Consider the following 230,686-nt stretch of genomic DNA (forward strand, 5'->3'; position numbering starts at 1 on the left):
ACGAAGACGCGGAGCGCTCCGCACCTCCGCGTCCTGAAACGAGTCCCGTCAGCCCTCTCCGCGACGACACGCAGCCGGCCAGGCTGGCGGACCTTCCACGGCTTGAAAGGCACCCCGCCAGCTTCCACTCGACGGTGGTGACACGCGGGCTCCGCCGGCAGGTGCGCCGTGCTTGAGCTCCGAGGCGTCAGCAAGGTGTACGGGCAGGGTGGACAGGAGGTGCCAGCCCTGCGGAACGTGTCGCTGCGGGTTGAGTTCGGAGAGGTGTTCGGGCAGAGCGGCGCCGGCAAGTCCACGCTCATCCGCTGCCTCAACCTCCTGGAGCGTCCCACGTCCGGCGAGGTGCGCGTGGACGGGCGGGACATGCTGGCGCTCGACCCCGAAGCACTCCGCGTGGCGCGTCAAGGCATCGGGATGATCTTCCAGCACTTCAACCTCTTCTCCTCGCGGACGGTGGCCGGCAACGTCGCCTTCCCGCTGGAGGTGGCGGGCTGCTCCCGCGCGCACATCCGCGAGCGCGTGGAGGAGCTGCTCTCTCTGGTGGGACTGTCCGACAAGGCGGAGGCGTACCCCTCGCAGCTCTCGGGCGGGCAGAAGCAGCGGGTGGGCATTGCCCGGGCGCTGGCGCCGCGCCCGCGCGTCCTGCTGTCCGACGAGGCCACGTCCTCGCTGGACCCGGAGACGACGCGCTCGGTGCTCGCGCTGCTGCGGGACATCAACCGTCAGCTCGGGCTGACCATCCTGCTCATCACCCACCAGATGGAGGTGGTGAAGTCCATCTGCGACTCGGTGGCCGTGCTGGAGCGCGGCCGGGGGGTGGAGCAGGGCAAGGTCGTGGACCTCATCGCCCGCCCCGGCACCCGGTTGCGCGAGCTGTGCTACCCGCCCTCGGTGACTCGGGACAGCGCCACGGCGCCGGGAGGACACAGGGTGGAGCTGTCCCTGGTGGGCGAGCACTCCACGCGGCCCATCCTCACCACGCTGGCGCGGCGCTTCGGCGTGGACGCGTGGTTGCTGGAGGGCTCGATGGAGCGCGTGGGGGAGACCCGGGTGGGCCGGCTCCTCTTCGAGCTCACGGGTCCACCGGAGGCGGTGAACGGAGCGCTGGGCTTCCTCCACGAGCAGGGCCTGACGCCGGGGGTGCCGCGTGTCTAGCGAGCTGCTGCGCTCCCTGTGGGTGGCCACCGGCGAGACGCTCTACATGACGTCGGCGGCCGCGGTGCTGGTGCTGCTGGCGGGCCTGCCGCTGGGCGTGCTGCTGGTCATCACGGACCGGGGTGGACTGTGGGAGCGACCGGCACTGAGCCGCGTGCTGGGAACTCTCGTCAACGTGGGCCGCTCCGTTCCCTTCATCATCCTCATGGTGGCCATCGTTCCGCTCACCCGAGTGCTGGTCGGCACCACCATCGGCACCACGGCGGCCATCGTCCCGCTGGTGGTGGCGGCCATTCCGTTCATGGGGCGCGTGGTGGAGCAGGGCCTGCGCGAGGTGGACTCCGGACTGGTGGAGGCCGCCGTCGCCATGGGCGCCACCCGCCGCCGCGTCGTCTTCGGAGTGCTCGTCCCGGAGGCCCTGCCTTCGCTCGTACGGGGCACTGCGCTGATGGTCATCAGTCTGCTCGGCTACAGCGCCATGGCTGGCGCCGTGGGCGGCGGTGGGCTGGGCGACCTGGCCGTGAAGTACGGCTACATGCGCTTCCGCACCGACGTCATGCTGGGCTGCCTGGTGGTGCTGCTGGTGCTGGTGCAGCTCGTCCAATGGCTCGGTGACGGGCTGGCCTCTCGCTTCGAGCGCACCTCGTCCTGAACCTTCCTTCCGTGCCGTGGCCATGGGTGCCGCGTGCGAATCCTCCTGGAGTCCTCAATCGTGAAACGTTCCCTTGTCTTCCTTCTGCTGTCCGCCGCCGTGCTGCTGGCCGGCTGCAAAGCCCCCACTTCCGAGGCGCCTCCAGCTGATGGCGTCCGCACCCTGAAGGTGGGCGTCAACCCGGTGCCGCACGGAGAAATCCTTCGCGCCGCGGTGCCCGTGGCCCTGCGCGACGGAGTACGCATCGAGGTGGTGGAGTTCACCGACTACGTGCAGCCGAACATCGCGCTGTCGGATGGCCAGCTCGACGCCAACTACTTCCAGCACGTGCCCTACCTGGAGCGCTTCAGCGCGGACCGGAAGCTGTCGCTGAGCAGCGTGGGTCCGGTCCACCTGGAGCCGCTGGCGCTCTACTCCACGAAGTACCGCCAGCTCGCGGAGCTGCCCGAGGGCGCGCAGGTCACGATTCCCTCCGACCCCAGCAACGCGGCCCGCGCGCTGCGGCTGCTGGAAGCGCAAGGGCTGGTCCGACTGCGAGAGGGCGCGGGCGCCGCCGCCACCGTGCAGGACGTGGTGGGCAACCCGCGCCGGCTGGAGCTGCGTGAAATCGACGCGGAGCAGCAGCCGCGCACGCTGGAGGACGTCGCCGCCGCCGTCATCAACGGCAACTACTTCCTGGAGGCGCGGAAGCACCTCGAGCTGAAGGCGAACGTCCTCGCCAGCGAGTCCCCGAAGGAGAACCCGTACGCCAACGTGCTCGCCGTGAAGAAGGGCGATGAGGCGCGGCCCGAGGTCCAGGCGCTGGTGCGGGCGCTCCACTCCGAGGAGGTGCGGAGGTTCATCGAGTCCCGGTACGGAGGCGCGGTGATATCGGCGTTTTGAACGAAGCAGGCGCCTCTCGACATGCATCCGCGCGGCTACTCCGACGCTTCCCCTTCGCCCCCCTCGCTTTCCCCCGGGTCGATGACGTCCTGCTCTCCGTAGAACGTGGACGTATCGACCGTGAGGCTGCTGGTTGTGAGAGAGCCATCCGCGTGCTGCTCCACCGTGAAGTCAAAGGGGAAACTCTCCGCGAGGCTGTCGTCGCCGACCATGAGATCGACTCCCACCTGACCACCGCCGGAGATGAGGCGGCGGGATTCAACAATCCCTCCTGGCTGGTCCCAGGTCACATCGACGGAAGTGATCTGGACATTGCCCATTTCCAGGAGCTCACCCGGCGTTTCCCCGGAATAGAGTCGGTCGCTCAGCAACTCTTGGAGCTCGACGTCGCTCGGAGGCGGGGGGAACGATGACGTGCGTCCCTGCACTTCCTGCAGACCCCGCAGGAGGATTGCGCTCAGCCGGGCCCGCAGCTCGCGTGCCTGCACCTTCTGCCCCAGCGACTCGAGGATGTCGGCGAGGCTCCCCATTGCCCCACGCGTTAGCAGATGTTCCTCGCCAAGGAACTCCTTGAAACGAGACACCACCCTCTCTTCGAGAGCATGAGCAGGGGCGGGTTCTCCCATGGCGACCAGCGTGGCTGCCAGCTGGGATTCGGCGATGAGCGTATCAAGGTGGTCGAAACCGAAGGACTGGTGAAGCGTCGCGATTGCATCTTCCAGGAGGGCCCGCGCGGACCGGTGGTCGCCTGCGTGCTGAAGCACTTCCGCGAGCTGGGTCATCACCACCGCCGTCTGCGGGTGTCGGCCTTCATGGATGTGCCGCGACATGTCCAGGGCGAGTTCAAGCTGGATTCTCGCGCTCTTCAAATCATCCATTTCGAAAAACACCGCGCCCAGGTCCATCAGGGCCACGACCAAGGCAGGGTCCGACGTCGATCTGATGCTCTCGCGAAGCGCGCTGAGCCGCTGTTCACAATGGTACCTAGATTGGGAGTAATTGCCTTCGGCTCGCTCGACTGCGGCCATGCAGCCCAGCGCGTCGAGTGTCACGCGCGCATCGGCGCCGAGGGCCTCGGCAGCGTGCTCGTGAGCTTCCCCCGCGAAGAACCACGCTAACGAAAGGTCGCCCTTGGTCAACAGGAACTGACCCACACAGACGCCCAATTCCACGAATCGGGCTTTGTCGAGCTCGGGCAATGCAACATCACCCAACCTCTTGAAGACCTCTTGCGCATGCGGCAGACAGGCCCGCAGCACCGGCCAACGGGTCAACTCCCTCTGTGAGTCGGGGTTCATGAGGGTCAGCAGGCCCTGGCAGATTCGCATGAGTTCAGGTGTCGCGTCGGGGAACCTGTCGCGAAGGAACCCGGCCAGAAGCGGATGATTTAATCGAAGAGTTTGGATGCCCTCCTCCATTGCCATGGAGATGAGCCCCCTCTGCGCCAGGACTGGCGTTATCGCAATCAGGTTGGCATCGGTAGCCTCGAACACCGAAACGGGAATTGGCGTCGGCGCGAATTGAGCGAGGACCCTCGCAAGCCACTTCGCCTGTTCTGACAACTCCTCGTAAATCGCCGTGAATTCTTCGACGACACTGCGGAATCCGGAGGGTGTACCTGGAGATAGGACACTCGCCTGCTCGTCAAGGAACTCCACGGCTCGCTTCTTGAGCCTAGCTAGCAACGACTCCGGCTCTACGTTTCCTGCCCGCAGGCTCGCATTGAGCACCGTGAGCGCCAGGGGTAGGTTCCCTACCTGGTCAGCAATTTCCTTCCAAGTCTCTTGGGGCTGGCGGTCGCTCTCGATTCCGTACGTCAGGAGCGCGACGGCCGCATTCGAATCGAGTACGTCCAACTGGAGCTTTGTAGAGACGCCGTACCCCGCGCCTGCATCTCTGAGCGTTGCAAGCACCACGATGAAATCGGTGCTGGGACAGTACCAGGAGAGCGGCCTGGAGCGCCTTTCAGGATGCTGTGTTGGAATGTCATCCACGACATAGAGGATCCGCGCTCGCTGGCCTTCTTCCCGCAGCGCACCGGCAAGCTCGCGACGAACATTTCGCCCTTCGCGCAGGAAAGATTCCAGCTCAGGTGCCTTTGGTCGAAGCACCCTGAGGATACCGTGCAACCGGGCCTCGAGTTGGTCGTCGCTGACACTTGCATCGACCCAGAAGACACCTCCGGGGTAGCTGCTCGGTCCGAACCGCTGGAGGTATTCGAGCGCGAAGCGGGTCTTCCCAACTCCAGCGCCCCCCTCCACCAATACAGTCCTCGATGGGCCGTGAAACGTGAGCATGTCATCGAGCTGCCAGAGCGTGCTGGCACGGCCGACGAACGTCTCTCCTAGCAATGGAGAAATCGTGACGGGATGATGTCGGACGCGCCCCAGATCCTCGCGAGGAGGAAGGTTCCATGCTTCCCACAAGATGTCCTGAATGTCGGCATCCGAGACTCCCATGGTTCGGAGCCGCTCACGAATCCGAGGAGGCTTTGAAGCAAGCCGCATCCTGATGAGCGCGGCGATACCATTCACGTCGTCCGCTCGGGGCCACTGAATGTTTCTCAGCTCGATGGGTAGATGCTGGAAAGCCCTCTTGAGGTCTCGGTCGGCGGAGACAACGATAATGTGCTCCAATGCGGCTTCGCGCACTTCGCGTGTGCTCTTACTGGGCAAGCGGGTGTAGGGCAGGAGTGCGATACGCAGCTCCCGTCGGGAGAATTCGTTGGTCCAATAGGCCTCCCCGGCAACCACGATGACCACGCTTGCATCGAGGAGTGATTCGCCAACGGCGCTACTCCACGTATCTCCAACAAGTGGAGGAGCGGCAAACGCCACTTCGGGGATAAGCGGCGACAGGATGGTTCTCAACGATTGGTGATCCAGCCTCGCAGGCGAGAGGAATACTCGGGCACGCGTCGCGAACGAAGGAGCCGCGCTCGTCTCCTGCTCCAGCACCGTCGTCAGTTCCCAGCGCTGCCCGTTCACAGCCCGGAACTGGAGCCGCTCCACGGCTCCCGGGAGAGGAACATGTGCCCCCGGCTCGGCCGCAACCAGCGTCCGGTGTTGCTGGCCGGCCTCTTCCCACGCCAGCTCCAGGAGCGGAGGGTGGGTATCGGGCAGCTCGAGTCGATGCCCTTCCTGCGCTTCGGGAGGGAGGAAGGAGATTCTCTCCGGCTCTCGCAGGAGCCGCACCGGCACGCCTGAGAGCTCATCCAACACCCGCCATGACCGAGCCGGCAGCCGCGCCGGAAGCGCGCCGTTGACACGGAGCCAGGTGCCATCGACCCGGGAAATGGTGGCCAACGAGAGCAGTGCCCCAGTCTCGGAGCGCTGGGCTCGCTCCGGCAGTCGGGGCAGCGCCCGCAGCGCCCACCGCGCGATTCCCACGGCGCGACTGGGGCTCGACAGCATGGCCGTGAGCGCCGAGCCCAGCTCACGGTTCAGCGCCTCCTCGGAATGCCCGGCCAGCGCAGCCCATGTCACCTTCTCCTCCAGGGCCGCTGCGGGAGGGATAAATGGGTGGAAGCTCCGGGTCAGCCTCCAGGCGGCATCCAGCCGCGCGGGATTCCTCGCAAGCCGCTCCCTGAGCAGTTCGGCAACCTCCCTTCGGAACACGAACCCACCCGCGCCCGAGGACTCTACCAGTTGCCCGAACCACAGGTCCGCCTCCACCCCGACGCCCAGCTTCGGAGCGAAGACGAGCCGCGCCTTCCGCAGCAGCGCAGGCTCCACGCGTACGGCGAGCGACAGCACCTCCGCGAGCAGACCGAGTCCGGGAGACAGCCTCTCCGCCTGAGCGAGCAGGGTCTCGGCGCGCTGGCGTGGCTCGTTCATGGCTCTACCTCATGGCCTGGACCCACCGCGCGCCGCACTAGGCCAGCCGTCGTCCCCCGGTCCCAGGGAACGAGGACCATGGCTCTGGCCAGCGAACGTGGCCATCGCCGCCGCTCGTAGGGAACGAAAGCGACGACCGGACACCCGGCGCGACGGGCCTTCTCAGCAAATGCCAGCCACTCGGCCGGAAGCGCCCGCTCGAACGAAAGCCGGGGGCCTCCCAGGGCCAGGTTTGACAGCAGCACGATGACCGTTCCCCGGGCGGGTGGCCGCCAGCGGGGCCATCCCTTCTTCAGGCGCGCACCGCTCCCAGCGCCTCGCGAGGGGCAGCCAAGGAACATCTTCAGGTCCACCTGGGGCGACAGGCGATGAATTGCCTCCACCAACGCGGCGCGGTCCATGGCGAACGGCAGCATCCCCTCTCCCACGTCCACCAGCAGTTGGATGCCACGACGAAGAGTGGGGACCGGAAGCCGCGGCAGGCACTTCAAGGGCCGGGCCTGCGCGAGCGTCTCCACGGCCTTCGGGACATCCAGCGCACCCTCATGGGCACGTGTGGAAAGTGCGGAGGTCAGGATGGCCGTGCGGGCGAGCGGCGCCAGCAGGAACTCGAGTAGAGGGATCTTGCGGTCCGTCGATTCAGGAGGAAGCTCGGGCTCGGACTCCCACGGCCACGGGAAACCTTCATCCTCGTCACGTGGGAGAGCGCGGAGCTCGAACGGGCGAGACTCGGGGGTTGGACTGGAAGGAGCTAGGCTCGGGTTCCCGGGCACTTCCGAGGCGGAGGGCCGCAGTGAAGGCTCGGGAGGAAGCTTCAAGGGAGGAACCATTCGCGGCGATGGAACTCGCACGTCCACGTCGATGACGTGCAGTGCCTTCCTCAACAACTCGCATGCCTCGGAGTCCGGCTTCAGCCGGACGACGCACTCGAGCCGCTCCGCGAAGGAGATTTCACCCCGGCGCATCTAGGCCTCCCCCAACTCCGGAGGGTCGACCTTGAGGAGGACAGCGCGTGACAGCTTCTGCCAGTCCTCCGACTTCAGATCATCCTGTGTCTCGATATCCAGCTTGAGGTCCTTGCACGCCTGGATGGCGTCTAGGAACTCCGCAGTGCTGGGCTCGCGGATGCCCCGCTCCCTGGCGGCCTCGCGCTCCTGGACGAGCCACTCCGCGAGCCGCTGGTAGAGCCTGCTCCCCTCAGCCCCATGGTGCCTCATGGCGATGTCGACGAGCTGCGCCTGGGTATGCGCCTCCAGCTTCATGCGCACGCACCTGCGGATGAAGGCCGGGGGAAGGTCCCTTTCACCATTCGTGGTGACAACCAGCAGCAAGGGACGTTGTGCGCGAACGAGAACGCCCGTCTCATCCACCGTGAACTGGCCGGAGCCCAGCGGCACCAGCAGGTCGTTCGGCACGTCGGGCTCTGCCTTGTCTATCTCGTCCAGTAAGACCACTGCGGCGTTCTTCGGCTTCTTTCCAGTGGACCGCCCCGGGTTGGGGAGCGGCTTCTCCTGGCTCCCCTCCATTCCCCGCTTGCTCGCGCCAACAGGGTCGAACGCCCACCAGAGCACGCCGGGAGTCACGTAAGCAGGCTTCGGTGGGAGCGTCTTCTCCCGCACCTGGGCATCGTGCAGGCGCCGGAGGGAGTCGAATTCCCAGAGAAGGTCCCTGGCAGTCGTCCGAGATGTGATGACCTGCTCCAGGTACCACCAACCCAGCTTCCGGGCGATGCTGGGGGCCAGGGACGACTTGCCGGAGCCCGGGGGACCCTCGATCAACAGGGGCCGTCCGGTGGCCAGTGCCGCGTTCACCAGGAGGATGATGTCCCCCGTGTAAGCGTAGATGCTCCCATCGCGGCGGTCTCTGGCCCCCGAGTTGGCCTTCGGCATCCGCGCCGATCCGGCGTCGGCGTCAGGATTGAAGAAGACCTTGTCGAACTTCATCTGATGCTCCTTCGCTGTGCCTGACGTGTGGGACTAGCCGTCCTGGGTACCGAGCAACCCAACGATATTGTTGTACCGATCACTGGCCTCTACCTCCTCCTCCGGTGCGAGTTCCGGGAGCGGCTCCACGAGGTCTGGAAGCTGCTCGATGGGAAGTGCTCGCTCCCCGGTGTGGAGCAAAAATGTCACGCTGGGGAACTCCAACGAGAGCTGCGCCAACTCCTCGGGACTGGGAACCGGCGGCAGCAGGGTGGCGTAGAGACTGAGCTTCTGCCGCTTGAGATAACCCAGAGCGTCCTTCGGAGTCTTGAGGCGGGGGCGCCTGGCCATCAGGTACTTCGCGATTTCATCGGCCACATGCGCAACGCGGTTCTCGCTGCTCGTCTCGGAAATGGGGCACATCTCAAAGGCCGAATCCGGCCAGAGGGCCCGACGCACGTACATCCGCGCGGTGAAGTCGGCGAAGTAGAGCCCATTCAGTGCCGCCATCTGGCGAGGTGCCCGCCGGAGGCTCCCGGCGGCCTCGTGTCTCACCCACAGTGGGGCAAGGAGCTCCACCAAGGACTCAAGCCCGTTGACACGGATGTTGATCAGCTCGCGGATGCTCTGTTCCGCACCGGCCAAGCCGCTGCTGAGCACGCGGCGGGCGATTTCGGTGGCAATCTCGGCAATGCCCTTCTGCCGGGTCCAGATGCTGATACCCAGCCCGAGCCTGGCGACCAATTGCTTCAGCCGCATGTCCCCGAAGGCGTCCAGTTCCATAGCGATGTTGTCGGCGAGGGAGTCCACGACCGTCCTGTGGCCTACCCGTCCGCTTGCCGGACCGAGCAGTTGGACGATCTTCTCGAGGAGCTGTTCGGTCGTGGTGAGCTTGACGCTCTGGATGTCGGCGATCGCTGATGGCGCGAAGCGCCTTCGGGTGAGGTGTTCCGGCGTTACTGCGTCGAAAAGAACGGGAATGAGCTTGAAGCCCTCATCCAGGTGACACCGGATACTGAGGATGCCCGTCTCGTAGAGCACATAGTGGTGCGTCAGGGTGGACTCAGAGAAAAGGATGACGGCCGCATGGCTCTCCGCCAGCGCCACGCGAATCCCCTGCTCCCACTTGTCCCCGGGCGAGATATCCCACCTGTCGATGAACGGCTCGTAGCCAGCGGCCTTCAGTGCGTTTCCCAGGGCGTGGCAGAGCGCGACCGCCGCAGCATCCTTCGAGCTGTAACTGATGAAGACCTGGGTGGCCATTGCGCGTTCGCTCAGTGAGACGGGACTGTAGGACCACGCTCACCCAGGAACAACGAACAGGGCGACCGCGGTGTGCCATTTCGTGCCGAGTCCCTGGCGTACAACCCGGCAAGAGGTATGTTGGAAGCACCTCTGGATTCAAGCGGATGGCGAGACCTCACTCCGTGCGCTTGAAATCGTCCGAGCGAACCCCGTAGCGCTTGAGCAGCCGGTGCAGGCTCTCGCGCTCCATGCCCGCGCGCTCGGCGGCGTGGGTGACATTGCCGCCGAACTCCTGCATCAATGCGGACAGGTAGTCCCGCGACACCGCGTCCCGCGCGCCGTCCACCGCTTCGCGGTAGGGCAGCTTCGCCAGCGCCTCGGCCGGAATCCTCCCGGCCTGGGCACCGCCCGCCTCCGCCGCTCGGACCACGCCCAGCTCCGGCGGCAGGTCGTCCACGCCGATTAGGGGCCCCTGCGCCACCGCCGCCGCCCGGGCCACCGCGTTCTCCAACTGCCGCACGTTGCCGGGCCACGCGTACGCGGTGAGGGCCCGCAGGGCCTCCGGCGCGAAGCCCTCCAGCTCCGACCGGCCCGAGCGAGCCAGGAAGTGCATGGCCAGCAGGGGAATGTCCTCGCGCCGCTCGCGCAGCGCGGGCAGCCGCACCGTCACCACGTTGAGCCGGTAGTAGAGGTCCTCGCGGAAGCGCCCCGCCGCAACCTCCGCGGAGAGGTCCCTGTGCGTGGCCGTCACCACCCGCGCGTCCACCTTCACGGGCGCGGTGGTGCCCACGCGCCGCACCTCCTTCTCCTGCAAGGCGCGGTTGAGCTTCACCTGCACCGGGAGCGGCAGGTCTCCAATCTCGTCCAGGAAGAGCGTCCCACCGTGCGCCTCCTCGAAGAGTCCCGCCTTCGCCATGGTGGCGCCGGTGAAGGCGCCCTTCGCATGGCCGAACAGCTCGCTCTCCACCAGTTCGGCCGGCAGCGCGCCGCAGTTCACCGCCACGAAGGGCTTCGCCTTGCGCGGGCTCTCCGCATGGACGGCGCGTGCCGCCAATTCCTTGCCGGTGCCCGTCTCGCCCGTGAGCAGCACGGTGAGGTCCCTCGCCGCCACCTGGGACAGCATCGCGTGAAGGCTCCGCATGGCGGCGCTCGCGCCCAGCAGGCCGTGCAGGTCCGGCGCCGTCGCGAGCCGCGCCTTCAGCCCCGCCGCCTCCTTCCCCCGCCGCCGCTGCTCCAGCGCCCGCGCGACGATGAGGGCCACCTCGTCCGGGTCGAACGGCTTGGAGAGGTAGTCGTAGGCGCCCTCCTTGATGGCCTCCACCGCCTTGGGAATGCTCGCGTACGCCGTGACGAGCACCACCTGCGTGTCCGGCGCGCGCTGCTTCACGCCACGCAGCACCGCGAAGCCATCCGCGCCCGGCATCTGGATGTCCGTCACCACCACGTCGAACTCACGCCCCGCCAGCAACTCCAGGGCCTGCGTCCCGTCCGCCGCCTCGGCCACGGAGTACGCGTCTCCGAGGATGCGAGCGAACAGCTTGCGCATGTTCTCCTTGTCGTCCACCACCAGGACGCACGGCTTCTCCAGCGCACTCATGCCATGGCCTCCTGTACGGGCGACGCGGGCGGCAGCCGCAGCGTGAAGCGCGCACCTCCCAGCGGGCCCGTGTCCGCTTCAATCCGCCCGCCGTGCGCCTCGGCGATGGCCTGGCTCACCGCGAGCCCCAGCCCCGTTCCCGACGGCTTCGTGGAGAAGAAGGGCTCGAAGAGGCGCGGCCGGTCCTCCGGCTTCACCCCGGGTCCCGAGTCCGACACCGCCACGCTCGCCCCGCCGTCCGGAGTCGCGTCGATGCGCAGCGCCACCGTGCCGCCCTGCCCCGCCGCCTCCGCCGCGTTCTTCACCAGGTTGAGCAGCACCTGCCTCAGGCGCGGCGGCCACGCCCAGGCGGAGGCGGCTCCCTCCACGCGCACCTCCACGTCGCCCAGCTTCGAGGACTCGCTGAGCCGGGCCACCACCTCCTCGCAGACCTCGCGCAGGGGCACGCGCTCCACGGGGCCGCGGCCCGGACGAGAGAGGTCGAGCAGTCCCTCGACGATGTCCTGGCAGCGCACCGCCTCCTCCTCCACCACCTTGAGGTCCTCCGCGAGCGCCCCTTCCGCCTTGCGCTGGAGCAGCCGCACATACCCGAGGATGACGCCCAGCGGGTTGTTGATTTCGTGCGCCACGCCCGCCGCCAGCCGGCCGATGCCCGCGAGCTTCTCGTGCTGGACGAGCTGGGCCTGGTGCGTGCGGAGCGCCTCCGTCATCCGGTTGAACTGGGCGGCGAGCTGCCCGAGCTCGCCCGGGTCGTCCTCCGGGATGCGGGTGTGCAGGTCGCCGCGAGCCAGTCGCGCCGCGCCCTCGGAGAGCCGCGCCACAGGGCGTGCCACCGAGTTGCCGATATAGAAGCCCACGCCCACTGCGAACAGCGTGGCCCCGCCGAGGAACAGCATGGCCCACCGGAAGCTCGCGTGCTCCACCGCGCCCACGTGCGCCTCGAAGGAGCCGATGGAGGTGTCGAAGCGCTGCGCCAGTGCATCCGCGCGGGCCTGGATTTGCGACACGAGGTCCAGCGCGCGCCCGTGCGCCGCGGTGACGGCGGCCTGGTCCTTCGCGAGCACGGCGGGCAGGAGCGTGTCGCGATAGAGCTGGTCCAGCGCGTCGCCGTTCTGCTGGATGTCCGCGACCCACGTTTGCTCCTGTGCGTCGCGCGCCTGCTCACGGAGCTTGCGGGTGAGCGCCTCCACGCGGGCCCGCGCTTCGTCGTGGAAGCGCACATGGCTGGCATTGCCGAGGATGATGGTGTGCGCCAGGTGCGCGTATTGGTCCCTCACGGCGGTGGCCAGCTCCAGCGCGTCGCGGACCCGGCCACCCGCCTCGCGGAGGGCATGCGAGCCGTCGTGGATGTCCGTCAGCCGGGCGAGCGCGAAGCCGGACGCGGCCGTGAACAGCGCCACCAGCGCGCCGAAGGCCAGGAGCAGCTTGCGAGTGGTGGAGCCGGAGGTGGAGAGCATCGCGCTCTCTATATAGGGGAGTCAGGGGCCGGGCTGCTCACTGTGTGTCGGAGTAGGTGCCCTCCGGGGTGGGTCCGAGACGGAGATGCCCCCGATAGGCTCGTCCGGCTGCTTCCTCTGTCCGGGGGAACGCCGATGCGCTGGCCGTCCACGTGGGTCTGTACGCTGTCACTTGCAGTGCTGGGGTGTCCCGAAATGCACAGGCCAGGAGGCCTTATCGATCAGGCTGCACACAAGGACGTGCTGGAGAGCATCCCCGAGCGTTGCACAGCGAAGGACCGCAGGGATTACTGCGAGGGGGGCAGGGAAAACAGCGCGATATGCCGTGAGATGTGTGGCGAGGTCGAATGAGCTGGCGCACGACACTTGGGGCCTTCGTTGGGTTGCTGCTCCCCCTTCCCCTGGTGCTGCTCCTTGGCAGCACATTGCGCATGGGCATGCCGGAGCAGCAGTGGGTGGATGGACGGAGGATCAGCCCCGTACTCGCCGCCGAGGAACGAGCGCGCCTGCAGACGTATCACCGAGACTGTGCACTGAGTTCCGAGTGCGAGTCCCCCCTTGGCTGCCTGCTGGATACCCGGGCCGGAGCCCAATACTGCAGCGACAGTCAGTGCCTGACGGATGTGCAATGCCAGGATGAGCAGATCTGCAGGACCCTGACGACCTCCGGGGGAGGACCGCTTGTCCGCATCTGCGTCCCGGTGGGCCTCCGCAAAGAAGGTGAGCAGTGCGTCGAGATTGGGAGAGAGCTGGACGACGCATGTGGTCCCGGGCTCGTGTGCGGCGGAGAAGACGGATTTTGCGGTCGCCCGTGCAGGAAGGAGGACGCAACCAGTTGCCCAGAGGGCTTCTTCTGCGCGGACACGGAGCTCGAACCCCTGTGCCTTCCCACCTGCGAAAAGGCAGGGTGCCCCGAAGGCCAGCACTGCATCCAGTACGGAGACGGTGCCTCCGCCTGCGCGAAGGTCTACGGCACCAACTGCCGGCAGACCCCGTGCGCTGGCAACCAGGAATGCCTGCTGAACCACGAAACGAGTCACACCGCCACGGTGTGGATGCGGTGCAGGCAGTCGTGCCGCGAAGACCCAGCCTCCTGCCCCCCCGGACTCATCTGCAACGGCTGGAGCTGCCACCCACCGTGTGAGCCCGAAGGCCCCAACACCTGCGCGGACGGCTACAGCTGCCAGAAGGACCGCCCCACCCGCCCCTGGGTCTGCCTCCCGGATTGGTGACGAGCCCCGCTCCATCCCCCTTGCGCCCCAGGCCCCTCCCGAGCATGACAGGGGCACCTCCTCGGCCCCGTCCGGGCCCATGGAGCGGAGGAACAGTCCCATGCCCTTGCGGTTCAAGAACCTCGACGGAAGCGGGCCGCAGCCCCTCGACCGGGTCTTCAAGTGGGCCGTGGCCGACAAGCTCGCCGGCCGCCGCCGCAAGTCCCCGGACCGCGCGCCCGTCCCCCGCGTGGAGCCCGACCTCACCGTCCTCGCCACGCCCCCGGCTCCCGGCGAGGGCGCCCGCCTCACCTGGCTCGGCCACGCGAGCTGGCTCGTGCAGCTCGACGGCGTCTCCCTCCTCATCGACCCCGTGCTCCGCGACGCCATCAACGTCGTCATCCACCGCAACGTCCCGCCGGGCGTCCCCGTGGAGAAGCTTCCCTCCATCACCGCCAGCCTCGTCTCCCACAACCACTACGACCACCTGGACCTGCCCACGCTCAAGCAGGTGGGCGCGCCCATCGTCACCGGGCTGGGCCACACGCCCATCTTCCGCGGCTCGCACCTGCCCGTCACCGAGCTCGACTGGTGGCAGTCCACGAAGGTGGGCCCCGTCACCGTGCACTACGTCCCCTCGCAGCACTGGAGCCGCCGCGGCCTCAACGACACCAACGAGATGCTCTGGGGCGGCTTCGTCATCGAGGGCTCCAGCGCGCGCGTCTTCCACTCCGGAGACACCGCCTACTTCGAGGGCTTCAAGGAGATTGGCCGGCGCTTCCCCGGCATCGACGCGGCGCTGCTGCCCATCGGCGCGTATGACCCGTCCTGGTTCATGAGCCGCCAGCACATGAACCCCGAGGAGGCCGTGCAGGCCTTCGAGGACCTCGGCGCCACGCGCTTCCTCGCCATGCACTGGGGCACCTTCAAGCTCACGGACGAGCCGCTCGACGAGCCGCCCCAGCGCCTCGACACGGAGTGGACCCGCCGGGGCTGGCCGCGCGAGCGTGTCCACGTCCTGCCTGTGGGTGGCACCCTCACCGTGCGCCACGGTTGAAACCCACCGGGGCCTGTGCTGAGGGAAGGGCATGCTCCTGCCCACCCTCCTCGCCCTGGCGCTCACCCAGGCGCCACCCCCTCTCACCACCGTCGCCGAACAGAGCGGCTGGAAGCGCACCGGCCGCTACGCGGAGGTGGAGTCCCTCTGCCGCGCCTTCCCCAAGGCCTTCCCGGGCAAGGTCCGCTGCGACACGCTCGGCACCACGCCGGAGGGCCGGCCGCTGCTCGCGCTCGTCGCCAGCGCGGATGGAACGCTCACTCCCGCCGCCGCCGTGAAGAAGGGCCGCCCCGTCGTCTTCTTCCAGGGTGGCATCCACGCGGGCGAGATTGACGGCAAGGATGCCGGCTTCTGGCTGCTGCGCGAGCTGCTCTCCGGCAGCGCCCTGCCCGGTGTGCTCAAGGGCGTCACCGCCGTCTTCGTGCCCGTCTTCAACGTGGACGGCCACGAGCGCTTCGGCCCCAACAACCGCCCCAACCAGGTGGGCCCGGAGGAGATGGGCTGGCGCGTCACCGGGCAGAACCTCAACCTCAACCGCGACTACGTGAAGGCGGACGCCCCGGAGATGGTGGCCCTGCTGAAGTACCTCCACGCGTGGGACCCGCTCGTCTACGCGGACCTGCACGTCACCGACGGCGCGCAGTTCGAGCCCGACGTGTCCGTGGGCGTGGAGCCGCAGAAGTCCGGCCCGGAGCCCCTGCGTGCGCTCGGAGTGAAGCTGCGCCAGGAGCTGTTCACCGAGCTGGAGTCCCAGGGCCACCTGCCGGTGGAGTTCTATCCGTCGTTCCGTGAGGACGACGACCCGACGTCCGGCTTCGCCTATGGCGTGGCGCAGCCCCGCTTCAGCCACGTCTACTGGTCCATCCACCGCCGCTTCGGCGTGCTGGTGGAGACGCACTCGTGGAAGCCCTACGCGCAGCGCGTGAAGGCCACGCGCAACGTGGTGGCCGGCCTGCTGCGGCTCGTGGCGAGAGACGGCGCGGCCCTGCGCGCGGCGGTGAAGGCGCAGGACACCGAGGCCGCGTCTGGCAAGGTGCGCGAGGTGGTGCTCGGCTGGGAGAACACCGATAAGAGTCGGCCCCTCGCCTTCCGCGGCTACGCCTACGAGCGCGCCCCGTCCGCGCTCTCCGGCCAGACGTGGATTCGGTATGACCCGTCCAAGCCGCAGGTGTGGAACGTGCCGTACTTCGACGAAATCCGTCCCGCGCTGACGGCGCAGCTGCCCTCGGGCGGCTACCTGGTACCGCCGGCCCACGCGGCGTGGGTGGCGGAGAAGCTCACCGCCCACGGACTGCGCTTCCAGCGCCTCACCCGTGCCGTGCCCTCCGCCGAGGCGGAGCAGTTCCGCGCCACCGACGTGAAGTGGGGCGCCCAGTCCGTCGAGGGCCACCAGCCGCTCGCCGTGAAGGGCGCCTGGGAGAAGGGCACGCACGCGCTGCCCGCGGGCACGCTTTACGTGCCGGTGGCCCAGCCGGGCGTGGAATTGGTCGCGCACATCCTGGAGCCCACGGCCCCGGACTCGCTGGTGGCGTGGGGCCTCTTCAACACCCACTTCGAGCAGAAGGAATACATCGAGGACTACGTGCTGGAGCCCTTCGCCCGCGAGCTGCTGGCGAAGGACGCCACGGTGAAGGCCGAGTGGGAGGCGAAGCTGAAGGACGCCGCCTTCGCCAAGGACCCACGCGCCCGCCTGCGCTTCTTCTACGAGCGCCACCCCGCGCGCGACGTGCGCCTGCGCGTCTATCCCATCCTGCGCACGCAGAGCGCCCCGGCCGGCCTCGCCTCCGCGAAGTAGCGAAGCAAGCACGCCCCGGGACCGAAGCGGCCCCGGGGCGTCAGGTACTTCTCACGAAGGAAGGCCCGGGGCCTTCCACCGCGCACCGGCCCGTCTCACGTGAGGAGCGAGGGCCGGAGCACGGCGCGGCGTCAGCCGATGGTGCCCTCGCACTGACACGTGCTCGGGTTGCACACCTCGCGCAGCCCGCAGCCACCGCAGTCCGCCTTGCACACGCAGGCGCAGGCATTGGCGTCCGGCTGGTACCGGGCGCCGCAGTTCAGCGCCGCCGTGTCGCAGGCGCAGCCGCACACGTTCGGGTCGAAGGCGTAGCCCTCCGCGCAGGTGGCCGTCTGGACGCACGTGCAGGCGCAGGCGGCCTGGTTGCACGACTCATACGTCCCGCACGTCCCGCCGCAGTCCGCCGTGCAGGTGAAGGCGCACACCGCCGGGTCCGTGTTGCACACCTGACCCGGCGCGCCACCCCCGCCGCAGTCGGCCGGGCACTCGCACCGGTCCGTCGTCCGGTTGCACGTGAGCTTGCCGCGGCACGAGTCCGCCTCGCTGGCGTCGTAGTACGGGTCCGCCCTGCACGGCGGCGGCACGCCGTTGGGGTTGGTGGTGCGGTCGCTCCAGTACCGGTAGGAGACCGCCGCCTCCGTGCTGCCCGACGTCTTCGGCCGGCAGGCGCCGTAGAAGGACACCGCCCGGCTGATGCCGTCCACGTCGAAGCCGTGAGTCCGACTGCGCGGCAAATCACCCGCGGTCGGACAGGTGACGGCATCCAACACCTCCGCCACCGCCACCCTCAGCGAGGCGCCGATGGGCGGCTTCAGCGTCTTGTAGCCCACCGAGGCGATGACGCTGTCGACAATGGCGTTGATGGTGGTGGTGATGGAGGCCGCCTCACGGATGCTCCCGTACACGCCGCCCGTGGCCTGGATGATGTCCAGGTGCCGCGGGTTGGCGTTCTCCTCGTAGTTGTTGGAGTTCTCCGGGTCCACCCAGCAGCGCGGTCCGTCCGGCGGGCAGATGATGCCGTGGACCTGGATGGGCTGGTCCACCGGGTTGTTGCTCTCCCCCACCACGGAGCCCGTATCCAGGAAGTACTGCGTGAAGGTGGCAATGGGGTTGGACGACTGGTCCCGCGTGTCCGTCAGGATGACGACCACCACCTTGGCCCCCGGGCGGATTCGGGTGTCCTCGGTGCCCCCCGCCGCCTTCAGGTCATTGATGGCCTTGCGCGCCGCGTCCAGCGAGCGCTCCGAGCCGTTGCCGTCGATGTCCACCCAGCACTGGTTCTTGCTCGTGCACGTGGTGGCCTGGCCGCCCGCGGGGATGGTGACGTTGGTGCACTGCCCGTTGCCGCCGCAGGTGCTGTCCTCCGTCAGCCACGCCCGGAACTGGTTGACGTTCCGCGTGAAGCCGCGCAGCAGGCCCGTGTTGGGCTCTCCCGACACGGTGTAGCTCGTCGTCACCATGGCCAGGCGCCAGTCGAGCGTCGCGTTGCCCAGCTTCTGCGCCACCGCCGTGGCCGCGTCCGCCAGCGACTGCTGCGAGGTGGCCATGGAGCCGCTGTCGTCCACCACGAAGAGGAAGTCCACCACCGCCTGCTGCGCGGTGAACTTCTCGCACTGCACCGCGTCCGCGTCACCGAACTGCGCCAGCGCCGTGCCACCCGCCGTGTCCGACAGGGTGAAGAGGCTGCCGCCCTCCGTGTACCGGGCCGTCGGCGTAATCGCCAGCACCACCACCACGCTCTGGTTGGAGCGGTGCACGTACTGCGCCTGCATCTTGAACGGACCGGTGATGCCGGCCGTCCCCGCCAGCGCTCCGGTGCTGCCCGGCACCAGCGAGCGCGCCAGGGTGTTGGTGAAGGCCTTCAGGTCCGTGGTGCCCGCCTGCGAGTAGCGCGCGGCCAGGGCCGGGAAGCCGTCCCACGTGGTGAAGGTCTGCGTGTAGTCGCGCGTGGCGCTGTTGAAGGACGCCGTGCGGATGCCGGCCTCGTCCGCGGTGGGGTCCGCGGCGGCGCCCACCTGGCCCCGCTTGTACGCAATCAGTGTCACCTGCTTCGTGTCGTCCCAGCCGATGAGGCCCACCGAGCTGCCATTCACGGTGAGGTTCACCAGGTTGGCATCCTTGAAGGTGCTGGGCAGGGCCAGCCGCAGGTCTCCGCCGGAGTCCTCCTTGAAGGTGACGGTGCGCAGGTTGGTCGTCCGGCACGCCTGACCGGCCGGCGTGGTGGGCGCGCCGTCATTGGGGTTGCGCGGGTCCAGCTCGCCCGGGTCCACCTGCCCGTTCTGGTTGGCGTCCTCCGCGCCGTCCTGGATGCCGTCGCCGTCCGTGTCGGCATTCACCGGCGAGGTGTTGGTCGTGGTGTGCGTGTCACCGGAGTAGCCGCAGTTGGTCCGGGGCGCCGCCGCCGTCGCCACGCTGCGCTCCAGGCCGTCCGAGAGGCCGTCGCCGTCCGTGTCCGGGTTGGTGGGGTTCGTCTCGTTCGCGTCCACGCGGCCGTTGTTGTTGGGGTCCTCGCCCAGGAAGCCGCCGCGGCCGGGGCCGTCCTGCAGGCCGTCGCAGTCGGTGTCCGTCAGGCGCGGGTCCGTCTCGTTCGCGTCCACGCGGCCGTTGCGGTTCTCGTCCTCCACGCCGTCGGGCGTGCCGTCACTGTCCGTGTCGGCGCTGTCCTTGTTGGTGCCGGTGGCCGTCTCCACCGCGTCGGGGATGCCGTCGAAGTCCGTGTCCAGCACGGAGGCGGCGCAGTCGGCCACCTTCGGGTCCGTCTCACCCGAGTCCTTCACGCCGTCGCGGTCCTTGTCCTCGTCGCCGTCGCGGCACGAGTCGCCGTCGGTGTCTGGATTGAGCGGGTTCGTCCCCAGCTGCTTCTCCAGGCCGTCCGGCAGCCCGTCGTCATCCGAGTCGCGCTTGCGCGGGTCCGTCTCGCCCGGGCTCAACGTGCCGCTGAGGTTGGTGTCCTCCTCGCCATCCTTCAGGCCGTCACCGTCCGAGTCGAGCGCGTTCGGGTCCGTCTCGCCCGGCTCCCGGGCGCCATTGCGGTTGGTGTCCTCCAGGCCGTCCGCGAGGCCGTCGCCGTCCGTGTCCGCCTTCACCGGCGAGGTGCGCGAGTCCGGGTCCGCGTCCGCGCGGAAGGTGCACGCCGTGTTGAGGGTGGTGGTGCGGCCCACCTCCACGCCGTCACGGAGGCCGTCGCCGTCGGTGTCGCGCAGGCCGGGGTCCGTCTTCTGCCCGTTGGGGTAGATGTTGGCGAACTCCTCCGCGTCCGTCAGGCCGTCGCAGTCCGAGTCCTTCTCCGGGTTCTCCTCATCGGCGACATCCGTGGGCACCCGGCCCGGGTCCGGGTCCGGGTCCGGCTCGATGCCAGCGTCCTCCTCGAGGGGTGGGGGCAGCCCGCTGTCCACCGGCTCCGTGCCGGCATCCACCGCGGGCTTCGGGTCGGGGTCGCCACTGTCCCCGCCGCAGCCGGTCAGCAGTGAAGCCGACAGCAGCAGGCTGGTGATGAATCGTGTGATGGGGGTTCGCATCATTCAGCTCCTGAGACTTCGACTCCAGATGGGGGGGATGAGTCGAAGCGGACATCCAGGATAAAGAGCCTGGGACGCGTTGCCGAGTCCCTATTCCCTCCGGTACGACTCAGAGTCGCAGTCCGGATGCTTGCCGTGCAGCCACATGGGCGGATTGTGGCAGGGCTGTGGGCAAACAGTGTTCGTGAGGGTTGGGGGGCTCGGCTATCGTCGCGCCCGTGCCTGTCTTCGGTCTCGCGGCATTGTGGAATGGCTCGGCCTCGCCAGAGCGCGTGGCGGCATGGGTGGAGGGACTCGGCACGGTGCTGTCCTCCGCCCAGTCGCTCCAGCTCGTGGTGGCGCTGCGTCCGGAGGAGGCGGGCCTCGAGCTGAAGGTGGAGGCCCCTGGCTACCCGCGCGCGGCCGTGGAGCGGCTGGCCGAGGAGGCGAAGCGCAGCGGCGGCACTTTCGTGGAGCTGTGGCGCATGCCCAAGGCCGAGCGCGATGCCTTTCGCGCCACCACCTTCGGCGGCGGCACCGCCTACCGCGGTGACGAGCGCGCCACCGTCGCGAGGGCCCTGCAGCAGCACGTGGAGACGCTGACCGCGAGCGACGCGCCCTCCGCACCGCCCGCCAACCCGATGGAGGCGTCCAGGTCCGGGGCGGGCTCCCCACCCTCGGGCTCCTTCGCGGCCGTCGGGCGTGTCGCCGCGAGCGTGCCCCCTCAAGAGGGAGCCGCATCCCCCGCCGGGCCCGCGCAGCAAGCCCCCGCTCCGCCGCCCGCCGCCAGGCCGCACACGCACCGGGTGCCCACGACGCCGCCGGGCAGTCCTCAGCGGCGCGGGCGGCGCTTCGCGGTGAAGCTGGAGCTGGAGTTCCGCACCGAGCTGGACTTCGTGCGCGAGCACGCGCTCAACATCTCCAACGGAGGCCTCTTCGTGCGCACCGCGCACCGGCCGCAGCCCGACAGCGTCGTCACCGTGGACGTGAAGCTGCCCAACGGCGACCGGCTGCAGGGCGACGCGGTGGTGGTGCACCTGGTGGACGACCCGTACACGGGAGGCGTGGGGCTCGCGTTCCTCAGCGACGACGTCACCTTTTCCCAGACGCTGGACCGCTACCTGGCGAGCCTGGTCGGCGGCGCGGGCTGACGATGGACGGCGTGTCGGAGACGTGGCCGCGAGACTGTGGCCGCTTCGAGCTGTTGTCCCGGCTGGGGCGCGGGGGCATGGCGGAGGTGTTCCTCGCGCGGATGCAGGAGGGTCCCCGGGCCGGCGAGCGCGTGGCCCTCAAGCGGGTGCGCCCCGAGCGCGCGCATGACGCCGAGGCCCACGAGCAGCTCCTCCACGAGGCGGAGCTGGCACGGTGCCTGAACCATCCGCACATCGTCGGCTTCGTGGAGTACGGCGAGCTGCGCGACGGCGGCTACCTCGCCATGGAGCTGGTCGAGGGCCCGGACCTGGGCCGCGTGCTGGCGCAATGCCGGCGGCGCCGGATTGAGCTGCCCGTGGACATCGCCGTGTTCATCGTCCGGCAGGTGCTGGAGGCGCTCGCGCACGCGCACCACGCCACCAGCACCACGGGGCGACCGCTGGGCGTGGTGCACTGTGACGTGTCGCCGCACAACGTGCTGCTGTCGCGCACGGGAGAGGTGAAGCTGGCGGACTTCGGCGTGGCCCGCTCGCGCGCGGGAATGGCGCTGGATGCGCGGCGCCTGGGCAAGCAGCAGTACCGCTCGCCGGAGCTGATTGCCGGTGACGTGTCCGTGGCGGTGGACCTCTGGGCGGCGGCGGTGCTGCTGTACGAGCTGCTCTCGCTGGAGTCGCCCTTCCCCTCCGGCCCGGGTGACGAGGTGGAGTCCTCCATCCGAGGAGGCCGGGTGACGCCCATCCGCATGCTGGTGCCGGAAGTCTCGGACGCGCTGGCCCTGGTGCTGGACCGCGCGCTGGCGCCCCACCCCGCGCAGCGCTTCAAGTCCGCGGAGCAGTTCGCCCGGGCGCTCCTACCGCTCAGTGACGACCGCGTGGCCACGCCGCTCGCGGTGGCCGCCGTGGTGCGCGGGTTGATGGGCGCGGAGTTCTGACTCGACTTTCGCCGATGGCTGAGAGAGGACCTGCGCCACATGTCCGGTCAATCGACACAACCTCGACCTTCCGCCCTTGATGGACGGACGGAAGACGGCCTGGGCCGAGTGCTGGAATCGCATCCTGGAGTCCTTGCGCCAGGTCGGACTCTGCTCTCTGCCCTGCTCGGCGACCTTCCGCGCGAGTGGCTCCCATGACAGACCTCGTCCGCCGCGAGTCCGAGTTTTTGCTCTACACGGCCCCTGACGGCACCGTGAAGGTCGGTGTGCTCTTTCGGGACGAGACCGCATGGCTCACCCAGAAGGCGCTGGCGGAGCTCTTCGGGGTGGGCGTGCCCGCCATCAACAAGCATCTGAAGAACATCTTCGAGTCCGGAGAACTCGAGCCGGCAGCAACTGTTTCCAAAATGGAAATGGTTCGAGTCGAGGGCGCTCGCGAGGTCACTCGCACGGTCGAGGTCTACAATCTCGACGCAATCATCGCTGTCGGCTACCGCGTGAACAGCTACCAGGCGACCCAGTTCCGCATCTGGGCCACCAAGACGTTACGCGAGTTCATGCTCAAGGGCTTCGTCCTCGACGATGACCGCTTGAAACAGGGCAAAGCGCTCTTCGGCAAGGACTACTTCGACGAACTGCTTGAGCGGATCCGGGAGATCCGCGCGAGCGAGCGACGATTCTACCAGAAGATTACCGACATCTACGCGCTCGCGGTCAACTACGACGCGCACGCGCCGCTGACGCGAGAGTTCTTCGCGACCGTGCAGAACAAGCTGCACTGGGCCATCACCGGGCAGACCGCCGCGGAGCTCATCTACACCTCGGCCGATGCGACCAGGCTCTTCATGGGCCTCACGACCTGGAAGGACGCCCCGCACGGCAAGATCCTCAAGTCCGACGTAACCGTCGCGAAGAACTACCTGAGCGAGGCGCACGTCAAGGAACTGAACCGCATCGTCTCCGCGTACCTCGACCTCGCGGAGAACCGCGCTGCGCGCGGCATCCTGATGAAGATGGCCGACTGGACGTCGTTCCTGAACAGCTTCCTTGAGCTGTCGAGCTACCCGATCCTCGCCGACAAGGGGAAGGTCAGCGCCCTCGAAGCGAAGCTCAAGGCCGAAGGCGAGTACGAGGTCTACCGCAGGCAGCAAGACGCGGAGTTCGTCTCGGACTTCGATCGCGTCGTCGAGGAGGCGAAGCGTCTCAAGGACAGCCCTGCGCCGAAGGCGATATCACCCGGGAGCTCGAAAGCGCGCAGCGTGACGAAGCCCGATAAGGTCCCGAGCAAGAGGAGGCGAAAGCCATGACTGCCTCCGGCCCGAGCCGCCTCATCGCCGCCCTCGCGAGCGACCAGAGCCACTCCGCAGCGTAGTCGATCCCGGCGCCGAGAGCCCGCGCAAGCGCGCGACACATGCGCTTCAGCGGATGCGCGAGCAGCGGATGCTCGCGCGCGTCGACAGTACAGGAGCTGTTCGGGCCGACGAGTACGCACTGACGCGGGCCCCAACGGCTCAAGCCACCCGCTGTCCCACTGCGGGAGGCACCATGCCCGGGTCTCCCTCCACCACCAGCCGGCTGCGGCCGCCGCCCTGCTTCACGACGCGCACCTGCACGCCGATGCGCTCGGCCAGCCCGCTGACGTGGGAGATGATGCCCACCTGCCGGCCCGTGGCCTGGAGCGCATCCAGCGTGGCCAGGGCCACCTCCAACGTCTCCGGGTCCAGGGTGCCGAAGCCCTCGTCGATGAACAGCGTCTCCACCTGCGTCGTCTCGGACGACAGGGACGCGAGCCCCAGCGCGAGCGCCAGCGACACCAGGAAGCTCTCTCCACCGGAGAGGCTGGCCACGCTGCGCACCTCGTCGCCCATGTCTCCGTCCACCACCTGAAGGTCCAGGTCGTGGCCGGGCACGCGCATCAGCCGGTAGCGCCGCGCCAACTCCCGCAGGTGCGCGTTGGCATGCAGCAGCAGCGCGTCCAGCGTGAGGCTCTGAGCGAACACCTTGAAGCGCTTCCCGTCATGCGAGCCGATGAGCTCGCCCAGCGCCTTCCACACCTCCGCCGCGCGCTGGCGCTCCTCCAGGGCTGCGGCCTCGGCACCGTGCCGCGCGCGGGCCACGTCGTCCGCCTCCAGGCGCGCACGCAATGTGGCCTCGGCGCGGCGGCGGGCCTCCACGTCGGCGCGCAGCCGCTCGCACTCGGGTCCCGCCTCGGACTCGGACAGCGAAGGCGGACCGGACTCCTCATGCCGCGTGCGCCGCTCACGCCGCTCCGTCAGCACCGCGCGGGCCAGGGTAAGCGCCTCACGCACCGCCGTCAGGGCGCGCGTCTCCGCCTCGCACCATGCGGCGTCGTATGCCAGCAGGGCCCGCACCGCCTCCAGCGTGGTGCCACGCGCGGAGAGCAGTGCATCCAGCGCGGCCCGTGCCGACTCCCGGGCCTCGACAGCCTCGGTCCGCACCCGCACGGCGTCCTCGGCGCGGGCCGTGGCCACGCGCTCCGCCTGTCTCGCGGTGTCCGCGGCCTCGCGGGCCCGCTCGAAGGACTCCATGGCCACATCCAGCCGGGCGCGCAATTCCGAGCGAACCGCCTCCGTCGAACGCCCGTGCAGCAGCCCCGTGCGGGCCCGAGCCACCTCGCTCCGCTCCTCCTCTTTGAGCGTGGCGAGCTTCGCGTCCTCCTCGGCGCGCTGGACGCTGACGTTGACCAGCACCTGCGCACTGGCACGGTGCTCCTTCTCGCCAGCTTCGCGCTTCTCGGCCTTCTGCCGCGCCTCGTCCTTCTTCTTCCACATGTCTACGCGCTTCGCGCAGTTGCTCCGGAAGAGGGCCGGGTCCGCCTCCAGCTTCGCCTCCCAGCCTTCGTCCAGGGCGAAGACGGGCGCCACGTCCGCGAGCACCTGCCGGCGGGTGGCCTCGGCGGCCTCCACGCGAGCCAGCACCTCGTTGAGCACGCCCTCCGCCCGGGTAAGTGCCTCCTCGGCACGCCGGAGCGCGTCCGCCGCCGCCTCGCGCCGCGAGCGCTGGGTGTCCAGCGCGGCCCGGGCCTCACGTGCCGCGCGCGCCAGTCCTTCAGCCGCGGCCTCTTCCGCCTTCAGCGCCGCCAGCCGAGCCTGCACCTCTACGCGCGCCGCCTCCAGCCACGCACCGGCCTCCGCCGACTCCCCGACCTCGGGAGGCAGTCCCGCGCCGGCCGCCTCGGACGCGGAGCCCCGCCACATCTCGCGAGCCCCACTCCAAGCCGCACGGTGCTCCGCGCACCGGACCGCGGCACTGTCCCGACGAGCCCCGGCCTGTCCCGCGCGAACACTCGCGGCTGCCCCCTTCGAGCTCGCCTCCATCTCAGCCCGAGACGCCTCGGCCCGCTCCGCCTCCAGCGTCTCCACGCGCGCGGTGGACTCCGCCACCAGCCCTTCGAGCGCCGACACCTCCCGGGCGTACGGATGCTCCGTGGCCCCACACAGCGGGCACGCCTCACCGTCCCGCAGCTGGGCCCGGTGCGACACATAGCCCTGCGTCGCCTGCGCCATCGACAGCGCCCGCCGGGCCTCCTTCAGCGCCGCCTCGCGCTCCGTGCGCCGCGCCTCCGTCTCGCGCGCCTCACTCGCGGCGGCCTCCGCCTCGGCCTTCGCCGTCGCGGCCTCCCCCTCGGCGGCGCGCACCTCCGCCACATCCAGGGACAGCCCGTCCCGCGCCGCCTTCAGCGCCCCCAGCACCTCCTGCCGAGCCAGCAATGCCTCGCGCAGCGCGCGCCGCCCTGCCCCCGACTCGCCACCCTCCGCGGCCTCGGCATGCGTGGCCGCCGCCTGCGCCATCTCCTCTGCTTCGGTGGCGGCCGCCTTCTCCTCGCGCCGCAGCGTCGCGTCACCGCGCAGCCGGTCCACGTCACCGCGCAGCCGTCCGGCCTCCTCGCGAGCCCTCCGCCCGTCCCCCTGCGCCGTCTCGTAGCGCTCCAGCTCGCGCTGCCAGCGGTTCCACTCCGCCGTCAGCGCCACCCAGTGCGCCTTCTCCGTCAGCCACTTGCGAGCGCCCTCGCCCTCCGCGCGCGCCGCCGCCTCCCGGACGAGCACTGACTCCAGCTCCGCCTTCGCCGTCCCCGCCGCCCCTTGAGAAGCCTCCGCGCGCTTCCGAGCCTCCTCCGTCTCCCGCGCCACCACGGCCAGCCGGGCATCCAGCGCCGCCGCCTCTTCCAGCGCCGGCCTCGCCGCACCTTCCGCGTCCTGCGCCGCCGCCCGTGCCCGCTCGGCGTCCTCCAGCACCACCCGCTTCGACGCCGACTCCGCCAGCGCCTTCTCCGCCTCCGAGGCCCGGGCCACCTGCGCGGCCTCCGCCTCCGCCCACCGGCGCTCCGCGACTTCCGCCGCCGCCACGGGCGCGCGGAAGGACTCCGCCGCGCGCACCTGCTCCAGCCGCGCCGCCCGGGGTGCCGCCGCCTCCAGCGCCTGCGCGGCCTCCGCCGCCTTCGTCTCCGCCGCCACCTCCGCGCCCAGCAGCCCCGCCCGCTCCGAGTGCCAGGCCGCCGCGCCCTCCGCCGCCTCCAGCCGAGCCTCCGCCGCCACCTTCGCCCCGGCCTCCTCACCAAGCCGCGCCTGCACCTCCGCGCGGTCCGCGTCGGCCATGAGGGCAATCGCCGCCAGCCCCTGCGCCCGCTTCGTCAGCTCGTCCTGCTCCGCCTTGTTCTTCTCGTGCGCGGCGACGGACAGCCGGCTGTACACCTCCGTGCCCGTCATCCGCTCCAGCAATTCCGCGCGCTCGTTGGCATCCGCCTTCAGGAAGGCCGCGAACTCGTTCTGCGCCAGCAGCGCCGAGCGGCGGAACTGGTCGAACGACAGCCCCAGCTTCTCTTGAATCGCCGCCAGTACTTCGCTCTTGGTGCGGCCGAACTGCTGCGAGCTGGCCACGTCCGTCAGCACCATCTCCTGCGGCCGGAAGCGCCCCTCCGCGCGGCTGCGCGCCCGCCACACGGACCAGCGTGCCCGGTAGCGCCGCCCGTCCTTGCCCAGGAAGTCCACCTCGGCGAAGCCCTCGCCCGCTCCGCGCCGCAGCATGCCGCGCACGTCGTAGGCGGACAGCCGCGCCTCCTCCTCTTCATCCGCCCGGCCCACCGGCGCCCCACCGCGTCCGCCCAGCCGGGGCGTGCGGTCGAACAGCGCGAGGCACATGGCGTCCAGCAGCGTGCTCTTGCCCGCGCCGGTGGCCCCGGTAATCGCGAACAGGCCCAGCCTGTCCAGCGGAGGCAGGTCCAGGTCCAGGGCGAAGTCGCCCGCGAAGCTGGTCAGGTTGGCGCCTCGGATGGCGAGGATCTTCATGACGCCTCCTCCTGCACCTCGGTCAGCAGCGTATGGAAGGCCTCCAGCAGCACCGGGGACGGTGGCTCCTGGAAGTCCCTCGCATAGCGCGCCCGGAAGACGTCCTCGGGTGTGCGCTCCTTCAGGGACAGGCCCGGCTGCACCTCGGCCAGCGCGCCCCCGCTACCCGAGTACGCCGGCGTCAGCTTCACCAGCCGCACCGCCTTGCCCTCCAGCACCTTCTCCACCTTCTGCCGCAGCGACGGCTCCGGCCGGGGCAGCGCCACGCAGACCTCCAGGTAGGGGCGCGTCCACTCCGGCGAGCCCTCCTCGTGCGCGGGCAGCGCCTCCAGCAGCGCCACCACCTCCTCCAGCGGCACCGCCTCCCGCGCGGGCACGCGCACCATGTCCGTGGTGCGAGGCACCGTCAGCGGGCGCACGACCTCCAGCACGTCACCCTTCAGCTCCACCAGCAGCACCTGGTGCCGGTAGCCCGCCTCCGACAAGGACAGCGGCAGCGGCGAGCCGCTGTAGCGCACGCCCTCGCGCCCACCCACGCGCTGCGCCTTGTGCAGGTGCCCCAGCGCCGCGTACGCCACGTCCTCGGGGAACAGGTCCACCGGCAGCGCGTGCTGGTTGCCGCCCAGAATCTTCCGCTCGCTCATCGCGGACAACTCCGAGCCCGTCATGTAGCAGTGGCCCATGGCCACCAGGGCCTGCCCCGGCTGGCGCCTGCGCCGCGCCGCGGACAGCACCTCGCCGTACACCGCGCGCACGCCCTCCACCAGCCGGTCTCCGGCCTCCACCGGCACGGGCGGCAGGTCCGCGGGCCTCAGGTACGGCACCGCCGCCACCCACGCGCCCACTCGCCCCTTCGCGTCGTGCAGCGGCACCAGCAACCGCTCCAGCTCCAGTTCACCCCGGGTCCGCGGCAGCCCGCCCACCACGCGCACGCCGAGCGCGGCGAACAGCGGGTCTGGCGCGTCCAGCCGGGCCGCCGAGTCGTGGTTGCCGCCAATGACGACCACGTCCAGCCGGGGCAGCTTCCGCCGGGCGCGCGCGACGAAGTGGTACCAGGCCGCCTGCGCGTCCGCGCTGGGGTTGGCGGTGTCGAAGATGTCGCCGGCCACCAGCAGCGCATCCACCGCCTGCGCCTCCAGGGTCTCCAGCAGCCAGTCCAGGAAGGCGGCGTGCTCCGCCTCCCGCGAGACGTCGTACAGCGTGTGTCCCAGGTGCCAGTCCGACGTGTGCAGCAGGCGCATCCGGCGTTCACCCTCCCTCACCCCGCGGCGCTCGGGCCGCGGGCAGCCTCCCCTGGGGAAGCCACGCGCTCCAAGCGGCGAGCGCTTGCTCCCTTACTCGCTCCCTCTGACATGTGCGCAAGTTCTTGGAACTACAAGGAGTTACAAACGGGACTCCCCGGCAGGTACGCCCCTGTCACCCCACGCGCGGGGGCGGCTGGCCACCGCCGCGCGGAGCAGGAGATGCTTCCTGGGCATGGCCCATGGCCCCTCGAGCTACCTCCTGCCCATCGTGGTGTCCCTGCTCTTCGTCGGGGGATTCCTCCTACTGGTGTTGAGCCAGACCCGCCAGCAGCGCGCGGTGTGGAGCGCCTTCGCGGCGCGGCGTGAGTGGGACTTCACCGCGTCCGGCCGCACCTCGAACGTCATGGAGATTCAGGGCCTGCACCAGGGACACCAGGTGTCCCTGCTCACGGAGCGGCGCGGCAGCGGGAGGAGCAGCTACGCCGTGACGGTGCTGCGGGTGGACCTGCGCGACGCGGTCCCCCGGCAGCTCTCCCTCTCCTCCGAGGACAGGCCGTTCCACGTCATCGAGGGCAAGGAGGGACAGGCACGTGACGCCGCGCTCCAGCAGGGGCTCCTCCAGGAGCCTCGCGTGCGGCGGCACCTGCTGGAGCTGGGCCAGACGTACCTGCGCTACTCCATCGAGGTGCGGCTGCTCGAAGCCGAACACCGGGGCATTCCCAAGACGGTCGAGGCGCTGGAGGCCGTCGTGGCTCCAGCCCTCGAGCTGGTGGATGCGCTGGATGCGGCGGCCCATGGCTCCGGAGAGCGACGGGCCTGAAGCGCGACGCGCGGCGCCGAAGGCCTGGGCCCCCGGCGCCCGCGCGCTGACTCACTCCTCGCGCGCCCGCCTCCGCCGGAGCGCCAGCGCGCCCAGCGCCAGCCATGCGAGCGGCGCCACCGGAGCCGCACCACAGCCGCAGCCCCCCTCAATATCGTCGGGCGGGAGCCCGCCCGTACCGGCGTCCGGCCCGCCCGTACCGGCGTCCGGCCCGCCCGTACCGGCGTCCGGCCCGCCCGTACCGGCGTCCGGCCCGCCCGTACCGGCGTCCGGCTGTGACAGCCCGCAGCTCCCGTCACCGACGCACACCTTCACCTCGGCCTCGCCCTGCCGGCCCGCGCTGTCCACCACGACGAAGCGCACCAGGTGTCCGCCCGGCGCCAGCCCCGTGGTGTCCCAGCGGTTGTGCTCGCCGCCGAAGTGGAAGTGGTTGTCCGAGCGCGTGTCCGTGAACTGCAGCTCGCCGTCCACGTAGAACTCGGCGCGCGTGCAGCCCACGTCGTCCACGCAGTCGCCAAAGAACTCCGCCGAGCTGCCGGACACGCGCTCGCCATCCTCGGGGCGCGTGAGGATGGCGCGCGGTGCCTCATCCACCTTCATGGTGACGGTGAAGGACTGCTCCGCGTCCGGCGACACGCCATTGCTCACCCGCACCGTCAGCTGCACCGAGCCCGCCGCCGGGGGCGTCCAGGAGACGAGGCCGGTGGCCGCGTCGATGGTCATCCCTTCTGGCACCGTGCCCACCAGCGAGTACGTCGGGTCCGGCCGCGCCACCGCCTGCACGTCGTAGCGGTAGGGGACGCCCACCACGGCGGTGGTGACGGGCGTGGAGGAGATGACAGGAGCCAGCGGCTCGTCATCCAGCTCGAGCGCCTGCACCGAGCGCGCGTCCAGGCCCGGCGCGGCCACGGTGATGGTGGCGACACCGCCCTGGTTGTCGGCGTCCGAGTCGGCCCGCAGCGTGACAGTCCTCGGCGTGTTCCAGTTGGAGGTAGTGAACGCAAGCGTCGCCCCGTCCTGCACGGTGATGTCGTTGTCGCCCTGCGTGCGCGCCACGTTGACGGTGACATTTCCGCCAGGCCGCTTGGACAGCGACACGTCGAAGGTCGCGGTGCCGTTCTCCGGGACGGCCACCTGCGTGGAGGACAGCACGAGCCGGGGAGCATTGTCGTCGATGGTGGTGACCACCACCGCCTCATCCGCCAGTCCCGCCGACGTCACCGTGAAGGTGGCGGTGTCCGCGACCGCGTCCGCGTCCTCCACCGCCTCGAGTGTCACCACCCGGGGCACGCTCCAGTCCGTGGTGGAGAACGTGAGCGTGGCGTCGCCGATGACACCCAGGTCCTCGGAGCCGCCCAGGGCCCGCGTCACCTGCACCGTGACGGGTGCGGTGGGCGCCTGGGCCAGCCGCACGGTGAAAGTCACACGCCCGCTCTCCACCACGCGCAGGTTGAGTCCGGACACCACCAGCTTCTGCCCGGGCGCCGTCGGGGTGATGCGGCGCACCGTGCTGTTGGTGTACCCCAGCGTGTACAGCGCGCCGTCCGGCCCCACGGCCATGTCCACGTGCGAGCTGAAGCCGGTGCCCCACTCGGCCACCGTCGCCACCGAGTTGTCCGCCGCCAGCGTGGCGCGCGTCACCTGCCCGGAGTTGAAGTCGCCGAAGAAGTAGTTGCCGCGGAACTCGGGCGGGAAGAGCGTGGCGTCGTAGAAGGTGCCGCCGGTGATGGAGCCGCCCAGGGCTTGCGTCGTCGCGGTGCCCCCGCCGCTGCTCGCATCGGGCAGCCCCGGCTGGGCCACGGTGAAGGTGGTGGCGTCGGGGCCGAGGTGAAGGCTGGTGACGTAGAACTCGCCATTGAAGCTCGCGTTCCCTACCCCTTCGAGGGTGAGCCGCTCACCCTTGCGGAAGCCATGCCGCTCGGTGGTGGTGAAGGTGGTGACGCCGCCGCTGCGCACCGCCCCGCCCGCGGTGAGGTTGCGAGTGTCGACGCTGTTGGTGCGGTACTTGATGACGGGCGAGATGTAGTTGTTGCCCGCGGGCTGGTTGTTCTCGTAGTCGTTGTAGCCAGCGTGGTCGCGAATGCCCACGGCGAAGACCTGCTCGTAGCCGGTGCCCACGCCGTTGATCCACAGCTTCCCGGTGGTCGGCTGGAACGTGAGGGTGAACGGGTTGCGGAAGCCGCGCGCCCAGATGTACTCGTTGTTGGGGCCCACGCCGTCGTTGAACGGGTTGTCGTTGGCGGGCGTGCCGTCCAGGTTGGCGCGGCCCACCTTGGACGCGAGCGACGTCAGGTCCGCGTCCACGCCGGTGCCATTGCCCAGGTCACCAATGGCCCAGTAGAGCTTCCCGTCGGGCCCGAAGCCGATACCTCCACCGTCATGGTTGTTGCCCGTGGTGGGCAGCCGGGTGACGACCTCGGTGCGCGCGGTGCCCGTCCCGTTGGCGTCGGTGTAGCGGACGATGCGCTGCTCGGAGGCGGAGACGGTGACGAAGAGGTAGACGTAGCGGTTGACCACGTAGTTCGGGTCGAACGCGATGCCGATGACGCCACACTCGCTGTTGGTGTGGACCGCCGGCTCCGTCGCGAACAGGCGCGTCACCAGCGTGTTGTTCCCCGGCTGCGTCTCCAGGGCGCCGTCCTTCATCGTCACCACCCGCACCGGGCCGTTCTTCAGGGTGATGAACAGGCGGCCCGAACCATCCGGCGCCCAGGCCATGCCCGTGGCGGGAGTCAGGGCGCTGGAGGTGTAGCTCGTCTCCGAGAAGCCTGCGGGAACCGTGGCCCACGCTGGCGAGCACAACAGCAGTAGTATCAAGGATGTCAGGAGGGGGGTACGCATGACCCGGGAGGCTAGCGCACGACGGGTGCCGCTTCAGTCCGTCATCTGCACGCGGGCCTGGGATGCTGCACCCACGTCGGCTTTTTCCAACGCGGTTGCCTACCAATCGCTCCGGAGGACCCGGTACACCACCGCGTCACTCACGCGGCACGCGAAGACCTTCTCGAACGCACCTTCGCGTGCGAGCAGCAGCGCCTCGGCGCGGCTGCCCCCGCGCACGCTCACCCAGCGGGGCCGGAGGGCGCGAAGCCTGCGCAGGTACTCGGGGCCATTGTCCTCGTAGTCGACGTACTCCACGCGGTTGCGCAAATCCCGCGTCCAGTACTCGCCCAGGAAGCTGGTGGCGCTGTCGTAGGCCACCACGTCGCCGGGGCGCAGCTCCGACTCCCGCAGCCGGGCCGCGTCGGCGGGCCACAGCCAGTTCATCTTCGCGCGCAGCCGGTCGTCGTCGCTCACCCGCGGAACGGCCGGAGTCCCCACGGTGGGCAGCACCTGGTAGCCCACGCTCGCCTTCGCGTACGAGGCCACCGCCAGGAACGCGGCCAGCGCCGACAGCGGCGCCTGCGCGTAGGGCGTGCGCAGCTGGCGGTGCAGCGCCGCGAACGCCACCAGCGCCGCGGCGGGGAGCCCCAGCGTGAAGCGGCCCCACCACGCCGCGGGCACCACCACCGACAGGCCGGCGAGCAGCGGCAACCACAGCAAGAAGCGGCGCTCCCGGCTGAAGGCGGCGCTCAGGCTCACCCAGAGGAGCGCGGGCAGCAGCAGATACGGAAAGAGCCAGCCGAAGGCGCGCTCACGGACATCCGGCCAGTAGAGCCCCTCGTGCGTGGTCCAGTTGTCCACCATCTTCAGGAAGGCGCCGGGCGCGCCGAAGAAGGCCGGAGGGCCGGCAATCTGCTCCGCGGCAATGGGCCCGGTCAGCTCCTCCCCGAGCACGCGCATGCGCGCGGGCCACAGCGGGTTGCCCGTGCGCGCCACGTTCTCCACGTAGGTGGGAGCACCCAGCCACACCAGCAACACGACGCCGAGCGCCGCCCACCCCAGCCCCCGCCAGCGCGCGCCGGGCTCACTCCAGAGCGCGAGCAGCAGGCGCACCAGCACCACCGGCGAGAGCAGCAGCAGGTGCAGCAGCCCCGTCACCTTCGTACCCGCGTACAGCCCCAGCGCCAGCAGCGTGAGGACGCGGGCCCGAGGACTCCAGCCACGCTCGGTGAGGAAGTAGAACGCGGTGATGAACAGGGAACCGCCCGCCACGTCGGCGTGCGTGGTGTGGAGCTGCAGGGCCACCGCCGGCAGGGCCACCCACATGGCCCCCAGCGACGCCGCCAGTGCCAGGCTGGCACCGGCCCTGCGGCACAGCGCGGCCACCGCGAAGGCGCCGAGCAGCGCGAAGGGAAGCTGCGCGATGTCGTCGAGCCGGGTGTCCCGGGGGAGGAGCACGTTCCAGACGGACAGCAGCTCGGTGGCCTCGGGGTAGCCGTTGATGTACCAGATGGACGTGTCCACCCAGGTGACGGCGCCCGTCTGCACCGCGTAGTTCGTCTTCGGCGTGTGGTACCAGACGACGTCCCACGCCCAGCTCGGGAAGCTCCAGGCGATGATGCCGGACACGAGCAGCGCCCACGTCGCGGGCAGCAGCGCCCACGCGGCCAGCTCCCGCCGCTGGTGGATGTCCCGCAACAGCCGCCAGGGCGCGCCCACGTCCGCCAGCAAGACAGCACGCAGCGTCCCCACCCCGGCGCGGCGGACCGCGAAGGCGAGCAGCGCCCCATGGAGCACCAGTCCGGCCAGGAAGAGCTGGGGCCGGGTGAGCTGCCCGAGCAGCCCCAACCCCTGGACACAGGTGAGGATGCTCGCCGCGCCGAAGAGGAGCGTGGCCATCCAGCGCTCCAGGGTGGAGCCCCCGCGGAGGCACGCGGCGGAGAGCGCCCACGCCGCGGCGGCAGCCAGCAGCGTCCCGAATGCCCAGAGCCCCCATCCCATGCGTGTCGTGTCCTCTCCTGCCCTGCTTCATACCGGGTCTCCTCGCGGGACTCACCAGGTGATGAAGCCCTCCAGGTAGAGCGCCGCCTGCCCGGAGATGCGCACGCGCGAGCCCCGCTCCTCGCAGCGCAGCTCCCCGCCGCGCGCGGACACCTGCCGGGCGGTGAGCGACGTCTTCCCCAGCCGCTTCGCCCAGTACGGCACCAGCGAGCAGTGCGCCGAGCCCGTCACGGGGTCCTCCGGCACGCCCGCGCGCGGTGCGAAGAAGCGCGACACGAAGTCCACATCCTTCCCCGGCGCCGTCGGCACCACCGCGAAGGTGTTCAGCGCCGCCAGCCGCGCCATGTCCGGCCGCAGCGCGAGCACCTCCTCCTCCGAGTCGAACACGGCCATCAGGTCGCGCGAGGAGAACGTCTCGCGAGGCGCCGCCCCCAGCGCCTCCACCAGCCCGATGGGCGCAAGGCACGGCGTGGGCGGGCGCGAAGGGAAGTCCAGCGTCAGCCACCCGTCCGCCTCCTGCGTCACCACCAGCGGCCCGGAGCGCGAGGCGAACTCCACCCGCTCCAGCCCCACCTCCCAGCGCTGGAAGAGCACCCACGCGGCGGCGAGCGTGGCATGGCCGCACAGGTCCACCTCCTGCGTCGGGGTGAACCAGCGCAGCCGGAAGCCGTCGGCCTCGCGGACGAAGAAGGCCGTCTCGGAGAGGTTGTTCTCCAGGGCGATGGCCTGCAGGTCCGCGTCCGGCAGCCACGCCTCCAGCGGGCACACCGCCGCGGGGTTGCCGCCGAAGACGCGGGAGGTGAAGGCATCCACCTGGAAGAGGGGCAGGCGCATGGGGCGTCCTTTCGTTGCCTTCACCGGCTCAGCCGGTGGCGGCCAGGGTCTGCTCGTACAGCGAGCGCACGCGCGAGGCCAGCTCCGCCGCGTCCGGTCCGAAAGTCTCCGGCGGCAGCGGAGGCAGCACCCTCACGCGGATGGAGGCGCGCGGGCTCATCCACGGGCCATCGCCCTCCAGCAGCTCCGGCGTGCCCTCCACCACCACGGGCACCACCGGCACGTGCTCCTCCAGCGCGAGCTGGAAGGCGCCCCGCTTGAAGGGCAGCAGCTGGCCTCCGGTGGAGTAGGTGCCCTCCGGGAAGATGAGCACCGGCATGCCCCGGCGCAGCCACTTGCGGCATGGCTCCAGCAACTGGTGCATGGCGGTGGAGGAGCCCCGGACGATGGGCACGTACGCCAGCAGCGTCATCATCCACCCCACCAGCGGCAGGGAGAACAGCGACGCCTTGGCCACGAACTTGTACGGGTGGAACAGGCCCATGACGGCGAGGATGTCCACGGCGGACTGGTGGTTGACCACCAGCACACAGGCTCCGCGCGGCAGGTGCTCCCGGCCTTCGATTCGCGTGCGCCAGCCGGGGGACGCGTGCAGCCACAGCCAGTGACACCAGCGGCACACCAGCCCGTGCAGCAGCCGGCGGTCTCGGTCGAACGGGAGGGTGACGAGGAGCAGCAACGCCCCCAGCGTGAAGAGCACGGGGGCGGTGAGCAGGAAGACGAGCCAGAACCAGAGCGTGACGGCGTACTTCATGGCGAGAGCGGGCGGGAAGACATACCACCTTCCCACCCCCGGCGCGCGGACAGAAGCCGCACGCCGGGAGTCCTTCCAGGGGAGCTCGGCCGGAGGGCTACTGGAGATAGCCCGAGTGGCAGGTGCTCAGCGGGTAGGGGGCCGGCACCGCGTTCTTCAGCCAGCACCGGGGCAGCGCGCCCTGCTGGCCGGGCGCCACGTACGTGTAGGCCACGCAGGCGGAGTTGTTCGCGCAGGCGTCCTCGCAGAGCAGCGGGTCCGTGGCGGGCAGGTCGAAGTTGGCGAGGTCGGAACCGGGTCGGTCGATGCCCGGCTCGCTGACGAAGCCCCGCTGCGGCTCGATGGTGAGGTTGTCCACCAGGTACGAGCCCGTCCCGGCCGAGACGCCGAACTGCACGTTGTTGTCGTCCGTCGTCACCTTGAAGTTCGGCGTGCAGGTGCGCTGCCACGTGGACGTCGGGGTGAAGGTATGCCGCACGCGCTCGGCGCCGGTGCTCAGCACGCGCATCACCCCGCCCATGCCCGCCGACTCCTGCCGGTAGTCGAAGCAGAGCCGGTAGCGCTTGCCCCCGAGCAGGACGAGCTGCCGGTTGCGGATGGGCCAGCCGGCGGGCGACGCCGGGTCATACTGCACGCGCACGGCCCAGTCGGTGCGGGTGGTGGAACTCACGCCTCGCGGCACCACGCGCCCACGGGCGCCGTTGACGTCATTCTTCCAGTGGAAGCGCGTGTCCGCCGAGTCCAGGTCCATCACCGTGCCAGCGCGCACCACGTTGACGGCCCCCAGGCGCGCGTCGAACGGCACGTCCGAGTCGAAGAACAGCTGGATGCCCGTGGCCGTCGAGGGCACGGTGACCTCCACCGCGTGCATCTTCCAGCCGCTGCCCACCGGGCTCACGGGCCACCGGCCCTGGGACGTCACCGTGCCCGTCGCCGCGTCCGTCCACCGGAGGCCGAACCAGAGCGGGTCCGACCAGCTCGACGACGTCAGGTCCATCATCATCGACAGGCGCCAGGTGCCCGGCGTCAGGTTCAGCCGCTGGTGCGAGAGCACCGTCGCATGGCCCGGCAGCCCCTTGACGATGCGCACCGTGCGCGCGCCGGTATCGAAGGTGACCGCGGCCGAGCCCTTCGTCCACAGGGCGTTGCGCCGCTCGCTCTCGAACTCGAGCGTGTACCACCCGCGCGCGTTCTCCCCGCGCAGCTTCTCCAGGTCCTCCTGCAGGTCGATGAGCTTGTTCCCATCCTTGTCGAGCCGGCCGCCGTAGTTCGCGGGAGTCAGCCCCAGCGCGGAGATGTGGGTGGCATGGATGCGAGGCTGGAGGGTGTCGCGGGGGTCCACGGTGCCGTCGAGGAGGTACTGCGCCATGGAGAGCGCATGGCGGCCCCGGCCGTCCCCCGTGCTGATGGTGGACAGCGGCCCCACCACGAGGCGGTGCGTCGTCGCGCTGAGCTGCCCGGAGCCGCTCGCGCCGTAGTTGCCCCACAGGTCCGTGCTGATGGCGATGGGCCGCTCGTGGCTGGTCGAGAAATCCGGCTGGCCCGTGGTCGGGTTCGTCCCGACGGAGGCGGGGTCCGTGGTGAACGTCCCATAGCCCGTCGTCGACGTCACCACGCCCCGCGAGTAGAAGCGGACGTCGTACTGGGACGGGGTGGGCGTGTCGAGCGGGTTGCCCCAGATGCTGTAGACCGCATCTCCCACGGCGGGCGGCTGGCTCTCGATGTCGATATAGCCGTACTTGTCACCCGGGCTCTGCCCCTGCGCGTTCGGCGGTCAGTAGTAGAGGTTCAGGTCCGAGCTGTGCCAGGTGCTCAGCATGGCCTGGCAGGTAAAGTCCTCGAAGCGCTTGGCCGCGTTGTCATCCGCCGCGTAGGTGAGGAAGCTCAGCGTGAGGGTGTTGCCCCAGCCACAGTGGCCGGCGGTGAGCATCAGGTTCGGTCCAATCATCGTGGACGAGCAGACGATGCTGCCGCCCCCGGGGTGGTACCAGACGGGGCTGGCGTAGCTCGACTTCGCGATGTCCGGGTCGCCGTACCAGCGCCACACGGCCTCCGCGACGCCTCCGGGCTGCTCCGCGACGATGTGCCGCTCGGCCGTCCCCACCGGCCCCGTAACGGACTCCGGCGTCAGGCCACCCTCACACCCGAGGCCCAGCACGCCCAACCACAACAACCCCGCACGGCAGCCGCCTGCCAGTCCAAGCTGTCTCTTCATTGCTTCCTCTTTGACCGGCCCCTGCCTGGAACGCTCGCACGGCGAGCGAGCGCCCGTCCACCTTCCACCTCAATTCCTACCTGTCTGTCATTGGGCGCTCCCATCGAACGAGCCACGGCGTCACCATGGCAGGCGGGCGGAGGGCCGCTGTCCGCTCGTCCTTGCTCTGGGAGCACGGGGTGCCCTACAACCGCGCGCGACTCCATGCTCCCGCTCAAGCCCGCGCTCCAGGCCGCCCGTGTCGCCCACAGCCTCTTCCCGTTCAGCCAGCTGCGGACGGCCCGGCTGCTGCTGGGCCTCAACGGACAGCAGCCGCTGGAGGTCGAGCGCCGGATGTTCGGCTACGAGCTGGGGCTGAAGGCCCACCGCAGCACCACGCACATGCTGTTGTACCTGCAGGGCGAGAAGTTCCTGTCGGACCTGACGCTCATCGCCCCGCATGTGCGGCCGGGCATGGTGGCCTTCGACGTGGGCGCCAACATCGGCTACCTGTCGCTGTACCTGCGCAGCCGCATCGGCCCGGACGGCCAGCTCCACAGCTTCGAGCCCGAGCCGGAGAACTTCGCGGAGCTGGACGCCAACCTGCGCCGCAACAACCTGGACAACTGCCACGCCGTGCAGGCCGCGGTGGGCTCGCAGGAGGGCACGCTGACGTTCGCCACGGGCCTCAACGGCTACGTTCCCGAGGACGGCGCGCCCGGCATCTCCGTCCCCGTCGTCACGCTGGACGGCTTCATCGCGAAGCACGGCGTGCCGCGCGTGGACTTCGTGAAGATTGACGTCGAGGGCTTCGAGCTGGACGTCCTCACGGGGATGAAGGCCGTGCTGTCCCGGCGCGACAAGCCCATCCTCTACGTCGAGGTGCACGGCCGCGGGGAGTACCCCCGGGGCGACCCGCGCCGCGTCTGCGAGCTGCTGGAGGAGCACTACCGGAACATCCGCGCCTACGTGTCGCCGGACGACTTCAAGGCACGCCAGGGCCACGTGCGCCGCATGCTCGGCCGCCTCTCTCCCTTCGACAGCATCGAGCGCCAGTGCCGCGTGGACCTGTCCGAGGTGAAGCAGCACGACACCCTGCGCTACCAGCTCCTCTGCCTGCCCTGAGCCGCGGGCAGGCTGCCCGCGCCTTGGCTTCCGGCCCGCCGCCCGGGTGAAGCTGCGCACTTCCGTGGGCCTGGAGAGGGACGATGCGCGCTGACGCCCGGATGCTTCTGGTTGCCGCCGTGCTGACGGCGGGCTGCGCGTCCCTCACCCCATCGCCCGGTGAGCGAGGAAACCTGAGCCACACGCCGCGCGTGGGCGCTGGTGCCGCGCAGCTGGACTCGCCGCGCTCCCGGGCAGGCCCCGAGGTGCCGGGACGACGGCACCGTCCGCGAGAGAATGCGCCGGGGGCGGGCCCCAACACCGTGACGGGAGCCGCCAGGCGCGTTCAGCAAGACGTCAGGCTGACCCGTCAAGCGGTCCTCGATGCCGTAGAGGAAGTGGAGAGCTCCACGGAGGAGCTCGCCCGTTCACTCCGTGGGCTCGAGGCTCGCACGAGGGGTATCGGCGGGCCAACGGCGTCTTCACCCGCTACATCGACTACGGCTCCAGCCAGCTGCCCTGGCTTCACGACGCACATGGTGGCGCCACCACGATTGCGGATGCGGCCGCGGAGGCCGTGGATGCGGACATGGAGCTGGGCATTCTCCAGCTGACGGGGCCCCGCCTCCAGGCGGCCATGTTCGGCACCATGCTGCTCGCTGCCTGGCTCGACTTCCTCAACCTCTCTGACGTCGTGCTCCGGCAGTGCCCTTTCTACAGCGTGGAGCGGCTGTTCATGGACATGCACCGCGTGCAGCGGCGGATGGAGCCCGCCCTGGCCGCGCTCGCGTCACAGGCCCCCGGGCCGGTCGAAGCAACGGCGAGCGCGATGCCTGAACAGATGGAGCAGCTCACCCGCGAGTTCCACTCCATCCGCGAGGGAGCACGCGTGGCAACGGAGCGCGGAGGGCAGCTCGTGGCGGCGGCGCAGTTCATCGAGATGCTAACCCTGGTCTCGACGCTGAAGCTGTCGTTGCCACGGCTGCCGCCTGCCGCTCCCGCCACGGTCGGCATGGGCCTTGTGATGGGCTCGGGTGGCATCATGACGGGCTCGCGGATTGTCGTCTCCGCCGAGTGGGTGGAGATGATTCGCCGACTCGTGAAGGCAGGTGTCATCTCCGTCCCGGTCGCCAGCGCCGCCGTCCGTATCCACGCGGGCCAGGTGATGATGGCGCAGTCGAACGGGGACCTGCCCCGGGGCGTGCGTGACGCGCTGGGCGACGGTCCAGAGGTTCGCGGCATGCACGAGACCGGCAGGGCAGGTGCCGGCATGTCCGAGGCACCGAAACACCACGTCCTCCCGCAAGAGCACCGTGCGTGGTTCGAAAAGCGCGGCTTCACGGGCGCCATGGACATCGACCAGTTCTGCGTCAAGCTGGAGACGGCGAAGCATCAGGCGATTCACGGCGGTGGCAACTGGCGCCTGGGACGCACCTGGCCCGGCGAATGGAGTCAGTTGATCATGCAGGCGCTGCGCGAGGCCGAGACTGACGCGGGCCGGATGTTGACGCGGGGCGAGATCCTGAAGCTCGTCGGGAAGCGGATGAAGGACTACCATCTTCCAATGAGCTTCACCCCATGGAGGGGGAAATGAGCGAGGGCCGTTCCTGGGAGGGGCACTGGAGGGTCCGCATCTATGAGCGGGTCCGTGAGCGAGGTTTCACTTCGCTCACCGCTTTCGCCGAGGCACGACCAGCCGTCCCGCTGCATTTGCTGGCCGAGGAGCTTGGCAAGGACGACGTCGCAGGCGTGCAGGTGTTGGGCGGGTTGCACGCCGAGGCTGAGCAGCGCAAGCAGGTCACCCGCTTCGTACGCGATGTGCTGGTACGGCTGCTGTCCGAGAGTCTCCCTGACGGTTGGCCGGCCGTCCTGGACGACGAAAACCGCTTCAGTGTTGCCGAAGCGTTCGGCTCGTGGTTCGCCTACACCCCTGATACCCACAAGGAACGCGTCCGACAGGCCAAGGCAGCACTCCGTGCCGCGCCACCTCCGGCGGGCTGGCGACCGCTCGGCCCTGACGACGAATTGCTCCGCACGTTCCTGCCCGACGAGGAAGCCTGACCGGCAACGGAGCTCCCGCCAGGCCGACAGGCGCGGCGGCTCGCCGATTGCGGTGACGCAGTCCTGTGGCTTGCTTCACACCCAAAGAGGGCGACGCGGTTGAACGCGATGTCCCGAAGCGAGTGGGGATGCGACGTCACCTGCAAGGCCGAGGCGGCTGCGCACTGCTCAGCGCGGTGATGACACAGCGAAGCCACCGCACCCTACGGCGTCGGACCCGCCGAGCGTCGCACCTGCCGTCACCGCCCGGTGCGTGCCTGGGCACGCCGTCCCGCCCGCCTGTACTGGCAGGCAGGCTGCGCGCGCCGGCCAGTCCTAGGTTCATGGATGTGCGGGGCGCTCCTACCGCGCCCCGCCGAGGAGAGCACCATGACCCTGGACCCCCAGCGTGCGCACGCCCAGGCCGGCGGAGGCCTTCCGCCCGGGCTGACGCCCGACCGAGTGGAGCAGCTACGGGCCCGCCTGCGTGGCGGACTCGTCCGGCCCGAGGACGCCGACTACGAGGAGAGCTGCCGCCTCTACAACGCCATGATTCACAAGCGCCCGGCGCTCATCGCCCGGTGCGCCGACGTGGCGGATGTCCTCGCCGCGGTCGGCTTTGCCCACGAGCAGAAGCTCACCCTGGCCATCCGTGGCGGCGGGCACAACGGCGGCGGGCTCGGCCTCTGCGACCAGGGCCTCGTCGTCGACCTGTCGCGCATGCGAGGCGTCCGGGTGGACCCCAACGCGCGCACGGTGCGCGTCTCCGGAGGCAGCGTCTGGGGAGACGTGGACCACGCCACCAACGCCTTCGGCCTCGCCGTCCCCTCGGGCATCATCTCCACCACGGGCGTGGGCGGGCTCACCCTCGGTGGCGGCCTGGGCCACCTCACGCGCCGCTACGGCCTCACCATCGACAGCCTGCTCGCCGTGGACCTGGTGCTCGCGGATGGGCGCTTCGTCACCGCGAGCGCCGACCAGCACCCGGACCTGTTCTGGGCGGTGCGCGGCGGCGGCGGCAACTTCGGCGTCGTCACCTCCTTCCTCTTCCGGGCCCACCCGGTGGGCACCATCATCGGCGGCCCCACCCTCTGGCCCCTGGAGCGCGCCACCGAGGTGATGCAGTGGTACCGCGAGTTCATCGCCTCCGCGCCGGAGGAGCTCAACGGCTTCTTCGCCTTCATGACGGTGCCACCCGCGCCGCCCTTCCCCGAGCACCTGCACCTGAAGAAGATGTGCGCGGTGGTGTGGTGCTACACCGGGGACCCGGCGCACGCGGACGAGCTGTTCGCGCCGGTGCGGGCGCTCGCCCCGGCACTGCACGGCGTGCACGACATGCCCTTCCCCATGCTGCAGAGCGCCTTCGATGGGCTCTACCCGCCGGGCCTTCAGTGGTACTGGCGCGCGGACTTCGTGAAGGAGCTGCCAGACGCGGCCATCGCCCGGCACGTGGAGTTCGCCGAGCGGCTGCCGACGATGCACTCCACCATGCACCTCTACCCCATCAATGGGGCGGCGCACCGGGTGGGCCCCGGTGAAACCGCCTTCAGCTTCCGGGATGCACAATGGGCCGAGGTCATCGTCGGCGTGGACCCTTCGCCGGGCAGGGCGCAGGACATCTCCACCTGGACGAAGGACTACTGGGACGCGCTGCATCCCTACTCCGCGGGCGGCGCCTACGTGAACTTCATGATGGACGAGGGCCAGGAGCGGGTGCAGGCAACCTACCGGGACAACTACGCCCGGCTGGTGGAGGTGAAGAACCGCTATGACCCGGACAACCTCTTCCATGTGAATCAGAACATCATCCCCACGGCCGGGGGCGCGGTGCTGCCGCACTGACCGGCCTGGCCGCGCGCGGAGGCGCGGCTCCATTGGCGAGCGCCCGCACCGTCCGCCCGTTAGCAGTGGGCGAAACCCGCGTGGGGACGCCCGCGCGACGGACTCCCCGATTCATTCCCCGGTCGGAGCAGACGTCACGCCCACGTCACTGCGCACACTCGCACTTGCCCGGTGCACACGAAGGCGGCGTAAGGTGCCCGCCCGAGTGAACCCCGGAGGAGGCAGCGGCATGGACGCGCAGGGCCTGCACATCGAGACCCACCCCCGTGAAGGAGACCCGGTGCTGCGCGCCGGGCGTCCGGACCCGTGCACCGTGGTCATCTTCGGCGCCACGGGAGACCTGGCCGAGCGCAAGTTGTTCCCCGCGCTGTTCGAGCTGGCCCGCGCCAACCTCCTCCCCGAGCACTTCGCCGTCGTCGCCTACAGCCGCTCCAAGCTGGAGGGGGACGCCTTCCGCGAGCACGTCAAGGAGGGCCTCCAGAAGTTCGCCCGCACGCAGCCGCTGGACGAGGCCACCTGGAAGAAGTTCGCCCCGCGCCTGGAGGTCGTCTCCGGCGCCTACGACGACCCGGCCTCCTTCGCCCGGCTGAAGGAGAAGCTGGACCAGGTCTCCCAGCGCCACGGCACCGAGGGCAACCAGCTCTATTACCTGGCCACGCCGGCCTCCACCTTCCCGCAAATCCTCCACGGCCTCGCGAGCACCGGCCTGCTGACGCGCGAGGAGCACCCCCACCAGAAGCCCTGGCAGCGGCTGGTCATCGAGAAGCCCTTTGGCCACGACCTGGAGAGCGCGCGCGAGCTGAACCGCGAGCTGTCGGCGGTGCTGGACGAGCGGCAGGTGTTCCGCATCGACCACTACCTGGGCAAGGAGACGGTGCAGAACATCCTCGTCTTCCGCTTCGCCAACGCCATCTTCGAGCCGCTGTGGAACCGCAACCACATCGACCACGTGGAAATCACCGCGGCGGAGAAGATTGGCGTCGAGGGCCGCGGCGGCTTCTACGACGAGACGGGCGTCATCCGGGACATGGTGCAGAACCACCTGCTCCAGGTGCTCGCGCTGTGCGCCATGGAGCCGCCGGTGTCCTTCGGCGCGGAGGACATCCGCGACGAGAAGAACAAGGTGTTCCGCGCGCTGCGCCCGCTGGAGGGCCGCGACGTGTCCCACGCGGTGGTGGCGGGCCAGTACCACGGCTACCGCGAGGAGAAGGGCGTGAAGCCCGACTCGCGCACGCCCACGTACGTGGCCATGAAGATGAACGTGGACTCGTGGCGCTGGCAGGGCGTGCCCTTCTACCTGCGCGCGGGGAAGAACCTGAAGGCGCGGCTGACGGAGGTGTCCATCCACTTCAAGTCGGTGCCGGTGGGCCTGTTCGCGGGCGAGGGCGCCACCTGCCAGCGGCTGCAACCCAACGTGCTCACCCTGCGAATCCAACCGAAGGAAGGCATCGCCCTCTCCTTCGAGTCCAAGGTGCCCGGCGAGGACGTCAGCATCGCGGGCGTCACTATGGACTTCAACTACGCGGAGAGCTTCGACAAGCCGGTGCCCGAGGCGTACGAGCGGCTGCTGCTGGACTGCATGCGCGGCAACGCCACCCTCTTCGCGCGGCAGGACAGCGTGGAGCAGGCCTGGGGCTACGTGACGCCCATCCTCCAGGCGCTGGAGTCGGGCGTGGGCGGCGAGGTGCACCCCTACGCGCCGGGCACCTCCGGCCCTGACGCCGCCGCCGCGCTGCTGGCCCGCGACGGCCGCAGGTGGACACGGCTATGAGCTTCGCACCTCCACGAATCGTCCCCTCGGAGTCCCTCGCCCAGGAGGCCGCCGCCTGGATGGCGCGCTCGCTCCAGGACGCGCTCGCCTCGCGGCCCCGCGCCAGCCTCGCGCTGTCGGGGGGCGGCACGCCGGTCCCCGCGTACCGGGCACTCGCGGAGCTGAAGCTCCCGTGGGAGCGCGTGGACATCTTCTTCGTGGACGAGCGCTTCGTGCCGCCGGACCACGCGGACAGCAACTACCGGCTGGTGGAGGACTCGCTCCTGCGGCCGCTGCGGCTGCCCTCCTCGCAGGTGTTTCGCATGCAGGGCGAGCGCGAGGACCGCGACGCCGCCGCGCGCGAGTACGAGGCGACGCTGCCGCCGGTGCTGGACGTGGTGCTGCTGGGCATGGGCCCGGACGGGCACACCGCGAGCCTCTTCCCTGGCCACCCGGCCCTGGAGGAGCGCGAGCGGCGGGTGCTGGCGGTGGTGGGCCCCAAGCCGCCGCCGTGGCGGATGACGCTGACGCTGCCGGTGCTGCTGTCGGCGCGCGCGGTGCTGAACCTGGTGGCGGGCGAGGCCAAGCGGGACGCGGTGCGCCGCGCGCTGGCGGGGGACGTGTCCCTGCCGGCGGCGCGGGTGACGAACACACAGTGGATGCTGGACCCCACCGCCGCCGGGCGGTGAGTGGGCCTGACGGGACTTCGGGAGGAACCATGAGTGACGCAGCGGGCGCGCAGTTCGGCGTGGCGGGCATGGGAGTCATGGGGGCGGCTCTCGCCCTCAACATCGCGGACCACGGCTTCCGGGTGACGGCGTGGGACCGGCACGTGGAGCGCATCGACGAGATGCACAAGAAGCACGGGCACCCCGAGGTGAAGGGCACCGCGTCGCTGGAGGAGTTCGTCCAGCGGCTGGAGCGCCCCCGCCGGGTGCTGCTGATGGTGACGGCGGGCGCGGCGGTGGACCAGATGATGGAGCGGCTCTTCCCGCTGCTGTCGCCGGGCGACGTCATCATGGACGCGGGCAACTCCTGGTTCCTCGACACGCGCCGCCGCGAGGAGCTGTGCAAGACGAAGGGCCTGCACTTCCTGGGCGTGGGCGTGTCGGGCGGTGAGGAGGGCGCGCGCCACGGCCCGTCCATCATGCCGGGCGGCCCGCCGGAGGCGTACGCGCTGGTGCGCCCCGTGCTGGAGGCCATCGCCGCGCGCGCGGAGTCGGGCCTGTGCGTCACCCACGTGGGGCCGGATGGCGCCGGCCACTTCGTGAAGATGGTGCACAACGGCATCGAGTACGCGGACATGCAGCTGCTGGCGGAGACGTATGACGTGCTGCGCCGGGGCCTGGGGCTGGGCGCGGACGCGCTGGCGGACCTGTTCTCCAAGTGGAACGAGGGCATCGCCGAGTCCTTCCTGCTGGAGACCACCATCCAGGTGCTGCGCAAGAAGGACGCGGAGACGGGCAAGCCGCTCGTCGACCTGGTGCTGGACAAGGCCGGCCAGAAGGGCACGGGCAAGTGGACGGTGCAGGTGGCGCTGGATTTGGGCGTCCCGGTGCCCTCCATCGCCTCGGCGCTGGACGCGCGCACCCTGTCCTCCATGAAGGACGAGCGGGTGGCGGCGAGCAGGAAGCTCAAGGGCCCGTCCGAGGCGCTCACCGCGGAGGAGAAGGCGCAGCTCGCGGCGTGGGCGCATGACGCGCTCTACGCGGCGCGGGTGGTGACGTACGCGCAGGGCATGCGGCTCATCCAGGCGGCGTCCAACGAGTACAAGTGGAACATCTCCCTGGCGGAGATGGCGCGCATCTGGCGGGGCGGCTGCATCATCCGCGCGAAGCTGCTGACGCCGCTGCGCGAGTCCTTCGAGCACCAGCCGGACCTGCCGAACCTGGTGGTGTCGGACGCCTTCGCGCCGGTGCTGGAGAAGCTGGCGCCCGCGTGGCGCAAGCTGGTGGGCGTGGCCACGAAGGAGGGCATCCCCGTACCGGTGTTCAGCGCCTCGCTGGCGTACCTGGACAGCTACCGCAGCCCGGAGCTGCCGCAGAACCTCACCCAGGCCCAGCGCGACGCCTTCGGCGCCCACACGTACCAGCGCCGCGACAGGCCCGACGCCGGCTTCGTCCACACGGAGTGGAACAAGTAGACGCGCAGTGGAGACGGTGCGCTGGACGCGGCGGTCGGAAGCACCGCGTCGGCGCAGCCCCCGAGCGCGCCGTCTTCACCCTCCGTCGCAGCTGAAGGTCTCAGGGGTGCGCGTTTGACATACCCGCGCATCGTGGCGCGTTGTCTGTCTTTTCTTCCGCTGACCGGAAGCATCGTGCATCGTTACGGGGTTCCCCCACCGAGCCCCCCACCATGACCACGGACGCTGGAGCGAAGTTGCTGCACGCGGTACGCGAGTTGACCCCGAAGCTGGCCTCCCGGAGCGCGGAAATAGAGAAGGCGGGGCAGCTCCCTCCGGACCTCGTGGCCGCGCTGAAGGAAGCGGGCTGCTACCGGATGTTCGTGCCACGCAGTCACGGTGGCCTGGAGCTGGACCTGGTGACGGGCATGGAGGTGCTGGCCGAGCTGGCCCGTGCCGATGCCTCCGCCGGCTGGACGATGATGATTGCGTCGGAGAGCCCCCAGCTCTTCGCCCTCCTCCCCCGGGAGGAGTTCGACGCCATCTACGCCAACGGCCCCGATGTCACCTGCGGCGGCGCCTTCAACGCCCAGGGCCAGGCGGTGCACATGGACGGGGGCTACCGCGTCACCGGCCACTGGAGCTTCGCCAGCGGCTGCCGCCAGAGTGACTGGCTGTTCGGCAACTGCATCGTGCTCGGCCCCGACGGCAAGCCCCGCCCCGGCCCCGCCGAGGGCATGCCTGAGACGCGGGCCATGATGCTGCCCGGCCGCGAGGTGCGCATCGAGGAGCACTGGGACGTGCTCGGCCTGCGCGGCACCGGCAGCCACGACATCGTCATCGACGCCTTCATCCCTCCGCATCGCACCTTCGACATCTTCGCCGGCCAACCCTCGGTGCCCGGCCCGGGCTTCGTGATGCCGGTGCTGCACTACGCGCTGCACATCGGCGCGGTGGCGGCCGGCATCGCCCAGGGCGCGGTGGACGACCTGCTCGTCCTCGCGCGCTCCGGCAAGCGGCGGCTGTACGCGCGCACCTCGCTCGTCGACTCGCCCGTGTTCCGCAACCGGCTCGGCCGCGCGGAGACGGGTGCACGCGCCGCGCACGATGCGCTGCGCCGCATGGGCGAGGTGTTCTGGGAGGCCTGCCTCCAGTCTCCCCAGGCGGCCTATGCCCACGCCGCACAGGTGTCCTCCACGCTGACGTGGGTGGCGGAGACGTCCGCGGAGGTGGTGACGGCCTGCTACCACGCCGGCGGCGGCACCTCCGTGCGCGACAGCTCGCCCCTCCAGCGGCGCTTCCGCGACATCCACACCCTCACGCAGCACGCCGCCGTGGCGGAGGGCTGGTTCACCCAGGAGGGCAGCGCCCTGCTGGGCTTCCCCGTCCTCTTCGAGGCGTGACGCTCACGCGGGCTTCGGTGGCGAGGCCCGCAGCTCCGCGCGGCGAATCTTGCCGCTCACCGTCTTGGGCAGCTCGGTGACGAACTCGACGTCGCGCGGGTACTTGTAGGGCGCCGTCGTCCGCTTCACGTGCTCCTGGAGCTCCTTCGCGAGCTCCCGGGACGCGGTGTGGCCCGGCGCCAGCACCACGTACGCCTTGATGCGCTGGCCAATCTTGTCGTCCGGCACGCCGATGACGGCCGACTCCGCCACCGCCGCGTGCTCCAGCAGCGCGGACTCCACCTCGAAGGGGCCCACCCGGTAGCCGGACGTCTTGATGACGTCGTCCGCGCGGCCCACGAACCAGAAGTAGCCCTCCGCGTCCCGCACCGCGCGGTCCCCCGTCACGTACCAGTCCCCGCGCCGGCACGCCGCGTTGGCCCCGTCGTCGTTGAGGTAGCCCTGGAACAGGCCCACCGGCCGCTCCGGCGCCACGCGCACGGCGATGTCGCCCTCCTGCCCGTCCGCCACCTCCCGGCCCGCGTCGTCGATGACCCCCACCGTGAAGCCCGGGGACGGCTTGCCCATGGAGCCCGCGCGCGGCTCCACCGTGGGGAACATGCCCACCACCATCACCGTCTCCGTCTGCCCGTAGCCCTCGCGGATGTGCAGGCCCGTGGCCTCCTTCCACGAGTCGATGACCTCGGGGTTCAGCGGCTCGCCCGCGCTCACCGTGTGCCGCAGTGAGGACAAGTCGAAGCCCTTCAAGTCTTGAAGCACCAGCGCCCGCCACGCGGTGGGCGGCGCGCAGAAGGTGGTGACCTGCTGGGACTGGAGCACCTCGAGCAGCTTCGCCGGCTCGAAGCGGCCCCGGAAGTCGTAGACGACGTTGCACGCGCCCTGGCTCCACGGCCCGAAGAGCTTGCCCCACGCGCACTTCGCCCAGCCGGTGTCGCTCAGCGTCAGGTGCCTGTCCTCGGGCGTGAGGTCCAGCCAGTACCGCCCCGTAATCTCATGCCCCAGCCCGTAGCTGGCCTGCGTGTGCAGCACCATCTTCGGCATGCCGGTGGTGCCGGACGTGAAGTAGATGAGCAGCGGGTCATCCGCGCGCGTGCGCTCGAAGGCCGCGTCATGCGCCCCCGTGCCCGCCGCGCCCGGCGTGTAGCGCACCCACGGCGAAGGGGCGCCCTCCCCCACCGCCACCCAGGTCTCCACACGGCCCGTGCCGGCCAGGCCCTCGAAGTGCGCCAGGCAGCTCACGTCGGCGATGACGGCGTTGGCGTCCGCGGCCACCAGCCGGTAGCGGATGTCCTTCACGGTGAGCATCGGCGTGCCCGGCATGAAGACGATGCCGGCGCGGATGCAGCCCAGCACCAGGAACCACCACTCCGGCACGCGCGGCATGACGATGAAGGCCCTGTCGCCCTTGTGCAGCCCCAGGCCGGTGAGGAAGCGCGCCGCGTGCACCGAGTGCCGCCGCAGCTCCTCCCAGGTGAAGCGCTGCTCCCGTCCCGCCTCGTCGGACCACAGCAGCGCCAGCGCGTCCGGCCGCTCGCGCGCGTGCCGGTCCACCACGTCCGCCGCGAAGTTGAAGTGCTCGGGCCGCTCCCACCGGAAGTCCCTCCGGGTGGCCTCGTAGTCACGCATGTTGCGCGGTGCGGAAGGGGGCATCGTTCTCTCCGGGGAAGTGCCACTCCCGACCGAGCCTGCCACGCCCCACCCGCCCCGGGCTTCCTCCTCGCGCGGCCTTCCGCCCGGTGGAAGACAGGCGCGGCCCCTGAAACGCGAAGAGGCCGACCCTCGTCAGGCCGGCCTCCTCGGAGGGCCCGTCACGGGGCCCGGCGTGTCACCCCGCGCTAGTTGATTTCAGCGCAGTGGAAGAGCTTGTCGTACGCCTCGCAGGTGCGCAGCGTCGCCAGCAGGAGCTGCTCGGCGCTGCTCGCGCGGCCCGCCAGCTCCTCGCTCCGGGCGCGCTCGCGCTCGGCCAGCAGGTTCAGCCACGGGTCTCTCGAGCCATGGGCGAAGCGCTGGAGCGCCTTCAGCGCCTCGGCGTCCTTCGACGCCTCGCCGGTGTGCACCAGCGCGCCGAAGTACAAATCCCACTCCTTCGAGCGGCGCAGCGCCTCCACCAGCCCCGGCGTGGGCTTCCCCTCCACCAGCTTCGCGTACTCGCTGGCCAGCGGGCCGCGAGCGTTGAAGTCCCGCGCCTCCATGTCCCGGACGTAGTCCTGCAGCACCGCGCCACCGCCCACGCGGTCCAGCTCCTTCGCCAGCGGCGCCAGCGCCTTCACCGCGGCGGGCGTGGTGGCCGTGCGCACGGCCTCGTAGAGGGCCGCGCGAGCCACCGCCGGCTGCTGCGCCAGCTGCTTCACGTCCGCCGTGCCGTTGGCCAGCTGCCCCCACGCCTCCTTCACCTGCTTCTGCCAGCGCGCGCCCTCGGACTCCCTCAGCTCGCGCAGCTCGTTCGCCCGGGCCTCCGCCTCTTCCTTCCACCCCTCGTCCTGCCCCGGCAGCGCCGCCACTTCGCGGAAGGACTCCTCCGCCTGCTTCAGCAGCCCGCGGCCGCGCAGCGCCAGCCCGCGGTTCCACAGCGCCTGCGGGTGCTTCGGCTCCTGGCGCAGCGCTCCGCCCAGCAGCTCCAGCGCCTCTTCCCAGCGCTGGCGGCTCAGCGCCACCACCGCGCGGTCATTGTCCTTGTCCGCGGACGGGGCCGCCCGGGCCAGGAAGGCCTCCGCCTGCTGCCAGTCCCCGCGCAGCGCATACGCCGCGGCGATGCCGCGGAAGTCCTGGCGCTCCTCCAGCTCCGCCAGCGGGCGCAGCGGCAGCGCCTCCGTGGAGAGCGTCGTGCCCCGCATCGGGATGTAGGGCCGGAACCGGTCCGCCTTCGGGTGGCTCAGCCGCGAGTCCATCATTCGCGAGTCCGCGCTCGCCAGCCACACCTCGGCCGGCATCTCCGGCTGCGCCTGGAGGCGATACACCCCCACCGCCGCCAGTCCCGCCGCCAGCGCCACCGGCACCGCCGCCCGGTAGGCCCGGTGCAGCCAGGGCCGCAGCGGCGTCACCTTGGCGGGGCTGTCCGCCTCATCACTCCCTTCGCTCCCGGCACCCGCCAGGGCGCGCGAGGCCAGCAGCTCCAGCTGGAGCAAGTCCCTCAGCCCCACCTCGCACTCGGCACAGCGCGTGAGGTGGTGGCGGAAGGCGTCCGCCTCGGTGGCGGACAGCTCCCCGTCCACGAAGAGATGCAGCTTGGTGCATGGCGTGTTCATGAGCTCGTTGCCCCCTGCTCCCGGGCTACCGCCACCTGGGGCAGCAGCAGTTCCTTCAGGTCCCTGCGCGCCAGGGTGAGCCAGCTGCCCACCGTGCCTACGGGAACGTTGAAATGCTCGGCGATGGCCGTGTAGCGCTTGCCCTCCGCGTGCAGCCGGTAGGCGTCACGCAGGTGCGGCTTCAGCCGCTCGATGGCCTTCTGGAACTCGTCGTTGTTCACCAGCTCCCAGTTCTCCTGGGAGCCCTCCGGTGACAACACCGCGTCCTGAACCAGCGCCAGGTGGGGCAGCCCCCGGGTCTCCGTCCGCTGTCGGCGGCAGTAGTCCAGGAAGCGATTCGTCATGGTGGTGCAGAGCCAGGCCGCCGCCGCCGAGTCCGTCCTGTCCTTCAGATGGTCGAACTCTGGCATCGCCCGCTCGAAGGTCTCCTGGACCAGGTCTTCCGGCTCCAGGCTCGAGCGCGCGCACAACCGGCGTGCCAGGCCCAGAAGGCCAGGACGATGCTGGCGGATGAACGCTTCGAAGCGCCTCCGCTCCCGGTTGAAGAGGTTTGCCATGACGCCCCACGCTTGCGCAGCTGGTGGTTTCCCACCAAAGACGCGCGGCGGCGCATTCCTTGAGAAGAAAAAAGCCGCCGTCAGACAGTAAAATGCCCGGGAGGGTGGAAAAACCCTGTCCGGGCAAGGGGATCAGCCAGCCTGTGTCGCGTCCGCCAGAGGCGGCGTGGCCGGCGGCGGCAGCGGGCTGCGTCGGCGGGGGCTGACCACGTTGGTGGCACAGTCCACGTAATTGCTCTTCACGTTCGGGGCGCCATCGACGGGGTCGAGGGCATGGGCATTCGCGGAAGGGGTGGCACCGGGCGTCATGGCGCTCGCTCCTCATGCTGCGTACAGGCAGCACACAAAGTTGGTAGTGAATGGAAACCTGAGACGTCGGAATCTCTACCATGCCGGCCGCGATTGCGTGAGAGGCCGGCGGTCGAGATGACCCCAGGAATCCAGGGAGTTCTGAATGAGCATGGAGAAATCCCGCCTCGCAACGGAGTGGCAGGTGTGGCTGGCGGAAAATCTGGCCCTGGGCGTGGGTGAGGAGGAGGCGCGCCAGACGCTGGTGGCGGCCGGAGTGGGCGAGGACCTGGCCCGGGAGGAGGTGGACCGGGTGAAGGCGCACCCCTACTTCCAGGCCTGCCAGCGGCTGGGGCGGCAATACGGACGCATGGAGTCCGTCATGGAAGTGTATGGCCAGCTCCACCGGCAGTCCGGCCAGCACCTGGCGCTGGAGAAGCGCGAGGGGCTGTCCGCCGAGGAGTTCTTCAGCCGCTACTACTACGGGCACCGCCCGGTGGTGCTGAAGGGGCTGATGGGGGACTGGCCCGCGCTGGGCCGCTGGTCCCTGTCGTACCTGGCCGAGCGCGCGGGGGACGCGGAGGTCGAAATCATGACCGGCCGCAACGCCAACCCGGACCACTCGCCCCAGGCGGAGAAGCACCGCACGCCCATGCGCTTCCGCGACTACCTGAAGATGGTCGCCGCCGGAGGTGAGACGAACGACTACTACATGGTGCCGCGCAACGAGAACTGGCAGCGCGACGGCCTCGCCCCGCTCCGTGACGACGTGCGCGCGCCCGCCGGCATCATCCACGCCGACTTGCGCCCGGACATGATGACGCTGCTGCTGGGCCCCGCCGGCACCGTCACCCCGCTGCACCACGACAACATGAACGTGCTGCTGGCGCAGGTGATGGGGCGCAAGCACGTGCGCCTGGCGCCCTCCTTCCAGCGGCACCTCATGTACCCGCGCTACGGCACCTTCAGCCACGTGGACGCGGCGAGCCCGGACCCGGAGCGCTTCCCCCTCTACGCCGAGGCGGCCGTGGTGGAGGCGGTGCTGGAGCCCGGGGAGCTCGTCTTCATCCCCGTGGGCTGGTGGCACTGGGTGCACGCGCTGGACGTGAGCGCGTCCGTCACGTTCCACCACTTCCAGGTGCCCGGGGGGAACACGTACCTCCCCGAGCCCGGCTGAGTCAGTCCCCCGTCTCGATGAGCAGGATGTGCCGCGTCCAGCTCGCCCGGGCGTCGCGCGTCAGCCACTTCTGGCGCTCGTCGCGCAGGGCCACCGCGGGCTTCGCGCCCCCGCGGATGCGCTGGCGGACGCCGTCGAAGAAGCGGCCGGCCGCGTCGGGGATGTCCACGGTGGAGGCCAGCACCGCCCGCGCGCCCGCGTCGATGAAGGCCGCCGGCAGGCTGAAGGGCTCGTAGGCGGCGGACGACGTCATCCGGCCCGCGCTGCACGCCGCCAGGAACACGAGGGGCGCGCCGGACAGCTTCTGCTCGCGCACCGCGTCCGCGGTGAGGGCGTAGCGGCCGTCGCCCTCCGGAGAGAGCACCACCAGCGACGAGTCGGAGATGGTGGGGTCCACCAGCCCGTGGGCGTGAATCTCGATTTCCGTGGCGGCCTTCATGCTGGCCAGCACGCGCGAGGGCGTGGCCTCCGAGCCCGTCAGCACCTGCATGGGCGTGGTCCCCGTGTCCGGCGGCGGCGTCCAGGCCGGCAGCCGGGGGAGCTGGAGGAGCTGCGGCGCCTCCACGCTGGAGACGACCAGCCGCTGCTGCGGCGCCGCCGTCGCCTGCGCCCGGGCGCCCCGGCCCAGGCGGAAGCTCCAGGCAATCTCCGAGGGGAACAGGTCCGTGCGCCCCAGCACCGGAGGCCAGGCGAACACGTCCACCTGCGCGCAGCCCTTGAGCACCTGCCGCAGGGTGTCCGGAATCAGGCGCGCCGAGCTCATCCGCGCGAAGCTCTCCTGGCGGTCCGCGTCGTAGTGCCCGCGCACCTCGCCCCCTGGCCCCTGTACGACGATGACGGTGCGCTCCCCGTGCACCGACAGCCCCATGGAGCAGCTCTTGGGAGCGGGCGTGTCGAGCTGCTCCACCATCAGCGCCAGCGCCTTCTGGAAGTCCCCCGCGCGGCCCGCCTCGGTGATGAGCGTGGAGTTGCTCAGCGCCCAGGCCTCGCGCGCCTGCATGTCGCTCCGGGGCAGCCGCTTCGTCTCGGCGATGGTGCTCTTCAGCAGCTCCTCGCCCTTCGCGCGGTCCTGCTCCAGCAGGTACCGGCCTTCGATGTAGCGCGCGTAGGAGATGTCCCCGGGCATGACGTAGATGCTCTTGCTCAGCCCGGCCAGCGAGCGCTTCAGCAGCTCCGCGTCCTGGGGGCCGGGGCGCGTGCGCGCCAGCTCCGCGAGCGTCGCCGCGAACATCAGGTCCAGCTTCGCGCCCTGGCACGAGGCCGCCGCGTCCAGCTCCCGGCGCGAGGCCTCCAGCTTGGAGTCCAGATAGTAGATGTGGGCCAGGTTGACGCGGGACCAGTAGCAGTCGTCGTTGCGCCCGCCGCGCGCGGACCACTCCTCCACATAGGCCCGGGCGCTGGCGAAGTCGTTGCGCGAGCGCGCGGCGTGCACCAGCGTCTCCAGCGCGGTGAACTCCAGGCTCCACTCCCGCAGCTGGCGCGCCCACGTCCACGCGGTGCGGGCGTGCTGCTCCGCCTCGGTGAGCCGCTGCAGGTCGATGTAGAGCATCGTCAGGCGCAGCTCCAGGTCCACGCAGCGCGCGGAGAAGGCGCCCTCGCGGCAGCGCTGGAGCGCGGAGAAGATGCGCTGCTCGGCCTTCCACCACGTGCCGTCCGCCACCTCCTTGCGGGCCAGCTCGCGCTCGATGATGAGGTGCAGCCACGGGTCCTGCTGGCGCCCCACCTCCGCCTTCGCCTCCTCCAGGTTGGGGCCGTGCGTGGCCTTGGCCAGCAGCAGCGTGCCCAGGAAGAGGTCGCCCTCGCCCGCCGTGCGGGACTGCTGCTGCACCCGGTCCAGCTCGGACAGCTTGCCGCGCACCAGCTCGGAGTAGCCCTTCGCCAGGGGCGCCCGGCGGGCGAAGTCCCGCGCCGCCACGCGCCGCACGTAGTCATTCAGCGCGTTGCCGCCCTGGAGCCGGTCCAACTCCTGCGCCAGCGGGAGCAGCGCCAGCGCGCGCTCCTTGGACGGGGCCGAGCGCACCACGTCATAGAAGTTCTGCCGGACGACGCCGGGGTGCTGCCGGGCCTCCTCCAGCGGCAGCGGGGCCTGGGGGTTGTCCACCAGCGCCAGGGTGGCCTCGCGCGCGCCCTTCCAGCGGCGGGCCCGCTCCAGCGTCTCGTCGCGCAGGGTGAGCGCATGGGCATGCGCCTCGCGTCCCCACCCCTGCTCGTTCAGCGAGGCCACCAGCTCGTAGGTCTCCGCCGCCTTCATCGCGAGCCCCATCTCCTGGAGCACCAGCGCGCGGTTCCACAGCGCCTGCGGGTGCTTCGGGTGGGAGGCCAGCACCGCGTCCAGCAGCCTCAGGGCCTGCTCATGGGCACCCCGCGCCAGGTGCACCGCGGCCAGGTCGCTGTCGCGGTTGGAGGAGGGAGGCATGCGCTCCAGGAAGGAGGCCGCCTGATTCCACTCGCCCTGCAGGGCATAGGCGGCGGCGATGCCGCCCCAGTCTCCCGCTTCCTCCAGCCGGGCCAGGTCGCGCAGCGGAATGGGCTCGGGAGGAATGGGGCAGCCGCCGGACGACGTGCGCGGCCGGTGCTTGTCCGCCTCGGGGTGGGTGAGTCGGGCTTCGATTCGCGCCGCCGCCCGCCGCTCCGCCCAGAACTGGGCCGTCACGCCGCCGCCATCCCCCTTGGCCGGGGAGCGAGCGAGCATGAACGTCAATACGAGCACGGGCGTCGCCAGCGCCAGGACCAGGACTTTGTCGTACGCCGGCTTCAACATACTGCCCCCTCGGGCGCCACCCCCAAGCAGTCGCCCACCTATTGGGTTCTACACCAACATCTACTCGCCGCCGACTGTGCTTCCGAACATCCCCCCAGGCTTCAGGGAGTCCGGACACTCCGGACTCCAGAAAGCCCCGCACACCGGGGTGCACGTGTCCGACCGCGGCATTTTACGAGGGCGATTTTCCGGCCCCCCGCGAGTCATCTTCCCCTGCTGACGGGCCATGCTGCGCCGCGTGGTCCGCCCGCAAACCAGCCGACCTTGCTTAGAGACGATGCACGTCGGAATCCTTGAGTCTCCCCCGCGCGCATCCCTCTGGAATCATTGCATCCACAAGCATGTAGCGGCGGCGGCGGCGAGGGAATGCCAGGCAGCCTGCCCTCCAGGGCGAGAGCCGGAGGCGAGCCCGGCAGGGGGTTGGCAGCCAGGCTTTGACGGGAAGCGTCGAGCCCGCCCGGTTGTCCCAATGCGCCAACCCGGAACGAAAGGACCTCGCTTGCCGTATCTCCTTCGCCTCGTCGCCCTGGTGTCCCTCCTCCCCATGCTCGCGTCCGCTGACGTGGCGTGGAAGGGCGACTTCGAGACGGGAAACATTTCGCAGTGGACGCGCTCCCAGGCCGTCGCCAACAGCCGGCTCCAGATTGTGTCGGACGTCGTGCGTGAAGGTCGCTATGCGCTGAAGGCCACCGTGCGCCAGGGGGATGACCCCATCGGCGCGAGTGGCAACCGCAACGAGCTGCTCTACATCAGCCAGGAGAAGACGGGCTCCACGTGGTTCTACAAGTGGAGCACGATGTTCCCGAAGAGCTACCCCACCTCCGACACGTGGCAGGTCTTCGCCCAGTGGCACCAGGAGGGCTGCTGCGGCTCCCCGCCGCTCGAGTTCTTCGTGCGCGGCGAGGAGATGAACCTGCGCGTGGGCGGCGCGGACGGAGAGATTCTGTGGCAGTCGCCGCTCGACCGCGGCGCGTGGCACGACTTCATCCTGGAGGTGAAGTGGTCGTCCAACAAGAAGGTCGGCTACGTGCAGCTCTGGCACAACGGCAAGGTCGCCGTGCCCAAGACCTTCGGCGCCACGCAGTACGGCAGCGAGTTCAACTACCTCAAGCTCGGCCTGTACCGTGACGACGCCATCCGTCCCGAGGCGTTCGTGTACCACGACGGCTTCACCATGGCCTCGAAGCTGGAGGACGTGCTGCCGCCCGCGCCCGCGCCCGCGCCCACGCCCGTTCCTCCGGTGGTGACGCTGCCCGAGCCCCTTCCCACGCCGGAGCTCCCTTCCACGCCCGAGACGCCGGTGGTGGAGGAGCCCGAGTCCCCCGTGGCGGAGCCTCCGGTGGTGAGCACGCGGCCCGAGCTGGGCGTCATGCCCGGCGATGACCTGCCCGGCACCAGCTCACCCGGAGATGCCCCGGGAAGCGCGCCCCAGGGCTGCGGTGCCTCGGCCACCGGCACCAGCGGCGCGCCCTTCATCGCCGCGGGGCTGCTCGCCCTGGGCGCCATGCTCGGCCGGCGGCGGAAGCAGGCCCACGCCCAGGCGGTCGCCCGCTCCCAGCGGCGCTAGGAAACAGGCCGTCGCTGACGCTCTGCAATAAAAGGCGGGTCCGCTCCGGAAGGGGCGGGCCCGCTTTATTTTTCCCGTGGTTTCGAGGGCTTGGCGGCGGCGAAAAGAAAATCATCCGCCGTGTCGATCTCCCGGACATTGGTTCGTCGCGTGGTTGGAGGCAGTCTTCAACCCTTCCCAACCCACAGGAGTCAGCGCCATGGCGACCCAGATCTTCGTCAACCTTCCCGTTGAGTCTCTCGGCCGGTCCGTCGAGTTCTTCAAGCAGCTCGGCTACACGTTCAACGCCCAGTTCACCGACCAGAACGCCACCTGCATGGTCATCAGCGAGAGCATCTACGTGATGCTGCTGGTGAAGGACTACTTCAAGACCTTCATCAACAAGGAGGTGGCGGACACCTCCAAGGTCACCGGGGCCATCATCGCCCTCAGCGCGGAGAGCCGGGCCGCCGTCGACACGCTCGTGGACACGGCCCTGAAGGCCGGGGGCAAGGCGACGAAGCCGCCCACGGACCACGGCTTCATGTACCAGCGGAGCTTCCAGGACCTCGACGGCCACCAGTGGGAAATCCTCTGGATGGACCCGAAGAACGTCCAGTAGCCCGCCTGAAGCCACGGGCCCGTCCCCAGAAGAGGACGGGCCCGCTGAGAACTTCGGACTGGAGCGTTGCGCGCGCGTCAGTGCGCGCCTTCCACCTTCACGCCGGCCGCGGGTTTCTTCAGCATGAAGACCAGCACCAGTGACAGGGCGAAGACGGCGGTCAGCACCGTGAAGTTGGCGTTGAACGCGCGCACCAGCGCCTGACCGTTGATGCGCTGACTGAGGATGCTGTAGGCGGCGGACAGCGGGTCCGCCACACGCGCGCCCACGGCGCCCTTGAGCGCGGCCAGCTGCTCCTGCGTCACCTGGCTGTACGGGTCCACGTGCGACGTGAGCGCGGTGACGTTCACCTTCGTCGACCGGCTGAGCGCGCTGCTCATCCACGCGGTGCCGATGGAGCCTCCCAGCTCGCGCGTCAGGTTGTAGAGGCCCGCCGCGTTGCCACGCTGGTCCGGCCGCAGGTTGCTCAGCGCCATCACCGACAGCGGCACGAAAATCATCCCTAGCGAGCAGGCGCGGATGAAGACGGGGAGGATGAGCGCCGCCTCGTCCGCCGTGCTGGACAGGTGGCCGTTCACCCAGAGCGACAGGCACATGCCGATGATGCCCGTCCCCACCAGCATCCGTCCGTCCAGCTTCCCGCCGAACCGTCCGATGAGCGGCATCAGCAGGAGCTGGATGGCGCTGCCCTTGAGGAAGATGAGGCCGATGTCGAGCGCCGAGTAGCGCATCACCGTGCCGCAGTAGAGGCTGAAGAGGAACGAGCCCGCGAACAGCGCCGTGCCGACGATGAGGTTGATGCCCGTGGCCGCCGCGTAGGAGCGGTTGGCGAACACCCGCAGGTCCACCACGGGCTGGGGTGTCTCCAGCTCGTGGACGACGAAGGTGATGAGCGCCACGCCCGCCACCACCGCGAGCAGGGTGATTTCCAGGCTGTCGAACCAGTCCTTGCGGTTGCCCTCCTCCAGCACGAACTGGAGCGCCGCCATGCCCACCGCCAGCAGGGCGATGCCATACCGGTCCACCCTGTCCTTCGTGGGCGCGAAGGCCGGCTGGTCGATGTGGCGCCACGCCATGTACGCGGCGAACAGGCCCACCGGCAGGTTGATGAGGAATATCCAGTGCCAGCTCGCCGCGTCGATGAGCAGGCCGCCCACCGTGGGGCCCAGCAGTGGCCCCGTCACCGCGCCCAGGCCGAAGAGGGCGCCCGCCATGCCGTGCTCCTCGCGCGGGTAGCGGGCGAAGAGGATGGCCTGCGAGGTGGGGATGATGGCGCCACCGCCGATGCCCTGGAGGATGCGGAAGACCACCAGCGACGGCAGGTTCCACGCCAGGCCGCACAGCACGCTGGCCGCGGTGAACATCAGGATGGAGGCGGTGAAGTAGCGCCGGTAGCCGAAGCGCCGCTGCAGCCACCCCGTCATCGGGATGACCACCACGTTCGCCATCATGTAGCCGGTGGACACCCACGCAATCTGGTCCAGCGGCGTGCCGAAGCTGGCGCGGATGTCGCTGAGCGCCACGTTGACGATGGAGATGTCCAGCACGGACATCAGCGCCGCGGCCATGGCGGCGATGGTGATGCCGGACTTGGAGCCCCTGAGGGTGTCGCTCTGCACGGCTAGCGGCTCCGGGTATCCACGGTGACTTCGGCGCTCATGCCGGGACGGAGCAGCGCGCCCTTCGCCTCACCGTCGAAGCGGATGAGGACGGGGATGCGCTGCACCACCTTGACGAAGTTGCCCGACGCGTTGTCCGGAGGCAGCAGCGCGAAGCGCGCGCCGCTGGCGCCGGCGAGGCTGTCCACATGGCCCTTGAACTCGCGGCCCCCGAAGGCGTCCACCGACACGTCCACCAACTGACCGGGCTTCATCTCCCCGACCTGGTCCTCCTTGAAGTTGGCCACCACCCAGAGGTCGTCCTGCGGCACCAGCGCCATCAGCGGACGCTCGGGGCCCACCACCTGCCCCACCTCCACCGTGCGGCGGCTCACCACGCCGGCCACCGGCGCGCGCACCTGCGTATAGGACACGGCCAGCTCCGCCAGCTTCAGCGCCGCCTGGGTCTGCTTCAGCTTCGCGTCGGCCAGCCTCACCGCCGCCTGCGCCGCCTGCACCTGCACCGCCACCGTCTCCGCCGCCGCCAGCTTGCCCTGCGCCGCCTCCAGGCCGCCGGACGAGCCCTGCACCCCGGCCTCGGTGGACGTCAGCCGCGCGCGCGCCACGTCCAGCGCGGCCTTCGCCTGGTCATACCCGGCCTGCCGCGCGTCCAGGTCCGCCTGGGTGACGGCCCCCTCCACCTTCAACGTCTTCACCCGGGACAGGTCCGACTCCGCCAGCTTGAAGCGGGCCTCGGCGGACTGCACGTCACCGCGCGCCTGCTCCAGCGCCGCCCGCGACGAGCTGATGCCGCTGGACGCCTGCACCACGCCGCCGCGCGCCTGACGCAGGTTGGCGCCGGCATTCGCCTCGGTGAGCGCGAGCTGCGCCTGGGCGCTGGCCGCCTGTGCCTCCGCGCTGAGCACGTCCGCGCGCGCCACCTCCAGCTTCGCGTTCAGGTCCGCGGGGTCCAGCTCCACCAGCACGTCGCCGGCCTTCACCACCTGGTTGTCCGCCACCAGCACCTTCGCCACCTGCCCGGAGATGCGCGGCGACACGTTGGCGATGCGGCCCTCCACCTGGGCGTCGTCGGTGGACTCGTGGCCATGCGCCAGTGCCCAGCGCGCGCCGCCGCCCACCAGCGCCACGGCCAGCAGCGCCGGCAGCACGCGCTTCGCCTTGGAGCGGGGCGCGGCCGGCTTCGTCACGGAGGAGGCAGGGGCGCTGGCGCCCGGGTCATCCGCGTCGGTACGGGGAAGGTCTTTGTCGAGTTTCGCGATCTGGATGCTCATGGAGGACTCAAAGGTTCGACGGCTGATGATTTGGTGGCTAACCATCCGGCCCGACAAAGACATTCCACCGGGGCCGGGAGGAGGAAGTCAGGGGTGTGGGAGGGGCATCAGGGGTCGCGGAGCGCGGGGATGCCGGAGGCGACCTTGTTCAGCAGCTCGCGCAGGGTGGTGCGCTCGGCTTCACTCAGCGGGGCCATGAGCCCGGCGATGCGGCGGTAGTGGTCCGGCAGCATGCCGTCGAGCAGCTCGCGGGCCTTGGGGGTGAGGTGCACGGTGTACATCCGGCGGTCCTCGGGGTGGTCCTGGCGGGAGATGAAGTCGTCCTTCTCCAGCGTGTCGAGCAGCCCCGTCATGGTCGCCCGGCTGACCGACGAGCTCTCCGCCAACTCCGCCGGTGTGAGTCCCCGGCCCTTCTCCACCTCCTCGGTGGTCAAGAGGCGGATGAGGACGATGAAGCGCCCCATGGACAGCCCGTGGCGCGAGAGGTGCGCGTCATACGCGCCCGTCAGCCCATGCCCCAGGTGCAGCAGGCGGATGCACGTGTCGATGGCGCTCGGGTCCAGCTGCGGGAAGCGTGCGGCCAGCAGCTGAAGGCGCTCGTAGCGCGGCTCCGAAGGGAACGGAGAACAACCTATGGGTTTCGTAGCCACTCCCTAACAATAAGGCCCCTAACCATATTCGCAAGCGAAGTATCGCGGGCGCCCCGGGGCAGGGGCTCGGAGCTCCAACCAGGGTGGGAAGCGCAGGCCCGCTCTGTCGCCGGCAGGGGCGCCCTGGAGCCGTCACACACCGCTGATGGAACCGGGAGCCGCCGTTAGGGAAGCCCGTGTGTTGGACGTGAAGGACCCCACGGTGCAGGCGGCGCTGCGGCGCGCATGTGAGGAGGCCGGGCTGCCGGACTCGCTGCGGGGCTGCGTCTATCCGCTGCTGCGGGACGCGGAAGGCGAATGGCCCGCGTGCTGCGGTGGGGGCTGTCTTCCGTGTGCGTCCACGCTGGTGGACGTGGCGGTGCGCACGCTGGAGCTGCTGGGCACGCCCCGGCGCGCGCCGCTGGAGGGGTGAGCCCGGACCTGGGAGCGCGTGTGCCGCCGGACGGACTACGCTTCGGGCCATGAATCCCATCGTCCATGCCGAGCTCGCGTGGCTTGCCGCCCAGGGGCTGCGCGAGCGCAGGGACCGCATCCTCGTCGTCTGCGCCGGGCTGGCCCCGGACCTGGACGGGCTCACCCTGCTCGCGGGCGAGGATTGGTACGGGCGCTATCACCACGTCCTCTTCCACGGCTACGTGGGTGCGCTCATCACCACGGCGGTCTGCGCGGCGCTGGCGCGGCAACGTGCGTGGGTGGCGGGCCTGTCGCTGTTCGCGTTCCACCTCCACATCCTCTGCGACCTCGCGGGCAGCGGCCCCGGGTGGCCCATCCACTACTGGTGGCCCACCAGCATGCGGGAGTGGTTCTGGAACGGGCAGTGGAACCTCGCCTCGTGGCAGAACAGCATCATCGGCCTGGCCGTCACGCTGGCGTGCCTCGCCTGTGCCCTGCGCTTCCGGCGCACCTTCGTGGAGGTGTTCTCCGCCCGCTGGGACGTGGAGGTCACCCGCACGCTGCGGCGCCGGTTCCTCGGAGAGACGGACGCGCCGGGCTCCACGCCTCCCGCGAGCTGAGCGCGCGCGGCCTTCACGGGCGCGGCGTCATCCGAGCGCCGCGCTGCCAGGACTCGCGTCGCGCGGAGCCCCCCGCTCACTCGGGTTGCTTGCACTCGCGGCGCAGCTTCTCCACGCGGTCTTTCTGCATGGCGCGCACCGTCGCCGGCGCCAGCGAGCGGAAGCGCTCGCACCGCGCGGTGGCGTCCTGCTCCTGCTCCAGTTGACGGCCGGCCACCTCCGCCGCCTTCGCTGGCTGGCCCTTGCGCTGGTAGAGCCGCTCCAGCAGCACGTACGAGCCCTCGGGCCTCGGGTTCTCCTCCACCTGCCGCTTCGCCGCGTCAATCGCCTCGTCCACCCGGCCCGCGCGCTCCAGGTCTGTCGCGCGCTCCAGCTCCTCCGTCTTCGTGCAGTACGGCAGCAGCGAGCGCACCCGCTGCGCCATCTCGCTCTTGCCCTGGTACAGCTTCGCGTCCGCCGAGCGCCAGATTTCGCAGCGCGTCTCGCGGCGCTCTCCCTGCACGAGCTTCGACACCCGGTCCGTCACCTCCGCCGCCGCCTCGGGCCGGCCCGCTCCCTCCAGCTGCTTCGCGAAGCCCAGGTGGTCCATCGCATCCTGCGATTCCCGGTAAGGGCTCACGTCCATGTGCCGCTGGTAGCTGCGCACCGCCTGGTCCACCTTCCCCAGCGACAGCTCCGTCCGCGCCAGGTCCTTGTTCGCCTGCGGGTGCTTCGGGTTCAGCTCCACCGTGCGCTGGAGCAACGGCAGCCGCTCCGTCTCGTTCTTCTGCCGCAGGCTCAGCTCCCAGTACGGCCGCGCGTCCTTCGCGCCGCGGTCCACCAGTCGCTGGTAGATGCCGAGCGCGCGCTGCTTCAGCTCCCCCCGCGAGCGGGCCTGGGGCGACTCGCGGAAGGACGTGTTCCAGTACGCCTGCGCCAGCGCGAGCTGCACGTCCGTGTTGTCCGGGTCCGTGCGCGCCGCTTCCTGGAGCAGGCGCACGGCCTTCTCGCAGCCCGCGCGGTCGAAGCCGTCCGACGGGCAGCTCTCCTGCGCGAGTCGGATGCCCTCCTTCCCGTTGGCCGACAGCGCGGCGGGCGCGGCCACCGACGGCGTGAGCGCGGCCGATGGCGGCTGCGGAGGCTCCTGGGGCGCGACCTGGGCCCAGGCCAGCACGGGGACGATGAGCAGCGAAAGCCATGCGTCTCGAATCGACAGTGAAGTCATCTCATGCACCTCTCTCACCGCTGCACATGGACGTGGTCGGCGGCCGGGTCGTTGCAATCGAGGAACGTCACCGGCCCGTTCTCGCTGAAGCTGTTGTCCTCGCCGGCCACGCGGATGCCGGCCAGCTCCACCAGGCACATGAGCTGGCGCGCGTCCTTGCCGGGGATGACCAGGGAACGCGGGTCCAGGTCCAACGCCAGCCCGCGCGTGTGCCGGCTGTTGATGGTGCCGGAGCCGATGAACTTGTTGCGCTGCGGGTTGCGGTACGCGCTGGTGATGATGCTCTCCAGGCTCACCTGCGTCTTGCGGTTGTTGGCGGGGGTGTCGGCGATGCGATTGGGTCCGGCGCGGATGGCCCCCGCGCAGCCGTTACCCACCCGCACGCCGGCGCACACGTCGTCGCCCTTCGGCTCGGTGTCTCCCAGCGGCCCCAGCATCAGCACCGACCCGCCGGGTGACACCACCAACGAGGAAGGGCTCGCAACCCGTGTCCCCACCGGCACCACCTGCACGTCGTCGTTGAGGAGGCGGTTCAACTCCTTCTCCATGTCCAGGAGCAGCCGGTCCAGCTCGCCCGGCTTCTCCTCGACGATGACGGAGTAGTTGCCCCGGTTGAGCGTGGTGCGCCCCGGCACGCGCACGTTGGCCAGGGCCGGTTTGAACGTCGTGCCGTAGTCCAGGTACTCCTGCCGGACGATGTCCGCTTCCTCCTGGCGGATGAAGCTGGTGGCCGGCAGCTTCGCCTCCAGCGTGCGGCCCGCCACGTCCAGCGTGGCCGTCACCTCGTACTCCAGCGGTGGGTTGGGGTCGCGGGCGCCGGTGATGGGCAGCGCGGACGTGCCGCGAAAGGCCAGCTCCGCCCCCGTCGCCTCGGCGGGCGTGGCGGGCCCCGTGTGCGTGCCCACCGGCTTCACCGTCCAGCGGATGCGCTCCGTCAGCCCGGCTTCTCCGCCCCGTACGGCCGCGTGCGCCACCGTCTCCTCGGTGGTGACGAAGGACGTCCTCGGCGGCGCCGTGCCCACGAGGCGCGTGAAGACCTCGGTGATTTCCAGCGTCACCTCCTGGCCGTCCACGTCCTGCGTGTCCCCGGCCAGCGGAGGCGGCGCGCCACTGCCACCCGTGCCCGGGTCGGCCTCCTCCTTCTCACTTCCGCAATCGCAGCTGGTGGCGAGCACGACGCAGACCAGGCTCGCGACCAGCCACCCACGTGGATTCCTTTTCACGGGCGCTTCACCCCCCGCCGCGCCACCCGGGTGGACTCCCGCCGGGCGCGGCCGTGCAGCGACGCGCGCATCTTGCGCGCGCCGTCACGCGCCGCCGTGGTCTTGCGCCCAGGCGATGTCCGTGGGCGGACGCGCTCGGGAGGAACGACGCACTCGCCGACGCTGCCCCTGCCCCCGGGGGCAGCGCGCCCCACCGCCCCACCCTGCCCCACGGTCCGCGCTCGAGGTGGACGGGCTGACAGTCGCGCGTCGGGAAGGTCCGCGGGGAATGCGCCTCGGCGGACCCGGCAGCGGGAGGGACGGTGCCCTCCCGCTCACGGCGGGCTCAGTGATTCACACGGACCTGGATGCCGGGCACGTGGCTGCAGGGCGCGGGCGGGGTGACGACCGCCACCATCGGTCGGCCATGCGCGTCGAGCGTCATCGCCACCGCGTTGGTGTCGTGCACCGCCAGCCCTTCGAGGGAGGACTCCAGCGTCGTCCCGTTCCACCTGTCCACGCGCAGCTCGGCCGGGCCTGAAGCCGGGCGATGAATCCAGGCGACGTAGGCGTGGCCTCCGGACGCGAGCACCAGGGACACCAGGTCGAGCCTGTCTTCATGCACGAGCGTGCCCGGCGCCTCCCGCGTGGCCAGGGTCTCCCAGCGGGTTCCGTCCCAGCGCTGCAGGTAGAGCCGCTCCGCGCTCCGCCAGGCGACGTAGGGCGTCCCGGCTGCATCCACCTTCAGGTCCGCCGCCAGTGCCCGTGAGGCGCTCCCAGCGTCGTCCTCCAGGCTGCCTCCCACCTTGACGAACGCCGCCCCATCCCACCGGCTCACGTACGACTTCACCACGGGCCCCTGCTCGTAGTGCGCGGACCACGGACGGTCCTCCGCGTCCAGCACGAGGGAGAGGTTCCGCGGGCGGTAGTAGGGGGGCGCGGCCAGGCCCGGCAGCGGCAGCCAGGCCCCCGCCTCCAGGGTGTAGACGATGACGTGCGCGCCGTGCCCCCATGAATTGACTTCCCAGGCGAGCAGGGGAATCCCCGTGGACGTGACGGCGAGGCGGGTTCCATCCGTGATGGCGCTCTTCCAGCTCCTGCCAAGCGGCGGTGACACCTCCGGCCAGCCCTGCCCATCCCACCGTCGCACGGTGGACTCGGGGAAGTCGGTGTCGTTCACCCGAGGCCGGTGCCCCACGGTGTAGAGGCGCCCCGCGCCGTCCACGGCGAGCAGGCCCCCGCTGTCGGGATGGTACTGGCTGATGCGCTCCCAGTTGCCGCCCGACCACCGCGTGAACACCCAGCCAGACTCGGTGGGCTGGCCCGCCGGCACGTCGTCGACCTCCACGAAGGAGAGGAGCGGGCGCTTCTCGACGTCGAGGACGAGGCTGGGCAGCGCGCCCGAGGCGCCATGCTCCGGCATCACGGGCGTCTTCAGCAGCCGCCACGTGCGGGCCTCCCAGACCCAGCGCTTCTCCGGCAAGGTGACGGGATTGCCCGCCACGTCCGTCAGCGCCGGGGTGAGCTCCACGGCGAGCACCGAGGGCAGGTCCAGCGCCTGGGACAGGAGGACCGTCACCGTCTTTCCATCGTCGGACAGCAGGAGCTCCTTCTGAATCTCCGTCCCGTCCTCCAGCAGCTTCACGCTCGCGTCCACCACGCTGCTGGCGGCCAGCGGCTCCGACACGGTGAATGAGATGACGCCATCCCACTCCGCGTCACTCCCGGTCGCCGGCACCTGGGACACGACGGTGGGCGCCGTGCGGTCCACCTCCTTGTTGTCATCGTTGTCATCGCAGCCGAGGGGCGCGACGAGCAGGACCGAGGAGAGGGCAGCGAGCCAGAGCCGGGAGGCGCGTGAGGCGCCTCGGGTCGAATGCATGCTCATGAGTGGATGTTCCAGAAGGCGTGCCCATCGCCGGCCGCGGGGCGCGCAGGGTGCGGACTGAAGCTCCGGCGGTACGGGGGCGCGGAGCGACAGGGGTTTTCGCACGACATCCTGGGGCGCGGGAAGCAGGTCCTCCTGACAGAGTCAGCACGGCAACGACTTCTTCGCGCCCGGTCCTCCCCGTCCTCCTGGAAGCCCGCCCGGCCGCCCTCCACCCTGCCCCACGTCGGCGGGGCATCCTGCCCCTCCCGGGGCGATGTGCCCCAGGGCATACGGGTGCGCCACCGCCCGTCAGCGCTCGCGCCAGGGGCAGCCAGGGTCCGTCAGGGCTGGCACGGCGGATGCTCTGGTGCCGGCCGGGGGTTCAGCGGCGGTAACACGCCGCTTCCTCGCAGCACTCGCGGTACGTTGTGCGTACCCACCTCCGGTCCGTGAGCTCCGCCCCCTCGCTCACGGACCGGAGCTGCCTTCCGCGGAATCCATCGTGAGACTCGCTCGCAAGTTCACCCTGGCCCTCGTGCTGCTCGCCGTGGCCGTCATCGCTGGCCTGCAGTACATCCAGGTCCGCCGCGAGCTGCAGCGCTCCGCGCTGGACATGCAGCACGACCACCGGCTGCTCGGCCACACGCTCGCTGGCGCCATCGGCAAGGCGTGGCAGCTCGCCGGGGAGCGGGAGGCCCTCACCCTCCTGAACCAGTCCAATCGCTTCCAGGAGCAGGTGCACCTGCGCTGGGTGTGGCTCGACGGCGGCCCCGGCACTCCGTCCCTGGCCGGCTTCCCGCCGCGGCTGCTCGCCACACTGCGCTCGGGGCAGGACGGCTCCATGGTGGACCCCAGCCCGGAGCCGGGCCTGCTGCACTCGTACACGCCGGTCATCATCAACGGCCAGCGCCTGGGGGCCATCGAAATCACCGAGTCCCTGGAAGACCAGCAGCAGCACGTGCGCACCGTCGTCATGGGCACCTTCGTCGCCACCGCGGCGATTACGCTCGCGTTCCTCGCCGCCGCCATGGCCCTGGGCCGCCGCTTCGTGGGTGAGCCGGTGGACCGGCTGGTGAAGCTCGCGCACCGCATCGGCGAGGGAGACCTCACCGCGCGCGTGCAGCTCCCCCAGAAGCGCGGTGACGAGCTGACGACGCTGGCCAGCGCCATGAACCGCATGGGCGAGCAACTGGAGGAGACGCGCTCGCGCCTCGCCTCCGAGACTGTCGCCCGGCTGTCCGCGGTGGAGCACCTGAGACACGCGGACCGGCTCACCACCGTGGGCAAGCTCGCCTCGGGCGTCGCCCACGAGCTGGGCACCCCGCTCAACGTCGTCATGGGGCGCGCGAAGATGATTTCCAGCGGAGAGGCAGAGGGTGAGGAGGTGGGCGAGTGCGCTCACATCATCTTCCAGCAGACGCAGCACATGACGGGCATCATCCGGCAGCTGCTGGACTTCGCCCGGCGCCGCCCGCCCCACCGCGCCCCGGAGGACGTGCACGAGCTGGTCGAGCGCTCGCTCTCCCTGCTGCGCCCCCTCGCCGCCAAGCGCAGCGTCTCGCTGGAGGCGGACGTGCCTTCGAGCCTGACGCTGGAGGTGGACGGTGGGCAGGTGCAGCAGGTGCTCACCAACCTGGTGATGAACGGCGTGCAGGCCATGAAGCGGCCGGGCACCGTGCGCGTGCGCGCGGCCGAGACTCGCGCCACGCCGCCCGCCGCGGAGGGTGGCGCCGAGGGCGACTACGTGCGCCTGGACGTGGAGGACGAGGGCGACGGCATTCCCGCCGACGTGCTGGCCCACGTCTTCGAGCCCTTCTTCACCACCAAGGACGTGGGCGAGGGCACCGGCCTGGGCCTGTCCGTGTCCTATGGTCTGGTGAGGGACCATGGAGGCTGGATTGCCGTGCGAAGCGAGGCCGGACGCGGTAGCTGCTTCTCCATCTACCTGCCACGAGGAGAGCACTGATGCCGGGCCGCGTCCTGGTCGTCGAGGACGAGCGCGAGATGCGCGCCATGTTGGAGAAGGGGCTGACCCGCCGGGGCTTCACGCCGGTGGCGCTCCCGTCCGCGGATGAAGCGTTGGCCCGGCTGGCGGCCGAGGACTTCGACGTGGTGCTCACGGACCTGCGCATGCCCGGCATGGACGGGCTGGCGCTGTGCGAGCGCATCGCCCTCAACCGCCCGGACATCCCCGTGGTGGTGGTGACGGCCTTCGGCAGCCTGGAGACGGCGGTGGCCGCCATCCGCGCGGGCGCGTACGACTTCGTCACCAAGCCCATCGACGTGGACGCGCTGGTGCTGGTGCTGGAGCGTGCGGTGCAGCACCGCGCCCTGCGCGAGGAGGTGCGCCGGCTGCGCCAGGAGCTGGGCCGGCGCGACGACGGCGGCGCCGTGGTGGGCGAGAGCCTGGCCATGAAGCAGGCGTATGCGCTCATCGACCGCGTGGCGGACCTGGACTCCACGGTGCTGATTACCGGCGAGAGCGGCACGGGCAAGGAGGTGGCCGCCCGGGCGGTGCACACGCGAGGCCGGCGCAAGGGCGGGCCCTTCGTGGCCATCAACTGCGCGGCCATGCCGGAGGCGCTGCTGGAGAGCGAGCTGTTCGGCCACGCCAAGGGCGCCTTCACCGACGCCAAGGCGGCGCGCACCGGCCTCTTCGTCCAGGCCCACGGCGGCACCCTCTTCCTGGACGAGGTGGGCGAGCTGCCCCTCACGCTCCAGCCCAAGCTGCTGCGCGCGCTGCAGGAGCGCACGGTGCGCCCGGTGGGCGGGGACACGGAAATCCCCTTCGACGCGCGCATCGTCGCGGCCACCAACCGGGACTTGGAGCTGGCGGTGGAGGAGGGGCGCTTCCGCGAGGACCTCTACTACCGGCTCAACGTCATCGGCGTGGAGCTGCCGCCGCTGCGGGCGCGGGGCAACGACGTGCTGGCGCTGTCCCAGCGCTTCATCGAGCAGTTCGCCGCGCGCACCGGCAAGCGCGTGGTGGGCCTGTCCCCTGCGGCGGCGCAGCGGCTGCTGACGTACGGGTGGCCGGGCAACGTGCGCGAGCTGCAGAACTGCCTGGAGCGCGCGGTGGCGCTCACCTCCTTCGAGGAGCTCACCGTCGATGACCTGCCCGAGCGCGTGCGCAACTACAGCCAGCCCAAGGCGGTGCCGGAGAACACGGACCCGTCGGAGCTGGTGACGCTGGAGGAGGTGGAGCGGCGCTACATCCACCGCGTGATGGAGGCGGTGGGCGGCAGCCGCACGCTGGCCGCGCGCGTGCTGGGCGTGGACCGCAAGACGCTGTACCGCAAGCTGGAGCGCGACGACGAGGCGAAGAAGCCCTGACGCTTTGTGCTGCTGGGTCCGCGCCGGGCGGACGTCAGGAGCACCTCGCCAGAAGCGGCGCTCAGCCCTCTCCGGGCGCGGACTCCAGGCGCACCTCGAAGAGCTTCGGCCACAGCTTGCCCGTCATGAAGACGCGGCCCGTGCCCGGCTCCACGGCGATGCCGTTGAGCACCGCCTGGTCGTCCGAAAGCTGCGACTCCACCGCGCGCGTCAGCGCGGACGCGTCGATGACGGCCAGCACGTTGCCGGTGGCGGGGTCTATCTCCACCACTTCCGAGGTGTGCCAGACGTTGGCGTAGATGACGCCGTTGGCGCACTCCAGCTCGTTGAGCTGCTCCAGGGGCCGCCCCTCCAGCGTCACCTCCACCGTGCCCAGCGTGCGGAAGTCCTCCGGCGCGTGGAACGTCAGCGTGGAGGTGCCGTCGCTGCGCACCAGCTGCCCGTTCTGGAAGCAGAGCCCCCAGCCCTCGCCCGTGTAGCGTGTGGTGCGCTCCTGGCGCGGAGGCATGCCGCTCCACGTGTAGAGCAGCCCCTCCGTCCAGGTGAGCTGGTAGAGGCGCTCACCGTCGCTGGCCAGGCCCTCGGTGAAGCTGTTCCCGAGCGCCTCCATCCACACCGGCTGCGCGGAGTCGAAGGAGAGCTGCCGCAGCGTGCCCCGGTGGCCGGTGCTCTCGAAGAGGTGGCCCTGGTGGAAGACCAGGCCCTGCGTGAAGGCGTCCGTCGCGTGCGGGTACTCGGCGACGATGCGCGCCACCCGCCGCGTGGGCTCGGGTCCCTCCGGCACTTCCGGGACGGGCCGGAGCGCGGGGGCGCAGCTGGCGCCCAGGAGGGCGTACAGCGAGAGCATCCAGGACGACCTGCGATTGGAGGAGAACCTGTTCATGGCGCGGTCCGCGAAGGATACCGCCAACAGGCCCTGCCAGAAACCCATGACCTGCCTCCCATTCGTGCCCTACAGGAGCTGTGCTACCGATTGCACCCGCGCCGTGGAGCAGCTCATGGCCCCCCTCTTTTCCCGCGCACTGGACGCGTCCAAGGAACTTCATGCCCCATCTCATGTCATCCCTCCTCGTGCCCTTCCAGGGTGCCATCGCCCGCTGCGTCCCCCGCCGCCAGGCCCTCGTCGGCATGATGTCCTTGCTGGTGGGTTGTGGCTCGCAAGCCGTCGTGGAGCCGCCCCCGCAAGAGCCCGCCCCGTCCAGCGAGCAGGAAATCGTCAACGGTACCGACACGACGATGACCGCCAACCCCTGGCAGGTGCAGGTCTGGAACCCCATGCTCGCGAGTGCCGCGTTCGTCTGTGGCGGCACCATCCTCAACGAGCACTGGGTCCTCACCGCGCAACATTGCGTGCGCGACTCGCAACAGAACCTCATCACGCCGAGATACGTGGTGGCAGGCAACACCAGCACCATCAGCGTGGACGCACCTACGCAGGTCGTCGCGGTGGACCGGGTCTTCCCCTATCCCGGCTACGTGGGCACCTCACAGGGCAAGGACGTGGCCCTGCTGCGCCTGGCCACGCCGCTCGACCTGAGTGGTCCCTACGTCAAGGCCATCCCCCTCGCCACGGTGGTGGATGAATCCTCGCGCGTCACCGCCCCGGGTGTCGTCGCGCGCGCCACCGGCTGGGGCAGGCGCTACGTCGACGGCCCCCAGGCCACCACGTTGCAGACCACGGACCTGATCCTCCAGAGCCACAGCGTGGCCCAGGCGGCCTATCCGGAATACGTCATCACCCCGGACCAGCTCGCCGCATCCGCGCTCGGCACAGGCACCTGCGATGGAGACAGCGGCGGTCCGCTCACCGTCCCCTACGGCGACACGCGCGTGCTGGCGGGCATCGTCAGCTGGGGGAGGGGCTGTGGCGACTCGCGCTACCCGAGCATGTTCGCGCGCGTGTCGCAGTTCGAGCCCTGGATCAAGTCGATGACCTGCACGCTCGCCAACGGCGTGGCGCAGCCCGACATCTCCGTGGGCCAGGGGCAGTGGACCTGCAGCTACACCCTGGAGGTGCCCGCGGGCGCCAGCGGCCTGGCATTCGAGCTGAGCGGGGGCACGGGTGACGGCGAGCTGTACGTGAAGTTCGGCTCCGAGCCGACCGCCGGCTCGTTCGACTGCAAGTCGGTCGCGGCTGGCAACCAGGAGAAGTGCCCCATCCTCAACCCGCGGGTTGGCACCTGGTACGCGAAGGTCTACGGCTACGCGGGCTCCTCGGGCATGCGCCTCAAGGGAGGGTATGCCATCCCCCTCGATTTCGGCGGCATGTGGGGCTACGTGGACGGCGGCGTGCTCGTGCCCCACCCGACGACCCACACGGACACCTGCCCCGCCGGCTACAAGCCGACACGGTTGCTGGGCTCTGACGAGTGCCCCGGCTGCGATTGGGACGTGTTCGTCTGCACCCGGCCTCGGCAGAACGGGCGCGAGCCGCTCTACGACTTCGGCGGCATGTGGGGCTACGTCAATGGCGTCGTGATGCCCAACCCCTATACGTTCGCGGCCTCATGCCCGGAGGGGTACACGGACCAGCGGGTCCTGGGGACCCTGAACGTCGATTACGAGGTGCACGCCTGCTACAAGCCCCACGTGCCCGGGACGACGCCGGACTTTCCCTTCGGCGGCATGATGGGCCAGGTGGACAGCGGCACGGTCGCGCCCAATCCCGCGACGGGCGCCGCCACGTGCCCGCCCGGCTTCGTGGTCAGGCCGGTGTCGGGGTACCCGAACGTCGATTGGTCCCTGCACTTCTGCTACCAGCCGCCAGACCGCTGGGACTTCGGCGGCATGTCGGGCTACGTGGACGGTGGCTGGCCCTCGTACAACCCGGCGACTGGCTCGGACACGTGCCCGACCGGGTACACGAAGACGCAGCTGCTGGGGACGACCGGCGTCGATTTGAAGGTGTACCTCTGCTCCCGGCCTCACCTGGCGAGCACCGAGACGTACTTCGATTTCGGCGGCATGTATGGCTACGCCAGGGGCGTCCCGGTGCCCAACCCCTATACGAACGCGGCCTCATGCCCGTACGGGTACACGGCCCGGCGGGTCCTGGGGACCCCCGGTCGCGATGCCGACCTGTACTATTGCTACCAGCGCCACATGTCCAAGTCGCCGCCGACGTACCCCTTCGGCGGCATGTGGGGCCAGGTCGACGGCGGCAGGTATGTGCCCAACCCCGCGACGGGCGGCCTCTCGTGCCCGTCCGGCTTCACGGACAAGCAGGTGCTGGGGACCGGCGGCCTCGACTACGAATTGCACTTCTGCTCGACCATGCCGTAGGCGCGGACGGCCCCGGCTCGAATCCAGGTGTCGCCTCCGCCGCGGCGAGCCCCTGGATTTTCGAGCCGGGCGCCGCTGTCCGGGCGTCTGGCTATGGACTGTCTTCTGGAGCCGCGGGGCCCGAGGTGGAAGGGCGCTGCCGCGTCATGACGGGTTGGTAGCACTCACTCCTGTATTCGATGCCGCCCGCCTCATCACAGTCCTTGATGTCAATGGACAGCTTCACCCAACAACCACCATTGACGGCGACCTGCAACTTGCCGGGACAGCGGCCGTTGCCGTCCGGGCGCCGCTGTCCTGGGAAGGGCTTCGGGGGCACGTCGACCGCGATGGCTGCCCATACGGAGCGGGTTTCCTCGGGAGCCACCGATGCCGTCAGTACCGAGTCCCCGACGGCCACGGTGCCGGCATCCTTTGACTCCTCCTGCGTCGCGAGGTGAGAGGTTTCGGTCGCGTCGAAGCGACTCACGCTCGGCAGCTCTCCAACGCTCAGCGCCAGCGCGCCTCCGAGGCCAGCAGCCGCGAGCCAGGGCCACCTCCGCGGGCGCGGTGGAGGCCGCACCGTGACGCGCTGGGGGAGGGGGAAGAGGCCCGCCGGCCGCGGCTCGTCTCCGGTGAAGAGCGGCACGTCCGCCTCACGTCCCGCGTTGCGCGCCGCCTGCTCCAGGGCTTCGGCCACCTCCCGCGCGCTGCCTCGCGCCTCGGGGTGGGGCGAGAGCATCCGGGCCACCAGCGCGCTCAGCTCCGGAGTGCAGCGGGGGTTGATGATTCGCGCCGTCCAGTGCGCCAGCGCCTTGGGGCGCCACAGCCAGGCATCGCCATCCTTCGGGTGGGCCGACGGCGGGTACTTCGCGATGATGAGGCGATAGGCCGTGACGCCCAGGGCAAAGACGTCATCGGCGGGCTCCGGGGCATAGGCGACGGGAGGCCTTCGGGTGCGGAGGAGAAAGCGCCACGCCTCGGGCGGGCGGTAGGCCGAGGTGCCGGGAGGAAAGGTCTGCCAGGTGAGTGTAGAGGCCCCCACGTAGTGTCCGGAGCCGAAGTCCAGGAGGAACGGCTCACCGTCCGCGCCACGGACGCGGACGTTGTCCCCCTTCACATCCCGATGGAGCCCGCCGGCCGCATGGGTGGCTTCCAGGGCTCGGGCCAGCCGGGCCAGCAGTTGGAGCACCTGCCGTGACGACGGGCGCCGGGCCTGGGCCCACTCGTAGAGCGGCGTGCCCTCCACCCAGTCCATGACGAGCCACGCGAAGGAGAGGCCCTCCCGAGGCTGCCAGTTGCCACTGTCCAGCATGCGGGGGACGGCGGGGTGGCGGATGCGCGAGAGCAGCTCGGCCTCGCGCGCGAAGCGTGCATCCGCGGGGTACAGGGCCAGCTTGAGGGCCACGGGGTCCGCACCTTGCTGCTCAGCGGACACGGCGCGGTAGACGACGCCATAGGAACCCCGGCCGCGCTGCTCCAGCAGCAGCCACGGGCCGATTCTCGCCCCAGGGAGCAGGCTTGCCGGATTGACGACGTCAGGCTCCATGAAGCACCCCGTGAGGCGGTCCGCACCGCGCACGCGGAGACTACTCGCGAGGTAGTTGGGCTCCAACGCCATCCGGCAGACGGGCGGTGGGGCCTGCCTGTGTCCCTGCCGCTGCTCGGGCATGCCAACCCGTGGGCGCTGCTCCTCGCGAAGGACGCGGTGGACGGCGTCGCGGCTCGAAGGGACTCATCAGCGCAGCGGCGGGACGAGGGACTCCACCGCGTCGCAGAGTTCCTCCATGGCGAACGGCTTGTTGAGCACGCGCGCGGCGCCCAGCCGCGCCGCCTCCTCGTGGAGCTGCGCATCGCCGAAGGCGGTGATGAGGATGAAGGGCGTGTTCCATCCATCGCGCCGCAGCCGGGCAAGCACCTCCAGGCCGGAGAAGCCAGGCATGCGCACGTCGGTGACGATGAGGTCCGGCACCTGTGTCTCGGACGCGCGCAGGCCGTCGACGATGGCGCGCACCAATTGGGGCCCGTCGGGCGCCTCCACCACGTCATAGCCCCGGCGCTTGAGTGCTCGCCGCAGCAGCGTGCGCATCTCCTCCTGGTCCTCCGCCACCAGCACGCGCGGCGCGCTCCGGCGGGTGACGCCATCCCGGGCCGAGTGCGGCCACTGCCGCGCATCCGCCTGTGCTCCCGCGCTCTCATCCGGCCCCATCATTGTCGGCTCCCGTGTCTTGGTGTGGTGGGCTCGCCCGTCACCCGCGTTCCTCCCACATGGGGAGCCGGGGCGCGGACAGGCGCGCCGGCAGAGAGCATCCTCCGTGCCACGCACGCCCCAGGCGCACGAGGTGCTTCCCTGCCTGCCGGGCATGTCATGCGCGCGGCGCCACGCGCCCCCTCCTTATAGTGAGCGACGGCGCCTGGCGGACTTCCGCCTCGAGGCTCCGACTCCCGCGTCCCGCCTGGGGCGCCCTGCCCCGCGGAGAAATGCCCCGGCTGGGGCACTTTGCCCCGCCCCAATTGGGGCAACCCGACACGGAAAGCCCCTGTCCCCAGGGGAGACGCCCCGTGAAGGGCGTTGGCCCACGGCCTGCAATGTCACCCGGCATCGGTTCGGGCACGGGGCCTCGCACGATGGGCCCCAGGCACTGATTGACCACCGTGGGAGTCGGGGGACGCCCACGGAAGGACATCACGCCACACCCCTCCAAGGTGGGACGCGCCGTGCGTCGCCCCGCGCCTGAACCGACCCTTTCACCCCTATCCCGCCGGAGCACCTCCGGCAGCTCCAAGGAGAACGACCATGACCTGCTCGCTCCCTTCCCGCCGCTTCCTCAGCGCCCTCGCCCTCCTTCCCGCCGCCACGCTTGGCGCCTGCGGAGGACAGGCCCTGAGCTCCCAGTCCGCCACCCCGCCTCCCGCGCTCTCCGCACCGGCGCCTGTCGAGAAGGCCGCCGCACCCGTGGCGCCCACCGTGCCCGTGCAGCAGGCGCTCTACAGCCCCGCGGCGTCCGGCGCACCGGGCACGCTCACCTCGCTGGCGCCACTGGTGGACTCGGTGAAGGGCGCGGTGGTCAACGTGGAGGTGACGGCGCGGCCCCGGCGTGTGTCCGGCATGCGAGGCCTGCCGCCGGGCATCGCGGAGCGCTTCGGCATGCCGCCCGGCATGGGGGGCTTCGAGGGACAGTCGCCCGCGCGCCAGGGCGCGGGCTCCGGCTTCATCGTCGACCCGGCCGGCACCGTGCTCACCAACAACCACGTGGTGCAGGACGCGGACGTGGTGCGCGTGAAGCTGGACGACGGCCGCGCCTTCGACGCGGAGGTGCTGGGAAGAGACCCGCTCACCGACGTGGCCCTGCTCAAGATGAAGGGCGCGCCGGGCAACCTGCCCTCCGTGCCGCTGGGTGACTCGGACGCGCTGCGCGTGGGTGACGCGGTGATGGCCATCGGCAACCCGTTCGGCCTCGCGTCCAGCGTGAGCGCCGGCATCCTCTCCGCGCGGGCCCGCGACATCCACGCGGGGCCCTATGACGAGTTCCTCCAGACGGACGCCGCCATCAACCCCGGCAACTCCGGCGGCCCGCTCTTCAACATGAAGGGCGAGGTGGTGGGCATGAACACGGCCATCATCGGCGGCGCCACCGGCATCGGCTTCGCGGTGCCCAGCAACCTCATCCGCAACCTCCTGTCGCAGCTCCAGGAGACGGGCGTGGTGCGGCGCGGCTGGCTGGGTCTGTCGGTGCAGGACCTGACGCCGGAAATCGCGCGCGCCCTGGGCGTGCAGGCGGCGAAGGGCGCGGTGGTGGCGGGCCTCAGCCCCAACGGGCCAGCGGCCCGTGGGGGCCTGCGCGAGGAGGACATCATCACCTCCGTGGAGGGCAAGGCGGTGGACTCGGCCGGCACCCTCACCCGCACCGTGGCGCTGCTCAAGCCGGACAGCAAGGTGAAGGTGGAGGTGCTGCGCGGCGGCAAGCCGCAGGCGCTGGACGTGACGCTGGGCACGCGTCCCGCCATGGAGGGCGAGGAGGAGGTGGCCCCGCGCAACGCTCCCGCCACCTCGTCGCGGCGCATCGGCGTGCAGCTGTCGGCCACGCAGGACGGCGTGCAGGTGATGGGCGTGGAGCCCGGCAGCCCCGCCGAGCGCGCGGGCCTGGTGCCCGGCATGGTGCTCGTCCAGATGGGCAACCAGAAAATCTCCAGCCCCGAGGACGTGTCGCGCGCCCTCAACGCCGCGAAGCCCGGTGACGCGCTGCTGCTGCGCGTGCGCGCTCCCAACTCGGACACCACCCTGCTGCGCGCGGTGGAAGTGCCCGAGCGCTGAACCCTCCCAGATAATCTCCCAGGCCCGAATCCATGGAGGCCTGGGAGACGAGGCGCCTGGGCACATATGGGTGTCTCGGCTCCTCGAGGCTCTCGAGGGAGACCAGGGCTCCGACAGGTACGTTCCGAGCAGCCACTCCATGCCGCCCGCTGAAGAACACCAGCGGGCGGCATTCGTGTGCCTACAACCTGCCCGCCTGGAGAAAGAACAATCCATGCCGATTGGGAGGTGGTGTTACCGAGCTGCCGGTGGAGCGGACCGGTCAGGATTTCCGGCCACGCTCGACGGTCCGCCAGCAACTGAAGGGACGAGGCGAGAGCAACTGATTTTTCCGCGCCCCTTCAGTGTCTCTCTCCGAAAGGGTTGTAGAAGTCCACCACGTCCCCCGTCGTCACATCACGGTACTCCCAATCGGTGCCCTTCTGTCTGGCTCGGGCGACTCGAATCCATGCGGAGTACTCACGGCACTTGAAGGAAACTCCGCCGAACGCCGGTCCGAACCAAAATTCCACCCGAGTGCCTCCCTCGCCCTCCGGGAAGGCCTTCACGGCTTGAAACACCGTGGCCCCTACGACATCCCGCGTTCGATACTCCTCCACGAACGCCTGAGCGGCGCGGTTGAGACCGCGCTCTCGTGCAAACTCCTCGACCCCGGAGAACTGGATATAGATGAAGCTGCGGCAGTCCTCCGCCGGCTTCTCCCAATAGTCCGAGACGATGACAAACGTGCTGGACTCGGGATGGAGCTTGTATTGGATGAGCAGGCACTCCATGAGGTGACCCAGTTGCTCATCATCTATCTCAATGCTCTTGCCACTCATTCTAGGGGCCCTCGTAGATGATGTGTGTCATTTCCCGGAACTGCTCGTGATTCCGGTCCAGGAGCCTCCCATCAATGCCCAGGTCGTTTCCAGCCGCATCCTTCCATCTGAAGTACCCGTTGCGCTGCCGACCCCGAGGACGTGTCGCGCGCCCTCAACGCCGCGAAGCCCGGTGAGGCGCTGCTGCTGCGCGTGCGCGCTCCCAACTCGGACACCACCCTGCTGCGCGCGGTCGAAGTGCCCGAGCGATGAGGTCTCGCGACACCCGCTCAGGCCTCATGTGAATCGTTGATCTGGGGGACAGGTGCGAACGAAAATCCCGGGCTCACCCGTGAGTTGGAGTCCCCATGTCCCCCCGCCTCGCCCCGCTGCTCGCGCTCCTCGTGCTGTCCGCCGGCCTGTCCTCCTGCACCGAGGAGGACGTCTGTTCCAGCATCTCCACCTGCGGGGGCTGCGCGAGCGAATACATCTCCAGCGCCTGCAAGTGGTGCCCCTCCGACAACACCTGCTCCGCCTACGGGGACGAGAGCTCGTGCTCCTACTCGGAGCTGGCGGATGACGCCTCCGAGTGCAGCGCTCCGTCGGGAGGCGCCTGCAGCGGCGCGTACTCCGGACCGACGGCGGACCCGCAGTCCGCCCCCTTCTGCCAGGCCGCCTGGAACTACGGCTGCCAGGGCCGCACGCAGGAGCGCAACGACAACTGCCGGGTGTACGCGCAGCTCCGCTCGGACAACCCGGGCCTCCCTGCCTGCCCCTACTGCCCCTGAGTCGTCGCCCGCGACTCGCGTTCAAGGACGTCCGCTCAAACCTTGGACAAGCAGAAAGGGCTCCAAGCCCGGGACCCGCAGCGGTGGCGGACGACCCAGCGGGTCATGGCGCGTCCGTCCGCCCGATTCTGAAACGGGGGGACACCTGACGTAGAGTGCCGCCCGTGCCCCGCTGCCAGACATGCGGGCGGCGCTGGGAAGGCTCCCACGCGCCGTGTCCGCCGAGCCCGCCCCCTCCCGGGGGAGGCCCCGAGTCGTCCGCCGAGCCCTCCACCCTGCCCGCCGTTCCGGGCTACCAGGTGGAGCGGGTGGTGGCGCACGGGGGCTTTGGCGTGCTGCTGGGCGCGTGGCGCGCGTCGGATGGCAAGCGGGTGGCCATCAAAGTGGCGCGCAGCGGCAACGTGCTGGGCCGCGCGCAGCTCGCCCGCGAGTCGGAGGCCCTCCGTGTCCTGGGCCCGCCCACCGTGCCCGCCCTCTACGAAGCCGGCACGCTGGCGAGCGGCGCGCGCTTCCTCGCGATGGAGTACGTGCCGCTGCCCACGCTGGCGGACCGCCTCGCGCGCGCCGCGGGGCCGCTGCCCGCCGTCGAGCTGGCCACGCGCGCCCTGGCGGCGGTGGACACGGTGGCCGAGGTCCACGCGCGCGGGCTCGCCCACTGTGACTTGAAGCCGGAGCACCTCTTCCTGGACGAGGTGGCCGGCCGCATGCGCGTCTTCGACTTCGGCCTCGTCCGCGGCACCTCCACGGAGAGCGTGGTGCTGCCCGTGGGCGCCACGCCCAGCGACTCCTCCAGCTTCGCCGGCACCGCGGAGTACATGGCGCCCGAGCAGTGCGCAGGCAACCTGGACGTGGACGCGCGCACCGACGTGTACGCGCTGGGCGTGCTCCTCTACGAGCTGCTCACCGGCCGGCCGCCCTTCTTCGGCGCCACGCCGGACGTGCTCCAGGCCCACCTGTCGCTGCGGCCTCCGCCTCCCTCGGACTTCGCGCAGGTGTCGCCCGCGGTGGAAGAGGTGGTGCTGCGCTGCCTCGCCAAGGAGCGCGCCCGCCGCCCGGAGGACGCCGCCGCGCTGGCCACCCTGCTGCGCGCGGCCTTCGAGCACGCCCAGCGTCCCTCGGAGACGTCCGCGCAGCGCCCGGTGTCCCCCGGCGAGCCGCGCCCCGCCCAGGTGCGCCGCTCCGTCGCCGTCCTCTTCCTCACCTCGCGCGCCAACCCCGTGTCGCTGCAGAAGGCCCTGGGCTCCTACGGCGGCCACATGGCCTTCACCGACGGGCCGCGCATCGCCGCCGTGTTCGACCCGGACGTGGGGGAGAACCCCGTGCGCCGCGCCATGCGCGCCGCGGAGGGACTGGCCGAGCGCGGACTCGCCCCCGGCGCGCTGGTGGACGTGTCCGCCGTCACCGTGCAGCGCCGCCCCACCGGCTCGCCGCGCTACCTGGGCGCCATCTTCTCGCGCGACGACCACTACCCCACCGGGCCGGACGCGCACGGGCTCCTGCTGTCCCCCGCCGCCGCGGAGGCCGTGCCGGAGGTGCCCTGCATGGAGGTGCCGGGCCTGCGCGGCCTCCTGCGTCCCGCGCCTCCGGGCGCCGCGCCCCGTCCGGACATCACCGTCCTCCAGCTCGGCAGCGAGGTGCTGGTGGGCCGCGAGGCGGAGCTGGCCTCGCTGATGGAGAGCGCACGCTCGGCGGTGGGCGAGGCGGCCCCCACCCTCGTCACGGTGCTGAGCGAGCGCGGCCACGGCAAGAGCCACCTCGCCGCCACGCTGGGCCGCCGACTCCAGGCGCTGCTGCCGCACACGCGGGTGTACGCCACGCGCTCGCGCGAGCCGGTGCAGGGCGACCCGGACGGCACCCTGCGCACGCTGCTGCGCTGCGCCCTCAACGCCTTCGAGCACGACGACACGGACACGGAGGAGCAGGGCCGCGCCGCCATCCACCACCGGCTGGGCCCCACGCTGGGCTCGGAGCTGTGGCCGGGCGTGGCCGCCACGCTGGGCTGGTACGCGCCTGGCGGGCCGGAGCTGCAGAGCTGGGCCGCGGCCCCCGGCGCGCTGCGCTCGCTGGCCATGCGCGCCGCCGGGGAGCTGCTGGCCGCCAACGCCCGCGAGCGCCCGCTGTGCCTCATCATCGACGACGCGCACTTCGCCGAGGAGACGGCGCTGGACGCGCTGGAGTACGCCTGCCTCGCCGAGGCCAGCGTCCCGCTGTGGGTGTGCGTGCTGGCGCGCCCGGGCTTCGAGCGCAGCCGCCCCACGTGGGGCACCCGCGCGGCCCGGCAGGCCCGACTGTCACTGCCCCCGCTGCCCGCCAGCCAGGCCCAGCAGCTGTGCCGCATGCTGCTCAAGCCGGTGGAGAACGTCCCCGCGCAGGCGGTGGAGCGGATTGTCGAGCGCGCCCAGCACGTGCCCCTCTACGTGGTGGAGCTGGTGCGCGGCCTCAAGCGCCAGGGGCTGGTGCGCCAGCGCGCGCCGGGCGGAAGCTGGTACCTCGTCACCGACGGCCTGGAGAAGGTGCCGGACCTGCGCCTCGTGGAGTGGCTGGCGGACCGCGAGCTGGGCGCGCTGCCCCCGTCGCTGGCGGCGCACGCGCGGCTGTGCGCGCTGCTGGGCACGGACTTCACCGCCGCCACCGCCGAGGGCGTGGTGCGGGAGCTGGAGCGCGACGGCGCCGCCGGAGGCTTCCCCCTGGATGCGGGCCACGCCACCCGGCGGCTGCTGGACTCGGGCCTGCTGGTGGCGCACCGCCAGGAGGGGCTGAGCTTCCGCAACGAGTTGCTCCGTGAGGCCGTGGCCGCCACCCTGCCCGCCGCCGAGCGCCTGCGCATCCACCACGCCGCGTACCGCTACTACCTGGGCGCCGCGGGCTCCAGCGAGCGCCAGCGCCTGGCCCGGCTCGCGCTGCACGCCGCCGCCGCCGGCCTGCGCGACGAGGCCGCCGCGCTCTCCATCGACCTGGCCGAGTCCGCGCGAGGCCGCCATGCCTTCCTCGACGCGGAGGCCATGTACACCCGCGCGCTGGAGCTGCTGGAGACGTCGGACGAGCTGCGCTGCCTCACCGCGCTGCGCGGCCGGGGCCTGATGCGCATCCGCATCGGCCGGTATGACGACTCGCTGGCGGACTTCGCCGCCGCGCGCGAGCGGGCCCGCCGCCTGGAGGACACGCGCACCGAGGTGGAGCTGCTGCTGGACGAGGCCATGGCGCTGGACTGGGTGAACGACTACGCGCTCAGCGAGGCCCGCGCGCTGGACGCCCAGGGCCTGGCGTCCCGCGTGGAGTCACCGTACGTGCAGGCCCGGCTGCTGCTCGCGCTGGGCCGCGCCCAGTTCCGCAAGGGCGAGTGGCAGGAGGCGCGCATGCCCCTGGAGGCCGCCGCCGAGCGCGCCCGCCGCCTGGGCGACGCGGGCTACGAGACGCAGGTGGTGGCGCAGCTGCTGCTCGCCGTCATCCTCCCCAACCTGGGCGACATCAACGAGACGGACCGCGTGCTCGCGGAGGTCATCGAGGCCTGCACCGAGCGTGGAGACCGCTTCCACCTGGGCAGCGCCATCAACAACCGCCGCAACCTCTGGGTGGCACGCAAGGACCTGGCCAACGCACTGAGGGACCAGGAGCGCTTCATGCACCTGGGCCGCGAGCTGGGCATGGTGGGCTGGGAGTACTTCGCCGAGCACAACCTGGGCGAGCTGCACTACCAGGCGGGAGACGTGGAGGCGGCCACCCCGCACATCGCCCGCGCCATTGCGCTGGAGCGCCGGCACCCGGAGGTGGCACCCCGCCCGTGGGCGCTGCTGCTGCAGGCGCGCGCCATGGCCTGGACGGGCCGGCACCAGCGCGGGCGGGAGCTGCTGGCGCAGGTGCGGCAGGTGCTGGCGGACGGGCGGCACGGCGTGGACCTGAGCCCCTCGGAGGAAGTGCTCTTCGCCATGGTGGAGCTGGCCACGCGCGACGCCTCGGCCGAGGCCTGGCACGCGCTGAGGGAGCGCTCCTCCCAGGTGTCCGTGGAGCAGGAGCCCCTGGAGGTGCTGGAGATGATGGGGCTGGCGGCGCTGCGCCGGGGCGACCCCGAGGAGGCCGCCCGCGTGCTTCACGAGGCGCTGGAGCGCGCCCTCCATGTGCCCAACCTCATGGAGGGCCGCATCCGCCGCTCGCTGGAGCGCGTAAGAGACGTCACCCCTGCTGCATGAGCCCCAGCGCCATCAGCGCGGCGATGAGGACTCCTGTCAGTGACTCGCCGGCGATGGCGCCCGCGCCCAGGGTGGAGACATTCGCGTCCACCGCCTGGGGCCAGCGGCGGCGCGCCAGCGCCACGCCCACGGCGCCCAGGCAGATGCTCACCGAGAAGAAGGCCGGGAGGATGAAGCCGATGCCCATGGCCACCGGCAGCGGCAGCCACTTCGCGGCCGGGCCCCGCGCCGCCAGCGTCAGCAGCGCGCCCACCCCGGCGGCCACGCTCGCGGCCAGCGCCGCGTGGGGCGGCAGTCCCTCGAAGCCGCGGACGGCCAGCTCCGCCACCGCGCGGAACTGGTGCGCGAAGGGCGCGGGCAGCGCCTCCGAGCCCACGCCATACGCCTTCGACAGCAGCAGGTAGGCCGGCACGCCCACCACCGCGCCCGCCAGCACGCCAATCAGCTGCGCGGTGAGCTGCCGGCGCGGCGTGGCGCCCAGCAGGTGCCCCGCCTTGAGCGACCACATGCTGACGCCCGTCTGCGCCGCCGCGCCGGACACCACCGCGCCCGCCGCCACGTTGGGGCCCATGGCCCCGGGCAGCAGCGCACCGAAGATGACCTGCGTAATCTGCCCCGTCTGGGACACGGGAGACACGTCCGCCTGCCCCGCGCCCCGCGCGCACACCGCGCACAGCGGCAGCACCAGCACCAGCGCCAGCAGCATGTACGGCACGCTCAGCCCGAAGAGGGTGGCGCCCAGCACCACCGCCAGCACGCACGCCGCCAGCCCCGCGCCCATGGCCCAGCGAGGCAGGCCCTCACCCTGGCGCAGCGCCCCCAAATCCCTCGCGGCCCGCGTGAAGTCGCGCGCCTGCGCCAGCAGCGACGCCAGGGCCGAGCCCACCAGCAGCCCCACGCCCGGCCAGGTGAGCCACGCGCCAACGTCGCCCACGCCCTCCAGCGACGCCCCGAGCACGCCCCACCCCACCACCGCGCCGGCCAGCATGCTCAGCCCCAGGCGCAGGCCCGTCATCATTCCAATCGCCAGCAGCATGGGGCTCCAGCCGATGCCCCACGTCAGGCTGGCGACCGGCACACCGCCCAGGGAGCCCGGCAGCGCCGTCATCCCCGGCAGCCACTTGAAGCCGTCCCTCAGCGCGGTGATGGCCACGGACACGCCCGCGGCCCCCGCCACCAACCACCCGCGCCCGGTGCGCTGCTGCTCGGGCTGCGCGTGCATGGCGGTAATCAGCTCCGCGGTGGCGATGCCGGTGGGAAATGGCAGGGCCTCCTCCGCCACCAGTCGCTTCCGCAAGAGGTAGGCGGCCAGCACGCCCAGCGCGCCGAGCGCCACGCTCCAGGCGGCCACGCCCCAGCCGGGCACGGAGATGCCCAGCAGCGTCAGCGCGGGCAGCGCACCCAGCAGGCCCGCGGCCGCGGGCATCGCCCCCACCGAGGACGCGGCCGTCTGGGTGATGTTGTTCTCCAGCGGCGTGTACGGCGAGCCCCTGCGGCGCGACACCGTCGCCAGCGTGCTGAAGCCCAGCACCGCCGAGGTGAGGGCACCGCTCTCCCACCAGCCCGTCTTCAGCCCCATGTACACATTGGTGACGGCCAGCAGCCCGCCGATGAGCAGGCCCACCGCCAGCGCGCGCGCCGTCAGCTCGCGGGGGGCCTCGGGGGCCAGGGCCACCGGAGCCAGCCGCGGCTGGCCTTCGGGAAGCGCGCGCTCGGGAGTCGGGAGGCCGGAGGCCGGGGGGCTCGCGGGAGGGCTCATCGCCCCGCCTCGGCGGAGCGGCCCACCAGCTCACGCAGCTGGGTGAGGTCCAGCGGCTTGGAAATCTTGAGGTTGGGGACGTCGCGCAGGAAGGACACCGTGCGCGGCGTGAAGGCACCACCCGTCATGAACACCATGCGTCCAGCCTGCTCCGGGGCGCAGCGGCCCAGCTCGTTGTACAGGTCCATGCCCGTCATCCCGGGCATCATCACATCACACAGGATGAGGTCGAAGCGCACGCCCTCGCTCACCCGCCGCAGCGCGGCCTGGGCGCTGTTCGCCGTCTCCACCTCGTGGTCCGCCGCCAGCGAGCGCTGCAGGGCCAGCGTCACGTTCGGCTCGTCGTCCACCACCAGCACGCGCGCCCGCGCGTTGGACTGCGCGACGGTTGCCAGGCGCGGCAGCACCTCCAGCTCGCGCGTGGCGGCGCGCAGCACCACGCGGAACGTGCTGCCCCGGTTGGGCTCGCTCTCCGCCTGGATGGAGCCTCCCATCGACTCGATGATGCCGTGGCAGATGGACAGCCCCAGCCCCGTGCCCACCCCCACCGGCTTGGTGGTGAAGAACGGGTCGAAGATGCGGTCCAGCACCTCCGGCGTCATCCCCATGCCGGTGTCGCGCACCTCCACGACGACGCGGCCCCGCTCGCCCGCGCGGATGACCACGCGGATTTCGTGCTCGCTGGCCTGCGGGCCGTCCTCGGGAATCGCCTGCGCCGCGTTGAGCAGCAGGTTGAGGAACACCTGGCACAGCCGGGACTCGCTCGCCTCCACCGGGGCCACCGGCTCGAACTCCGTCACCAGCCGCGCGCGGTGGCGGATGACGTTGTCCGCCATCTTGCACGCCAGCTCCACCGCCCGGCGTACGTCCACCGGCATCAGCCGCGTCTCCTGCTCGCCGCGCGCGAAGACCTTCAAGTCCCGCACGATGGTGGCGATGCGCTCGGCGCCCTCCGTCGTCTCGCGCACCAGCTGCTGGAGCGACGCCACGGGGGCCGCGGGCGCCTGGCTCTCCAGCCGCTCCAGCCCCTCGCGGATGAGGTGCAGGTTGACGAGCATGTAGGCCAGCGGGTTGTTGATTTCGTGCGCCACGCCCGCGCCCAGCGTGCCCACCGACGCCAGCCGGTCCGCCACCACCAGGTGCGCCTGCAGCTGCTTGCGCTCCGTGGTGTCGCGCTGAACCATGATGTTGGCGATGGCGCGCCCCTCGCTGTCGCGCAGCGGCACCACCACGGACTCGCACCAGCACATGGTGCCGTCCTTGCGGCGGAACTCCAGCTCCCCGGACCAGCGCCCCTGCTTCTCCAGCGCGGTGAGCACCTGGGCCGTCGTCCTGTCGGGCTCCTCCGGGCGCAGCACGCTGAACAGCGTCTGTCCCAGCGCCTCCGCCTTGTTGCGGCCGAACATGCGCTCGGCGCTGGTGTTCCAGTCGATGATGCCGCCGCCCAGGTCGGTAATCACCACGCCGTCGTAGATGCTCTCGAAGATGAGCGACTGACGCTGCAGCTCCTGCTCGGCCTGCTTGCGCGCGGTGATGTCCATCACCGTGCCCGTCACCCGCGCCGGCGTGCCGGACGCGTCGCACAGCACGTCGCCCTTGCACGAAATCCAGCGCCAGCCGCTGCCCTGCGGCTCGATGCGGTACTCCACGTCCACCTGCGTCTTCTTCTCCAGCGCGGCGCGCAGCACCTCGCGCACGCGGGGCAGGTCCGCCGGGTGCACCACCTCGTCCAGGTCCATGGCCCGGCCGGACAGCTTGCCCACCGCCAGCCCCAGCAGCCGGTCCACCTGCTCGCTCCACGTCACCAGGCCGCTCAGCGCATTCCAGTCCCAGATGCCCACGCGCGCGGCGGACAGCGCCTGGCGCAGCTGCTCCTCGCGCTGCTCCAGCACCTCGCGCTTGGAGAAGCGGAACACGGTGACGGTGCCAATCTGCAGCCTGTCACCCTCCTGCAGCTCCGCGGTGGTGACGGGCACGCCGTTGAGCAGCGTGCCGTTGGTGGACTCGAGGTCCGTCACATGACAGCCGCCGTCGTCGGTGCGGATGATGCGTGCGTGCTTTCGCGACACGCCGTGGTCGTCGATGCGCACCGTGGCCTCGGAGCCCCGGCCGATGACGTGCTCCCCTGGCTCCAGGCGGTAGGCCTTGCCGATGGCCGCCGGTGTCGTGGTGCTGATGAGGATGAGACAGGCACCGGTTGAAGACGGCGGAGCCAACGCGAGGCCCGCGCACGTCGTGAGGTCGTCCAGCGTCGTCATGTCGATGCCCCCCGGCGCCCACATGCGGACCCGCCCGACCCACCCAGCCCCTGTCACCGCGTGTAGCGCCACGTCCCGGAATCCAGCAGCCCCGGCACTGGCCGTCCAATCCCCCGGGGTGTGGTGGGAACCCCGAGCATATGCCAGCCGACACCCGGCGTGCCCCGCGGGCTCCCAGCTGACGAATGGTGAACGCACGGCTGGAGATGGCGCGACGCGGCGAGCCCCCGAGGCCCGGGCCGTGCAGCGATGACCTGGGCAAGGGTGGTAGAGTCGTCCACCCATGGCGGCGGACTCCGAGAGCACCTTCCGCATCCAGGCCCGGTCGGACCTCGGTGCCTTCGCGCGAGAGCGTGACACTGCGAAGGCCGAGCGGGGACCTGGCACGCTGGCCGGTGAGTACGTCCTCAAGGCCCTGCTGGCCTCGGGAGGCCATGGCAGTGTGTACGAGGCCGAACACCGGATTCTCGGCCGTCGGGCCGCGGTGAAGGTGCTGCACCCGCACCTGGCGGACCAGGGGGAGATGCTCAAGCGCTTCGTGCGCGAGGCGCGGGTGGTGAACCAAATCCACCACCCCAACATCGTCGACGTCTACGACTTCGGGCTGATGCCGGACGGTAGCCCCTACTACGTCATGGAGCTGCTGACCGGGCGCACGCTGAGCCAGGTCGTCCAGGAGCGAGGCAGGCTGTCCGCGTCCCGCGCGCTGGCGTACCTGGAGCCGGTGTGCGCGGCGCTGGACGCGGCCCACAAGGCGGGCGTCGTCCACCGTGACTTGAAGGCCAGCAACGTCCTCGTCATGGAGGAGGGAGAGCGGCCTCGGGTGAAGCTGCTCGACTTCGGCATCGCCAAGCTGCTGCACGCGGAGCCCGCGCAGGAGGGGCTCACCATCGCCGGCCAGCGGCTGGGCACCGCGCACGCCATGGCGCCCGAGCAGTTCCGCGGCGGCCCCATCGGCCCGCACACGGACATCTACGCGCTGGGCGTGCTGCTGCACCAATTGCTCACCGGCCGCTATCCCTTCCAGTGCGAGGACCGGATGGAATTGGAGCGGCTGCACCTGGAGGCCCCCGCGCCCCGGCCCAGCGCCATTGCGCCCGTGTCCCCGGCCGTGGACGCGGTGGTGCTGCGCTGCCTGGAGAAGGACGGCAGCCGGCGCTACGGCAGCGTGGGCGTCTGCCTCGCCGCCCTCAGCGAGGCCGCCGAGGAGCCCGTGCAGCCCGCCCGCCGCACCCGGCTCGCGCTCGCCGTCCACTGCGAGGTGGTGCTGGCCTCGGCGGCCCAGGACGACGACGCCGTCTACGCCGTGCTGGCGGACGTGCTGGACGGGCTGGAGCAGGGGCTGCGTGGCGGCGGCTTCCTCCTCGCGCTCCAGTCCGGCACCACGCTGCTCGCCATCCGCCCGCTGGAGAATGGCGCGCCCAGCCCGGAGCGCACCGCGTACCTGCGCGAGGCGGAGAACTCCCTGCGCATCCTCCAGGGCGGCGCCCAGAAGCTGGCCGACCCGGTGAATGCCCACGTCCACCTGTGCATGCACCTGGGCCAGGCCGAGACGCGCGGCGACTCGGGCGAGTCCGAGGTGGTGGGCGGCCCCGTCACCGACGTCGGCGCCTGGAGGCTGCGCGCCGCGGATGGCTTTGCCCTCACCCCCGCCGCTTCCCTGGCGCTGGAATTTCCAGAACCTGAGTAACACCCTGGAATACGTGTGAGACGTTGAACCCTGGGCAACAGGGTGGCTCCGCGTCTGACACCACACACACCGGGTGTCTGCGTTTGGACCCAGGCGGCAATATTTCGCTCTGGTCGCATTTCATCGCACCGACCTGCCCCTTCACACTTCCCTCACCTGTCAGGGACAGCGGTTTTCTTTCCCCACGCTGGAACTGATGGGCGCCACGGCGTCCGGCCCCACCGGACGCCTCAAGCGGGGGGAAGTCATGCGCATCACGCCAGCCGAGCAGTCTGGAAGTGTCCGCGGTGTCTGCACTCAATGGAGCCGGAGCAGGTGGCTCGCCTGGGGATTCCTGGGACTGACGCTGGGGCTGGGGGGCGGGGCATGCGGACCGGCGGGGGGGCCGGGAACGGAGGAGGCGGAGCTGGGCGTGGTGTGGGGGGAGGAGGAGACAGACAATGGCCTGTCTACGAATGGCCTGTCCACCAATGGCCTGTCCACCAATGGCTTGTCCACGAATGGCCTGTCCACCAATGGCTTGTCCACGAATGGCTTCTCCACGTGGTTCAACCAGAACATCACCAACGCGGCGGCGGTGATGAAGTACGTGGTGAAGTGCGCGGTGCCGGCGGGGCAGACGCGCACCTTCACCAACCCGGTGACGGGGGTGACGTACACCTGGGCGGGCAGCCTGGGACTGGCGCCGGCCTGGTCCTCGGGCTCGACGGCGACGGAGCTGGAGCAGGAGGTGGTGTCCGCCTGCCTGGCGGCGCACACCAACAAGTACGGCATCAACATCCCCATCTCCGTGCTGGGCCGCACCGCGCAGGGCAATGTCATCCCCTACACGACCTCGGAGCTGTCGAAGTTCAACGAGAAGGAGGCCTGCTTCTTCGGCAACCTCTTCAACGGCGCCGGCATCTACGCGGCCAATGACCAGGGCTACCTGAACTCTAGCGAGAGCACCTCGCGCGCCTGCGGCCTGTCCTCCAGCGCGACGTCCTCCGAGTGCCCGCCCATCGTCCACATGGGCATGTGCTCGGACCTGTGCGAGCTCGCCGGCACCAGCTCCGACCCGAAGCCGTACTACCTGCGGTGCACGTACAACGGGAAGCACTACCGGCCCATCGTCACGCGCATCCGCTCGCAGGAAATCTACCAGTGTGGCGACGGCGTGTGTCAGTTCACCGAGCGCTGCGGCACCGGCACCGCCTACAACAGCTGCAGGGCTGACTGCGGGACCTGCCCGTAGCACCTGGGGACGGGCGCGGCACGCCTCATGAGGCCGCGCGGGCCCGGTTGCTGGACCTGGGGAGCGCGCCCCAGGAGCCCGTCGGGGCGCCCTCCCGACGGTGTCGCACACGCGGCGGAGATTGCCGCCCCGGTGCCCTCCCGCGCCACCCGGCGGGCCCGGCGCCCGCCGTGCTGGCGTGCCGCGAGTGCGAACCCAGGAGGTTCTGCTAGAGTGAGGCAATTCCCAAGGTTGTCTGCCGAAGACCTCCGGCGCCGGGGGCCGAATGAACGGTCAACACTTCCTGAATGCACCCGAGGGCACCGACATCGCCGGCTTCGCGGTGGATGGGCTCGTGGGCACGGGCGGGTATGGCGTGGTGTACCGGGCCACGCGGGGTGGCGCGGTGGTGGCCCTCAAGCTCCAGCCGCTGGAGTCCCTGGGGAAGTGGGCGGAGCGGGAGGTCTCCATCCTGCTCCGGCTCACGCATCGCAACGTGGTGGGCTTTCGCGGGTGCGGCCTGTACCCCGAGCAGTCGCCACGCTGGTTCTACCTGGCCATGGAGTACGTGCATGGCCGCACGCTGTCGCGGTGGGTGGACGAGGAGAACCCGAGCGCACGGCGGGCGGCGGAGCTGCTGCGCGGGCTGGCACGCGGACTGGAGGCGACGCACGCGGCGCAGGTGCTGCACCGGGACATCAAGGAGTCCAACGTGGTGGTGCGGGAGGAGGACGGCGAGCCCGTGCTGGTGGACTTCGGGGTGGGTGCCTACGCCGGTGCGCCGAGGCTCACCTCCGGGGTGCTGCCACCTGGGACGCCGAGGTATCGCAGCCCCGAGGCGCTGGCCTTCCGGCGGGCCGCCCGTCCGGGAGAGCGGTACACGGCCACGGCCGCGGATGACCTGTACGCGCTGGGAGTCACCTTCTACTGGGTGCTGACGGCGCGCCACCCGTTCGCCGGGGCGGAGGCCCCGTCGGAGGTGGATGCGGTCATCTCCGTCGAGCCTGTCGCGCCGTGCGTGCTCAACCCGCGTGTGCCGGTGGAGCTGAGCGCGCTGTGCCTGCGACTCCTGTCGAAGCAGCCGGAGGCTCGGGGCAACGCGAGGGGGCTGCGCGAGGAGGTGGAGGCGGTGCTGGCCGGGGCGGATGCGCGGTGGGAGGAGCCGCTGTGCGAGGCGCATCCCGAGGTGCCTTCGCCCGATGGCCACCCCGAGGCGCTGGACGCGTGGGTGCCGGAGCACACGCCGTCGGACGAGGGCCAGGACTCGCTGGAGGCCTGGGTGCGGGAGGGCGCGGGCCACGGCGGGCCACCTCGCAGGGGGCGGCGCGCGAAGCGGGTGATGGAGGCACGGGCTCCAGCAGTGCCGGCGCTGGAGGTCCGGGCGCGTCCGGCCACGGAGCCCGCGCCCGCCGCGAGCGCCATGTTCCGGGCCACGGCGGTGCTGGGCATGGCGCTGGGCTTGGTGGTGGCGGTGCTGCTGGCGCTCGGGTGGCGGCCGCCCGCGAGCTTCACGGCGCTGGGCGGCTCCAGGGTGGGGGCGCTTCCCGGCCGGGAAGTGGCCCCGGTGGACCTGCCGCCGGAGAGTGGACGGGCCGCGGCGCCAAGGCTCGCAGAGCGTCCACCCGCGGCCGTCGCTTCATCCGCGACGCCACCGCAGGAGGAAGACGTGCCCGTGAATGTGAAGAAGTCGCCCGACGCGCCAGCGACGCCGCCGCATGCGACCCCGAAGCCGCGAGCCCTCAAGTCGATGGCCAACGCCGTACGCACGGCTGCTGTGTGCACGGGGCTGGCCTGCGCCAGCAGTCCGCAGCTGCGGCCCCCGCCTCCCGCTCCGGAGGAGTGTCCTCCGGGGGCGGTGGAGGCGATGAAGAAGCTGGAGATTCGAATGGGGGCAACCGGGGATATCTACTTCCTCGAAATGGCCAAGCCCAACGCGGTCGTCACGGTGCGCGAGCAACGAGTGCGTGTCTATGTGGGCCCATCCCTGGGCAAACTCAACAACGGCATCCTGGAAGGACGCCTCATGCTTGGAGACCGCGTCTATGGCCGCTTCACCGAGGGATACTCGAAGGGTGGCAAGGAGCGCTTCCCGGTGTGCCTGGAACTGGTGAGAGTCGATGAGCGGGAACGGCGATTCAAGCCGGGCATTGAACCCGAGCCCAACAGCCTGGGCCCGGACACCGCTCGCATCTGGTCCGCGCAAACCGTGCAAATGGTGACGAGCTTCGACTAGGTCCCCTGCCGACCGTCGCCCGAGGTCTCACTTCGTGACCAGTCCGTTCTCCGCCGCCATCCGGGTGCTTGCATTGCTCTCTGCGTCCCTCGCCTTCGCGCAACCCGCCACGGAAGTTTCAGCAGGAGGCGTACGGCACGTGGAACTGCTCGCTCGACGGAGCGGGGACATGCCCGAGGTGCGCGTCAGCCCGGGCGTGGCCACCGTGCTGCTCTTCGACCTGCCACCTGGTCGCATTGAAGTGGAGGGACGCGAGCACTTCCGAGCCGTGGGCGTGGATGGTGCCGTCCTGACACTGGTGCCCGCGGAGTCCTTGCACGACGTAGAGCAGGTCCGACTGACAGCCCACTTCGCGGATGGTGCGGCGCCCTCCAGCGCCATCTTCCTCCTGAGGGTTGTCCCTCCGGCCCTGGTCGAGCGCCAGGTCGAAGTCCACCGGAGACCCCGCACCCTGGAGTCCTTTCAGCAGGAGTTGGCGCGAATGCACGCGGAGCGCCAACAGTGCGTTCAGGAACTGGAACGCCTGCGTGCGGAACCCGAGCGAGTGGACGGACTCTCCGGCCTGCTGGTGGCGGGGCACCTGAATTCAGATGGAGTTCCCGTCCGGGAAGTCGGGCGTGAGCTCATCCAGCTACCGAGGAATCCGATTGCCGCGAAGAGTGCATGGACCTACCGCGCCGCCAACCGTGTGGCGGTAGAGCTGAGGCTCTCCAATCCGAAGCTCCAATCATGGCAGGCAGAGGGCGCGTCACTGGAAGACAAGGCGGGTGTGCCGCTGAGGGTGGTGCGGGTGTGGCAGGAAGCCCCCCTCCTCTTGAATGAAACGAAGCGGATCGTCGTGGAAGCCGAGGTCCACCCCAAGCAGACCCTGGGCACCTTCACGCTGTCGCTCTGGGAAGCAGGCGGTAGGCGCGCCATCACCCTGGGCAACGTCACGTTTCCCTGAAAGGTGTGGGGTGTCCCCCGGACTTGAGAGCATGAATGCAGAGCATCTGTACATCCTTCTGGTTACCCCCGGCGCCCCATTCCACGTCGGTCGTGCGGGAACTCCTGCGACGAATCTTCGAGGAGTACCGCTGGTTCCAACCTTTGCGCTACGGGCGGGTCTTCACCGATGAACGGCTGAACCCACGTCACCTCGACTACGACGCGCTCGTGAACTTCTATTCCATGCGCCGGGGCATCACGGTGCTCGCCCGGACAGACCGTGACTTCATCATGCTGTCCCCGACCTTGCCGGATGCCCCTCCGTTCGTGGGCACGCTCACGTGGTACACCTCCGTGGCCGAAGCCGGGAGTGCTGAGTGGCGACAAGCCCACCTGCACCAGGTAGCCGAGGTCATGCGACTGATGGACTCACCGCTGGCTCAAGCAGCAACGGCCGATGATCTGGACGGCAAGACGCTGCGGCTCGTCCCCAGTCCCGATGGCTTCGGTTCCGTCCGGACCTTCACCGTCCGAGACCCCAGCGAAGGCCTCGCCGGGCTCTACTGGCGCAACTTCTTCGGCCCGCCCTTCGTCCGCATGTTCGGAGCGCGCCTGCTGTCCCTCCCCCCTGGCACCCACCAGGAGCTCGGCGACGGGCGCGTCCTCGTCCAGCCCTATGAGCTCCCCACCCAAGCGCTGACGCCGGAGGGCGACGCCGCCGAGCACCGCCTCATCACCGTGCTCGGGCCGGAGTGCTTCTACGACCACGAACAGCACCGCAAGCCCACACGCCTCCCGGAGCTGTTACCCATTGCACCGTGAGCCCACCGCCCCCCCACCGGAGCCCCGGGAACATCCACTCGCCAACGCCGCCACACGTGAGCAGGAAGCCCACCCACGAGCACCCTGGCAGGGTAGCGTGGGGCGCTCCGGCTCCTCCCCTCGGTTCCCTTGCCCCCTACCCTGAGGCCGGTGTTGACTGCGCGGGTCTGCCGCGAGTCCGGGTCTCGTCCAGGGCAGACACCGGACGCCGGAGCTGGACGTGATGACGCTACGAGCGAGGCTCTTGCTGATGGCGGCGGTTGCGCAGCGACGCGGCACGCTCCGGCGCGCCTTCGATGCGCTGCACGGCGCTCCCTCGCTCCCCCGCTCCAGGGGCGCCCATGGGGACGCCACCTCCATGGAGGAGACCGTGCGGGAGCGGACGGCGGAGCTGGAGGCCGCCAACGCCAAGCTGTCCCGCAGCCTGGAGCAGCTCCGCGCCACCCAGGCCCAGCTGCTCTTCGCGGACCGGCTGATTGCGCTGGGGCGCATCGCCGCGGGCGTGGGTCACGAAATCAACAACCCCCTCGCCTTCATCCTCAGCAACCTCGAGTACATCCACCAGGAGCTGCAGCAGAAGGCGCAGCTGTCCGAGCAGGAGCGCCAGGAAGTGCTGGAGGCCCTCGCGGAGACGCGCGACGGCGCCGAGCGCATCCGCCTCATCGTCCGGGATTTGCAGTCGCTCTCGCGCGCCGAGGACGTGGGCACCGGCCCCTCGGACCTGACGTCGGTGCTGCGCACGGCCGCGAAGATGGCCATGCACGAGCTGCGACACCGGGCCACCCTGGTGGTGGAGTGCGAGGGCATACCGCCGGTGCAGGGCAACGGCTCGCGGCTGGGACAGGTGTTCCTCAACCTGCTGCTCAACGCCGCCCAGTCCATCCCCACTGGCAACGTGGAGGAGAACCAGGTGCGCGTGGTGGCCCGCGCCGCCCTCCCCGGCCGCGTGGTGGTGGAGGTGAGCGACACCGGCTGCGGCATCTCTCCCGAGCACCGCGAGCGCATCTTCGACCCGTTCTTCACCACCAAGCCCCTGGGCGTGGGCACCGGCCTGGGACTCGCCGTCTGCCACGGCATCGTCACGTCCCTGGGCGGCACGCTCACCGTGGACAGCGAGCCGGGCCGCGGGAGCACCTTCCGCGTCACGTTGCCCGTGGCGGGCGCTTTCGTCGCGCAGCCTCCGAGGCCGCAGGCGGACGCGGCGGCCTGAGCATTCCCCGTAGCGCCAGCTGCGCGTCCAGCGACGGGGGCACGCTCGCGTCGTACCGCGTCATCCCCACCATGGGCGGCGCGTACACGTGCAGCGACACGGCGCCATGGCGGGACGCGTTATGGATGCGGTGGATGGTCTCCGACTCCTCCAGGAGGAAGTCCCCCTCCTCCGCTCCCGTCCCGAGGGCGGGCAGCAGCTGGTCTCCGCCCCACGCATAGCGCGTCTCGTGGAGCCGGCCGCGCACCACCCAGGACACACCGGAGGAACCACCGTGGTCATGGACTCGCGACACCTGCCCCGGCAGCCAGCAGACGAGCAGCAGCTCACACGCCGCGGTCCGCTGCACGACGCGCCGCGAGTAGCCGCACGGGTCGAAGCGCACGAGCGACTCCAGCAGCCGCCAGTCCGGCCGACTGGAGCGGAGCCGCTCCACGAGCCAGTCCAGGCTGGGGACCTCCTCTGCACGCTCTGGGAGCGACCAGCCAAGCAGCTCCGAGGAGCTGGGACAGCCCTCGCATCCTTCCTCGCTCGAATGCTCGCGCATGGTTCCTCCCGGGCTGTGGGTCGGAGTGTGGACATCGCCTCCGACTCTGGCCAGGGTGAGCTGTCCGTTCGCAATCTGTGACGCCTGGACAGTGGGCAACCGCGGAAGATGCCTCTGGGAGGCATGCGACATACGATTGCGGCGTGCGAGCACAGAGTGGTTGTGACGTGGCCATCGTCGGAGGAGGAGCCAGCGGGACGTTGCTGGCGGTCAACCTCCTGAAAAACGCGCGTGCGCCCTTCCGGGTGGTGCTCGTCGAGCGGAGCGGGCCCCCGGGCCGTGGGTTGGCGTACTCGACGACGAGCGCGCGTCACCTGCTGAACGTCCCCGCGGCGCGCATGGGGGCCTTCCCCGATGACCCGGAGCACTTCCTGCGCTGGCTGCGCCGCACGCGGCCCGACACGGCCCCCGGCGACTTCGTTCCCCGCCAGCAGTACGGCCTCTACCTGGAGTCACTGCTGCGAGAGCTGGCGGCGGGCGCGCCCCCGGGCGTCCAGCTGGACACACTCCGCGCCGAGGTCCTGTCGGTGGAGGAGGAAGCGGGCCACGTGCGGCTGTCGCTGTCGCACGGTGGAAATCTGGAGTCGCGGCTCGCGGTGCTGGCGCTGGGCAACGCGCTGCCGGCGGACCTGCGGGTGCCGGACGGAGGGCTGTACGCCAGCGAGCGCTACCACCGCTCCCCCTGGGCGGCGCGGGCCCTGCAAGGCGTGGGGCCCCGGGACACGGTGCTGCTCATCGGCACGGGCCTCACCATGGTGGACACGGTGCTGTCGCTGGAGGAGGGCGGGCACCAGGGCGTCATCCACGCGGTGTCGCGACACGGGCTGCTGCCACACGTGCACCGGCTCGGCTCGCTGAACTGTCCGACGACGTACGCGTCCCCGGGCATCCGGGACGTCCTGCGCGCGCTGCGCCAGGAAGTCCTGCGCGAGTGTGAAGCGCCCGTGGGCGTCGACGGCGGCCTGCATCCCATCCCCATCCGCATCCGCGCCGTGCTGCGCATCATGCGCGACGAGGTGAAGCGCGCGACGGACGCGGGCGCGGACTGGCGCACGGTGGTGGACGCCCTGCGGCCGGCGACGGTGCCCCTGTGGCACCGGCTGACGGTGGGAGAGCGGCGCCGCTTCCTCCGGCACCTGCGCTCGCACTGGGAGGTGCACCGGCACCGGATGGCGCCGAGCATCGGCGACACGGTGGCGCGGCTGCGGCAGGAAGGCCGGCTCTTCCTCCACGCGGCGCGGGTGCGCGGCTTCCAACTGGAGGACGCGGGGGTGGAGGTGCGCCTGCGTCCCCGGGGGCACGCGGAGGGCGAGGTGCTGCACGTCCAGCACGTGGTGAACTGCACCGGCCCCGAGGGCGCCATCACCCGGGGCCATCCGCTGCTCAAGCACATGGTGGAAGCGGGGCGGGTGTGCCCGGACATGCTGGGCATGGGCCTGGCGACGGACGCGCATGGCGCGCTGCTGGACCTGGGAGGCCACGCCTCCGCGCGCCTCTACACGCTGGGCCCGCCGCGCCGGGGCGAGCTGTGGGAGACCACGGCCGTCCCGGAGATTCGCGGCCAGGCGCGGACGCTGGCGGAGCACCTGCTGCAGCGCCTGGGCCCCACGACGGTGCCCCTCGCGCCGGTGGAGCTGGAGCACGCCGGAGTCCCGCTGGAGCATTGAGCAGGGTGGGCAGGGGTGAAGCAACCCCACGGGTTTCTTCCGGCCCTGCTGGTGTGGAGGGTCCCCGGACGGACGGTGAAGTCCGCGGGAAGTCCCGAGGCACGGCGTTTCGTGACAACCTCGGGCATCCCCGTTGGAGTCCCCCGCATGTCTTCCTCCCGTCCCCTCCTCGCGATTGTCGGCGGCGTGTTCGCCATCGTCCTCGCGAGCCTCGGGGGGCTTGGGTACCTCACGCTGCGCACGGGGCCCCTGGCGGAGCGACTGGTGCGCGAGGTGGACGGGCTGACGCGGGCGCGGCATCCCCGGCCCTCGCATGTGACGCCCGCGGTGCCCGGCACCTTCGCCGAGCACCTGGAGCCGCTGCTGGGCGACGTGACGCGGCTGTACCGAGAGCAGCGCGAGCGGCTCCAGGCCCCGGATGGCCGCTGGCCGTGCCGCGCCGTGGTGGAGGGACGGGAGCCGCTGTCGAAGCTGCCGCCGAGGTGCGGCGAGACGCTGGAGCAGGGCCGGGCGCTGGTGGCGCGGGTGCTGGCGGCGACGCACGCGGAGGAAGGCGGGCTGCCGGAGGGGCTGCGCGAGCTGGCGTCTCCGAACCACCCCCATGCGATGGACGGAAGGCTGGCGATGCTGCACGTGGTGCGGCTGGCGGCGCTGGAGACGCGCGTGCGGCTCGAAGGGGGACGGGCGGCGGAGGCGGTGGACACGTGCGTGGACGCGCTGGCGCTGAGCCGGGAGCTGGCGCTGGGGGGCGGGCTGATAGGACACATGCTCTCTGCGACGGGCTACGGCGACCTGTACCGGCCCTGCGCGGCGGCGCTGGACGCGGCGCCGGTGGAGCGCAAGCGGAGCGCGGTGACGCAGCTGTCGCGGCTGGCGGAGGGCTTCGTGCCCTTCTCACGGACGATGAAGGAGGAGTCCGCCTCGGTGCAGCTCTCCTTCTTCGGTGGGCTGTTCCCGGCGGAGCTGCTGGGCGCGCTGCCGACCGGGGCGCGGGACAAGCTGCTCGAGGGGCCGGTCGGTGCCATGGGGCCGGACAATCCTCTCGACGCGCGGCTGTCCTGGCGGAGGACGGTCAAGGCGTTCGACGCGCTGGTGACGGTGGCGGACCTGGAGCCCGAGGCGCGGCGGCGGGGGTTCCAGGCATTGGCCGCGGAGGAAGCGGGGGCGCTGTACCGCGTCGATGGCCCGGAGGTGACTGGCTATGAGCGGTACGCGGACCGGGCCGAGCTGCTCCGGCTCCAGCATGACGCGCTGATGGCGCTGGTGGAGGCGGACCTGAAGCGCATGGAGACGGGCCGCTGGCCGGAGCAGCTGACGAGCCGGGCGCGCCAGTCCTTCGTGCTGGAGTCCACCGAGCCCGGCGAAGCGCGGCTCAAGCCCTGTGCGCCCGCGCTGAACGAGCACGAGCTGCGCGTGACGACCGACACGCCGTCGGGCTCCTGGGGGCGACCGACGCCGTGAGGCGGCGGCATGTCAGCCCCGCTACGCGGCCGACACCGCCACCGAGCCCAGCCCCTCCACCGTGAGCTGGACCCGGTCTCCCGGCCGCAGCATGTGCGCGGCCGTCGCGGCGCCCGCCAGGACGATGCTCCCCGCCGGCAGCACCTGCCCGCGCAGCGCCAGCAGCTCGCACAGCTGGATGACGGACAGCACCGGGTCTCCGGAGATGGCATCCGAGCGCGCCGCCTGCACCACCTCGCTGTTGACGGACATCTTCATCTCCAGCCGCGTCAGGTCCATGGCGCGCGGCGGGTGCTCCTCCGTCCCCAGCACGAACAGCGACGACGACGAGTTGTCCGCCACCACGTCCGGCAGGGAGAAGTACTTGAAGTCGCGGTAGCGCGAGTCGAGGATTTCCATCGCCGCGAAGACGGACGCGCACGCGTCCAGCACCTCGTCCCGCGTCACCTTCCCGCCCAGTTCGCGCGAGGTGCGGAACGCAATCTCCGGTTCAATCTTCGGGTGGATGCCCCGGGCCAGCTCAATCACCCCGTCCGCCCGCACCTGCATCCGGTCCGTGAGGACGCCGTACACGGGCGAGTCCAGGTTCATCTGCCGGCGCTTGGCCTCCGAGGTGAGCCCCATCTTCAGGCCCACCACGCGCTCGCCCTGGGCCAGGCGCAGCCGGAGGCCCTCCTCCTGGATGGCGTAGGCGTCCGCCAGCGCCAGGTGCGGCACCTCGCGGGTGAGCGGCGCCACCTCGCGGCGCTCCAGTCGCGCGGAGTCCAGCGCGCGCGCCAGCTCCGTGTGGTCCACAGTCACGGTCATCCCCTGCCCTCTCCTGGTCCTGGGTGGTGGGCGGCGAGCTTCCGGCACCCGCGCACAGGGGCGCAAGCACGCCGTGCTCCACTGTCAGCGATTGAAGGCCACCAGGGTCATGAAGCCGAGCAGCGCGAGCGTCGCGAGGGCGATGAGCCCGTACACCCCCGAGCCCACGAGCCGGAGGTTCGGGTTCAGCCCCGCCCGCCCCAGGCCCCGGTAGACGACGGCGATGCCCGCCAGGAAGGTGGCCGCCGTCAGCCCGAGCGTCACCATCATCCCGATGCCCGCGCGGGCCCCCATCGCCTTCCCCGCGATGAGCAGCCCCACCATCAGCCACACGGCGGAGATGATGAGGCTGCCGCCGAACGTCCCCACGGCGACGAGCAGCCCCCGGACGACGGTGCTCATGACGGCCTTCCCCATCGCGGGGTCCGTGGCTCCAGCCGGGCTGCGTCCAGGGTCTTCGCCATGGGGTGGGAGGCTACCCGACTCGCCCGGAGGACTCACGGTGTCACGCGTGAATACTGGCCAGCCGTGCCCGTCCTACTGCATAACGCAGCACCCCCGGCCGGGGTGGGCTCAACTGTCCAAGGGACTTCATCATGCGACACACCTTCATCTTCGCGACGGTGCTTCTCACGGCTTCGGTGGCGAGCGCCCGGGATGACGACCGCGGCGGCCGTGACGGCCGTGACGGCTACCACGAGCACGACGGCTTCTTCCTGCGCCTTCAATTGGGCGGCGGCTACACGCGGGCCGGCGTGTTGGGCGAGGACCTGGCCCTCAAGGGCGGCGGTGGCAGCATCAATGTCGAATTCGGCGGCGCGCCCGTGCGCAACCTCATCCTCTTCGGGAAGCTCTTCGGCGCGTCCTCACCGAACCCGGACATCGAGGTGGGTGACCTGACGATTGAAGGCCAGGACGAGGACGTGAGCCAGAACTACGGCGGACTCGGCGTGGGCATCGCGTACTACCTCATGCCCGCCAACGTCTACCTCTCGGGCGCGCTCACGGCCAGCCGGCTCACCATCGACGAGGACGGCGAAACCTTCGCCGAGACAGACCTGGGGCCCGGCTTCCACCTGGGCATCGGCAAGGAGTGGTGGGTGAGCAAGAACTGGGGCCTGGGCCTTGGCGCCGAGCTCGCGCTCGGACGCGTCGCGGAGAAGGACGAATCCGCGAAGTGGAACGTCGTCAGCGGCAACCTCTTCCTCACCGCGACGTTCAACTGAAGCGAGGCGGGCAGGCCCGTCCCTTCAGGCTTGCTGGTTGAGGCTCGCGGCGAGGGCGCGCACGGCGGCGCGAGGGCTGAAGCGCACCATCACCGCGCCCAGCCAGTTGAGCACGCCGTGCACCGCGAGCACGCGGCCCCGCATCATCATCGCGAAGGCGTCCGCGGCCACATCCGACGCCTTCGCCACCCCGGGCCGCTGGAACAGGCGCGTCTTCGCGTTGCCGGCCCGCAGGGCGAACTCGGTGTGCGTCGCGCCGGGGCAGTAGCACGTCACCGTCACCCCGCTGCCTTGCAGCTCGTGCGCCAGCGCCTCCGACAGGGACACCACGAAGGCCTTGGTGGCGAAGTACGTGGCCATGTACGGCCCGGGCTGGAAGGCGGCGGTGGAGGCGACGTTGAGGATGCGCCCGCCGCCGCGCTCGCGCATGGGCCGCGCGAACAGGTGCGACAGCTTCAGCAGGGCGGTGCAGTTGACCTCCACCATCTCCGCCTCGCGCGCCACGTCCTGGTCCAGGAACGGGCCGTTGGAGCCGAAGCCCGCGTTGTTCACGAGGAAGTCCACCACCAGCCCCTTCGCGCGCACCGCCTCGAAGAGCGCCTCGGGCGCCTCCGGCCGGCCCAGGTCCGCGGGCAGCACGTGGGCCTTCACCCCGTGCTCCTTCTCCAGGGCCTGCGCGAGCGCCTCCAGCCGCTCGGCGCCGCGCGCCACCAGGATGACGTCATGCCCGTCCCGGGCGAAGCACCGGGCGAACTGCTCTCCCAGCCCTGCCGAGGCTCCGGTGATGAGGGCGACTTTGCGCGACATGGTGTTTCCTCCTGAGCCTCCTTCTTATACCGGAAGCGTCTTGACGGACGCTCCTCCCGGTCACCGTTGACGAACGGACGGCCCCTGGCGCTTTTGACATTGCTTTCACACGGGCGGTCGCGAAAGCCTCTCGGCCCATGTCCCCTGAAAAGACTGACGCGGAACTCGAAAGTCCCCAGCTCGCGCGCGACGGCTTCGACGTCGCCAGCTTTCGCGACCTGCTCTCCCAGCTGAAGCGCGGAGAGCTCATGGCGGCCGCGGCGCCCACCAGCGCGCTGCAGCCGCTCCATGAAGGCGACGTCCAGCCCCTGCCCCGCCCGGGCACGCCCGCCTACGAGAAGTACCGGGCGCGCGGCGAGGAGGCCTTCCGCAAGGGCCAGGTGGCGGCCCTCATCGTCGCGGGGGGCGCGGGCACGCGCTTCGGCGGCGCGGTGAAGGCGCTGGTGCCCGTCTATGGCGAGCGCACCTTCCTGGACATCAAGCTGGAGGAGGGACGCCGGCTGGAGGAGCGCTTCGGCCGCCCGGTGCCCATGGCGGTGATGACCTCGTACCTCACGTACGACGGCATCGCCGAGCACCTGGAGAAGACGAAGCAGACGAAGCACGTGCACCTCTTCCGCCAGCGCATGCTGCCGCGCCTCACCGCGTCCCACGAGCTGTGGCGCGACGCGGAGGGCCAGCTGTCCTTCGCGCCGTCCGGCCATGGCGACGTCTTCCGCGCGCTGCGGGACAGCGGCGTGGGCGAGGCGCTGCGCAAGCAGGGCGTGCGGCAGGTCTACTTCTCCAACGTGGACAACCTCGCCGCCACGCTGGACCCGGTGGTCATCGGCATGCACCTGGAGCTGGGCAAGCAGATGACGGTGGAGGTGACGCCGCGCGCCAACCCCAGCGGCGCGCTGGACGCGGGCGCCGCGCCCGTGCGCCTCAACGGCATGCTCCAGCTCGTGGAGAAGGTGGACCCGACGAAGCACGCCACCATCTCCACCAACAACATCACCTTCGACCTGGAGCCCCTGCTCGACAAGGTCATCCCCATCCCCTACCGCGTCGTCACCAAGAAGGTGGACGGCCAGTCGGTGGTGCAGCTGGAGCAGGTGACGGCGGAGGCCAGCAGCCTCACCCGCCCGGACGGCCAGCCGCTGCTCCCGGTGACCTTCATCGAGGTGGAGCGCGTGGACCCGGCCACCAGCCGCTTCGAGCCGGTGAAGGCCCCCGAGGACTTCCCCCACGTGAAGGACCGCCTCAGGGCGCGGATGGGGAGCTGAAGGACTTCAGCGGGGGAGCACCACTTCGAAGCGGCTGCCCTGCCCGGGCGTGCTGTCCACGCGGACCGCTCCCCCGTGGGACTCGACAATCTGCCGGGTGATGTAGAGCCCCAGCCCGAGTCCCCCGTAGTGCCGCTCGCTGACGGCGCGGCCGAAGCGCTCGAAGATGTAGGAGAGGTGCTCGGGCGCGATGCCGATGCCCGAGTCCTCCACGGCGATTCGTACGTGGGCCTCGTCTCCGGAGAGGTAGACGTGCACCGGCTTGCCCGCGCCGTACTTCAGCGCGTTGGTGAGCAGGTTGGTGAGCACCTGGTCCACCCGCAGCCGGTCCCAGCTGCCGCGCATGTCGTCCCGCGCGTGGAGCGTCACCGGGCTGCCGGCCTGGTTGGCCGTGAGGGAGAAGCGGGACACCACGTCGCGCGCCAGCTCGGCCAGGTCCATGGGCTCGCGGTCCAGGGACAGCCGCCCGCTGGAGATGCGCGACACGTCGAGCAGCCCGCTGACCAGCGCCGACAGCTTCGTCACCTGGCGCTGCACCACGTCCAGCTGTGAGGCCACCGTGGGCGTGGGGATGGAGGGCGTGCCCCGCTGCGTCTCGCGCCGCAGCGCCTGGAGGCGCAATTGCAGCGGCGTCAGCGGCGTCTTCAGCTCGTGGCTGGCGATGGAGAGGAACTCGTCGCGCAGGAGCACGGACTTGCGGGCCTCGCGGTAGAGGACGGCGTTGTCCAGCAGGAGCGCGGCGCGGCACGCGAGGTCCTGCGCGGTGGTCAGGTCCGCCTGCGTGTAGCGCCGCGAGGGACGCACCGCGAGGAAGGTGAGCGCGCCCAGCGAGCGCCCGCGAGCCACCAGCGGGACGGACATGATGCAGTGGAAGCCCACCGCCTTCATGACCTCGAAGTGCTTGTCGTTCACCGCCACCTTGCGCAGCCACGCGTCCGACACGTCGTGCACCAGCACGGACTCGGCGCGGCGCACCACGCGCGTGGTGGGGTGGTTGGAGCCCTCCTTCCCCGGAGGGAAGTCGCGCACCTCGCTGGCGAGCGCCTCGTCCGCGGGCTCCGCGTGTGCCACGGACATGCGGTGCACGACGCCCGAGTCGTCCATGACGTCCACGAAGCACCAGTCCGCCAGGGTGGGCACGGTGAGCCAGGCGAGCGAGTCGAGCGTGGCCTTCGGGTCCAGCGACGAGGAGGCCAGCACGCGGCTCGCCTCGGACAGGAAGGCCGCACGCTGCTCGGCGGCCTCCGCCTGGGTGCGCGCCGCCTGCTCCTCACGCAGCAGCCGCTCCAGCTCGCCCTCGGGTGCGCGCGTCGCGGTGAGGTTGCTGTTGATGCCCACCCACTCGCGCGGGGTGCCATCCTCGCTCAGGATGGGGACGGCGCGCGCGCGCGTGGGGAAGTACGTGCCGTCGTCCCGCCGCAACCGGTAATCGCATTCATAGATGCCGCGAGTGAGGAACGTGCGGCGCACCACATCCGCCACGCGGGTCTGGTCCTCGGGATGGATGGCGGACATCCAGCCCCAGCCGGAGTACTGCTCCCACTGCTGCCCGGTGAAGTCGCCCCAGGCGGTGCACAGTCGGGTGATGGCGCCCTGGCCATCCGTCACCCACACCACCTGCTTCGACGCGGCGACGAGCGCCTGGAAGCGCGCCTCGGACTCGTCGACCTTGCGGCGCAGCGCCGCGTTCTCCTCGCGCAGCCGCACCGCCTCCAGCGCCATGCCCGCCACGGCGGCCAGTCCGGAGAGAGCGGCCTTGTCCTCCGGCGTGAAGTCGCCCGACTCCGCGTCGAAGAGCTGGAGGAGCCCCGCGCCGCAGGGGAGCGGCACGGAGAGCAGGCCCCGGGCCTTCGTCGCCCGCGCCTCCCAGCAGGAGAGGGGCTCCCTGCCGGCAAGCTCCGGCCGGAACCGCGTCTTGTCCGGGCGCGCGGACGGCGCGGGAGCCCTGGGCACCGAGTAACCGCCCCACACCTGATAGGTCTTCGACAGCGAGGTGGCGGACGCGCCGTGGGGCTGGCAGGCGGTGGGCGCCAGCGTGACGGTGGCCTGCTGCGCGCGGCCCAGGCGCCGGGCCAGGTCGGCCAGGAGGAAGAGCGCTTCCTCGAGAGTTGGCGCGGAGAAGAGCGAGCGTGGGCCTTCCTCCTCGATGAATGAGTCCTGCATCAATGGAGCGACAGGTTCCAGGGGCATGGGCAAATCACCTTCAGGGACAACCCCCATCCGCGCTCCACATATCGACCCTTCTCGCACCCACCCCAGGCAGCCTGTCCACCAGCCAACCAAGCTGCGTGGAGGCGGTGCTACCAGCGGACAGTGATGCCGAAGTCGGCGCCTCAGCCGGCGAGGACCCCCAGGTCCAGCTCGCGAAGGCTCGCGGGGTCGCCGACCACGTCAAGCTGTACGACCTTCCCGTGCAGGAGCGTGAAGCGCAGGGCCCGGAGGAGCCGTCCATGCGGGGCGACGATGAGTCCCACCGCGCCATCCACGAGCGCCGGCCGCGCGGCCAGGGCCCCGCGCGACACCTTGAGCGCGAGCGTGGCCGCGGCGCGCGCACCGCGTATCTCCGCCGGTGCCCCCGGAGGCAGGGAGGCGCGGTCGGCGCGGAGCACGACGTCCGGGTCCAGCACCGCGAGCAGCGCGTCCAGGTCACCCGCGCGCAGGGCCGCGAGGAAGGCGCTGACGGCCTCCCGCTGGCGGGGGAGCTCGGCCTCGGGAACGGCCGCCGCGCCCTGCACCCGGCGGCGCGCGCGGCTCGCGAGCTGCCGGGTCGCGGCCAGCTCGCGCCCCACGATGGGGGCAATCTCCTCGAAGGGCATGGAGAACAGGTCGTGCAGCACGAAGGCGACGCGCTCGGCGGGGGCCAGGGTGTCGAGGACCACGAGCAGCGCGAGGCCCACGGAGTCCGCCAGCAGGGCCTCCTCCTCGGGAGAGGCTCCGCCCTCGCGGTTGATGAGAGGCTCGGACAGGTGCACGCCCTGGGCCTCCTCGCGCCGCGCCGCGCGCACGCGCAGCATGTCCATGCATACCCGCGCGACCACGGTGGTGAGCCAGCCCCCGAGGTTCTCCACGCCGCTCGTATCGGCGCGGCTGAGCCGGAACCAGGACTCCTGGACGGCGTCCTCCGCCTCGCCCAGCGAGCCGAGCATCCGGTAGGCCACGCCGCGCAGGTGGACCCGGTGCGCCTCGAACCGCTCCGCCAACCCGTCCTGTTCGCGCATCGGTCACATCTCCTTTTCGAGATTCGTCATCCCATTGAAGACCGATTTCCGGTCGAGGTGACCTGGTCACCTGATGCCTCGAAGGACAGCTCCATGCAAGCACGGATGAAGAACCCCGCGGTGCTCGTTCCCGAAGCCATGCAGGCCCTGATGGCCCTGGCGAAGTGCGTGAAGAAGGACACCCTTCCCGCGAAGACGCTCGGCCTCATCCACCTGCGCGTGAGTCAGATCAACGGCTGCGCCTTCTGCATCGACATGCATGTGCGCGAGCTCCAGAAGGCCGGAGAGACGAACGAGCGCGCCTTCGCGGTGGCCGCCTGGCGGGATTCCCCCCTCTTCAACGATGCCGAGCGCGCCGCGCTGGCGCTCTCCGAGGCCGTCACCCGGCTCAATGACAGGGCGGACCCGGTCTCTGACGAAGTCTGGAACGAGGCCGCCCGGCACTACGATGAGCCGGCGCTGGCGCAGCTGGTGATGTCCATCGCCACCATCAACTTCTGGAACCGCCTCAACGTCACCACGCGGCAGGTGGCGGGCTCGGGCTGGTGAGAGGAGCGCCCGGGGCCAGGTTCATCCACCAGGAGGCGACGCGAGCGGGAGCTCCACCGTGAACGTCGCCCCCTGGCCCGGCTGGCTGTCCACGAGGATGCGGCCGCCGAGCCCGCGCACCACCTCGCGCGAAATCCACAGCCCCAGCCCGAAGCCTCCGTAGTTCTCCGACACCGCGCGCTCGAACTTCTCGAAGATGCGGGGCTGGTCCTCGGGGGCAATGCCCATGCCTTCGTCGCGCACCACCAGCCGGGCATTCTCCCCGTGCCGTTTGACGGAGACGTGGATGGGCTTGCCGGGCCCGTACTTCATGGCGTTGCCCAACAGGTTGTCGAGCACCTGCTCCAGGCGCAGCCCGTCCCAGCTCCCCACCACCGGCTCCGGTGCCTCCAGCGTGTATTCACACTTCACCCGTGCCAGTTCGTCCTTCCACCGCTCCACCGCGTCCACCGTGAGCGCCGCCAGGTCCACCGGCGCCAGGCGCACCGGCAGCTTTCCGTCGGCCATGCGCGACACGTCGAACAGGTCCTCCACCAGCTTCGCCAGCCGTTGCAGCCGCGCGTTGGCCGTCTCCAGCTTTGTCACCCACGACTCCAGGCCCGCGGCCCTCGCCGGGCTTCGCAGCGCGCCGAGCAGCCCCTGCATGTACAGCCGCATCGGCGTGAAGGGCGTGCGCAACTCATGCGAGGCCACGGCGAGGAACTCGTCCCGCTTGCGCAGCGCGGTCTGGGCCTCCTGGTACAGCCGCTCCCGCTCCTCGGAGAGCGCGTTCACCTCGGCGAAGCCCCGCGCGTTCTCCAGCGCCGCGCCCGCCAGCGTGGCGATGTACTCTGCGATGCGCACCTCTTCCGGTCCGAAGGCGCCCGCCAGCTTGTGGTTGGTGACACGGAAGACGGCCGCCACCTCGCCTCGCACCAGGATGGGGGCGCACAGCACCGAGCGCTCCACGCGGCCCGCGCTCTCCAGTTCCTCCGTCGAGGGCACGTAGGGGCGCCTCAGCTCCAGGGCCCGACGCATGAAGCGGCCCAGACGCTCATCCGGTTCATCGGAGGCAGGCGGACCTTCGGGTGGCGTCGCGACGAGCACGCAGTCCTCGCCGCGCAGCAGCCCCACCACCGCCTCCCGTACGGCCGACAGGACCGTGTCCCGGGTGAGCGCCGCAGCGATGGCGCGCCCCGAGGCCAGGATGCGTGGGAACCGGTCCACCAGCGACAGGCTTGCTGGAGATTCCTCGACGGTGGCGGGCTCCAGCGCCGCGCGCATCGGCCGCAGCGCCTCCTCTCCGGCGGCGGCATCCCGGGCGGCCTCCGGCCACCCCAAGGCCGCTCCCACGTCGGCGCGGGCGAGCAGTGTGCGGGCCCGCTCGTAGCGCATGCCCAGGCTCTCGCCTATGGCGAGGCTCCAGCGGAAGTACCGGCGCGCCCGGGCGTTCCGTCCTTCCATCGCGGCAATCAGCCCCAGTTCGCGGAAGATGCTCGCGAGATTGCTCCGGAAGGGCATCGGGCGACGGCGAACTTCCCTGGCAACAGCTTTGGCCTTGCGCAACAGCCCGGCGCGGACGGAGAAGGCCCAGGGTGGCACCTGGGCGGCCTGCTCCCGAAGGGCCCTCACGAGCACTGACTGGATCCAGGACAAGAGTAGAGGAGGGATGCGAAGCCTGTATGGCTTCGCGTGCTGGAGGGCCTGCTCCAGTCCAGCCGCGGCCTGCCCGGCCTCTCCCACGCGCAGGAGTCGGAGTCCCTCTGCGTAAAGAAGCTCCGCCTTGCGGAGTTCGGAATCATGAGTGGTGCTCGGCTCGGGACGTGCCAACCCGGCGGCGATGGCCTCACCCGGGAGCAGTCCTTCCGATGCAGACGCCCAGAGCGCCAGCCCGAAGCTGCGCATGAGGTCATCACCACGCTCCACGCCCAGGCGATAGTCCTCCTGGCCATGCGCGACAGTCCTTGTCAGGTCACCCATCATGTAGAGCGCGGCTCCCAGGTTGTCTTGCGAGTTACCAGCACCCGCAGGCCACTCGTCACGTGCACCGGCCTGACTCCTGAGTTGCACCGCTCTCCGACCCACCTCGGCGCTCTCCGCGAACTGTGCGCAGTAGAGCAGTGAGAGCTGGTAGGCGTAGAGAGTGTCCCCATGTTGGTAGCCATCACCCAATGCCTCTCGCAAGACGAGTGCCCGTTGGAACCACGTCTTCCCGCGAGCGAGGGCGAAGGCCGCAAGGAAGCGAGGCATACCGGGAACGGCCTGAGTGAACTGCGCAAACCCGGAGCCCTGGTTCGCGTAGGCCGTCGCCAGTTCCGGGCTGGGGGCGTATCGCTCGGCGGTGTTCAGCCCGCGCAGGTGGGCCCACCCACTGGCCATCAGTGACCGCTCCTGGCTCCAATAGATCTGCGCCAGCCTCGTGAGAAGGTTTGCCGCGAGCAGCACCTCCCCATCCAGGGGAGGTCGGCGTCGGGCCCTTCTCCTCAGCAAAGGGGCTTGCAACATGTGGATGAAGAGTTCCCAGAGCAGGAACACCGCGCGGGTCAGCGAGCTGACCGGCACCCGCTGGCCAATGAGCCGGAGCGCGCGTTCCATCCTGTCAGCGGCGGACTGCTCGTCGAACTGTCTGAACGAGGCTTTTCCCCGCTGTCCCTCGAGGCGGGCCCGGTCCACGCGGGTCGTTGCGAAGGACTCCGCCCGCGCGTAGGCCCGCTCGGCTTCCTCCTGTTTCCCCCTGATGCGCAGGACGTCGCCCAGGCCCTCCAGGATGCCCATCCGCGTCGCGGCGGCGGCGTCCACCGCCCCGCGGTCGGCCAGCCGGTAGTAGCGCTCGGCGACGTCCAGGGTGTGCTTGCGCCGGGCCTCTTCAGCCGACTTCAAGGCATGGGGCCATGCACGCTCCGGCGCTCCCGCCGCCTCGAAGTGCCAGGCCAGCTCGAAGCTCCGCTCCGGAGCCCGGCGCTCCAGTTCCAGCGCGGTCGCGAGGTGCAGCTCCTGCTGCGCCTCCGCTGGGAGATGCTCCAGCAGCGCCTCCCGGATGCGGTCGTGCGCGAAGGTGTACCGGCCCGTGGCCGGCGCCACCCACACGAGGTGCCGCTTCCGGGCGGCCTCCAGCGCGAGGACGGCCTGCTCCGGGCTCCGCCGTGCCAGCATGGCCGCCAGCTCCACCTCGAACTCACTCCCCAGGATGGACCCCGCCGCCAGCAGGGTCAGCGAATCCTCCGACAGGAGCGCCAGCCGACTGAGCAGCAGGCACACGGCCCGCCGAGAGGAGCGCACCTCCGCGAGCCGCTCCGGCACCACGCGCCATCCGTAGGACACGGACTCCAGTGCACCGCTCTCGACGAGCCCTCGCACGATGGCTGCGGCCATGAAGGGGTTGCCCTCGGAGAGCCGGACCACGACCTCCAGCGCCTCATCCGGGAGACGCCCCGCCATGGACTCCACCAGGTCCCGCACGTCCGGCGCGGAGAACGGCGCCAGGGAGACCTGGAGCATGGGAGACATCCGACGGAGCGGGTGCTTCTCGAGGACCGCTTCGGTCCGAAAGGCCGCCACCACGGTGACGAAGCGCGGAGCTTCCGGTGCGTCGTCAGTGGACCCTCCCAGCGCGGCGAGCAACTTGAGGGTCAGCTCATCGGACCACTGGCAGTCATCCAGCAGCACGAGGGCCGGAGTCTCCGCGTCCCCCAGCACTTCGACCACTGCCTTGAGCGCGTGGACCGTGCGGGCTTCTCCCAGACTCTCGGGCCCGACGGCCTGGCATGCGGTGGCTGACAGCCTCAGCAACTCCTCGAGCCGAGGGTACTCGGCACAGACCGCGGCAAGGTGCGCTCCCGCGCCCGCTCGCAGGGACTCACCCAGCTTCGGGCTTCTCTCCACGGCGGCTGCGAGGTCATGCAGGATGCCCAGCAGTGCCTGCAACGGCCGAGGAGCAGCGCTGTCTCTGGACTGTCCACGGAAGACCCGTGCTCCGCGCGCGAGCCCCCGCTGCGCCAGTTCGTCGAGGAGCATCGTCTTGCCGCCACCCGACGCGCCCTCCACGAGGACGAGTCCTCCCTGTCCCCGGGCCGCCGCGGTCAGGGCCCGCTCCAGCACCTCGCTTTCCGTGGCCCGTCCGATGAAGGCAGGCTCGATGAGCCGGGGGTGGTGCTCGCACCTGCCCACCACCACGGCGGGCTCGGTGAGACCTTGTCCCAGCCCCGAGGAGATTTCCTCCAGGTCGCGGAGCGCTGCCTCTGCCGACTGGTAGCGCTCACCCGGCTCCTCACGCAGCAGGTGCTGCACCACCTGCTCCAGTGCGCGAGGCACGGAGAGTCCCCGGGCGCGCAGCTCCGGAACGGTGCTGAGGTGCTGCCGTAGCAGCTCGCCCAGAGTCTCCCCCGGAAAGGGGAGCGTCCCGGCGAGACTCTCGAAGAGCATCAGCCCCACGGCATAGAGGTCCGAGGCCGGGCCGGGTTCGGCCGTCACGAGCCCCAGTTGCTCGGGAGCGAGGTAGCGGATGGCGGTGAGGGGAAGTGCCAGCAGGGAGGGCTCCCGCAGGTCCTCCAGCGCGAGCCCGAAGTCGATCAGCGTCGCATCCTGGAACGTCCCTTGCGGCGCGATGACGACATTGGAGGGCTTGAGGTGACGATGAGCCACGTGCAGGGCATGGCCCTCGCGCAGCGCTCGCAGGAGTCCCCGCCCGAGCAGGAGGGTCTCCTGGAGCGAGAGCGGGCCCTTCGACAGCCGCTCCGCCAGCATTCCGGAGGGTGCGGCGCGGCTCACACGGAACAGCACCTCCCCGTCCAGACCGCTGTGCAGGGGAGGCGAGAGCCACGGACTGTGCAGCTCGCGCAAGACGTCGTCGTCTCGCAGCATGCGCTCGAAGGCCCCCACCTTGAGCGCGTGAAGCGGCGCCGTCTTCACCACCACCTGTGCGTCGGTGACGAGGTCCGTTCCACGCCAGGTCTGGAGCGCTCCCTCTTGGTGAAGACACTGGTCCTTCAGGAATCGCCCCTCCAGCAACAGGGAAGAGGTGTCCTCCCTGGCAGGGGTCCGTTCGCCGCTCGTCCGCATGTGCAAGGCCTCCAACGGCCCTTGAAGGCAGACAGCACCCGGCGGAGATGTGACGCGTCCGGGGCCACGGGCCGGGGCCCACTGCAAGGTCAGCGTCCTCAGGGGCCAGTCCCTCCGTCGCCGTCGAGGCGCGGACACTTCACGTTCCCGAGGCGCGGTGCCGGGTCGTGCGGACACGCCGCCTGAGCGCTCGTCAACAGGGACAGGCGCCTGGGGACATGCCGGGCGGGCATTCCTTCGGTCATCCTGGGCGCCGTCGTGTCACGGGAGAGGGGGCGTTCATGTCACAGCCACGCGAAGAGGCTCCTTCTCCTCGGGAAGCTTCACCTCAGGGCCCACCCCCGTCCGTCTGGAGGGAGGCACGCACGGCCCTCTCGCTCGTCTTCGGCTCGTCGCTCGGCTTCTTCATCCTCACCGCCCTGGGCTTCGTGGCGGGCGACCTCGTCCTGCTGGGTCCCAACCTCCAGCACCTGGCCTTCCTGGGCTCACGGCAGCCGGGGGTCTGGCACATCTTCCTCTCGATTCAGCCAGCGCTCTGGGTCGCGTCCATCGTCATCCTCTGGGGCGAATTCAGGAACCGCTCGGTCTGGCCGGGCACGCGGCGGGAGCGGATGGCGGTCCTGTTCTGCACCTTCGTCGCCCTCGTCATCGTCATCCTGCCCATCGTCGCCCAGGTCCTCAGCTGGCGGGAGAACCCTGCCCTGAAAGCGCTGCGCACCTCTTCGATGTCCGAGTTCAATACGAGGGTGCACATACTGCTCATCTTCGGGATGGCGGTCACGGCACTGCAGGTCCTGAGCGTGTTCTGCGTGCACGTCCAGCTTCTCCGCCTGTCGCCGGCATCCCCGTCCCATGGGAAGGAGCCCGAGGCAGGAGACCTCGATGACGCCGTGCCGCGGTACCTGCGACTCCGAGCTCAACTGAGACTGTTCCTGGGCATCGCCGCGCTCAACTTCGGTATGTCGATGCTGAGCGTCAGTATCTCGCGCAACCTGCTCGACGCAGCCTTTCCCGCGCTGTTCCCGGCAGCGCCTGTCGTGGGCTACGGCGTCTACTGCATCGGACTTTTCGCCAGCGTCTATGTCCCGCTTCGGAAGACCCTGATGGACGCGGGCGAGGCCCTCGCGGAGCGGCTCGTCCGGCAATCCCTCGAAGTCCATGCCCCCTGGAAGGCACGGTCCGAGGAGATACAGGCCGCGCGCACCTACCTTGGCACGCAGCAGTCCGCATTCCAGGAGTTCCAGCAGGGCCTCACCGTGCTGGTTCCCCTGCTCGGTGGTCTCTCCTCGCTGTTCTTCAGCCCGGGTGGGTAGCCGCGCCCTACGCGCCGGGCGCGCCCGCCGCCGTCGGCGCACGGTGTGCCACGGGAGCGCACGCCCGGGCGCTCGCGGAGCAGCCACTGGAATTACTGCCTCCAATCAGCCAGAAGACTTCCTGAAGCGACGCGTCATCTCCTCGGTACGCGAGTGGACGGCGCGCGTGCACGGCGCTGGTGACAGCCACCCCGGTTGCATACATTGCGCGCCGTCCCACCCGGGCCTGGCGTCCAGGGAAGCGGGAGTCCGAGGCCGGGCCGCGCGGGTTGGCACACACAGAGGGCTCGGCCATGGAGAAGGTGCTCAACTACATCGGTGGAGAGCTGCTGCCCGCCAGCAGCGGCGCGTGGCTGGACAAGCCCGAGCCGGCCACCGGCGAGACGTACGCGAAGGTGCCCGACTCGGACGAGCCGGACGTGCAGCGCGCCGTGGAGGCCGCCTCGCGCGCCTTCCCCGCCTGGTCCGCCACCCCGGCCTCCGAGCGCTCCCGCATGCTGCGCCGCATCGCGGACGCCATCCGCTCCCGCCTGGACGCCTTCGCCCGCGCGGAGTCCATCGACACGGGCAAGCCCCTGTCCGTCGCCTCCACCGTGGACATCCCCCGCAGCATCCTCAACTTCGAGTTCTTCGCGGACGCGGTGACGCAGTTCTCCAGCGAGGCGCACCAGACGGACAACGTCGCCCTCAACTACACCCTGCGCTCGCCGCTGGGCGTGGTGGGCTGCATCTCCCCGTGGAACCTGCCGCTCTACCTGCTCACGTGGAAGATTGCCCCGGCACTCGCGATTGGGAATTGCGTCGTCGCCAAGCCGTCCGAAGTCACGCCGATGACGGCCTATCTGCTGTCCCAGGTGTGCCGCGAGGCGGGCCTGCCGCCCGGCGTGCTCAACCTCGTGCACGGCCTGGGCCCCAAGGTGGGCGCGGCGATGAGCCGCCACCCGGACATCAGCGCCATCTCCTTCACCGGCAGCACCCGCACCGGCGCGGAGATTGCCCGCGTGGCCGCCCCCGCCTTCAAGAAGCTGTCGCTGGAGATGGGCGGGAAGAACCCCAACGTCATCTTCGCGGACTGCGACTTCGACGACGCGCTGGCCACCACGCTGCGCTCGTCCTTCGCCAACCAGGGACAGATTTGCCTCTGCGGCCCGCGCATCTTCGTGCAGCGCCCCATCTACGAGCGCTTCAAGGAGGCGCTCGTCACCCGCACCCGCGCCCTCAAGGTGGGTGACCCGCTGGAGGCCGGCACGGACCAGGGCGCCCTCGTGTCGCAGCAGCACTTCGACAAGGTGCTGGGCTACGTCGATATCGCGAAGCAGGAGGGCGGACGCGTCCTCACCGGAGGCCAGCGCGCCAGCGTGCCGGGCCGGTGCCGCAACGGCTGGTTCGTGGAGCCCACCCTCATCGAGGGCCTGGACGCCGGGTGCCGCACCAACCAGGAGGAGATTTTCGGCCCCGTCGCCACGCTCATTCCCTTCGACCAGGAGGAGGAGGTGCTCGCCTGGGCCAACTCCACGAAGTACGGCCTGGCCGCCAGCGTGTGGACGAAAGATTTGCAGCGCGCGCACCGCTTCGCCTCGCGGCTGCACAGCGGCATCGTCTGGGTGAACACCTGGATGCTGAGAGACCTCCGCACGCCGTTCGGCGGGGTGAAGGACTCGGGCGTGGGGCGCGAGGGCGGCTGGGACGCGCTGCGCTTCTTCACCGAGCCGAAGAACGTCTGCATCAAGCTTTGAGCCCGTAGCCCGTGCAGGAGCGCACCGTGAGCAGCAGCGAGCGAGTCGATTCCCAGAAGGCCCCGGAGCCGGTGGGCCTGTACCCCCACGCACGACGCGTGGGCAACCTCCTGTTCCTGTCCGGCGTGGGCCCGCGCGAGCGCGGCACCAAGCGGATTCCCGGCGTGACGCTGGATGCCGAGGGCAACATCACCTCGTACGACATCGAGGCGCAGTGCCACTCCGTGTTCCGCAACGTCCGCTACATCCTGGAGGACGCGGGCTCGTCCTGGGACAAGCTGGTGGACGTGACGGTGTACCTGACGAACATGAAGAACGACTTCCCCACCTACAACCGGCTGTGGGCGGAGTACTTCAAGGACCACCCGCCGTGCAGGACGACGCTCGAAATCAACCGGCTGCCCACTCCGATTGCCATCGAGCTCAAGTGCATCGCCACCATCGGAGATGAATGAATGGGCCGCCTGACTCCCATCAACTTCAAGAAGTGGATTGACGAGCACCGCCACCTGCTCAAGCCGCCCGTCGGCAATCAACAAATCTGGGCCGACCGCGAGTTCATGGTGACGGTGGTCGGCGGCCCCAACGCGCGCACCGACTTCCACATCAACGAGGGCGAGGAGTTCTTCTACCAGCTCGAGGGCAACATCACCCTGCGCGTCATCGACGAGGGCGAGGTGCAGGACATTCCCATCCTGGAAGGGGAAATCTTCCTGCTGCCGCCCAACGTGCCGCACTCGCCGCAGCGCCCCGCGGGCACGGTGGGGCTGGTGCTGGAGCGCCGCCGTCAGCCGAAGGAGATGGACGGCTTCATGTGGCTGTGCCCGAAGTGCGGCGAGAAGCTCTATGAGGAGTTCGTGCACGTCACGAATCTGGTGACGCAGCTGCCGCCCATCTTCGAGCACTTCTACGGCAACCCCGACCACTGCACCTGCAAGAAGTGCGGGACGAAGGTCACGAAAGGCGGCCCGTCCCGTTGAAGGTCGACATCCACACGCACCTGCTGCCGGCGCAGCTCCCTCGCTTCGCCGAGCGGTACGGCTATGGCGGCTTCATCACCCTGGACCACCACGCGCCCTGCCGCGCGCGCATGCTCCGCGACGACGGGAAGTTCTTCCGCGAAGTCGAGAGCAACTGCTGGGACCCGGTGAAGCGCATTGAAGAGTGCGACGCGCAGGGCGTCCACGTGCAGGTGCTGTCCACCGTGCCGGTGATGTTCAGCTACTGGACGAAGCCCGAGCACGGCTTGGACTTGTCGCGCTTCCTCAACGACCACCTCGCCTCCGTCGTCCGCGAGCACCCCAAGCGCTTCGTGGGGCTGGGCACGGTGCCGCTCCAGTCGCCGGAGCTGGCGGTGCGGGAGCTGGAGCGGTGCGTGAAGGAGCTGGGGCTGGCGGGCGTGCAGATTGGCAGCCACGTCAACGACTGGAACCTGTCGGACCCGGCGCTGTTCCCCTTCTTCCAGGCCGCGAGCGAGCTGGGCGCCGCCATCTTCGTCCACCCGTGGGACATGATGGGCGAGGCGAAGATGCAGAAGTACTGGCTTCCGTGGCTGGTGGGCATGCCGGCGGAGGTGTCGCTCGCCATCTGCTCGCTCATCTTCGGCGGCGTCATGGAGCGGCTGCCGAAGCTGCGCTTCGCCTTCGCGCACGGCGGCGGCTCGTTCCCCCACACGCTGGGCCGGATTCAGCACGGCTTCGAGGCGCGGCCGGACCTCGTGGCGGTGGACAACAAGGTCGCGCCCCGGGACTACGTGGGCCGCTTCTGGGTGGACTCGCTGGTCCACGACGTGGAGGCGCTGCGCTTCATCGTCCGGCTGTTCGGCCAGGACAAGGTGGCGCTCGGCAGTGACTACCCCTTTCCCCTGGGCGAGGACCGCCCGGGCACGCTCATCGAGTCCCTGAGGGAGCTGGAGCCGGCCGCGCGCGAGCGGCTGCTCTGGCGCAATGCCCTGGAGTGGCTCGGACGCTCACGCGAGGACTTCGCACCATGACGACGCCGCACCCCTTCGAGGACTCCGAGGCCTTCGCGCGCAAGCTGGACGCCGAGGACCCGCTGCGCGCCTTCCGCGACGAGTTCCTCTTCCCCAAGGCCGCGGACGGCAAGCCCGTCGTCTACCTCGCGGGCAACTCGCTGGGGCTCCAGCCTCGCAACGCCGCGCGCTACATCCAGGAAGAGCTGGAGGACTGGGCCCGTCTGGGCGTGGAGGGGCACCACGAGGGACGCCACCCCTGGCTGCACTACCACGAGCTCGTCACCCAGCAGACCGCGCGGCTGGTGGGCGCGAAGCCGCTGGAAGTGGTGGTGATGAACACCCTGACGGTGAACCTGCATCTAATGATGGTGTCCTTCTACCGGCCCACGAAGGAGCGCTTCAAAATCCTCGTCGAGGGCGGCGCCTTCCCCTCGGACCAGTACGCGGTGGCGTCGCAGGTGCGCTTCCACGGCTACGACGCGCGCGAGGCGGTGCTGGAGCTGAAGCCGCGCTCGGGCGAGGAGACGCTGCGCACCGAGGACATCCTCGCGACGATTGAAAAGCACGGGCACGAGGTGTCGCTGGTGCTGCTGGGCAGCGTGAACTACCTCACCGGGCAGGCGTTCGACATCCCGGCGATTACGAAGGCGGCGCACGCGAAGGGCTGCTTCGTGGGCTTCGACCTGGCGCACGGCGCGGGCAACCTCAAGGTGTCCCTGCACGACGACGGGCCGGACTTCGCCGTGTGGTGCTCGTACAAGTACCTCAACGGCGGCCCGGGCAACCTGGGCGGCGTCTTCGTCCACGAGCGGCACGCGCGGGAGAAGGACCTGCCCCGCTTCGAGGGCTGGTGGGGCCACGACAAGACGACGCGCTTCCAGATGGGGCCCACCTTCGACCCGCTGCCGGGCGCGGAGGGGTGGCAGCTGTCCAACCCGCCCATCTTCCAGCTCGCGGCGCTGCGGGCGTCGCTGGAGCTGTTCGACAAGGCCGGCATGGAGGCGCTGCGCGCCAAGAGCGAGCGGCTCACCGGCTACCTGGAGTTCCTGCTCGACAAGCTGCCCCCGGGCTTCGTGCGCGTCACCACGCCGCGAGACTCGAAGCAGCGCGGGGCGCAGCTCTCGCTGCGGCTCAAGGGCGAGCCCCAGGGCATGCTGAAGCGGCTGGCGGACGCGGGCATCGTCTGCGACTTCCGCAAGCCGGACATCATCCGCGCGGCGCCCGCGCCGCTGTACTGCAACTACACCGACGTGTACCGCTTCGTGAGGACGCTCGAAGGCCATGCCCGGGACTGACCGGAAGGAAGCCGTCACCGTGGTGGGCGCGGGCCTCGTGGGCTCGCTGCTCGCCACGTACCTGGCCCGCAGGGGCTACACCGTGGAGGTGCTGGAGCGCCGCCCCGACATGCGCCGGGAGGTCATCGACGCGGGCCGCTCCATCAACCTCGCCATCTCCGCGCGCGGCCTGCATGCGCTGCGGCAGGTGGGCCTGGAGGCGGAGGCGCTGAGGCACGCCATCCCCATGCGCGGAAGGATGATTCATTCCGCGAAGGGCGAGCTGACCTACCAGCCCTATGGCAAGGACGACTCGCAGCACATCAACTCGATATCGCGCGCGTGGCTGAACAAGTTCCTGATGACGGAGGCGGAAGCCACCGGCCGCGTCCGCATCCGCTTCAAGCAGCGAGTGGACCACGCGGACTTCGAGACGGGCGCGCTCACGGTGCACGACGACACCGCGGGCGAGACGCGCCACGAGGAGGGCCGCGTGCTGTTCGGCACGGACGGCTCGGGCTCGGCGGTGCGGCAGGAGATGGACCGGCTGCCGGGCTACGTCGCGTCGCGGGAGCAGCTCGGCCACGGGTACAAGGAGCTGACGATTCCGGCGGGCCCGGGCGGCGCGTTCCAGATGGAGAAGCACGCGCTGCACATCTGGCCACGCGGCACGTACATGCTGATTGCCCTGCCCAACGAGGACGGCAGCTTCACGTGCACCCTGTTCCTCCCGTGGACGGGCCCGGTCAGCTTCGAGTCCCTGGACACCCCGGCGCGCCTGGAGGCGTTCTTCGAGGAGAAGTTCCCGGACGCGCGAGCGCTCATCCCCGACCTGGTGGACGCGTTCTTCTCCCGGCCCACGGGCAGCATGGTGACGGTGAAGTGCGCGCCCTGGCGCGTGGGTGGCCGGGCGCTGGTGCTGGGCGACGCGGCGCACGCCATCGTCCCCTTCTTCGGCCAGGGGATGAACTGCGGCTTCGAGGACTGCGTGGTGCTGGACGGGCTGCTGGGCCGGCACGGCCAGTGGGAGGATGTGTTCGCGGACTTCGAGCAGCTGCGCAAGACGAACGCGGACGCCATCGCCGACATGGCGGTGGAGAACTTCATCGAGATGCGCGACAGCACCGGCAGCCCGCGCTTCCTGCTGGAGAAGGCCGTGGAGAAGACGCTGCTCAACGCCTTCCCCGGCGAGTTCGTCAGCCGCTACTCGCTGGTGAGCTTCAGCCGCGTGCCGTACCGGCTGGCCTACGAGGTGGGCGCGATTGCCAGCGGCATCGTCTCGGAGCTGTCCGAGGGGCTGGCGAAGGCGGAGGACGTGAATCTGGAGCGCGCGGGGCAGCTCATCCGCGGACGGTTGGTGCCTTTCATGAAGGAGCACGCGGATGGATTTCGGACTGAAGGGTAGGCGCGCGCTGGTGATGGGTGCGTCCGCCGGCCTGGGCTACGCGATTGCCCAGGCGCTGGTGAAGGAAGGCGCCACGGTGGCCATCTGCTCGCGCGGCGGGGACAAGCTGGACAAGGCCGCGAAGGAGCTGGGCGCGGCGCTGGCGGTGCCGTGTGACTTGACGCAGCCCGGGGCGGCGCGGCGGTTGGTGGAGGAGACTGTCGCGAAGCTGGGCGGCGTGGACGTGCTGGTGGTGAACACGGGCGGGCCTCCGGCGGGCGGCTTCGAGTCGCTGACGGCGGAGCAGTGGCAGCTCGGCTTCCAGAGCCTGTGGATGGCGGCGGTGGACGGCATCCAGGCGGCGCTGCCCGGCATGAAGGAGCGCGGGTGGGGCCGCATCGTCCTGGTGACGTCGCTGGCCGCGCGCGAGGCGATGCCCAACCTCACCATCTCCAACGGCCTGCGCGCGGGCCTGCTGGGGCTGGTGAAGACGGTGAGCAACGAGGTGGCGCAGCACGGCGTCACGGTGAACGCGGTGCTGCCGGGCTTCCACGCCACGGAGCGGATGACGCAATTGGGCCTGACGGACGAGAAGGTGGCGCCGCAGATTCCCGCGCGGCGGCTGGGACGGCCGGAGGAGCTGGCGGCGCTGGCGGCGTTCCTGTCGTCCGAGCAGGCCTCGTACATCTCCGGCCAGTCCATTGTCGTGGACGGCGGCGCGCAGCGCGGGTTCTAGGCTCCGCGGGTCGCGCTCAGATGTCGATGATGCCCCGCTTGAGCGCGACCACCACCGCCTGCGTCCTGTCACTGGCGCCGAGCTTGTTCATGACGTTCTTCACGTGGGATTTGACCGTCTCTTCGGAGATGCCCAGCCGGGTGGCGATCTCCTTGTTGGCGCCGCCGGCGGCGACCTGGCTCAGGACGTCGCGCTCCCGCTGCGTCAGCTCGTCGTCCGCCCGGTGCTCGGCGAGCTCCGAGGCGATGGCCACGTCGATGCGGCGGTGCCCGGCGTGCACGCCGCGAATCGTCTCCACCAGCTCCTTGCGCAGCATGCTCTTGAGCAGGTAGCCGGACGCGCCGGCCTTGATGGCGCGCAGCGCCTGCGCATCGCCCCGGTAGGTCGTCAGGACGATGATTCTCGCGCTGGGGAACTCCGCGCGGATGGCCGCAATCGCGTCGATGCCGCCCATGGTGGGCATCCGCACGTCCATCAGCGTGATGTCGGGCCGGTGCTCACGGAAGGCCTGGACGGCCTGCTCGCCGTTCTCCGCCTCGGCGACCAGCGCCATGTCCGCCTGGCCGGCAACCATGGCCGCCAGCCCCTCTCGCAGCAGCGGATGGTCATCGGCGACCAGGATGCGAATGGGTGAGTCCGCGGAGCTCATCGCGACCCTCGGTGGATTGACGTGGGATGGTGGAAGGTATCGAGGATACTTCCGATATAGGAGCCCTCCTGGGTCGGATGAAGGACGTAACGAGCCATCGCTGGACCCGGCCGCTCCAGTGGAGCGCGCTGACACTGTGCGTGTTCCTGCTGTGCGGCTCGGTCGCCACCGCCCAACCGGATGGCCGCGACCGCGGCATCGGCCAGTTCTACCACTCCCGGTGGACCATCAAGGAGGGCGCCCCCGGTCAGATTTCCGCCCTGGCCCAGACGCGGGACGGCTTCCTCTGGCTGGCCACGGCGTCGACGCTGTACAGCTTCGACGGCGTCCGCTTCGAGCGGTTCGAGCCCTCCAACGGCGCGCCGCTCACCACCATCCAGACGCTGCACGCCGCGCCCGACGGCGGGCTGTGGATTGGCTTCCAGCACGGGGGCGCGGCCCGGCTGAAGGACGGGCAGGTCACCCACTTCGGTGAGGCGGAGGGGCTGGCCCGGAGTCAGGTGGTGTCATTCGCCGTCGACACCCACGGGGGAACCTGGGCCCTCACCATGGCGGACGGACTGTTCCGCCTGCGGGACGGACGCTGGCATCGCGTGGGTGATGACAGGAAGCAACCCGGCGCGCGGGGCGGCACCCTGCTCGTCGACCGCGACGGCACGCTGTGGGTCGCGGCGAATGAGACGCTCGTGTTCCTTCCGAAGGGCGGCCAGGCGTTTCGCGAGACGGGCGCGCGAGTGCGGTGGGTGGGGAAGCTCGCGCAGGCGCCCGATGGCACGATATGGGCCGCCGAGCTGGATGGCAGCGTGCGTCCCGTCGTGCTCCCGACAGGAGAGCTCCACCCTTCGACCGAGCGGCTCGAGGTGGTGTCGAGCGGGATGGCGTTCGACCGTGAGGGCAGCCTGTGGGTCAGCACGCTCGGAGATGGCCTGCGCCGGGTGTCCCACCCCGAGCGGCCGGGCCTGGTCGCGGAGCCCTTCACCGAGAAGGAAGGCCTCAGCGCGGACTACGCCTGGCCGCTCATCCTGGACCGCGAGGGCAACATCTGGGTCGGCACCAGCGGAGGGCTCGACCGGTTCCGCCATAGCGCGCTGGTGTTGGCGGAGTTCCCGCGGGGCGCCCATGACTTCGCGCTGGCCGCGGGCGAGGACGGCGCCATCTGGGCGGGGACCACCAACCGGCCCTTGATGCGGCTGCACGGCAAGCAGGTCGAGTTCGCCAGCCTCGGGCCCCCCGTCCACTGCGCGCACCGGGACTCGAAGGGCACCGTGTGGCTGGGGGCCGCGGATGGCCTCTGGCGCATCGAGCACGGCCGGCCGGTGCATGTCGCCGCGTTTCCCCCCGGGCTCGACGGGCCCACCGTCCAGGCCATGTCAGCGGATGCGGAGGGTGGGCTGTGGGTCAGCATCAGCGGAGCCGGGCTGTTCCGCCTGAAGGACGGCGTGTGGAACTCCATGAGCGAGCGGCTCGGCACCACTGCGAAGGACCGCGTCTATAGCGCGGCCACCGACGCCCAGGGCCGCGTCTGGCTGGGCTACCGCGGCAACATGATTGTCAGGGTCGACTCCGGTGAGGTGCGCCGCTTCGGGACGGCGGATGGACTCGACGTCGGACTGGTGACCGCGCTGCGGGGCGGACGCAGGGTGTGGGCGGGCGGGCAGTTCGGCCTGGCGCACTTCGACGGGCAGCGCTTCCAGCCGCTCCTCGTGGCCGGGGGCGAGCCGCTGCGCGGGGTCGCCGGCATCCTGGAGCTGCCGGACGGCGGCCTGTGGGTCCACGCGGTGCCGGGCATCTTCCACCTCCGCGCGAAGGAGGTGGCGCGCGCCGTCGCGGAGCCGGGATATCGCGCCAGCAGCGAGCGCTTCGACTTCCTCGATGGCCTGCCGGCCCGCCCCACCCTGCTGCGCCCGCTGCCCACCGCCGTGCAGGGCACCGACGGCAGGCTGTGGTTCGCGACCAGCAATGGCGTGGTGTGGTTGGACCCGACGCGCATGTTCCGCAATCCGCTGCCGCCACCGGTGGCGATTCGCGCGGTGCGCGTGGATGGACAGCGGCTCGGGACCGGGCCGTCGCGCACCCTGCCGGAGCGGGCGATGAGCCTGGAGATTGATTACACGGCGCTGAGCCTCTCCATCCCCGAGCGCGTGCGCTTCCGCTACCGGCTGGAGGGCGTGGACGCGACGTGGCAGGACGTCGGCACGCGGCGCGAGGCGTACTACACGAACCTGGACCCCGGGCGGTATCGCTTCCAGGTCATCGCCGCCAACAACGACGGCGTGTGGAACGAGACGGGCGCGACGCTGGAGCTCGTCCTGCCGCCGGCCTTCTTCCAGACACGGTGGTTCCGCGCGCTGGGCTTCGCCGCGGTGCTGGCGGCGCTGTGGCTGCTGTACCTGATGCGGCTGCGCCAGGTGCGGGCCCACACGCGGGGGCTGCTGGAGGAGCGCCACCAGGAGCGGGAGCGCATCGCCCGCGAGCTGCACGACACGCTGCTGCAGGGCATCCACGGGTTGATTCTCCGCTTCCAGGCGGAGGCCGAGAAGATTCCGGAGGGCGAGCCCGCGCGCGCCTCGATGGAGAAGGCGCTGGACCGGGCCGACGACCTCCTGGTCGAGGGGAGAGACCGGGTGAAGGGCCTGCGCACGCCCATGGAAGAGCTCGGCGAGCTGTCCCGCGCCTTCGAAAGGGTGGGCGAGGAGCTGGTGCAGGACCACCGCCCCACCGGCTTCCACGTGGTCGTGGAGGGGAAACCCACGACGCTGGCCCCGCTCGTGTGCGACGAGGTCTTCCGCATCGGTCGCGAGGCGCTGGTGAACGCGTTCCAGCATGCCGACGCGCGGCGAATCGAGGTGGAGATCTCCTATGGCCACGACGTGCTGCGCCTGCGCGTCCGCGACGACGGGCGGGGCATCGACGCGGAGGTCCTCACTGCCGGCGGACGGCCGGGACACTGGGGCCTGGCGGGCATGCGGGAGCGAGCGCGCAAGATTGGAGCGCAGCTCGACATCTGGCGCCGGGGCGACTCGGGGACGGAGGTGGACCTGCGCGTGCCCGCCGCGACTGCGTATCGCGGCGGCCCGAAACGCACCTGGAGGAGCAGGTTGCGGCGCAGGCTCGGCGGAGGCCGCTGAGGACGGCGGGTGGAACAGGCCCACCGCCGTCACGACGCGAGGCAGGCCTCCTCATAGCCCCAGCGCTCCTGGGCCTCTCCTTCCTCCAGGACAGGTCTCACGGTCGCCATGGGCACGGTGGGGGGGACGTCCACGGAGATGAGGCCCGGGATGTGGCTTCGCTCGATGGAGCACCCCAGCTTTTCGAGGAGGGCTTTGACGGAAGGGACGTCTTGCTCGTCATGGATGATGAGGCGCAGCGTGCTGTGCCCCGAGGGCCTGACGACTTCCTGGAAACGGAGCTCCTGCTCCACCATGGAAGCCGAGACGATGTCGCCCCAGGCAATGCCCCTGGCGAAGAAGGGAACATTGTCTATCTGAAACACGCCATCTCCGAGAGGGCGCGCCCACAGGCCCTCGTAGTCCGCGGGAGGGTAGTCGTGCTCGTCCTTGTCCAGCTTGACGACCACCTTGACCCGGTCATCGGCGAGAGGCGCGCTCATGGCACGTCCTCACTGGACGGAAGCGTGTCTCCCTTCTTGAGGTTGCAGTCCCGGCAGAGCACCTGGCCGTTATCAACCTCACCCGCACCGCCCTTGGACTTGGGAACCTTGTGGTCGACCTGGGTTTCGTTCAAGGGCGGTGTCACGCCCTTCTCGTGCTTCCTGGCCGGAACCGTCTCCACATCGCAGTTCTCGCAGCGGGTCTTGCCCTCGTTCACCTGCGCATTCTTCTGCTTCACGACTTCCTTCTGCTGTCGTGTGAAGGCTTTTCCCGCTCGGACCTTGCCCGCAATCGCTTCCTGCCCGACATGAGTCCCTGGCTCGGAGGATTTGACGGACTCCAAGGTGAAGGAGGTTACGGGAGCATCCATCACTGATGGGTTGGGGGCCGCGAGCGCCAGCAGGACCAGCCAGAGAACAGTCATGAGAACACTCTCTCAGGATTGAGGCCTGAGCCCCAATCGTCGCTTCGCGCTACCGACACGCACTTCATGGGCGGGCCATCGCCAGCTCACAGGAGCGAACGCACCGCCTCCACGACCTGGGGCCACTCACGAGAGCGGGGGTCGATGAGCTCGAAGTGCCCGGCGCCAGGGAGCGGGACGCAGCGCACGGAATCTCCCAGCTCGCGGCCCCGGGCACAGAAGGCCTCGCTCATGGCCACGGGCACGGTGTCGTCCCCGGTGCCGTGCACGAGCACCTGCGGCAGCCCCAGCGGCTGGAGCGCCGCGGGCGAGGCCGTGCGGTAGCGCTCGGGCACGCACACGGGTGAGCCCCCGAGGAACGTGTCCACGATGCCGTCCCCCAGCCACCATTCGAAGCCACACACCAGGTCCACGACGCCCGCCAGCGAGACGACGCCACGGAGGCGCAGCGGGTCCTCGCGGTGGAGTGGGCCACCGGCTGGCAACCGGTGACGCGCACCCAGCCACAGGGCCAGGTGCCCGCCCGCCGAGTGCCCCAGCGCCACCACGCGCGCGAGGTCCAGCGCGTGCGAGCGCTCCAGCGTGCGCAGGAAGTCCACCCCGAGCGCCACGTCCTCCAGCGTGCCGGGCCAGCCCCCTCCGTCGTGGCCCACGCGGCGGTACTCCAGGCTCCAGGTGGCGACGCCCCGCTGCGTCAGGTCGGCGCAGAGGTGGCCCACGTGCTCCAGGTCGTACTTCGCGCGCCAGAAGCCTCCATGGACGACGACCACCACCGGATGCGGCCCCGGACCGGACGGCAGCCGCAAGTCCCCGAACTGGTGGGACAGCGAGCCGTAGGGGACTCGCGCGTCCGGGGGAGGCGCGGGCGTCTCAAGGACCCACATCGAGCTCATGCCGGCATCTTCGGAACCACCCCCTGGCATCGCAAGCCCGCGTGTCTACTCCCCCGCCAGGCACACGGGCCGTGAACCGCGCGCAGTGTCCACGGCCCACCACTCCGCCCTACCTTGGGGCCTGTCGGAGTGTTCTCAAACGGGCTCTAAGCTTTGTGGACCCACGTTTCTAGGCTTCAGGACTTGAAATCTAGGCTTGATTTCCGGCCAGTAAATGTAAATACCTGCGCCCACGGATTTGACCCGCCGCGTTTACGGCGTGGAACCCGGCCTGGGAGGCACGGACATGGAGACGAAGGGTCTGCGGACGTTCCTGGAGATTCCCTACGACGAGCTGGAGGAGAACAACCTCCGAGTGAAGGAGCAGCGCGTCAAGCACGAGTCGGCGGACAAGATTCGCGAGGAGCGCCTCAAGTACCTCACCGACGAGCGCCGGCTGAAGGCCGTCACCGTGTGCTTCACCGACCTCGAGGGTCGGATGCACATGCTGGACTACGACAAGAAGTTCCTGCTCAAGAGCGCCGACAACCTCACCTTCGATGGCTCCTCCATCCGCGGCTTCTCGCAGCAGGCCGAGAGCGACCTGCGGCTGAACATCGACTGGGGCTCCTTCTACTGGCTGCCCTCGGACATCTTCGGCCCGGGCAAGGTGCTGGTGTTCAGCGAGGTGCTGGAGCGCGACGGCACGCCGTACCACGCCGACATGCGCGGCCAGCTCAAGCGCATCACCGAGAGCCTGTACCAGAAGGACGGCCTGGTCTTCCACGCGGCGCCCGAGGTGGAGGGCTTCCTCTTCAAGGGCCGTGACGCCGAGCGCCACTTCCACGAGACGGGCAAGTTCGACTTCATCTCCACCGGCGGCTACTACCACTCGCTACCCGGCGACCCGCTGCGCATGTTCATCGACAAGGCGGCCGAGGCGCAGCGCGCCATGGGCTTCCAGAACGAGAAGGACCACCCCGAGGTGGCCCCCAGCCAGTTCGAGATGAACTTCTCGTACAGCGAGGCGCTCATCTCCGCCGACCAGATCCAGCTCTACAAGCTGCTGTGCCGCCAGGTGGCCGCGCAGATGGACACCACCGCCAGCTTCCTCCCGAAGCCGGTGACGGGCGTCAACGGCAACGGCATGCACATGAACATGTCGCTGTCGAAGGGGAACAAGAACCTCTTCTACGACAAGGGCGGCCAGGACAACCTGAGCGCCATGGGCTGGGAGTTCATCGACCGGCTCCTCAACAACGCCAACGACATCTGCCTGGTGCTCAACTCCAGCGTCAACGCGTACCGTCGGCTGGACCCGCACTTCGAGGCGCCGAACCAGATCAAGGCCAGCGCCAACAACCGCGGCGCCATGGTGCGCATCCCCTACGGCAACGAGCGCAGCGCGCGCGTCGAGTGCCGCTCGGTGGCGCCGGACGCCAACCCGTACATGGTGCTCTACACGCTGCTGCGCACCGGCCTGGAGGGCCCGCAGCCGCAGGAGGACGCGGAGACCAAGCGCAGCCGCACCCGCTTCCTGCCGGACAACATCTTCGACGCCATCCGCCTCTTCAAGGGCAGCCAGTTCGTCGCCGGCATCCTCGGTGAGAACGTGCAGGGCAAGTTCGCCGAGCTGAAGACGGCCTCCGCCGAGCGGTGCCCGAAGCAGCTGGGCGCCCGCGTGAAGTCGTCGGAAATCCAGTTCCACCACGAAATCACCAACCAGTACCTCTGGAGCCAGTTCTAGGTTCCGGTGGCGGGTGAGGTCCCGGCGGTGACTCGGGGCCTCGCGAGCCGCAGCAGCACCAGGCCCGCCACCACCGTGAGCGCGGTGGTGGCGGCCTCGCGCGAGGTGGCGCCGAAGGCCACCAGCGTCAGGCCCAGCGCCAGCGTGGGCACCGCCAGCACCGCGTGCAGCGGCCGCAGGCCCCGCTCGCGCCGCCAGGAGAGCGTGGCCAGCGCGGCGGCGGTGACGCCGTACTGCATGAGCACCGCGATGCTGGAGAGGGCGAAGAGCTCGGACAGGTCGCCCAGGTTGACGAACAGCAGCACCAGTCCCCAGGTGACGGCCAGCGCCCGGACGGGCACGCCCGCCGGGGACATGGCCTCCATCCCGAAGAGCGTGCGCTCCCCGGACGCCAGCGCCGACAGGTAGCGCGGCGTCGTCACCATCATCCCCAGGCAGATGCCGAGCGCGGAGATGCTGGTGCCCGCCCCCACCCACCACGCCAGGCCGGGCCCGCCCCACACACCCGCCGACTCGGCCAGCGGCGCTGGTGACGACGCCAGCGCCGGCAGCGCCACGACGCACGCCCACACCAGGCCCACGTAGAGGAGCACCGCGGCCAGCAGCGAGCCCACCGTGGCCAGGGGCACGCTGCGCGAGGACGAGCGCACCTGCCCGGCAATCACCGGGACGATTTCGAAGCCCTGGTACGCGAACATCACCGTGAGCCCCGCGCGCAGCCACGCGGTGTCCATGGCGCTCGCCACCGCCACCAGGGGACGCGGGCCCGGCAGCGCGAGGAAGGCGATGAGCAGCGCGGCCAGCGGCAGCAGCTTGAGCACCGTGAGCGACGTCCACGCCCGCGCCGAGACGCGGATGCCCGAGGCGACGACACCGGCGAGCACCGTCACCAGGAGGGACGCCAGGGCCCGCTGCCCCAGGGGCCCCGCCAGTCCCAGCGAGGGCGCCAGGGCGTGGGTCAGCCCGGCCACCACCGCGGAGGTGCTCAGGAAGGCGCTGACATAGGCCACCCAGCCCACGAGGAAGGAGGCCCGCTCGCCAAAGGCCGCGCGCGCGAAGACCACCGGCCCGCCGTCCGAGTCGAAGCGGCGTCCCAGCACCGCGAAGGCGAAGGCCACCGGCACCAGGGCGAGCCCGGTGAGCGCGAAGGCGAGGATGGCGCTCGCGCCGGGCGCCTGGGCGGCGACCTGCGCCGGGGCGAAGAAGATGCCGACGCCGACGATGCCGTTGACGCCGAGCGCCAGGAGCTGGAGCGGACCGACGGGACGCGCCTGGGACTCGGCGACAGGGCTGGCGGGAGCAGTCACGGCCAGGACTTCACTACAAGCCCGCCCCGCGCACCAACCCGCCGGGGAGCCGGGCCGATATGTGCCCGACGCCAGGAGCGTTGTTCGGGAGAAGCCGGGCGGCGGCGGGGTGGCAGACCGCATGCTCATACCCCCTGGAGGTTGCGATGCGTCTGTACGCGGTGTGCTTGGGACTGGTGTGCACGACGACCGGCTGCGCAACACTCACCCGGGGCTTCGGCGCCGTGCCCGACCCGGAGACCGGCAAGTACGAGACGCCGAAGCAGGAGACCGTGTACCGGGTCCCCGCCGAGGAGGCGATGATGATGGTCCGTCGCATCCTCGAGGAGCAGCGCTACGACGTGATGGAGAAGGAGGGCGGCCTGGAGCTGTTCACCTCCGCCCATGAGCCCGGGATGAACCAGGTCGGCCTGCGCACCATGGAGCGCTACTACATCAAGGGTGAGCGCGTGGGGCCCCGCCAGACGATGGTCCGCGTCTTCCGGCTCCGCTACAACGAGATGGAGCAGGAGGTGGAGTTCGGCATGAGGGACTTCGGCAGGCATGCGATGGAGAAGCATGTCGCGGAGAACACCCACCCGTTCGATACCAACAAGGCCGTCAAGAGCGCCCCGGACCTGCACGGCGAGCGGCTGATGGACCTGAACGGACCGTGCAAGGACGCGCCGGGCCTGGAGGGCTTCCAGTTGGCGCGTGGGAACCGGGACCTCGGCATCGAGCGCACGCTGCTGGAGCGGCTGGAGATGGTGCCCTCGCTGGAGCTGGTGGGTGGCAACACCTCCGTCCCCGCGCGCTCCGTCCTCCTGGAAGGCTGGGCGGAGCCCACCGAGACGGCCCAGTCACCTGAAGCCGAGTGCGGCGCCCCCGTGGACGGCCTGGCGCCGATGCTGACCCAGGGACAGACGCTGTTGCTCGCCGACCCGCTGGGCACTCGTGAGCTGCCCTCCGCCGCCCTGCGCATGCTCTGCGAGGCTTCCTCCAAGGGTCTGCCGGTGACACTGGCCCTGTCGCTGCCCTCCACCGAGCAGCCCCTGCTCGACACGTACCTCGCCAGTGCGGGCTCGTCCCAGGATGCACAGGAGCTGCTGAGCGGCAGCTCGTTCTGGCGCCGGGTGCACCAGGACGGCCGCAGCAGCCGCGCCATGCTGTGGCTGGTGGAGCAGGCCCGCCGGCTGCGCGCCTCGGGCAAGGCCGTGTCGCTGGTCGCCTTCGACGCGGAGAAGGCCGCCGGCAACGAGCGCGAGGCGCTGATGGCGAAGAGCCTGCTGGAGGCCCGCGAGCAGAACGCTGACGCCTTCATGCTGGTGCTGGCCGGTGGCACGCACGTGCGCACCGCGAGCGTGGACTGGGACGCGGACTTCGAGCCCATGGGCGTGCGGCTGGCGAAGTCGTTGCGCTCCGTGAAGGCGCTGGACGTGGGCTTCGCGCGCGGCACCCAGTTCTCCTGCCGCTACAACGTCTGGGAGGATGTCGAGTGCAACACCTTCGCCATCAGCCCCACGGCGCAGGCGCGGCAGGCGTCGACCGTCGCCCCCGGCGTGCAGCTCTTCCCTGAGCCGCTGAAGGAGGGCTTCCACGGGCGGCTCTACGTCGGTGAGCTGAACGCCTCGCCCCCAGCGCTGCAGGCGGGCACCGCGGTCAGCGCGGCCTCCCGCTCCGCTCGGTAGCTGACCGGACGGGCTGCCCACCCGGCCCGCCCCGCCCTCCTTTCGACAGTCGCGATATGTCAGGGGGGCCTCCGACGTTGCCCGCCAGGGAGCGTGGTGGGCCGGTGTGGCAGAATCACCGAGCGCCAAGGAGGATGCGAATGCGTCGGTACGGGATGCTGCTGGGGTTGGGACTGGTGTGCTCGACGGGGTGCTCCACCCTGTCCCGCGGCCTGGGCGCGGTCCCCAACGAGGAGACCGGCGAGTACGAGACGCCGAAGACGGAGACGGTGTACCTGGTCCCCGTCGAAGACGCGATGATGATGACCCGGCGCATCCTCGAGGAGCAGCGCTACGACGTGCTGGAGAAGGAAGGCGGGCTGGAGATGTTCACCTCCGCCCATGAGCCCGGGAAGAGCACCCTCGGCTCGCGCACCCTGGAGCGCTACTACATCAAGGGTGAGCGCGTGGGGCCCCGCCAGTCCCTCGTCCGCGTCTTCCGGCTCCGCTACGACGAGAGCACCCGGGTGCTGGAGATTCCGCCCATGGCCATGGGCGGCCGGGACGCGGCGCTGTCCATCGACGACAACAGCCACCCCTTCGACGCCAACCAGGTCTACAAGTCCGCGCCCGACCTGCAGGGCAACCGCATCATGGGCGATGCCGGTGCCTTCAAGGACGCACCGGCCCTGGAAGGCTTCCAGCTGGTGCGCGGCAACCGCGACGTGGGCATCGAGCACACGCTGCTGGAGCGGCTGGAGATGGTGCCCTCGCTGGAGCTGGTGGGCGGCAACACCTCCGTGGCCGCCCGCTCCGTCTCCCTGTCGGGGTGGGCGGAGCCGAGCGAGACGGCCCCCCTCCTCGAGGCCGAGTGCGGCGCTCCCGTGGACGGCGTGGCGCCGCTGCTGGCCCAGGGACAGACGCTGCTGCTGGCCGACCCGCTGGGCACGCGCGAGCTGCCTTCGGCCGCCCTGCGCATCCTCTGCGAGGCCGCCTCCAAGGGGCTGCCGGTGACGCTGGCCCTGTCGCTGCCCGTCACCGAGCAGCCCCTGCTCGACACGTACCTGGCCAGCGAGGGCTTTTCACACGACGCGCAGGAGCTGCTGCGGGGCAGCTCGTTCTGGCGCCGGGTGCACCAGGACGGCCGCAGCAGCGGCGCCATGCTGTGGCTGGTGGAGCAGGCCCGCCGGCTGCGCGCCTCGGGCAAGGCCGTGTCACTGGTCGCCTTCGACGCCGAGAAGGGCGGCGGCAACGAGCGCGAGGCGCAGATGGCGAAGCACCTGCTGGCGCACCGGAGCAAGGCCCCCGACGCCTTCATGCTGGTGCTGGCCGGTGGCACGCACGTGCGCACGGCGAATGTGGGCTGGGATGGTGACTTCGAGCCGCTCGGCATGCGGCTGGCGAAGGCGCTTCCTTCCGTGAAGGCGCTGGACGTGGGCTTCACGCGCGGCTCCCAGTTCTCCTGCCGCTACAACGTCTGGGATGCCGTGGAGTGCGACGTCTTCGCCATCAGCCCGACGAAGCAGGCGCGACAGGCCTCTACTGTCGCCGCGGGCGTGCAGCTGTTTCCCGAGGTCATGAAGGACGGCTTCCATGGGCGGCTCTACGTCGGCGCGCTGACCGCCTCGCCCCCGGCGCTGCAGGCCCACCCGGCCGCCGTCAGCAGCGCTCCCGCGAGCCCCACGCCGTAGCCGCGTGCCCGGGGCGCCGGACGGACTTCCCGGCGCCCCGCGGTGCCTGTTACGGGCGGACGTACACGGGCGTGAGCACCTCGGTGAAGTTGCCGGCCGCGTCGCGCGCCTGCACCAGCACCATGCTCCAGTCCGTGTTCACCAGGTCCACCGTGTGGGTGACGCTGCCCGTGCCGCTCTCCACCGTGGTGGAGTGCACGAACTGCGTCGTCACCGTCACCGGGCTCTCATCCTCCACGGCCGTGGTGACGTTCACGATGGGGCTGTCCAGCTCCGCCTGCTCCTGCGGAGAGACGACGGTGACGACGGGCGGCGTGAGGTCCACGCGCATCATCCCCTGCTTCGTGGTGACACGCCCGTTGGCGTTGCGGGCCGTCAGGGTGATGACGTGGTCTCCCTCCGTGAAGGTGTAGGGGAGGCGCACGAAGCCGGCGTTCAGGTCCGGCGTCACGGCGAGCGGCTCGCCGCCGTCCACGGTGAACCACGCCTCGACGATGGCGCTGTCGTCACCGAAGTACGTCGTGAAGCCACACAGCTCGCGCTCCAGGTCCCGCGTGTAGCGCGGCAGGTTGCACAGCGTCACGTCCGAGGCATACGCCTGCGTCACCTGGGCGCTCGCGGACACCGAGGAGGTGCCGTCGTTCGCCGTCAGCGTCACCGTGAAGGTGCCGGCGGCGTCGCACTGGAACGATGTGATGAGCTGGTCCTCCGAGCCGAAGGTGCAGGTGGCGCCGGGCGGCACGTCCTCGCCCGGGGTGACGCTCCACTGGTACGTGAGCGGGCTGCCGTCCGGGTCTGACGCCGAGCCACTCAACGTCAGCTCACTGTTCACCCAGCCGCTCGTGTCCGAGCCCGCGCTCACCACCGGCGGCGACTGGCTGACCTTCCAGGCCATGAAGCCGTACTCCACCTGCTCGTTCACGGTGGCCTTCAGCAGGTTGAAGGACTGGCTGGTGCGCGTCTGGCACCACGCGGCCTCGCCCTCCGCGCCGGTGGCAATCGTCACCGCCTGCACCGGCCAGCGCAGCGCGGTGAAGCCCACGTTGATGTCGGGGACGCCCTGGCCATTCACGTCCGCCACCTTCGCCGTCACGCACACCTCGCCGCCGACCTGGCCGATGCGGTAGCGCGGCGTCAGCTTCAGGCTGTGCACCGCCGCCACGGGCACCAGCGACATGCCGCCCGGGTAGGCATACGTCACGTCCGTGCCCACGCCGTAGACGGAGACGCCGAAGGGCAGCGGCGACGTCAGCCGGTGCGTGCCCGGCGTCACCTCCAGCTGCGCGCCGTAGTAGTTCCAGGTGATGTACCGGAGCTTGAACAGGGGAATCATCTTCCCGTCCACCATCACCTGGTGCCACGTGTTCCCGCGCACGATGACGTTGATGTAGCTCTTGCCGGACGCCGTCGAGGGCGGCGCCGTCACCGTGTACTCGTTGAGGAACTGGGCGACGGGCGGCACGAGCATCATCGACGGGCCACCGTGCGCGTACTGCGCCACCAGGACGGGCTGGTTGGAGCTGATGACTCCCGCGGACTGGAGGCTCGTCTGGTACGTCTGCCCGCGCCGCAGCGAGACTTCCTTCGCGTTGACGCGGACGCGGGTGCCGTCCGCCGACGCGGTGATGCGGAAGGTGTCCGCCCCGCGCGAGCCGGCCAGCGGCATCGTCAGGAAGTAGCGGCCCCAGGACTTCGTGGGCGGCAATTGCTCCACCTGGAGGCCGCAGGTGCCCGAGGACGCGCCGGGCGCGCTGGCGCACCGGCTGCCGCTGAACACCGCCACCGGCTTGTCCGCCGTGAGGATGGAGCCCGTCAGGTCCGCGCCGCCATTGTTGGTGCCGGCGTACTGGAAGACCTCACCTTGATTGAGGGTGAAGGTGGACGTGTTGCCCTGCCGCGTGAAGGAGACGCGCGTGCCGGCCTCCGTGCCCACCACCGAGAGCTGCGTCCCCTTCGACGCCTGCGTGGAGCCGGAGGAGGCCACCACGTACTCCGTGCCCAGCGCGGACACCGGCAGCGCCAGGAAGGACTCCGTGGAGCGGGTGGCGCGGCTCTGCACGTGCACCGTGACGTCCCCGTCCGCGGAGACCTGGAGCCCCTTGTTCTCCACCCCGTTGGCCGTGGCCAGCGCGGCGCCCGCCGGAATCGTCACCGACGTCACCTGCCCCGGCGCCACAGAGAAGCCCTGCGCGTGGACGAGGCCGGGGATGCGCACCGTGCCCGTGGCAGCCGTCTCACCGCTGATCCGCAGCGTCAGCTCCGTCGCCGAACCACTGCTCACGTTCGTCGGAACCGCGAGCCAGAACTCCCGGCCCCGGCTGCCCGGCTTCGGGGGCGCCACCGACGCGGGGCCCTCTTCCAGGGCCAGCCGCTGGGAGGCGGCGGGTCCCTCCTGCCCCACTGCTACCTCCTCCGCGCCACCACAGCCCGCCGTAAACCCCAGGAAACAGGCCCACACCAGGCCCTTCATCACTGATGCCTTCACGAATAACCCCCGAAAAGCTGTTCCGGTGCTTCCGTTGCGGAAGCGACTCAGTTTCAGTTTACCGGGAACTTTACGTCTGGATCATCCACCCGGTTTTTTGCACGCCGGGTGGCGGCCGGCCCGTGCTGCCGGTGGAAGAACGGCGGTTGCTGCCTGGGCTGGCAAGCATTGCCGGGCCCTCGGCCCCGGAGACGGCAAGGTTTGCCAGCGCCGGGCGGCGTCTCCCCTGGAAGGCGCGCTGTCCGGGGCTGGCATCACCGTTGCTCTAGGGGTCGGCACGCACGCATCCCCGGCCCGCATGACGCGGCTTCGCACGGGAGAGGCGTGGTCCCAGGAACATCCCCATGAAGAAGACGCACGGGTTCGTGACGAAGTCCGTTGTTGCCCTCGCCCTGCTGGGCGCCCTGCCCGCCGCCGCGGGTACGGCGACCTACGCCGGTGCGATGTGTACCGTCGTGTCGGGCTTCAGCTCGCCGACCATCTTCCGCAGCGGCCGCCTCCTCAACCAGTCGACCAGCGAAATCGAGGTGGTCTGCCCGCTGCAGCGCAACGTCAGCATCCCCTCCTTCACGGAGGACTTGTCCATCACCGTCACCGTGAATGACCCGCACCTCACCGCCGACGTCTGCTGCACGGGCTACGTGGCGGAGAAGGACGGCACCACGCTGGCCTCTGACCGGGCGTGCACGCCGGCGGGTACCGCGGACACCGCCAACACGAAGTCCCTCGCCATCAACCTGCCCTCGGTGTTCGCGGGCGCGAACGGCTACCTGAACCTGCGCTGCGAGCTGCCGGGGACGTACACCATCGGCACCGTCAAGCACCCCTCCGTCCTCGCCAGCTTCCTGGTCTCGGAGTAACCGCCCATGCGACAGGTCCGCTGGGGAGTCCTGGGTCCGGCCGTCGTCGTGGTGGCCGCCGCCGGAGCGTGGAGCATGAGGGGGAATGCGCCGGAAACGGCCACCGCGCCCCCGGTGGCCACCGAGGCCCAGGCCCCCGCGGAGCTGGAGCGTGAGCTGCGAGCCCTGCGCGCGGAGTTGGAGTCGCTGCGCCAGGGACAGGGGCGCCTGACGCGGCAGGTGGAGTCCGGGGGGAGCCCCGCCGCGCAGGCCGTCCCGTCGCCTTCGACTGAAGTGGAAGCGCTGCCCGCCGCGAGCGCACGGCCAGGAGTGGCGGAGCTGGCCGCGGCGGAGGAGGCGCGCAAGGAGCGGATGATGGAGCTGGACGCCGAGCTGGAGGCCGCCGTGCAGACGGAGGCGCGTGACACCGAGTGGGCGGGCCGCACCGAGGAACAGGTGAGTGGAGCGTTCCGTGCGCCGGAGCTCACCGGCTCCCGTCTGACGCGGGTGGACTGCCGCACCCGGCTGTGCGTGCTGGAGGTGGAGCATGACGCGCCCGAGGCGCGCAAGGAGCTGCTGGACTCGCTGCTGCGCGCGTCTGGAATCCAGGGGCAGGCCGTGGTGCGGCCCTCGGGTGATGGCACCCGTCTGGCGTCCCGCGTCTACCTGTCCCGCGCGGGTGAGCGCCTGCCGATGACGCTCCGCCGGTGAGCGCCAGGTCCACACCTCCCTGGAGGAGGTACCCCGCCCCGCCACCCCCGGGTTGCCCCCCTCGACGTGGGCGTGCCAGCATGGACGGACGCGCGATGTCCGTCACGCATCCCAGTGCCCGCGACACCCGGCCCCTCGGGGCCACATCGGAGTCGTCCGAGTCTGGCGCCGCGTATCTGCTGGTGCTGGAGGGCGACTCCTCCTGGCGCTTCCCCCTGCCCGACGAGGGCATGGTGCTGGTGGGCCGCGACGAGCAGGCCGACCTGCGGCTGCGCGATGACAGCGTGTCGCGCCGCCATGCCCGCCTCCTCTTCACGGACGAGGGCGCGCGCGTGGTGGACCTGGGCAGCCACAACGGGACGTCCATCAACGGCCGGCCCGTGGACAGCGCGCAGCCGGTGCTGTCCGGAGACGTCCTCTCCTTCGGCGCGGTGGTGGCGGTGGTGCGCGCACGCACGCGGGGCACTCCCGCGCGCCGGGCCCTGGAGGCGGACCGGCTGATGGGGCAGCTGCGCGAAGAGGTGGAGCGCGCGCTGCGCTACAGCCGCCCCCTGACGATGCTGGTGCTCGCGCTGCCGGATGCGGGCCCCTCGGGCCGCGAGGCCGTGGAGACGGTGCTGGCGACGGACGCGGGCCCGGCCGAGGCGGCCGGCTGGCTCGACGGCACCCACCTGCTCTGGGTGCTGCCCGAGGTGTCCGGCGAGCCCGGCGAGGAGGGGCTCGGCGAGCGCGTGGAGGCGCTGCTGGACGCGTGTCCCCAGGCACGGCTGGGCCTCTCCGCGTGCCCGGCGGATGGCTGCGACGTGGAGACGCTGGTGGCCGCCGCGCGCACCGCCGCGCAGACGGCCTCTCCCGGCGCCTGGGCCTCCGCCGAGGACGGCATCACCCGAGTCTCACTGGGCGAGCGCACCGTGCTGGTGGCGGACCCCGCCATGGCGCAGCTCTACGCGCTGCTGCGCCGGCTGGCCGCGAGCGAGCTGCCGGTGCTGGTGTGTGGCGAGACGGGCGTGGGCAAGGAGAACGCCGCCTTCGCCGTGCACCACTGGTCGCCCCGCGCCTCCGGGCCCTTCATCGCCGTCAACTGCGCCGCCCTGCCCGAGGGGCTGGTGGAGAGCGAGCTGTTCGGCCACGAGCGCGGCGCCTTCACCGGCGCCACCACCACGCGCACCGGCCTGCTGGAGAGCGCCCAGGGCGGCACCGTGTTCCTGGACGAGGTGGGCGAGCTGCCACCTTCCGCGCAGGCCAAGCTGCTGCGCGCGCTGGAGGTGCGCCGCATCACCCGCGTGGGCGAGGTGCGCGAGCGGCCCATCGACATCCGGGTGGTGGCCGCCACGCATCGTGACTTGGAGGCGGAGGTGGCGGCGGGACGCTTCCGCGAGGACCTCTACTTCCGGCTCGGCGCCGCCACCGTGCTGCTGCCGCCGCTGCGCGAGCGCCCGCGCGAGGTGCCCATGCTCGCCCGCGACTTCCTGGCGCGCGCGTGCCGGGCGCTGGGACGCAGCGAGCTGGTGCTGGCCGCGGGCACGCTGCTCGCGCTGTCGCGCCACGGCTGGCCCGGCAACGTGCGCGAGCTGCGCAACCTGATGGACTACGCGGCGGCGGCGGTGACGGGGGACGTGGTGGAGCCGCACCACCTGCCGGCGCGCATGCTGAGCCGCAAGGCCGCCACGTCCGCACAGCCGCAGCCTCCGCCGGAGCAGGAGCCTCCCGCGCCCGCCGTGGCCGGAGAGGGGGCCTCGCGGGGACCCAAGGTGCCGCTGGCGCAGGAGATTCGCGAGCTGGAGCGCCGCCGCATGCAGGAGGCGCTCGATGAAGCCGAGGGCGTGCAGACGCGCGCGGCGGCGCTGATTGGCATGCCCATCCGCACCTTCTCCTTCAAGCTGAAGCAATTGGGCCTCCAGGCACGCCCCACCCGGAAGGGGCCCTCTTCCGGATGAGCTCCGCCCCCGGGCTGCTGGAGCCTCCTCGCGAGTTCGAGGAGTACCGGCTGCTCCGCCCCCTGGGGCGTGGCGCCATGGGACAGGTGTTCCTGGCGCAGGACACGCTGCTGGAACGGCTGGTGGCGGTGAAGTTCATCGCCACGCCGGCCGGGAGGCTCCCGGACGCGGACGCCCGGGCCCGGTTCTTCCAGGAGGCCCGCGCGATTGCGCGCCTGCAGCACCCCAACGTGGTGGCCATCCACCGCGTGGGCGAGGTGCGCGGGCAGCCGTACCTCGTGTCCGAGCTGGTGCGGGGCGAGCCGCTGGACAGGCTGGCCCGCCCCGTGGACGGACGGCAGGCGCTGCGGCTGGGCATCGGCCTGGCGCGGGGGCTCGCCGCCGCGCACCGCTGCGGCGTCCTCCATCGCGACATCAAGCCCGCCAACGCCATCCTCTCCGAGGACGGTGAGGTGAAGCTGCTCGACTTCGGTCTCGCGGAGCAGCGCGAGGCGGCTCGGGGCGCAGAGGTGCAGCGCTCCGATGGGGAGACGGGGCAGGCTTCCTTCGCACGGGAGGAGTCGGCTCCCGTGGACCCGAAGGCGCGGGAGACGCGGCCCGTGGATACGCGGCCGCTGCCCCACTCCGCGGAGGCTCACGCGAAGGAAGGCGGAGCGCGGCCCTCGCCTGGGGGGATGGTGGAGGCCGTGGCTCCGGGCTCGTCCCTGGTGGACACGCGGCCCCTGGCCGGTGACGTGCCTGAGGCCGTGGCGCCGGGCTCGTCCGTGGTGGACACGCGGCCCCTGGCCGGTGACGTGCAGCGCGCTCCACCGGGCGCCGCGCATGCAACAGGGCCGCTGCGCGCGGATGGCGCAGCCGCGCTCGACACGTCACCGCTCCGAAGGAACGAGGCCGCCTCCGCTCCCGGTGCCGCACCGGAGCGCTTCGGGACGGCACCGTCCGGCGGAGCTGCACCGGAGCACTTCGGGACGGCACCGTCCGACGGCGATGCAGCGAAGCGCTTCGGGACTGCACCGTCCGGTGGAGCTGCACCGGAGCGCTTCGGGACGGCACCGTCGAGCGGCGTGACGCGCACGTCCTCTCCGGAGCAGTGGATGTCCGTGCCCGGCACCCCGCTCTACCTCGCCCCGGAGCTGTGGCGCGGTGAGGGCGCCAGCCGCGCGAGCGACGTGTACGCGCTGGGCGTGGTCCTCTACGAGCTGTGCGCGGGCGCTCCGCCCTATCAAGGCGTCTCGCTCGAGGACCTGGGCCGCGCGGTGCTGGAGCGTTCGCCTCCGCCGCTCGCCCCGCTCGCGCCCGGACTTCCTCCCGGACTCGCCGCCGTGGTGGACCGCTGCCTCGACGCGGAGCCGTCCCGCCGCTTCGAGTCCGGAGACGCGCTGCGCGAGGCGCTGGAGGCCCTGTCCGTCCCCGAGCGCCCCGGCACCCTGCCCTCCGGCAATCCCTACCTGGGCCTGCGCGCCTTCGACGCCGAGCACCGCGGCGTCTTCTTCGGGCGCGAGGCCGAGCTGCGCGAGGTGATGGACCGGCTGCGCGGGGACGCCTTCGTCCTGCTCGCGGGCGACTCCGGCGTGGGCAAGTCCTCCCTGTGCCGCGCGGGGGTGCTGCCTCTCGCCGCCAGCTCCGGGCTCGAAGAGGGCGGTCCGCCCCGCGCCGTCATCTCCTGCACTCCCGGGCGCCGCCCGCTGGAGGCGCTGGCGGAGGCACTGGCCCCCGCGCTGGGAGAGAGCGCGGACGCTCTGTTGGCCCGCGTGGCCGCCGAGGAACCCGGGGCCCTGGCGCGCGCCCTGCGCCGCCGCCCCACGAGCGCTCCACCCGTGCTGCTGTTCATCGACCAGCTCGAGGAGCTGGTCACCTTCTCCGAGCCCGCCCAGGCCGCGCGGCTCGCCGAGGAGCTGGCCCTGGTGCTGCGCCGCGCCCCTCGCGTCCGCGTGCTGGCCACCGCGCGCAGCGACTGCCTCACGCGACTGGTGGCGCTTCCCGGCCTTGGAGAGGAGCTGCCTCGCGCGCTGTACCTCGTGCGCGCCCTGACGGAGCACGGGCTGCGCGAGGCCGTGGAGGGCCCCGCCCGCGCGCTGGGCGTGCGCTTCGAGTCTCCCGCCATGGTGGACGCGCTCGTCGCCTCCGCCGCCCGCGCCGACGGAGGCCTGCCCATGCTCCAGTTCGCGCTGGAGGCGCTGTGGGAGGCGCGGGACAAGGAGCGCCACCTCATCCCCGCCGCCGCGCTGGAGTCCCTCGGCGGCGTGGAGGGCGCGCTGGCCCGGCACGCGGACTCGGTGGTGGCCCGCCTGCGACCGGAGGAACGTCCGCGCGCGAGAGCGCTGCTGCTGGAGCTCGTCACTCCCGAGGGCACGCGCGTGCGCCGCACCCGCGAGGAGCTGCTGCGCGGGCCCGACGACGCCACCGGACGCGCGGTGCTGGACGGACTGGTGCGCGGCCGGCTGCTGACCGCGGGCGAGGCGGAGGGCGGCGAGGGCGTCTACACCCTGGCCCATGAGAGCCTGGTGACGGGCTGGGACACGCTGCGCGGCTGGCTGGGCCAGGACGAGCAGCGCCGCGCCGCGCGCCACCGCCTGGAGCGCGCCGCCGCCGAGTGGGAGCGCCTGGGCCGCCCCGTGGAGCTGCTCTACGGCGAGCGCCAGCTCTCGGAGGTGCGCGCCGTGGGAGCCGCCGCCGAGGGCCCCCGCGAGCGGGGCTTCCTCGCCCGCTCGGAGCAGACCTTCCGCCGCCGCCGCGCCGCACGGTGGGCCGTGGCCGTCGCGGTGCCGCTGGTGCTGCTGTCGGCGGTGGGCGTCACCCGCGTGCAGGCACGCGCGCAGCTCGAGGACCGCATCTCCGGGCACCTGGAGGAGGCACGGCGGTACCGGGATGCCGCCCGCGCGCGCGGCGTGGAGGCGGACCGGCTCCGCGCCGAGTCCCTCTCCCTCTTCGACAGCCCGGGGCTGGAGCGCCGCGAGGCCGCCGAGACGCTGTGGTCCCGCGTGCTGGAGGAGGAACAGGGCGCGGAGGCAAGTGCCCTGAAAGCCGTGGCCGCGCTGGAGACGGCCTGGGGCCTGGACCCGGGAAGCGCCCGTGTGAAGGAGCCGCTGGCGGACCTGCTGGCGGAGCACATCGACCAGGCCACCCGGTGGCGCCAGCCCGAGCAGCGCGCGCGGTTGCTGGCGCGGCTGGCGGTGTATGACGACTCCGGAAGGCGGAGTCAGCAGCTGGGGGCCCCAGCGCGACTGTCCCTGGTCAGCTCGCCCCCGGGCGCGCGCGTGAGGATGTTGGGGAGCGGGCCGGACGATAGCGAAGACGTGGGCCGCGTCCTCGGGGAGACGCCGCTGCGCGACGTGGAGCTGCGGGAGGGCTCGCATCTGCTGGTGTTGGAGGCGCCAGGACGCTTCCCCGTGCGCGTGCCCGTCCTGCTCGCGCCGGGCGAGCGCCTCTCCCTGGAGGTGGCGCTGCCAGAAGCGGCCGCGGTGCCGGAGGGCTTCGTCTACGTGCCGGCGGGACGCTTCCTCCAGGGCGTGTCGGAGAGCGAGTACCTGCGGCGGTCCTTCTTCTTCGCGCCGCCCCTGCACCCGGTGGAGACAAGCGCGTACCTCATCGCCCGGCACGAGGTGACGTTCGCCCAGTACATCGCCTTCCTGGAGACACTGGCCCCCGGCGAGCGCGCCGCGCGCATGCCGGGCGCCCGCCTGCGCTCCAGCGTGGTGGACCTGTCACGGGAGGCGGACGGCCGGTGGCGCCTCAACCTCCGGCCAGCCTCCGCGAGCTACAGTGCGCGGGACGGAGAGCCGGTGCGCTACGGCAAGCGGACCCGCCGCGCGGTACAGGACTGGCTGCGCTTCCCCGTGTCGGCCATCTCCTTCGACGATGCACTGGCGTATGTGGCCTGGCTGGACCGGACAGGGCGGGTGCCCGGCGCGCGCGTCTGCACGGAGCGCGAGTGGGAGCGGGCCGCGCGGGGCGCGGATGGGCGCCGCTACCCTTCGGGCGAGTGGCTGGCTCCGGACGACGCCAACCATGACGTGACGTACGGGCGGGAGTCCTGGGGCTTCGGGCCGGACGAGGTGGGCAGCCACCCGCGCTCGCGCAGCCCCTTCGGCGTGGACGACCTGGCCGGCAACGTGTGGGAGTGGACGCGCTCCGACGTGGAACCGGAGCAGCCCGCCGCGCAGGGCGGGAGCTGGTACCAGAGCGACCTGACGGCGCACTCCGCCAATCGCGACCGTGTGGAGCGCACCCAGCGTGAGGCCCTCATCGGCATGCGGGTGTGCGCCACGCCCCGCCACTGAGCACGGGAGCCCCGAAGCCTCGCCCCCCCGGCAAACCTTGCCGACATGAACCGCCGTCCACCCCGGCAAACCTTGCCGGCCCGGTCAGTCCACGAGGACCTCCGGCGGGTCCCACCAGACCGATGACCTCCGCGCGAGGACGTTGGTGCCGGTGGCATGCCGGATGCTCCGGGATTGCCCGACAAGAACGAGAACGAGGTCATCCACGTGACGCCCCTCCTCCGCCTGCTATCGACGTGTCTCTGCGCATTCTTCCTCGCCGCCTGCAACGTGTCCCCAGAGGGGGCCGAGCCTTCACTGGAAGCGCAAGCGTTCGCGGCGGGCAGCGACGGCTTCCACACCCAGGGCCGGCAGCTCCACGGCACGTTTGTGACGGCCGTGTCCTATTCGGGAGCCACCGTGAAGTTCGGAGGCGCCGACCGGAGCGCCACGGTGAAGATTCTCAATGGAACGCTGGCCGCCACCATGCCGCTGCAGGTCTCCGGCACCACGGCGAGCCTGAACGCCTGCTCCGGCTTCTACGCCCTGGGGGCGACGCGGAACTGCGGCCTCAAGGTGGAGGGCCAGGGCCTGTGCACGCCGGGCACCTCCGTCTCACTCACCAGCGGCGCCTGCGGTGCCGAGGCTGGGAGCTGCTCGGGCAACCCGGTGGTGCGCGTCTGCTCGGGGGAGAAGCCCTGCGAATACCAGGGGACTGGCTATCTGGCCTCGGGAGACGACGCCACCTCGTGCGTGTCGTCGTGCCCGAACACCCGGTTCATCTGTCCCGCGAGCGGCATCTACACGGTGCTGTCCGGGGCCTATTCCGTCGGCTCGTTCTGGAGCCTGACGCTGGCGGCCAACAACGGCATCTACCCCGCGACGTCGAAGGAGCTGCGTGGCACGGCGCTGGTGGGCGCGAAGCTGATGCCCAACGCGACCGCCTTTGCCTACACGCTGGAAGTCGTGGACGCCGTCAACGCCGCCAGCGTCGCCAGCCCCGAGGGAGAGGACAAGTGGGACCCGAGCGGTAGCACCTTCCTGTACCGCGTGCAGATTCGCACCAGCTCGGGCACGCCCACGGAGCTGTGCGCCCCGAGCGCGGGAGCCGCGGGCTGGGCCTGGGCCGTGCCGGTGAAGGGGCTCTTCAACGCGACGGGGGACCGGAGTGACAGCGCCTACGCCTTCACGCTGGGGTGTGAAGCGGGCGTCATCGCCAAGTGCTACCGCTGGGGCTACAAGCCGTGGCTGGACGGCGCACAGACGGGGAAGGTGACGCTGGCGCACCATGCCTGCACCCGGATGGCTCGCGCCGACTACTGCGGCAATGGCACGTCCTTCACGCAGGACGGCACGCCCATCCGCCTGTGGGACAGCCTGTCGCCGAACGTCATCACCCCGCCCTCGGATGCCGGGACGCCGGGGATGTCTTTCGAGGCGGGCTGGAACGGCACCGGCCCCGCGTGCCTCAGCCACTGGCGCTGGAAGCACCTGCCCGCTCAGTCGTGCGTGGAGCTCAACCCGCCCATCTACGGCAATGATGGCGGCATCACGAACGACTGCAGGGACCCGCACAACCCCTACGGCACCTATCATGGTCCCACGAGCAAGTGCTCCGCCATCTGCGACTCGGCGGCGGAGGCGGAGGGTGTCTACGGCAGCCAGGTCTTCAACAACTCCGCCAGCAATTAGCTGACAGGCGGTACCGGAAACCAAGCCGGGACGCCCGGCTGAAGGGGCGCCCTACTCCGCCAGCTTCAGCCAGTCGTCCTCGTCGGAGAACACGCGCACCCCCAGGCGCACGCACACCTCCAGGTGCGCCTGCGCCGCGGGGCCGCCCACCCAGAGGGGCACGCCCCGGGGCAGCGCCTTCACGACTTGCGACAGCGTGTCCTGGAACGCCTCCGCGCCGCGGTCATTCACCACCGACAGCCCCACGAAGTCGGGCCGCAGCTCCGCCACCGCGAGCCCCAAATCCACCGCCGGCATGCGCTGCCCCAGCAGCGTCACCCGAGTCCCCGAGTGCCGCAGCCGCAGCGCCACACCCAGCAGCCCCAGCTCGTGCTCCTCGTCCGGGAAGCACGCCAGCACCGCGTGCCGGGCCCCGCCCATCGGCGCCGCGTGCAGCAGGCTCACCAGCCGCGCCCGCACCACCTGCGTCACCAGGTGCTCCTGCGACACCGTGAGACGTCCCGCATGCCAGCGCTCGCCCACCTCGCGCTGCAAGGGGGCCAGCACCTCGTCGAAGGCCCTCAGCGGCGGCAGCGCCGAGAGCACCTCGTCCACCACCGCCGACACCCGTGCCTGGTCATATACCCGGGCCGCGGACAGTGCCGCCTCCTGCCATGCGACCAGGTTCTCCCCGCGGCCACTGCCCACGGCGGGAGGGAGGGGCTCCGCGTCCAGTTCTGCCAGCAGTTGGGGCAGCAGCTTCGCGGCCTCGCTGATGGCCACGCCCTCGTCGGTCAGCTTCTTCAGCCGCTTGAGCAGCGCCACGTCCCGGTCCGTGTAGACGCGGTAGCCGGCCGGGGTGCGCTCGGGGTTGAGCACGCCATAGCGCCGCTCCCACGCGCGGATGAGCTCCACGCGGACTCCCGAGAGCTCGGCGGCGATGTGGATTCGGTAGGTGCGCTCGGCCATGTCGCAGGTGGGACGTCAGGGACGGTTCTGGGCGTTGCGCACCTGGTTCCAGATGGCGACGAGCTCTTCCGAGGACTCCGCGTATTGCGCCCCGAGCGTGAAGAGCGTCTTCAGGTGCTCGCGAGCGCCGGGCCCTCCTACCACGACGGGGATGGGCGCGCAGGCCCGCAGCGCGTCGCCGAGCACCTCCAGGAACTCCCCCGGCTCGCGCCGGCGCACGAAGGACAGCGCGACGATGTCCGGCCGCACCTGCGTGCAGGCGCCGTGCAGCGCCTCGGCCGGCGTGTCCGCGCCCAGCATGGTGATTCGCCAGCCCTTGCGCTTGAGGTGCAGTGCCAGCGCCAGCAGCCCTCCCTCGTGGTGGTCCTTCGCCGGACACGCGAGCAGCGCGCGGGGGCCGTCCACGTCGCTCTCCACCCCGTCCACCACCTGCCGCAGCCGGTGGCGGATGAAGGCGGACGCCAGGTGCTCACGGGCGATGTCCAGCCGCACGCCCATCTCCCGCAGCAGCGGCATGAGGAAGCTGTCGCAGTACGCCTCCACGTCCATGGCGGCCTGCGCCTCGTCCAGCACGCGCGTGACTTCCTCGCCGTCCAGCACCATGACGGCGGACCAGAAGCGCTCTGTCAGCCGCTCCGGCTGGGGCAGCTCGGCGAGCGGCGTGGCGCGCACCTGCGCAATCGCCTCGCTCACCGACAGGCCGTCCTGCTGGATGAGCCGCGCCACGCGCCGGATGGCCTCCACCTCGTCGCGCGAGTAGAGGCGGTAGTTGTTGCCCTCCGTGCGGAGCGGGCGCGGGAAGCCATAGCGCCGCTCCCAGGCGCGCAGCGTGGCCTCGCGGATGCCCGTCAGCCGGGCGATGGTGCGGATGCGCAGCGTCATGGCGCGAGCCCCCGCGCGGCATCCCACCGCTCCGCCACGCCCCGCGCCCCGGACACCTTGCGCGTGAAGCCCTCCAGCGACGTCGCCGCCGCCACGCGCTTCACCACCGCTTCCAGTCCGTCCTGGAAGAGGGCCAGCGGCCCCGGCGGGTGCGGCGTGCCCACCTCCAGCAGCACGTCCGGCCGCTCGTGCTCGAAGAAGGCGTAGCGCACGCCGATGGGGACACACTCCGCCTTCGACACCCGCGCCAGCAGCTCCACGCCGCGCTCCAGCTGCAGTGGCAGCACTCCGAAGGGACGGTGCTCACCCTCGGGGAAGACGTACAGCGCGGCGCGCGGGCGGCGGAGCAGCTCCTTCGCGTAGCGCAGGGACGCCACCGAGGACACCGCGTCCTTGCGACGGATGCTGAAGGCGCCGATGCGCGCGAGGAAGCGGTAGCGTCGGAGGTTCTCCTCCTCCATGAGGCAGTACGCGTCCCAGCTCGCCGCGCGGCTCAGCTGGTGCAGCATGAAGCCGTCCCACCAGTTGGAGTGGTTCAGGTACACGAGCCGGCCCACGTCGCCCGTGGGCAGCGTGCCGCGCACCCACAGGCCGCGGAACGTCGAGCGGAACTTCCGCCCGATGTACGCGTCCAGGGCCCACCCGAAGGGGCCGCCTTTCGCCGCGCGAATCACGACGCCCGCGCCTCTCGGAGCAGCGACACCAGCGCGGTGAACAGGGCCAGCCCCAGCGACACCAGCACGCTGGTGAGCAGGAAGAAGAGCACCTCCTCCAGCGGCACCAGTCCCAGGTACACGCCCAGGTGCTTGCCCTCGCCGAAGTTCCAGATGCCCGTGGAGATGGCCAGGTGGTCCGCCACCGACAGGTACACGCCGATGACGAAGGCCGGCGGCAGCACGGCCTTGAGCACCGCGCCCGTGCGCTCCTTGTAGTGGCGCGCCAGCGCGACGAGCTGGAAGGTGATGAGCGGCAGCGTCCACCCGAGCAGGTGGATGAGGTAGGCCCACTTCGTCTCCATCATGGCGCCACCTCCCGGCCCGTCAGCTCTCCGCTCCGCGAGGGGGCCTCGTCACGAGGGCGGGGCTGGGCGGCGGGCTCCTTCGCCAGCACCCGCGCCAGCCGCGCGCGCGCCCACAGGCCCACGAGCAGCGTCTGCAGGCCGAAGAAGAGGTACTCCTCCAGCGGCAGGTAGCCCAGCTTGATGCCCCAGATGCGCTCCGGGTCGAAGCCCCACAGGCCCCACTTCACCGCCAGGTTGTCCCACGGCGACGTCGCCGCATAGACGACGACGAGCAGCAGCCCCATGGGCGCCAGGCTCCACGCGGAGAAGGTGCGCCGGTAGCGCCACATCAGGAAGAGCAGCGGCAGCACCACGAACAAGCCAAGGAATCGCGCGTAGGTCATCCCGGTCCTCCACTCAGCTCCGGCCACACCCGCACCATGCGGCCGCCCGGTTGCAGCGCATACGTCCGTCCTCGCCACGTCACCGTGCCCTGCTGCCACAGCGAGCACAGGAAGGCCACCAGCAACAGCCCCTCCCCCAGCAGCCAGTCCGTCAGCGCGTACGGCAGGCCCGTGTCCACGGTGCTCCCGGGCAGCCCAGCGGGCGTGCTGAGCACGGCCAGCCGCAGGGCCAGCAGCGTGCGCACCGTCACGAGCCCCGCCACCGCGCCCACCAGCAGCGGCGAGCCCAGCACCCCGGCCAGCAGCACCAGCGGCAGCGTGGGCGTGAAGAGCAGCGGCACCGTGGGGAACAGCGCGGGACGGTGGCTGGCCAGCACCTGCATCCACCGCGTGAAGCGCGCCAGGGGCGTGCCCCAGGACTCCACCGCGCCCAGCGGCACCACCGCCGGGGCTCCGCTCAGGGCGACCTCGAGTCCTCGCGCGTGCAGCCGCTTCGACAATTCCAGGTCCTCGCCGATGTGGTCCGCGAGGTCCTTCAGCGCCTCCATCGCCACGGGCGACAGGCCCAGCGCCTTGCCACACACCGCCTTCGCTCCGGCGCTCATCGCATCGAGCGCACGGAAGCTGTGGTGCGTGTAGCGCAGCAGGCCCGCCATGGCGCGGCTGGCCCCGTCCTCCGGGCCCACCGGAGTGGGCGCCGCCGTGCTCAGCGCCGCGCCCGAGGCCACCGGGGACGCGAGTCCCTCCACCAGCGCGCCCGTCACCGCCACGTCCGCGTCCACCGCCAGCACCACGCGCCCCTGCGTCTGGAGCACCTCCAGCGCGTACAGCAGGTGCCCGACCTTGCGGTTCGGCGTCAGTGGGTCGCTCGGCAGCCAGCGCACGCCGGGGGCCAGCCGGGGACGGTAGGGGGAGACCACCACCTGCTCCAGCGGCCCCGCGTAGTCGATGGGAGTGGCCAGGTTCTCCAGCTCGCGAGGCGTGGGAGCATCCACGGGGCGCAGCAGCAGCACCGGCACCTTCGTGCCAGTTGGAGAGGCCGTGCGCCGAGAGCGCAGCAGCCGCGCCAGCGCCACACCGCTGAAGCCCGTGGCCAGCACGACCCAGGACAGGGAGACGAGGACGAGCGCGCTCATGCCGCCCGTCCCACGCGCGTGCGGAAGTGCGCCATCCAGCGGATGAAGGGCGAGTGGAAGCGGCGGAAGTCCGCCACCTCGCCCATCGAGTCCAGCGGCCCCTGCCGCGCCTCCAGCCTCGCGTAGAAGGGCGACGACTCCAGCAGCCGGGGCTCGCCCACCACCTGATTGCCCGCGTGCAGCCGCGACGGCACCCGCAGGCCCCACCCCGTCATGCTGGTGGGCCGCGCCTCGTGCACCGTGTCCCGCTCGCACTTCACCCCGCACTCCCGAGCCACCACGCGCAGCGGCGCGACTCCGTCCGGCAGGTGGTAGTCCACCACCGTCTCGCCCTCGCGGTGCGTGCGCGCCCAGTGCCAGCCGGACAGCCGCGCGCCCAGCAATTCATCGCCATGGTTGGTGTCGTGGTAGCCCAGCCCGACGGCCTTCACGCCCAGCGAGGGCACCTCCAGCCGGGCCCGCGCGCGCGGCGCCAGCGCCTGCCAGTAGTGCGGCAGGTCCGGCATCAACCGCACCACCTCGCCCACGGGCGTCATCGGCTGCAGCGTGAGGCTCGCGCGCACCGGCCGGCCCCAGGGCGCCGTCCAGTCCTCCACCTCCATCCGCACCGTGCCCACCCCCGAGTACGTCAGCGTGGAGCGGCCGATGCGCAGCCGGCCCGGCGACTCCAGCTCCGCGCGTTGGTACTCGCTCAGCACCCACAGCCGGCGCACGCCCTCGTGGTACAGCGCGAAGTTCACCGCGCTGTGCTCCTGCGGCCGTCCGCCCCGCCGCGCCGCCACCGAGTAGCGCGGCGAGAAGAGCGAGCCCAGCATGAAGATGCACACCGCGCTGAACGGCCCCGCGGTGACGTCCGCGTAGAACCAGCGATACGCGCCCGCCGCGTCGGGCAGCACGGGAAGGTGGCCTGGCACACTCATGCGCCCCTCCGCAGGTGCTGCGACGCCAGCTCCGCCGCGAAGCGCCCGGACAGCATCACCAGCGGCACCCCGCCGCCCGGGTGCGTGCCCCCGCCCGCGAAGAACAGGCCCGGCGTGCCGCCGCGAATCCGTGGCCGGCGGAACGGGCCGAACTTCCCGTGCGGCAGGAAGCCGTAGATGGAGCCCCCCGGAGCCCCCTGCGCCGCCAGGTCCACCGGCGTGCGCTGACCGATGACTCGCGTGCGCCCGCGCAGCTCGGGGTAGTGCTGGTAGAGCTTCTCGAACATCTGCGCCTTCACGCGCTCCGCCCCCAGCTCCCAGCCGCGAGCGGCGCGCTCCGCCTCGGCCTGCCCCACGGGCAGCGGCGGTGCGTTCACCATGACGAACAGCCCCGTGCGCCCCGGCGGCGCCATGCTGGAGTCCGTGGCGGACGGGTTGCAGAAGTACACCGTGGGGTCCGTCGCGAGCTGCCCGCTGAACAGCTCGTCGAACTCGCGCCGGTAGTCCCCCCCGAAGAGCACCGCGTGGTGTGGCAGCGACGGCCGCCCGTCCACCTCCAGCAGCAGCACGAAGCCGGAGAGCGCCAGCGGCTCGTCCGCCCGGCGCAGCGACTCCAGCGGGTCCGCGTTCACCACCACGCTGTCGAACTCCGCCGCGTCACCCTCGGGCCCCACGCGGTAGCCGTTGCCGGTGCGCTCGAAGCGGGCGCGCGTGTTGAGGTGCACCGTCACGCCCAGCCGCCGCACCGCCTGCCCGAGCGCCTCCACCAGCGCCCCCACTCCACCGCGCGCGTGGTGCACACCGTAGGCATGCTCGATGTGCGGAATCAGCGCGAAGGCCGCGCTGGCCTGGTACGGCGAGGCCCCCGCGTACGTCGCGAAGCGGCCCACGTACTGCTGCATGTGGTCCGTCTTGAAGTGCCTCACCGCCAGGTCGTGCAGGGTACTGAGCTTCATCCCCGCCAGGATGGCGCCCACGCCGCGCTTCGCCACGCGCGCCATGAAGCCGGCCATGCCCTCGAAGGGGGCCTCCAGGTACGGCTCGCCCGCCGCGCGCCAGATGGCCGCGGACTCCTCGTAGAAGCCGCGCACGCCGCGCCGCTCGCCAGGGCGCAAGTCGGCGGCGCTCTCCGCCATGCGCTCCAGGTCCTTGTACGCCGTGAGGCCGCACCCGTCCGTGAATCGGTAGGTGCACTGCGGCTCCAGCTCCGTGAGCTGTGGCAGCAAGTCGAGTGCGTCCAGCCGCTGGAAGGTGCCGCGCACCAATTCGGGCAGCGTCAGCAGCGTGGGGCCGGTGTCCAGGGTGAGGCCGTTGAGGGTGACGGCCTGGGCCTTGCCGCCCAGCGAGGGGCTGCCCTCGAAGAGCGTCACCGCGTGCCCTTCCTTCGCCAGCAGCCCGGCGGCCGTCAGGCCACCGATGCCGCCGCCCACCACCGCGACGCGGGTGCGCTTCATCTCAGGGCTCCCTTCCGTCGAGCCAGCTCCGCGGCGAGGACTTCCCTCGCGCGCTCCGGCCGGTAGACGCGCTCGAGGGACAGCCGCTCCGCGACGACTTCGATGAGCTCGCCCTGTGCTCCCGCCTCCGCCGCCACGCGCCGCGCGTGCAGCGCCATGTGGCCCTTCTGGATGCCCTCGGTGGACAGCGCCTTGAGCGCCGCCAGGTTCGTCGCCAGCCCCGCCGCTCCGGCCAGGCCCGCGAGGTCCACCGCCCCCGACACCCGCGCCAGCTTCAGCGCCCGCTGCACGCCCGGGTGCGTGCGCGCCGCCCCGCCCGCCGTGGACGTGGCCAGCGGCATGAGCAGCTCGCCCTCCAGCCCTCCGTCCTCCGCCGCGCGCCACGTGGTGAGCGGCCGGTAGGTGCCCGAGCGCGCCGCCCACGCGTGCGCCCCCGCCTCCACCGCGCGCCAGTCGTTGCCACACGCCACCAGCACCGCGTCCACGCCGTTCATCACCCCCTTGTTGTGGGTGACGGCCCGGTACGGGTCCAGCTCCGCGAAGCGGTGCGCCGCGAGGATTCCGTCGCGCACCCCGCCACCGTCCGGGAACCCCTCGGACTCCAGCGCGGACACCGGCACCCGCGCGCGCACGCGCACCTTCCGGCGGTCCGCCAGGTTGGTGAGAATCTTGAGCCCCGCCCGCGCCCGGGCCAGCTCCGCCAGCCGGGGCGCCAGGCCCTCCGCCACCGAGTTCACACAGTTGGCGCCCATGGCGTCCCGCGTGTCGATGTGCAGGTGCACCACCAGCGTGGTGCCGTCCAGCACCCGCACCTCCAGCTCACGCGTGCCGCCGCCCCGCGCGCACATGGCGGGCATGAGCGCGTCCGCCTCCGCCAGCAGCAGCGCCGTGTTCGCGTGCAGCGCCGCGCGCGCGTCCTCCAGCGAGGGCACATCCAGCAACTCCACCTGCGCGGTGGTAATCGGCGCGTCCGCCTCCACCGTGAAGCCGCCGCTCTCCGCGCACAGGCGCGCGGCATACGAGGCCGCGGCGATGATGGAGGGCTCCTCCACCGCCATGGGGATGAGCCGCTCCCACCCGTCCACCACGAAGTTGAGCGCCACGCCCAGCGGCAGCCCGTGCAGGCCGACGACGTTCTCCACCATGGCGTCCGCGCACGCCTCGTCGAAGCCGGCGAGCCCGGCCAGCGACTTCTCCTCCTCGGGCGTCACCCAGCGCGCCTCCACCAGCCGCGCGCGCCGGCGCTCCGGAGACTGACGGTAGAAGCCCGACAGGCGGGAGGTGCGCATCACTTGAAGAGTCTTCACGCGGTCGTCGCTCATCGCTTCCTCAGCCTCCCGTCCCGGTGGGCAGCAGTGGCACGGGCGCCTCGCCCCGAGGCGCCGGCAGCGCCGTGCCGGGACGCACGAAGGCGGCCGTGGCCAGCGCCAGCTTGCGGCGCGTCGTCACGTGGGCCCGCGCGCTGAACACGTCGTAGTCGCGCGCCTCGATGTCTCGGAGGATGTCGCCGTAGATGGCGCCCATCAGCCGCACCATCCGCTGGCTCCCGAAGCCGGAGAGGTAGTGCACCCCCGCGGCGGCCCTCGCGTAGTACACGCGCGAGCGCTCCACCTGGAAGCGCATGAAGGCCCGCCACCGCTCGTCCACCTTCCCGAGCCGCAGGTCTTCCTCCGTCAGCCCGAAGGCGGCCAGCTCCTCGGCGGGCAGGTACACGCGGCCCCGCTCCAGGTCCTCGCGCACGTCGCGCAGGATGTTGGTGAGCTGCATGGCCCGGCCCAGGTCCGCCGCCGGCTGCGCGGCCTCGACATCCGAGCAGCCCAGCACCGGCGTCAGCATCAGCCCCACCACGCCCGCCACCCGGTAGCAGTAGAGGTCCAGCTCCTCCCAGGTGGAATAGCGGTTCTTCGTCAGGTCCATCTCCATGCCGGAGATGAGGTCCTGGAAGGGCTGCTCCGGAATCCGGTAGTGGCGCACGGTGTGCTCGAGCGCGGCGAACTCGCCCGCATCCCACGGCGACTGCGCCTCCGCCGTCATCAGCCGCTCGGCGGGCGAGCCCAGCTCCTTCGACGCCAGCTCCGGCATCGGCAGGTACAGCTCCGCCACCCTCTGCCGCGCCTTCGCCAGCCGCACCGGCAGGTCGACGGGCACCACGTCGGGCCCGTCTCCATCCACCAGGTCGTCCAGCCGCCGGCAGAAGGCGTAGAGGGCAAAGGCTGCCTTCCGCCGCTGGCCGAAGAGGAGGTACGAGGCGAAGAAGAAGCTCTTGGCGTGGTGCCGCGTCACCTCCTTCGCCAGGCGATAGCCGCGCTCCACCAATTCCTGCGCGTCGTGCGAGCTCATGCCGCCACCTCTTCCAGCGAGCGGGGCGAGTCACCGCGAGGAGACAACTGGACACCCGCGTCCCGGGCCCAGGTCATGAGCCGCTCGGTGACGAGGCGCGCGGAGATGAGCACCGTGGGCAGGCCCGTGCCCGGCTGCGTGGAGGCCCCCACGAAGAAGAGGTTCTTCACCCGCGCGTCCTGGTTGGCGGGACGGAAGGGGCCAATCTGCGTGAAGTTCTGCGCCAGCCCGAAGGCGCTGCCGCGCGCGAGGTTGAAGGTGGACGCCCAGTCGTCCGGGGTGAAGACGCGCTCCACCTCGATGTCCGCCTCCAGCCGGGGGAAGCCCAGCTCCGCCAGCCGCGCGAAGACCTTGGCCCGCACCTTCGGGCCCTCCTGCTTCCAGTCCACCCCCGGGTTCTGGTGCGGCACCGGCACCAGCACGTAGAGCGCGTCCTTGCCCTCGGGCGCCAGCGACGCGTCGGTGCGCGTGGGCGCGTTGACGTAGAAGCTCGGGTCCTCCGGCACGCGGAAGCGCTCGAAGATGTCGTCGAAGGAGCCCTTGTAGTCCCGGCCGAACACCACGTTGTGGTGCCCCAGCCCCGGGTACTTCCGCTTCATGCCCAGGTAGAGCATGTAGCCGCTGGACGTGTAGCGCAGCTTCTCCTTGCGCTTGAGCGTGGTGGCCTGCGGGTCCAGCAGCTTCTCGTACGCGTAGGGCAAGTCCGCGTTGCACAGCACCGCGTCCGCCTCCACCACCTCGCCGCCCGCCAGGCGCACGCCCGTGGTGCGACCTCCGTCGGTGAGGATGCGCTCCACCGCGCTGCCGTAGTGGAAGCGAACGCCCTCCTCCCGCGCCAGCCGCTCCAGCGCCAGGGGAATGGCGTACAGGCCGCCCTTGGGGAACCAGATGCCCACGCCCAGCTCGGTGAAGGGCAGCAGGCCGTAGACGGCGGGCGACGCGAAGGGCGACACGCCCAGGTACATCGTCTGGAACGTCATCGCCGCGCGCAGCCGGTCGTCCTTGAAGTAGCGGCTGACGTCCGCGTACATGCGGCGGTGCGCGCGCACCTGGAAGATGCGGGCCAGGACGCGCGGCGAGAAGTAGTCGGAGATGCCGTTGTAGTTGCGGCCCACCAGGTGGTCCAGCGACGTGCGGTACTGAACGCGACCCTGGGCCAGGAAGGCGAGGTAGCGCTCGAAGCTGCCCGGCTCGATTCGCTCCAGCTCGCGGCCCATCGCGCACAGCTCGGAGGTGAAGGTGACGTCCGAGCCGTCGCGAAAGTGAACGCGATAGTTCGGGTCGCACTTCAGCAGCGTCAGGTAGTCCTCGATTCGGCGGCCCACCGCGCGGAAGGTCTCCTCGAAGACCTCCGGCATCAGCACGATGGTGGGTCCGATGTCCCACGTGAAGCCATCCACGCGCAGCCGGTTGCAGCGCCCGCCGGGCCCGTCCGTCTTCTCGAAGACCTGGACGTCGAAGCCCTGGTGCGCAAGCCGCGCCGCGGCCGCGAGGCCTCCGACACCCGCGCCCACCACCACCACCCGCTTGCCCTGGGTCCGTGTCGTCATGGCGTCCTCAGGCGGCACGGTGCGCCAGGCGGGTGATGAGGGCGTCCAGCAAGTCCCTGACACCGTGGGGGTTGGGCAGCGACTGGAGGGAGCGGCGGGCGGCGCGCGAGGCCCGCTCCACCATGCGCTCACATGCGGCGCGGCCTCCGCACTGCTCCACCAACGCGCGAGCGCGGGCGAGGGCGGCCTCGTCCTTCTGCTCCACCGGCAGCGACCAGAGCGCCTCCAGCTCCTCACGAGCGGTGGCGTCGGCGCGCGCGTAGGCGGCCAGCACCGGGAAGGTGCGCTTGCCCTGGGTGAAGTCCCCGTCCGCGGCCTTGCCCGCCACGCACGAGTCCCCGAAGAGGCCAATGACGTCGTCGCGCAGCTGGTAGGCGAGGCCCACGTGACGGCCCACGCGCTCCAGCCCCTCCACCAGCGCCGGGCTGGCGCCGCCCAGCATGGCGCCACACACGAGCGGGGCACAGAAGCCGTAGCGCGCCGTCTTGAGGTAGGCCACGCGCAGCGTCTGGAAGAGCGTCACCTCGGACAGCGGCGCGCGCCCCAGGTCCAGGTCCAGGTACTGCCCGGCCGCCGTGTGGCGGCACACGCCCAGGTAGTACCGCACCACGTTCGGCACGCTGGGCAGGCCGGACGCGAGCATGGCCTCCAGCGCGCGGGCGAAGAGGTGGTCTCCCACCACGACGGCCAGGTCCTCTCCCACGCGCCCGGGCGACAGCAGGTGGTGCAGCGCCAGGCCTCCGCGCCGCAGCCGTGCCTGGTCCGCCACGTCGTCGTGGATGAGGAGGAAGGTGTGCAGCAATTCCAGCCCCGCGGCGAAGCGCCACAGCCCCTCGGGCACCGCCGTGCTCCCTCTCGCCAGGCTGTAGCCCGCCATGACGAGCGCCGGCCGCAGCCGCTTGGCCGGTCGCAGGGTGAACGTGCGCGCCTTCTCCATGGCGCTCGCCCATCGGGGGTCCAGGTTCGCTTCGTCCGGCAGCTCGAAGAGCTCCGTCAGCGCGGCCTCCACTTCTGTCTGCACGACGTGCAGCCAGGCCTGCTCCAGGGGAGGCGCGCTGGCTGCTGGCCGGGCGTTGCGAAGCGAGAGTGCCATGAGGCGTTCCTCCGAAAATCCTGAGCCCTTCACACCTAGAGGTAGCGTTTGCGTCCAGAGCTTGTCAAGGGTATGTCTAAGGTTTGAAAGAACCTTGTACACGGGGGTTCCCTCATGAAGAAGTGGATCACAGGAGCATTGGCGGCGTGGCTGGCGGCAGGGAGCGCGTACGGAGAGGCCCCACCGTCCGCTCCGGTGGATGCGACGTTACGCACGTCCGCTGGAGAGGAGGTGCGGCTTTCCCGCTGGCGCGGAAAACCGGTCATCCTGTTCTATGAAGACAAGGACTCCACGACACTCAACTCGTCCTTGAAGGAGACCTTGTTCGCCCGGGGCAAGGAGCGGGGGCTGCTGGACTCCGCCTCGGTGGTGGCGGTGGCGAATCTCCAGAAGTTCGACTTCTTTCCGGCCCGGCAGATTGCCCTCTCCTATGTGCGGGACGAGGAGAAGAAGGTGGGCGTGCCCATCCTCGTAGACCTGGATGGGACGCTGGGCAGCGCGCCGTGGCAGTTGCCGACGAAGACGTCCAACGTGCTGCTGCTGGACGCTGCGGGGGCGCTCGTCTTCCGGCACTCGGGGAAGATGAAGCCGGAGGAGGAGGTGGCGTTCTTCGCCGCGCTGAGCCAGCTCGTCGGCGTGGACCTGAGCACGCCCGCCGAGCCGGCCAAGGCCCCTGCTTCGGCCTCGGGGAAGCTCCCATGAAGGTCGCCGTCACCGGGGGGACGGGGTTCCTGGGCGCGGGCCTTGTTCAACGTTTGTTGGGCCGGGGGCATGACGTGCACATGCTCGCCCGTAACGTTGAACGGACCCTGAGCAAGCTGCCGGAGGGGGTGACGGGCGCGCACTTCGACGCCGCCACACCGCTGGCCCCGGAGGCGCTGGAAGGCGTGGAGGCCGTCGTGCACCTGGCCGGAGAGCCGGTGGCGCAGCGGTGGTCGAAGGAGGCGAAGCACCGCATCCAGGACAGCCGGGTGCAGGGCACGCGGGCGCTGGTGGAGGCGATGAAGAGCGCGGGCACGGTGAAGCGCTTCGTGTCGGCGTCGGCCATCGGCTACTACGGGGGCACGCGCGGGGCGGAGCCGCTGACGGAGGAGAGCTCGCCCGGGGACGACTTCCTGTCGCAGGTGTGCCGGGGCTGGGAGGCGGAGGCGCTGAGGGCGCGCGAGGCGGGCATCCGCACGGCGGTGGTGCGCATGGGCGTGGTGCTGCACCCGGAGGGCGGCGCGCTGCACAAGATGCTGCCCCCGTTCCGCATGGGCGCGGGCGGCCCGGTGGGCAGCGGCAAGCAGTACGTGAGCTGGGTGCACCGCGAGGACGCGCTGGAGCTGCTCGTCTTCGTGCTGGAGCACCCGACGCTGGAGGGTCCGGTGAATGCCACGGCGCCGGAGCCGGTGACGAACGAGGCCTTCGCGCACGCGCTGGGACACGCGCTGGGTCGGCCGTCGGTGATGCACGTGCCGGCGTTCGTGCTCAAGGCGGCCATGGGGGAGATGGCGAAGGTGGCGCTGGAGGGCCAGCGCGTGCTGCCGAAGCGGGCGCAGGAGGCCGGCTTCACGTTCCGTCACCCCGGGTTGGAGGCGGCGCTGAAGGACTTGCTGGCATAGGGTGCGCCGCATGGACGCGAAGACGCTGGAGGCGCGGGCCCGAGCGGAAGGGACACCTGTCATCGACGGAGACACCGCCACCTTCGTGTGGCGCGGCCGGGGGCCGGTGTCGCTGCATGGAGACTTCCAGGACTGGCGCGGCGAGCCGCTGCCGATGGAGCGTGTGGGCCCCAAGCTCTGGGCGCGCTCGGTGAAGCTGCCCCGGGACGCGTATGTGGAGTACGCACTGTTCGACGCGCGCGGCAACAAGCTGAAGGACGCCTTCAACCCGCGCGTGTCCGACAACGGCTTCGGCGACTTCAACCACTGCTTCTACATGCCCGAGGGCGCCCCTCCCGAGGTCCTCTCGCGCCCGCGCGGAGCGCCCCGGGGCCGCGTCACCCGGCACTCGCTGGAGACGGCGGACATGGCCGTGGGCGGCAAGCGCACCGTGCACCTGTACGCGCCGCCCACGACAGAGCCGGTGCCGCTGATGGTGGTGTTCGACGGGGACGACTACCTGCGCCGCGTGAAGCTGCCGGAGGTGGTGGAGTCGCTGATGGCGCGCGGGCTGATGCGCCCGGTGGCGCTGGCGCTGGTGGCCCACGGCGGCGAGGCCCGCAGCGTCGAGTACACGTGCAGCGAGTACACGGTGGACCTGCTCCTGCGGCGCGTGCTGCCGCTGGCGCGCGAGCACCTGTCACTGGTGGACGAGCGGAAGGAGCCCGGCGCGCACGCGGTGCTGGGCTCGTCCTTCGGCGGATTGATGGCGCTCTTCACGGGACTGCGAGCGCCGGAGGTGTTCGGCCGGGTGCTTTCCCAGTCCGGTGCGTTTTCCGTGGATGAGCGGGATTTCGTTGTCTTCGACCTGGCGCGGCAGACGCCCCGCCACCGGCTGGACGTGTGGCTGGACTGCGGCCGCTTCGAGGTGCTGCTGGAGGGCAACCAGCGCATGGCGCCGCTGCTCACTGCGTCCGGCCACCGGGTGGAGTATCGGGAGTACAACGGCGGCCACAACTACCCGGCGTGGCGGGACGACCTCTGGCACGGGTTGCAGTGGCTGTTCCCGGTGTCGGCCGCCAAACGCCGGTAAGTATTGCGGTTTGGAAGTGTCAGGTGGTGGTGGTCTGGAGGTGCCAGGAAGGGCGGGCGACCCCACCCTCCTGGAGGGACGCAACTGGGGCCGGCTTGCGTCCGATAACCCACATGGGAAGTCCCGGAGCCCTGTCCGCGCCGGGAACCCACCCCTGGAGTACCCCATGTCGCGCATTGATGGTGGCAACCGCTCGTCCTCCCCCAAGGGCCCGGTGCCGGAGCGTTCCGGTGCGGAGCGGCCGGACTCCGGCCCTACCGCCAGGGGTGCGCAGCCGAGCGCGGGGACGAAGGACCTCCAGAACCACCGCGCGGTGCAGCCCTTCAACGGGCACAGTGACTTCGAGCCCGCGCGCCGTCCGACGCCGCGCGCCACGCCCGCCGTGAATGCGCCGAATGTCGCGGCGCAGCCTCCCGCCCAGGACGTCGCTGGGGCGGATGCGGAGCTGGAGCTGCTGTCCGAGTTCCCCGACCAGGCGGACGCGCAGGGCGGCCTCGCCTCCGCCATGCTCCACGCGCACTCGGACGAGCCCGCCTCGCAGGCCCGCATCGTCGAACGCCTGAAGCAGGACGGCCGGCTGGAGGCCCTCTTCGGCGAGGTCTTCCGCGAGGGGAATCCGTACGTCGAGCAGCCGCACCGCAATGCCGTCGTCCGTGCGCTCGACACCGCGCTGGCGCGAGGCACGGTGACGAGTGACGAGCTGCGGGCCTTTGCTCGTGGCGCCTACGCGCAGGAGTGGCGGCAGATCGGCTCCGAGCTGTCGTCGCCTTCGGCGGCTCCGAAGAAGCCGTAGCGCGTCCCTCCGATTGCCGGTCGTCCTCCGGTGAGCGGTGGCTCACCGACCGCGGCCCCGTGCGAGCGGCTCCCTTTCATCTCCTGGTATCCTGTCCCTCCATGCACGCTCCGCGCAGACGCAGCTCAGGTGTGGGCAGGAGGACCTCGACGTCCGGGCGTCCCGTCGTGCTGCGCTGCACGCACGGCCCGCGGCATGCGCGGCTCCGGCCTCCGCCTCCGAGCAGAAGCCGTGGGCGGACGCGGCCGGCACGTCGGTCGATGTGAAGACGCGGCGTGCCCGTCCCCTGGTCGACGGATTGTGGATTCGTGGCGAGCGCGCCCGGCAGAGCACCCGTGCCTCGCCCCAGGTCACAACCTGGCCATCACGTCTGATCAGGCGCCGAGGCGCCCGGCCAGAGCACCCCGCACCGACTGGGCGATGACGCGCGCGTCGGCGGAGAGCTCCTCGGGCAGCCAGTAGTAGAGCACCTTGCCCTCGGTCTCCACGCTCGCACGCAGGAAGGTGAGGCCACCCGTCTCCGCGCGCTCGGGGCTCTTGGGCAGGCAGCGCCGGCACAGGCACGGCAGCTTCGGGTGCGCCTCGTGCGAGGTCAGGTTGGTGGGCCCTCCGTAAGTATTCGCCGTGCCCCGTGGTGAGGGGCACCGCGCAACGGGCCTCAGCCGGGCAGCTCTGTTCCTCTTGGAGTGGGGACAGCGCGCTCAGACCTCCACCGTGTTGCCCGTCTGGCGTACTCCACCGGCTCGGCAGGCCGCTCCCTCTCATTTCTCAGACAGGGCACGGCGATCAGTTACGGCCTGCTAGGCCTGCGGAGCCCTCGCGTTTCGGACCGGTGAAACTGGGCCTGTGGAGAGATCGCCAAGTCGGGTAGGTGAAGCTGGGTCGTCAGAATTCCGCCGCGGCATCCCCTGATGCCTCACCGCTTGTAATGATTTGGACGGCGGCGATCAGCTCTGCAAGACGGCGAGGCGTGCGGTTCGCCTTGCCGTCATGCATGCCAATAGCAATGGCGACATGAACCGCAGTCCCGTCGTCCTTCGGGATTGTCGGAACTGCCTCCTTGCCGCTAAGTGCGGCGGTATAGGCAATGGTGTATCGCCAGTAAATGTCTGCGTTGTTAGACGGGGGCATAGACATCCTCGTGGTGCGTAGGAGTGAAAGAACGACCGCAGCGGGCCGTCCACGCTTTACGTTCCATCTAACGGCAGGCTCCGTCAATGGTCATGACAGAATGTCGCCGTGCATCCGGGGAGCATCAATCACGCGCCCAACTCGGGCAGCGCGCGGCGCAATCCTCGCCGCGCCCAACTCGGCCCGGGGGCGCGCGCGTCGGCCAGCTCCCGCTCGGTCCGGGGCGCTCCAAGACAGCAACCGGGGTCGTCGCGTCCAACTGTGAGAGTTCACCGCCCCCCCGTCAAGAGTTCGCCGAACCCCATCCGGCACCGCGTGGAGCCAGCCTGCTCGCCAAGACGGGGGACGGCGAACAGATACGGCCCTCCTCCGCTGTCCTCGCCGCCCGCCGAATGACGACGAAGCTCTACCAGCGCGTGGAAGGCGAGGAGGTTAACCTCACCTTCATGTCCTGGCCCGGCTATGCGAGGGCTTCAGGGTGGACGTGGTTCGCTTGCTCAAGTCACTCAAGCACCGCCAGGACGACTAGACTCCAAAAGAAATCCGGCTCTGTAACTACGCGCCCTTTGCCTGCCACGGAGGTCATGACGTGACAAAGGGCGCGCACAGTCAGCGCGAGCCCTAGGCTATGAGACGACCCGGAGTCGTCGCTGCTGTCCCAGGTAGATTTCACGCAATTCACTGGCCGACAGCTTCAGCACATCGCTGAGTTGCTCTTCTGAGTAACCCAGTTCGTCCAGGAAGAACTGGGTCATCTCCGTAATCAGCGAGGGTGCTTCCTTCTCGAACAACTGTGGCTCTGCCGTCTTGAAGCCCCGTTTTGCCAGTTCGATGTAGAGGGAGCGTGCCCGCTCTGGAGAAATGACCTCAAGGTCTGCTGCGCGGCGCACCAGCGCTGCCATGGAGACCTTCCAGTACCTCTTGAGGGAATAGAGCTTCTCCAGGTTCAACCTTTGAAGGTCGTCGGCAATCTCCTCTGCTGGCATCAGAAACTCGGAGGCAAAGCGGTCCGCTTCCTCCTCGCAGAGCGATAGCTCTGGCGGCAGCGGTAGATGGTGGTGGAAGACCAAGTGTCCGACTTCATGCGCGACCGTGTAGCGGTGGCGGTCGGGTGGCATCTCTGCGTTAAGGTAGATGACCGGCGGAAGGAGCTCTTCTGGGTTGAAGTCGCTCATCCCGCACATCTTCGGCGTCCCGAAATGAGACAGGCACACCACGACGCCCACATCCTCGACAAGCTCGGTGAGATTCTCCACAGGCCCCGGGGGCACCTGCCATCGCATCCGGAGCTCTTGCGCGACCTCCTCGGGCGAGGGAGTCGGTTCCTGTGTCGGTCCCTCCCGACGGACTTTGATTGCCGGCAACCTGGTCTCTGGGACGTCAACTGACTGAAGCAACCGCATCAACTCTGCGTGCCGAATGGCCAAGCGCGCTTGGATGGAGCGCAGAGTGACGGGGCTCAGGGTCTTCTGCTTCCGAAAAGTAAGTACTGGAAGCGCCCGGTACGGCGGAGGCATGGCGAAGAAGGAGCGCGGATAGCGCAGCGCCTCCGTCACCTTGCGCACGAAGTCCTCACCGGGCTTCATGACGCCGTTCTCCACTTGGGAAACAGCTCCCTGGGAGACGTCCATCAGCCGAGCAAGAGCCGACTGACTCAGTCCACGCTCCTCGCGCGCGAGTTGAAGTGCCTTGGGGCTGAACTCGACAGCCATAAATAACCCTCTCCTTACCCTCCCTGGTGACTACGACTCGTTGCCCGTACCACCATCCGGCTTCTTGGTGGTCTTCACACCGGGCTTTGCCTTGATGCGCTCCTTGCGGTTGGTCTTGGGGGGGCGCGCCGGAAGCTGCTCGGGGGTGGCTCCCACTTCATTCACCAAGTCGATGGCGAAATCCAACTTGCCGTCAATCGAGTAGACGACCAGAACGTCGCGGAGCTTGGAGCCGAACTCGTCAAAGGTATAGCCGAGCGTCAGGACCGTCACCGCACCGAGCCCGTTCGACAACTGCTGGGTGTGGAGCAACTCGGCGAACTCGGTCTGATTCCGCATTGCCACACTCTCATCATCGAGCTTGTGAATCTCGATGACGAGGTCGGTGCCGATGTGCAGCCACGCACGGTCGTACTTTCTGCTGAAGCGCAAACCCGGTACGCGGCGAATGCTTGCTTCCAGCTTTTCGGCAACGGCGTCGTGCACGGCGTTGGCACGCAGCCGCGCGGTTGGAGACTTGTACGCGCCCGCGACCTTTTTTTCCCAGCAGGTCCATCCTGCGTTGACGCTGCCAAGGAGCAAGGGCATGTACGGCCTCAGTCGCTCCAACATCGCCTCTCGCGTAACTATAACCAAGCGCGTCCCTCCATCAACCTGCTGATTTCACTGAGAATAGTTCCACCGATTCCAGACCGCGTCAATGGATGGTGCGAAGAAACCATTACCTACATGTGGGCAACATCCATAACAGCGGCAGCCCGTCGCGGTTGCGTCTCGCCCCGTGGTGCCGATGCCACCAGCATCACGGGCGTGACCTTTGGAGCCGAGGCCCAGGCGCTCGAGGTGCTCAGCGCCCGGGCCTCGATGCGGAAGGCGAGGGCTAGCCGTCCGCAGGCCGCAGCGCAGTGCAGGCAGCAGGCGGCTCCAGCTCAGGAGTGCCCTCCACCTGCACAGCAGTGGCGCAGTTCTGCGGCACTTGGTGGTGGTGCCTCTCCTCCATGAAAGAGGCCACCTGTGCCCCGTTCCCGGCGAGCCCCATCAACGACTGAAGAGCCAAGTAGAACCACACCAACTTGTCCAAGGTGAGGTTACTGGCGGACTGCTGCCGCATGGGGCCTGAACTGCCGGATCCTCCTGCTACTCCGTTCAACGCATTCATAGGTCTTCCTTCGAGTGTGTGGGTCCATCATCCCGCGCACCGTCGGTATTCGACCGGGGCCGGGCCGGGTAACTAGGGCGTCAGAAAGGTTCGAGCCCTCGGACCTGCTCTTTTTCAGCAGGAACTGCTGATTCTCCGGGACGAACGCTCCAGCCCTACTGGGGATGTTTAAGGCGCCCAGCGGCCCTGTCCTTCGAAGCACCGGGCCGCACGAACACCCGCGTTTTCCGCGCGCGCGGAAAGAGGCCCTCTCGTTCGGTCCGCAGACGCCACCCCCTCTTCCGGGTACGCGCACTGGAGCGCCTGGAGGGTCGATGGCCTCACGGAAGACGGCGAAGCAGAAGCAGGAGGAGTTCTACGAGGAACTGCGCGAGTGGCCCACGTCGAGCGGGGAGTACGCGCGCTGAAAAGCCTGAAGAAGGCGCTGGAGTTCGCGGAGGATGGGCCGCACCAGGGAGAGCACGGAGGCCAACTCTGCACCAACCTCGGGCGTTCCTGGACGGCCACGAGCCGCGGGGCGCCTCGTACTGGGAGCGACAGCTCCACGCCGAGCTCCGCCAGCAGTTGGAGCCCGCCAAGCCCACTGACACCAAGTACCTCGCCCCTGCTCACAACAAGGCCATCACGCCTGATCAGGTGCCGAGGCGTCCGGCCAGCGCACCCCGCACCGACTGGGCGATGACGCGCGCGTCGGCGGAGAGCTCCTCGGGCAGCCAGTAGTAGAGCACCTTGCTTCCGGTCTCCACGCTCGCACGCAGGAAGGTGAGGCCCCCCGTCTCCGCGCGCTCGGGGCTCTTGGGCAGGCAGCGCTGGCACAGGCACGGCAGCTTCGGGTGCGCCTCGTGCGAGGTCAGGTTGGTGGGCCCGCCTCCGCTGTCCTCGCCTCCCGCCGTCTGGAGCAGCAACTCCGCGTCCGCCGCCGCCAGGGCCCGGGGCGTCTGGAGGGACATGCCCAGCGCGCCCTTCGCGGCCTGGATGCCCTTGCCGGACTCGAAGCGAATCTTCGGGATGAGCGGTGTGACGTCGGTGATGGGCACCGTGTTCGGCCGCGAGCGCCAGCCCTCGGCATCGGCCTTGAGCCCTTCGAGCACCGCCACCAGCCAGAGCGCCTCGTTGGGCGGACGCACCGTGAAGAGGAAGAGCCGCCCGCCACTGGCCAGCGACGCCAGGTGCTTGCTGTTGCTGCGGTAGCGGTCCATCGGAAGCACGTCGCCGGGCTTCTTCCCGGCGGCATCCTTCTCGAACACCGCCTTGCTGATGATGGCCAGCATGTCGGGCATGGGCGCGGAGTGTACCCCGGGCGTAGAGTCCGCGGCGATGCCCGACCTGGACCCCGCCACGGTGCGGTTGCTCGAAGAGGACGTCTCGGTGCGCCGCGAGGCGGTGGACGAGGTCGACACCTCCGCGCTCCCGGGACGCTACGCCCTCCGTCAGGCCCTGCTCACGGACGAGGACGCGGAGGTCCGCGCCACGGCCGCACAGCGGCTCGGAGGGACGCGGGACTCGCGCTTCGCCCAAGCACTGCTCGATGCGCTCGCCGACCCGATGCCTCTGGTGCGGGACAGGGCCTGGCGCTCGCTGGCACGGCTGGGGGCCCAGGCGCTGCTCGTTCCTGCACTGCGCGCGGTTCGCGAGGAGCCCGTGTGGTGGGTGCGCCGGGCGGTGGTGCGAGCCTCGGCGTCCGTCGCCGGCTCGGGCGCGCTGGACGTGCTGCTCGGCGCGCTGGAAGACCCGTTCTGGCGCGTGCGCCACGCGGCGGTGCAGTCGCTGGCGTGGATTGGAATCGGGAATCCCTCCGTCCAGCAGCGCGTGCGGCAGGCGGCGGAGGCCTCCACGAAGGGGCCCGTGCGCTCCGCGATGGAGTGGCTCGAAGCCACGTGGAGTGCCGCCCCCATCGCCGCGACGGATGTGAATCGGGGGAGCGCCCCGGGCCCGAGCGCCGAGCGTGGGCCGCCTCCGCTCGCCGAGTACCCCGAGTCGCTCGGCAATGAAGACCCCGCGGTGACGACCGCGCGCCTGGAGGCCACGCCCGCCTCCGCCCTCTCCGCCCGCGAATTGGTGGAGTGGCTGGGCGACCCGCATGAGCCACTGCGCTTGCTCGCGCGTCGGCGCCTCCGTGAGCGCAAGGACCCGGAGGCGCTGCTCCTCGCCATGCGCTGGCTGGACGAGCCGCGCGTCCCACATGCGGCGGAAGAGGCCCGCTCGCTGCTCGAACGTCTCAACGTGGAGGATGTCGACCTCGCGGCCCGCGTGCTCTCCGCTCCGCCTCGTCCGGGAGCTGTGGCCTGGGCCTCCCGTGTCGCGGTGCAACGAGACCACCCCGAGCTGCTGGAGCGCGTGCGCCTCCTCCTGCGTCACCCGGAGCCCGCCCTCCGGCGCGCGGCGCTCGCCGGCCTCGTCTACGACCCGGACAGCCTCGACGACGTGCTCGCGGCGCTCGAAGACCCGGACGAGACAGTACGCGCGGAGGTCATCGCCGCCTGGGAGCGCAGACCTCCCGCCCATGCCACCGCCGAGGCCTTCGCGCTGGCGCTGGCGGCCTTCGCGCCTCGCGCCTCCACGGCTCGCGAGCGACGCGCCGTGGCCGTGGCCGCCATGTTCCTGGAGGAGCCGGAGCTGCTCATCCACGCGTCGCAAGACGAGGACCCGGCCGTGCGCGCGGTGGCCCTGCGTGCGCTCGCGTCACTCGACCTGCTCACAGAGACCGAGCGCGAAGAGGCCGAGTCGCATGACGACCCGTGGCTCCGCTCGGCGGTGCTCGACCTGGAGTCGGCGCACCGGGTCTGCATGGAGGACGTGGACCCGACGCTGCGCCGTGCCGCGCTCGAGTTGCTGCTGGTCCAGGGCCGTCGGCTCGCGAGTCGCGCCGCACACGCGGAGCCTTCCGCAGCCTCGCGGGGCGACGACGAAGCCAGGACCCATTCAGCAAGGTCCGCTGAAGCCGCATCCACCGCGACGGACCAGGACGGCGACGGGGCGCCCTACACCGCACGTCGCTCCGCCGAGGAGCACCTGAGCACGGCCGCCCTCGCCTGCGCCCACTCCCCCGACGCCTGGGTGCGCGCCCGCGCCGCCGAGCTGCTCTCCCCCACCCGCAGCCGCGAAGCGCTCCGCGCCCTGCTCCGCCTCTCCCGCGACACCACGCCCATGGTCCGCTCCGCTGCGGCCTCCACCCTGGAGCCCTGCGCCACGCTCGACGCGCTCCTCGACGACCTCCTCCACGGCCCCACTCCGGAGCGCGACGAAGACCTGCGCACCTCCGCCTGGACGTGGCGCCTGCGCCTCGCGGACGCCTCCGCCTTCGAGCACCTCCGCACCGCCCTCCTCTCCCGCACCGAGCCCGAGCGCGTCGTCACCCACCTGGAAGCCCTCACCCTCGTCTTCCCCGACGAGCTCCTCGCCTCCGAGCCCGCGCTCGCGCGCCACCGTCCCTCTCGCTCCCAGCCACAGCGCGGTGCTCCCACGCCCCGCCCCGCCGTGCCAGCGCGTGCCTCGGCACGTCCCCTCGGCCGCACCGGCCTCACCGTCTCGCCCCTCGTCCTCTCCGGCGCGCACCTCTCCACGCCCCAGCCCTTCTTCGAGGCGCACGACGCCGGCCTCAACACCTTCTTCTGGGAGCCCCGCTACACCGCGCTCACCTCGTTCCTCCGCAGCGGGCGCACGCTGCGCGACGGGCTCGTCATCGTGGCCGGCTCCTACCACTCCGGCGCCTCCGCCCTCCGCCGCGACGTGGAGTCCGCGCTGCGCCGGCTGCGCACCTCGTGGCTGGACGTCTTCCTCCTCTTCTGGGTCCGCTCCCCCGAGCGCCTCAACGCCGACGACTTCGCCGCCCTGGAGCAGCTGCGCGCCGAGGGCAAGGTCCGCGCCTTCGGCTTCTCCACCCACCTGAGAGACGTGGCCCGCGACGCGCTCACCCGGCACCCGTGGCCGGTGGTGATGACCCGCCACAGCGCCGCGCACCCGGGCGCGGAGGCCGCCTTCCTCCCCGAGGCCGCGGCCCGTGGCACCGGCGTGCTCACCTTCACCGCCACCTGCTACGGCCGCCTCCTCCAGCCCGCTCCCGGCGCCCCGTCGGACGCGCCGTTGCCTGGCGCCGTGGACTGCTACCGCTACAGCCTCTCCCAGCCCGGCGTCAGCGCCACCCTTACCGCGCCGCGCAGTCGCCGCGAGCTGCTCCACAACCTGGACGTGCTCTCCCGCCCGCACCTGGAGCCGGACGCCCTGCCCGCCATGCGCGCCCACGGCGAGCGCGTGCGCGCCCGGAGCCGCCTGCTGGACTCGCTCGTCCGCCGCGCCCCGGGCGGCCCGCGAGATGCCCTGCTCGCCCTCCTGGAAGAGGATGGGCCTCCCGACGCGGGCGACCTTCCTTCTATATAAAGGATGTGGTGTGCTCCGCCTCGCTCCTGGGGCCGCGTGCAGCCAGCCTTCCGTCCGCGATGTCACGTCGCGGCTGCCTGTGACTCCCATTGAAGGACGAAGCGGTGCGAGGTCCGCCTGGCGGGCTTCCCCGACCTCGCCCGCATCTGCCGTGCAGGTGGCGGCGGTCCCAGGAGCATGCAGTCCTCCGCGGCGTCTGGAGCACCGGAATGGACCTGGTAGGCCTCCTCCTCGAGCTGAAGCCCCTGCTGGCCAGCCCCGAGGAGAACTTCGACCGCATCGTCGCGCTGCTGGAGCGGCACCAGGGCCTGGCCGAGTACGAGGTGGCGCGCTTCTACGTCAGCCGCTCGTGGCTGGAGCCCGTCGCCCGCCGCCTCAAGAGCGTGGACCCGCGCGAGCGCCTCCAGGCCGTGCGCCTCATTCCCCTGCTCTTCGCCCGCGCCAGCGCCGCCGGCCAGCTCCGCCGCCGCGTGAAGGACCCGGACTCGCGCGTGTCCTCCCATGCCCGCGCCTCCGTGCGCCGCCTGGGCCTCGCCGACGTCTCCCTGCCCGACACCCGCGCCGACCCGCCCCGCTTCCCCAGCGCCACCGCCGTGGGCGGCTGGAACCCCACCGGCTGGAGCTTCGGCCTCTACCCGAGCATGCGTGCCCCGGTGAAGCGCAAGCCCGCGGCCACCACCGCGCTGCCCGTGCTGAAGACGCGCGCGGAGGTCGCGAAGCTCGTGGGCGTGCCGGTGTCGGAGCTGGACGCGCTGATGCGCCCGGGCTCGGAAGCCGGCTCCGGCTACGTGGAGTTCGACGTGCCCAAGCGCTCCGGCGGCGTGCGTCGCCTCTGCGCTCCGCGCGCGAAGCTCAAGGCCGTGCAGCGCGCCATCCTCGACAACGTCCTCGCGCACCTGCCCACGCACCCCGCCGTGCACGGCTTCGTCCCCGGGCGCTCCACGGTGACGAACGCGAAGCCCCACGTGGGCTCCACCGTGGTGGTGCGCGTGGACCTGGAGGACTTCTTCCCCACCGTGCACTACCGCCGGGTGAAGGGGCTCTTCGAGGCGCACGGCTACGGGGACGAGGTGTCCTCCACGCTCGCGGGGCTCACCACGTGGCGGCCCCGGCTGCCGGACGGCACCGTGGCGTGGCCCGGCGTGCTGCCGCAGGGCGCGCCCACCTCGCCCGCCATCGCCAACCTCGTGTGCCGCCGCATGGACGCGCGCCTCACCGCGCTGGCGAAGAAGGCGGACGCCACGTACACGCGCTACGCGGATGACCTGTCCTTCTCCTTCCAGAAGCCGCCCGAGCGCCTGGGCCGCTTCCTCTGGTGGGTCAACGCCATCCTCCAGCAGGAGGGCTTCTCGGAGAACGCCGCCAAGCGCCACGTCATGCGCCAGGGCGGCCGCCAGCGGGTGACGGGCCTCACCGTCAACGAGCAGGTCTCCATCCCCCGCGAGGAGCGCCGCCGCTTCAAGGCCATCCTCGCCAACTGCCGCCAGCACGGCGTGGAGTCCCAGGCGCGCGGGCGTCCGGACTTCGCCAACTGGCTGCAAGGCTACGCCGCCTACGTGCGCATGGTGCACCCCGAGCTGGGGGAGCGCTGGCAGCGCGAGGTGAAGGAGCTGCTCGCCCGATGAGCACCTACCAGGAGCTGCTGGCGCGAATCGCCGCCGAGCCCGAGAACGACGAGCCCCGGCTGGTCTGCGCGGACGTGCTGCGCGGCACCGACGACGCGCGCGCCGACCTCATCCAGACGCAGGTGGCGCTCCGGGGGCGGCTGGACCCGGCCCGCCGTCGTGCCCTGCAATTGGACGAGGCCCGCCTGCTCACCGCGCATGGCAGCCGGTGGAAGCAGCCGCTGGCCGGAGCGCAGGACGCGCGCTTCAGCCGGGGCTTCATCGAGGAGCTGTCGCTGTCCGAGGAGCAGCTCGCGAAGCACGGCCAGGAGCTGCTCGCGCTCGAGCCCGTGCACCGGCTCACCGTGACGACCCGGGACGGCAAGGGACTGGCGCGGGCCGCCGGCCAGCCGTGGTTCTCCCAGCTTCGCTGGCTGCGGCTGGAAGGAGGCGCCGTGGCCGGGGCCGCGAAGGCGCTGGCGTCCGCGCCCCACGCCGGGAAGCTCGGCGGGCTGGTGCTGTCGGGCGCCGACGACGAAGCCGTCCAGGCGGTGGCGGGGAGCACGGCGCTCGCGGGCCTGCGCTCCCTGAGCATCTCCAGCAGCGAGCTGTCCGACGCGGCCGCCGCGGCGCTGGCGAGCGGGAAGCTGGCGCTGGAGCGCCTCTACCTCTCCGGCACCGGCCTGTCGGACGAGGGCGCGCAGGCGCTGGCCCGCGCGAAGGGGCTCACCACGCTCCGGCTGCTGGCCCTCAACCGCAACGCCCTCTCCGACGAGGGTGCCCAGGCGCTCGCGGCCAGCAAGACGCTCACGAGCCTGGAGCGGCTGGAGCTGTCCCGGAACGAGCTGAGCGAGGAAGGGGCGCTCGCGTTCCGCTCTCCCAAGGCGCTGCCGAAGCTGCGCCGGCTGGAGCTGCTGGACATCGGCCTGGACCGGCGCGAGCTGGAGCCCGTGCGCAAGCGGCTCGGCCCGGGGCTGCGGCTCTGACAGCCCCGCGTCCCCGGGCGCGGCTCAGGGCAGCGATACCGTGCCGGGAGAGTAGCGCGTCCCCGGCACGCCCAGGCCGAGCGTGCCGTGGAGGTTGCTGCCCCAGCTCAGCACGGTGCCGTCGTCCAGCATCGCCACGGAGAAGTCGCCGCCGGCCGCCACGCGCGCGGCGGTCGCCGCTCCCTTCACGGGCACGGGCTCGAACCGGTGGGTGCTGTCGCCGTTGCCGAGCTGGCCGTGCGAGTTGCGGCCCCACGTCCAGATGGCGCCCTGCTCGCTCACCGCGAGCGAGTGCCGGCTTCCGGTGCTGATGGCCTTCACCCCCACCAGGCCCGGCACGACATCCGGAGTGATTCGCGGCTTGCCGCCGCCGAGCTGTCCGAAGCTGTTGTCGCCCCACGTCCACACCGTGCCGTCCCCGAGCAGCGCCAGCGAGTGGTATGCGCCGGCCTGGACCTGCAGCACTCCGCCCGGCCCCTGCACCGGGACGCGCGTGTAGCGGTTGGTGGTGCTGCCGTCGCCCAGCTGCCCGCTGGAGTTGCGCCCCCAGGCCACCATGGCGCCGTCCTCGAGCACCACCAGCGAGTGGTAGTCGCCACCCGCCACGGACATCGCCTCCTCGATGCCCTCCACCTGCACGGGCGCGAGGCGCTGCTCGGCCGTCCCGTCCCCGAGCTGTCCGAAGGCGTTGTAGCCCCAGGCCCACACGGTGCCGTCCCCGCGCACCGCCAGCGAGTGGTACGCACCCGCGGCGATGGCCCTCACGCCCGACAGACCGGGCACCCGCACCGGCTCCCTCCGGGCGGTGTTGGTGCCGTCGCCCAGCTGTCCGAAGCCGTTGCCGCCCCACGCCCACACGGTGCCGTCATGGCGCAGCGCCAGCGAGTGCTGCGCGCCCGACGCTATCTGCCACACGTCCGTCAGGTCCTTGACGGGGACGGGCACGGACCGGTCCTCCGTGGTGCCGTCGCCGAGCTGCCCGTAGGCGTTGTCGCCCCAGGCGTGCACCGTGTTGTCCGCCAGCAGCACCAGCGCGTGCTGGTGCCAGGCGCGCACGTCCAGCACCGAGGGGCGAATCTTCGGCCCCTGCACCTTCACCTCCACGGGCTCCAGGCGCGGGCCCGCGGCCATGTCCCCCAGCTGCCCGTACTCGTGACTGCCCCAGGAGCGCACGCCGCCGTCGTGCAGGAGCGCCAGGGAGTGGTGCTCGCCCGCGGCCACGGCCACCACGTCCTGCAGGTCCGGCAGCTGCTTCGGCACCATCACCGCCGAGTAGCCGCCGACGCCCAGCTGGCCGAAGCTGCTGTCTCCCCAGGCCCACACCGTGCCGTCCCCGCGCACCGCCAGCACGTGGTGCGCGCCCGCGGACACGGCGCTGACGCCCTCCAGCCCGGACACCCGCACCGGCGTGCTCCGAGGCTGGTTGGTGCCATCGCCCAGCTGCCCGGACGGGTTCGTCCCCCAGGACCACACGGTGCCGTCCTCGCGCACCGCCAGCGAGAAGGCGCGCCCCGCGGAGATGGACACCCCGCCCGACAGCGCCTTCACCTGCGCCGGAGACGGCCGGCTCGTGGTGCTGCCATCGCCGAGCTGGCCGGCTTCGTTGGCACCCCAGGCCCACACCGTGCCGTCCTCGCCCAGGCCCAGGCCGTGCGTGTCGCCCAGCGCCACCGCCACCATGCCGGAGAGGCCCTTGAGCTGCATGGGCGTGGAGCGGTCCACCGTGGTGCCGTCGCCGAGCTGTCCCTGGAGGTTGCCGCCCCAGCTCCAGGCGGAGCCGTCCGCGCGCAGCGCCAGCGACGAGTCTCCACCCGCCGCGACAGCCACCATGCCCGACAGGCCCTCCACCATCGTCGGCGTGGTGCGCGTGGCGACGGTGGTGCCGTTGCCCAGCTGACCCCGGTTGTTGGCGCCCCAGGCCCACACCGTGCCGTCACATGCCAGCGCCAGCGTGTGCTGCAGGCCCGAGGAGACGGAGCGGACGCAGGGCACTCCCTGCACGGAGACGGGACCGGCGCGGTGGATGGCGGAGCCGTCCCCCAGCTGCCCGGAGGCGTTCTGCCCCCAGCCCACCGCCGAGCCGTCGCCACGCACCAGCAGCGAGTGCGAGCGGCCGGCCGCCAGTCGCTGCTCCCGGCCGAAGCCCCGCACCGGCACCGGCACCGCGCTCCACCCCGCGACGCCGAGTCCCAGCTGGCCGAAGCGGTTGTAGCCCCACGCGCGCACCGTGCCGTCCTGGCCCAGCGCCAGCACGTGCAGGTAGCTGGAGCCCAGCGACGCCACCCCCGACACTCCCGGCACCGTCACGGGCGACAGGCGCGAGGTGAGCGTGCCGTCCCCCACCTGGCCGTAGCCATTGGAGCCCCAGGCGCGCAGCGTGCCGTCCCCATGGCGCGCCATGGAGTGGAAGCGCCCGGCACCGACGGAGGTGATGGCCGCCAGCCCGGGCACCTTCACCGGACGGAAGCGGCCCGCCGTGGTGCCGTCGCCCAGCTGCCCCTCGGCGTTGTCGCCCCAGGCCCACACCGAGCCGTCCGAGAGCGCCGCCAGCGAGTGCGCGGAGCCCGCGGCCACGGACACCACGCCCGTCAGGTCCGGCACCTTCACCGGCACCAGGCGCTGCGCCCCGGCGCCGTCGCCCAGCTGGCCGTAGTAGCCCTCACCCCACGCCCACACCGTGCCGTCCTCGCACAGGGCCAGCGAGAAGTACGTGCCCGCTGCCACCGCCTTCACCTTCGTCAGCGCCGACACACGCACCGGCACCAGCCGATTCACCGTGGTGCCGTCGCCCAGCTGCCCCAGCGCGTTGTAGCCCCAGGCCCACACGAGGCCGTCCTCCGTCAGCGCCAGCGCGTGGCTGCCGCCCGCGGCCACCGCCTTCACCTTCGTCAGCCCCGGCACCTGCCCGGGCACCGAGCGGTCCCGCGTGGAGCCGTCGCCGAGCTGCCCGGACGCGTTGCGCCCCCACGTCCACACCGTGCCGTCCTTGCGCAGGGCCAGCGAGTGGTGGCTGGCCGCGGCGACGGAAGTCACCACGCCGCCCACGGCCACCCGCACCGCGCCGGCGCGCTCGGCGAGGGTGCCGTCACCCAGCTGGCCATAGTTGTTGCGGCCCCACGCCAGCACCGTGCCGTCGGAGAGCGCGGCCAGGGAGTGGAAGGTGCCAGAGGCCACGGACGTCACGCCGGACAGGCGCAGCACCGGCTCCGGGGAGAGGTGCCGCTCGGAGCCGCCATGGCCGAGCTGCCCGGAGGCGCCACCGCCCCAGGCCCAGAGCGAGCCGTCCGCGCGCGACACCACCGCGTGCTGCGGCCCCGCCACCAGCGCCGTCACCGCGGCCAGCCCCTGCACGGCCACCGGCGTGGTGCGCTCGGAGGTGGTGCCGTCGCCGAGCTGCCCGGACGCGTTGTAGCCCCACGCGAGCAGGGTGCCCGTCTTGCGCAGCACCAGCGAGCCGGAGTCCTGCGCGGCCACGGCCTTCGCATCCGCGATGCCCGGCACCTGCACGGGCGTGGTGCTGTCCGTCCCCGTGTCGTTGCCCAGCTGGCCGGAGGAGTTGCCTCCCCACGCCCACACCGAGCCGTCCGTGCGCAGCGCCACCACGTGGTAGGTGCCCGCGGCCACGCTGGTGATGCCGTTGAGCCCGGGCACACTCACGGGCTTCAAGCGCTGGGTGAAGGTGCCATCGCCCAGCTGGCCGGAGCTGTTGGCGCCCCAGGCCCACACCATGCCGTCCCCACGCACCGCCACGGTGAAGTCAAAGCCGGCGGCGAGCGCCACCACCTGCGTCAGGCCGGGCACCTGCTCGGGCCTGGGGCCGACCTCCGTGTGGCCACGGCCCAGCTGCCCGTAGAAGTTGGTGCCCCACGTCCACACGGTTCCGTCCGCGCGCAGCGCCAGCGAGTGGAAGTCGCCCGCCGCCACCGCCACCACGTCCGCCAGCTCCGCCACGGGCCTGGGGGTTGCGCGGTCCGTGAAGGTGCCGTCGCCGAGCTGGCCGGAGGAGTTGCTCCCCCACGTCCACACCGTCCCGTCCGCGCGCAGCGCCAGCGAGTGCGAGTCCCCCGCCGCCACCGCCACCACCTCCGCCAACTCCGGTACCTGGGTCGGTACGAGGCGCTGGAAGGACGCCTCGCCCAGGCCCAGCTGGCCGGAGCCGTTGGCGCCCCAGGCCCACACGGTGCCTCCGGGGGCGACGTGGAGCGAGTGCTGTGCGCCCGCGGCCAGCCGGGATGGAGGGCCCTGGGGCGCCAGGCGCTGGAGTCGGGGCGTGAGCGTGGGTGACGCGGCGGAGGCGCCGTTCCCAGCGGGGCTCGGCTCGCGTCCGCAGCCGGCCATCAGCAGGGCGCCCAGCAGCAACCCCCACAGGGCGCGAGCTCCCGCGTTCATGTCCTTGCGCATCGGTTCTTCCTCCGGTGTGGGAGCACGTCGGCCTGGCGGCTCGCGTCGTCACACGAGAGGCGGAGCGCCAGGGGCCGTCCGGCGGGCCGTGTATACGGCCAAACCTCGTCTCCTTGTACCGCGAGAACGACCCTTGGCGCCCCTCCTGGCAGCCAGCTGTCACCGGGTTGCAGGAGGAGCCCCGACTCCGCGCGGCGCTGACACAGGGGCCCGGAGGTGGGCAGGCTCCCACCTTGCGCCGGGTCTACACTTCTTCACGGGGATTGCGTTGCGGCACCGGGGGGGCGGGGGACTATGGGAGTCGCCATGGACTCGTTGGTTCGCTTCGCCGTCTTCGCCGTCGTCACCGGCCTCGTCACGCTGCTCGCCCACCTCTATCTCTACCGCCGCATCTTCGTGGACACGTCGGAGAATCCCCGGTGGCGGCGCCTGGGCATGTGGGTGATGGCGGCGCTGGCCGTGCCGCTCGTGCTGTCCTGGTCCGTGACGCGCTTCCTGCCCATGGACACCACCTTCGCCGTGGCCACCGCCGTCTGGACGTGGATGGGCGCGGCGACGTACCTCCTCTTCGCCTTCTGGGTGCTGGGCGGCGCGCGGCGGGTGGTGGGGTGGGTGCGGAGGACCACGGGCGGAGAGGGGAAGGCCGCGCCCATGACGGCTCCGGTGTCTGTGGAAGCGCCTGACGCGGTGGAGGCGAGGGCCGCGGCGGGAATGGGCACCGCTTCCATGACGCCCCATGCGGTGGAGGCACGAGACTCATCGGCGGGGATGGGCCTGGCCACCGCAGCGGCTCGGGTGCCCTCGATGATGTCGTCGGAAGAGGCCGCGCCGCTGGCCCTCGTCGGGACGCCAGCCCTCTCAGGCCCCGTGGACCTGGAGCGCCGCCGCTTCCTCGCCCGGGCCACCGCGGGCGGGGCGGTGCTGGCCTCGGCCGGCGTGACGGGCTTCGGCGTGTGGCAGGCCTTCCATGAGCCGGTGGTGAGCGAGGTGGCGGTGCGCCTCCCCGGGCTGCCTCGCGCGCTGGACGGCTTCACGATTGTCCACCTCAGCGACATCCACGTGGGCCCCGTCATCCGGCGCCGCTTCATGGACGAATTGGTGTCCCGCTGCGACGCGCTGCGTCCGGACCTCGTGTGCATCACCGGGGACCTGGTGGACGGGCACGTGCCGTCGCTGGCCCCGGCGGTGTCCGCGCTCGCCAATCTGAAGGCGCGCCATGGCGCGTACTTCGTCACCGGCAACCACGAGTACTACTGGAATGCCGCCGCCTGGTCGGAGGCGCTGGAGCGCATGGGCATCCACGTGCTGCGCAACCGCCATGTGCGCATTGGCGATGCGGCGGCCTCGTTCGACCTGGTGGGCGTGGATGACTGGGCCGCCCGACGCGGGCCGCAGGGGTATGACCTGGACGCCGCAATCGCTGGCAGGGATGGCGAGCGAGCGTCCGTGCTGCTCGCACACCAGCCCTCCAACTGGAGCGAGGCGGCGAAGGCGGGCATGGGGCTCCAGCTCTCCGGGCACACCCACGGCGGGCAGTTCTTTCCCTTCACGCTCGCGGTGGCCGCCATCTGGCAACATGACGCGGGCCACTTCCAGACAGGCGACAGCCATCTCTATGTCAGCCGGGGAACAGGCTTCTGGGGTCCCCCTCTGCGCGTGGGCTCACCGCCAGAGATTGTCAAGGTAACCCTGATGGCATGAGGTATAGAGTTGCATTGGCATGGGTAAGGAACCAGCACAGCGGGAAATCAAACAGGAGCGCGCGGCGCGCACGCGGGTGGAAATCCTCGAAGCGGCCATCAACCTGTTCTCACGCAGGGGCTTCCTCGCCACGACGATGGCGGACCTGTCCCGCGCCATCCGCATGACGCCCGGCGCGCTGTACTGGCACTTCCCGACAAAGGAAGACCTGCTGCTGGCGTCGATTGAAGAGCTGCACCAGCGCTGCGTCCGCGAATTCACAGGCCACCTGCAGGACGCCCGCACGCTGCCCGCCCGGGAGCAGCTCCAGGCCTTCACCGAGCGCACCCAGGAGTTCCTGCGCTGCCACCGCGAGTACGGCATCTTCTTCGCCATGCTCGCCGCCGAGGCGGCCGAGTCGAATGACCGGGTGGCGGACGCCATCCGCGAGAAGCTGTCCCAGTACGCGAAGGTGCTGGAGGGCATCATCCGCCACGGGCAGAAGACGGGCGAGTTCCGCCAGGACGTGGATGCCCTGCACGCGGCGCACGGCCTCTTCGGCGGGTACATGGGCGTGCTGGTGCACCAGAACCTCTTCCGCGCCACGCTCAGCTATGACCCGCTGGTGTCCGCCCTGCAGAGCCTGATGTCGGTGGGAACCCAGACGCGGTAGCGCCAGCGGCCGGCCGCGCATTCAGCCGGCGTGGCGCGGGGGCAATCCCTCCCGCCGCCGTGGGCGTGTGCCCCGAAACCAGACGCACTGCGTCCCCTGGAAACACAACGGGCGACCCCTGACATGGCAGGGGTCGCCCGGGTAATTCCTCTCACCGCGCGGCCTGGGGCCGCGCCAGCCTCACGGCGCCGGAGTCGGCACGGTGATGACGTTGACCGCGCCCGGCGTGGACGTGGTGGTGAACACGAAGTCCACCGCGTTGACGTTGGTGTCGGCGGACCCGGCATTGCGGGACAGCGAGCCAGCCGCCGTGCCGCTGTCGGCCAGGGGCGTCGTGTCCGCGGTGCCCTCGCGGAAGTCGAACTTCTTCGTCGAGCCGGTGATGCTGGCCTGCGCGACGTTCCCCTCGTAGGCCAGCGAGTCGATGAGCGCGTCCTCCGTCGCATCGTAGATGCCCACACCGTCAGAGGCACCGTTCTGGACATAGTCCGTGGTGCCCTTCTGCAGCGTCTTCACTCCGGCGCGGCCGGCCAGGGGACCGACCACGTTGGCGGAGCCGACGACCAGGTACTCGCCCGGCGCCAGCGCTCCGCCGGTGACTTCGGACAGGGCAATCTTCTGGTAGCTCACCGGCGGGGCGGTGGTGGAGCTGCCGTTGACGAGCACGAGGAACAGGTTGGTCAGCGACACCGTCCTGGACGAGGAGTTGTAGAGCTCCACGAACTCGAGCGAGTCACCGGCACCGGGCATGTCGTAGTCCACCTCGTTGATGACCAGGCCCGCGCCCGCGGGGACATTCACCGTCACCTGGGACGTCTGGTCCACACCGCCGAAGCTCGCGGTAAGCACGGCCTGCGCCGGGGCCTCCAGGGCTGCCGCCGTGAAGGTGAACGTCGCCGTCGTCGCGGCGCGCGCCACGCGCACCGTGGCCGGCACCGAGCCCACGTCCGTCGCGGGCTCCAGCCTCAGCGCCACGTCCGTCTCGTCCGTCTGCGCGGGACGGTCCAGCGTCACCGTGAAGGTGAACGTCTTCGCCGCCAGCACCGTCGCCGTGGCCGGGGACAGCGTGGCCAGCTTCGGCGGCGGCGGCGTCACCGTGAGGTCCGCCTCACGGGTGATGCCGTACAGCGAGGCGGACACCTTGCCCGCGCCCCCACCGGCCGCATCCGCGGTGAAGATGAAGGTGGCCTGCGTCTGCCCCATGGCCAGCGTCGCCGTGGCGGGCACCGAGCCGTAGCGCGTCACGCCCGTGCCCGGCAGGGCCGCCAGCGTCACGGTGGCGTCCGCCGGCGCGGGCCGGTCCACCGTCAGGGTGAACTCGCGGGTGGCACCGGCGTTCACCGGGCCCGCCTCGTTCGCCACCACCGACACCAGCCGGGGGGCATCCTGGTCCAGCGTCACGGCGGTGCTGGCGCTGCTCTCTCCCAGCGTCGCCGTCACCGTGCCGGCGGTGCCCGTGGCCTCCGCGCTCGCGGTGAAGGTGAAGGTCGCCTGCAGGGCATCCGCCGCCACCGGCGCCGTCGCGTTCGCGAAGGTGCCGAGGTCCGCGGGGTCCACGCTCAGCGCCAGGGTGGTGTTGGCCGGAGCCGGACGGTCCAGCGCCACGGTGAGCGTCACCGTGCCACCGGGCACCATCGTCACCGTGGCGGGGTCGAGGCCCGTCACCGCGGGCTGCTCGTCCTGTCCCAGCACCCGCACCGCGGCCTGCAGCGAGGAGCTGCCCAGCGTCGCCGTGAGGGTGACGCTGGCGGCCTGGGCCACCGGGTTCAGCTTCACCGTCGCCGACGTCTGGCCCGCGGGGATGACCACCCCGCCGCCCACCGCGCCCAGCGCCGTGGAGTCACTGGAGGTGATGGCCACGGTGACGTCCTCGGGGAACGCGGACTCCATCGTCACCGTGAGCACCTGCGGGAAGGTGTCGCCCGAGGCGGAGCCCACGCGGATGTACGCACCGCCGCTGAAGCCCGTCAGCGCGGGCAGCGGCGGCAGCGGCAGGCGCATGTCGCGCGCGTTGCGCGGCAGCAGCTTGTACTCGTTGAAGGTGAAGGTCAGCACGCCCTTCAGGTTCGTGAAGCGGGTGCCCACCGTCTGCGCGGCGTTGACGTAGTCGAAGGCCTGGTCATCCACCTTGACGCCCGTGGTGGTGCCGTCGCCGTTCGGGTTCTCGTCGACGAAGAACTCGTCGAAGCTGTTCGGGGCGGTGGTGATGCTGACGTCGCGCAGCTCCAGCAGCACGGCGTCCAGCGCCTCGGCGCGAGGCCCACCGGTGCGCACCTCCTCGGAGCGGACCACCACGGGCTCCGGCAGCGGGTTGCCCGAGCTGACCTTGGTGTACGTCACGTCCGTCAGCTCCAGCACGCCGCGGTAGAGCATCAGCGTCGCCTGGGTGATGTCCAGCCGGTCACCCAGGGCGAGGTCCGTCTTGGGAGCGAAGACGTAGATGCCCGAGTACTCCACGCCCTTGCCCTGCGGCGGCGGGGAGGCCTGGATGAAGTAGCCGCTGGCGCTGGCATTCAGCGCGGTGACGATGACGTTGGACACCGCCACCTTCGTGTTGAGCAGGGGGATGGCGCCGGCCACCGGCGTCTTCAGGTCATGGATGGTAGCGGGGCACGCGGCGCCATTGGGGTTGGCGACCGCGCACGGGTCACACGCGTCACCCTGCCCGTCCGCGTCCGTGTCCGTCTGGTCCACGTTGACCAGGTAGGGGCAGTTGTCGGCGGGAGACATCACACCGTCGCGGTCGGGGTCCGACGGGTCGGCGTTGGCGCAGGTGCCTCCGGCCTGCTCGGGGCAGCCGTCGCACACGTCGCCCTTGCCGTCCGCGTCGCCGTCCGCCTGGTTGGCGTTGGCCAGGAAGGGGCAGTTGTCGCGCCAGGTGGCCACGCCGTCGCCGTCATCGTCGGCGGGGTTGGCGGAGACGCAGGCGGTGCCGGCCTCCAGCGGGCACACGTCGCAGGCGTCGCCCTGACGGTCGCCGTCCGAGTCCACCTGCACGCCGTTGTCCACGGGGCGCACCGGGTTGAAGATGGCGGGGCAGTTGTCCGCGCTGTCCACGATGCCGTCGCCGTCCTTGTCGTCCGGACGGACCTCGCTCGTGTAGACGGTGGAGTTGTTGCGGGACGCCAGGAAGCGCTCGTCCGTCGAGGTGCGGCGGGGCACGCACGTCGGCTCGTTCTCCGGGGTGCCGCAGGCGAACAGCGGATAGGCGCTGCTGTTGGCCGCCTGCAGGGCCGCCAGGTTCTTGCCAATCTCCGACTGGAGGCACACCGCCTTGGCGGCGCCGCAGACGTCCAGGGTGTCGCAGGCGTTCTCACCCTTCAGCGCGTCCACCAGGGTGCCGTCGCCGTAGAGCGTCTTGCCGCCACGCACGGTGAGGACCACGTCCTCCGGGTTGGCGGTGATGACCGCGCGGTGCGGCGAGTTGGCGAAGGTGCGCAGCCGGAAGATGGCCAGGTCGCCCACCTTGCCCGGCGCGATGCGGCCCACCTTCTCGAAGACGTCCGTCAGGTCCGAGGCGTTGGCCGTCACCATGCGCCACAGGTGCGAGTCGGACAGCGAGCCCGCGTAGTGCGTGGTGTTGAGGTAGTCCGCGCACTGCAGCTCGCGCAGCAGGTTCATGGAGCCGGACTGGAGCCAGTCGGTGCCCAGGGCGATGCTCACGCCCATCCGCTTGTAGGCCGTCACCATGGCCGTGTCGCCATACAGCGTCACGTTGGAGCGCGGCGACCAGACGAGGCCGGTGCCCCGCGCCGCCATGCTGGCCATCTCCTTCGCCGTCAGGCCGATGCCGTGGATGATGGCCGTGCGCGCGAAGAGCACGTCCGAGTTGCCCGCGGACAAGCAGCGGAACTCGTTGAGCGCCCGCTCGTCGATGCCCTCGGCGATGTGGGGCAGGTAGGCGGAAATCTTCGGCAGCGAGCTGGACGAGGGCAGCGCCGGGTAGCTGCAGCCGCTCGCCAGCGCCTCACCCCCGGAGTCACCCAGCGGGAAGGTGTCCGAGTCCGCGTAGCCCTCCTCGAGCCCCTCCTGGCGGGCCACCGTCCGGTCGTCCACGTTGCGCAGCAGGCCCGGAGCGCCACCCGCGCCCGCGACGGTGGTGGTGCCGGCCATCACCTGGCGCAGTTCCTGGTAGCCCACGAGGTCCGCGTTGGTCTTGCTGCCGTTGTTGTCGACCCGCGTGTGGCCGCTGAGGCCGCGGCGCCAGTCCTGGCGGTGCTCGAAGCGCTCCACGGAGTGCTCCTGCGTCGCGACATACGGCTTGTCCGTGAAGCTGATGTGGTCGTGCGGGTTGATGAGGCCCGGGGAGATGACGCCCGTGGGGCACGACACCTGGGTGGCCTCGGCGGCGCCGGCCGCGGAGGCGCAGTCGCAGGCGGCGCACTGGATGATGCCCTGCGCGTCCACCAGCACCTGTCCGCCCAGCAGCGTCTCGCCGTCCTTCAGCACCACGCCCGTGAAGAGGCGCGCGCCGTTGCCGGCCCTCGTCACCGCGCAGGTGGCCCCGCCCGGGAGCGCCGGCTCGGCCGCCGCCGCGCAGCGGCTCACCGTGTACGAGCAGTCCGCCGCGCAGGCGTCACCGCCGACGGTGTTGCCGTCGTCGCATACCTCCAGCCCCTCTACGCGGCCGTCGCCACAGCCCAGCGCCACCGTCGGGGTACAGTTCGCCTGACAGCCATCCCCGTCCGTGGTGTTGCCGTCGTCACATTGCTCCGTCCCCTCCTTGATGTTGTTGCCACAGACAGGCGGGGCGACGCCGCAGCCGTCGCCCTCGCAGGGGTCCGGGTCATCTGAGCAGCCAGCGTGGAGCACCAGGACCGCGCCAAGCGCGGCCAGTAGAAGGCGTGGGGACATTCGCATCTCGTGGGTCTCCAGGCGGACGCCGCCAACGGGAACGTGGTGGGTCCTTGGCACGCCCTGGAGCGTACCCCGTGAAACATTTCAGCGACACCTTACGTACTGAGTCCAGCGCCCATGAGTCCCAGCAGGGGTGGATGTGTCCCTGAGTGCGCCGGGGTGCGCACTCCAGGTACGAAGGCGCTGACCTCCCTCCTTATATAGATTGGTCCGCCCATGACGCCCCACACCACCACCAGTCCCGTGTCGCGCTTCCTCGACAGCCACCTGCGCCGGGACGCGCAGGCGCGGGAGCTGTCGGTGGCCCGCTTCATGGCGGGCCTGTCCGGCGCCTCGGTGGTGGTGGCGGCGGCGCTGGGGCCCTCGCTGGGCTGGGGGCTGACGCAGGCGCTGATGGGGCTCTCCGCGGTGCTTTGCGCCTGGTACATGATGTTGTGGCGGGTGCTGCGCTCCGGCGTCTTCCACCCGGCCGTGCCGTGGATCAACGTGGCGATTGAGGTGAGCATCCCCGCGGTGGTGCTGGCGTTCGACCTCCGCTACCAGGGGCCCATCTACGCGCTCACCGCGCCCACGCTCGTCATCTGGCCCACGCTGATTACGCTGGCCACGCTGCGCAGCAACCCCCGGCTGGCGCTGGCCGCCGGCCTGCTGGTGGCCGCCGAGTACCTGGGCATCTACTTCGCCTTCGTGCGCCCGCTGCTGCCGGAAGAGGCGCTCATCACCCTCACGCCCATCTTCATCGCCACGCGCGCCTTCTTCTTCGTCGCGGCCGGCGTCTTCACCGCCATCCTCGCGCGCCACTTCCTCCAGCTCACCCGGGGCGCGCTGTCCGCCCTGCGCGAGCAGGAGGTCATGGGCAAGTACGTGCTGCACGAGCGCATCGGCGCGGGCGGCATGGCGGAGGTGTACCGCGCCACCTACTGCCCCGAGGGTGGCTTCCAGAAGGCGGTGGCCCTCAAGCGCATCCTCCCGGCCTTCACGGACAACGAGGAGTTCGTCACCCTCTTCCGCCACGAGGCGGAGCTGTGCTCCTCCCTCAACCACCCCAACATCGTCCAGGTGTTCGACCTGGGCCGCCATGGCGGCACCTACTTCCTGGCCATGGAGTTCGTGGACGGCCTGCCGCTGAGCAGCCTCGCCAAGGGGCTGGGGCGCAAGCCGCTGCCGCTGGCGGCCGCCACGTACCTCACCGCGGAGCTGGCCTCCGCGCTGGACTACCTCCACCGCCGCACTGGCCCGGACGGCCAGCCGCTCAACCTGGTGCACCGCGACGTCAACCCGCCCAACGTGCTGGTGTCCCGCTTCGGCGACGTGAAGCTGTCGGACTTCGGCATCGCCCGCGGCGCGGCGCGCGCCCAGCTCACCCTGGCCGGCAGCGTGCGCGGCAAGCTGGGCTACATGGCCCCGGAGCAGTCCATGGGCCGGCCCTTCGACGGGCGCGCGGACCTCTTCGCCCTCGGCCTCACGCTGTACGAGGCCCTCACCGGCCGGCGCGCGCTGCACGCCGCCACCGAGGAGCTGCTGCTGCGCGCCGCGGTGGACCAGCAGGTGGAGCCGCCCTCGCGCCTCAACCCGGAGGTGCCCCCGGCGCTGGACGCGGTGGTGATGCGCCTGCTGGAGAAGGACCCGGCGCACCGCACCGCCACCGGCGCGGAGCTGCGCGCCCAGCTGCTCGCCCTGGAGGGCGTGGCCGCTCCCTTCCCCCACGGGCAGCCGCTGCTGGCCCAGGCGGCGAGAGACGCGCTGGAGCACTCACGCCGGGTGGCGGCGGCCCAGGACGTGGCGGACAACGTGCCGCCCAGCCGCAGAATCACCGCGCGGGCCTGAGGTCCGCCGCCCGGCCCCTGCTGGAGAACCGCTGCGCCCGGGCGCCGTCCGCGCTATCCAGGTGCCGCCGACTTCCCCACCAGGAGCCTCCACCTTGGACGTCGCCGTCCTCACCTACTCCGGCCTGCCCCAGCTCGACAGCTTCGATGCCGCCCTCGTGCCCGCGCTGGGCGAGCTGGGCCTGGACGCACGGCCCGTCATCTGGGACGACCCGGCGGTGGACTGGCGCACGGTGCGCCTGGCCCTGGTCCGCAACACGTGGGACTCGCACCTGCGGCGCGACGCCTTCGTGGCCTGGGCGGGCAAGGTGGACCGCCTCACCCGCCTCCACAACCCGGCGGAGGTGCTGCGGTGGAACACGCACAAGCGCTACCTCCGCGAGCTGGAGGCGAAGGGCGTGCTGGTGACGCCCACCGTCTGGGTGGAGCCGGGCGGCACGCTGGACGTGGGCACGCTGCTGCGAGAGCGCGGCTGGGACGCGGTGGTGCTCAAGCCCGCGGTGTCCGCGGGCGCGCTGAAGACGTACGTCTTCCCCCGCGCGGAGGCGGCGACCGCCACCGCCCGCGTGGCGGAGCTGGCCGCCGAGGGCGACGTCCTGGTGCAGCCCTACCTCACCGCCTTCGAGACGGAGGGCGAGCGCAGCTACATCTTCTTCGACGGAGTCCTCAGCCACGCGGTGCACCGGCCGCCCACGCTGCTGAGCGCGCCGCGCGGCTTCTCCGAGCCGCGCGCCTTCACGCCCGAGGACGCGGCCGAGCTGAAGCTGGCGGAGTCCGTGCTGGAGGCCATGGGCCGGCCCCTGCTCTACGCCCGCGTGGACGTGGCCACGGACAACGAGGGCCGCACACGGCTCCAGGAGGTGGAGGTGACGGAGCCGCGCCTGTTCCTCTCGCTGGACGCGGGGGCACCGGGCCGGCTGGCCCGGGCCATCGCCGCGAAGCTGTGAGGCGCCGAGACGCCCAGGCTCTGGTGACGCGCTACAGCCCGCAGGCCTTCGGGTCCGCGTTGCGGAAGGAGCACAGCAGCTTGGGCAGGCGCTTCTTCCAGAAGGACCAGTCGTGCGCGGCGCCCGGCTCGTTCCAGTGGGCCACGCCGTAGCCGCGGCCCTTCAGCGCCGCCACGAACTGCAGGCTGGACTGGCAGTCGTCGCCGCCGGGCTCGCCGTCGCGGGCGCACCCCGCCGTGGGCGAGCCGTGGTCCACGTAGAAGCGCAGCGGTAGCACCGGGTCCTGCCCCGCGCGCACCACCATCGCGTTGCCGTCGTCGCGGTCCACCTCCCCGTCATGCGGCCAGAAGAGGGAGCCGGATTGGCAGCCCACGAAGCCGAACCTGTCGGGCATCTGGAAGCCCGCGTACACGGAGATGAGGCCGCCCAGCGACGCGCCAGCGATGCCGGTGTTCTCGGGCCCGCGCAGCACGCGGAAGGCGCCCTCCACGCGGGGCATCAGGTCATCGCGCAGGAAGGCCAGGTACCCGTCCCCTTGCGGGGCGGGCCAGCTCGGGTCCCTCGCGGGCGGGAAGGAGTACTGCGCCAGGCGCACGTTCTGGTTGGGCAGCGCCACGAAGACGAGCACCGCCGAGTCCTGCGGCTCCAACGCGTAGTGGCCGTCCGCCGCCTGCGCGAAGGACTCGCGGGTGAGGCTCTCGTTGCCGTCGTGGAAGTACATCACCGGCAGCGCCGGGCACGCCGGCCCGTCGTACGCCGCCGGGGTGTAGACGAAGACGTCGCGCCGGTCGCCCAGGGTGGTGGCGGGCACGCCGTACCACGCGGTGAGCCGGCCCTTCGTCGCGTCCTGCAGGCCCGGGTAGATGAGCGAGTTGAACTGCCCCACGTCATTCAGGTTGAGGCCATCCCACTCCACATGGCGCGCGGCCGGGTCCGAGAAGTAGTTGCCGGCCTTCACCAGCTTGTACGGCTGCGGGCCGGTGCGCGGCACGTCCACCTCCGCCACGTACAGGTCCGTGTCCCGCACCTGCACCAGCGGCGTGGCGGTGGCGGACCACTCGTTGAACGCGCCCGCCACGAAGGTGTCCCGCCCGGCCTCGCCGCGCATGAAGAAGGCCACCCGGGGACGGACGGCGGTGGCGTCGCTCACCAGCGGCGTGCCGCCCTGCTCGGTCACCGCCGCCACGAAGCGGTCGATGGCGGCGATGCGCCCCTCGGGCGTCGTCGCGCGGCTCATCTCCAGCTGCAGCTCCACCAGCAGCGACATCGGCGCGCCGTGCACCACCGTGTCGCGCTGGCAGGCCCAGGGCTCCTGGGAGCCTGCGTCCGCCGTGCCCCCGTCGGGGAACGTCTGGGTGAAGGGCAGGGGCTTCGGGTAGTCGAAGCCCGAGGAGTATTCACAGGCGGCCCACAGGACCGCGCACAGCACGACGGCGGACAGACGGCGCATCACGTTTCCAGGAGGCAGGGGTGGTCGCCTTGTGGGAGGGGCGATCAGCAGGCGCCGCATGGGACCTGCGACAGCATGTGGGAGTGGGTGTACTACAGGGCCCGGCTCGCGCGCGAGAGGGGGTCCCCGCCCTCCATCCGCCCACTCGTGGACACGTGGACAGCGCGACGCGCCTTGTGCCACCACCACGAAGTGAGGGAGGTTATTGAGTACTCATGGCTCGCGCTCTGTTGCTCTCGCTGCTTGTGCGTCAGCACATGGCACTCAAGGAGAAGTTTCGCGCCAAGTACCCACACCCGTGGCTGGTGTGGGAGGCAGGCGCCTGGAACGTCCCCGAGACGCTGGAAGGGAATGTGGCCGCCACGCGGCTGCCGCTGACGGACCTCCGTGACTGCCTGCCCGCCGGGGACGCCATGTGCTTCGAGCTGGTGGCCCTCGCCGAGCGGGGCCCCATCGGCCTGGGGCGCGCCTCGCACAACGCCATGGTCGTCAACGACGCCACGGTGTCCCGCGAGCAGCTCCTGCTGGCGCCCGCGCCGGACGGACAGTGGCAGGTGACACGCACTCCCGGCTCGCGCCCCGTGGTGCTGGAAGGCGCGCCGCTGGAGCCGGAGCAGCCCACCGTGCTGCGGCAGGGCATCCAGCTCCAGGTGGGAGACGTGCGCCTCACCTTCCATGACGCGGAGGGCTTCAACGCGCGCATCGGCCGCATCGCCGCGCAGGTCATGGCCCAGGCCGCCGCGCCCCGTCAGGGCTGACGGCGGGCCCGGCGGCTTCGCCCGCGTCTACCGGAGCCTGCCCACGGTGCCCAGCGAGGTGGGACGCGCGTCAGGGCCGCTCGTGGCCATGACGACGCCCGTGGTGACGAGCGCCACCGCCGCGCCCGCGCCAGCCCACACCCACCACTTGCGCGTCCACGGCGTGGACACCGTGCCCGCCTGCTGGGGCGCGGTGAGCGACTGCGCGGCACGGGCCTCCAGCGCGCGCTGCTCGGCCTCCAGCTCCGCGCGGCGCCGGACGGCGGCATCGGCCTCGGCCTTCGCCGCCTCGGCGCGGGCTCGCTGCACCTGCTTGTCCTGCTCGGCGCGCTCGCGCTCCAGCCGACGCGCCTGCTGCTCGCGCTCCCGGGTCTCCATCTCCTGCACCAGCTCGCGCACCGCCGACGCCGACGCCACGTCCGGCTCCAGCGACAGGTAGCGCCGGTAGAAGAAGGCCGCGCGCGAGAACTGGCCGAGCTGCCGGTGGCACTGGGCCATGTTGAAGAGGAAGGCCGGCAGCGGCTTGAGCCGGTACGCCTCGCTGAAGGACTTCAGCGCCTTGTCGAAGTCCCCCACGTCATAGGCGAGGTTGCCTTCCGAGAAGCGCGCGCGCGCCCGGGCCTCCGCGTCGGCCTCCCCCACCGCCAGGGCGGGCGAGGGAAGTCCCAGCAGCAGCACTCCGAGCAGGGCCAGCGCAAGGGGGCTACGGGGCCGCGAACGGGTCGATGACGGCATCGCGCACCCCTCCCTTCCGAGTCGCGGGCCGCGAGGACCCTGGCGTCTGCCGGGGCGCCGTCTGAGCCTTGGCGAGCGGCACCTCCAGCACCGCGTGCGTGTCCAGCCGCACCACGCGCTCCGACGGGACGTAGCCGGCCAGCTCCACCCGCAGGCCGATGGGCGCGTTGCCCGCCGGCAGCTGCCGGATGAGCGGCGTGACGCCCAGCACCTCGCCCGTGTCCGCGCGCAGCACCTGCGCGCCTTCCGGGAAGGAGCGCACCGTGAGGGTGACGGGCGTGTGGGGCACGGCCGGGTCCACCGCCCCCCCGACGGCCGCCGCGGCCCCCAGGCCCGCCGCCAGCGTCGCGGGCTCGCGCACCGACTGGAGCCCCGCCCAGGTGAGTCCCCCGGACACCAGCGCCAGCACCGCCGCGCCCACGCCCAGCACCAGGCGCGGAGGCCAGGTGCCCAGCGCGCGCATCCGCTTCGTGGGCCGCTCCGAGGGGTCCACCGCCTCCGAGGCCCCCTGGGTGACGGCGGGCGCGCCCGCGGTGGGCAGCAGCAGGAGCGCGGTCGTCACCTCCGCCAGGCTCTGCGGCCGTGCCTCGGCCTCCTTGGCCAGGCAGCGCATGACCAACGCGGAGAGCTGCGGCGGCAGCGGCTCGCCGGAGGGCAGGTGCGACGGCAGCGGCGGCGGCAGCTGGGTGATGATCTGCACCACGAGCTGCCCGAAGGCCGGCGCCTGGAAGGGCGGCTTCCCGGAGAGCAGCTCATAGAGGATGTTGCCCACGGCGTAGACGTCCGAGCGCGGGTCCACCTGCAGGCCCGCCGCCTGCTCCGGGGCCATGTACGCGGGCGTGCCGATGATGGTGCCGTCCATCGTCCCCGTGGTGTTGCCCTCGGACGTGAGGAGCTTCGCCACGCCGAAGTCCAGCACCTTCACGAAGTCCGTCTGGCCCGCCCGGTGGATGATGAAGAGGTTGTCCGGCTTGATGTCCCGGTGCACCACGCCCACCTGGTGGGCCGCGCCCAGCGCCGCGCAGACCTGCACGACGATGCGCTGGATGCGCGCGAGCGACAGCTTCTCCTCCTGCAGCAGCGAGCTCAGGCTCTGCCCGCGCAGCAGCTCCATGACGCAGTAGACGTGCCCGCCCTCGCCCTCGTCCACGAAGTCGAAGATTTCGACGATGTGCTCGTGGTTGATTTGATTGACGGTGCGCGCCTCCTGGAAGAAGCGCTGCACGAAGCCGCTGTCGCGCGCGTGCTCGGGCTTGAGCACCTTGAGCGCCACCTGGCGGCCCAGCCGCACATGGCGCGCCTGGAACACCCGGCCCATGGACCCCTCGCCCAGGAGTCGCTCGAGCTGGTACGCCCCCAGCGAGGAGCCCACCCGCAGCTCCACGTCGGAGCGGTGGACTACGCCACCCACGGCGCCCCCGGCGGTGGACAGCACGGTCTGTGCGAAGAGGTCATCGGAGCCCATGATGGGAAGAACTTTCCATGATCGGGTCCAACGGCAACCCTCGCATGGCACTCTGTCTTCCCAGGGACGGCGTACGTGTCGGGCTGTGAGAAGTCGCGACGCCCGAAATGGGAGTGTCCCGAGGGAGCGCCCTCGGAAACACACCTACCCGTCCCTCCAGGCCCGTTCACCACCAACAGTGTCAGGCCCGGGACTCCGCACGGGTGACTGATGGCTACCGGACGGTGGAAGCGGGGCGGACTCACGACTTGGAGCTCGGTGTCGAAGCAGGGTGGGAGACGGTAGGCACGCGGCGAGGCCCTGGAGAGGACCCCGCCGCGAGTCGGGCGATCACCCACACGACCTGTTGGGCTGGCACGTACCCGCCGTGCCGTTGCTGCGCGTGCAGGCGGTGCCCTGGGGGCAGTCCGCCTGGTCCGCGCAGTCCACGCCGTTGTTGCCGTCGTTGTCGATGCGGTCGTTGCAGACAGTCTCTACCCGGTTACCCGCCGCGCACACGCACCCGGTGCCGCACGCCTGGTTGTCGCAGTCCGTCCGGTCCGCGCAGTCGGTCTGCCCATCGCCGTCATTGTTGCTGCCGTCGCCGCAGAGGACTTCCGCGCGGGTGCAGTTGGTCAGCCGGCAGCCCCGGCCGCACTCGCCACTCACGCAGTTGGGCTCCGCACTGCCGCTCCGGCAGTCGATGAGCCCGTCCCCGTCATCGTCCAGGTTGTTGGAGCAGTTGGTCTCCTGCACCGCGCCGGCGATGCAGACCTGGCTGGGGACCTGGCCAGCGGGCTGGCTGACGATGGCGTAGTCGCAGTCCGCCAGGTCCGCGCAGTCCGCGCCGTTGTTGCCATCGTTGTCGAGCGTGTCGCGGCAGTTCTCCTCCGCGCACGTGGACGCCTCGCACCGGGCCGCCGCTTCCGACTGGCCGGCCACGCACGCCTTGAGGTTGCAGTCCGGGTCCGCGCAGTCGATGAGCGCGTCGCCGTCGTTGCTGATGCCGTCGGAGCAGTTGGCCTCCACCCGGCCTCCACCCGTGCAGATGCAGCCCTCGCCGCAGGGCTCGCCGGTGCAGGACACGGTGTCCGCGCAGTCGATGCCGTTGCGCCCGTCGTCGTCCACGCCGTTGGCGCAGTCACCCTCGGAGCACGCGGTGCCCTGGCAGATCTGCCCGTCGCCACACTCCTTCCGGCTGCAGTCGGCGTCCGCGCAGTTGGCGTTGCCGTCACCGTCGTTGTCGCCCCCGGAGGTGGTGCACTCCGTCTCGACCTTGGAGCCGCTGACGCACGCACAGCCCGCGCCGCAGGCCTTGTTGTCGCAGTCGTCGCGGTCCGCGCAGTCGGTGCGGCCGTCACCATCGTCGTCGCCGCCCGCGCCGCAGTCCGCCTCGGCCCGCCGGCCGTTACGGCAGACGCAGCCCGTGCCGCACGACTGGTTGTTGCAGTCGTCGAGGTCCGCGCAGTCCGCGGGGCCGTCGCCGTTGTCGTCCAGGCCGTTGCCGCAGTCCAGCTCCCCGCGCCGCACGCACTCACCATTGATGCAGTTCTGCAGGAAGGAGCAGGCCACGTCGCAGCGTCCGCAGTACCCGGGGTCGCTCTGCAGGTCGAAGTCCTCGTCGATGCTGCCGTCGCAGTCATCGTCCGCGCCGTTGCAGTCCTCGTTGAGCGGGAGCACCTGGTTGACGCAGAGGATGGCGCCGTTGGCGCCGCACACGGACTGGCCCGGGCGGCAGATGCCGACGCCGCTGGTGCCCGCGCCGCCCGTGTAGCAGGGCGTCTCCAGCTCATCGACGGCGCCGTCGCAGTCGTCGTCCACGTTGTTGCAGCGCTCGCCCTCCTCCGGAAGGCAGCAGTACTTCGGCCCGTCGTCGGGCAGCGCGGTACACAGGTAGCTGTCGCCACCGCAGTCCGCGTCCACCTCGCAGGTGTAGGGCACGTCGTCGGGGAACTCCACCTTGCAGCCCGCCGCGCCGGAGAGGAGCAGCAGGGCGCACAGTGCACGCAGCCAGGGATTGAAGGTCTTCATAAAGGTCTCAGAAGCTCCCGCCGACGACGAAGTGGAGCGCCGAGGAGGCGCCGCCGCCACCGCCCGGCTCCAGGGAAGTGGCCTTCGGCGCGCTGCGCGTGGGCACCACCACCAGCCACACCACGCTGCCCGCCGCCACCACGCCGCCTCCGGCGATGAGCGCCGTGGCGAGGTTGGCCTGCGACTGCGCGTCCAGCCGCTCCTTGCGGCTCACATCGAAGATGCCGTCCCCATCCGCGTCGCCCGCCCGGGACTCCACGTCCTTGGCGCCCATGCCCAGCACCGCGCCCACGCCCACCGCGGCCAGTCCCGCCAGCGCGGTGTAGAGCGCCGGCCGCTTGAAGATGGACGGGCCTCCCTTGCGGCCGGACACGCCCGCCACCGCATCGTCGCCGGGCCCTTCCGGCGCGGGGCCGGAAATCTCCAGCCGCACATCCACCGCCTCGCGCGCTCCGGGCTTGAGGTTCAGCGTGCGCGTGAAGGTGCTGTACTCGTCCGCGGACACCTCGAGCTGCGCGGTGCCCGGCGGCAGCCGCGCCTCCACCTCGCCCACGCCGAGGATGCGCTCGCCCACCTTCACCACCGCCTGCGGCACGTTGACCGTCACCTTCAGCACCGCGCGCGGCCGGGCCAGCGCCATCATCCGGTTGGACAGCTTCGTGGCGGCCTCCTTCTGGAAGGCGGCGTCCTTCGGGTTGCGCCCCGTCACCACGTCCTCGTGCACCACGCGCCTGTCCCGGTCATACGTCCACGCCCGCAGCGTCCAGCCCGCGTCCTCCAGCGACAGGCGCGCGGTGGTGAGCAGGTCCGCGTCCAGCGACTCCGCCGGCTCCGCCAGGCACGCCACCTCCGTGCAGCGCACCGCCGCGTCGTAGCCCTCGGCCAGCCGCTCGCGCGTGTCCTGGAGGTTCGCCCCCAGCGTCACCATGCCGGAGGACATCGCCCCGCGCGCCAGCGTCTTCAGCCAGGCGGACGCCTGCTGCGCGCCGGCCCGCTCCGGAGTGTCCAGCCCCAGCAGCACGAAGCGCGGCATCAGCTCCGTCTTCGGGTCGTTGTCGCGCAGGTCCAGCCCCATGTCCGGGCTGTCCTGCTCCTGGGTGCTGGTGTCGGTGCTGAGGTCCAACCCCAGCCCGCCCGTGTCCTGGCCCCACGCGGGGTGGACCCACAGCGCGAGCGCCAGCAGGGCGACGGAGGAAGCGGCGGGAATACGCATCCTCGGGTTCTACCCCGCCGCTCCCCACAACGGAATGACAGTCGGGTGCCCGCCCCCGAGTCGGCGGGCCCGCCCTGTCAACCGGGTACGACATGGCCGCCTGCCCTGCGCACGGCGGAGGCGCGGCTCGGTGGCGGAAGCTTGCCGGGCGCTACACCGGGCCGCATCTCCCTTCCTAAAGGAGATGAACCATATGGCGGATGGAACGCTCTGGATCCTGGTGGGGAACGCAAGCCGCGCGCGCCTCTTCGCGACGGACGCGAAGGCGGAGGCCAACTGGAAGTTGGTGGAGGAGTTCCAGCACGAGGAGAGCCGGGCCAGGAACCCTGACCTGCTCAACCAGCCGGACAACCCCAACGCGGGCACGCTCCATGGCCCACCGCCGGAGAACGAGCCCAACGGCCGCAAGGAGCTGGAGCACGACCGCTTCGCCCGCCAGTTGTCGGAATTCCTCGACAAGGGGCATGATCGCCACGCCTTCGACAAACTCGTCATCGCCGCACCTCCGGAGTTCCTCGGACGCATGCGGAGATTGCTGAGCTCTCGGGTGAAGCAACGGGTCCTCCTGGACGTCGACTCGGACTACTCGAACGTGCCTGCCAGGGACTTGCCTGCTCGCGTGCCCGTCCTCTAGGCGAGGAGGCGTGGGCGGCCCCCCGTGCGCTCGGGGCTCTGGTATAGGGCGGAGGCCAACCTCCTCGGAGGGCCCCCTGCCTCCGAGCCCCGAGTGACATGTCCCTTCCCCTCCTTGGCACCCTCTCGCTGCGTGGGCGCCTGACCCTCTACGTCACCCTCCTGTCCGTCGTCCCGCTGCTGACGCTCAACATCATCCAGGCGCACAGCGCCCGGGGCATGTTGGAGGAGCAGATTCGCGCGGCACTCCTGCGGGAAGCGGAGGGCGTGAAGGACCTGATGGAGGCGACGCTCGCCGAGCGCGAGGCGAGCCTGCGCAACTGGGCGGAGGACCCGGCGGTGCGCTCCGCGCTGCGCACCGGCAACACCCAGCAGGCGGACAGCCTGCTGACGCTGCTCCAGCGCCGCTACCTCACCCTCAACGGCATCGTCCTCTTCAACGACGAGGGCCACGCCGTCTCCGCCAGCATGCCGGCGCTGCGTGACGCGTATGCGGGCAGCCAGGACGCGGTGCGAAGCAGCGCCTGGTTCCGCGAGGCCCAGCAGGGCCGCACCACCGGCGAGGGCGTCACGGTGGAGGACCCCGTCATCGGCGTGCGCGTGCTGTCGCTGGCGCTGCCCGTGGTGGACCCGGCCACGAACCAGCGCCTGGGCGTGCTGCTCGCCGCCTTCGACTGGGCCCAGGTGGACGAGCTGGTGCGGCCGGCGCTGGCCCGCGCCAGCCAGCGTGACTTGAAGAGCTTCGCCCTGGCGCTGCGGCGTCCGGACGGCACGGTGCTCTACGACTCGCGCGGCGCGGAGGCCACCGGGAACGGGGAGCTGCTGGCGGTGACGGCCATCAACGACTCCAGCGTGAGGGACGTGGCGGACGGCTGGCACTTCATCGCGCTGGTGGACCCGGCCGAGGCCTACGCGCCGGTGGAGCGCGCCCGCCTGCCGGCCATGCTGATGGCGGCCGGCTTCCTGGTGCTGGCGGTGGTGGGCGCGTGGCTGCTGGCGCGCGGCATCACCCGGCCGGTGCTGGCCCTGCGCGAGGCGGTGACGCGCATCGTCCGCGAGGGCGACCTCACCCGGTCCATCGACGTGAAGGCCGGCGACGACGAGGTGGGCGAGCTGGCCGACGCCTTCGGCCAGTTGGTGAAGCAGCTGCGCGACACGGCGCACAGCCTGCACCGCGGCACCCGCGTGCTCAGCGACACGGTGGCGGAGCTGCACCTCGCCTCCGAGCAGCAGGAGCGCAACGTGGCGCGCCAGGCCTCCGCCCTGCAGGAGACGCAGGTGACGGCGCAGGAAATCCGTCAGACGTCGCTGCTCGCGTCGGAGAAGGCGAATGACGTCCTCGGCCGCGCCTCGCGCGCCGAGGAGGTGGGCCAGTCCGGCGAGGAGGACATCCGGGACAGCCTCGGCGGCTTCCAGTCCCTGCTGGACCAGTCCCGGCAGATGACCGAGCGCATCACCCAGCTCAACGAGCGCACGCGCCAGATTGGCGGCATCACCCAGACGGTGAAGGACCTGGCGGACCAGTCCAACATGCTGGCGCTCAACGCGGCGATTGAGGCCGCGCGCTCGGGCGAGCACGGCAAGGGCTTTGGCGTGGTGGCACGGGAAATCCGCAACCTCGCGGACCAGTCCATCGACTCCACCGAGCGGGTGCGCGACATCCTCAACGAGCTGGGCAACGCCATCCTCTCCACCGCGAGGATGACGGAGGCGGGCCAGGCGCGCGTGGAGGCGGGCCTGGAGCAGGTGCGCAGCAGCGGCGACCGGCTGAAGGAATTGGCCACCATCATCCAGGACAACGCCTCGGCGGTGAGGCAGATTGCCGGCGCGGTGGCCCAGCAGAACGCGGGCATCGCCCAGATTTTCAGCGCGGTGACGGACCTGTCCTCGATGATGAACGACACCCAGCAGAGCCTGGCGGCCACCACCCGGGCAGCGAAGCTGCTCCAGGAGGTCTCCGGGCAGATGCAGGACGTCGCGCGCGCCTACCGAATCTAAGGAGAACGCATGGTGGCGGTGAAGGCGGTGCTGTTGGACCTGGGCAACGTCCTCGTCTTCCATGACAACGCGCTGCTGTTCGCCCGGCTGGGCGCGCGCGCGGGACTCACGGGCCCGGAGGTAGGCCAGCGGCTGCAGGGCGCGGGCTGGACTGCCGCCAACCGGGGCCAGCTGGACGGGGAGGCTATTCGCCAGGACGTGTGCCGCGCGCTCGGCGTGGACCTGCCCATGGCGGAGTTCGCCCCCCTCTGGAGCAGCCACTTCACCCTGCACGCCGCGGTGCTGCCACGCGTGGAGTCCCTGGTGGGCCGGGTGAAGCTGGGGCTGGTGTCCAACACCAACGCGCTCCATGCCGCGTATCTGCGGCCCCTGCTGCCGCTGCTCCAGCGCTTCGACAGCGTGGTGATGAGCTGCGAGGTGGGGCACGTGAAGCCGGAGCCGGACATCTTCCGGCTCGCGCTGGCGGGCGTGGGCTGTGCCCCCGGCGAGGCCGCCTTCTTCGATGACCTCCAGGAGTTCGTGGATGCGGCCGACGCGCTGGGCCTGCGCGGACGCCTCTTCACCACCGCGGATGCCTTCGACGCGCAGCTGAAGGAGCTGGGACTGTGAGGCTGGGCGGCTACGTCCTGCACCGCGACAACCGGGACACGCTGGAGCCGTGTCTGCGCGGGCTGCTGGCGCTCTGCGATGACGTGGTGGCGTTGGACTCCGGGGCCACGGATGGCTCGGCGGAGCTGGCGCGCTCGCTGGGGGCGCGCTCCGTGCCGCACGCGTGGCGGGGCTACGGGGCGGCGCGCGAGGCCGCCGTGCAGGCGCTGGGGCCGTGCGACTACGTGTTCTTCCTCGACTCGGACGAAGAGCTGGAGCCCGAAGCGGTGGAGACGCTGCGCGCCTGGAAGGCGTCCTCGCCTGATGAAGCCGTGTACCGCCTGCCCCGGCGGGACTGGGCGGAGCTGGACGGCCACCGCTTCCTCTTCCGCACGCAGTGGCGCGCGCGCCTGGTGCGGCGGGAGCGGGCCGTGTGGAAGCCGGAGCAGATTGTCCACGAGGCGCTGCCGAAGATGCAGGGCGGGCGCGTGCATGCCCCGATTGAGCACCGCTTCGCCACCTCCGTGGCGAAGCGCTCGGCGAAGGAGGAGCGCTACGCGCTGCTGTGGGCCCTGCGCGCCCATGCCGAGCAGCGGCGGCTCAAGCCCGTGGGCGTGCAGCGCGTGGCGTCCTGGGTGCGCGACTGCGTGCTGAAGGGCGCGCTGTGGCGCGGCGGCGGGGACGCGTCCCGGCTGGCGTGGGCCGTGGCGGGCTACCACGCCACGAAGTACGCGTACCTCCGCGAGCTGCGCCAGGGCCGCTACCCGGAGCTGGCGCGGGCCTACGCGGAGGGCCGCTATGACGAGCTCTTCACCCGCGTGCGCGAGGGCGCGCTCGGCTGAAGCGGCGCCGTCCCGTCAGTCGTACTTCGACACGGGCTTCTCGTGCTTCGCCGCCTCGGCCCACTTCTGGAAGGACGGCAGGGCGAGCACCGCGTCGCGGTACGCGGCGCACACCGCGTCCAACGTCACGTCATAGGTGACGAAGCGGGTGACGACGGGGGCGTAGAAGGCGTCGGCCACGGAGAAGCGGCCGAAGAGGAACGGGCCCCCCTGTCCGAAGCGGGCGCGGCAGTCATTCCAGAGGGCCTGGATGCGGGCGATGTCCTCCGCCACGCCGGGCGCGCGTCCCTGGCCCGGCTTCCGGGCGCGGAGGTTCATGTTCATGTGCTGCCGCAGCGCCGCGAACCCCGAGTGCATCTCCGCCGTGACGGAGCGCGCCACCGCGCGGGCCGCCTTGTCCTCGGGCCACAGCCGCGCCTCGGGGAACGTCTCCGCGAGGTACTCGCAGATGGCCAGCGAGTCCCAGATGGCCAGCTCGCCGTGCTTGAGCAGCGGCACGCGTCCGCTGGGCGAGTGCTGGAGGATTTGCTGGGTGGAGTCCGGCTCCCCCAGCTGCACCACCACCTCCTGGAACGGCTGCCCGGTGTGGGCCAGCGCCAGGTAGGGACGGAGGGACCAGGAGGAGTAGTTCTTCGTACCGACGACGAGCGTGAGCGGGGACGGGGCCATGAGCGGCACCCTACCGCCCCCGGCCCGGCGCATGCACCGTGGACGTCAGTTCGCCGCGCCCCGGCGGCCCAGGAACGAGCGCATCCGCGACAGCAGCGGCATGCGGTTGCGGCGCTCCGGTGGGTCGATGCGGTAGACGGCCACCGGCAGGCGGATGTTCTTCATCTCCCCGCGTCCCAGGCGGACCGGCGGCGAGGACAGGCGGCCCTCCACCTGGCGCGCCACCGTCTCGCTGACGTAGAGCGTGCCGGGCCGGGCGAGCGCCTCGATGCGGGCCGCCAGGTTGACGCCCTCGCCGAACACGTCGCCGTCGCGGTGCACCACCAGGCCCAGGTGCACGCCTACGCGCAGCACCACCCGGCGGTCGGCGCCTACTCCACCGTTGCGCGCCGTCAGCGTGCGCTGCAGCTCCAGCCCGAAGTCCACGGCGGCCATGCCGCCCTCGAACTCGAGCAGGAAGCCGTCCTCCAACCGCTTCACCTCGCGCCCGCCATGGCGCGGTAGCAGCTCCCTCACCAGCGAGGCGTGCTCGTCACGCAATAGTTGTTGAAGCGCGTCGTCGCGCCACGAATCCCGCCCCGGGCCTTCGATGCCCGTGAACAGGATGGCCGACAGCTTTCTGGGTTCCGGTGCCTCCACCACCATCGCTCAGCTCCCCTCCCCCCCGGCACAGACTGTTGACGAGTCTACTTCACGACGGGGTCCCCGGTCCCAGCCAGGCCCCCCGTCCCGGCTGGGACCGGGCCCCGGACGACCCTTCGCCACGAGGCGCGGCCGTACAACGGGCGCAGCACCCACCATTCCGGGAAGCCCCGAGGGCCCGAGGCCCCGGCGCTGACTCCGCCCTACACTGCCCGGTGGTGGACATTGCGTAAACCATCCTATTCAGTCCCATCAGGATAGGTCATCTCTAACGCAATGCACCAACCGCCCGAGCAATCCGCACGTGGGGTGTCCACGGGCGGACTCAGGAGGTGGGGTGGGGTCCGAGCCCCGACAATCCGGGGGTCGGCTACAGGTCGTCGCAGGGCGTGCCCAGACGCGCGCCGGTGTAGACGCCCAGCTCGTTGTAGATGAGCAGGCGGTTCTCCTCGACGGGCACCGAGCGGAGCTTCTGCCGCTTCTTCTTCACCACCCAGAGCGAGGGCAGCTGGCGGTCCAGCACGAGCTGCAGGTCGCCGCCCCGGGTGGAGAAGATTTCGCCCTGCGAGTCGGCGACGACGTTGAGCATCTGCTGCGGCTTCATCCGGCCGCGGGGGCCGATGAAGATGCGGTAGCCCTTCTGCTCGGAGGACTCCGTGCTCCGCTCCACGAGGTAGTAGGTGCCCTTCGCGTCTCTCAGCAGGGCATGCGGCTCGAACTTCTGCGGGTTCGCCTCGTACGCGGCCTTGAGCAGCAGCGCCCGGGCCTGGGCGGGCTCCATCAGTGTGAAGGGCGTGGTGCGCCGGCCGCAGGTGACGGCGCAGGTGTTGGCCTTCCTGTCGACGGTGACGCGCGAAAACGGCCGCAGGTCGAAGCCGCTGTTGTTGACGTTGCTGTTGGCCTCGGGGTTCTCGAAGCGCGGGTCGAGGAACGCGCCCGGCGGCGTCCAGATGCTGTTGGGCGCCAGGGGAAGCTGGGCGAAGCGGCTGCCGTCCCCGTAGAAGAGCTGGAAGTTGCTCTGCTCCCGCAGGGACGTGGCCACGACGTAGTGCCCCTGGCCATCGGTGCACACGGAGGTGCGCTCCAGGGTCATCCGCTGGCCCAGGTTCTGTGCCTTGCCCCAGGGCGGCACGACGGCGCCGGAAGCTCCGGCGACGCCGGAGGAGAAGAGCACCGCGAAGGCGAGGAATCGTGAGGGTGACATGCGCGGGCTCCGCACTACAGGTTGTCCATGAAGAACTGCATGCACTCTTCTCGGCCCATGGTGCGGGTGCCGGGGGCGATGCTCCAGACCACCGTGTCCGCCTCGAGGCGTCCGGCGAAGCGCTCCCCGGCGCGGCAGTCCAGGCGCTTGACCTTCGCCTGCACGGTCCGCCGGGCCTCCTCGGACTCGTCGCACAGGTTCTTCAGCGCCTCCAGCGGGCTGGCGCAGTACGAGCCGACGGCCTCCCCGTCGTCGACGAGCTTGTCGGGGACGCTGTCCCAGGTGATGGCCGCCGCCACCGTCGAGCCGCACGCCGTGTTCATGACCTTCAGCGCGTCCGCGAGCTGACGGTCGTGGTCCCTGGACCAGAAGCGCTTGTCGTAGGCCTCGCCCCGGGCGAGCGTGCCGTCCGCCAGCTGGCGCAGGTACAGCGCCTGGACGTCCTCGGACTTCAGCGTGGCGGTGCGCTCCGCGTCGACCTTCACGTGGAGGGCGTCGTCCGCGAGGAGCCGCGAAATCATGAAGTCGCCCGTCTTCTTCCGGAAGCTCTTGCGCTCCTGGAAGAGGCGCAGGTTCCTGCCGCGCCAGCGCGCCCAGAACTCCGTCCCATCCTCGGTGGCGGTGTGGACGAGGACCTTCCCGTCATGGTCGTCTCCGGGCACCTGGAAGTAGAGGAGGTACTTGCGCTCCTCCAGGGGCAGCAGCGGGACGACGCTCACCGACTCACCGCCCGTGGCGGAGTACACGGTGCCCTTGTCCACGGGTCCGGTGCCGGGGCCCGTGGGGCGGGTGCTCCGGGCGCAGCCCAGCGCGATGAAGACGACACTCATGGCCAGCAGGGTTCTCAAGCGTCTCACCTCGAAGTGTGTGGGGCTCCGGCACGCGGCCGCATGGGCGGCCCGGTGCTCAGAGCGAGATGTCGTACTGCTTGCAGTAGCGGCGCACCTTGTTGCGCTCCCAGGCCGGAACGCGCTCCCAGGCGGTGAGCGCGTTGGAGAGGTCCTTCTGGCGGCAGTGCGCGCGGGTGAGGAGTGAGAAGGAAGTGCCGGTGACCTGGACGCGCTGGCTGCGGCGGACCAGGTGGAGCGCCTCGTCCGCGTCGCCGCGCGACAGCGCCCGCTCGGCCGCCACGAGGTCCGCCAGGGCCGCCTCGGGAATGGCCGAGGAGCTGCCCTTGGGCGACGGCCGTGGCGCGGGGGTCCGGCCCTTGATGACGGTGGTGGCCGGGCCCGGCGAGGGCGTGTTCACGGCGACGGACGTCTCAGGAGGCTTCAGTGGCGAGGTGCCAGCGTCCGCAGGCTGCGCCTGAGCGAGGCCGTTCTGCGAGGGCTGTGCCTGCGTGGTACCTGCGTCCGGCGGCTGCACCTGCGCCGTGCCGTTCTGCGCGGGCTGTGCCTGCGCGCCGCCAGCGTCCGGAGGCTGCACCTGCGCCGTGCCGTTCTGAGCGGGCTGTGCCTGCGCCGCGCCATTCTGAGCGGGCTCCACCTGCGCGGTGCCGGCGTCCGCGGGCTGCGCCTGCGCGAGGCCGGGAGACTCGGCCGGCTCCGGCGCGGTACCGGACCCCGGGCCCTCCACCAGCGTCGTCCCAGGCACGGGTTGCGACGGCACCGTCAGCGTCGGAGGAGCGGACTCCGGTCCCCCAGCCCCCTGCGCTCCGGTGCCTGGCACCACGCGAGTCCCTCCAATCACACCGAGCCGCAGTCCCACGGCGACGGCCACGGCGCCGACGAGCACCACCACCGCCGCGAGCATCCCCCACCGATTCCAGGAACGCCCCGTCTTGAGGGAGGGCGCGGCCCCCTGGGCACCCCCGAGCTTGCGGCGCTGTGGCCGCGTCGTTATCCCCGGCGGCGGCGGCGGCGCCGCGGCGTCCGGCCGGGGCTGCGAGCCGTCTCCGGGCGTCTCCCCCTCGGACAACGTCGAGACCTCGTGGAGCTGCACGTTGACAACGGGGCGCTTCGCCGAGCGGTCCTCCTCGCCCGAGCGCCGGTAGGACACCGTCTCGGACTTGGAGGAGACCGACTCCGCGTGCACGGGCTGGCCCTTCGGCCCCAACGTCTCTATCTGCGAGGGGCGGACCGACATCGCGGGCATCATCGGCGACAGGTCCGGGGCCAGTGACTGGAGCGGAATCCCCGTCAGGTCCAGGATGAAGCTGCCCACGTCCGGGTAGCGGTCCTCGGGGCGCTTCTCCAGGGCCCGGTCGATGGCCGCCACCACGTGCTCGGGCACGCCGGAGACCAGGGTGTCCAGCCGGTCCGGTGGATCATAGACGATGCGGTAGATGAGCTCCGGGAGCGGGCCGTCCTTGAACGGGAGCCTCCGGGCCAGCATCTCGTAGACCATGCACCCGAAGGAGAAGATGTCCGTCCGGGGGTCCACCTCCTGGTTCTTCCCCTGGGCCTGCTCGGGCGCCATGTACTGCGGCGTGCCCAGCAGGATGCCGCCCTGGGTGTTCACACTCTGCGAGTCGATGACCTTGGAGATGCCGAAGTCGAGCAGCTTCACCTGCTCCATCGCCACGCCGCCCACCTCGGTGGGGACGAGGAACACGTTCCCCGGCTTGAGGTCCCGGTGGACGATGCCCGCGCGGTGGGTCGCCTGGAGGGCCGAGCCCATCTGCCGGGCAATGGAGAGCACATCCTCCAGCGTGAGGGTCCCCCGCCGCAGCCGCCGCGAGAGGGGCTGGCCGCGCAGGCACTCCATCACCAGGAAGGGCGAGCCGTCCTTCAGGTGGTCGAAGTCGAGCACCTCGACGATGTTCGGATGGCCCAGGCGCGAGGCGATTTCCGCCTCGCGCCGGAAGCGCACGAAGACTTCCTTGCCCAGGCCCGCGTCGTTGCGCAGCACCTTGATGGCCACCTGCCGGCCGGGGAGCCGAAGGTGGTTGGCCAGGAAGACGGTGCCCATGCCGCCCCGGCCCAGCACGCCGACGATTTCGTAGGTGTCCCTCAGGATGGTGCCGAGGGGAATGTCGCGAGTCACGGAGGGAGACATGAAGGATGGGCTCTCAAACCTGAAAGCTCATTCTATCCTGTACCCCCCGACACCCCTTGGCGAGTTGTCCCTCCCTCCCACAGCCAGGGAGCAAGGACAGACTTTCTGTCTTTTGAGAAACCGGGAGACTCCGCCTCGAAGGAGGACCTCCCGGGTCTCCCGGAGGGTGCCTACTTCGCGGGCGGTGCGGTGACGTCGCTCGCGGCGCGCAGCTCCTTCACCACCCGTGTGGCACCGTAGACGTGCTCCAGGGCGGCGAGGATGCCGTCCCCGTGCACGGCCACGGCGCGGTTCGTCTCGGGCACGTACGCGTACCGGCCGCCGAGCGAGTGCAGGTTGCCGTCGAAGATGAGCCCCACCACGCGCCCGTCGCGGTCCACCAGGGGCGAGCCCGAGTTGCCGCCGATGATGTCGTTGGTGGTGGCCACGTCCAGCGGCGTCCCGGCGGGCACCTTGCCCTGGGCCTTCAGCCACGAGTCCGGCAGCTTGAAGGGGTCCTTGCCGGTGTGGCGCGCATACGCGCCGCCGAAGGTGGTGAGCGGAGCCACGGCGCGGCCATTCTCGTCCCAGCCCTTCACCTGTCCGGGGTTGAGGCGCAGGGTGAAGGTGGCGTCCGGGTAGCCGGAGGTGCCGTAGACGGCCAGGTGCGCCTTGGCGATGCGCTCGCCGTTGCGCTTGAGCACCGCCTCCACGGTGTCCTCGTAGCGCTTGCGGACGGCGCGGGCCTCGGCGTCCACCTTGCGCGCGAAGAGAATCATCGGGTCCCTGGACGCGTCCACCGCCGCGCGGCCGCCCTCCAGCAGCGCCTGCCGCACCTTCACGTCGCCCAGCTTCGTGCCCTTCACCAGGGCGCGCGCGAGGTCCGCGGGGGCCTCGCGGCCGAGCACCTGCTGGACGAACGGGTCATCCGCGCCCAGCGTCTCGCGCAGGCGGTTGAGGCCGAAGGTCAGCTGCGCCTGCTCCAGCTCGGTGGCGACGGGGGCGCCGCGCAGCAGGTGCTGGCGCAGCGTGGGCAGTTGGGCCTCGGTGTATTCGCGCAGCCGCTCCGCGTTGGGCTTGGGCTGCTCCTCGGCGGCGCGCACCAGCTGCCGCGCCATGCTGAAGAGCTCACCGGGGTACGCGTCCGCCAGCTCCTTCATCCGGTACTCGGGGAGCATGCGGCGGTACGCGTCGAGCGCCTGCGCCGTCTCGTCCCACGCGCTCCCCGCGGCGGCCTTCACCTGGGGGTTGGCGTCCACCTTCTTGCGCAGCTCGGCCTCCTCCTGGCGCTTGCGGGTGAGCAGCGCCGGGTCCGCCAGGGCCTGGTGCCGGCCGCGCAGGGCCTTGAGGCCGTTCTCCACGGCGCGCAGCCGCGAGCGCGTGGTGCGGTAGCGCTCGGGCGAGCTGCTGGCGAACTCGCGCAGCATGCCGCGCACCTCGGAGAGCTGGAGCAGCGTGTACGGCAGGTTGACGTCGCGCTGGAACTCCAGCTCCGCGACGGTGGCCTTGCGCTCGGTGCCGCCGGGGTGGCCGGAGACGAAGACGAGGTCCCCCTCCTTCGCGCCCTGCTTCGCCCACGGCAGGAAGTCCGGGCTCTTCGCGGGCGCGTCGCCCTGCCACACGCGCAGGAAGGCCGCGTCGAAGCCGAAGCGCGGGAAGTTGAAGTTGTCCGGGTCTCCACCGAAGGCCGCCATGGAGAACTCGGGGGCGAAGACGAGGCGCACGTCCTGGAAGCGGCGGTACTGGTAGAGGTGGTACTTCCCGCCGTTGAAGAGCGTCACCACGTCGCAGCGCCGGTCCGTCGAGGTGGCGCACTCGGACTCGGCGGCGGCCATCTCCTTCTTGAGGGCGGTGTTGAAGGCGGCGCCGGTGAGGCCCTTCGTCGCCGCATTCATCCGCTCGGTGACGTCGGTCATCTTCTCCAGCTGGTTGGCCTCCACCTTGGGGCAGCGGCGCTCCTCGGCGGGCGTCTTCGCCAGGAAGCCGGTGGCCAGCAGGTCCTGCTTCGGCGAGGCGAGGTCCTCGATGCAGTCGCGGATGCAGTGGTGGTTGGTCATCACCAGCCCGTCCGGAGACACGAAGCTGGCGGAGCAGCCTCCGGCGAGCCGCACCGAGCCGAGGCGGACCTTGTCCAGCCACGCCTGCGTGGGCGCGAAGCCGTACGCCTTCTTCACGGCCTCCGAGGGAAATGCGTCGTAGGTCCACATGCCCTCGTCCGCGAAAGCTGGCAGGGAGAGGAACAGGCCGAGAGCGAGCAGTCTGCGGTCCACGTGCGGTCGTCCTTCTGGAATGACTGGGAGTAGGAGTCCCGTTCTCGTCGTGAGAACAGGCGCGCGTCAACCGTCCCGCGGGCCATGCATTCCCGGAAGGGAATCACGCGTCGCGTCAGGTATGGTGTGGGCAATGCCCGCGAAGCATCATGTCTACCTCGTCCCAGGCTTCTTCGGCTTCATCAACCTGGGCGAGCTCATCTACTTCGGCCACGCGCACGACTACCTGAAGGCGGAGCTGGCCCGCCGGGGGGTGGACGCGGAAGTGACGATTGTCCTGTCGCACCCGACGGCCTCCATCCGGACGCGCACGGCGGACCTGCTCAAGGCGGTGCAGGAGACGGCGGCCGGAGACGACGGGCCCATCCACCTCGTGGGCCACTCGACGGGCGGGCTGGACTCGCGGCTGTTCGTCAGCCCCGGGGCGCAGCTGGCGGAGGGGCTGGATTTGGAGCCCTTCGCGAAGCGGGTGCGCACGGTGGTGACGGTGTCCACGCCGCATGCGGGGACGCCGCTGGCCACGTTCTTCATGGGGCTGTTCGGGCAGAAGATATTGAAGCTGCTCTCGCTATTCACTGTGTACGTGCTGCGCTTCGGGCGGCTGCCGTTGCGGGTGGCGTTCCGCTTCGGGCACGTGCTGGCGCGGGCGGACGACACCCTCGGGTGGAAGCCCACGCTGCTGGACCAGCTCTATGACCAGCTCCTGGGGGACTTCTCCTCCGAGCGGCGGGACGCGGTGGCGAAGTTCCTGAGCGACGTGGGGAACGACACGTCGCTGATTCCGCAGCTCACGCCGGAGGGCATCGACCTCTTCAACGCGAGCACGGTGGACCGGCCGGGAGTGCGGTACGGCTCGGTGGTGACGCAGGCGCGGCCTCCGTCGTTCCGGACGCGGATGTCGGCGGGGTTGGACCCGTACGCGCAGCTGACGCACACCATCTACGCGCTCGTGTACGGGCAGACGCAGCGGATGCCGCTGACGTCGATTCCGCCGCACACGCCCGCGCAGACGGCGGCGCTGGTGCAGGCGTACGGAGCGCTGCCGGGGCCCACGGCGTGTGACGGCATCGTCCCCACGCGCTCACAGGTGTACGGACGGGTGCTGGCGGCGGTGCGGGCGGACCACCTGGATGCGATTGGCCACTTCGACCAGCCCGCGCACCAGCCGCCCCATGTGGACTGGCTCATCTCCGGCTCTGGCTTCCGCCGGGCGCAGTTCGAGTCCACGTGGAAGAGCATCGTGGACTTCCTGCTGGAGGATGAGGGGCGCTGACCCTCCTGCTCAGCCCCTCAGCCCCTCAGCCCCTCAGCCGCGCGAGAGCGCGCACCGCGGCGCGCAGGCCCGCGGGGCTCGCACCGGAGAACCCCAGCAAGAGCCCCTGCTCCACACCGCGGCCCAGGTAGAGCGGTGACAGCCGGCGGGCCCCGAGCCGCTTCGTCTCCGCACGCGCGACGACGTCCCCGTCCCGCCAGCCGGGCGCGAGGAACGTGGTGACATGCATGCCCGCCTCCGCCGCTCCGGGTCGCAGCCACCCTTCGGCCTCACGCCGCAAGGCATCCAGCAGCGCATCCCGCCGCTCCGCATAGGCCAGGCGCATCTGCCGCAGGTGCGCGGCGTAGTGCCCCGCCTCCATGAAGTGCGCCATCGACGCCTGGGAGAGCAGCGGCGCGTGGCCATCCGTGGCGGCGCGCGCGGCGGTGAAGGCGTCGACCAGCGCCTCCGGGACGACGAGGAAGGCGAGCCGCAGCGACGGGAACATCACCTTGTTGAAGGTCCCCGCGTAGAGGACGCGCCCCGCCACGTCCAGCCCCTGAATCGCAGCGAGGGGCCGCGTGGCGTAGCGGAACTCGCTGTCGTAGTCGTCCTCGAAGACCCAGGCACGCGCCGCCCGCGCCCACTCCAGCAGCGCCAGCCGCCTGGGCAGGCTCAGCGTCACGCCCAGCGGGTACTGGTGCGAAGGCGTGACGTAGGCCAGCCGGGCCTTCGGAGCGCGCGCGGTCCCCACGTCCACCCGGAGGCCCTCCGCGTCCACCGGCACCGGGCACACCCGCGCTCCCGCGGCCTCGAACGCGGCCCGCGCACCGAGATAGCCGGGCTCCTCCAGCCACACGCCCTCCCCTTCGTCCAGGAGCAGCCGCGCGGACAGGTCCAGCGCCTGCTGCGTGCTGGAGAGCACCAGCACCTGCCGCCACCCACAGCGCACCCCGCGCGCCGTGCCCAGGTGCGCGGCGATGACCTCTCGCAGCGGCCGGAAGCCCGCGGGCTCGCCAGCGGTCATCAGTCCGGGCCCCAGCTGCCGGGCCTGCTTCGCCACCGCGCGTCCCCACAGGTGCGTGGGGAACAAGTCCAACGCGGGCAGGCATGGCGTGAAGGGCTGCACGTCGCGGGGCTCCGGCGGCAGCACCTCGCGAGCCAGGCGCTGTCCCCGGCGTGACAGCCCGGGCCGGGCAGGAGGGCCGCTCCGACGCACGGGAGTGGCGATGGCGCTCCGGGGCAGCCGGGCATGCTCGGGCAGGGCCACCACGCTGCCGGAGCCGACGCGCCGCTCCAGGAAGCCCTCCGCATCCAGCTGTGAGAAGGCCCCCTCCACGGTGCCTCGGGAGACGCCGAGCTCGCGCGACAGCGTGCGTGTGGAGGGCAGCCGGCTTCGCGCCGCGAGCGCACCGGAGAGGATGGCTTCCCTCAGGCGCTCATAGAGCTGGCGGTGGAGGGGCGCCCCACCTCCGGTCTCCGGCTGGAGGAAGGGCAGTGACACTCCGGCGGCCCGCTTCGGCATGTCCCCATGAAGCCAGGACCAAGGCCCTCCGGCAACCGGCGTCCCGTCGATAATGGCCCATACCCGGGACATGAAATGGAGCTATCCGCCGGACCACTCCGGGGGCACATTTCCGCGCATGACTGCTCCTGCCACTCCGTTCTCCTTCGTCCTCGAAACGCCGGCCGCGACGCCCGAAGAGGCCCGGCGCCACTTCCTCGCGAAGCTGTCCGTGGAGACAGACCCGGCCGACGTCCACCTGGACCTGGAGCGAGGCAAGAAGGGCTTCGTCGTGGTGGACGTGCGCACGAAGGAGGCCTTCGCCGAGCGTCATGTGCCCGGTGCGCTCAACCTTCCCTCGCGGACCATCAGCGCGGAGACGACGGCGCACCTGAGCAGGGACGACGTCATCATCACCTACTGCTGGGGCCCGGGCTGCAACGGCTCCACCAAGGCGGCCGCCCGCTTCGCCGCGCTGGGCTTCCGCGTGAAGGAGATGCTTGGCGGCCTCGAGTACTGGGTGAAGGAGGGCCACCCCACCGAGGGCACGGCCCCGCGAGGCACGCCCGTGTACGCGCACCGGGGAGATACCTGAGCCAGGGCGCCACCCGAGACGCAGCACGCGTGAGTGGGCTCGGCCCCGGTCCGGACGCGTCCGGCAGCGTGCTGTTCGGAAATGTCGGGACATTTCGCGGCGCAAATGTCCCGACATTTCCGAACAGCACGGGTCAGGTCCCGCACCGGGGGCCTCCCCTTGTCCCGGAAGGAGTCAGCTCCCGCGCGGGAGCCCCGGAGGTTCCGGGACGTCAGTACACGCCAATCAGATGGATTTGCACCCTCGGGTTGCCGAGGAACTCCTTGAGTCGCCAGCGGCTCCGCATCCCGTCATCGTGGATGCCGACGCCTCCGGCCTTCGGTGCTTCCGCGCTGGCGAGCGCCTCGCGGAGCTGGGAGACGGCCCAGTCGTCGAACTTCGGGTCCCCCGAGCCCTCGATGACCTCCAACTCCAGCACCTTCCCATCGCGGGCCTGACGGACCTCCACGACGGCGGCGAGCGCGAGGATGGGCTCGGTGACGTCCACCATGAACATGTTCGCGGCGCGTCCGGCCTCGACGGCGGCCTGGAAGCGGTTGCGCTGCTCCAGGCGGTGGTCGCGCTCTTTCGGGGTATAGGGGGTGCCCGTCTTGCCGAAGCGCTCGATGGCCTCCACCTGCTCTCGCTTCATCCGCGAGGCGAGCACCTTCAGGTCCGGTGGGGGCGGGTTGACCAGCTGCTTCGAGAAGTCCTTCTGGAGCTGCGCGAAGTAGGGGGCGGGAGCGCCGCTCGCCGCCCGAGCTTCCGCCAGCGAGTCCCGGGCCCACCCATCCACCTTCACGCGCGCCTCTTCCGCCTGCTGGCGAGCGATGGCCTTCGGGTCTGGGACCTCGCCCGTGTTGCGCAGGGTCCGTCCCGTCGAGGGCGGCTTCCCCGTCAGCCCTTCTCCGAGCAGATGTCCCGGCACCAGGATGGGCCGCTCGGCCGAGGCGAGTGGCGCGTCCTCGGACAGGGGCTTCGCGGGAGGCGAAGTCTCCTGCCCGCCGGGCGCCCCCGCCGGTGGCGCTGTCGCCACCTGAGGAGCAGGTGTCTCCGGCGTTGAAGCAGCCGGGCGCTCGACCTGGCGCGAGGGAGGAGCACTCACCGGGTCGGGCGGCCGTGCCGTCGGCCGTGGGGCGGTCGGCACCGTCGGCTTCGCGGGCCTGGTGATGATTTCAATCTCCGCGACGTCACGCGACGGCAGCCTCGGAGGCCGGACAGACGGGACCCGCGACAGCGCGAAGAAGAGCGCCGCGTGCAGGAGCACCGAGAGCAGCAGTGTGAGGCCCAGCCTGGAGCGACGTGACACGCAGGACAGCTTGCCTCGCCATCCCCTCCGCGTGAAGCGTCCCAGGGGACGGGTGTTGACCCGACACGCCATCCTGCCTGCCGGGCACGTCCACGCGGCCTCAAAGCCCCCGTGGCCCGGGGCCGCTTCGACGGCGAGGACGCGCTCGAGTCGCCCTCATGGGGCCCGTGGGCCGAGCCAATCCTGCATAGAATCGGACGCATGCGCCTCCCTGTTCTGCCAACCCTGCTCCTGCTCACCCTGGCGCACTGCACCCCCGTGGGCGTGCCGGCTGCCGATGCGGGCGTGTCGGCAGCCAACGTAGGCGTGTCGGCAGCCAACGTGGGCGTGTCGGCAGCCAACGTAGGCGTGTCGGCAGCCAACGTGGGCGTGTCGGCAGCCGACGCGAGCGCGCCGACCGCTGACGCAGGGCTCGCAGCCTCCCGGGCGCTCACGGTCCAGGTCTTCGGCCTCGATGGCGCGCCCCTCGCGGGCAGCCAGGTGCAGGTCGTCGCCGAGACGCTGGAGGACCACAACCTCTGGCTCGAGGCGGACGAGCGCGGGGCGGCGAGCACTCCGGCGCCCGCCCCCGGGCGCTACCGGGTGCTGGCGTACTGGCTGCTGAAGGGCAAGTTCCAGCGCTACGTGTGGCAGGACCTCGACGTGAAGCCCGGCACGGAAGACCTGCGCGTGGAGCTCCGCTTCGCGCGGGGCTCCGCCGCGCCCATCTCGGGGCGTGTGCGAGGACTGGACGACCAGCCCGTGGCCGGAGCGGAGGTGCAGGCCTGGCAGCTCGCCTCTTCGGTGCCGTTGGACGGAGACCTGCTGCGCAACAGCTCCTCGGCTCGGGAGACGGTGTCCGCGACGACCGACGCCGAGGGCCGCTTCACCCTGGAGCCCCTGCGTGAAGGCGAGTACGGGCTCCAGGTGCGGCACTCCCCCGCCGGCCTGGGCGACACCTACGCACGGACGGGAGGCCCCGCCGTCGAACTCCAGCTCGTCCCCCGGTGCGTGAGGAGCGCCTCCGGCCGCGTGGTCGACGAGAGGGGTGCCCCAATCAAGAGCTTCGAGGTGGGCTCGCGGCGCGTGCGCGATGCGAAGGGGCACTTCCAGCTCAAGGGCGACTGCTACGTCACCGTCGAGGCCAGGGGCTTCGTGTCCCAGGACCTTCCGGTGCTCAGCCTGAAGGGGCTGCACGTGGAGCTGCCGGACGTCGTGCTCGAGCGGGGACGCCAGCTCACGGGACGCGTGCTGGGGCCGGACGGGAAGCCGCTGAAGGACGTGGACCTCAAGGCGTACTGGGCTGGGCCCACCCCCGGGTCCACCTCGGAGAGCACCGACGCCGGGGGACGCGTCTCCCTCGGACCGGTCCCCGCGGGCCGGGAGGTGACGGTGTGGGCGAAGTGGAACGACAAGGCCCTGCGGCAGCAGGTCGCTCCCGGCAAGGACGCGAAGGTCGAGCTCCGCTTCCCCGCCGAGGACTCACGCCTGGAGGTCCTCACGAAGGACGCGCAGGGAGCGCCGCTCGGAGGAATGCAGGTCCAGGCGCAGAGCGCATGGGGCTTCCTCACCCTGACCACGGACAAGACAGGCCGGGCCGCCCAGGGTGTGCCTGCTGGGAGCTACGAGGTCCGCGTCACGCACAAGCCCTCCGGCAGGCCGGGGGCGCGTCGCGTCGCGTACCGCTTCGACCCGGTGAGCGTCCAGGTCTCCCCCGAGAGCACCCCGCCCGTCGAGGTCCGGGCCACGCAGGGCACCGGGCGGCTCCGCGTCATCCTGCCCGAGGGGACGCACTACGACGCCATCTTCGTCGTGCCAGGGGCCCACGACTGGCCCGCGGACATCCCGGCCTGGTCGAAGCTCCTGGCGTACCCGATGGCCGAGGACGCGGTCTCGAGCCTCTGGATGAGCCAGGCGCCGGCACTCATCTACTACGAGACGCAGAACGACTTCAGCGAGCTGGTGCCTGGCCCCTACACCGTCTTCGCAGGGAATCCGCAGGACGATGGCCCGGGCCTGCTCGCCTTCCGCCAGGTCATCGAGGTCGATGGCCGCGGACGGCAGGTCGTCCAGGTCCGCTTCTCGGGCGACGGCTCGCGCAGACTCCATGCTGTCCCGGTAAGCGCGCCCGCCGGGGCTCAGTAGCGCTTGAGCACCGCGAGGAAGCGCGCGTCGGCGATGTGCTTCCCCTCGAAGTCCTCCAGCCGCACGGGCACCCACTCGCGGGCCTTGTCGCCCTTCTGGCGGAGCGCGGAGTCCAGCGTGGTGAACACCTCGGCGGGCGGCTCGCAGGTGGCGCGCACGCCGCCCTTCGCCTTGGCGTGGAAGGACACCTCCACCTTGTCCACCAGCGCGTTGTAGCGGCCCGGCGGGAAGCGGCGGAAGAGCCACAGCCCCATCGTCAACTCCAGCACCGTCACCTGCACGCCCAGGTACACGCCGCCCACGTGGTTGCGCGTGCGCCGCTTGAGGGGCACGGACGCTCGCGTCCTCGCGTCCGACGCCTCTTCCACCTTGAAGCCCATCACCGCCGACAGCGGGATGATGTTCTTCACCGCCACCGTCATCAGGGCATTCGCCGCCGTCGGCGACACCTGACGCAACCGTTCCACAAGGTCGAGCGCGAGCATGGCTCCTCACCATCCACCAACGAAAGGGACCCCATCGTAGCCGCGACGCGGGCGGGCGCATCCACGCTTCTGGACCCGAGGGCCTCCGGGGGCCGGGGGTATGCATCCAGGGCCAGCACCCGTCCTCCGCGGGAAGAGCGCCCGCTCTTCGCGGAAGCGTTTGAAACCGGGTTGCGACTGTACGCGGCGCTGTCCTCCATCACTCACGCCCGGCATAGAGTCCCGCCCCGGAGGGCACATGGACGCGACCGGAGTGGATGTCGTCATCGTCGGCGCCGGAGTGGCGGGGCTCACCACCGCGCGGGCCCTCGCACGAACGGGGTTCTCCGTGGCCGTGCTCGAAGCACGGGAGCGCGTCGGGGGACGCACGCTCAGCCAGTCCCTTGGTGGCGAAGTCGTGGACCTCGGCGGCCAGTGGGTGGGGCCCGCCCAGCGACATGTGCTGCGGCTCGCGGACGAGCTCGGCCTCAAGCGCTTCCCCCAGTACCACCACGGCACCAAGGTGCTCGACGTGCGCGGGGCGCTGCGCACCTACCGCGGCCAGGTGCCGTCACTGCCGCTGCTCTCGCTGCTGGACCTCCAGCGCGTCATCTGGAAGCTGGACGGGCTGGCGAAGCGCGTCCCCCGCGAGCGTCCCGACGCCGCCCCTCGCGCCGCCGAGTGGGACGCACTCACCCTGGAGGAGTGGAAGCAGCGCCACGTGCCCACCTGGGGCGCCCGCGCCGCGCTGGACATCGCCGCCCGCGCCATCTTCGCCGCCGAACCCTCCGAGGTGTCCTTCCTCCACTTCCTCTTCTACGTCCACTCCAACCACGGCCTCATGCCCCTCACCACCATTGAAGGCGGCGCCCAGGCCGAGCGCTTCACCGGCGGCGCCCAGACGCTCAGCCTCCGCCTGGCCAGCGAGCTGGGCACGCGCGTTCATCTCTCCACGCCCGTGCGCGCGGTGCTCCAGGACGGCGACGGTGTCACCGTGTCCACCGAGGACGGCCGGACGTGGCGTGCACGCTACGCGGTGGTGGCCGTGCCGCCCGCGCTGGCCGAGCGCCTCGACTTCGGCGCCACCCTCCCCGCCGGCCGCCGCCGCGCCCACGCGGACATCCCCATGGGCAGCGTCATCAAGGTGGTGGCCACGTACGAGCGCGCCTTCTGGCGCGAGGCCGGCTTCTCCGGCGAGGCCGTGAGCGACACCGGCCCCGTGCGGCTGTGCTTCGACGACTGCGGGGCCGATGGCCACCACCCCGCCCTGGTGGGCTTCTTCCTCGGGGAGACTGCGCGAGCGTGGACCGGGCGTCCGCCAGCGGAGCGCCAGCGCGCCGCCCTGGAGTCGTTCGCGCGCTTCTTCGGTCCCCAGGCCCTGAAGCCCACCGCCGTCGCCGACCTGGACTGGCCTGCCGAGCCCTGGAGCAAGGGCTGCTACGTCGGACTCCCCCGCCCCGGCGTCCTCAGCACCATTGGCGACGCGTTGCGCGCCCCCTTCGGCCGGGTCCACTGGGCGGGCACGGAGACGGCCATCGAGGGCTGTGGCTATATCGACGGCGCGGTGGAGTCGGGCGAGCGCGCGGCCACGGAGCTGTCCGCACGGTTGGCGACACCGGGAGGCCTCCCCGTCGGAGGACGTGCCGTCTCCGGCTAGCCCGCCTGCCCTCCAGCCGTCGCGGCGTGGATTGGCGTCCCCTTGAGGCGTCCCCACCCTTGGTGAGCCCTCTGGAGGAGGCCGGAACATGAACTTTCCCAGTCACGTGAATCTCCCCGCCGATGCTCGCGAGGAGCTCATTGATTCGCTCAACACCCTGCTGGCCGATTCCATCGACCTGCACTGGCAGATAAAGCAGGCCCACTGGAACATCCGCGGCAAGCACTTCTACAGCCGCCATGAGCTGTTCGACGAGCTGGCCAAGCACGCGCGCAAGCAGGCCGACGAGTTCGCCGAGCGCGCCGGCACGCTGGGCGGCTACGCCGAGGGCACCATCCGCCTCGCCGCGAAGAACAGCGAGCTGCCCGAGTATGATTTGACGGCCGTGGACGGCGACGCGCACCTGCGCGCCCTGGTGGACCGCGTCGCCCGCTACGGAGCCAGCATCCGCAACGGCATCCACCGCTCCGAGGAACTGAACGACCCCGTCACCACGGACCTGCTCACACAGACGCTGGGGCAGGTGGAGCTGGACCTGTGGTTCCTGGAGAGCCACCTCCACGGTGACGTGCGCGCCAACGTGCGCCGCGGCGCGGACGCGGGAGACGGCGCGGGCGTCCGGCCCCCCAACTCCTGACGGGTGTTGACCAGAAGGCAGCACCGGAGCGCTCGACGTTGGGCGAGCGCTCGGGCCGGCTCCGTCGTATAGAAGGCGTCCTCTCGTCACGGAGGACGCCTTTTTGACTTCACAGACGCGGATGGACGGCAAGGTCTGCCTCATCACCGGAGCCTCCGGAGGCATCGGCCTGGAAGCGGCCAAGGCGCTCGCCGCCCTGGGTGCCACGGTGGTGCTGGTGGGACGTGACGCGACGCGCACCGAGGCGGCCGTCAGCGCGGTGCGCGCGGCGGCTCCCGGGGCCACGGTGGATTGGCTGAAGGCGGACCTCGCCTCGCTCAAGTCCGTGCGTGAGCTGGCCGCCACCTTCAAGGCCCGCTACCCGCGGCTGGACGTGCTGCTGAACAACGCGGGCCTCATCATCGACCACCGCGAGGTGACGGAGGACGGACTGGAGGCCACCATGGCCACCAACCACTTCGCGCCCTTCCTCCTGACGAACCTGCTGCTGGACGTGTTGAAGGCCAGCGCTCCGTCGCGCGTCATCAATGTCTCGTCCGATGCCCATGTCGTCGGCAAGCTGGACTTCGAGGACCTCCAGTCCGAGCGCGGCTACACCGCCTTCCGCGTGTACGGCACCTCCAAGCTGGCCAACATCCTGTTCACCCGTGCACTGGCGAAGCGGCTGCGGGGCACGGGGGTGACGACCAACTCCCTGCATCCCGGCATGGTGCGCACGGGCTTTGGCCTCAACACGAAGGGCTTCTTCCGCCAGCTCGTCAAGCTGGGCACACCGTTCATGATTACGGCGGAGCAGGGAGCGCGGACGTCCATCTACCTGGCGTCCTCGCCCGAAGTGGAGTCGGTGTCAGGGGAGTACTTCTACAAGCGCCGGCCGAAGAAGGCGTCCTCCGCCGCACGGGATGACGCCCTCGCGGAGCGGCTCTGGCAGGTGAGCGAGCAGCTCACGGGAGTGACGGCATGATTGACCTGTACACATTCGCTACGCCCAACGGGCGCAAGGTGTCCATCGCCCTGGAAGAGCTGGAGCTGCCCTACACCGTCAAGGTGGTGGACATCACCAAGGGCGACCAGTTCAAGCCCGAGTACCTGGCCATCAACCCCAACAACAAGATTCCGGCCATCGTCGACCACGAGCCGGTGGACCGCCGGCCGCTGACCATCTTCGAGTCGGGCGCCATCCTGCTCTACCTCGCGGAGAAGACGGGCAAGCTGCTGCCCTCCAGCCCGCGCGGCAAGGCCGAGGTGACGCAGTGGCTGATGTTCCAGATGGGCGGCATTGGCCCCATGTTCGGGCAGCTCGGCTACTTCACCCGCTTCAGCAAGGCGTACGTCCCCCACGCCATCGAGCGCTACACCAACGAGTCCAAGCGCATCCTCGGCGTGCTGGACGCGCAGCTCGGCAAGGGTGAGTACGTGGCGGGGAAGTTCTCCATCGCCGACTGTGCCATCTACCCGTGGCTGGCCGGCACCCGCGAGTACAGCCCGGGCCTCTTCGCCGGCCTGAACCACGTGCCCGAGTACCTGCACCGCGTGGGCAGCCGTCCCGCCGTGCAGCGCGGCATGAAGGTGCCGGACCTGAAGCGCTGACCCGTACGGGCGGGGCGCGGTGGCGTGAGGGTCGCCGCGCTCGCGAGCTTCGTTGCCGACATCGACGCGTGGGCCAAGGGCTCCCCGGCCCGGGTGCCCGGCAGGCCGGCAGGCGCGGCGCGGCCGGGGGCTCGGAAGCCGGTGCGTAGCTTGAGGGGCATGATGGAACCGCCCGTCTCCTCACAACCTCGCCTGCTGCTGCGAGCCCTGGGCCCCGGGCTCGTGGGCGCCACGTCGCTGACGCTCGTGCACGAGGGCGCCCGCCGCGTGCTGGCGCACCCACCCCGGATGGATGTGCTGGGCAAGCGTGCCCTCGAGAAGGGCGTCCGCTGGTTCGGCGGCAAGCCCGCGTTCGGCAGCCGCCTGCACCGGCAGACCCTCGCGGGAGATTTGCTGTCCAACAGCCTCTTCTACTCGCTGGTGGCCCTGGGCCGGCCGAAGCGGCCCTACCTGCGCGGCGCGGTGCTGGGGCTGCTCGCGGGCGTGGGCGCGGTGGTGCTGCCGCCGTACCTGGGCCTGGGCCGGGGCCTCCGCCGCGCACGGGCCTCCACGTCGCTGCTCACCGTCGCCTGGTACACGCTGGGCGGGCTGGCCGCGGCGCGCGCCACGCGGAGCCTCGTGGGCGCCGGCCCCACCCTGGAGACCTCTGGCCCTGGTTGGTAGACATGACGACGGACCTCACTCGCATACCCCTGCGCGGGCAGAATGGCGCCTTCCACGTCGTCGTCGAGTCGCCCCGCGGCTCGACGGTGAAGCTGAAGTACGACGCGGCGCTGAAGGCCTTCTCCATCTCCCGGCCGCTGACACGCGGGCTGCGCTACCCGTTCGACTGGGGCTTCATCCCCTCCACGAAGGGGCCGGACGGGGACCCGCTGGACGCCATGGTGTACTGGGACGACACCACCTGGCCCGGCGTGGTGCTGCCCTGCCGCGCGCTCGGCGTGCTCCAGGTGGACCAGAAGAAGCGCACGGGCAAGCCGGGAGACCGCGAGCGCAATGACCGCATCCTCGCCGTCCCTGTCTCCTCCTACCGCGCCGAGCATCTGCAGAGCGTCCAGCAACTGTCCAAGCGTGAGCGGGACGAGCTGGAGCACTTCTTCCTCGCCGCCGTGCACTTCGAGGACAAGGACGCGCGCATCCTCGGCTGGGAGGGCCCCGAGGGCGCGGAGCGGATGCTGCGCCAGTACCCCCTCACGGAGGGCTGAGTGGCTCAACCTACCCCCATCCGGGGCCTGGGCCCCGACACGCGCCTGGGACATGCCGCCCGGCGCATCCTCGCGGGCCGGCTCGCGGACGTGCGCAAGCCGGAGGCGAGCTTGCAGGACGGCGTCGACGACGAGTCCGTCCACGACATGCGCGTGGCCATCCGCCGCCTGCGCGCGGCCCTCCAGGTGTTCCGTCCCATCGGCGGGCTGGGGAAGAAGCTGGAGCAGCAGCTGAAGCGCATCCAGGACGCGCTGGGCGACGTGAGAGACCTGCACGTGCAGGCGGCGTGGCTGGAGGGCGCGGCCGGCAAGGTGGAGAAGGCGAAGCCCGGCACGCGCGCCGGCATCACCGCGCTGCGCGACGCGCGGCTGGCCCACCTGGACGCCCGGGAGGGTCGGCTGCATGCGGAGCTGGAGCGCTGGGTGAAGCGCACCGTGCCCCGGCTGCTGAAGCGCATGGACACGCTGGAGGACGAGCACCGCTTCGGCGGCCGACGTGTCCGTGCCCAGCTGCGAAAGCGCCTGAGCCGCGTCGCCAGGCGGATGGACACGTACATGGACGCGGCGGACGCGGAGTCCGCCCATGCGCTGCGCAAGGACGTGAAGAAGCTGCGCTACGAGCTCGAAATCTTCCAGCCCGCCTTCCGCCGCACCATGGACGCGCTGCTGGAGGTGCTCGTGCCGCTGCAGGACGGGCTGGGCGAGCTGCACGACGCGGACGTGCGGCTGGAGCTCTTCGAGCAACTGGCCGCGGAGAGCGCCCCCCGCGAGCGCAAGGCCGCGCGGGCCCTGCTCACCCTCGTCCGGGACGAGCGCACGAAGCGGGCGGCGGAGATTGCCCGCGAGCTCCAGCGCTGGAACGCCGAGGAGATTCCCCGGCGCCTGCGCCGGCTGCTCGCGTGAGCGGGCCACGGTGCCGCCGTACGAATACCGCCCGCCCGCATAGCTGTCCTACATTTCATGTTTTGCAGGTCTGATGGGTAGCATGGCCGCCGCGGGAGCGGGCCGGAGCGCCGGCCCGTGGCCCGTGCCGTCCCACGTCTCGTCACACCCGGACCTGCACGAATGCCCCACACCCCTGCCCGCCGCGTCGCGGCCTCGACTCCCTTGCGTCTGCTGTGCCTCTTCTCCTCGCTGGGCCTGGCGCCGCTGGCCAGCGCCAACGACGGTGGCTTCGCCGCCGCGAATCCGCCCGAAGGCAAGGGCGGTGGCGAGTACGTCCACCGCGAGCTCTACGAGCACCTCACGGAGAGCCAGCGCCGGGACGTCTGGGACAACATCCACCGCAACCTCCGCACGCTGGAGCAGGAGGGCCGGCTGGCCCCGCCCAACTCGCTGGCCAACGCCACCCTCGCGTGGCCGCTGCGCGCCAATGGCATCACCGACCCGGGCTACCACGGCATCTCCAACTTCGTGGACCACAACGCCAGCTACACGGGCTTCATCCGTGACTACAACTGCGGCGTCCGCTCGTACGACACCTCCAGCGGCTACAACCACATGGGGGTGGACATCTACACGTGGCCGTTCTCCTGGCAGAAGATGAACAACAACCAGGTGCAGGTGATTGCCGGCGCGCCGGGCACCATCGCCTACCGCTCGGACGGCAACTACGACCGCAACTGCGCCTTCAACAGCGGCAACTGGAACGCCGTCTACGTCCGCCACGCGGATGGCTCCATTGCCTGGTACGGGCACCTGAAGAACGGCTCAGTCACCACCAAGGCCGTGGGCGCCGCCGTGGCGCAGGGCGAGTACCTGGGCGTGGTGGGCAGCTCCGGCAACTCCACCGGGCCGCACCTGCACCTGGAGGTCTACGACTCCACCGGCAGGCTGAATGACCCGTTCCAGGGCGCGTGCAACTCGCTGAACCCCAACTCGTGGTGGCAGGCACAGCGGCCCTACTACGACTCGGCCATCAACAAGCTGACCACGGGCGGCGCACCGGCCGTCTTCCCCAGCTGTCCGAACGTGGAGACGAGCAACGAGAAGACCGCGTTTCGCTACGGGGAGCCCGTCTACTTCACCGCGTACTTCCGGGACCAGCTCAACACCCAGCAGGGGCAGTACCGCATCATCCGGCCCAACGGCACCGTCTTCTCCACGTGGACGCACAACAGCCCGGCGGCGCACTACTCGTCGTCGTGGTGGTACTGGTACTGGACGAGCTTCGCGCCCACGGGCCCCTCGGGCACCTGGCGCTTCGAGGTGACGTTCAACGGCCAGACGCACGTGAAGACCTTCACGATGTCGCCGTAGCGGCCAGGAGGAGCCTCCCCGGACTCCGCCGCGCTGCTTCGGCACGGGGTCCGGGGATTCCCCGGCGCCTGCGCCGGATGCTCGCGTGACGCGAATGGGGCAGCTCCCCAGGACATGACCGCTAGACCGATGCGGCTCGCGCGGTAAGGTACGTGTGTAGGTGCACCCCTCGCCACCTTCGGGCCGGCGGGACTTTCCTCCATCTGCGCTGGATGCCTGCCATGGTGAAGCTGAAGCGGCTCAAGATTCTGAAATTCCGGAACGTCGCACCGGGAACGGAGCTGCGCTTCCGCGACTCTCTGAATGTCCTGCTGGGTAAGAATGGCACGGGGAAGACTACGCTGCTGAATCTCGTCGTCGCTCTGCTGCGGTGGGATTTTACACCGTACCTCAGCGAGCAGTTCTCCATCGAGTATGACCTTCAGCTACCGGATGGACACATTGCTGTTCGGCTACACAATGAACCGCGCTATTCCCTTCGCAAATCCGCTGTCGCTGATCAAGCAGCACCAGGGGGACTGATAGCCGGCACAATGCTGCGCTCCAACAAGAGCTATGAGACATCGGGCGACATCACAATAACCGGCGCTGGCCTCAAATCGACACACATCGCAGAATTCAAAAACTCACAACTAACACTAAAAAACACAAACGAGACAGCAGGCACCCACGACTACGAAAAACAAATCATTGACGACACAGCCGTAATCAACATTATTTCCGCAATATACCAATTAGGCATACTCCACAACAAAGACACTGAAACAATAACAGGCATAATAGCGTCATCCCATCAGAATCCCTTCCTATTAAGATTCGATGAGTCCCTTGATTACCTAGGCCACATCACAATGCACGAAAGTGCCTTCGTGACGATGAAGTTCCCTAATGGAGAGCACTACGCCATTGCTCGTCTGGGGGGGCCTTCCTCCGTACAGCAGGAAATCAATCGACAACTTCAATTAAATCAAAATGTAGATGAAATACAAATTCAGTCAAGCGACGAGGATGCGGAATTCCTTTCCAAGGCGGTGCAACTCCTCGGCTTTATGGCAGCCAAGATCCGCATCCAGCGCACCGCGTTCATTACAGAGCCTACCGAGAGCATTGAGTTCGGCAACATTCGATTCGACTTTACCCGTCGAGATCGCTCCATCATAAATCACCAACTACTCAGTTACGGGCAGAAGCGGCTGCTCGCCTTCTACTACTATCTCGCCTGCAGTCCCACGGCGGTGGTCGCCGACGAACTGGTCAACGGCATGCACCACGAATGGATTGAAGCCTGCATGGATGACCTCGAAGGACGGCAGGCCTTCCTGACCAGTCAGAACCCCCTGCTGCTCGACTACCTCCACTTCGAGTCGGTCGACGAGGTTCTCTCCTCCTTCGTCCTGTGCCGCACGGAGCCGGTTGGCGAACGCGAGCAACTCTACTGGGAGAACATGACCCAGGAAGACGCTCAGGGGTTCTTCGATGCCTACCAGGTGGGCATTCAGCACGTCAGCGAGATCCTCCACACCCGGGGGCTATGGTGAGCAGCAGACGTCCCGACCTATCAGTGCTCCTGGTGACGGAGGACTCCGGCGACGATGCTTTCGACACCTTCAAGCGGGTCGCCAGAGAATTGCTGAAGCAAGTGGATGAGTACATCAACACTCATCCGGAGCGACTCGCCTTCGAGCCGCTACGAAGCACGGAGGCTCTCCAGGCGCTCAATGGGAGTATCTGGAAGAGCCGCGCTGCTCGCGACAGGCAGAAGCAGGTGACGCTGATCGGCACCATCGCGACGCAGCTCATGCTGGAGAACGGCTGGGCCCTGTTCCACGTCGATGGAGACCGCACCTGGGCGGACCGTTCGTCCAGCGAGAACGTGCAGAAGTTCCGGCCCCTGGTCTGGGAGAAGGTCAGGCTGCGCATCTTGATGGAGTTGGAGCAGCGCGAGAAGCAGACTGCCAATCCCACAACGCCCAGCGAGCGCGAGGCGCGCGCGAACCAGCGCATGACGCGGCTCAAGCAGGTGGTCCCGTTCTACAGCATGGAGGCGTGGCTCTTCCAGAACACCCGGGAGGCGGTCCGGCTGTGCGCGGAGCACTACAGGAACACTGACGTCGAGCGCTTCAATGCGTGGGAACAGGACCGGACAGCACTGGACGAAGTACTGGAGCCCAAGAAAAAGGTTTGTCTGGGAGCGAAGCACAACCTTGAGCTCGCCTCTCAGGGCTTCCCTGCAAGAGCAGTCCACGACGCTGGCAAGTCCTTCGCCGCCGTGGTCCAGGAACTTTCCCAGGACGAGGAACTGACCGAGGCACTCAGCCGAACGTACGCCTACGAGTAGTGCCTGGGTTGTTCCTTCCAGCCTGTCTTCCGCTGCACGGCGAACAATGCGACTGCGCCTCGCCTTGAATCGGTAGGGTCCAGACGGGGCGCAGGTGGAACAGACGCTACTGCTGCGGCGAGGGCTGCGCGCCCGGCGAGGACTCGCCGCTCTCCGGCGCGGCCGGCGCGGTGGGCTTCACCTGCGACGTGGCCTCGATCTTCACCGCCTGAGGCTCACCGCTGCCCTGGTCCGTGCGGTAGGAGGCGCGCACCTGGCTGCCCTCCTCGATGTCCGCCGCGCTCGCCTGGCGCCCGTCCACCGTCACCTGCGTCTGGGGACCAATCTGCAGCCGGAGCTGGGGCTCACCGCGTGAGCTGAGCAGCACCTCCTGCTCGCTCGACGTCAACACCTCACCGACAATCTGCTGCTCGGAACCCGGCGCCGGAGCTGCCTGCGCCTGGGCCGGCTGCTGCTCGGTGCCCGGAGCCGGCGTTGCCTGCGCCTGGGCCGGCGGCTGCTGCGCGGGCTCGGCCGGCTGCTGCGGCGCGGGCGCCACCGCCACCGGCTGCTGCGCCTGCTCGCGGAGCTGCTCGGACTGCTGCTTCGCCTGCTGCTGCATCTGCTGGTTCTGCGCGGACAGCTCCTCCTGCTGCTTCTTCTGGGCCTCCACCGCGCTGGCCTGGGCCTGCTGGGCCTCCTGCTGGGCCGACTGCGTCTGCTGCTGGGCCGACTGCTGCGCCTGCTGTGCCTGCTGCGACTCCTGGCCCGCGCGCGCCTGGGCCTCCTGGAGCTCCTGCTGCTTCTCCTGGAGCTCCTGCTGGGCGCTGGCGGCCTCCTTCTGCTGCTCGCTGGCCTCCTCCTGCGAATCGCGCGCCTTGTCGAAGGCGCCCTCCGAGCGCTCCTGCGCCTGCTCCACCTGGCCGCTCGCCGACGCCTGCTCGCCTGATTGCTCCGGAGTACTCGTGCGGCTCCGTTCCTCACAGCCCGTTCCCAGCACCAGCGCCGCCGCCCCTGCCATCAACCACCCCGCGCGGAATTTCATGGATGTCTCCTGTCGTGAAAGTGACAGCAAAAAGATGGAGAGACCTCCCGTGGAACCAACCCGCATCCACGACGGGCGCCCGCTGCCTCGCCCGGCCACCGACAGGCGGCCTCCTCACGAGGCCCTACCCTTGAAGGGACTTTGGAGATAAGGGGCGCACCCCCATGCGTGCCTGCGGACTCGACTTCGGAACCAGCAACACCGCCGCGGCGCTGCCCGACGGCACGGTGCTGCCCCTGCAGCCCCACACCCAGGAGCCGCGCCTGTTCCGCTCCGTCCTCTTCTTCCCGGACGACGAGCAGACCATCTACGCGGGCGCCGACGCCATCCAGCGCTACCTGGAGGACAACACCGGACGCTTCATCCAGTCCGTGAAGTCCTTCCTCCACTCCAACTCCTTCCGCGCCACCCAGGTGAAGGGGCGCACCTACACGATTGAAGAGCTGGTCGCCGTCCTCCTGCGCCGCGTGCGCGACGCCGCCGGCACGCAGATGGGCGGACCTCCGGACGCCGTCATCCTCGGCCGCCCCGCCGTCTTCACCCCGGACCCGGAGGCGGACGCCCTCGCCCAGCAGCGCCTGCTCCGCGCCGCCGAGCTCGCCGGCTTCCAGAAGGTCCAGTTCCTCATCGAGCCCATCGCCGCCGCGCTCGCCTACGAGGCCCAGCTCACCCGCGACGAGCTCGTCCTCGTGGCGGACTTCGGCGCCGGCACCACCGACCTCACCCTCATGCGCCTGGGGCCCTCGCGCCGGGGCAACCCCGACAGGCGCCCGGACGTGGTGGGCTCCACCGGCGTGCGCATCGGCGGTGACCGCTTCGACGCCGAAATCATGCGCCACAAGCTGCTGCCCCGCTTCGGTGCCGGCTCCTCGTACCGGCTGCGCGGCATCAGCGACAAGCGGATGCCCATCCCCCAGCACGTCATGGCCAAGCTGCTCACCTGGCACGAGATGTCCTTCATCCGCGAGAAGTCCACCCAGGAGCTGCTGGAGACCATGCTGGAGACCAGCGACAAGAAGGTGGAAATCCAGGCCCTCTATGACCTCGTCATGGACAACCTGGGCTACCGGCTCTTCCGCGCGATTGAAGCGGCCAAGGTGCGCCTGTCCCGTGACGAGCAGGCCACCGTGGACTTCGAGGAGGCCCGCATCCAGCTCCACGAGCCCATCACCCGCGCCGAGTTCGAGGCCTTCAGCAAGCCCCTGCTCGATGAGCTGGCGCAGTGCACGGACGGGCTGCTCGCCCGCCATTCCGAGGCGAAGGACATCGACGCGGTGTTCCTCACCGGCGGCTCCTCGCAGATTCCCGCGGTGCGTCAGCTCTACGTGCGCCGCTTCGGCGAGGACCGCGTGCGCACCGCGGATGCGTTCACCTCCGTGGCCGAGGGCCTCGGGCGCGCGGCGGCCCACCTGACGTCCTGAGGAGCGGCGAGCGTACGGCCCGCCTCACGCCCCCGAGCCGGGAGCTGCTCCCGGCTCACGCACGCGACGTCACGGGCCCACGTCCACCGTGCGGCTCAGCCACCCCACCCCGCCACGCCCGTCGCGCGCCACCACCCAGAAGGTGATGCGCTGGGGCGTGGCCGGCGTCTCGTACTTCGACGTCGGGTCTCCGGGCCTGTCGTCCACCGGCTCCAGCGAGCGGAACTCCTTCACCTCGCCGTCGCCGGTGGCGAACCAGCTGTAGAAGACCTGCTCCGTCGCCGGGCCGTCTTCCGTCTCGTACGCCTCGGCGCTGCCCTCTCCGAGCACCGGCTGGAACGTCACCTCGCGGCCCACGGGCAGCGGGCCCGCCAGCGACGCGCCCTCCCAGAGGATGTCCGCCACGGCCGGGTTCTGGTTGGGCACGGCCGCGGCCCGCAGCGTCACGCGGCGCACGCCGCGCTCGGTGCCCTCGGGGGTGCCGGTGCCGTCCGTGGCCTCGTAGCCCACGAAGAGGGGGATGCCCGCCTCCAGCGCAGCGAGCAGCTCCGGGTCATTCGGGTCCGGTGTCTCACCCCCGGGGTTCTGCGCCTGGAGGGCCTCGGCCAGCACCGCCTGCACGTTGGGGTCCAGGAGCGACAGCACGCCGTCCGGCAGCGCGACGCCATTCTCCCCGGGGCAGCGGCCGTCGTAGGGGTTGCCGCTGAAGCGGCACAGCGCATAGCTGACGGTGACGGGCCGGCCATCGGACGCCACGGCCAGCGCGTTGAACGTCACCGGGCTCGGGGGCGTGGTGCCATTGGGGTCCAGCAGCAACTCGGCGGGCTCGGCTTGAATCGCGAGCACGCGCACGCGGCGGATTTCGCTCTGCAGCTCGAAGTCGGGGCCACAGGCGGCCAGCAGCGCGGCCAGGAGGACGAGGACGTGCGGGCGCATGCTCAGAAGCTCCCCTTGGCGCCGAGAATCGGGAGGATGGGCAGCCCCTCGAAGAACGCGCTCTCGGAGTAGTTGTAGTTGTAGGCGATGCCTTCCACCGCCGGGTTGTTGTAGGCGTTCGTCAGGTCCAGGTAGACGTCCAGGGTCCACTTCTCGAAGACGAAGTTCTTGTCCACGCGGATGTCCAGCTGGTTGAAGGACGGCAGCCGACTCGAGTTCACCGCCGCGTAGAGGGGGATGAAGACGTCCGTCCCGTCGTCGCGCACCGAGCCGATGACGGGCGTGGTGGGGTTGCCCGAGGCGAAGCGCAGCCGCGCGCCCACCTCCCAGCCCGCCGGCAGCTTGTAGGACGCAATCGCCGTCAGCACGTGCGTCTGGTCATTGTCGAAGAGGCGCCACGCCGAGTCCGGCGTGTCGCGGCGCTCGCTGCGGCTGAGCGTGTAGGAAATCCACCCGAAGAGCCGGTCCGTCAGCGAGCGGCGCACCAGCACCTCCAGGCCGTAGATGCGGCCCACTCCGCCGTTCCGCAGCCGCTCCGGCACCTGCTCGCCGTCACGCTCCACGGTGGCGTTCGAGCGGACGATGAGGTCATCCAGGTCGTTGTAGAAGACCTCGCCGCTGATGAACCACTCCGGCCGGGGCTGCCACTCCGCACCCAGGCCGTACTGGAGCGAGCGCTTCGCCTGCAGGTCCGGATTGCCGAAGGACACGCTCGGCTCGTCCTGGATGGGAGGGCCGTGGTAGACGCCCGCGCCGCCCTTGAGCGACACCTTCTCCGTGAGCGCGTACCGCACGGCGAGGCGCGGGTTGAGCGTGCGGCTCGGGCTCTCCTGGTCCGTGAAGACGTAGCTCTCGCTGCGCAGGCCCGGCACCACCAGCAGGTCCTTGATGGGGCGCCAGCGCACCTCCGTCCACAGCGAGGGGAAGTACTGGAGGAAGTCCGAGTCCGTGACGAGCAGCTCGTCCGTGACGGTGGGGGTGGGCGGCTCGCCCTCGCGGGGCGGAGACTGGATGCGCGCGGTGACGTGCGCGAAGTTGCTCACCACGTCGATGCCGCCCGCCCACGTGAAGGCGTCGCTGAAGGCGTACTCGGCGGTGGAGCGCAGATTCACGTCCGTGGAGGCGATGCGCAGGCCGCGCTCGCCGATGGCGAACTCGAGGAGCGTGTTGCCCACCAGCGCCTGCGTGTCCAGCGTGAGGGCGTCCCCGCGGTACTGGTGGCGCAGCCGGAGCTGGTTGAAGCCCGTGGTGACGTCCAGGTTGCCGTTGACGGTGGGGTCATTGTCCGCCGGCCGGTCGAACACCAGGCCCAGCCTGTCGCGCGAGGTGAGCCCCTGCAGCGAGAAGGTGTGCCGCGGCAGGGGCTTCCACACCAGCTTGGCCTGCGCGTCGTAGTAGCGCGGCGCCACCTGGAGGCTGGGCCCGTTGTCGCCCTCCGGCACCAGCCCCAGCACCACGTCGATGTACGAGCGCCGGCCGCCCACCACGAAGCTCAGCGTGTCGGTTATCGGCCCTTCAATCACCGCGTTGGACTCGATGAGGCTGACGCCCACGGTGGCGTGGAAGCGGTCCGTGCGCGGCTCGCGGCTGCGCACGTTGATGACGCCGCCGGTGAGGTCGCCGTAGTACGCGGAGAAGTTGCCGGGCAGGTAGTCCACCGCCGCCAGCAGCTCCGAGTTGTAGACGGAGGTGAGCCCGCCGAAGTGGTACAGCAGCGGAATCCGCTGGCCGTCCAGGAAGACGCCGGACTCCTGCGGGCTGGAGCCACGGATGATGAGCTGGCCGCCGTTGAAGGCGGGGCGCGCCACGCCGGGCAGGTTCTGCACCACCTTCAGCGTGTCGCCCTGCGTGCCGGGGATGCGCTGCACCTCGGCCACCTGGATGGAGGTCTGCGTCACCTCCTTGCGCTCGCGGTCGCTGCGCACCACCGTCTCGTACTGGCTGAAGATGCGCTTGCGCACGTAGTACGTGGCGCGCGTCTCCTGGCCCTCGGAAATCTTCTCGGTGGTGCGGAAGCGGTCATACCCGCCCAGCACCACCAGCACCTCGTGCGTGCCCACGGGGACGCCCCGGAAGGAGAAGCGCCCCTCCCCGTCCGCGACGGTGGACAGGTCCAGCTCCGGCAGCACCACCTCCGCGCCGTTGAGCGGCTTGCGCGTGCCGCGCTCCAGCGCCTGCCCGCTGAAGTTCACCGGGCCCTCGGGCTCCACGGCGCCGCCGTCGGTGTCCACGGGAGGCGGGGCCGGGCGGAAGACGAACTGGTACGCGTACTGGATGCGCACCGGGGCGGGGACGTTGTCCACCTCGGCGGGCTCGAACTGGAACTGCTTCACCGCCTCCACCGCCGCCTCGTCGAAGCCGTGGCCGGCGGGCTGCGTCACCTCGACATTCGTGACGGCGCCCGTCTCCGAGATGTCGATGAACATCACCACCGTGCCCTCCAGCTGCTGGGCGGCGGCGTCCGGCGGATAGGCCGCCTCCACCTGGCGCAGGAGGGCGGGCGGCTTCGTCAGCACGCCCGTGGGAGCGCCGGCATCGGAGGTGCCGGCGTCTTCCGGAGCCTGCGGTGACTGGGCCCGGGCTCCGGCGGCGAGGAGGCAGAGGACGAGGGAGAGTGTTTTCATGGGGGGCGGGGAAGTGCCGAGCCCCTCATATACGTCCCTGCGATTTGGGTGTTACTTCGGCGCGAGCACGATTTCGATTCGCCGGTTGAGCGAACGATTCTCCGGAGAATCATTCGCGGCGATGGGCTGGTACTGGCCGTAGCCCGCCGCGGACAGCGTCATGGGGTCCACGCCTGCGTTCTGGAGGCTGTGCACCACGGCCATGGCGCGCGCCAGGCTCAGCTCCCAGTTGGAGGCGAACTGGGCGCCACTGGTGGGCACGTCGTCCGTGTGGCCCTCCACGCGGATGATTTTGCCCTGCACCGTCTTGAGCGCGTCGGCGATCTTCGCCAGCGCCTCCTCGCCCTCCTTGCCCACACGCGCCGAGCCGGAGGCGAAGAGAATCTTGTCCTTGAGCTGGACCGTCATCTTCCCCTTCAGCTCGGACAGCTGAATCTTCCCTTCGGAAATCTCCTGCTTGAGGCTCTGGGCGAGGTTCTCGTACTCGGAGCTCTTCTTCTCCAGCTCCGCCTTCGCCTGGGCCAGCTGCTTGGTGTTGCGCGCCAGCTCGTCATTGAGGGCCTTGAGCTGCGCGTTCTGCTCCTCCAGGCCCCGGCGCTCGGCGGCGCCCGCGGACAGGCGCGACTCGGCGGTGGTGAGCCGGGCGGTGAGCGCGTCCCGCTCCGCCTCCAGCGCCTTCACCTTCGCCTCGGCGGCCTCGCGCGCGCCCTTCTCGTCATTGAGGCCCTTCGCGAGCTGCTCCGCCTCCAGCGTCTTCGCTTCGAACTTCCCCTTCGAGACGCACCCCGTGGAGAGCGCGACGAGCGCAGCCAGAACCAACCATGTCCGCATATGTACGTGTCCTCCCGACAGCCGTGAATGAGCCGCCAGCCTACCCCCAGCAGGGGCCCGGGTCAGGAAGAACCTCTACATTAATTTGAACACCAACGTTCCCCGGGACGGAGGGCGTGCGGGGCAGCGTCAGCGGGGGAAGATTGGGTGGGCGTCGAGCCACACGGAGAAGAGGGCATCGGCGAAGCCCTTGCCGGGGATGAAGGCGCCTCCGCTGGCGCCCCCGGCGACCTCCAGACCGACACCGGGCATGTAGGTGATGACCAGGTCCTCGCCCTTCTGGACGTCCTTGAGCGAGGACAGCATCACCTGGAGGTGGTCGGCCATGGGCCCCTGTCGCAGGTCCGGGTTCTTCTGGAGACCATTGCGCAGGCTGCCCACGAGCTGGTCCTTGCTGATGTTGCGCAGGAAGCGGAAGTGGAGCCGCTTGACGGAGTTGGAGGCGATGGCCTCGGACGCGCTGCGCGGCCGGTCCTCCAGGTAGAGGCTCCAGACGTACAGCTTGAAGAACAGTCGCTTCTGCAACTGCATATGCGCGAGGGCGATGGTGCGCCCCTGCAACGTCAACGAGTCCGGCATGTTGACGCCGCCCACCTGCTTCTGTCCCGCATGTGACGTGCCCACGGCGAGCAGCACGCCGAGCACCCACCACCGCGCATGTGCACGCCACGCCTGAGTCTTCATGCGTCCGACCCCTGAACCCCACGCGATCCGGTACCACGAACGGTGGACACGGACGCTCCGGACCGCCACCGCCTGAAAGGGCGGGGCTGTGCGGCAGTGGACGGCGGCGACAGGTGGTGAAGCACGGCACACCTCGGGTGCCAGGACGTGGAACGCACCTGTCACTGGTAACACGAGAGAGCGACATCGGGGGCAACTCCGCGCAACGTCTCCTGGCCTCGTGCCCCCGTGGGCTGGAGCGGTGTTGAAAACATCCAGCAGCCTGGTGCAGAAGGCCCGCGCGGGGGCCGCCGCTCATCCGGGAGAAGGAATGCTTCGCAAGCTGCTGGTACTCACGCTGGCCGTGGCCCTGGGCTGCGCCACGCAGGAGGAGTCCGCGCCCACCGCGCCGGCCTCCGTGAAGACGGAGCCCTCGCGCTCCGACGTCGCGCCGCTGAAGGAGCAGGTGTCCCAACTGACCACCCGACTGCACCGGGAGGCCTCGCGGCGCGAAGGAGACGTGACGCCGCTGCTGGCCGAGCGCGCCCGGGCCCTGGCCGCGCTGATGGACGTGGACGCGGGCGCCGCCCTCGCGCTGGCCCTGCCGGAGGCGGCGCGCGAGCGGCTGCTCCGGAAGCAGCCGGGCGCCGCCGAGCACCTGGAGGCGCGCGGCGCGTTCGAGGGTGAATTGGAGGTGCTCGTCGCGGACAGCCCCGGGAGGACGGTGGCGCGCACGGACCACTTCCTCCGCGTGGACGGTGAGCGGCTCCAGGTGCGCTTCGCCGACGCGGCGCCGGAAGGGCTGCACAGCGGGCTGCGGCTGCGCGTGCGCGGCCTGAAGCTGGGCGCGCGGCTGGCGGCCGGGGAGGCAGAGGGGGTGCCGGTGCGCTCGGCGCTCTCCGCCACGTCGGAGTGCAGTCCCACGGGGGACCAGCGCACCCTCGTCATCCTGG

At 70.8% G+C, this 230,686-nt stretch carries 168 protein-coding genes and 1 pseudogene (1 of these 169 only partly in view); 88 read left to right on the forward strand and 81 right to left on the reverse strand.

Annotated features, from left to right (window positions below; genetic code table 11):
* The first annotated feature begins 168 nt into the window (after positions 1 to 168).
* The 3 genes from G4D85_RS04720 to G4D85_RS04730 are packed head-to-tail and all read left to right on the forward strand — an operon-like array spanning position 169 to position 2,689.
* Positions 169 to 1,155 carry a methionine ABC transporter ATP-binding protein gene (locus G4D85_RS04720; RefSeq protein WP_164008264.1) on the forward strand — a complete coding sequence of 329 codons (987 nt, stop codon included), beginning with the start codon at positions 169 to 171 and terminating at the stop codon, positions 1,153 to 1,155.
* On the forward strand, positions 1,148 to 1,807 hold the full coding sequence (locus G4D85_RS04725; RefSeq protein WP_164008266.1) for a methionine ABC transporter permease: 660 nt from the start codon (positions 1,148 to 1,150) through the stop codon (positions 1,805 to 1,807). Before G4D85_RS04720 ends, G4D85_RS04725 begins: the two co-directional genes overlap by 8 nt.
* A 60-nt stretch (positions 1,808 to 1,867) precedes the next feature.
* Positions 1,868 to 2,689 (forward strand): MetQ/NlpA family ABC transporter substrate-binding protein, encoded by an 822-nt coding sequence (locus G4D85_RS04730; RefSeq protein ID WP_240359068.1) that lies wholly within the window; start codon positions 1,868 to 1,870, stop codon positions 2,687 to 2,689.
* Positions 2,690 to 2,724: 35 nt separating this feature from the next.
* On the opposite strand, the gene G4D85_RS04735 is transcribed toward G4D85_RS04730, so the two are convergent.
* The 5 genes from G4D85_RS04735 to G4D85_RS04755 form a co-directional block, all read right to left on the reverse strand.
* Entirely contained in the window at positions 2,725 to 6,525 is a 3,801-nt protein-coding gene (locus G4D85_RS04735) for a tetratricopeptide repeat protein (RefSeq protein WP_164008268.1), read from the reverse strand.
* A 965-nt stretch (positions 6,526 to 7,490) separates the two neighbouring features.
* Positions 7,491 to 8,468 carry an AAA family ATPase gene (locus G4D85_RS04740; protein WP_164008270.1) on the reverse strand — a complete coding sequence of 326 codons (978 nt, stop codon included), beginning with the start codon at positions 8,466 to 8,468 and terminating at the stop codon, positions 7,491 to 7,493.
* 33 nt (positions 8,469 to 8,501) lie between these two features.
* A complete protein-coding gene (locus tag G4D85_RS04745) occupies positions 8,502 to 9,710 on the reverse strand; it encodes a toll/interleukin-1 receptor domain-containing protein (protein WP_164008272.1) in 1,209 nt (402 codons plus the stop codon).
* Positions 9,711 to 9,867: 157 nt separating this feature from the next.
* Positions 9,868 to 11,289 carry a sigma-54-dependent transcriptional regulator gene (locus G4D85_RS04750; RefSeq protein ID WP_164008275.1) on the reverse strand — a complete coding sequence of 474 codons (1,422 nt, stop codon included), beginning with the start codon at positions 11,287 to 11,289 and terminating at the stop codon, positions 9,868 to 9,870.
* Positions 11,286 to 12,746: a sensor histidine kinase gene (locus G4D85_RS04755; RefSeq protein WP_164008277.1), complete on the reverse strand. Its 1,461-nt coding sequence runs from the start codon at positions 12,744 to 12,746 to the stop codon at positions 11,286 to 11,288. Before G4D85_RS04755 ends, G4D85_RS04750 begins: the two co-directional genes overlap by 4 nt.
* Before the next feature lie 1,332 nt (positions 12,747 to 14,078).
* Here G4D85_RS04755 and G4D85_RS04760 point away from each other — a divergent pair.
* Both G4D85_RS04760 and G4D85_RS04765 read left to right on the forward strand, forming a co-directional pair.
* Positions 14,079 to 15,014, forward strand: a complete 936-nt coding sequence (locus G4D85_RS04760) for an MBL fold metallo-hydrolase (RefSeq protein WP_164008279.1) — start codon at positions 14,079 to 14,081, stop codon at positions 15,012 to 15,014.
* Between the two features lie 31 nt (positions 15,015 to 15,045).
* Entirely contained in the window at positions 15,046 to 16,809 is a 1,764-nt protein-coding gene (locus G4D85_RS04765; RefSeq protein ID WP_164008281.1) for a M14 family metallopeptidase, read from the forward strand.
* 131 nt (positions 16,810 to 16,940) lie between these two features.
* Here the strand turns inward: G4D85_RS04765 and cglD are convergent, their stop codons facing one another.
* Positions 16,941 to 20,327 (reverse strand): adventurous gliding motility lipoprotein CglD, encoded by a 3,387-nt coding sequence (cglD, locus tag G4D85_RS04770; protein WP_164009133.1) that lies wholly within the window; start codon positions 20,325 to 20,327, stop codon positions 16,941 to 16,943.
* A gap of 218 nt (positions 20,328 to 20,545) precedes the next feature.
* Between cglD and G4D85_RS04775 the strand changes: the two genes are divergently transcribed.
* From G4D85_RS04775 to G4D85_RS04785, 3 genes are all read left to right on the forward strand, one after another.
* Positions 20,546 to 21,457: a TIGR02266 family protein gene (locus G4D85_RS04775; RefSeq protein WP_164008283.1), complete on the forward strand. Its 912-nt coding sequence runs from the start codon at positions 20,546 to 20,548 to the stop codon at positions 21,455 to 21,457.
* Positions 21,458 to 21,459: 2 nt separating this feature from the next.
* The gene (locus G4D85_RS04780) at positions 21,460 to 22,389 is read left to right on the forward strand and encodes a serine/threonine-protein kinase (RefSeq protein ID WP_164008285.1); all 930 of its coding nucleotides are present in this window, start codon (positions 21,460 to 21,462) and stop codon (positions 22,387 to 22,389) included.
* Between the two features lie 194 nt (positions 22,390 to 22,583).
* Positions 22,584 to 23,696, forward strand: a complete 1,113-nt coding sequence (locus G4D85_RS04785) for a RhuM family protein (RefSeq protein WP_164008287.1) — start codon at positions 22,584 to 22,586, stop codon at positions 23,694 to 23,696.
* Between the two features lie 204 nt (positions 23,697 to 23,900).
* On the opposite strand, the gene G4D85_RS04790 is transcribed toward G4D85_RS04785, so the two are convergent.
* Both G4D85_RS04790 and G4D85_RS04795 read right to left on the reverse strand, forming a co-directional pair.
* Positions 23,901 to 27,695, reverse strand: a complete 3,795-nt coding sequence (locus G4D85_RS04790) for an AAA family ATPase (RefSeq protein WP_164008289.1) — start codon at positions 27,693 to 27,695, stop codon at positions 23,901 to 23,903.
* Positions 27,692 to 28,936, reverse strand: a complete 1,245-nt coding sequence (locus G4D85_RS04795) for an exonuclease SbcCD subunit D C-terminal domain-containing protein (RefSeq protein WP_164008291.1) — start codon at positions 28,934 to 28,936, stop codon at positions 27,692 to 27,694. The genes G4D85_RS04790 and G4D85_RS04795 overlap by 4 nt, the downstream gene beginning before the upstream one ends.
* 235 nt (positions 28,937 to 29,171) lie before the next feature.
* Between G4D85_RS04795 and G4D85_RS04800 the strand changes: the two genes are divergently transcribed.
* Positions 29,172 to 29,759, forward strand: a complete 588-nt coding sequence (locus G4D85_RS04800) for a hypothetical protein (protein ID WP_164008292.1) — start codon at positions 29,172 to 29,174, stop codon at positions 29,757 to 29,759.
* 51 nt (positions 29,760 to 29,810) lie between these two features.
* Here the strand turns inward: G4D85_RS04800 and G4D85_RS04805 are convergent, their stop codons facing one another.
* The 6 genes from G4D85_RS04805 to G4D85_RS04830 form a co-directional block, all read right to left on the reverse strand.
* The gene (locus G4D85_RS04805; protein ID WP_164008294.1) at positions 29,811 to 32,600 is read right to left on the reverse strand and encodes a PQQ-dependent sugar dehydrogenase; all 2,790 of its coding nucleotides are present in this window, start codon (positions 32,598 to 32,600) and stop codon (positions 29,811 to 29,813) included.
* Positions 32,601 to 32,699: 99 nt separating this feature from the next.
* Positions 32,700 to 34,583 (reverse strand): hypothetical protein, encoded by a 1,884-nt coding sequence (locus tag G4D85_RS04810; protein WP_164008296.1) that lies wholly within the window; start codon positions 34,581 to 34,583, stop codon positions 32,700 to 32,702.
* Between the two features lie 51 nt (positions 34,584 to 34,634).
* Positions 34,635 to 35,417 (reverse strand): PhzF family phenazine biosynthesis protein, encoded by a 783-nt coding sequence (locus tag G4D85_RS04815; protein ID WP_164008298.1) that lies wholly within the window; start codon positions 35,415 to 35,417, stop codon positions 34,635 to 34,637.
* A gap of 28 nt (positions 35,418 to 35,445) precedes the next feature.
* A complete protein-coding gene (locus G4D85_RS04820; RefSeq protein ID WP_164008300.1) occupies positions 35,446 to 36,171 on the reverse strand; it encodes a lysophospholipid acyltransferase family protein in 726 nt (241 codons plus the stop codon).
* A gap of 97 nt (positions 36,172 to 36,268) precedes the next feature.
* Complete coding sequence (locus G4D85_RS04825) at positions 36,269 to 37,873, reverse strand: PAN domain-containing protein (protein WP_164008302.1); 1,605 nt, start codon at positions 37,871 to 37,873, stop codon at positions 36,269 to 36,271.
* Positions 37,874 to 37,945: 72 nt separating this feature from the next.
* Entirely contained in the window at positions 37,946 to 38,386 is a 441-nt protein-coding gene (locus tag G4D85_RS04830; protein WP_164008304.1) for a hypothetical protein, read from the reverse strand.
* Positions 38,387 to 38,590: 204 nt separating this feature from the next.
* Here G4D85_RS04830 and G4D85_RS04835 point away from each other — a divergent pair, with 204 nt between their 5' ends.
* The 8 genes from G4D85_RS04835 (at position 38,591) to G4D85_RS04870 (ending at position 48,626) form a co-directional block, all read left to right on the forward strand.
* On the forward strand, positions 38,591 to 39,490 hold the full coding sequence (locus G4D85_RS04835) for an FkbM family methyltransferase (protein WP_164008306.1): 900 nt from the start codon (positions 38,591 to 38,593) through the stop codon (positions 39,488 to 39,490).
* Positions 39,491 to 40,058: 568 nt separating this feature from the next.
* Positions 40,059 to 41,063, forward strand: a complete 1,005-nt coding sequence (locus G4D85_RS04840) for a DUF2380 domain-containing protein (protein ID WP_338052861.1) — start codon at positions 40,059 to 40,061, stop codon at positions 41,061 to 41,063.
* Positions 41,060 to 41,530 (forward strand): NUDIX hydrolase, encoded by a 471-nt coding sequence (locus tag G4D85_RS04845; RefSeq protein WP_164008308.1) that lies wholly within the window; start codon positions 41,060 to 41,062, stop codon positions 41,528 to 41,530. Before G4D85_RS04840 ends, G4D85_RS04845 begins: the two co-directional genes overlap by 4 nt.
* Before the next feature lie 369 nt (positions 41,531 to 41,899).
* Positions 41,900 to 43,351, forward strand: coding sequence for an FAD-binding oxidoreductase (locus G4D85_RS04850; protein WP_164008311.1), 1,452 nt, complete (start codon positions 41,900 to 41,902; stop codon positions 43,349 to 43,351).
* Between the two features lie 229 nt (positions 43,352 to 43,580).
* Positions 43,581 to 45,122, forward strand: a complete 1,542-nt coding sequence (zwf, locus tag G4D85_RS04855; protein ID WP_164008313.1) for a glucose-6-phosphate dehydrogenase — start codon at positions 43,581 to 43,583, stop codon at positions 45,120 to 45,122.
* Positions 45,119 to 45,790 carry a 6-phosphogluconolactonase gene (gene pgl, locus G4D85_RS04860; protein ID WP_164008315.1) on the forward strand — a complete coding sequence of 224 codons (672 nt, stop codon included), beginning with the start codon at positions 45,119 to 45,121 and terminating at the stop codon, positions 45,788 to 45,790. Before zwf ends, pgl begins: the two co-directional genes overlap by 4 nt.
* 29 nt (positions 45,791 to 45,819) lie before the next feature.
* Positions 45,820 to 47,244: an NADP-dependent phosphogluconate dehydrogenase gene (gene gndA, locus G4D85_RS04865; RefSeq protein ID WP_164008317.1), complete on the forward strand. Its 1,425-nt coding sequence runs from the start codon at positions 45,820 to 45,822 to the stop codon at positions 47,242 to 47,244.
* A gap of 212 nt (positions 47,245 to 47,456) precedes the next feature.
* Positions 47,457 to 48,626, forward strand: a complete 1,170-nt coding sequence (locus tag G4D85_RS04870; RefSeq protein WP_164008319.1) for an acyl-CoA dehydrogenase family protein — start codon at positions 47,457 to 47,459, stop codon at positions 48,624 to 48,626.
* 3 nt (positions 48,627 to 48,629) lie between these two features.
* Here G4D85_RS04870 and G4D85_RS04875 read toward each other — a convergent pair whose 3' ends face one another.
* The 4 genes from G4D85_RS04875 to G4D85_RS04890 form a co-directional block, all read right to left on the reverse strand.
* Complete coding sequence (locus G4D85_RS04875) at positions 48,630 to 50,276, reverse strand: acetate--CoA ligase (protein ID WP_205525419.1); 1,647 nt, start codon at positions 50,274 to 50,276, stop codon at positions 48,630 to 48,632.
* Positions 50,277 to 50,461: 185 nt separating this feature from the next.
* Positions 50,462 to 51,871 (reverse strand): zf-HC2 domain-containing protein, encoded by a 1,410-nt coding sequence (locus tag G4D85_RS04880; RefSeq protein WP_164008321.1) that lies wholly within the window; start codon positions 51,869 to 51,871, stop codon positions 50,462 to 50,464.
* Entirely contained in the window at positions 51,868 to 52,428 is a 561-nt protein-coding gene (locus G4D85_RS04885; protein ID WP_164008323.1) for an RNA polymerase sigma factor, read from the reverse strand. The genes G4D85_RS04880 and G4D85_RS04885 overlap by 4 nt, the downstream gene beginning before the upstream one ends.
* Positions 52,429 to 52,560: 132 nt before the next feature.
* On the reverse strand, positions 52,561 to 52,737 hold the full coding sequence (locus tag G4D85_RS04890) for a hypothetical protein (RefSeq protein WP_164006670.1): 177 nt from the start codon (positions 52,735 to 52,737) through the stop codon (positions 52,561 to 52,563).
* Positions 52,738 to 52,882: 145 nt separating this feature from the next.
* On the opposite strand from G4D85_RS04890, the gene G4D85_RS04895 reads away from it, so the two are divergent.
* Complete coding sequence (locus G4D85_RS04895; RefSeq protein ID WP_164008325.1) at positions 52,883 to 53,893, forward strand: cupin-like domain-containing protein; 1,011 nt, start codon at positions 52,883 to 52,885, stop codon at positions 53,891 to 53,893.
* Between the two features lies 1 nt (position 53,894).
* Here the strand turns inward: G4D85_RS04895 and G4D85_RS04900 are convergent, their stop codons facing one another.
* Positions 53,895 to 56,654 (reverse strand): CHAT domain-containing protein, encoded by a 2,760-nt coding sequence (locus tag G4D85_RS04900; RefSeq protein WP_164008327.1) that lies wholly within the window; start codon positions 56,652 to 56,654, stop codon positions 53,895 to 53,897.
* 499 nt (positions 56,655 to 57,153) lie between these two features.
* Here G4D85_RS04900 and G4D85_RS04905 point away from each other — a divergent pair, with 499 nt between their 5' ends.
* Complete coding sequence (locus tag G4D85_RS04905; RefSeq protein WP_164008329.1) at positions 57,154 to 58,221, forward strand: heparin lyase I family protein; 1,068 nt, start codon at positions 57,154 to 57,156, stop codon at positions 58,219 to 58,221.
* Between the two features lie 199 nt (positions 58,222 to 58,420).
* A complete protein-coding gene (locus G4D85_RS04910) occupies positions 58,421 to 58,822 on the forward strand; it encodes a VOC family protein (protein ID WP_164008331.1) in 402 nt (133 codons plus the stop codon).
* A gap of 77 nt (positions 58,823 to 58,899) precedes the next feature.
* Here G4D85_RS04910 and G4D85_RS04915 read toward each other — a convergent pair whose 3' ends face one another.
* The 3 genes from G4D85_RS04915 to G4D85_RS04925 all read right to left on the reverse strand — a co-directional run bounded on the left by G4D85_RS04915 (position 58,900) and on the right by G4D85_RS04925 (position 62,362).
* The gene (locus G4D85_RS04915) at positions 58,900 to 60,441 is read right to left on the reverse strand and encodes a DHA2 family efflux MFS transporter permease subunit (RefSeq protein WP_164008333.1); all 1,542 of its coding nucleotides are present in this window, start codon (positions 60,439 to 60,441) and stop codon (positions 58,900 to 58,902) included.
* A 2-nt stretch (positions 60,442 to 60,443) separates the two neighbouring features.
* Positions 60,444 to 61,712, reverse strand: a complete 1,269-nt coding sequence (locus G4D85_RS04920; protein ID WP_164008336.1) for an HlyD family secretion protein — start codon at positions 61,710 to 61,712, stop codon at positions 60,444 to 60,446.
* Positions 61,713 to 61,819: 107 nt separating this feature from the next.
* Positions 61,820 to 62,362: a MarR family winged helix-turn-helix transcriptional regulator gene (locus G4D85_RS04925; protein WP_164008338.1), complete on the reverse strand. Its 543-nt coding sequence runs from the start codon at positions 62,360 to 62,362 to the stop codon at positions 61,820 to 61,822.
* 178 nt (positions 62,363 to 62,540) lie between these two features.
* Between G4D85_RS04925 and G4D85_RS04930 the strand changes: the two genes are divergently transcribed.
* Both G4D85_RS04930 and G4D85_RS04935 read left to right on the forward strand, forming a co-directional pair.
* Positions 62,541 to 62,774, forward strand: a complete 234-nt coding sequence (locus G4D85_RS04930) for a Rossmann-fold NAD(P)-binding domain-containing protein (RefSeq protein ID WP_164008340.1) — start codon at positions 62,541 to 62,543, stop codon at positions 62,772 to 62,774.
* 49 nt (positions 62,775 to 62,823) lie between these two features.
* Positions 62,824 to 63,375: a metal-dependent hydrolase gene (locus tag G4D85_RS04935; RefSeq protein ID WP_164008342.1), complete on the forward strand. Its 552-nt coding sequence runs from the start codon at positions 62,824 to 62,826 to the stop codon at positions 63,373 to 63,375.
* A gap of 76 nt (positions 63,376 to 63,451) precedes the next feature.
* On the opposite strand, the gene G4D85_RS04940 is transcribed toward G4D85_RS04935, so the two are convergent.
* The 3 genes from G4D85_RS04940 to G4D85_RS04950 form a co-directional block, all read right to left on the reverse strand.
* The gene (locus tag G4D85_RS04940) at positions 63,452 to 64,579 is read right to left on the reverse strand and encodes a tetratricopeptide repeat protein (RefSeq protein ID WP_164008345.1); all 1,128 of its coding nucleotides are present in this window, start codon (positions 64,577 to 64,579) and stop codon (positions 63,452 to 63,454) included.
* A gap of 14 nt (positions 64,580 to 64,593) precedes the next feature.
* Entirely contained in the window at positions 64,594 to 65,802 is a 1,209-nt protein-coding gene (locus tag G4D85_RS04945; RefSeq protein WP_164008347.1) for a hypothetical protein, read from the reverse strand.
* 325 nt (positions 65,803 to 66,127) lie between these two features.
* Entirely contained in the window at positions 66,128 to 67,669 is a 1,542-nt protein-coding gene (locus tag G4D85_RS04950; RefSeq protein WP_164008349.1) for an Ig-like domain-containing domain, read from the reverse strand.
* Between the two features lie 484 nt (positions 67,670 to 68,153).
* On the opposite strand from G4D85_RS04950, the gene G4D85_RS04955 reads away from it, so the two are divergent.
* Both G4D85_RS04955 and G4D85_RS04960 read left to right on the forward strand, forming a co-directional pair.
* Positions 68,154 to 69,617, forward strand: a complete 1,464-nt coding sequence (locus tag G4D85_RS04955) for a sensor histidine kinase (protein WP_164008351.1) — start codon at positions 68,154 to 68,156, stop codon at positions 69,615 to 69,617.
* Positions 69,617 to 70,984, forward strand: coding sequence for a sigma-54-dependent transcriptional regulator (locus G4D85_RS04960; protein WP_164008353.1), 1,368 nt, complete (start codon positions 69,617 to 69,619; stop codon positions 70,982 to 70,984). Before G4D85_RS04955 ends, G4D85_RS04960 begins: the two co-directional genes overlap by 1 nt.
* A gap of 61 nt (positions 70,985 to 71,045) precedes the next feature.
* Here the strand turns inward: G4D85_RS04960 and G4D85_RS04965 are convergent, their stop codons facing one another.
* Complete coding sequence (locus G4D85_RS04965) at positions 71,046 to 71,915, reverse strand: glutaminyl-peptide cyclotransferase (protein WP_240359069.1); 870 nt, start codon at positions 71,913 to 71,915, stop codon at positions 71,046 to 71,048.
* 113 nt (positions 71,916 to 72,028) lie between these two features.
* On the opposite strand from G4D85_RS04965, the gene G4D85_RS04970 reads away from it, so the two are divergent.
* Positions 72,029 to 74,266, forward strand: coding sequence for a trypsin-like serine protease (locus tag G4D85_RS04970; RefSeq protein WP_240359070.1), 2,238 nt, complete (start codon positions 72,029 to 72,031; stop codon positions 74,264 to 74,266).
* Between the two features lie 91 nt (positions 74,267 to 74,357).
* On the opposite strand, the gene G4D85_RS04975 is transcribed toward G4D85_RS04970, so the two are convergent.
* Together G4D85_RS04975 and G4D85_RS04980 are read right to left on the reverse strand one after the other, a co-directional pair.
* Positions 74,358 to 75,794 carry a serine/threonine protein kinase gene (locus G4D85_RS04975; protein ID WP_240359071.1) on the reverse strand — a complete coding sequence of 479 codons (1,437 nt, stop codon included), beginning with the start codon at positions 75,792 to 75,794 and terminating at the stop codon, positions 74,358 to 74,360.
* A 189-nt stretch (positions 75,795 to 75,983) separates the two neighbouring features.
* Complete coding sequence (locus tag G4D85_RS04980) at positions 75,984 to 76,454, reverse strand: response regulator (protein WP_164009143.1); 471 nt, start codon at positions 76,452 to 76,454, stop codon at positions 75,984 to 75,986.
* Between the two features lie 588 nt (positions 76,455 to 77,042).
* Between G4D85_RS04980 and G4D85_RS04985 the strand changes: the two genes are divergently transcribed.
* The gene (locus tag G4D85_RS04985) at positions 77,043 to 78,560 is read left to right on the forward strand and encodes a Do family serine endopeptidase (RefSeq protein ID WP_164008355.1); all 1,518 of its coding nucleotides are present in this window, start codon (positions 77,043 to 77,045) and stop codon (positions 78,558 to 78,560) included.
* A 341-nt stretch (positions 78,561 to 78,901) separates the two neighbouring features.
* Here G4D85_RS04985 and G4D85_RS04990 read toward each other — a convergent pair whose 3' ends face one another.
* Positions 78,902 to 79,381, reverse strand: coding sequence for a hypothetical protein (locus tag G4D85_RS04990; protein WP_164008357.1), 480 nt, complete (start codon positions 79,379 to 79,381; stop codon positions 78,902 to 78,904).
* Between the two features lie 347 nt (positions 79,382 to 79,728).
* On the opposite strand from G4D85_RS04990, the gene G4D85_RS04995 reads away from it, so the two are divergent.
* Both G4D85_RS04995 and G4D85_RS05000 read left to right on the forward strand, forming a co-directional pair.
* On the forward strand, positions 79,729 to 80,148 hold the full coding sequence (locus tag G4D85_RS04995) for a hypothetical protein (protein WP_164008359.1): 420 nt from the start codon (positions 79,729 to 79,731) through the stop codon (positions 80,146 to 80,148).
* Between the two features lie 164 nt (positions 80,149 to 80,312).
* Positions 80,313 to 84,335, forward strand: coding sequence for a serine/threonine-protein kinase (locus tag G4D85_RS05000; protein WP_164008361.1), 4,023 nt, complete (start codon positions 80,313 to 80,315; stop codon positions 84,333 to 84,335).
* Here the strand turns inward: G4D85_RS05000 and G4D85_RS05005 are convergent.
* Complete coding sequence (locus G4D85_RS05005; protein WP_164008364.1) at positions 84,319 to 86,094, reverse strand: OPT/YSL family transporter; 1,776 nt, start codon at positions 86,092 to 86,094, stop codon at positions 84,319 to 84,321. The genes G4D85_RS05000 and G4D85_RS05005 overlap by 17 nt on opposite strands.
* Positions 86,091 to 88,352, reverse strand: a complete 2,262-nt coding sequence (locus G4D85_RS05010; protein WP_164008366.1) for a serine histidine kinase EspA — start codon at positions 88,350 to 88,352, stop codon at positions 86,091 to 86,093. The genes G4D85_RS05005 and G4D85_RS05010 overlap by 4 nt, the downstream gene beginning before the upstream one ends.
* Positions 88,353 to 88,635: 283 nt before the next feature.
* On the opposite strand from G4D85_RS05010, the gene G4D85_RS05015 reads away from it, so the two are divergent.
* The 6 genes from G4D85_RS05015 (at position 88,636) to G4D85_RS05040 (ending at position 96,447) form a co-directional block, all read left to right on the forward strand.
* A complete protein-coding gene (locus G4D85_RS05015; RefSeq protein ID WP_164008368.1) occupies positions 88,636 to 90,042 on the forward strand; it encodes a serine/threonine-protein kinase in 1,407 nt (468 codons plus the stop codon).
* Positions 90,043 to 90,454: 412 nt separating this feature from the next.
* Positions 90,455 to 91,276, forward strand: a complete 822-nt coding sequence (locus tag G4D85_RS05020) for a hypothetical protein (RefSeq protein ID WP_338052863.1) — start codon at positions 90,455 to 90,457, stop codon at positions 91,274 to 91,276.
* Between the two features lie 265 nt (positions 91,277 to 91,541).
* Positions 91,542 to 93,488: a serine/threonine protein kinase gene (locus G4D85_RS05025; RefSeq protein WP_164008372.1), complete on the forward strand. Its 1,947-nt coding sequence runs from the start codon at positions 91,542 to 91,544 to the stop codon at positions 93,486 to 93,488.
* Between the two features lie 64 nt (positions 93,489 to 93,552).
* A complete protein-coding gene (locus G4D85_RS05030) occupies positions 93,553 to 94,434 on the forward strand; it encodes a DUF2381 family protein (RefSeq protein ID WP_240359126.1) in 882 nt (293 codons plus the stop codon).
* A gap of 92 nt (positions 94,435 to 94,526) precedes the next feature.
* Positions 94,527 to 95,237, forward strand: a complete 711-nt coding sequence (locus G4D85_RS05035) for a hypothetical protein (protein ID WP_164008377.1) — start codon at positions 94,527 to 94,529, stop codon at positions 95,235 to 95,237.
* Between the two features lie 223 nt (positions 95,238 to 95,460).
* Positions 95,461 to 96,447: a sensor histidine kinase gene (locus G4D85_RS05040; RefSeq protein WP_164009145.1), complete on the forward strand. Its 987-nt coding sequence runs from the start codon at positions 95,461 to 95,463 to the stop codon at positions 96,445 to 96,447.
* On the opposite strand, the gene G4D85_RS05045 is transcribed toward G4D85_RS05040, so the two are convergent.
* Positions 96,380 to 96,994 (reverse strand): cysteine dioxygenase, encoded by a 615-nt coding sequence (locus tag G4D85_RS05045; RefSeq protein ID WP_164008379.1) that lies wholly within the window; start codon positions 96,992 to 96,994, stop codon positions 96,380 to 96,382. The genes G4D85_RS05040 and G4D85_RS05045 overlap by 68 nt on opposite strands.
* A gap of 143 nt (positions 96,995 to 97,137) precedes the next feature.
* Between G4D85_RS05045 and G4D85_RS05050 the strand changes: the two genes are divergently transcribed.
* Both G4D85_RS05050 and G4D85_RS05055 read left to right on the forward strand, forming a co-directional pair.
* Positions 97,138 to 98,661, forward strand: a complete 1,524-nt coding sequence (locus G4D85_RS05050; RefSeq protein WP_240359073.1) for an FAD/NAD(P)-binding protein — start codon at positions 97,138 to 97,140, stop codon at positions 98,659 to 98,661.
* Positions 98,662 to 98,808: 147 nt separating this feature from the next.
* Entirely contained in the window at positions 98,809 to 100,122 is a 1,314-nt protein-coding gene (locus G4D85_RS05055) for a hypothetical protein (protein WP_164008381.1), read from the forward strand.
* A gap of 21 nt (positions 100,123 to 100,143) precedes the next feature.
* Here the strand turns inward: G4D85_RS05055 and G4D85_RS05060 are convergent, their stop codons facing one another.
* Positions 100,144 to 100,929: a 2-keto-4-pentenoate hydratase gene (locus G4D85_RS05060; RefSeq protein WP_164008383.1), complete on the reverse strand. Its 786-nt coding sequence runs from the start codon at positions 100,927 to 100,929 to the stop codon at positions 100,144 to 100,146.
* A gap of 84 nt (positions 100,930 to 101,013) precedes the next feature.
* Positions 101,014 to 101,331, reverse strand: coding sequence for a hypothetical protein (locus G4D85_RS05065; protein WP_164008385.1), 318 nt, complete (start codon positions 101,329 to 101,331; stop codon positions 101,014 to 101,016).
* A gap of 194 nt (positions 101,332 to 101,525) precedes the next feature.
* Here G4D85_RS05065 and G4D85_RS05070 point away from each other — a divergent pair, with 194 nt between their 5' ends.
* Entirely contained in the window at positions 101,526 to 102,155 is a 630-nt protein-coding gene (locus G4D85_RS05070) for a hypothetical protein (protein ID WP_205525420.1), read from the forward strand.
* Between the two features lie 24 nt (positions 102,156 to 102,179).
* Here G4D85_RS05070 and G4D85_RS05075 read toward each other — a convergent pair whose 3' ends face one another.
* Complete coding sequence (locus G4D85_RS05075; RefSeq protein WP_164008387.1) at positions 102,180 to 102,962, reverse strand: SDR family NAD(P)-dependent oxidoreductase; 783 nt, start codon at positions 102,960 to 102,962, stop codon at positions 102,180 to 102,182.
* Positions 102,963 to 103,099: 137 nt separating this feature from the next.
* On the opposite strand from G4D85_RS05075, the gene G4D85_RS05080 reads away from it, so the two are divergent.
* A complete protein-coding gene (locus G4D85_RS05080; RefSeq protein WP_164008389.1) occupies positions 103,100 to 104,227 on the forward strand; it encodes a UTP--glucose-1-phosphate uridylyltransferase in 1,128 nt (375 codons plus the stop codon).
* Positions 104,228 to 104,233: 6 nt separating this feature from the next.
* Here the strand turns inward: G4D85_RS05080 and G4D85_RS05085 are convergent, their stop codons facing one another.
* Together G4D85_RS05085 and G4D85_RS05090 are read right to left on the reverse strand one after the other, a co-directional pair.
* Positions 104,234 to 106,417: a sensor histidine kinase gene (locus tag G4D85_RS05085; protein ID WP_164008391.1), complete on the reverse strand. Its 2,184-nt coding sequence runs from the start codon at positions 106,415 to 106,417 to the stop codon at positions 104,234 to 104,236.
* A 143-nt stretch (positions 106,418 to 106,560) separates the two neighbouring features.
* Entirely contained in the window at positions 106,561 to 107,445 is an 885-nt protein-coding gene (locus G4D85_RS05090; RefSeq protein WP_164008393.1) for a sigma-70 family RNA polymerase sigma factor, read from the reverse strand.
* A gap of 93 nt (positions 107,446 to 107,538) precedes the next feature.
* On the opposite strand from G4D85_RS05090, the gene G4D85_RS05095 reads away from it, so the two are divergent.
* The gene (locus tag G4D85_RS05095) at positions 107,539 to 107,994 is read left to right on the forward strand and encodes a carboxymuconolactone decarboxylase family protein (RefSeq protein ID WP_164008395.1); all 456 of its coding nucleotides are present in this window, start codon (positions 107,539 to 107,541) and stop codon (positions 107,992 to 107,994) included.
* A 21-nt stretch (positions 107,995 to 108,015) separates the two neighbouring features.
* Here G4D85_RS05095 and G4D85_RS05100 read toward each other — a convergent pair whose 3' ends face one another.
* Complete coding sequence (locus tag G4D85_RS05100; RefSeq protein WP_164008397.1) at positions 108,016 to 113,031, reverse strand: ATP-binding protein; 5,016 nt, start codon at positions 113,029 to 113,031, stop codon at positions 108,016 to 108,018.
* Positions 113,032 to 113,312: 281 nt separating this feature from the next.
* On the opposite strand from G4D85_RS05100, the gene G4D85_RS05105 reads away from it, so the two are divergent.
* The 8 genes from G4D85_RS05105 to G4D85_RS05140 all read left to right on the forward strand — a co-directional run bounded on the left by G4D85_RS05105 (position 113,313) and on the right by G4D85_RS05140 (position 121,449).
* The gene (locus tag G4D85_RS05105) at positions 113,313 to 114,344 is read left to right on the forward strand and encodes a hypothetical protein (RefSeq protein ID WP_164008399.1); all 1,032 of its coding nucleotides are present in this window, start codon (positions 113,313 to 113,315) and stop codon (positions 114,342 to 114,344) included.
* 293 nt (positions 114,345 to 114,637) lie between these two features.
* Complete coding sequence (locus tag G4D85_RS05110) at positions 114,638 to 116,080, forward strand: aldehyde dehydrogenase (RefSeq protein WP_164008401.1); 1,443 nt, start codon at positions 114,638 to 114,640, stop codon at positions 116,078 to 116,080.
* A gap of 26 nt (positions 116,081 to 116,106) precedes the next feature.
* Positions 116,107 to 116,535, forward strand: coding sequence for a RidA family protein (locus tag G4D85_RS05115; RefSeq protein WP_164008403.1), 429 nt, complete (start codon positions 116,107 to 116,109; stop codon positions 116,533 to 116,535).
* Complete coding sequence (gene nbaC, locus G4D85_RS05120; protein ID WP_164008405.1) at positions 116,536 to 117,060, forward strand: 3-hydroxyanthranilate 3,4-dioxygenase; 525 nt, start codon at positions 116,536 to 116,538, stop codon at positions 117,058 to 117,060.
* Positions 117,057 to 118,073: an amidohydrolase family protein gene (locus tag G4D85_RS05125; RefSeq protein ID WP_164008407.1), complete on the forward strand. Its 1,017-nt coding sequence runs from the start codon at positions 117,057 to 117,059 to the stop codon at positions 118,071 to 118,073. Before nbaC ends, G4D85_RS05125 begins: the two co-directional genes overlap by 4 nt.
* On the forward strand, positions 118,070 to 119,350 hold the full coding sequence (gene kynU / locus G4D85_RS05130) for a kynureninase (RefSeq protein WP_164008409.1): 1,281 nt from the start codon (positions 118,070 to 118,072) through the stop codon (positions 119,348 to 119,350). The genes G4D85_RS05125 and kynU overlap by 4 nt, the downstream gene beginning before the upstream one ends.
* Positions 119,337 to 120,734 (forward strand): FAD-dependent oxidoreductase, encoded by a 1,398-nt coding sequence (locus G4D85_RS05135; protein WP_164008411.1) that lies wholly within the window; start codon positions 119,337 to 119,339, stop codon positions 120,732 to 120,734. The genes kynU and G4D85_RS05135 overlap by 14 nt, the downstream gene beginning before the upstream one ends.
* Entirely contained in the window at positions 120,712 to 121,449 is a 738-nt protein-coding gene (locus G4D85_RS05140; protein ID WP_164008413.1) for an SDR family oxidoreductase, read from the forward strand. Before G4D85_RS05135 ends, G4D85_RS05140 begins: the two co-directional genes overlap by 23 nt.
* 16 nt (positions 121,450 to 121,465) lie before the next feature.
* On the opposite strand, the gene G4D85_RS05145 is transcribed toward G4D85_RS05140, so the two are convergent.
* The gene (locus G4D85_RS05145) at positions 121,466 to 122,098 is read right to left on the reverse strand and encodes a response regulator (protein WP_164008415.1); all 633 of its coding nucleotides are present in this window, start codon (positions 122,096 to 122,098) and stop codon (positions 121,466 to 121,468) included.
* A 77-nt stretch (positions 122,099 to 122,175) separates the two neighbouring features.
* Between G4D85_RS05145 and G4D85_RS05150 the strand changes: the two genes are divergently transcribed.
* On the forward strand, positions 122,176 to 125,226 hold the full coding sequence (locus G4D85_RS05150; protein WP_164008417.1) for a sensor histidine kinase: 3,051 nt from the start codon (positions 122,176 to 122,178) through the stop codon (positions 125,224 to 125,226).
* 29 nt (positions 125,227 to 125,255) lie between these two features.
* Here G4D85_RS05150 and G4D85_RS05155 read toward each other — a convergent pair whose 3' ends face one another.
* The 3 genes from G4D85_RS05155 to G4D85_RS05165 all read right to left on the reverse strand — a co-directional run bounded on the left by G4D85_RS05155 (position 125,256) and on the right by G4D85_RS05165 (position 127,026).
* Positions 125,256 to 125,708 (reverse strand): DUF4265 domain-containing protein, encoded by a 453-nt coding sequence (locus tag G4D85_RS05155; RefSeq protein WP_164008419.1) that lies wholly within the window; start codon positions 125,706 to 125,708, stop codon positions 125,256 to 125,258.
* A complete protein-coding gene (locus G4D85_RS05160; RefSeq protein ID WP_164008421.1) occupies positions 125,705 to 126,133 on the reverse strand; it encodes an HNH endonuclease in 429 nt (142 codons plus the stop codon). The genes G4D85_RS05155 and G4D85_RS05160 overlap by 4 nt, the downstream gene beginning before the upstream one ends.
* 86 nt (positions 126,134 to 126,219) lie before the next feature.
* Positions 126,220 to 127,026: an alpha/beta hydrolase family protein gene (locus tag G4D85_RS05165; RefSeq protein WP_164008423.1), complete on the reverse strand. Its 807-nt coding sequence runs from the start codon at positions 127,024 to 127,026 to the stop codon at positions 126,220 to 126,222.
* Positions 127,027 to 127,312: 286 nt separating this feature from the next.
* On the opposite strand from G4D85_RS05165, the gene G4D85_RS05170 reads away from it, so the two are divergent.
* Positions 127,313 to 128,752, forward strand: a complete 1,440-nt coding sequence (locus G4D85_RS05170; protein WP_164008425.1) for a glutamine synthetase family protein — start codon at positions 127,313 to 127,315, stop codon at positions 128,750 to 128,752.
* Here the strand turns inward: G4D85_RS05170 and G4D85_RS05175 are convergent.
* Positions 128,749 to 130,059 carry an APC family permease gene (locus G4D85_RS05175; RefSeq protein WP_240359074.1) on the reverse strand — a complete coding sequence of 437 codons (1,311 nt, stop codon included), beginning with the start codon at positions 130,057 to 130,059 and terminating at the stop codon, positions 128,749 to 128,751. The two genes, G4D85_RS05170 and G4D85_RS05175, sit on opposite strands and share 4 nt — an antisense overlap.
* Before the next feature lie 146 nt (positions 130,060 to 130,205).
* Here G4D85_RS05175 and G4D85_RS05180 point away from each other — a divergent pair, with 146 nt between their 5' ends.
* The gene (locus G4D85_RS05180) at positions 130,206 to 131,726 is read left to right on the forward strand and encodes a hypothetical protein (protein WP_164008430.1); all 1,521 of its coding nucleotides are present in this window, start codon (positions 130,206 to 130,208) and stop codon (positions 131,724 to 131,726) included.
* A 140-nt stretch (positions 131,727 to 131,866) separates the two neighbouring features.
* Positions 131,867 to 133,396: a hypothetical protein gene (locus tag G4D85_RS05185; protein ID WP_164008432.1), complete on the forward strand. Its 1,530-nt coding sequence runs from the start codon at positions 131,867 to 131,869 to the stop codon at positions 133,394 to 133,396.
* 49 nt (positions 133,397 to 133,445) lie between these two features.
* Here the strand turns inward: G4D85_RS05185 and G4D85_RS05190 are convergent, their stop codons facing one another.
* Entirely contained in the window at positions 133,446 to 135,866 is a 2,421-nt protein-coding gene (locus G4D85_RS05190) for an IgGFc-binding protein (protein ID WP_205525421.1), read from the reverse strand.
* Between the two features lie 359 nt (positions 135,867 to 136,225).
* On the opposite strand from G4D85_RS05190, the gene G4D85_RS05195 reads away from it, so the two are divergent.
* From G4D85_RS05195 to G4D85_RS05215, 5 genes are all read left to right on the forward strand, one after another.
* The gene (locus G4D85_RS05195; protein WP_164008436.1) at positions 136,226 to 136,741 is read left to right on the forward strand and encodes a hypothetical protein; all 516 of its coding nucleotides are present in this window, start codon (positions 136,226 to 136,228) and stop codon (positions 136,739 to 136,741) included.
* Between the two features lie 6 nt (positions 136,742 to 136,747).
* Positions 136,748 to 137,431 (forward strand): hypothetical protein, encoded by a 684-nt coding sequence (locus G4D85_RS05200; RefSeq protein WP_164008439.1) that lies wholly within the window; start codon positions 136,748 to 136,750, stop codon positions 137,429 to 137,431.
* Positions 137,432 to 137,526: 95 nt separating this feature from the next.
* Positions 137,527 to 139,368: a sigma 54-interacting transcriptional regulator gene (locus G4D85_RS05205; protein WP_205525422.1), complete on the forward strand. Its 1,842-nt coding sequence runs from the start codon at positions 137,527 to 137,529 to the stop codon at positions 139,366 to 139,368.
* Positions 139,365 to 143,648 (forward strand): nSTAND1 domain-containing NTPase, encoded by a 4,284-nt coding sequence (locus G4D85_RS05210; RefSeq protein WP_164008448.1) that lies wholly within the window; start codon positions 139,365 to 139,367, stop codon positions 143,646 to 143,648. Before G4D85_RS05205 ends, G4D85_RS05210 begins: the two co-directional genes overlap by 4 nt.
* Before the next feature lie 174 nt (positions 143,649 to 143,822).
* Positions 143,823 to 145,319, forward strand: a complete 1,497-nt coding sequence (locus G4D85_RS05215; RefSeq protein WP_240359075.1) for an ADYC domain-containing protein — start codon at positions 143,823 to 143,825, stop codon at positions 145,317 to 145,319.
* Between the two features lie 51 nt (positions 145,320 to 145,370).
* Here the strand turns inward: G4D85_RS05215 and G4D85_RS05220 are convergent, their stop codons facing one another.
* The 12 genes from G4D85_RS05220 to G4D85_RS05275 are packed head-to-tail and all read right to left on the reverse strand — an operon-like array spanning position 145,371 to position 157,046.
* Positions 145,371 to 146,267, reverse strand: a complete 897-nt coding sequence (locus tag G4D85_RS05220; protein WP_164008452.1) for a MerR family transcriptional regulator — start codon at positions 146,265 to 146,267, stop codon at positions 145,371 to 145,373.
* Positions 146,268 to 146,282: 15 nt separating this feature from the next.
* Complete coding sequence (locus tag G4D85_RS05225; RefSeq protein ID WP_164008454.1) at positions 146,283 to 147,149, reverse strand: MerR family transcriptional regulator; 867 nt, start codon at positions 147,147 to 147,149, stop codon at positions 146,283 to 146,285.
* Complete coding sequence (locus G4D85_RS05230; RefSeq protein WP_164008456.1) at positions 147,146 to 147,823, reverse strand: lysophospholipid acyltransferase family protein; 678 nt, start codon at positions 147,821 to 147,823, stop codon at positions 147,146 to 147,148. Before G4D85_RS05230 ends, G4D85_RS05225 begins: the two co-directional genes overlap by 4 nt.
* Entirely contained in the window at positions 147,820 to 148,170 is a 351-nt protein-coding gene (locus G4D85_RS05235) for a lycopene cyclase domain-containing protein (protein ID WP_164008458.1), read from the reverse strand. The genes G4D85_RS05230 and G4D85_RS05235 overlap by 4 nt, the downstream gene beginning before the upstream one ends.
* On the reverse strand, positions 148,167 to 148,553 hold the full coding sequence (locus tag G4D85_RS05240) for a lycopene cyclase domain-containing protein (RefSeq protein WP_240359076.1): 387 nt from the start codon (positions 148,551 to 148,553) through the stop codon (positions 148,167 to 148,169). Before G4D85_RS05240 ends, G4D85_RS05235 begins: the two co-directional genes overlap by 4 nt.
* A complete protein-coding gene (locus G4D85_RS05245; RefSeq protein WP_164008460.1) occupies positions 148,550 to 149,689 on the reverse strand; it encodes a glycosyltransferase family 2 protein in 1,140 nt (379 codons plus the stop codon). The genes G4D85_RS05240 and G4D85_RS05245 overlap by 4 nt, the downstream gene beginning before the upstream one ends.
* On the reverse strand, positions 149,686 to 150,609 hold the full coding sequence (locus G4D85_RS05250; RefSeq protein WP_164008462.1) for a carotenoid 1,2-hydratase: 924 nt from the start codon (positions 150,607 to 150,609) through the stop codon (positions 149,686 to 149,688). The genes G4D85_RS05245 and G4D85_RS05250 overlap by 4 nt, the downstream gene beginning before the upstream one ends.
* On the reverse strand, positions 150,606 to 152,063 hold the full coding sequence (locus G4D85_RS05255) for a phytoene desaturase family protein (protein ID WP_164008464.1): 1,458 nt from the start codon (positions 152,061 to 152,063) through the stop codon (positions 150,606 to 150,608). The genes G4D85_RS05250 and G4D85_RS05255 overlap by 4 nt, the downstream gene beginning before the upstream one ends.
* Positions 152,060 to 153,385, reverse strand: a complete 1,326-nt coding sequence (locus G4D85_RS05260; protein WP_240359077.1) for a hydroxymethylglutaryl-CoA reductase, degradative — start codon at positions 153,383 to 153,385, stop codon at positions 152,060 to 152,062. The genes G4D85_RS05255 and G4D85_RS05260 overlap by 4 nt, the downstream gene beginning before the upstream one ends.
* Positions 153,386 to 153,392: 7 nt before the next feature.
* Positions 153,393 to 154,403 carry a phytoene/squalene synthase family protein gene (locus G4D85_RS05265; protein ID WP_164008466.1) on the reverse strand — a complete coding sequence of 337 codons (1,011 nt, stop codon included), beginning with the start codon at positions 154,401 to 154,403 and terminating at the stop codon, positions 153,393 to 153,395.
* On the reverse strand, positions 154,400 to 155,953 hold the full coding sequence (locus G4D85_RS05270) for a phytoene desaturase family protein (protein ID WP_164008468.1): 1,554 nt from the start codon (positions 155,951 to 155,953) through the stop codon (positions 154,400 to 154,402). The genes G4D85_RS05265 and G4D85_RS05270 overlap by 4 nt, the downstream gene beginning before the upstream one ends.
* 7 nt (positions 155,954 to 155,960) lie before the next feature.
* Positions 155,961 to 157,046 carry a polyprenyl synthetase family protein gene (locus G4D85_RS05275; RefSeq protein WP_164008470.1) on the reverse strand — a complete coding sequence of 362 codons (1,086 nt, stop codon included), beginning with the start codon at positions 157,044 to 157,046 and terminating at the stop codon, positions 155,961 to 155,963.
* A gap of 114 nt (positions 157,047 to 157,160) precedes the next feature.
* Here G4D85_RS05275 and G4D85_RS05280 point away from each other — a divergent pair, with 114 nt between their 5' ends.
* From G4D85_RS05280 to G4D85_RS05295, 4 genes are all read left to right on the forward strand, one after another.
* A complete protein-coding gene (locus G4D85_RS05280) occupies positions 157,161 to 157,748 on the forward strand; it encodes a peroxiredoxin family protein (RefSeq protein ID WP_164008472.1) in 588 nt (195 codons plus the stop codon).
* Complete coding sequence (locus G4D85_RS05285) at positions 157,745 to 158,650, forward strand: TIGR01777 family oxidoreductase (protein ID WP_164008474.1); 906 nt, start codon at positions 157,745 to 157,747, stop codon at positions 158,648 to 158,650. The genes G4D85_RS05280 and G4D85_RS05285 overlap by 4 nt, the downstream gene beginning before the upstream one ends.
* Before the next feature lie 10 nt (positions 158,651 to 158,660).
* Positions 158,661 to 159,722, forward strand: coding sequence for an alpha/beta hydrolase-fold protein (locus G4D85_RS05290; protein ID WP_164008477.1), 1,062 nt, complete (start codon positions 158,661 to 158,663; stop codon positions 159,720 to 159,722).
* A 166-nt stretch (positions 159,723 to 159,888) separates the two neighbouring features.
* Positions 159,889 to 160,515 (forward strand): hypothetical protein, encoded by a 627-nt coding sequence (locus tag G4D85_RS05295; protein ID WP_164008479.1) that lies wholly within the window; start codon positions 159,889 to 159,891, stop codon positions 160,513 to 160,515.
* Positions 160,516 to 161,400: 885 nt separating this feature from the next.
* On the opposite strand, the gene G4D85_RS05300 is transcribed toward G4D85_RS05295, so the two are convergent.
* The 4 genes from G4D85_RS05300 to G4D85_RS05315 all read right to left on the reverse strand — a co-directional run bounded on the left by G4D85_RS05300 (position 161,401) and on the right by G4D85_RS05315 (position 165,797).
* A complete protein-coding gene (locus G4D85_RS05300; protein WP_164008481.1) occupies positions 161,401 to 161,646 on the reverse strand; it encodes a hypothetical protein in 246 nt (81 codons plus the stop codon).
* A gap of 626 nt (positions 161,647 to 162,272) precedes the next feature.
* Positions 162,273 to 163,358: an ImmA/IrrE family metallo-endopeptidase gene (locus G4D85_RS05305; RefSeq protein WP_164008483.1), complete on the reverse strand. Its 1,086-nt coding sequence runs from the start codon at positions 163,356 to 163,358 to the stop codon at positions 162,273 to 162,275.
* Positions 163,359 to 163,388: 30 nt separating this feature from the next.
* A complete protein-coding gene (locus G4D85_RS05310; protein WP_164008485.1) occupies positions 163,389 to 163,946 on the reverse strand; it encodes a hypothetical protein in 558 nt (185 codons plus the stop codon).
* A 1,203-nt stretch (positions 163,947 to 165,149) separates the two neighbouring features.
* On the reverse strand, positions 165,150 to 165,797 hold the full coding sequence (locus G4D85_RS05315) for a hypothetical protein (protein WP_164008487.1): 648 nt from the start codon (positions 165,795 to 165,797) through the stop codon (positions 165,150 to 165,152).
* Between the two features lie 37 nt (positions 165,798 to 165,834).
* Between G4D85_RS05315 and G4D85_RS05320 the strand changes: the two genes are divergently transcribed.
* The 3 genes from G4D85_RS05320 to G4D85_RS05330 all read left to right on the forward strand — a co-directional run bounded on the left by G4D85_RS05320 (position 165,835) and on the right by G4D85_RS05330 (position 171,484).
* Positions 165,835 to 168,894: an aldo/keto reductase gene (locus G4D85_RS05320; protein WP_164008489.1), complete on the forward strand. Its 3,060-nt coding sequence runs from the start codon at positions 165,835 to 165,837 to the stop codon at positions 168,892 to 168,894.
* Between the two features lie 209 nt (positions 168,895 to 169,103).
* A complete protein-coding gene (locus G4D85_RS05325) occupies positions 169,104 to 170,519 on the forward strand; it encodes a reverse transcriptase family protein (protein WP_164008491.1) in 1,416 nt (471 codons plus the stop codon).
* Positions 170,516 to 171,484 (forward strand): TIGR02996 domain-containing protein, encoded by a 969-nt coding sequence (locus tag G4D85_RS05330; RefSeq protein ID WP_164008493.1) that lies wholly within the window; start codon positions 170,516 to 170,518, stop codon positions 171,482 to 171,484. The genes G4D85_RS05325 and G4D85_RS05330 overlap by 4 nt, the downstream gene beginning before the upstream one ends.
* Positions 171,485 to 171,508: 24 nt before the next feature.
* On the opposite strand, the gene G4D85_RS05335 is transcribed toward G4D85_RS05330, so the two are convergent.
* Positions 171,509 to 175,885, reverse strand: a complete 4,377-nt coding sequence (locus G4D85_RS05335) for an RCC1 domain-containing protein (RefSeq protein WP_164008495.1) — start codon at positions 175,883 to 175,885, stop codon at positions 171,509 to 171,511.
* 306 nt (positions 175,886 to 176,191) lie between these two features.
* Between G4D85_RS05335 and G4D85_RS05340 the strand changes: the two genes are divergently transcribed.
* Complete coding sequence (locus tag G4D85_RS05340) at positions 176,192 to 177,586, forward strand: metallophosphoesterase (RefSeq protein ID WP_164008497.1); 1,395 nt, start codon at positions 176,192 to 176,194, stop codon at positions 177,584 to 177,586.
* A 19-nt stretch (positions 177,587 to 177,605) separates the two neighbouring features.
* Positions 177,606 to 178,238 carry a TetR/AcrR family transcriptional regulator gene (locus G4D85_RS05345; protein ID WP_164008499.1) on the forward strand — a complete coding sequence of 211 codons (633 nt, stop codon included), beginning with the start codon at positions 177,606 to 177,608 and terminating at the stop codon, positions 178,236 to 178,238.
* 180 nt (positions 178,239 to 178,418) lie between these two features.
* On the opposite strand, the gene G4D85_RS05350 is transcribed toward G4D85_RS05345, so the two are convergent.
* Positions 178,419 to 183,092, reverse strand: coding sequence for a lamin tail domain-containing protein (locus G4D85_RS05350; protein WP_240359078.1), 4,674 nt, complete (start codon positions 183,090 to 183,092; stop codon positions 178,419 to 178,421).
* 219 nt (positions 183,093 to 183,311) lie between these two features.
* On the opposite strand from G4D85_RS05350, the gene G4D85_RS05355 reads away from it, so the two are divergent.
* Together G4D85_RS05355 and G4D85_RS05360 are read left to right on the forward strand one after the other, a co-directional pair.
* A complete protein-coding gene (locus G4D85_RS05355) occupies positions 183,312 to 184,922 on the forward strand; it encodes a serine/threonine-protein kinase (protein WP_164008504.1) in 1,611 nt (536 codons plus the stop codon).
* 94 nt (positions 184,923 to 185,016) lie between these two features.
* Complete coding sequence (locus tag G4D85_RS05360) at positions 185,017 to 185,868, forward strand: ATP-grasp domain-containing protein (RefSeq protein ID WP_164008507.1); 852 nt, start codon at positions 185,017 to 185,019, stop codon at positions 185,866 to 185,868.
* 31 nt (positions 185,869 to 185,899) lie between these two features.
* Here G4D85_RS05360 and G4D85_RS05365 read toward each other — a convergent pair whose 3' ends face one another.
* Positions 185,900 to 187,318, reverse strand: coding sequence for an alpha/beta hydrolase (locus G4D85_RS05365; protein WP_164008509.1), 1,419 nt, complete (start codon positions 187,316 to 187,318; stop codon positions 185,900 to 185,902).
* A gap of 215 nt (positions 187,319 to 187,533) precedes the next feature.
* On the opposite strand from G4D85_RS05365, the gene G4D85_RS05370 reads away from it, so the two are divergent.
* On the forward strand, positions 187,534 to 188,076 hold the full coding sequence (locus G4D85_RS05370) for an FHA domain-containing protein (protein WP_164008510.1): 543 nt from the start codon (positions 187,534 to 187,536) through the stop codon (positions 188,074 to 188,076).
* Positions 188,077 to 188,103: 27 nt separating this feature from the next.
* Here G4D85_RS05370 and G4D85_RS05375 read toward each other — a convergent pair whose 3' ends face one another.
* The 4 genes from G4D85_RS05375 to G4D85_RS05390 form a co-directional block, all read right to left on the reverse strand.
* Positions 188,104 to 188,811 (reverse strand): tetratricopeptide repeat protein, encoded by a 708-nt coding sequence (locus tag G4D85_RS05375; protein WP_164008512.1) that lies wholly within the window; start codon positions 188,809 to 188,811, stop codon positions 188,104 to 188,106.
* A complete protein-coding gene (locus G4D85_RS05380) occupies positions 188,780 to 190,276 on the reverse strand; it encodes a serine/threonine-protein kinase (protein WP_164008514.1) in 1,497 nt (498 codons plus the stop codon). Before G4D85_RS05380 ends, G4D85_RS05375 begins: the two co-directional genes overlap by 32 nt.
* A 330-nt stretch (positions 190,277 to 190,606) precedes the next feature.
* Entirely contained in the window at positions 190,607 to 192,286 is a 1,680-nt protein-coding gene (locus G4D85_RS48795) for a hypothetical protein (protein ID WP_205525423.1), read from the reverse strand.
* Between the two features lie 7 nt (positions 192,287 to 192,293).
* Complete coding sequence (locus G4D85_RS05390) at positions 192,294 to 193,499, reverse strand: PEGA domain-containing protein (RefSeq protein WP_164008516.1); 1,206 nt, start codon at positions 193,497 to 193,499, stop codon at positions 192,294 to 192,296.
* Between the two features lie 193 nt (positions 193,500 to 193,692).
* Between G4D85_RS05390 and G4D85_RS05395 the strand changes: the two genes are divergently transcribed.
* From G4D85_RS05395 to G4D85_RS05410, 4 genes are all read left to right on the forward strand, one after another.
* Positions 193,693 to 194,133 (forward strand): host attachment protein, encoded by a 441-nt coding sequence (locus G4D85_RS05395; protein ID WP_164008518.1) that lies wholly within the window; start codon positions 193,693 to 193,695, stop codon positions 194,131 to 194,133.
* Between the two features lie 98 nt (positions 194,134 to 194,231).
* Complete coding sequence (locus G4D85_RS05400; RefSeq protein WP_164008520.1) at positions 194,232 to 196,130, forward strand: methyl-accepting chemotaxis protein; 1,899 nt, start codon at positions 194,232 to 194,234, stop codon at positions 196,128 to 196,130.
* Positions 196,131 to 196,139: 9 nt separating this feature from the next.
* On the forward strand, positions 196,140 to 196,739 hold the full coding sequence (locus tag G4D85_RS05405; protein WP_164008522.1) for an HAD-IA family hydrolase: 600 nt from the start codon (positions 196,140 to 196,142) through the stop codon (positions 196,737 to 196,739).
* Complete coding sequence (locus tag G4D85_RS05410; protein WP_164008524.1) at positions 196,736 to 197,560, forward strand: glycosyltransferase family 2 protein; 825 nt, start codon at positions 196,736 to 196,738, stop codon at positions 197,558 to 197,560. Before G4D85_RS05405 ends, G4D85_RS05410 begins: the two co-directional genes overlap by 4 nt.
* A 15-nt stretch (positions 197,561 to 197,575) precedes the next feature.
* Here the strand turns inward: G4D85_RS05410 and G4D85_RS05415 are convergent, their stop codons facing one another.
* The 4 genes from G4D85_RS05415 to G4D85_RS05430 form a co-directional block, all read right to left on the reverse strand.
* Complete coding sequence (locus tag G4D85_RS05415) at positions 197,576 to 198,229, reverse strand: glutathione S-transferase family protein (RefSeq protein WP_164008526.1); 654 nt, start codon at positions 198,227 to 198,229, stop codon at positions 197,576 to 197,578.
* A gap of 45 nt (positions 198,230 to 198,274) precedes the next feature.
* Positions 198,275 to 198,874 (reverse strand): adenylate/guanylate cyclase domain-containing protein, encoded by a 600-nt coding sequence (locus G4D85_RS05420; protein WP_164008528.1) that lies wholly within the window; start codon positions 198,872 to 198,874, stop codon positions 198,275 to 198,277.
* 367 nt (positions 198,875 to 199,241) lie between these two features.
* The gene (locus G4D85_RS05425; RefSeq protein WP_164008530.1) at positions 199,242 to 200,075 is read right to left on the reverse strand and encodes a hypothetical protein; all 834 of its coding nucleotides are present in this window, start codon (positions 200,073 to 200,075) and stop codon (positions 199,242 to 199,244) included.
* A gap of 14 nt (positions 200,076 to 200,089) precedes the next feature.
* Complete coding sequence (locus G4D85_RS05430; protein ID WP_164008532.1) at positions 200,090 to 200,923, reverse strand: hypothetical protein; 834 nt, start codon at positions 200,921 to 200,923, stop codon at positions 200,090 to 200,092.
* 232 nt (positions 200,924 to 201,155) lie between these two features.
* Here G4D85_RS05430 and G4D85_RS50670 point away from each other — a divergent pair, with 232 nt between their 5' ends.
* Positions 201,156 to 202,196: a pentapeptide repeat-containing protein gene (locus G4D85_RS50670; protein ID WP_420821696.1), complete on the forward strand. Its 1,041-nt coding sequence runs from the start codon at positions 201,156 to 201,158 to the stop codon at positions 202,194 to 202,196.
* Here G4D85_RS50670 and G4D85_RS50675 read toward each other — a convergent pair.
* Positions 202,196 to 203,072 (reverse strand): annotated as a pseudogene (locus G4D85_RS50675) (serine/threonine protein kinase); the annotation flags it as partial. The gene G4D85_RS50670 and the pseudogene G4D85_RS50675 overlap by 1 nt on opposite strands.
* Positions 203,073 to 203,242: 170 nt before the next feature.
* A complete protein-coding gene (locus G4D85_RS05445; protein ID WP_164008534.1) occupies positions 203,243 to 205,321 on the reverse strand; it encodes a S46 family peptidase in 2,079 nt (692 codons plus the stop codon).
* Positions 205,322 to 205,454: 133 nt separating this feature from the next.
* Here G4D85_RS05445 and G4D85_RS05450 point away from each other — a divergent pair, with 133 nt between their 5' ends.
* Positions 205,455 to 206,594 (forward strand): esterase/lipase family protein, encoded by a 1,140-nt coding sequence (locus G4D85_RS05450; protein WP_205525424.1) that lies wholly within the window; start codon positions 205,455 to 205,457, stop codon positions 206,592 to 206,594.
* Positions 206,595 to 206,619: 25 nt separating this feature from the next.
* On the opposite strand, the gene pdxR is transcribed toward G4D85_RS05450, so the two are convergent.
* On the reverse strand, positions 206,620 to 208,098 hold the full coding sequence (gene pdxR / locus G4D85_RS05455; protein ID WP_164008538.1) for a MocR-like pyridoxine biosynthesis transcription factor PdxR: 1,479 nt from the start codon (positions 208,096 to 208,098) through the stop codon (positions 206,620 to 206,622).
* 118 nt (positions 208,099 to 208,216) lie between these two features.
* On the opposite strand from pdxR, the gene G4D85_RS05460 reads away from it, so the two are divergent.
* On the forward strand, positions 208,217 to 208,672 hold the full coding sequence (locus G4D85_RS05460; RefSeq protein ID WP_164008541.1) for a rhodanese-like domain-containing protein: 456 nt from the start codon (positions 208,217 to 208,219) through the stop codon (positions 208,670 to 208,672).
* Positions 208,673 to 208,883: 211 nt separating this feature from the next.
* On the opposite strand, the gene G4D85_RS05465 is transcribed toward G4D85_RS05460, so the two are convergent.
* Positions 208,884 to 209,960, reverse strand: a complete 1,077-nt coding sequence (locus G4D85_RS05465) for a ferrichrome ABC transporter substrate-binding protein (RefSeq protein ID WP_240359080.1) — start codon at positions 209,958 to 209,960, stop codon at positions 208,884 to 208,886.
* A gap of 201 nt (positions 209,961 to 210,161) precedes the next feature.
* Between G4D85_RS05465 and G4D85_RS05470 the strand changes: the two genes are divergently transcribed.
* The gene (locus G4D85_RS05470; RefSeq protein WP_164008544.1) at positions 210,162 to 212,084 is read left to right on the forward strand and encodes an MSCRAMM family protein; all 1,923 of its coding nucleotides are present in this window, start codon (positions 210,162 to 210,164) and stop codon (positions 212,082 to 212,084) included.
* Here the strand turns inward: G4D85_RS05470 and G4D85_RS05475 are convergent.
* Complete coding sequence (locus tag G4D85_RS05475; protein ID WP_164008546.1) at positions 212,078 to 212,569, reverse strand: PaaI family thioesterase; 492 nt, start codon at positions 212,567 to 212,569, stop codon at positions 212,078 to 212,080. The genes G4D85_RS05470 and G4D85_RS05475 overlap by 7 nt on opposite strands.
* 238 nt (positions 212,570 to 212,807) lie before the next feature.
* Here G4D85_RS05475 and G4D85_RS05480 point away from each other — a divergent pair, with 238 nt between their 5' ends.
* The 10 genes from G4D85_RS05480 (at position 212,808) to G4D85_RS05525 (ending at position 222,234) form a co-directional block, all read left to right on the forward strand.
* The gene (locus tag G4D85_RS05480) at positions 212,808 to 214,205 is read left to right on the forward strand and encodes a flavin monoamine oxidase family protein (RefSeq protein WP_164008548.1); all 1,398 of its coding nucleotides are present in this window, start codon (positions 212,808 to 212,810) and stop codon (positions 214,203 to 214,205) included.
* A gap of 88 nt (positions 214,206 to 214,293) precedes the next feature.
* Positions 214,294 to 214,842, forward strand: coding sequence for a DNA starvation/stationary phase protection protein Dps (gene dps, locus G4D85_RS05485; RefSeq protein ID WP_164008550.1), 549 nt, complete (start codon positions 214,294 to 214,296; stop codon positions 214,840 to 214,842).
* A 121-nt stretch (positions 214,843 to 214,963) separates the two neighbouring features.
* Positions 214,964 to 215,806, forward strand: a complete 843-nt coding sequence (locus tag G4D85_RS05490) for an SDR family oxidoreductase (protein WP_164009155.1) — start codon at positions 214,964 to 214,966, stop codon at positions 215,804 to 215,806.
* The gene (locus G4D85_RS05495; RefSeq protein WP_164008552.1) at positions 215,803 to 216,432 is read left to right on the forward strand and encodes a glutathione S-transferase family protein; all 630 of its coding nucleotides are present in this window, start codon (positions 215,803 to 215,805) and stop codon (positions 216,430 to 216,432) included. The genes G4D85_RS05490 and G4D85_RS05495 overlap by 4 nt, the downstream gene beginning before the upstream one ends.
* 159 nt (positions 216,433 to 216,591) lie before the next feature.
* The gene (locus G4D85_RS05500; RefSeq protein ID WP_164008554.1) at positions 216,592 to 217,095 is read left to right on the forward strand and encodes a hypothetical protein; all 504 of its coding nucleotides are present in this window, start codon (positions 216,592 to 216,594) and stop codon (positions 217,093 to 217,095) included.
* A 2-nt stretch (positions 217,096 to 217,097) separates the two neighbouring features.
* Positions 217,098 to 217,637 carry an inorganic diphosphatase gene (locus G4D85_RS05505; RefSeq protein ID WP_164008556.1) on the forward strand — a complete coding sequence of 180 codons (540 nt, stop codon included), beginning with the start codon at positions 217,098 to 217,100 and terminating at the stop codon, positions 217,635 to 217,637.
* Positions 217,638 to 218,540: a CHAD domain-containing protein gene (locus G4D85_RS05510; protein WP_164008558.1), complete on the forward strand. Its 903-nt coding sequence runs from the start codon at positions 217,638 to 217,640 to the stop codon at positions 218,538 to 218,540.
* A 162-nt stretch (positions 218,541 to 218,702) separates the two neighbouring features.
* The gene (locus tag G4D85_RS05515) at positions 218,703 to 219,896 is read left to right on the forward strand and encodes a M23 family metallopeptidase (protein WP_164008560.1); all 1,194 of its coding nucleotides are present in this window, start codon (positions 218,703 to 218,705) and stop codon (positions 219,894 to 219,896) included.
* Between the two features lie 221 nt (positions 219,897 to 220,117).
* The gene (locus G4D85_RS05520) at positions 220,118 to 221,434 is read left to right on the forward strand and encodes an AAA family ATPase (protein WP_164008562.1); all 1,317 of its coding nucleotides are present in this window, start codon (positions 220,118 to 220,120) and stop codon (positions 221,432 to 221,434) included.
* A gap of 32 nt (positions 221,435 to 221,466) precedes the next feature.
* Positions 221,467 to 222,234 carry a hypothetical protein gene (locus tag G4D85_RS05525; protein WP_164008564.1) on the forward strand — a complete coding sequence of 256 codons (768 nt, stop codon included), beginning with the start codon at positions 221,467 to 221,469 and terminating at the stop codon, positions 222,232 to 222,234.
* A 106-nt stretch (positions 222,235 to 222,340) separates the two neighbouring features.
* Here G4D85_RS05525 and G4D85_RS05530 read toward each other — a convergent pair whose 3' ends face one another.
* Positions 222,341 to 223,258, reverse strand: a complete 918-nt coding sequence (locus G4D85_RS05530) for a hypothetical protein (RefSeq protein WP_164008566.1) — start codon at positions 223,256 to 223,258, stop codon at positions 222,341 to 222,343.
* Between the two features lie 164 nt (positions 223,259 to 223,422).
* Here G4D85_RS05530 and G4D85_RS05535 point away from each other — a divergent pair, with 164 nt between their 5' ends.
* The gene (locus G4D85_RS05535; RefSeq protein WP_164008568.1) at positions 223,423 to 224,679 is read left to right on the forward strand and encodes an Hsp70 family protein; all 1,257 of its coding nucleotides are present in this window, start codon (positions 223,423 to 223,425) and stop codon (positions 224,677 to 224,679) included.
* Positions 224,680 to 224,748: 69 nt separating this feature from the next.
* On the opposite strand, the gene G4D85_RS05540 is transcribed toward G4D85_RS05535, so the two are convergent.
* From G4D85_RS05540 to G4D85_RS05555, 4 genes are all read right to left on the reverse strand, one after another.
* Positions 224,749 to 225,615, reverse strand: a complete 867-nt coding sequence (locus G4D85_RS05540; RefSeq protein ID WP_164008570.1) for a hypothetical protein — start codon at positions 225,613 to 225,615, stop codon at positions 224,749 to 224,751.
* A 2-nt stretch (positions 225,616 to 225,617) separates the two neighbouring features.
* On the reverse strand, positions 225,618 to 228,239 hold the full coding sequence (locus G4D85_RS05545; RefSeq protein WP_164008572.1) for a TonB-dependent receptor domain-containing protein: 2,622 nt from the start codon (positions 228,237 to 228,239) through the stop codon (positions 225,618 to 225,620).
* 51 nt (positions 228,240 to 228,290) lie between these two features.
* Entirely contained in the window at positions 228,291 to 229,070 is a 780-nt protein-coding gene (locus G4D85_RS05550) for an OmpA/MotB family protein (protein ID WP_164008574.1), read from the reverse strand.
* 129 nt (positions 229,071 to 229,199) lie between these two features.
* The gene (locus tag G4D85_RS05555) at positions 229,200 to 229,754 is read right to left on the reverse strand and encodes a chalcone isomerase family protein (RefSeq protein ID WP_164008576.1); all 555 of its coding nucleotides are present in this window, start codon (positions 229,752 to 229,754) and stop codon (positions 229,200 to 229,202) included.
* A gap of 310 nt (positions 229,755 to 230,064) precedes the next feature.
* Here G4D85_RS05555 and G4D85_RS05560 point away from each other — a divergent pair, with 310 nt between their 5' ends.
* Positions 230,065 to 230,686 carry the 5' portion of an NEW3 domain-containing protein gene (locus G4D85_RS05560; protein WP_164008578.1) on the forward strand. 2,594 nt of this gene lie beyond the right edge of the window, so 622 of the gene's 3,216 nt are visible here — the first part of the coding sequence; it begins with the start codon at positions 230,065 to 230,067; its stop codon lies off the right edge, out of view.

It is taken from the genome of Pyxidicoccus trucidator, from assembly GCF_010894435.1.
GTDB classification, from domain to species: Bacteria; Myxococcota; Myxococcia; order Myxococcales; family Myxococcaceae; genus Myxococcus; species Myxococcus trucidator.

Bases quoted from the DNA above. Each gene is read 5' to 3' on its own strand.
- G4D85_RS05185 (WP_164008432.1), top strand. From the start codon at position 131,867: ATGCGTCGGTACGGGATGCTGCTGGGGTTGGGACTGGTGTGCTCGACG.
- G4D85_RS05520 (WP_164008562.1), top strand. From the start codon at position 220,118: ATGGTGAAGCTGAAGCGGCTCAAGATTCTGAAATTCCGGAACGTCGCA.
- G4D85_RS05060 (WP_164008383.1), bottom strand. From the start codon at position 100,929: ATGACCGTGACTGTGGACCACACGGAGCTGGCGCGCGCGCTGGACTCC.
- G4D85_RS04790 (WP_164008289.1), bottom strand. From the start codon at position 27,695: ATGAAGATCCTCGCCATCCGAGGCGCCAACCTGACCAGCTTCGCGGGC.
- G4D85_RS04735 (WP_164008268.1), bottom strand. From the start codon at position 6,525: ATGAACGAGCCACGCCAGCGCGCCGAGACCCTGCTCGCTCAGGCGGAG.
- G4D85_RS04950 (WP_164008349.1), bottom strand. From the start codon at position 67,669: ATGAGCATGCATTCGACCCGAGGCGCCTCACGCGCCTCCCGGCTCTGG.
- G4D85_RS04900 (WP_164008327.1), bottom strand. From the start codon at position 56,654: ATGTTGAAGCCGGCGTACGACAAAGTCCTGGTCCTGGCGCTGGCGACG.
- G4D85_RS05265 (WP_164008466.1), bottom strand. From the start codon at position 154,403: ATGAGCTCGCACGACGCGCAGGAATTGGTGGAGCGCGGCTATCGCCTG.
- G4D85_RS05155 (WP_164008419.1), bottom strand. From the start codon at position 125,708: ATGAGCGCGCCTCTCGCCGATGACCGGGTCAAGGTGGTCGTCAAGCTG.
- G4D85_RS05470 (WP_164008544.1), top strand. From the start codon at position 210,162: ATGCGCCTCCCTGTTCTGCCAACCCTGCTCCTGCTCACCCTGGCGCAC.
- G4D85_RS05340 (WP_164008497.1), top strand. From the start codon at position 176,192: ATGGACTCGTTGGTTCGCTTCGCCGTCTTCGCCGTCGTCACCGGCCTC.
- G4D85_RS05425 (WP_164008530.1), bottom strand. From the start codon at position 200,075: ATGTCACCCTCACGATTCCTCGCCTTCGCGGTGCTCTTCTCCTCCGGC.
- G4D85_RS05010 (WP_164008366.1), bottom strand. From the start codon at position 88,352: ATGACGACGCTGGACGACCTCACGACGTGCGCGGGCCTCGCGTTGGCT.
- G4D85_RS05555 (WP_164008576.1), bottom strand. From the start codon at position 229,754: ATGAAGACTCAGGCGTGGCGTGCACATGCGCGGTGGTGGGTGCTCGGC.
- G4D85_RS05420 (WP_164008528.1), bottom strand. From the start codon at position 198,874: ATGGTGGTGGAGGCACCGGAACCCAGAAAGCTGTCGGCCATCCTGTTC.
- G4D85_RS05350 (WP_240359078.1), bottom strand. From the start codon at position 183,092: ATGTCCCCACGCCTTCTACTGGCCGCGCTTGGCGCGGTCCTGGTGCTC.
- G4D85_RS05490 (WP_164009155.1), top strand. From the start codon at position 214,964: ATGGACGGCAAGGTCTGCCTCATCACCGGAGCCTCCGGAGGCATCGGC.
- G4D85_RS05070 (WP_205525420.1), top strand. From the start codon at position 101,526: ATGCGACACACCTTCATCTTCGCGACGGTGCTTCTCACGGCTTCGGTG.
- G4D85_RS04745 (WP_164008272.1), bottom strand. From the start codon at position 9,710: ATGGCCACCCAGGTCTTCATCAGTTACAGCTCGAAGGATGCTGCGGCG.
- G4D85_RS04885 (WP_164008323.1), bottom strand. From the start codon at position 52,428: ATGGCAAACCTCTTCAACCGGGAGCGGAGGCGCTTCGAAGCGTTCATC.
- G4D85_RS04935 (WP_164008342.1), top strand. From the start codon at position 62,824: ATGAATCCCATCGTCCATGCCGAGCTCGCGTGGCTTGCCGCCCAGGGG.
- G4D85_RS05075 (WP_164008387.1), bottom strand. From the start codon at position 102,962: ATGTCGCGCAAAGTCGCCCTCATCACCGGAGCCTCGGCAGGGCTGGGA.
- G4D85_RS04815 (WP_164008298.1), bottom strand. From the start codon at position 35,417: ATGCGCCTGCCCCTCTTCCAGGTGGATGCCTTCACCTCCCGCGTCTTC.
- G4D85_RS04765 (WP_164008281.1), top strand. From the start codon at position 15,046: ATGCTCCTGCCCACCCTCCTCGCCCTGGCGCTCACCCAGGCGCCACCC.
- zwf (WP_164008313.1), top strand. From the start codon at position 43,581: ATGGACGCGCAGGGCCTGCACATCGAGACCCACCCCCGTGAAGGAGAC.
- G4D85_RS05390 (WP_164008516.1), bottom strand. From the start codon at position 193,499: ATGCGTATTCCCGCCGCTTCCTCCGTCGCCCTGCTGGCGCTCGCGCTG.
- G4D85_RS05345 (WP_164008499.1), top strand. From the start codon at position 177,606: ATGGGTAAGGAACCAGCACAGCGGGAAATCAAACAGGAGCGCGCGGCG.
- G4D85_RS04995 (WP_164008359.1), top strand. From the start codon at position 79,729: ATGTCCCCCCGCCTCGCCCCGCTGCTCGCGCTCCTCGTGCTGTCCGCC.
- G4D85_RS05460 (WP_164008541.1), top strand. From the start codon at position 208,217: ATGACTGCTCCTGCCACTCCGTTCTCCTTCGTCCTCGAAACGCCGGCC.
- G4D85_RS05505 (WP_164008556.1), top strand. From the start codon at position 217,098: ATGACGACGGACCTCACTCGCATACCCCTGCGCGGGCAGAATGGCGCC.
- G4D85_RS05250 (WP_164008462.1), bottom strand. From the start codon at position 150,609: ATGAGTGTGCCAGGCCACCTTCCCGTGCTGCCCGACGCGGCGGGCGCG.
- G4D85_RS04835 (WP_164008306.1), top strand. From the start codon at position 38,591: ATGCTCCCGCTCAAGCCCGCGCTCCAGGCCGCCCGTGTCGCCCACAGC.
- G4D85_RS05025 (WP_164008372.1), top strand. From the start codon at position 91,542: ATGAACGGTCAACACTTCCTGAATGCACCCGAGGGCACCGACATCGCC.
- G4D85_RS04795 (WP_164008291.1), bottom strand. From the start codon at position 28,936: ATGCGCCTGCTGCACACGTCGGACTGGCACCTGGGACACACGCTGTAC.
- G4D85_RS05450 (WP_205525424.1), top strand. From the start codon at position 205,455: ATGCCCGCGAAGCATCATGTCTACCTCGTCCCAGGCTTCTTCGGCTTC.
- G4D85_RS04890 (WP_164006670.1), bottom strand. From the start codon at position 52,737: ATGACGCCCGGTGCCACCCCTTCCGCGAATGCCCATGCCCTCGACCCC.
- G4D85_RS05190 (WP_205525421.1), bottom strand. From the start codon at position 135,866: ATGAAGGGCCTGGTGTGGGCCTGTTTCCTGGGGTTTACGGCGGGCTGT.
- G4D85_RS04740 (WP_164008270.1), bottom strand. From the start codon at position 8,468: ATGAAGTTCGACAAGGTCTTCTTCAATCCTGACGCCGACGCCGGATCG.
- G4D85_RS05040 (WP_164009145.1), top strand. From the start codon at position 95,461: ATGACGCTACGAGCGAGGCTCTTGCTGATGGCGGCGGTTGCGCAGCGA.
- G4D85_RS05395 (WP_164008518.1), top strand. From the start codon at position 193,693: ATGGCGGATGGAACGCTCTGGATCCTGGTGGGGAACGCAAGCCGCGCG.
- G4D85_RS05180 (WP_164008430.1), top strand. From the start codon at position 130,206: ATGCGTCTGTACGCGGTGTGCTTGGGACTGGTGTGCACGACGACCGGC.
- G4D85_RS05065 (WP_164008385.1), bottom strand. From the start codon at position 101,331: ATGAGCACCGTCGTCCGGGGGCTGCTCGTCGCCGTGGGGACGTTCGGC.
- G4D85_RS05195 (WP_164008436.1), top strand. From the start codon at position 136,226: ATGAAGAAGACGCACGGGTTCGTGACGAAGTCCGTTGTTGCCCTCGCC.
- G4D85_RS05090 (WP_164008393.1), bottom strand. From the start codon at position 107,445: ATGCGCGAACAGGACGGGTTGGCGGAGCGGTTCGAGGCGCACCGGGTC.
- G4D85_RS04805 (WP_164008294.1), bottom strand. From the start codon at position 32,600: ATGCGTACCCCCCTCCTGACATCCTTGATACTACTGCTGTTGTGCTCG.
- G4D85_RS05550 (WP_164008574.1), bottom strand. From the start codon at position 229,070: ATGCGGACATGGTTGGTTCTGGCTGCGCTCGTCGCGCTCTCCACGGGG.
- G4D85_RS05515 (WP_164008560.1), top strand. From the start codon at position 218,703: ATGCCCCACACCCCTGCCCGCCGCGTCGCGGCCTCGACTCCCTTGCGT.
- G4D85_RS05540 (WP_164008570.1), bottom strand. From the start codon at position 225,615: ATGCGCCCGCACGTCCTCGTCCTCCTGGCCGCGCTGCTGGCCGCCTGT.
- G4D85_RS05380 (WP_164008514.1), bottom strand. From the start codon at position 190,276: ATGGGCTCCGATGACCTCTTCGCACAGACCGTGCTGTCCACCGCCGGG.
- G4D85_RS05325 (WP_164008491.1), top strand. From the start codon at position 169,104: ATGGACCTGGTAGGCCTCCTCCTCGAGCTGAAGCCCCTGCTGGCCAGC.
- G4D85_RS05045 (WP_164008379.1), bottom strand. From the start codon at position 96,994: ATGCGCGAGCATTCGAGCGAGGAAGGATGCGAGGGCTGTCCCAGCTCC.
- G4D85_RS05335 (WP_164008495.1), bottom strand. From the start codon at position 175,885: ATGCGCAAGGACATGAACGCGGGAGCTCGCGCCCTGTGGGGGTTGCTG.
- G4D85_RS05415 (WP_164008526.1), bottom strand. From the start codon at position 198,229: ATGGCCCCGTCCCCGCTCACGCTCGTCGTCGGTACGAAGAACTACTCC.
- G4D85_RS05140 (WP_164008413.1), top strand. From the start codon at position 120,712: ATGGATTTCGGACTGAAGGGTAGGCGCGCGCTGGTGATGGGTGCGTCC.
- G4D85_RS04755 (WP_164008277.1), bottom strand. From the start codon at position 12,746: ATGCTCTCCACCTCCGGCTCCACCACTCGCAAGCTGCTCCTGGCCTTC.
- G4D85_RS04840 (WP_338052861.1), top strand. From the start codon at position 40,059: ATGGAGCTGGGCATTCTCCAGCTGACGGGGCCCCGCCTCCAGGCGGCC.
- G4D85_RS05095 (WP_164008395.1), top strand. From the start codon at position 107,539: ATGCAAGCACGGATGAAGAACCCCGCGGTGCTCGTTCCCGAAGCCATG.
- G4D85_RS05280 (WP_164008472.1), top strand. From the start codon at position 157,161: ATGAAGAAGTGGATCACAGGAGCATTGGCGGCGTGGCTGGCGGCAGGG.
- G4D85_RS04895 (WP_164008325.1), top strand. From the start codon at position 52,883: ATGAGCATGGAGAAATCCCGCCTCGCAACGGAGTGGCAGGTGTGGCTG.
- G4D85_RS05320 (WP_164008489.1), top strand. From the start codon at position 165,835: ATGCCCGACCTGGACCCCGCCACGGTGCGGTTGCTCGAAGAGGACGTC.
- G4D85_RS04975 (WP_240359071.1), bottom strand. From the start codon at position 75,794: ATGGAGCCTGACGTCGTCAATCCGGCAAGCCTGCTCCCTGGGGCGAGA.
- G4D85_RS05260 (WP_240359077.1), bottom strand. From the start codon at position 153,385: ATGAGCGACGACCGCGTGAAGACTCTTCAAGTGATGCGCACCTCCCGC.
- G4D85_RS05200 (WP_164008439.1), top strand. From the start codon at position 136,748: ATGCGACAGGTCCGCTGGGGAGTCCTGGGTCCGGCCGTCGTCGTGGTG.
- G4D85_RS04760 (WP_164008279.1), top strand. From the start codon at position 14,079: ATGCCCTTGCGGTTCAAGAACCTCGACGGAAGCGGGCCGCAGCCCCTC.
- G4D85_RS05085 (WP_164008391.1), bottom strand. From the start codon at position 106,417: ATGCCCCTGGAACCTGTCGCTCCATTGATGCAGGACTCATTCATCGAG.
- G4D85_RS05235 (WP_164008458.1), bottom strand. From the start codon at position 148,170: ATGATGGAGACGAAGTGGGCCTACCTCATCCACCTGCTCGGGTGGACG.
- G4D85_RS04870 (WP_164008319.1), top strand. From the start codon at position 47,457: ATGACCACGGACGCTGGAGCGAAGTTGCTGCACGCGGTACGCGAGTTG.
- G4D85_RS04920 (WP_164008336.1), bottom strand. From the start codon at position 61,712: ATGAGCATCCAGATCGCGAAACTCGACAAAGACCTTCCCCGTACCGAC.
- G4D85_RS05295 (WP_164008479.1), top strand. From the start codon at position 159,889: ATGTCGCGCATTGATGGTGGCAACCGCTCGTCCTCCCCCAAGGGCCCG.
- G4D85_RS05210 (WP_164008448.1), top strand. From the start codon at position 139,365: ATGAGCTCCGCCCCCGGGCTGCTGGAGCCTCCTCGCGAGTTCGAGGAG.
- G4D85_RS05220 (WP_164008452.1), bottom strand. From the start codon at position 146,267: ATGGCCGAGCGCACCTACCGAATCCACATCGCCGCCGAGCTCTCGGGA.
- G4D85_RS04845 (WP_164008308.1), top strand. From the start codon at position 41,060: ATGAGCGAGGGCCGTTCCTGGGAGGGGCACTGGAGGGTCCGCATCTAT.
- G4D85_RS05285 (WP_164008474.1), top strand. From the start codon at position 157,745: ATGAAGGTCGCCGTCACCGGGGGGACGGGGTTCCTGGGCGCGGGCCTT.
- G4D85_RS05375 (WP_164008512.1), bottom strand. From the start codon at position 188,811: ATGCCGTCATCGACCCGTTCGCGGCCCCGTAGCCCCCTTGCGCTGGCC.
- G4D85_RS05290 (WP_164008477.1), top strand. From the start codon at position 158,661: ATGGACGCGAAGACGCTGGAGGCGCGGGCCCGAGCGGAAGGGACACCT.
- G4D85_RS04970 (WP_240359070.1), top strand. From the start codon at position 72,029: ATGCCCCATCTCATGTCATCCCTCCTCGTGCCCTTCCAGGGTGCCATC.
- G4D85_RS05255 (WP_164008464.1), bottom strand. From the start codon at position 152,063: ATGAAGCGCACCCGCGTCGCGGTGGTGGGCGGCGGCATCGGTGGCCTG.
- G4D85_RS05300 (WP_164008481.1), bottom strand. From the start codon at position 161,646: ATGCCCCCGTCTAACAACGCAGACATTTACTGGCGATACACCATTGCC.
- G4D85_RS05370 (WP_164008510.1), top strand. From the start codon at position 187,534: ATGGCTCGCGCTCTGTTGCTCTCGCTGCTTGTGCGTCAGCACATGGCA.
- pdxR (WP_164008538.1), bottom strand. From the start codon at position 208,098: ATGCCGAAGCGGGCCGCCGGAGTGTCACTGCCCTTCCTCCAGCCGGAG.
- G4D85_RS04875 (WP_205525419.1), bottom strand. From the start codon at position 50,276: ATGCCCCCTTCCGCACCGCGCAACATGCGTGACTACGAGGCCACCCGG.
- G4D85_RS05055 (WP_164008381.1), top strand. From the start codon at position 98,809: ATGTCTTCCTCCCGTCCCCTCCTCGCGATTGTCGGCGGCGTGTTCGCC.
- G4D85_RS05150 (WP_164008417.1), top strand. From the start codon at position 122,176: ATGAAGGACGTAACGAGCCATCGCTGGACCCGGCCGCTCCAGTGGAGC.
- G4D85_RS05310 (WP_164008485.1), bottom strand. From the start codon at position 163,946: ATGCCCTTGCTCCTTGGCAGCGTCAACGCAGGATGGACCTGCTGGGAA.
- G4D85_RS05275 (WP_164008470.1), bottom strand. From the start codon at position 157,046: ATGGCACTCTCGCTTCGCAACGCCCGGCCAGCAGCCAGCGCGCCTCCC.
- G4D85_RS05480 (WP_164008548.1), top strand. From the start codon at position 212,808: ATGGACGCGACCGGAGTGGATGTCGTCATCGTCGGCGCCGGAGTGGCG.
- pgl (WP_164008315.1), top strand. From the start codon at position 45,119: ATGAGCTTCGCACCTCCACGAATCGTCCCCTCGGAGTCCCTCGCCCAG.
- G4D85_RS05545 (WP_164008572.1), bottom strand. From the start codon at position 228,239: ATGAAAACACTCTCCCTCGTCCTCTGCCTCCTCGCCGCCGGAGCCCGG.
- G4D85_RS04880 (WP_164008321.1), bottom strand. From the start codon at position 51,871: ATGAACACGCCATGCACCAAGCTGCATCTCTTCGTGGACGGGGAGCTG.
- G4D85_RS05225 (WP_164008454.1), bottom strand. From the start codon at position 147,149: ATGACGCTGCGCATCCGCACCATCGCCCGGCTGACGGGCATCCGCGAG.
- G4D85_RS05135 (WP_164008411.1), top strand. From the start codon at position 119,337: ATGCCCGGGACTGACCGGAAGGAAGCCGTCACCGTGGTGGGCGCGGGC.
- gndA (WP_164008317.1), top strand. From the start codon at position 45,820: ATGAGTGACGCAGCGGGCGCGCAGTTCGGCGTGGCGGGCATGGGAGTC.
- G4D85_RS05105 (WP_164008399.1), top strand. From the start codon at position 113,313: ATGTCACAGCCACGCGAAGAGGCTCCTTCTCCTCGGGAAGCTTCACCT.
- G4D85_RS05270 (WP_164008468.1), bottom strand. From the start codon at position 155,953: ATGACGACACGGACCCAGGGCAAGCGGGTGGTGGTGGTGGGCGCGGGT.
- G4D85_RS04800 (WP_164008292.1), top strand. From the start codon at position 29,172: ATGGCCCATGGCCCCTCGAGCTACCTCCTGCCCATCGTGGTGTCCCTG.
- dps (WP_164008550.1), top strand. From the start codon at position 214,294: ATGAACTTTCCCAGTCACGTGAATCTCCCCGCCGATGCTCGCGAGGAG.
- G4D85_RS05205 (WP_205525422.1), top strand. From the start codon at position 137,527: ATGTCCGTCACGCATCCCAGTGCCCGCGACACCCGGCCCCTCGGGGCC.
- G4D85_RS05005 (WP_164008364.1), bottom strand. From the start codon at position 86,094: ATGAGCCCTCCCGCGAGCCCCCCGGCCTCCGGCCTCCCGACTCCCGAG.
- cglD (WP_164009133.1), bottom strand. From the start codon at position 20,327: ATGCGAACCCCCATCACACGATTCATCACCAGCCTGCTGCTGTCGGCT.
- G4D85_RS05170 (WP_164008425.1), top strand. From the start codon at position 127,313: ATGGAGACGAAGGGTCTGCGGACGTTCCTGGAGATTCCCTACGACGAG.
- G4D85_RS05160 (WP_164008421.1), bottom strand. From the start codon at position 126,133: ATGACTGTTCTCTGGCTGGTCCTGCTGGCGCTCGCGGCCCCCAACCCA.
- G4D85_RS04980 (WP_164009143.1), bottom strand. From the start codon at position 76,454: ATGGGGCCGGATGAGAGCGCGGGAGCACAGGCGGATGCGCGGCAGTGG.
- G4D85_RS05400 (WP_164008520.1), top strand. From the start codon at position 194,232: ATGTCCCTTCCCCTCCTTGGCACCCTCTCGCTGCGTGGGCGCCTGACC.
- G4D85_RS05530 (WP_164008566.1), bottom strand. From the start codon at position 223,258: ATGAAATTCCGCGCGGGGTGGTTGATGGCAGGGGCGGCGGCGCTGGTG.
- G4D85_RS04990 (WP_164008357.1), bottom strand. From the start codon at position 79,381: ATGAGTGGCAAGAGCATTGAGATAGATGATGAGCAACTGGGTCACCTC.
- G4D85_RS05500 (WP_164008554.1), top strand. From the start codon at position 216,592: ATGATGGAACCGCCCGTCTCCTCACAACCTCGCCTGCTGCTGCGAGCC.
- G4D85_RS05240 (WP_240359076.1), bottom strand. From the start codon at position 148,553: ATGACCTACGCGCGATTCCTTGGCTTGTTCGTGGTGCTGCCGCTGCTC.
- kynU (WP_164008409.1), top strand. From the start codon at position 118,070: ATGACGACGCCGCACCCCTTCGAGGACTCCGAGGCCTTCGCGCGCAAG.
- G4D85_RS05165 (WP_164008423.1), bottom strand. From the start codon at position 127,026: ATGAGCTCGATGTGGGTCCTTGAGACGCCCGCGCCTCCCCCGGACGCG.
- G4D85_RS05475 (WP_164008546.1), bottom strand. From the start codon at position 212,569: ATGCTCGCGCTCGACCTTGTGGAACGGTTGCGTCAGGTGTCGCCGACG.
- G4D85_RS05355 (WP_164008504.1), top strand. From the start codon at position 183,312: ATGACGCCCCACACCACCACCAGTCCCGTGTCGCGCTTCCTCGACAGC.
- G4D85_RS05315 (WP_164008487.1), bottom strand. From the start codon at position 165,797: ATGCCCGACATGCTGGCCATCATCAGCAAGGCGGTGTTCGAGAAGGAT.
- G4D85_RS05080 (WP_164008389.1), top strand. From the start codon at position 103,100: ATGTCCCCTGAAAAGACTGACGCGGAACTCGAAAGTCCCCAGCTCGCG.
- G4D85_RS04850 (WP_164008311.1), top strand. From the start codon at position 41,900: ATGACCCTGGACCCCCAGCGTGCGCACGCCCAGGCCGGCGGAGGCCTT.
- G4D85_RS05245 (WP_164008460.1), bottom strand. From the start codon at position 149,689: ATGAGCGCGCTCGTCCTCGTCTCCCTGTCCTGGGTCGTGCTGGCCACG.
- G4D85_RS04785 (WP_164008287.1), top strand. From the start codon at position 22,584: ATGACAGACCTCGTCCGCCGCGAGTCCGAGTTTTTGCTCTACACGGCC.
- G4D85_RS04750 (WP_164008275.1), bottom strand. From the start codon at position 11,289: ATGAGTGCGCTGGAGAAGCCGTGCGTCCTGGTGGTGGACGACAAGGAG.
- G4D85_RS48795 (WP_205525423.1), bottom strand. From the start codon at position 192,286: ATGAAGACCTTCAATCCCTGGCTGCGTGCACTGTGCGCCCTGCTGCTC.
- G4D85_RS04965 (WP_240359069.1), bottom strand. From the start codon at position 71,915: ATGGGTTTCTGGCAGGGCCTGTTGGCGGTATCCTTCGCGGACCGCGCC.
- G4D85_RS05365 (WP_164008509.1), bottom strand. From the start codon at position 187,318: ATGCGCCGTCTGTCCGCCGTCGTGCTGTGCGCGGTCCTGTGGGCCGCC.
- G4D85_RS05495 (WP_164008552.1), top strand. From the start codon at position 215,803: ATGATTGACCTGTACACATTCGCTACGCCCAACGGGCGCAAGGTGTCC.
- G4D85_RS05100 (WP_164008397.1), bottom strand. From the start codon at position 113,031: ATGCGGACGAGCGGCGAACGGACCCCTGCCAGGGAGGACACCTCTTCC.
- G4D85_RS05015 (WP_164008368.1), top strand. From the start codon at position 88,636: ATGGCGGCGGACTCCGAGAGCACCTTCCGCATCCAGGCCCGGTCGGAC.
- G4D85_RS05535 (WP_164008568.1), top strand. From the start codon at position 223,423: ATGCGTGCCTGCGGACTCGACTTCGGAACCAGCAACACCGCCGCGGCG.
- G4D85_RS05110 (WP_164008401.1), top strand. From the start codon at position 114,638: ATGGAGAAGGTGCTCAACTACATCGGTGGAGAGCTGCTGCCCGCCAGC.
- G4D85_RS05405 (WP_164008522.1), top strand. From the start codon at position 196,140: ATGGTGGCGGTGAAGGCGGTGCTGTTGGACCTGGGCAACGTCCTCGTC.
- G4D85_RS04910 (WP_164008331.1), top strand. From the start codon at position 58,421: ATGGCGACCCAGATCTTCGTCAACCTTCCCGTTGAGTCTCTCGGCCGG.
- G4D85_RS04960 (WP_164008353.1), top strand. From the start codon at position 69,617: ATGCCGGGCCGCGTCCTGGTCGTCGAGGACGAGCGCGAGATGCGCGCC.
- G4D85_RS05305 (WP_164008483.1), bottom strand. From the start codon at position 163,358: ATGGCTGTCGAGTTCAGCCCCAAGGCACTTCAACTCGCGCGCGAGGAG.
- G4D85_RS04820 (WP_164008300.1), bottom strand. From the start codon at position 36,171: ATGAAGTACGCCGTCACGCTCTGGTTCTGGCTCGTCTTCCTGCTCACC.
- G4D85_RS04810 (WP_164008296.1), bottom strand. From the start codon at position 34,583: ATGGGATGGGGGCTCTGGGCATTCGGGACGCTGCTGGCTGCCGCCGCG.
- G4D85_RS04780 (WP_164008285.1), top strand. From the start codon at position 21,460: ATGGACGGCGTGTCGGAGACGTGGCCGCGAGACTGTGGCCGCTTCGAG.
- nbaC (WP_164008405.1), top strand. From the start codon at position 116,536: ATGGGCCGCCTGACTCCCATCAACTTCAAGAAGTGGATTGACGAGCAC.
- G4D85_RS04985 (WP_164008355.1), top strand. From the start codon at position 77,043: ATGACCTGCTCGCTCCCTTCCCGCCGCTTCCTCAGCGCCCTCGCCCTC.
- G4D85_RS04830 (WP_164008304.1), bottom strand. From the start codon at position 38,386: ATGAAGAGACAGCTTGGACTGGCAGGCGGCTGCCGTGCGGGGTTGTTG.
- G4D85_RS05330 (WP_164008493.1), top strand. From the start codon at position 170,516: ATGAGCACCTACCAGGAGCTGCTGGCGCGAATCGCCGCCGAGCCCGAG.
- G4D85_RS05145 (WP_164008415.1), bottom strand. From the start codon at position 122,098: ATGAGCTCCGCGGACTCACCCATTCGCATCCTGGTCGCCGATGACCAT.
- G4D85_RS04940 (WP_164008345.1), bottom strand. From the start codon at position 64,579: ATGACTTCACTGTCGATTCGAGACGCATGGCTTTCGCTGCTCATCGTC.